Raw genomic sequence first — 230,686 nt, forward strand, 5'->3', positions numbered from 1 at the left:
CGCCGCGTCTTTCAGCGGAATACGGGTCTGGTAATAAAAGCGGTTCGCCACCCAGCCTTGGATCTGCTCACGCGTTGCTTCGCCATTATGCATAGCGATATGGTACGGGTGATGAATGTGATAGTAAGCGCCGCGTGCGCGCAGCGCCTGTTCAAACTGATGTTGAGTCATTAATGCCGGTTCGGTCATAGTTCTATGCTCATACCGTCGTAGCTGACCTCAATGCCGCGTGCGGTCAGCGCCTGGCGCTCGGCAGAGGATTCATCAAGGATCGGATTGGTATTATTAATATGGATCAGAATCTTACGCGGAGCAGGCAATTCGCCCAATAGCGTCATCAGCCCACGCTCTTCACCCAGCGCCAGGTGGCCCATATCGCGTCCGGTATTGCGCCCAACGCCGGTATCCGCCAGCTCGTTGTCCTGCCACAGCGTACCGTCAATCAGCAAACAGTCGGCCTGCGACATCAGTTCCAACAGCGGCGCGTCAGGCTCACCTAAACCGGGGGCGTACAGCAACCTGCTGCCGCTGGTGGTATCTTCAATCATCAGTGCGATGTTGTGTCCGGGCAGCGGACGCCCGCGAAAGGGCGAATAGGGCGGCGCGTTGCTCAGGATAGGAATAGCGGTGAACCGCAGCGCCGGGCATACCGCAACGGAAAACGGCTGCGCGGGCTGAATAGCATGATGCACCAGCCCACCGTTCCAGTGCTGCAACATGGTGAAGATCGGAAAACCGCTGGTCAGATCCGCGTGCACCTCTGGTGTGCACCACACCTGGTGCGGGCAGCCTTCACGCAGATTCAGTAACCCGGTGCAGTGATCGATCTGGCTGTCGGTCAGAATAATAGAGCCAATCGCCGAACCACGCAGTACGCCAGGTTGATGAAGCTCCGGGTTAGCCGCAATCTGGTGGCAGATATCGGGAGAGGCGTTGCACAGCACCCAGTCACTGCCGTTATCACTGACCGCAATTGAAGACTGGGTACGTGCCGTGGTGGGAATGCTGCCGTTACGCACGCCTTGGCAATTGCGGCAATAGCAGTTCCATTGCGGGAAACCGCCACCGGCCGCAGAGCCGAGAACTTTGATTTTCATGGGTTAACCGGGAAAGTAAATGAAAAAATGCCTGGGTTTAACCACAGGCATCACCGTTTTAACCAGCATTATTCACGTAGTAATAAAGAGAGCGGTTAACGATTAGAGATATATAAGGTCACTTCCAGGCCCAGACGCATATCGATAAAAGTTGGTTTAGTCCACTGCATGATCGGTTCCTCAGGTGTAAAAAAATAAAAGTCGTCAATATCGTTCAAATTGGCATCGTTACCGATTTTAGTAACGTCACGGGACAGATGTTGCACCGATGGTAAATCGATATCAACCCTGTAGTTTGCGCAGTTTATGCTAATTGTACTATTTGGTTCATATATAAGCGGTTATTTTCCCCACGTTTTTCGCAGTATTCGTAGCCAGTTGGTGCGGCATAACTTTTCCAGCAGCGCTTCGCGATAACCTGCACTGCGTAATGCGGCCAGCAGCCTGGGCAATCCGCTGACATCACCGATATCATCCGCAAGGCTAACGCCATCAAAGTCGGAGCCGAAGGCAACGCCATCTTCTCCCAGCTTTTCCAACAGATAATCCAGGTGCTGAACCATCACGCTTAACGGCATATCGCCCCCGCGCTGGCCGTCACGACGCAGAAACGCAGTGCCGAAGTTCAGGCCCACCAGCCCGCCACTATCCGCAATCGCCGCCAGCTGGCTGTCAGTCAGGTTACGCGGCTGCGGGCACAGGGCATGCACGTTAGAATGGCTGGCCACCAGCGGCGCATCGCTCAGCCTGGCGGTATCCAGGAAAGCCTTTTGATTCATATGTGAAACATCGATCATCAGCCGACGCTGGTTGCAGAGGCGGATCAGCTGTTTCCCGGCCGTGGTCAGACCCTCACCGGTATCAGGCGAACCGGGGAACCGGCCATTGACGCCAAAACCAAAGCGATTGGGAAGATTCCAGAACGGCCCGATGCTGCGCAGTCCGGCGTCCACCCAGCGCTCGAGCTGGCTAAAATCGCCATCCAGCGCTTCTGCCCCTTCGATATGCATCACCATCGCCAACACGCCGCTGGCAATACATTGCTCAATTTCGCTGGCGCTGCGGCAGATTTTTGCCTGCCCATTCGACTGCGATGCCAGCTGTTGCAGGATGGCTATCTGGCTTTCAGTGATTGCCAGCGCATCATGACGAAGCGCTTCCTGCTGTGGGTCTCGTCCGTGAAACTTCGCCACGTACTCCGATGGCGGCACAAATACGGCAAAAAGCCCACCGGCAAAACCCCCCTGCCGCATGCGGTGAAAATCGAGATGACCGCCCAGACGCTGATGAAAAAAAGCATCGGCGGGTTTTTGCGGATGATGCAGCCACAGATGCAGCAGGAGATCGTTATGTCCATCGAGGATCGGGGTAAGCGGAGATGAATCGGTCATCAGGTTGCCATTCTCTCAGTCACAAAGCTTTCCATAATATACCCAAAATAATCGAGCTGGCAGAAATAAGGCCACGCAGCGGTGGCCTTGTTTCATTCACTTACGCCAGTTTGACCGGCCAGTGATTCAGCTGGATGCCCCGCTTTTCCGCCTCTGCGCCAAACTCCTGTAGTACCGTAGTCACATCCGGGTCGAGGTATTCCGCATTATCGTGGTCAACGATCACCACGCAGTTTTCCGGGATCTGCGCCAGCAGATTTTTCAAACGCGGGTTATGCATGAAGTTCAGATTTTGCTGGAAGCGCAGAACGTAATGATCGTCATAACGCGTCAGCATCATCGCATTACGCTGGCTTCGCCAGGTGCTGAACAAGATCTGTGTGATAAAACCAATCGCAATCCCTGCCAGCATACCGAAGATCAAGATGCCGCCGATGGTAGCAAGGAACGGCACCGACTGCTGTGCGCCCTGACGAATTTGCGAGACAAAAAGACCCGGTGAGGCCAGTTTATAGCCGGTATATAACAGCACGGCGGCAAGGCTGGCGAGTGGAATCGCATTCAGCAAGCCGCTGAACCACAGTCCGCAAATCAGCAACAACGCACCGTGGATCAGAATCGACAGTTTGCTCTGGGCCCCCGCGCCGACGTTAACCGAACTGCGCACGATCACTGCGGTAATCGGCAGCCCGCCGAGGAAGCCGCACAGCGTATTGCCGATCCCCTGGGCGCGCAGCTCTTTATCCGGCGAGGGTGCTGGATGCTGCATGCGTATCTTCTGTAACGCCTCCTGACTGAGCAAGGTTTCCAGACTGGCGACCAGGGCCAGCGTGGCGGCCACCATATATACCGCCGGGTTTTGCCAGGCCATCCAGTCCGGGCGCTGTAACTCACCGGTCAACGACGCCAGACTGTCAAACGCTGGCAACGAGATGCGCGGAAGGTTGCCCGCTAATTCCGGAAACAGACGCCCGCCGAAAACTGTCGCAACACAGCCAAGTAGCACCGCCATCAGCGGGCCAGGCATCCAGCCCAGCCAGCGGTTTTTTTTCACCGTCGTCGTCGTCCACAGCCAAAGAACTAACAGCCCCCCCAGGGCGACCCCCATCGCGGGTAAGGAGACGTTGAGTGCGCTGCCGGTCAGTAACGAGGCCAGATCGTTTTCACCCGCCGCACCAAGTGCTACCGGGATCTGCTGGATAATCAGCAGGATACCAATAGCCGCCAGCATCCCTTTGATCACACTTCCCGGCACCAGGCTGATAAAGCGCCCGGCACGTATCACGCCCAGCAAAAATTGCAGCGCGCCAGCAACGATCAGCGCCAGAAGTAGCGCGGAGAATGAGCCTAGCGTCTCTATCGCGCCGGTAACAATGGTGACCAGCCCAGCAGCCGGCCCACTGACCGCAAACCTTGAAGGACTGAAAGTCGTCACCACCAGACCGCCGATCACCCCGGTCAGCAGCCCAACGAACGGCGGCAAACCGCTCGCCTGGGCAATCCCAAGACAGAGCGGCAGGGCCACCAGAAATACCACTAAACCAGCGGGGATATCCCGGCGTAAGGTTTGCAGATTCATGTGCTGCCCTCTTCTGATTGTTGCTGAATAAGCTCTTTAAGATGGCCGCTGTGCAGATCGTAAACGCAGCCAAACACATCGAGATCGGCACCTTTACGCCATGCGTTAACCACCGGCACGGTTTTCACCAGCTGGCTAAACTGCGCCAGCACATTGGCTTCAACAAGGCGATTAAGACGAGCCACATCGTCCTCTTGCGCATCAGGCGCAGCCAGATCGGCGGACAACGCTTCACGCAACAGGGTGATGCGCCTTGCCAGCGCAGAATTCTCATCATTTAGTGGGATATCCGGTAAGGTCAGTGCCGCCTGCACGCCGCCGCAACCGTAGTGCCCGCAAAGGACAATGCGTGAAACCTGTAAATATTCGATGGCATACTGCAAAACGCTCATAAAGTTATCGTCATTGCTTACCACCATATTGGCGATATTTCGATGGACGAAGAGTTCACCTGGGTGAGCACCCGTCAGAACTTCCGCCGGCACTCTGCTATCGGAGCAACCAATCCATAATGAATGTGGCTGCTGCCCGTCTACATTTTGCCGGAAATATTGCGGGTCACGCTGCTGTCGCTGCAATGCCCAACTGCGATTTTTCGCTAACAGGGGTTTGAGTGTCCTCAAAATATCATCTCTCTTCCGGAAACAGTTGCTTAGATCACTGAGAAATAAGTTTTAACATCTTAGTGAATAAAAAGTGATTAAGAATACTCTTAAGTTTAAGAGGTATATTTTTTTGAAAAAAATTAACTCATTTTTCAGGGGAGGGGATCACTCCTTTTTTTCTTCGACTAAGCCAGACTCTTTTGGGTGTAACGCAAGAGAAGAAAAGACATTAAAGGCTTGTATTTCATGGAATTACAATCTTATTACCGTCTTGATATTTATTCAAAGGCATTTTTTTGAAACTAAAAAAATATTTTTTAAGGTTTATAAAATCCCGCTTTTAATCTTATTAATTTCATTCTTTGAAAAAATCATTTGCTGCAAAACGCAATTAATTAGTTATCTGTGTTATCAGATAGCGTCAATTATTTAGGATTTATTTAAATAGATTTACATTGATTGATGGAACTGAAAAATATATCCCCCGGTTTTGCTTTACCCCGGTCAAATTTTTTAGCTTTCAGCGTCTCACTCATAACATGCCTGAACAGACTTTAATCAAGCGACAACGGCGGATTTTTATCATGCAGGGGACATCCATTCCCCTGCAACCATCAGCATAGCCGCTTAGCTATACGGCTACGCGCATACCACCGTCAACAAACAGTAAGTGGCCGTTGACAAAATCGGAGGCTTTGGCGGCAAGAAACACGGCGGCCCCAATCAGCTCCTGCGGATCGCCCCAGCGCGCCGCCGGGGTGCGCTGGCATAGCCAGGCCGTAAAGGCTTCATCGTCGGCCAGCGCCTGGGTCATTTCGGTTTTAAAATAGCCAGGAGCAATACCGTTAACCTGAATATTGTGGCGCGCCAGCTCGACGCACATCCCACGCGTCAGCATGGTCACCGCACCTTTTGATGCCGCGTAGGGGGTGATGGTCTCGCGCCCCAGCTCGCTCTGCATTGAGCCAATATTGATAATCTTGCCTCGTCTGCGCGTCACCATTTGCCGCGCCACCGCCTGCGACACCAGGAATACACCCGTCTGATTCACCGCTATCACCTCGTTCCAGTCCTGTTCAGGAAACTCCAAAAACGGGCGACGTCGCTGGATACCGGCGTTATTCACCAATACGTCAATCGGGCCGATTTCCAGCTCAATTTTCTCTATGGCGGCGTCGATCTCATTGGATTGAGTGACGTTAAACGCTACGGCATGCGCTTTGAATCCCTGCTGTTGCAGCTGCGCAGCGGCCGCATCAGCCCCCTGCGGGGTGGTCGCATTCACGATCACTTCGGCCCCGGCCTCGGCCAGTCCTTTTGCTATCAGAAACCCAATGCCACGGCCAGAGCCGGTAATCAGTACCCGTTTGTTGTCGAGTGAGAAAAGAGAGTTCATGGTTATCCTTTAAAAGGTCAGTGGATTGCACTCAGGCTACTTATCTTTTGTTGGCGACACATTGTCTTGCCGCTTTGGCACTCCTGACCTGCTGGAAGTCATATCCACCCGCTCTTTATCGCTGATGGTGCAGAGTGACATGATGATAATCATTGTAGATCTCTGGCCAGATAACGTTTTATTGCGCCTGGTAACCTGATGTTTCAGCAGGAAAAGGGTGGGCCAGATCGCTAAAATGAATGTTATGGGCAACGTGAGGCCGATGCGCTTTCTCGATTGCCTCAATCAGTGGCGTTCATCACAAAGCGCTTAACTCACCTTTCACCCGGCTGATTTGCCCGCTACAGTAGAACTCATCCGACCACTTTGGGATCATCGACCATGAGCGTGTCACTGTTTGCTCCACTGGATCTGGGGTTTACCCAGCTTAAAAACCGTTTTCTGATGGGATCGATGCATACCGGTCTGGAAGAGCACCCGGATGGCCCGGCGCGGCTGGCAGCATTTTATGCGGAGCGCGCGCGCGCCGGGGTCGCTCTGATCGTTACCGGCGGGATTGCGCCTGCGGCGGAAGGCGTTGTCAGCGCGGGAGCATCGGTGCTGAATGCCGCTTCACAGCTCCCGCAGCACCGCCAGGTGACCGATGCGGTGCACCAGGCGGGAGGGAAAATCGCGCTACAGATCCTGCATGCCGGGCGCTACAGTTATCAGCCCACGCTGGTGGCCCCATCCGCATCACAGGCTCCCATCAACCCTTTTCGCCCGCGAGAGCTAAGCCACACGGACATTTTGCGCCTGATCGATGATTACGCACGCTGCGCTGCGCTGGCGCAGCAGGCTGGCTACGATGGCGTGGAGATTATGGGTTCTGAAGGTTATCTGATTAACCAGTTTCTCGCGGCGCATACCAATCAGCGTCGCGATGCGTGGGGCGGTGATGAGATACGCCGCCAGCGTTTTGCACTGGAGATCCTTAAAGCGGTGCGCGCTGCTACCGGGCCGGCGTTTATTATTATCTTCCGCCTGTCAATGCTCGACCTGGTGGCACAGGGCAGCACGCTGGATCAGAATATTCGTCTCGCCAAAGCGCTGGAGCAGCAGGGTGTCACGCTGATCAATACGGGTATCGGCTGGCATGAGGCGCGTATCCCAACGATTGCCACCTCGGTGCCGCGTGCCGCTTTTGCCTGGGTGACGCAGCTCCTCCGGCAGCACGTCAGCATCCCGTTGATTACCACCAACCGTATTAACCATCCTGACGTTGCCCAGGCGCTGCTGGACGAAGGCTGCGCCGATATGGTGTCGATGGCGCGTCCATTCCTCGCCGACGCCGAGTTCGTGCTGAAAGCCAGTCAGGGGCGTAGCGACGAAATTAATACCTGTATCGGCTGTAATCAGGCCTGTCTCGATCGCATTTTCGTCGGTGAACTGACCTCATGCCTGGTCAATCCACGCGCCTGCCACGAAACGGAACTTGTCAGCCGCCCTGCCCGTCAGTTAAAAAATCTGGCGGTGGTCGGAGCGGGGCCTGCCGGACTGGCGTTTGCCGTGAATGCCGCCGCACGCGGACATGCGGTGACGCTGTTTGATGCTCACGCGGAAATCGGCGGCCAGTTCAACATCGCCCGGCAAATTCCCGGCAAAGAGGAGTTCAGCGAAACGTTGCGCTACTTCCGCCGCCAGCTGGAGCTGCATCGCGTCACCCTGCGGCTTAACCACCGGGTCAGTGCACAGGATATGATCGGGTTTGATGAGGTGGTGCTGGCGACCGGGATCGTGCCACGCACGCCCGCTATTCCCGGTATCGATCACCCTTCGGTACTCAGTTATCTTGACGTCATTCGCGATAAAAAACCGGTGGGCAAGCGCGTGGCGATTATTGGTGCCGGTGGGATTGGCTTTGACACGGCAGAATACCTGGCGGTCAGCGGCACCTCGCCCAGCATGGATATCAGCCGCTTTTGCCAGGAATGGGGCATCGATCGCACTTTGAAGCAGCCCGGTGGGCTTCTGCCCGCGCTGCCTCCTGCGTGCGCGCGGCAGATCTGGCTGTTACAGCGTAAAGCGGGCAAACCCGGTGCCGGACTGGCGAAAACCACCGGATGGATCCACCGCGCCAGCCTGCAAATGCATGGTGTGCAGATGTGGGGCGGCGTACAGTATCAGCGCATTGACGATGATGGCCTGCATATTGTGCACAATGGTGAGGTGCAACGGCTGGCGGTCGATAACGTGGTGATCTGCGCCGGGCAGGATACGCAGCGGGAGCTTGAAAAGGATCTGCGGGCTTACCCTCCGCCGCTTCATATCATCGGCGGTGCCGACGTCGCCGCCGAACTGGACGCACGGCGAGCGATTGCGCAGGGAACCCGACTGGGACTGGCGATCTGACGTTGTGCCGGATGAAAAATCCGCGTACTGATACCCTAAAAAGTCTGGCGGCGTCTGGTGCGATCTGCCGCTATTGGCTACCCGCCCGCACAGATCGCGCAGGCGAGCTATCGTCGTAACCGCCATTTTCATCACGGCTATCAGCCGCGATGAAAATGGATTAAAAGGCTCGCCGCTCCCCGTCTGCCTGATTAGGGCATTTTCACCGAGCGCAGTACCACAAACTTCTGATGAGTCGCCACGGTGGTGCAGTTGCCGAACAGCTTCTTCATTTTGTGGTAATAGTCGAGATGGCGGTTGCCGACGATACGCAGCTCGCCTCCGTATTGCAGGCAGCGGCGGGCATCGCGGAACATTTGCCAGGCAATATGATCGGTAACGGCATTCTGCTGATGGAACGGCGGGTTACACAGCACCGCGTGCAGGCGATCCGACGGATAACCGGCCAGCGCGTTGTTCACCCGGAACTCACAGCGTGCCAGGTCATCCGGGCAATTCAGCTCGACGTTCATGCGGCTGGAAGCGACCGCCATATAAGACTCATCAAGGAAGTGTACCTGCGCCAGCGGATTCTGTTGCAGGGCCATCAGGCCAATCACGCCATTCCCACAGCCGAGATCGACGATTTCGCCATTGATGTCGTCCGGCAGATGCTGCATAAAGAAACGTGCGCCGATATCCAGCCCCCCACGAGCAAACACGTTAGCGTGATTGTGGATCTGCCAGGGCGTACCGTCCAGCGGCCAACGGCTGATCACTTCGCTCTCTGACAACTCGGGATGAGTGAAAGTGCCATATATCAGACGCGCCTTTTTCCACGCCAGCGATGTGGTGGTCGGGCCGAGCACTTTTTCAAACAGTTGCAGCGTTGAGGTGTGGATCTCTTTCGCCTTACCGGCCGCAACGATCTGCGTTTCGGGCGTGATCACCGCACGCAGCGCACGCAGCTGCTGTTCAAGCAGCGCGAGCGTTTTTGGCACTTTTATCAGCACCCGCGCCGGAGCCGCTGGCAGTGGGGCGAGGCTGTCAAGTAGCTGCACGTCGCCTTCATCGAGCTGATTCAGCGCCAGGTTCTGCCGGGTAGCCTGCTGGTTCAGCCAGGAGTCGCTGATGCTCCAGACGTCCTCCCCCGCCAGCGCACAGGCCAGCGCGCCGAAAGTGTCATTAAAGATCAGCGTCGGGCCGTCGACCGGCGCATCACCCAGGTGGTTGAGCAGATATTCGTCGGCCGCATCCCACGCCTGCAACGGGCTTTCTTCGCGCATTTGGGGAAAGCGATGCAGCGTCAGCATACGGTTGCTCAGTTCAAGTTGGCTCATGGGATCACCTTAGTGGTAAAATTCCCGCGTTTTATCCCCTAAAACGGGCGTACAGTAAACGTTTTTCTTCACCGGAGTCAGTATGTCGTCGCTTATTTACCTGCAAGGTTATCCCGAATCGCTCCTGTCACAGGTGCGCACGCTGATTGAACAGCAGCGGCTGGCGAAGGTGATAGACCAGCGCTACCCCACCGCGCACGGCATTACCAGCGACAAGGCACTCTACGACTACGCGCTGGATATCAAGAATCAGGCACTGCGCAATGCGCCACCGCTCAATAAGGTCATTTACGACAGCAAAATTAAAGTGATGAAGCACGCGCTGGGGCTGCATACCGCGATATCTCGCGTTCAGGGAAGTAAGCTGAAGGCCAAAGCGGAGATCCGCGTCGCCACCATCTTCAAGCAGGCCCCGGAGGCGTTTCTGCGCATGATCGTGGTCCATGAGCTGGCGCATATTAAAGAGAAGGATCACAACAAGGCGTTTTACCAGCTGTGCTGCCATATGGAACCGCAATATCATCAGCTGGAGTTTGATACCCGCCTGTGGCTGACCGCTCAGGCGCTGGAGGGGCGTGCAGGTTGATCAACAAGGGATCGTTAGCCTGCCTGACACAGGCTAACGTTCTGCCTGTCACTACTACGACGTTAATCTGACCCGGTGTGAAATCATCAGCAGAATGATCGAGAGCAGAGTCACAAAAATAAATGCGCCGATCAGGGTGGTGAAATGAGCAACGAATCCAATGATTGCCGGGCCCATTAATATCCCTGAATAGCCGAGAGAAGAAACCGCAGCAACCGCTAATGCATCGGGCATCTCTTTTTGCAGCCCTGAAGCGGTAAACAGCATCGGAGCAATATTCGCAACGCCCAGGCCAATCAGCAGAAATGCCAAAGCGGTGATAAACAAGGCTTGGCTGGTGATAAGCACGATAAATCCTGATGTGGCCAGCATCGCGCTAGCCATAAAGATCCTTTTAGCGCCGAATCTTGCAATCGCCCTGTCACCTAGCAGGCGTCCCAAAGTCATGGTGATAGCGAAAAGCGTGTAGCCCAGACCGGCCTGACGCACATCAACGTTATGCTGGCTGGTAAGCAGGATGCCGCTCCAGTCCAACATTGAGCCCTCCATCACATAGGCTATGCAACACAACAGCCCCAGTAATAGGACGGTTCCCTTTGGCCACACGAAAAAAGGCGTGTCGCGGCGTTCCGCTTCATCCATCATCCCGGGCCAGGTCAGTAGCATGATAAATCCCAGTAGCGCGATGACCATCATCACCACCTTGAGCGGTGGGATCTCCCAGGACAGCAGCAGGCTGACCGCCGCCGCACCGGCAATGCCTCCCAGGCTGAAAAGTGCATGGAACCCCGACATGATCGGTTTTTGAGCATATTTTTCAGTGATCACCGCATGAATACTGACCACCACATCCATCGCACCGATACCTGCACCAAATAGAAACAGCGCCAGCGCCAGCGAAACCACACTGTTTAATGTCACTAATGCCGGCAGCGTTGCTAACACCAGCAGCAGCGCCAACGTAAAAATGCGGCGACAGCCGAAGCGGGCGGCCAACATGCCGGATAAAGGCATCATTAATAGCGATCCAAAACCAAAAGCTAACAGGATAGCGCCCATCATGCCGTTATCCAGCTGTAGGCGCTCTTTGGTTAATGGGATCAGCGGAGCCCAACTGGCAAGGCTGAAACCGGCCATAAAAAACGCTTTGCGCGTGGCGGCGATGGGTTTATTGATAAGGGAAATAGCTTCTTTGTCAGTCACAAATATATCCTTACACACCACATGGTTAAATGGGGGAACGGTCAGGGTAGTCAGTATAGTTGAGCGAACTCAGCGATGTCGCCCAGTGTGTCAATGACCGCTGTAGCATGTAGATATTGCTGCTGGTCAGAGAGCGCATGGGGCCATGCATAAATCTTCGCAATACCCGCCTGATAAGCAGCAGATATACCCAGGTCAGTGTCTTCAATCACCACTGTTGTCTTCGCATCGGCATTAAGCCTGTCCAGCATCGCCAGATAGGGATCGGGGAACGGCTTGGTGCGCGCAATATCGTCTCCTCCTGTCAGCTGAACTGGCCTGTTCAGCTTAACCAGCGCCAGGTTAGCCAGGCATATATGTCGTGGTGCAGTTGAAACAAAGCCAAAAGCGATGCCCTGCCGTTGCAGCTTATTAATCAGGTCGCTCACGCCAGGGCGCAACACGTCAGGGGTGAGCAACGCTTTATAGGTATCGACCACCCGAGCAATAATAGCGGGCTGCGAGGAAGCATCTATACCGATAAAGCTGAGCGTTTCCTCAAGGCTGAGCCCTATAAGCTGCTGCGGCGTATAAGGCTGTACCTGTTCAGGTATCAGCGTTTCCAGCACGGCAAAGTGCAGCTTTTCACTATCGACAATCACACCGTCGATATCAAAAATGACGGTCAAATCAGTCATGCTCATGCCATTAATCCATGTTACCCAGGCGAATCAACACCTTACAATTTTCTTCCTCCAGCGGGGCCATTGTCTTGTTGGCAATGTCGCAGCCAACCAGGCGGAAAGCATCCTGATAATCGGCAAAGTCGATTTCATGGCTTATCAGACGATCGGCCGGAATAAGCTCGTCACGGATCAGGGTATAGGCTCGTTCAAAGCTATTGTTAAGAGAATCGATCGAACCGATAACTGACAGACTTTTATCGGCAATTTTCAGTACGTCCAGGGTGGCGTGTTTATCCTTTAACGCCACGTTCAACAATTTACCGCCGGGAGCAAGATGCGCAAAAATCAGTTCGGTCAGCTGGCCCGTGGTGTCCACCACCAGGTCAATCTGGCTGTCACGAGAACCGTACTCCTGTTCGAGAGCCTGCTCAAAATCGTCATAGATGCGTGTTGCAGGCGGTAGATTGTTGCGCGCGAACTGATAGCGATGGGGATTCTTTTCCACCATAAACGCCTCAACGCCACGCTGATGCAGGACCCACACATAGAGCATCCCCATTGGCCCGGCACCGGTGACGGCCGCCCGAATATTCGTATGGGTGATGGCCAGTTTATCCACGCCGGTAATTGTGCAGCTTAGCGGTTCGGTAAGCGTCGCCGCCTGCATGCTGACATGATCATCCAGCTTGCGTAAAAAGGCCTCCTTAGCGCGATATTGACCGGCGAAAGCCCCATCATAAGAAACGCCGGCTTCAGTGCCCATTTTCATTTCACAATGGTTGGGGTTACCCGTCTGGCACATACGACATTGCTGACAGGAGTAAGTCGGATTCACCACCACCCTGTCACCCGGTGTAAACCGGGTAACGCTTTCGCCCACGCTGGCCACTACGCCGCTGGTTTCATGCCCGAGGGTGATACCCGTCAGTGCCACGGGATAGTGACCGCTAATAATGCCTACGTCAGTACCACAAATGCCACATACGGCGATATCGACAACCACATCATCAGGTGCACAACACGTCAGCCCAGGGATTTCGGCAATTTCAACCTTCCAGGGTTGAATATACTTTAGTGCCTGCATTATGCGACCTCAGATTGGAAAAAAGGGGATTGCTGCATGTCGCTAAATGTGGCATCCAGCTTGGAGAGAATTTCTTGCAAATGTTCCCGGGTGGAAATCAGAGGAGGACGAACTTTTAGCGCTTTACTTTTTCCGTATCGAGCGCCACGAATAATCAGCCCATGTTTTTCCGCAATATGAATGGCTTCAGCCGCATATTCCATACTGGGAGTATCAAAGCCATACATAAAGCCCACGCCGCGAACGCCGCTAATTTCTGGATACTTCCTTTGCAGAGATAACAGTCCATCGCGTAAAAACCGTTCGCCATTGACGACATTATCAAGAATACCTTCTTCTTCGATAATGTTGATCGTTTCGTTTATGGCGATAAGTGATAATGGATTAGCCCCGGCGGTACTGGAATGTTCAAATGACTCGAGCACGTCTAACTCTTTCCGCATCAGCACACCGCCGGTTGGAATACCTATTCCGCCTGCCCCCTTGGCAAACACGATAATATCGGGGTTAAGTGCCCTGGCATAGCCGCTGGACGCAAAGAAAGTACCGGTTCTGCCAAAGCCAGTCTGCACTTCGTCAGCGATAAGTACGATACCTTTTTTACTACAGAAATCGCGTAGATTACGATAATACGCTTCAGAGAGAACAATATTCCCGCCATTACCCAGTATCGGTTCAACGATCAGGCAAGCAATATTTTCATTAGAGCCACATTGATAAATATCTTCTATATCGGGATAATTTTCATGCGGGTGTGAATCTTCAGCAGCCGACATAACGCTTGCCGGAACGGGAATTTTTAAGGATCCCTCAATGTTTACGTGAAAGTGTTTGAGACGAAATGCATTACCCGAAATCTGGGCGGTCGCCAGAGACTGCCCGTGATGAGCGAGAAAAAGCGACATAACCCCAGAGCGTTTCGTGTACTTCTGCGCCATACGGATCGCACACTCAACGGCTCCAGAGCCGGTAACATCGCGCATCCAGATCCGATCAATATTTTCAGGCGTGTGTTTTATCAGTTTTTCAAGTATGCACTGTGACATGGCGCCCGTATGGACAGAGCTCAAGTGAGCACAGCGGTCGATTTGTGCTTTGAGCTTACTGGCTATCCTGTCATTGGTATAACCAAGCTGCAGGTTGAATGTACCTGAAGCTGCGTCAATATATCTGACGCCATCAATATGTAAATAAACACCATCGCCGACATAGCGAGACATAAGTCTTTCAAAATTATCAGTCATTACATTCCCTTTTTATATATTACCTTATCGGTAAATTCCTGGGTGCAAACTCATTTTTGAGAGATTGCTGGGATGAAAATGATAAATTCATCAAACATCCTGTTCTCTCTTACTGGATCTCTTTAATACCGAGAGCAAGAAATCCCTTAGCCTATTGCATAGAGATATTGGCATAGCCTAACTGGTAAAATAAAACAAATAACATCAAGGCAACTCCTGAAAGGAATTAGCCTGATCCAGGCGGAGTCAGTGATCATTTCGATTTTTTAATTTTTTTTGACCAAGATCAATTAGTGCACATTCCAACCTGCACACAAAAAAAAGAAAAATAGAGATACTTTTCAAATAAAAATCACACATCCAACCCTTCTTATAAGGAAATAACTCAAAAAAAATAATGCCGCTCGGGAAAAAAAGATATATCTAATAGCTATATTTGATATTGATAAATATTATTTAAATAATACTATCACCAAATCAAAACTATCGTCAATACTGATAATAAACACTGTTTAGTTTCATACTAAACTACTACTCAACTAATTATTTTCACTTTGACTAATTAAATAGTCTATGTGGAAACATGCCGCTGTTTTTAAACAAAAAAAATTAAAACCAATTTGATTTTATGACTATCAGAATCAGTATTCCAATTATTATTCTAACGTTGTTCGATTAATTTTTATGGATGAAATTAAGATTTAGCGTCCTTCACTTTCTTATAATGCGAATGATAATAATTCAGCAACAGCTGGACACCTCTCCTTTCGCAAGCTGAATATGCGTGACTTTTCGTTTGAGTGAGCAGAAGAAACCCGAATTTTTTCGCAGCCAGCACGGGTAATGAAAAAGCGCAGTAGCATCAACGCTAAACAGCCCCAATACGACGAACGGCGTGGCAGGGATCTCCGACATCGCTTTCACTTTCGGGGTAATCAATACGCCATCAGATAAAATCCCGCGCCTGCTGGATAAGGCTGGTTTTGGTGAGCGCACCGAGATACTTTTTTTCCTCGGCATTATTCAGCACCGGCAGACGTTCCAGCGTCACCTGTGCGAATGCCTCCCATCCTTCTCTGATCGTCTGATGGGCATAAATAGTGGGGAAATCGCAGTCCATGACGCAGCTAACCGGGGACGTCAAGGTGATCTCCTTATCCAGTATCTTGTGCGAGATATCGTGAATGGATACAGCACCCAGAAACTGCCCCTGGTCGCTTGTCACGTAAACAAAGCGCTCGCGTTTGAGCGAACTGACCGCCAGCGCTTTGCCCACCGAATCCTGGGGCGTCAGCGCCGCGCCGGCAACAATAAACTGTGAAATGACACCGTTATCAAAATCGAACTTGGCATCCGAACGGCTGAAATGGTCGCCAACCACCGCATAAGTGCTGCTGGAATGCAGGCGATAAACCACCATTGAGGCCAGTACGCTGGCGATCATCGCCGGAAACAGCAGGCTGCTATTCAGCGTCATCTCCAGCACCATTAGCATAGCCATCAACGGAGCCTGACTGACTGAAGCCAGCAGTGCGCCCATGCCGATCGCTGCAAACACGGCAACGTTATCCACCGGCAACCCTGCTTTCGCAGCCAGCAGCGCCACGGCGCTCCCCATCAACGCGCCGATTAATAACGCCGGGGTAAATAATCCGCCGACGGTACTGGAGCCAACGGAAATCGCCGTTGCCAACATTTTTAGCAACAGTAACGCTAACAGCATCGGCAGCAGGAAATCGCCTGCCATAATGCGCACGATGACCTCGTAGCCGTTACCAAGGATCTGGCTGCTGCCGATAGCCAGTCCGCCCACCAGCAAGCCACCAAGACCTAAGCGCAACGGCAGGCTGCGCAGGGGAGCAAACAGGCGCTTACTGTGATTTATCATCGCGATCATCGCCCAGCCCAGCAACCCTGCCAGTAGACCAATCGCGATAGTCAGTGCCATGCTTTCTGGTGCCAGTTCAAACTGGCCGTGCGAAAACGAATAGATAGCCGAGCCATGCCCGAGCGACCACATGGTCAGTACCGCCGTGCCGGAAGAGATAATCAGCGGGATCAGTCGCTGCATGGCTGAAATACCAAAGGCAATCTCCGCAACAAATATCGCGGAAGCCAGCGGTGCATGATAAACCGAAGAGAGGCCAGCGGCAGCGGCCATCGCCACCACGTCACTGTTTTTCAGCGCCAGGTTTTTAAACAGCCAGCGCCCCATCAGACTGCCGCTCAGCGCCGATAGCTGCACCATCGGCCCTTCCCGGCCGATGGATGCCCCACTGCTGATACTGGCAAGGGAAGACAGCCCACGGAACAGCGAAGTGCGGGTTGGCACCGCATCCAGCCGGGCGTTAATCACTTCGAGATAATCGCTGCGCAACGTCTGCTTTTGCTCAATCGCGGTAGCGTAGCGCAGGAAGAAACCCGCAATCAGGCCGCCGCAGCCCACAATCAGCGGCCAGCAGTACCAGGGATAAACCGACATCGCCCGGGTGATATCGGTCTGTCCACTGAATAGCAGGCCATCAATCCCTGCTATCGCCTCACGGAAGGCCAGCGTCACCAGCGAGGCCACCAGTCCAACCGGGATAGCCACCAAAATACGGGTCCAGTTTAATGCGTGCCTGCTGTGTAAGCTCATCGGATTCTCTCGGGACGATTTACTTTATCGTGCGAGAGGATAGCGCAAAAATCAAATTACGACGCCACACGGCATATCATCTGTAAATATGTCCAAATATGACTGAACAATATTGACCTTGAGTCTGTAGCGTCCTATCTTTGCTGTTAGCAAAGGGGAGTAACTTCTTCGTCAGTTAATCGTCAATACGACATCCACATGATGTCCGGTTACTGGGCAACCGATAAAAGGTTGTAAGTGAGACCTTGCCGGGAGGCGGGGTTTGCTTATAGCAGCGATAACAGAGTGGCTACCGTCTTCCGACGTTAGCCATTTTTATTTCGCACGGGATATTTTATGAATACTGTCGGTACACCGTTACTCTGGGGCAGCTTCGCTGTCGTTGTCGTGATTATGCTAGCGATTGACCTGCTGTTACAGGGGCGTCGCGGTGCGCACACCATGAGCATGAAACAGGCAGCAGCCTGGTCACTGGTATGGGTGACGCTCTCTCTGTTATTTAACGCCGCCTTCTGGTGGTATCTCACCGGCACCGTCGGGCGCGAAGTCGCCGATACCCAGGCACTCGCCTTCCTCACCGGTTACCTCATCGAAAAAGCGTTGGCGGTCGATAACGTGTTCGTCTGGCTGATGCTGTTCGGTTATTTTGCCGTGCCGGCAGCCTTGCAGCGCCGGGTATTGATCTACGGCGTACTGGGCGCAATTGTGCTGCGTACCATCATGATCTTTGCCGGAAGCTGGCTGGTTACCCAGTTCAGCTGGTTATTATATCTTTTTGGCGCGTTCCTGTTGTTTACCGGGATCAAAATGGCGCTGTCGAAAGAAGATGATAGCGCCATCGGCGATAAACCGCTGGTGCGCTGGCTACGCGGCCGGATGCGTATGACCGATAAAATTGAAGGCGAGCATTTCTTTGTGCGCCAGAACGGCCTGCTGTTCGCCACCCCGCTGCTGCTGGTGCTGATTATGGTTGAGCTAAGCGATGTGATCTTCGCGGTCGACAGTATTCCGGCGATCTTCGCCGTGACGACCGATCCGTTTATCGTGCTGACCTCGAATCTGTTCGCTATTCTTGGTCTACGTGCCATGTACTTCCTGTTAGCGAATGTGGCTGAGCGCTTCTCAATGCTGAAATACGGCCTGTCGGTGATTCTGGTGTTTATCGGGGTGAAAATGCTGATTGTCGATTTCTTCCATATTCCGATCGCGATATCACTCGGCATCGTCGGCGGTATTCTGGCGTTGACGCTTCTCATCAACGCTTGGGTCAACTACCGCCACGATCGCAGGCAAGCCCAGGCCAATACGACGCGTTAATCACTGCGGTTTCATATCAACAGCAGCACGGGCGGGCGAAATACAGGCCCGCCCCCTGTGTACTGACGGATCCGTGGCATTACCCTGCGATGAGGTGTTTTCTGCCGCTCCTTTTGTCACGTCACGCAATTTTCCCTTTCCCTGTCAACGCATTTCCTTATACTTCCCTGCGCAAACATCTCATGCAGCCGACATGTACTGGCAGCAGAACATCGATAACAACAGTGATTTTTAAATTATGAGTAAAGAAAAAAGTGGGCTGATACAGCGCCTTATGCAAGGAAGCCTGGTAACACAAATTATGGTTGGGCTGGTGGCCGGGATCGCTCTCGCCTGGTTATCAAAGAGTCATGCGCTGGCGGTAGGCCTGCTGGGTGAGCTCTTCGTCAACGCTCTGAAAGCGGTCGCGCCACTGCTGGTACTGGTACTGGTTATCTCGTCGATTGCCAATCATCAGCAGGGGCAAAAAACCAATATTCGCCCGATTGTCATGCTCTATCTGCTGAGCACCTTTTTTGCCGCCGTGGTGGCGGTGATCGCTAGCCATCTGCTGCCGCAGAACCTGACGTTGCAAAACGCCAGCAGCGAGATCGTGCCCCCATCCGGTATCCTCGAAGTCCTGCGCGGCCTGTTGATGAGCATGGTCACTAATCCGATTGAGGCGGTAATGAAAGCCAACTATATCGGTATTCTGGTCTGGGCAGTGGGATTGGGCTTCGCTTTTCGCCACAGCAGCGAAAGTACGCGTACCTTCCTTAACGACGCCTCCGATGCGATCACGCGCCTGGTGCGCCTTGTTATCCGCTTCGCACCTGTCGGCATTTTTGGCCTGGTCGCTTCCATTCTTGCCTCAACCGGCTTTGATGCGTTATGGCAATATGCCAGCCTGCTCGGCCTGCTGCTCGGCTGCATGCTGCTGATGGCGCTGGTATTTAACCCGCTGCTGGTATGGTGGCAGATCCGCCGCAACCCCTACCCGCTGGTATTTACCTGCCTGCGTGAAAGCGGGGTCACTGCCTTCTTTACCCGCAGCTCCGCTGCCAATATTCCGGTGAATATGGCGCTGGCGAAAAGGCTGGGCCTGGATGAAGATACCTATACGGTGTCAATACCGATCGGGGCCAATATCAGTATGGCCGGTGCGTCGATTACCATTACCGTGCTGACGCTGGCGGCGGTACATACTTTAGGCATCCAGATAGACACAGGTACTGCCATCCTGCTGAGTCTGGTGGCGTCTGTCTGTGCCTGTGGTGCGTCCGGCGTTGCGGGCGGTTCACTGCTGCTGATCCCGGTAGCCTGCAACATGTTCGGTATCCCAAATGAAATAGCGATGCAGGTGGTCGCGGTCGGCTTTATTATTGGCGTATTGCAGGATTCAGCCGAGACCGCGCTGAACTCTTCAGCGGATATTTTGTTTACCGCCGCAGCCTGTATGGCGGAAGATCGTAAACTGGAACAGAACGCCTGATTGTTCAATTTCCCGCGCGCAAAACACCCTTGAGAGTCAACGTGCTTCCCGGCTAACGGGAGGCACTTCACCACAGCGCAAGTCCCTGTCAAACCGTCGACATGCTGATAAACCGGGTGGCACTTCGCCACGACATGTCGACGTTATTCCCGCATTAAAGCGCCCGCTAATACGTTTGATTGCCACTATTCATGATAAGAAATCGTCGGTGAAAGTGGATATTTTTACTTAAAATACCAATCTCATCCTCAATTCCTAAAAAAATGGCTAAAATAAGCTATCTTCACTCTGTGTGATACTGCGGTGTGGTCAAAATAGGCCTAATTGTGTCAGCCTATGTAAAACTCCTTTCAGACAGCCTTTTTCAACGGTAAAACATCGTGGCTGATGTGTTTCCTGCTGTCTGGCTGCGCATTATTTTGTTACAGTTAGCATGCTTTTTTTACCCATTTGGCGTGAAAAAAAAAGATGTGCTTTTTACGCACCCTACATTTTATCCACCCTAAAACTTGTAAATTGCACCGATAAGACGATCAATTAAGTGTGTAAATTGCCATTAAACGGGTCAATGATGATGTTCAGGACGACTAATGGATATTTTTAAATCTCTTATGCAAGCCCTGTGGCAACAAGATTATGCTGCCCTCGCAGATCCCTCGCTGGTATGGGCGATCTACTTCGTTTTATTTATGATTTTGTTCCTGGAAAATGGTCTGCTGCCCGCCGCTTTTCTGCCGGGCGACAGTTTGCTGATTCTGGTCGGCGTGCTGATTGCTAAAGGCACGATGAACTTTACCCTGACCTTATTTATCCTGACGACTGCCGCCAGCCTCGGATGTTGGGTCAGTTATATTCAGGGAAGATGGCTGGGGAATACGGCCACGGTGCAAAAATGGTTGTCACACCTGCCTGAACATTATCATCAGCGGGCTCATCAGATGTTTCACCGCCACGGCCTTTCTGCGCTGCTGGTGGGCCGTTTTATCGCCTTTGTCCGCACGCTACTGCCGACTATCGCCGGGCTTTCCGGGCTGAGCAATGCGCGTTTTCAGTTTTTCAATTGGGCGAGCGCCTTTCTATGGGTGCTGATTCTGACCGTCATCGGCTTCGCGCTGGGTAAAACGCCCATTTTCCGCCAATATGAAGACCAGCTGATGTTCTGTCTGATGCTATTGCCGCTGGTGCTTCTGGTATTCGGGCTGTTTGGTTCACTGTATGTGTTGTGGCGCAAAAGGCAGTCCGACAATAAGAAAGAAAACTCATGATAACGGCTTTTATGAAAAAGCGTGCTCCACAGCGGCGTCTCACTCTGTGGCTGGCTCTGGCTGCCGTCGCATTATTGGGGCTGGCCATGATGCCAGCCCTGTTTCGCCACGAGAGCGCGCTGCAAATCCGCGCATCTCGTCAGGGAGCGTCCTTGCCAGACGGTTTTTATGTCTACCAGACATTAAGCGCACAGGGTATTCACATCAAGAGCATCACGCCAGAGCAAAACGCTTTGGTGATACGCTTTGAGTCTCTGGAGCAAAGTCACGCGGCAGAGAGAGTCCTGCGAGAGCTGCTGCCGCATGGTTTTGATATCGCACATCATCAAAACCAGGGGGCCACTGGCTGGATAAACCGCATCAGTATGAGAGCACAATCTATCGGCTAACGCTCCGCCCCTCCCCTGTTCGGCGGGGTTGTTGCTAAAAATCACTCCCTGTTTTGAGCTTTCTGCATTTTCTGTCTATGCTTTGTTGTGCATAAATGGTGAAACCCGGTATGAGGAATCAGATATCATTATCCACTGATATCACGCAAAGGAAGGTCATGATTTCGATGAAATTATCACACGTTATTTTCGGCGCAAGCCTGCTTTCTCTGGGTACATTGGCTCACGCTGGCACGCTTTGTCAGCAGAAAGAGCAGAACGTACAACATGAAATTGATATAGCCAAAAAGCATGATAACAAGCATCGTGTCATTGGTTTACAGCAGGCTTTGAACGAGATCCGTGCTAACTGTAACGATGATTTTCTGAGAAAATCTCATCAGGAAAAAATCAGTCAGCACGAGAAAAAAGTGTCTGAACGAGAACGTGAGTTGCAGCAGGAAAAAGCGAAAGGCGGCAACGGCAATAAAATCAAGAAACGCGAAAAGAAACTCGATGAAGCCCGAAACGAGCTGAAGGAAGTACAGGCTGCGCCATATTAAGGTCTCTGCCCGACATCACTAAAATAAAATTTGAGGAGTTTTCAATGTCTAAAGATATCACGTCAGAAAACCTGCGCGCTGAGCTGAAAAGCCTTGCGGATACTCTGGAAGAAGTGCTGAGTTCATCCAGCGAGAAATCCAAATCTGAGCTGGAAAAGCTGCGCAGCAAAGCGCAGAGCGCACTGAACGACACTCGCGCTCGTCTGGGCGACTCGGGTGAACGCATCGCGCAGACCACTCGTGAAGCGGCCGGCCGCGCTGACGTTTACGTGCGTGACAATCCCTGGACCAGCGTCGGTGTCGGTACGGCTGTTGGAGTGGTGTTGGGCGTGCTGCTGACGCGTCGCTAACATGGCCGATCAACCGCAAAGCCACGGCCCCGGCAAAGGGGTCATTAACATCGGGCAGCGCATCATTACAACGCTGGTCGGTATGGTGGAAACCCGTGTCCGACTAGTAGTCGTTGAGCTGGAAGCGGAAAAAGCTAACCTGCTTCAGATGCTGCTGATGGTAGGTCTGACCATGCTGTTTACCGCCTTCGGTCTAATGAGCCTGATGGTGCTGATTATCTGGGCTGTAGATGTTCAGTACCGTCTGATGGCGGTTGCCATTACTACCGGGGTACTTTTCGCACTGGCTCTGATCCTAGGTCTGTGGACGCTGGCAAAATCGCGGCGTTCGACTCTGTTAGGCGCCACCCGTAAGGAGCTGTCGGAAGATCGTAAGCTGCTGGAGGGTGACTAATGAGCCGTAAGCGTGAAGCGCGTAAAGCTGAACTGCTGCGACAAATTCAGCAACAGCGGTTGGATCTGAGCGCCGGGCGTAATGCCTGGCTGGACAGTACGGCACGCTACGATAACGGCTGGATGGCGCTGCTGAGCGCCAAACGCTGGCTGGCGCTGGGCGGCGGAGTAATGGCTATCTGGTCAATGCGCAATCCCCGCTTTATCACACGCTGGGCCAGGCGAGGGTTTGGTGCATGGAGCACCTGGCGCATGGTACGCAATTACCTGCCGCGTCGTTAATGCTTCCCTTTTCAGCCGCGCTCCCCGTGCGGCTGCATCCCCTGCAATTTTATTGAACAACATTGACAGATTATCTCGCTAACAATGTTTTTATAAGCAAACTATTATCTTCAACAACCAACGGCGCTGTGTGCTTAATCTGCTTCAGGTCGTGTCCGGGTTCGGTTGTGCCATCCGCATGACCATCCATATCTTGTTTGGGGATTATCATGAAAAAATTAGAAGATTTCGGTTTATTAGCAGCACGTATCCTGATGCCAATTCTGTTCATCTACGCAGGCTGGGGGAAAATCAGCGATTACGCCGGCACACAGCAATATATGGCCGCGATGGGCGTGCCGGGCTTCTTCCTGCCGCTGACCATTTTACTGGAGTTCGGCGGCGGTCTGGCCATCCTGTTCGGCTTCCTGACGCGCTTTACCGCATTGTTCATCGCAGCATTCACGCTGCTGACGGCATTTATCTTCCATACCGACTTCGCGCAGGGCGTTAACTCGCTGATGTTCATGAAGAACCTGTCGATTGCCGGTGGCTTCCTGCTTCTCGCCATTACTGGTGCTGGCGCGTTCAGTATCGACCGTCTGCTGGGTAAAAAAGGGTAAGTCCGCTACCCTGACCGCATCAGGGCGAGGATGATTAAATCCTCGCCCTTTTTACTATTTGTACCGGGTAGAGGCGTGGAGAAGAACCGCTTTCGGTCAGTCACCAGCCAGCAAAGACCGATAACAGGCACGGCTAAAACATCCGCAGTTTAAAATATGCTACATATTTTGGAGGAATGATGGGACAACTGATTGACGGCGTCTGGCATGACAACTGGTATGACACCGACTCGACGGGTGGGCGTTTTAAGCGTACGCAATCAGCCTTTCGTCACTGGGTTACCGCCGATGGTGAGGCGGGGCCAAGCGGCAAGGCGGGATTTCGTGCCGAGGCCGGGCGTTATCATTTATATGTTTCCCTGGCCTGCCCGTGGGCGCACCGTACGTTGATCATGCGCCAGCTGAAAGGGCTGGAGAACCTGATAAGCGTATCGGTTGTTCATCCGCTGATGCTGGAAAACGGCTGGACCTTTGCTGAAGATTTCCCTGCTGCCACCGGCGACAGCCTGTATCAGAACGAATATCTTTACCAACTCTATCTGCACGCAGACCCGCACTATACCGGCCGAGTTACCGTCCCGGTACTGTGGGATAAGCAGCAGCACACCATTGTCAGTAATGAATCTGCCGATATCATCCGCATGTTTAACAGCGCCTTCGACGGCGTGGGCGCTCGCGCTGGGGATTACTATCCGCCCGAGCTGCGGGCGGAGATTGATGAGCTAAACGGTTGGATCTACGACAGTGTGAATAACGGGGTCTATAAATCGGGCTTCGCCACCAGCCAGGGCGCATATGACGAGGCGGTAACCGCGTTATTTACCTCGCTTGAACGGCTGGAAGCCCTGCTGGGACAGCAGCGCTATCTGACAGGTGACCGACTTAGCGAAGCGGATATCCGTCTGTGGACAACGCTGGTGCGGTTCGATCCGGTGTACGTCACTCACTTCAAGTGCGATCGCCATCGCATCAGCGATTATCTCAATCTGAACGCTTATCTGCGCGACCTTTATCAAACCGCAGAGCTGGCCACGACGGTGAATATCGACCATATCCGCCATCACTACTATTGCAGCCATAAAACCATTAACCCCAGCGGGGTCATTTCACTCGGCCCGGCCTGCCACTGGGATGAACCTCACGGGCGCGACAGGCGCTTTGCCCAATCCTCCGATCCTCTCTGAAGAGGGACATCTTTTAGCATCCGGGGCTATTTTTTACGCGCCCCGGTTTCTCTTCACCCTTTTTTGATCTGGCACAAACTCCCACCCTTCGCATCTACGTATCTTTACTGACGTAGATAGCCAATACGAATAACCTTCCGGGGAGTAAAGCCATGATCAAAACCATTACCGTTTGTCTCGCCGCCGTGATGTTGTGCTATATCGCGTTTGTCGGCCATTACTACTATCAGACATTCTCAACCTTCTCGAACCCCGGAACGACTCACCAGGCCGCTGGAAATCCTCTTCCGTAGTCTTTAGCACTGCTATGGATTAATTCTGGCGTCGGGCCAGCAGTTTAGGGATCTCTCGCAGGCACCAGGCCTTAGCCTCTCCCATGCTGTCGCGCCGCCACGCCATAATAATATCAACCTCAAGCTTATATTCCGGGCTGACTACACGTAAGCGCCCCTCGGCAACGTCTTTCTCAACCATCGTATAGGGCATGGTTCCGACGCCTAACCCCGCCAACAAGGCACGGTGCTTATCTTCGATTGTGCTGACCGTCAGACGTTGCTGCTTGTCGAGGAGCGTCACCGTTAATACCGGTCGCTCGCGCGCGGTATCCGCGACGGCGATGCCACGATATTTCACGCGTGTCGTTTCCGACAGCGGTTCCGGTTCCTGATGAATGGGGTGATCCGGGCTGGCGACATAGACGCTCATCTGGGTAAAAAGTTTACGGGTATTGATCTCCGACGAGGCACGGAAGTGCATATCCGGGGCGATAACAATATCCGCACGCCCCTGCTCCAGTCTCTCCCACGCACCGGCCAGTACCTCTTTCACCAGTGAGAGTTGGGTATTCGCCTTAACGGCCAATTTTTCTACCAGTGGATAGAGCCTTTCGGTGGAGACCAGCGCTTCAGTGGCGATGGTGAGATGGGTTTCCCAACCGCGTGCCAGCGCTTCGGCGTCGGTGGTGAGCTTATCTGCCGCTTCCAGCAGGACGCGGCCGCGCTCAAGCAGCATGCGTCCAACGTTAGTAAATTTTGTGCGGTGACCGGAGCGGTCGAATAGCACCACATCCAGCTCCTCCTCCAGTTTTTGCATGGTATAACTGAGCGCGGAAGGTACTCTGCCGAGTTCATCTGCCGCCGCCGCGAAGCTGCCGCGACGATCGATAGCATCCATAACGCGCAGCGCTTCCAGCGTCAGAGCACGATCTTTAGCCATAGTCATTCTCTGTCAGGAAATTTGAATATAGCCAGCAGATTAACTGGCTAACAATCCGGCGTCCAGAAACTTACCATGTCAGAATACTAAACGGCTGGCACCGCCGCCCCGTAAGGAGAAACGCATGATTGACTGTCGAACCGCTCAGCAGTGTGGCAAAGCGGACTACGGCTGGCTACAGGGGCGCTATACCTTCTCCTTCGGCCACTATTTTGATCCCGAACTCCTGGGTTATGCGTCATTACGCGTACTGAATCAGGAAGTCCTGGCACCTGGCGGCGCTTTGCAGCCGCGAACTTACCCGAAGGTCGACGTGCTCAACCTGATTTTACAGGGCACGGCAGAGTATCGCGACAGCGAAGGCCACCACGTGCAGGCGCAGGCTGGTGAAGTCTTATTGCTGGCTACGCAACCCGGCGTCAGCTATTCCGAGCATAACATCAGCAAAGAGCACAGCCTGACACGCATGCAGCTCTGGCTGGATGCCTGCCCGCATCAGGAAAATGCGCGGGTACAACGGCTGAAGTTAGCCGATTGCCAGCGCTACCGCCTGATTGCCTCGCCTGATGGCAGTGACGACAGCCTGCAACTTCGCCAGCAGGTGTGGATACATCAGGTGATTTTGCAACCGGGTGAGGAATACCGTCTGCCGCTAAACGGACCGCGTGCTTACCTGCAATCCATTCATGGCGCTCTGACGGTTATCCCGCTGTCGCAACAGCAGACTATCCTTAGCTGCGGCGATGGCGCGTTTCTGCGTGATGAGCCGAATATCACCCTGGTGGCAACATCGCCGCTGCGCGTATTGGTGATTGATCTGCCGGTGTGACGCCCTATTTCCCTTGCGGCCGCAGTGTGGCAACCTTAAAACATTAGAGATATTTTATTTTAAAATCATGAATTAAGATGCCCTGCCGATGCCACTACCGGCGCTCCCACCCCTTCTAAACCACGTAAAAAGGAATAAAAAGGGTTGATATGGGTTATAAAAAAATCGATATTAAGAGCACGGCAGCACAATTTTGCGCTGAGAAAACAGAAGGGAAACTGATATGCCTAAGGCAGATAATGTGTTTGTAAACACCAGCGACGAACAATCTTATGAATTAGAAGATTGGCTCTATCGCAATGGTTTTTCCAAAAAGCAAGAAAACGTTGATGCGTTAAAAAAAATCATCAATACAAAGATAAAAAAAGGGATTACCGCGAAAAACATCACTTGGGATGAACTTAATGATGCACTGGAAAGCGATCCGAAGTGGTTTGAGTCGCTCGTGGCGATTGGCAAATAATCGGCTCTGCACAAGCGGTTGTCACCAGACGGGTTCCGCTCGATTAGCGAGCCGCCGCCTTCTCTTTATGGAAAGCGTCGTGGACAGTCATTCATCTTGCCGTTCTGCCTGCAAAAAACAAAACCCCGCCAAAGCGGGGTTTTGTTTTGAATGGTGTGAAGCTGACCGGTAAGCCGCCTTCTCTTCATGGAAAGTGTCGTGGACAGTCATTCCTCTGTTTGTTCTGCCTGCAAAAAACAAAACCCCGCCGAAGCGGGGTTTTGTTTTGAATGGTGTGAAGCTGACCGGTAAGCCGGGTTCTGTCGTGGACAGTCATTCATCTAGGCCAGCAATCGCTCACTGGCTCAAGCAGCCTACCCGGGTTCAGTACGGGCCGTACCTGGTGAACCCCTATTTGGCCTTGCTCCGGGTGGAGTTTACCGTGCCACGAACTGTTGCCAGCCGCGCGGTGCGCTCTTACCGCACCCTTTCACCCTTACCTGATCCCACTTGCGTAGGCCATCGGCGGTTTGCTCTCTGTTGCACTGGTCGTGGGCTTGCGCCCCCCAGGCGTTACCTGGCACCCTGCCCTATGGAGCCCGGACTTTCCTCCCCTTTGTCTGTCTCCCCCGAAGGAGGACGGCAACAAAGCGGCGACTGTCTGGTCAGCTTCGGCGCGAAGTGTATAGGGTTTTCACCTGCTTGTCACTCGCCCTGATGCTCAAGTGCGTACTTATATAAGGCATTTTTCTTCACGCCGTGAATTTCGGCAGTCAGCTGAGCCGCTTTTTTCAGCGGTAGCTCACTTTGCAGCAGGGCCAGGGTGCGCAGCGCTTCAGGCGGCAGAGCCTGTTCTTCTGCGTGGTAGCCTTCCACCATCAGTACCATTTCACCCTTACGGCGATTCTCATCTTCCTGCACCCAGGCCAGCAGTTCGCCGACAGGCGCACCAAAAATGGATTCCCAGGTTTTGGTTATTTCTCGCGCCAGTACCACGTAGCGCTCCGGCCCCAGCACCTTGACCATATCCTGTAAGCTATCGAGCAGACGATGGGTGGATTCGTAGAAAATAAGCGTGCGAGGCTCCTGCTCAAGCGCTTTCAGGGTATCGCAGCGGCCTTTACTTTTGGCCGGTAGAAATCCTTCATAGCAGAAACGGTCAGACGGCAATCCGGCAGCGCTTAATGCGGTAATTGCCGCACAGGCACCGGGTAGCGGCACCACGCGAATGCCTGCCTCCCGGCACAGGCGCACCAGATGGTAGCCCGGATCGTTAATCAGCGGCGTACCGGCATCGGACACCAAGGCGATGCTTTGCCCCTCGCGCAAGCGCGTCAGTAGGACTTCGGCTTTCTGCTGCTCATTATGGTCGTGTAATGCGAACAGACGCGCATTGATGGCGAAATGTTGTAGCAACAGCCCGGTATGACGTGTATCTTCCGCAGCGATCAGATCGACGCTCGCAAGCACCGTCAGTGCCCGCTGGGTGATATCGCCCAGGTTGCCAATCGGTGTGGGAACGATATAGAGCGTGCTGGCAGAAATATCTGCCCGATCGTGTTGTTTCATTGTTTGATCCGCATAGCCGATTTAATATTGAGCATCTTGAAAAAAACATCACTGGATACAGTATGCTTCCTTCGAAAGTAGTTCACCGCAAAGCGGTACGCACCGTGCCGCTTCTGCTGGCCGCCCTGATTTTTGCCGGTTGTACTGGTCAGGCCCCGCAAACGCCTCAAGCGAATGTGCAAGGCGCGGCCAACGGCACTTCTGATTATTATCTGCAGCAGGTACAGCAAAGCTCAGATGATAACAAGGTTGACTGGCAATTACTCGCAATCAGAGCGCTGTTAAACGAAGGTAAGGCTCCTCAAGCCAACGATGCCCTTACGCAGCTGGGCGCGAATCTGAACGCCACCCAGCATCAGGAACAGCTGCTGCTGCTGGCCCAGCTCAATGTTGCCCAGCAAAATTTACCGGGTGCCGCCGATCGGCTGAAACAGGTGGATAGCAGCGCGCTTTCTCAGGATCAGCAGGTTCGTTACTACCAGCTACAGATCGCTGCCGGTCAGGGCCAACCGTCACTTGACGTAGTACGCGCCTGGATAGCCCTGGAACCACTGCAAACGCAGCCAGCGGATAAGCAAAAAAATATCGATAACACCTGGCAGGCGCTACTGCAGATCCCTCAGCAACAAATCAGCACGCTGACGATTAACGCCAATGAAAACGTGCTGCAAGGTTGGTTAGACCTGCTCGGCGTATATAAAAACAACGCCACCTCCCCGGATATGTTGAAATCGGCTATCCAGGACTGGCAAACGCGCTATCCGTATAATCCAGCGGCAAAAATGCTGCCCAGCCCCTTGACCCAGACGCAGAACTTACATCCCGCCTCGATGGGGAAAATCGCGCTGCTGCTGCCGTTAAGCGGACAGGCTCAGGTGTTTGCCAATGCTATCCAGAAAGGTTTCAACGACGCGAAGAACGGCGTGCTGGCTCAGAGTACCGCAGCCCCCTCACCGGCGGTTCCTGGGGTGGTCCCCAGCGATGCAGCCGTCGCCATCAGCCCTTCGGCAACAACGGCAGATAAAGCCGCAGAAGAACCCGCCCCGGCTAACAGCATAACAACCGCCGCGCCGTCGAGCAGTACGCAGGTTCAGGTTTATGACACCAGCACGCAGCCTGTCGAGCAGCTGTTGACCCAGGCACAAAATGATGGCGCTACGCTGGTGGTGGGGCCGCTGCTGAAAAACGATGTCGATAAAATCGTTAATACCCAGACGGCGCTTAACGTGCTGGCGCTGAATGAGCCGGAATCTCTCCAGAACCGTCCGAATATTTGCTATTTTGCGCTTTCTCCTGAAGACGAAGCCCGTGATGCTGCGCATCATATGTGGGAACAGGGAAAACGTGCCCCGCTGCTGCTGGTGCCCCGTACCTCACTCGGCGATCGCGTCAACAAGGCCTTTGCCGCTGAATGGCAAAAGCTCGGCGGCGCGACGGTGCTACAACAGCAGTTTGGTTCTGCCGCCGAGCTGAAACAGGGGATTAACAGCGGCGCGGGTATTCGTCTGAGCGGCACACCGGTGGACGTGCAGCCGCAGCAGCAAGCAGGCGTAACGATTGCGGGTCTGACTATCCCATCACCGTCAACCGATGCTCAAATCGGTGCAGCCAGCAGCAACGGCCATGTCGATTCGGTGTATATTGTTGCGACTCAGGACGAAATGATCCTGATTAAGCCGATGATCGCTATGCGCATCAGCAGCCGTGATAATGTGGGCCTGTACGCCAGCTCACGCAGCTACCAGGCCGGTGCAGGCCCGGACTATCGTCTGGAGCTGGAGGGCTTACAGTTTAGCGATGCACCGCTGTTATCCGGTGCTAACCCGGCGCTGATGCAGCAGGCTGCCAAAGCCTTTAACAATGATTATTCACTGGTTCGCCTTTACGCCATGGGCATTGATGCCTGGACGCTGGCTAACCATTTCAATGAGATGCGTAATCAGCCGGGCTTCCAGGTTAAGGGTGACACCGGTAATTTAAGCGCTAATCAGGACTGTGCCATTAACAGGAAGTTGGTATGGAGCCAGTATCATCAAGGACAGATCGTTTCGGGCACCTGAGCCGACAGCAGCAAGGGGCGAACCGTGAAAATCAGGCTCGCCGCCTGCTGGAAACTTCAGGGTTGCATTTTGTCGCCGCCAACGTGCGCTACCGCATTGGTGAGATCGACCTCATCATGCGGGACAAACAGGTGTGGGTTTTCGTCGAAGTACGCTATCGCCGCAATGCCCTTTTTGGTGGTGCCGCTATCAGCGTAACCCGTAGTAAACAGCTGAAGCTGTTACAGGCGGCAGCCATGTGGCTGCATAGCCGCAGGCAGAGTTTCGATACCACCGACTGTCGTTTTGATGTGGTAGCGATAACCGGCGAACAGGTGGAATGGCTGCCCAATGCGTTTACAGCGGATTAAGTCGCCGCGCAAAACAACCAGGTGAATGACGTGCTGGAAAGAATAAAAGTTTGCTTTACCGAAAGTATTCAGACGCAGATCGCAGCGGCAGAGGCCCTGCCGGACGCAATTTCTCGTGCAGCGATGACCGTGGTTCAGTCGCTGCTTAATGGCAATAAAATTCTCTGCTGCGGCAACGGCACCTCCAGCGCCAATGCCCAGCATTTTGCCGCCAGTATGATTAACCGCTTTGAAACGGAGCGCCCCAGCCTGCCGGCCATCGCCCTCAGCGCTGATAACGTACTGCTAACGGCAATTGGTAACGATCGCCTACATGAAGAGATCTATGCCAAGCAGGTACGGGCTTTGGGCCATACCGGCGATATCCTTCTGGCGATTTCAACACGCGGCAACAGCCGTGATATTGTCAAAGCCGTAGAGGCAGCGGTCACACGTGATATGACGATTGTCGCGCTGACCGGCCACGATGGTGGAGAACTCGCCGGTCTACTGGGGCCGCATGATGTCGAAATCCGTATTCCTTCGCATCGAAGCGCGAGAATTCAGGAAATGCATATGTTAACCGTGAACTGTTTATGCGATTTAATAGACAACACGTTGTTTCCCCACCAGGAACTTTGAAGGAGTTCAGTATGAAGGCACTATCTGCATGTGCAGTGATTCTTACCGCGTTGATGCTACAGGGCTGTGTGGCCGCAGTGGTCGGCAGCGCGGCGGTGGCCACTAAAACCGCCACCGACCCACGTACCGTCGGCACCCAAGTTGATGACGGCACTTTAGAGTTGCGCGTCACTAACGCCCTGTCTAAAGATGAACAGATTAAGCAAACCGCCCATATCGTCGCCACCGCCTATCAGGGCAAGGTGCTGCTGACCGGCCAGGCACCGGATAATGAGCTGGCGTTACGCGCAAAACAGATTGCTGTTGGCGTTGACGGGGCCACCGAGGTGTATAACGAGATCCGTACCGGCAATAAGGTGAGCTTTGGCACCGCCTCGTCCGACACCTGGATAACCACCAAAGTGCGTTCGCAGCTGCTGGGTAGCGATCGGGTGAAATCTTCAAGCGTGAAGGTGACCACCGAAAATGGCGAAGTGTTCCTGCTTGGTCTGGTCACCGATGAAGAAGCCAAAGCGGCAGCGGATATCGCCAGCCGGGTGAACGACGTGAAGCACGTCACCACCGCATTTACTATTCTTAAATAACCATTAACAGGGCGGTCGCCGATCGCCCTTTCACTCTGCGCGGCTCGCTCCACTTTGCTGTCGGCTTAAACAATCCATCGCTACCGCTTTAAAACCGGCAAAATCCTTACTGTCTCTCAACCTCACCCCTGCCCGTTCGCGCAAAAAAGTTACAAACAGATCGTATATCGCTATCGCTTCCTCGTACTCCGTCTTGCCGATCGCCAGCAGGAAAATCACATATGCCGTTTCATCTCCCCATGCCATCCCCTGTGGCGCCAGCACGGTATAGACACAGGTTTTTTTCGCCAGCAGTCCGAGGGAGTGCGGCAGGGCAATACCTTCGCCCAGCATCGTGGTGACGATGGCTTCGCGCTCTTCAACAGATGAGTAAAAGGTTTTATCCACCATTCCTTCCTGCTCAAGCCGATCGCATAGCTGGCGGAACAGTGCTGAACGATCCGCCGGCCTGTCGAGGATCATAAAGTGGCTGGCATCGAAGAATTTCTCCAGCATGTAAGGTCGGGTGCGATCCAACAGCACCAGTTTCCCGAGCTGCTCCAGCTGGTACTCGGTGGGAAACGGTGACATCACGACCACCGGCTTATCCTTATCGCTAAGGCGTACGGTGGAGATAACAAAATCCTCTTCGACGATCCCCTGCAACTCATATTCACGCAGCGAGATAATCCTTTTCACGACAGCCTGCGGGTATCTGCGCCACAGCATGGCCTGGATCATACGCACGGTAGAATTACCGGTATCACACACCAGCAGGATCTGTGGATGACGCTGATAGCCCACATTGTAATGACGCTCCAGCCCGACGCCGATATGCAGTACCAGAAAACCCATTTCATTCTCGCTGATGACCCAGGGCGTATATTTGCTCCAGTTGGATACCGCCGCCAGCGTTACATCCCATGCCAGAGGATAATGCTGTTTGATATTGCTCAACAGAGGGTTGGGAATGTGGATCTGATAGCGCACGCGAGTGATCATCGTTTTGATATGCATCAACAGGTCGGCATGCAGCTGCGGGTCGTTTTGCAGATTGAAGTTATAATGGGTGCAGATGTAACAGAGAATATACCTCACCAGCGAGTCACCATCATCCGCACCGATTGCGCTGACTGCCAGCGCCTCAACCCGGCGCGCCGCGATGTTAACCCGCAAATACGCTTCCTCGGCCGGCGAGATCGCCTTACAAACGACAGAACGCAGCTGATTGATCATATAACAGGCCGCAGCGCGCACCTCATCGTCCACGTCCTCGGCGCTAAAATCCGTCAGTGGATACCCTTCACTGATGCGTCGCACCGCTACCGCACAATAGAGACGCAGATAAAATTCGCCGTCATCTGCCAGACGAATATTAAAGCGTGACAGGCTCTGTTGTAGCAGCGGTTGCAGCCGATCGAGGATGCCGCTGTATAGTCCCTCCACCTTGAGCAACGGGCTGTCGCTATCTTCAGTGGCTATCTGATAAAACAGGTCGGTCAGGCAGGTGCGTATTGCCATCTCGCTGCCGAACAGCTTCATGCCATAGCGCGGCCTGGATTCAATGATCAGCTGATAACGCGCCAGCCGATCCCTGACCTCGGCCATATCACTTTGCAGCGTGGTGCGGCTGACAAACCATTCGTCGGCCAGATCTTCCAGCTTGAGTGAAAAAGCCGAGGTGAGGAAGCGGGTTAACAGATAGTTTATGCGTTCAGCGGAGGTGCGCGGGACGCGCAGAGGAGAAGATGACTGTTGTAAGAGCTGCTGATAGCGCTCCGCGTTAGCAATCTTCAAACGGTAGCCCGCGCCACGGCTGAGTACAAAGCAGGCTGCATAATCCTGTAGCAACTCATTAAGCACGTTAATATCGGTGCGCACCGTGCGCGTAGAAACGTCAAGACGCCGCGCCAGCTCGTCCTGCGGCAGCGTTTCATTTTGCAAGATAGCAAACAGTTGGCCCAGTCGTTGGTTAGGGAATCTCACGAGTTACCCCTTTTCCCGTTGGCGGCTCTGGGGAACGGATACATTCCTCCAGCCTCATTTTTTTCGTGATGAAAAAATAGCCCCGGTAATAACTAGGGCCGGATTCATATCAATCCACCAGCTTCTTGGTTATCGCCAGCAGCCTTGCCACGTCTTCAGGTCGCGTCAGACCCGTGGATTTATCCATTATCGAGCTGTAGATATGCGGGATTATCTTACTGACGCCGGCATCCAGTGCGAACTGCAGGATCGCTGCAAAGTTATTTACATCGATCCCCCCGGTCGGCTCCAGCCAGAAATCCTGTGCGGCGCAGGCGGCAGCCACCGCCTTAAACTCATCAATGGTATGCAGGCCATTCATCGGGAAGTATTTCACCGAACTGCCGCCCATATCCTTCAACAGCGCCACCGCCGTTGCCACCGGAACCACGCCGTCTGCCTCCCTGCCACTGAGCGGGCCGGTAGAGATTTTTACCATGCCGGGTCGCCCCGTGGGTGAGATCAACCCATTGACCACAGTCTGTGACTGCCCAAGCAGCGTGCGCGAGGCCGCCACGCCGGTAAACACCTGGTTAACGTGTTGCGGCTGGATACGGGCGGCGATTGCACTAACCATTGTTGACTGATTCGGATCGCCAGCACCAAGACCCACCGACAACGCATTATCGATTAATGCCGCATATTCGCGCATATCGCTCACCGCACTGTCCACGTCGTCATAATCTTTCGATAATACGCCGACAAGCACATGGCCTTCGGCCGCCTCCCAGATATCACGCGCATTCTGTTTTGAACCGGCCAGTACGTTGAGACATACCCTGCCACGATAGAAATGAGGTGTTAGCGTCATGGGCGTTGATCCCCGGCAATAAGGGCGCGAATACAAGAAAAAACGGTGTGCAGCTGATCAACAGTCACGCTGCGTACGTCGACTTCAACAATCCCTTCATTGGCCTTGTAGCCTCGGAAATAGATAGCGATATCACCGGTTTTCAGTGACTGGACAATCTCACCGGCGGTGCGGCCCAGCTTCGCCTCGTCGAAATGGATTTCCGCCCGCGCAATGTCCCGTCCGGCTGCATCCCACACCACGCGCGCCTCAACACCCGGCAGTTGGTTAAGATGAGCGATAAACGGCGTCATTTTTTCCACCATCTGCCTGCCAGTCACCCTGGCACGCAGCAGATAGTTTTCAATCGCCAGGGTCAGACCGAGGATGCCCTCTTTGCCAACCTTCATCGCCCGGCCAATGCCCTGCGATTGCCTTTTCACCCATTCGACATACTGCGTTTTGCCGACAACCAACCCGCTGGTCGGCCCTTCAATCGCTTTGGCTCCGCTGTAGACAACCAGATCGGCACCGGCGTTAGAGTAAGCCTGTAAATCTTCTTCAGCAGCAGCATCAACGATCAGTGGAACGCCGTGCTGGCGCGCGACGGCTGCCGCTTCTTCAACGCTAAGATGGCTTTTTTGCACGCAGTGGTGCGATTTAATATACAGGATCGCGGCAGTTTGCCCGGTGATCGCCGCTGAAAGCTGCTCCGCTGAGCATTCGTTGGCATAACCCGCTTCCACCAGCCGCCCTCCGCCCAACGCCACCATCGTGCCAACCGGCGCGCCATAGTTTACGTTGTGACCTTTCGGCAACACGATGTCATGAGCAACGGTCAACGGGGCAGCATGGAGATTATCCAGCAGCCAGACATTATCCTTAATAATCAGTGCGGCCACCGACTGGGCGAGACCGGCCGATGCACAGGAAACCACCAGCGCCGCTTCACAGCCGAGTAACCCGGCGATGTAAGCACCGCTTTTATTGACCAAGTCGTTGATTTCAAAATAGTGATTCAGGCCAAATTTCACCGTTTCCACCACATCCGCACTCGGGGTAGAGACACCGAGGATCGTCATGCGCCCGGAGGCATTGATCACCTGCTTCAAGCCATATTTGTCATAAACAGAGGTCATTACGTTTTTTCCCTTCATCGGTCATAAATCCCTGCCCGCCGACCACGGCGACCAGCGGCACCAGCTGTATTGCACCGGGCAGCGCCTGCCCGTCAGAATCACCGAACAGGCAATCGGCCTGATGCAGGTCAAAAATCGTCAAATCGGCGACATAACCCGGCTCGAGACGGCCAATATCTGCCAGGCGCAGCCCGCACGCGGCGTGCACGGTCACACAGTCGATCACCTGCTGTAGGGTCATACCAATATGTAAGAACTTCGACATAACGTGTGCCAGGCTATGTACCGGGCCATGAATACGATTGCGACAATAAATATCTGAACTGATGGTATGCGGCAAAATCCCCTGAGCAATGGCCGCCCGCGCCACCTCAAAACTGAAGCTGGCGCTCCCGTGGCCCACGTCCAGCCGCACGCCACGCTGCAACGCGCGGGTGACCGATGCGCGCAAAGTACCGGAAGGAGACAGAATGCGGTTCGGTTTGCCGTTATAACAGTGAGTGATAATATCGCCAGCGGTCAGTTGATCGGCGATCTCATCAAGATGCGGCGGATCGTTACCGATATGAACCATCAGCGGCAGTTGGCCGTTATTCCGCTGTATGACTTTGGCGCGCTGCAACGGTTTAATACCATTTTGCTCTACCACGCTGCTGCTGATACGGGCCTTGAGGCCAAGAATAAACCCCTGATGCCGCTGCAATGCGGCTTTCACCGCCTGCTCGTCGAGGTTTGCCATATCAGCCAGTTCGTTCTGGGTAAGAATACCGCTGCGGGCAATATTGAGCAGTGCATAGACCCTGGTGCTGGCACTGCGAACCTGCTGAAAGAAGTCATCAATATTGTCGGCTCCGGTGCTGCCCGCATCCACCACCGTCGTCACCCCGCTTTCTATCCCGATGCGGTCAGCTTCATCATGGTAAATCGGCGATGTCGGATAGCAGTGAACATGCGAATCAATCCACCCCGCACTAAGCCAGTAACGCCCAGCCAGATCCCACTCGCGCACTGCCGTGTCAGACAGCATGCCAACGGCGGCAATTTTCCCCTGGTTTATCGCAATATCACTGAGCGAACCGTCGCTAAGACGGGCCTGCCGAATAATCAGATCAAACATGGCCAACTCCTGAGCGCGGAGGCGTCCCGTCCCCGCGCGGGTTAGTTACAGTGCGATAGGGAAGATTGCCCCCAGCAGCATCGCCCCGAGGATAGCCCCACCGGTGATAGGCTTATTCCACAGATAGAACAACAGTGAGCCGACCAGCGAACCCAGTCCAATAGGAATGGACGCACTGATGGCAGACAGAACAATTAACGGCCCGAGAAAACGACCTGCTGCATTGCCCGCCCCCATCATCACGTCAGCGCCATAGGTGGAGTCGCTGTTATTAATGGTAAATTTGCGCGCCAGAATAATCAGGTAGCCGACCATCAGGCCGAGTATCAGCCCGGTAACCAGTGCGGCAGCAAAGTGAGCTATCGGGAAAATAAACCCGCTCCCCAGCAACATCGCCGGCACGCCCAAGCCGATACCGGTCTGGATGGCACCACCAATATCAAGGATCCCGACCAGTGAACCTTCAATAATGCGCGCAAACAGAAAGCTGGCACCAAAGGCGGCTACCGCACCGTAGACGCCCGTTTCCATGCCGGATCGTAGCATCGAGACAAAAGCGACCTCGTTAAATGCGCCCAGCCCGTAGACGTAATACATATGCGTACCGGCAAACACTCCGGCGGAAAGCAGACCAACTAAGATCGGAAACGACCAGTCCGCATACCAGAAACCGCTTTTTGACTCATCCATTGCCATCGTCCTTTTATTTACCGTTCAGGGTGTTGTGGAGCATATCCAGCCAGCCCGGTATACCCAGCTGGAAAGATTGCAGCACCTTCATATCGAATCCACGGAAGAAACCGCTAAGCACAAACAGCAGGATAATGGCTGCCATCATCACTTTCGTCACCCGGTTCCAGCCGCTCTCTTCCACCCCTTTACCGATCAAAATACCCAGCACCAGCCCCGGTACGGCGTTACCCATCATCAGCTGCGCCAGCCCACCAAAAATGGTGGCCCAGAAACCCGACTTTTTGCCTGCATCGATCGCCGCCAGCCAGAACAGTACCGGCATAACGGTATTCACCAGCAGATTAGCCGCAGGAACCAGCACCTTGACCGCAGTGAGCTGTAAAGCTGCGGGCACCGCCGATGCGGTGGAATTAAGAAACGCCACGACGATCATGCCAATGATGCCGCAGGCTATCGCCATTTTCTTCGGGTTGTGCAGGGTCTGTGCCAGGTTGCGGTTTTTCATCATCAGCGCCGCAGCTCCCCAGTTGGGGATGATGCGGTGATCAACATCTTGGGTGAAAGAACCAGCTGCCACCGAAGAGGCCCAGGCATTGAAAAAGAATCCGAGACCGAAGGAGAAGTGAGAAGCCGGATCGCCCTCACAGGAGTTCAGTTCACCGAGTGTACGAAATGCGCCCATGCCCTGTATGGTGGGCGCATGAAACATACGGGCTGCCCCGGCTCCCACTCCCACGCCGACCAGACCGCCAATAATTAACGACTTGAATAATATGATTAAAAACATCCGCTTTTCCTTTTTGTTATCGCCAAACGTTTTTATTTCACGGTGCTGAATTCCACTTTGTCGGTCGCTATCGCGACGACATTGACAACGATCTCCAACTCAACGCCATAAAGCCACTTTTCGCGCGCCAGAAAGAAAAAAAGAAACTTCTCCTTACGCACGCGTTGCCACGCGCGCAGCACCCGCACGTCAACCGGTTCAATACGGAGCAGGACGTTATCGCTGGATTTCAACACCGTGTTTTGCACCTGACTTAGCGCTGCGGCAAAAGCTTTGGCTTTGCTGTCACCTTTACCGCTGACCTTCACCGTGGTGGTGAATTGCTCTTTCATCAGGCTGGCTTCTTCTGCCACGCCACGACCAGCCGCTCACCCAGCTCTTCTTGGTCCATAAAGCCGAAACCCAGCACGATAGCGCCTTCATTGATTGCGGTAACGCCCTCCTCTATGGAACGCATACCGTGTTTCACCTTATAGCCATATTTGTTCTGAGCCGTGATAGCACCCGCACCACCGCTGCCGCAGAAGGAGATACCGAAGTCGGCGTTTTCTGCCTTCATCACGTCTCCCAGCTTCATATCTGCCGCTACTCCCGGCACCACGATGGCATGGCCTCCTGCTTTCTCAATGCCTGCCGCCACTTTCTGTCCCTTTCCCAGACGATCGCCGATAACAACGGTGATTTTAGACATAGTGATCCCCTTAATTTTCGTTTGCTTTGGCGACTTCAAAATGCACCGATAGCAGCCAGGCCTCTTCAACAGGCAGATTGCCAAACAGGTCCAGCACCTGCTGAGCCAGCGCCATCGACTGCGGAGAAATATCTTCAAACAGGTCGGCTTCCACTTCGGGAAGCGCTTCTCCGGTGAGTGAGCGCAGCGCCATCGCCCGTACATGGGAAGCCAACATGTGTTGCTGTACCGAATTGGGCTGAATATTTCTTTCGGCAAACAGCCTGGCAATTTGCGTCATTACTCGTGCAGCCTGTCGTTGAATATCGCTATCCCTTTCTGCCACTACGCTCACCGACGCCGTTCCTTTACTCACCGCCATCCCCCCTTATCCACAATGCAAATAAACTAGCCCGGCAGCGGCTGACTGTGTAGAACGACTTTTTCCGCCACGAAGTGGAAATAAGTGGGTCATGGCTGGGCCATATCGCAAAAGCGTTAAAACGGGCAGAGAAAAAAACGAAATAATGCCTGTCTCCCCGCACGCACCATAAGGATCCACACCCTATAATCGATATTTCGGCGTTTTTCTCAGTGTGCACCGTTATATAAAAGCCTCTTCACTAACATGCTCTTAGAAAAAACTTTATTCTGACAGGTATGCACCTGGCGACGCATGCATCGAGACGTTTTTTTGATAGACACAGCAATCGTTAGTAGGGATTCTCGAAGATCAAACTTTAATCCAGAATTCAGTGATAATAAGTGGAAAAATTTTATCTGTATTTCATAACGGATGGGTGAACCATCCGCGCCCTAACATCACGCCACGATTGGTCAGTTTTTTTGTCAAAAATCAGTGGGGTTAATAATTCTGCGGAGAAGTCGGCCAGGCAGAATAAGACCGGGGAGTACAAGACTAACAGACCACTAAAATATGGTGACAAGACTTGTCTTCCCGCATGGGCTATACATGATGAAGGAAAGAAACCGGTAAATAACATGATAAATGTCTATAACAATAGCAATTATTTTATACCAGACAGCACCGACACGACTACTGAGCTTCCACTCCTTTGTTAGTCAACTTTATGACGCTTTTTTCGTCGGTGGTGGTTAAAAAAACTCTGTTATTTAGCTGATGTGGAGAACTGTTTATAGAAAGCATTTACTGCAACTGTCGGGATCGGCATGTTTAACAAAGAGAACCTTTTCGCTCTCATTGCAGTAAGGTTAAAAAGGAGACGGTTTTCACCGTCGCCTTTTCAGCATATAGAGGTAAGTGGGGAAAATTACTGCCCGGCGATCTTCATTTCGGGTAACAGAACCGATCCGCACTGAATATTGCTGCGCGTTTCAATATCACTCCCTACCGAGACCATATTACGCCACATATCTTTCAGGTTACCCGCTATAGTGATCTCACTCACCGGATACTGAATAACGCCATTTTCTACCCAGAAACCTGAAGCGCCACGCGAATAATCGCCGGTGATCCCACTGACGCCCTGCCCCATCAGTTCTGTCACCAGTAACCCGGTTCCGAGCTGTTTCAGCATGCCATCAAAACTGTGTCCCTGCCCGGCAATGCGCCAGTTATGAATACCGCCTGCATGGCCCGTGCTCTGCAAGCCCAGCTTACGCGCCGAGTAGCTGGTCAGTAGCCAGTTCTGCAACACGCCATCTTTAACGATGTCACGCCGCTGGGTGCGCACCCCTTCGCTGTCGAACGGCGTTGAAGCCAGCCCTTTCAGCAGATGTGGATGTTCTTCAATAGTCAGCCATTCAGGCAAGATCTGTTGACCAAGCGAGTCGAGCAGGAAAGTGGATTTGCGGTACACGCTTCCACCACTGATCGCCCCAACAAGATGACCAAAAAGCCCGGTGGCGACTTCAGCGGCAAACATCACCGGCGCTTTCATCGTCGACAGTTTACGCGGAGACAGGCGCGACAGCGTACGGCGTGCGCACTCTTCACCGACATATTCAGGCGACTTGAGGTCTTCCATCGCCCGGCCAATGGTGTAAGCGTAGTCCCGCTCCATATCACCGTTTTCTTCCGCGATAACGCAGCTGGAGAGTGAGTGGCGGCTGGAGCAATAGCCCTGGATCATGCCGTGGCTGTTGCCAAATACTTTAATGCCGACGTGGCTGTTAAAGCTGCCGCCTTCGGTATTGGTAATACGCTTATCGGATTTTAACGCCGCCTGCTCTGCGCGGGCTGCCAGCTCGATAGCGCGATCGGCGTCGATCTCGCTCGGATGGAACAGATCAAGATCCGGTGTGTCAAACGCCAGCAGTTCAGGATCCGCCACGTCGGCATAGGGATCCGGCGAGGTATAACGCGCAATATCCAGCGCGGCCTGCACGGTGCGCTGAATAGCATCCTGACTGAGGTCTGTTGAAGAAGCGCTACCTTTACGATTCTGGTAATAAACGGTAATGCCCAGCGCGCCATCACTGTTGAATTCAACATTTTCCACGGCGCCGTAGCGTGTGCTGACGCTGATACCGGTCGTTTTAGTGACCGCCACCTCCGCCCCGTCGCTGCTGACGCTTGCCAGTTTGAGCGCTGTCGCTACCGCCTGTTCCAGGATTTTTCGCTGTTCTGCAACTTGGGAGAGTAATTTCATTGACCTACCATATAATTAAAAAAGGGCGGTTTTTCGGCGGCTTAGCCTGCGGTAAAATCGCGCTATGGTGATTACGTTATTTTGAGTCTAACAGACTAAGAGAACAATTTCGCAGTAGCAGCGTAACCTGATAACATTAGCCTCTTTTTTTGGAGCCTGACCATGACCAAGCAGCCTGACGAGTGGCTCGATGAAGTACCCGATAACAATGAAGAAGATGAAGAGATTATCTGGGTCAGTAAGAGTGAAATTAAACGTGATGCCGAAGAACTTAAACGCCTTGGGGCAGAGCTGATTGAACTGGGGAGTAACTCCCTTGACAGGATCCCACTGGATGAAGATCTGCGCAGCGCCATTGAACTGGCGCAGAAGATCAAGAAAGAGGGCCGCCGCCGCCAGTTACAGCTGATTGGTAAGATGCTGCGCTCACGCGACGAAGAACCGATCCGCACCGCACTGGATAAGCTGAAAAACCGTCACAACCAGCAGGTCGCGCTTTTCCACAAGCTTGAGGTGATGCGCGATCGCCTGGTTGAGCAGGGAGATGATGCGGTAGCCGACGTGCTGGCACTCTATCCGGATGCCGATCGCCAGCAGCTGCGTGCAATGATCCGCAACGCGCAGAAAGAGAAAGCGGATAATAAACCGCCTAAAGCCTACCGTCAGATCTTCCAGTATCTGCGCGAGCTGGCCGAAGCCTGATCCCGCGATGCAGGGCGAACCTGAAAGGGGTTCGCCTCTGGCAAAGGCAGGAGCTGCACTGATGGCGTGCGGAGAGGTGTTCCCCACACGCCAGGCACTTTATGCCAGCCGATCCAGCAATTTCTGATGAATCCCGCCAAAGCCGCCGTTACTCATTACCAAAATCGTGTCTCCCGGATGAGCGGTTTTCACGATCGCCTCGACCAGGGTGTCGATATCCGCACTCCAGTGCGCAGGCTGGATGCAGGCGTCTGCCACTTCTGAAACCTGCCACGGAATATGGTGTGGCTGATAGAGAAACACTTCATCTGCACGCCCTAATGCAGGAGCAAGATCGTCCTTACTGATGCCCATTTTCATGGTATTCGAGCGTGGTTCCAGCACCGCCAGAATACGTGCCGTGCCGCCGACTTTACCGCGCAGCGCGGCCAGCGTGGCGTTAATGGCCGTAGGATGATGGGCAAAGTCATCGTAAACCTTAATACCGTTACTTTCGCCACGCAGCTCCAGACGACGACGGGCATTGATAAAATCGTTCAACGCGCGACCGGCATCTTCCGGCTTCACCCCCACGTGACGGGCAGCAGCAATCGCCATCATCCCGTTACGCATGTTGTGCTCGCCAACCAGTGACCAGTTCACCTCCGCCACGCGTTCGCCATCAAGCCACACTTCCCAGTGCGCCGCGTCTGGCGACAGTTTTTTCACCTGCCAGCAGCCGTTTTCCCCCACCGCTTCCTGTTCGCTCCAGCAGCCCATCGACATCACCTGCTTCAGATTTGCATCATTTTCAGGCAGGACAATTTTTCCCTGCCCCGGCACGATACGCACCAGGTGATGGAACTGTTTCTGAATGGCGCGTAAATCGTCGTAGATATCCGCATGATCGAATTCAAGGTTATTCAGGATCAGGGTACGCGGGCAGTAATGTACAAACTTGGCGCGTTTGTCGAAAAACGCACAGTCGTACTCATCAGCTTCAATAACAAAAAACGGGCTTTTTCCTAAATTAGCCGACACCTCGAAGTTTCCCGGAACACCGCCGATGACAAAACCCGGTTCATAGCCGCAGGCTTGTAAAATCCATGCCGCCATGCCCGCCGTGGTGGTTTTGCCGTGGGTTCCGGCCACCGCGATCACCCAGCGGTCACGCAACACGAAATCATGTAGCCATTGTGGGCCGGAAAGATAAGGGATATTCCGTTCCAGTACCGCTTCCACACAGGGATTGCCACGGGTCATGGCATTACCGATAATCACCAGATCCGGTGCAGGATCGAGCTGTGAGGCTTCATAACCCTGTATTAAATCAATGCCCTGCTTTTCCAACAGCGTGCTCATTGGCGGATAGACGTTAGCATCAGAGCCGGTGACTTCATGGCCGAGTGCGCGAGCCAACATCGCCAAACCGCCCATGAAAGTGCCACAGATACCAAGGATATGGATACGCATAAAAGGTCCGTTTGGTGAAAGTTCTGCCCTAGTGTACCGCCCCCATCGTACGGAATAAACGGATTTGCCCTATGTTCTTTATTATTCAATCAGCTAAACTGCAATCGCATATGCATACATTGGCAGTTTGTGAATCAAGCTGCTACTCAATCGCAGATTCAGGAATTGTGTTATGAAAACATTAGGCGAATTTATCGTCGAAAAGCAACACGACTTTCCGCACGCAACCGGTGAACTGACGGCGTTAATCTCCGCCATCAAACTGGGTGCGAAGATCATTCACCGGGATATTAATAAAGCCGGCTTGGTCGACATTCTCGGGGCAAGCGGCGCTGAAAATATTCAGGGCGAGCAGCAGATGAAACTTGACCTGTATGCCAATGAAAAACTGAAAGCCGCATTGAAGGCACGCGGTATCGTCGCCGGTATTGCCTCTGAAGAAGAAGATGAAATTGTTATTTTCGAAGGTGTGGAAAACGGCAAATATGTCGTGCTGATGGACCCTCTCGACGGCTCTTCTAACATTGATGTTAACGTATCAGTGGGCACCATCTTCTCGATTTACCGCCGTATTACCCCGGCGGGTACGCCAGTCACCGAAGAGGACTTCCTACAGCCTGGCAGTCAGCAGGTCGCAGCGGGTTACGTGGTTTACGGATCGTCAACCATGTTGGTTTATACCACCGGTTATGGCGTACATGCCTTTACCTATGACCCGTCGCTGGGGGTGTTTTGCCTGAGCGCGGAGCGTATGACTTTCCCGGCAGTCGGTTACACTTACTCCATTAACGAAGGTAACTATATTCGCTTCCCGCAGGGGGTGAAAAAATACCTTAAATTCTGCCAGGAAGAGGATAAAGCAACCCGCCGTCCCTATACCTCACGCTATATTGGCTCACTGGTGGCAGACTTCCATCGTAATCTGCTCACAGGCGGCATCTATCTCTATCCGAGTACAGCAAGCCACCCGAAAGGTAAGCTGCGTCTGCTGTATGAGTGTAATCCGATGGCTTTCCTTGCCGAGCAGGCCGGTGGTAAAGCCTCTGACGGAAAAAATCGTATTCTCGATCTGGTACCGGAAACGCTGCATCAGCGCTCACCGTTCTTCGTCGGCAACGAGCATATGGTGAATGATACCGAACGTTTCCTGCGTGAGTATCCGGATAACTAAGTACCAGACACCTGTACAGGGCTGACCGTTAAGAAAAGAGTCTCTCTGATAGAAACCGGGCAGACACCAAAGTCTGCCCAGAAGTGAGGGGAATATCAGGCCCCTTGCGTAATCTTAAATACCGCCATATTCTGCATTAGCTGATGGGATTGCTCCTCAAGCGACTGCGTGGCTGCGGCAGCCTCTTCAACCAATGCGGCGTTCTGCTGCGCCACTTCATCCATTTGTGTGATAGCCACATTCACCTGTTCAATACCGTGACTTTGCTCCTGGGATGCGCTGGAAATCTCCTTCATCAACGTCGTCACGCGCATCACTTCGGTTGAGATCTCATCCATCGTTTCACCTGCTTTGGTTGCCATATCGGAACCCTCGTTGACGCGGGTTTGCGACTCGGCAATCAGCGTGCGGATCTCTTTCGCTGCCGTGGCGCTACGCTGGGCAAGATTACGCACTTCGCTGGCAACCACGGCGAAACCGCGTCCCTGCTCCCCGGCACGTGCCGCTTCGACAGAAGCATTCAGCGCCAGAATATTGGTCTGGAACGCAATGCCGTCAATCACGCCAAGAATATCGCCAACGCGTTTCGAACTGTTGGAGATCTCTGACATTTTCCCCATCACATAATTGACCACTTCCGCACCGCGTTCGGCGGTATCTGAAACAGACTGCGCCAGTAAATGTGCCTGCTGTGCATTATCCGCGTTCTGCTTCACCGTGGCCGTCAGCTGTTCCATGCTCGCCGCCGTCTGCTCCAGCGATGCCGCCGACTCTTCGGTGCGTTGCGAGAGATTCAGGTTGCCCGATGTCAGCTCACGGCTACCGATATCAATCTGCATACTGGCATCACGCACCTGACCGACCGAACGTTGAAGAGACTGCTGCATGCTACCGAGCGCAGCATTCAGGCGGCCTATTTCATTTTTACCGCTTTCCGGTACCTGCTGGGTCAGATCGCCCTCTGCGATGTATTCAAGATGTTTAATCGCGTTGTCCAGCGGCTTCAGCAACAGTTCGCGTAAGATCATCCAGGCCAGTGCCACCAGTAGCAACGTCAGTGCGCCGCTCACCAGAATCAGAATGGTCATCATCGACTGATTATAATCCGCCTGCTCCAGACGCGATGCCGTCACTTCGTTTGCATACTGACCAAAGTCGTCAACTGCATCACTGTACTTACCCGCCAGAGGGGAAAGGTTGCCCTCGAGGATCTGATAATAGTCATTGGCGTTCTGCTTTTGCATTGCGGTCATCAGCGGAGTAATACCGTTAGCCACGTAATCCCGGAAGGTTGCGACAACCTTCTCCGCCAGAATACGGCCGTGCTCCGTCACGGTTCCAGCTTCGATGAATTTTTTCAGTTCGTCTTCTGAAGTTACCACATAGCTGAGCGCACGATCGGCCGCTTTGGCCGCCTTATCGGGCTGACCAATATCTAACTGACGCATCGACAGTGCCGCAACGGAACGGGCGCGCAGCAAACTGCCGTTGCTGATATAGAGCGCATTTAACTCAATGCCCTGAATGCGGTTGACGGCATCCAGTGAACGATTCCCCTTCTGTATGGCGGTAATTCCCATTACGCTGACTACCAGTAGCAGCAGCGTCATCAGGCCGAGTAGGGCCAATAGGCCCGAACGTATTGAGATTCTTTTTAGCATGGTCTTTTCCCGATGGTGTTGAGTCTATAAATTCCCAGTATTTAAAATCGACCAAGTTATCGGCAGTCACTACGCGTAACTTTACCTAAAATAGATTATTGCATTCGTTTATCAGCGCGCATTGGTTAACCAGCCTTGATGCCAACACACAGCAGAATGAGTCTTTTAGCCAGCGAGGGAGCCACACCCAACGGCGCTGATGCGGTGGGGAAAATCGTATGCAAAAATAAATAAAAAAAAAGATTAGCCTCATTGATTAACGCAAATTTTGCCCCTCTCTTTACAGCAATTTCGCCACTGCGCCGGAGCATTCTTAAAGCCTGAAAAAGGGGAGTACTTTGACGATGAGATGGCTATAATACCGGGCACTCAACCTAAGATGATTGAAGGAATTTACCATGAGCCTTAACCACGTACCTGCTGGCAAAGACCTGCCAGATGACATCTATGTCGTCATTGAGATCCCTGCGAACGCAGCGCCGATCAAATATGAAGTTGATAAAGAGTCTGGTGCTCTGTTCGTAGATCGCTTTATGGCTACCGCGATGTTCTACCCGTGCAACTACGGTTACATCAACAATACACTCTCGCTGGATGGTGACCCGGTTGACGTGCTGGTGCCAACGCCTTATCCGCTACAGCCGGGTTCTGTGATCCGCTGCCGCCCGGTTGGCGTACTGAAAATGACCGATGAGTCAGGCGAAGATGCTAAAGTGGTTGCCGTTCCGCACAGCAAACTGAGCAAAGAGTATGAGCACATCCAGGATGTGAACGATCTTCCAGAACTGTTGCGCGGCCAGATCAGCCACTTCTTCGAGCAGTATAAAGCGCTGGAAAAAGGCAAGTGGGTTAAAGTTGACGGCTGGGAAGGCGTTGCAGCGGCCAAAGCTGAAATCGTCTCTTCTTTCGAGCGTGCTGCGAAAGCGGAATAAGTCATAACGTACTGCCCTGATGCTGACACGCACCGTGCCAGCATCAGGACGCACGTTTTATCCGAACGCCGTACATAAAAAAACACCGCCTGAATACAATACAGGCGGTGTTTTTTTTAACGGTTATGACGAGGAGATATCTCTTTGCAGCCAGTCGCCGCTTTCGATACGCTCCCTGCCCTTCACCGTTCGCTGATAAACGTACAGCCATGCGCTGCCAAAAGGGGTTGAAACCAGCTCGCGCCGGTACTCCCCACCTTTGGTTCTGAGCGCATCCAGCTCTCCCAAGGTCGAGGCATCAATCCGGTACACCTCACAATGCACCCGCCCATCCCCCATCACAACCCCAGGGTAATGACCCAAACTGTACAGCGCGTAGCCCTCGATCTGATGATCGCCCAGCCACTGCGCGTTGGTCATCCAGTGACTGTTACCTTGTTTACGCCGCAGGCTGCCATAGACAATTATTCGCATGACTAAAACTCAAACTGATAAAGTAAATCCAGTGCCTGATCAACCCCAGACACCGCTTCCAAATAGAGCTTGGGCATCAGGCGATAACGCAGCGTTAATGTCGCCAGTGAATCAAAAATGCCAACACCGTATTTTACCTGTAGACCCGGCAGTACATAGCCGCTGACCTGCACCTTCTGGCTGTCGCCCACTCCGGTCGTGTCCAGCGCCAGATTACTGACACCAAAGGTCTCGCCGATTTTACCCACAACCTGCCCACTTTGTGCAAGCCCCAATCCTACCAGGGCGGAGGTTAATGCGTCGCTATCGCTGCCAGAAGCGCCTAATCCCTGCCCGCGCAGCAGATAGGAGAGCGCTTCCTGCTGAGACTTCGCCGGATCGGAGAAAATTTCAACCTTAGGCTCATCCGCCAGCCCGGTAACACGCACCCCGGCGGTTACATCGTCTTCGGTCGCTTCCGGGTTACGGATCGCCTCTATATTCAGGTACGGCTGATCGGCAGGGCCGGAGAATTGCAGCTCGCCCTTACGCACGATCAGATCCTGACCATAAGCATGGAAGCGCCCGGACGGGATATTAATCTGGCCATTAAGCCCCAGGCCGCGTTTGTCCTGCACCATCTTCAGGTCGCCATTCAGCTTCGCCTTCAGGCCAAAAGCGCTGAGGCGTACATCGTTACCGACATGAATAACCAGATTGCTGTTAATTGGAATAGCGGCAGACTTAGGTGCTATCGGCTTGAGGTTTTTATCCAGCAGCACTTCGTCAGAAGAAACCCCGACGGCACTGGTCGGGACTTCCTGCACGGTAATGCGCGCCCACGGAATATCGACACGGCCTTCAAGATTAAACAGTTGCGGGGTCGCGTCAAACACCAGATCCGGCGATACGTCCATGCGCACCATCGGTGGCACGGTGACGCGTATCTTGTCGCCTTTAGCGGCAATACGCGCTCGCCATGCATCCAGCTTGCTCCAGTCAGCATTACCATTAAGGGCGATCTGCCCCTGCGAGGTCTGAACCAACCCTTCCAGAGTCGAACTCATGCCGTTAAAGGCCATAGTCAGATCGGCAGCGGTCAGATCGACCGGCATAAAACTGCCGTCAACATCGACGTTGCGCAGCCCCAACTCACCAAAGACCTGAGGCTTTTGCAGGTTGCCGCCAAGACGCAGACGTGTATTCAGCTCTCCGGCGATTTTCTCACCCTGCATCAGTGCCGGGTTGAGCATCGCCAGCGACAGACGGGTGATATTGACATTGCCGGACAGCGTGCGTCGCCCCTGCGGATCGGCAATCTGTACGTTACCGTCAAGCTGACCGTTGTTAGCAATACGGATCAGCCAGTCAAGCTGCGCACGGCCGTTTTTCAACGCCGCATTGAGGTTCAGCGTATCAAAAGCGATGGGCAGATTATTGCCCTGAACATCCTGATCGATCTTAACCCCGCGTCCCTTCAAGGCGACACGCCCGACAGGCAGCGCGCCATTGGCGGTCCAGCTGACATCCGCATCACCATTAAATACCCCCGCCAGCTGGGTGGTTTCAGGCATAAACGGTTTGATCATCGCCAGATCAAAGCGGTTAAGCACCACGCGAGCATGGCCGGAAGGTCCGGCTTCCACCGTCTGTGGCACGCACAGCTCGGCGTTCGGGTTCTGCCAGCAGTGTGGCCCAATGCTCACCGTCTGTTTCGCGTTAAGATAATCGAGCGCAATGGCACGGGTTAAGCGCCAGTCCCCTACCGGGGTGGCGAAGCGAGTATTGTTCAGCGTTCCTTGCCAACGCCCGGCTGCGCGGTCAAAAGAGCCATCAAGCGCCAGCTGGCCGGAAACCGGCTCCCCCTGCATATTCAGTTTCAGCTGGTGCTGTTTTTCCGTGCCGCTGGCGTCAAGCTGCAACAGTTTGATCGCCAGCGTATCCTGCTTCAACTGCTCCACGCGCAGATTGACTTTACCCTGCACCTGCTCGCCAGAGCGAATATCGCCGTCCAGCTTGATTCGCCCAATACGCATCGCCTGCCAGCGCAAACCGTTGGCGGTTAAATCCGCCAGCAGCTGCGGCGTTTTCAGGTCGCCACGAGCACGAATCGTCCCCACCGCAACGCCGCCCAACCCTGGCAGGGCGTTATCGAGATGCCTGGCATCAATATCCGCATCAAGATTCAGCTTCTCGCCCAGAGAACCTTTCAGATTGACGTTATTGCGCCCCAGTACCAGTTTTATGCCGGGGATATCCCACTGGTTGTAACTGTTGCCGGATAAAGAACCGTCGGCGCTGACGGCATTATTACGCACGTTGCCTTTCAGCTTCATTTCCGGCACACGCATCTGCCAGCTGCCGCCGTACAGACTGCCTCGGGTGGTGATTTTCCCCTCCAGCTTCGCTGGCCACTCCGGATACTGTTTCGCGGTATTGATACCGGACAGGATCAGTTCGCTGCGCCAGCTGATCGCTTTGCTCCAGTCAACCAGCGCCGTCAAGTCAGTATTGCCCTGCAATGCCGCCACACGCAGCTTGTCGAGGGAGAACTGTTCAACATTGCCTTTGCCATCCAGCGTCAACGTGGCTGGCGGGATCCCCTCACCCAGCAAGGCCGCTTTGAGCGACATCACATAATCCGTGGCTTTGCCGTTAAAACTGAAGTTGACATTGTTGGCCTGGAACTGTGCCGCGCCGTCCAGCGGCCAGCGCAGCTGTGGGCTTTGCAGGCGCATATTGAGCGGCAGGCCGGCAACGGCCAGCTGGCTATCGGCATCAAGCTGCGCGCGCACCGGGCCAGACATATTGAGCGCCAGTTTGAGCGTATCCCGCAGTCCGCCGTCCAGCGTCATTTTAATCTTCTCGCCTTTGAGCGGATCGATGTTGATCGCGCCGTTGAGCGTAAAGTTCATCGGCCAGCGACCGCTGAGCGTCGCCCCGCCCTGCGCGTTGAGCTGCCCCTGGGGAGAATCAACATCAAGCGTTTGCAGCTGGAGCTGATTGTGCTCGGTTTTGGCCTTGAGCAGCAGGCGATTAACGGCAATATCGCTGTCACCGGTGATACGCAGCTGCTCGCCGAGGATCTGTTGCACGTTAACATCAAGCGGTAGGATAAATTCGGGCAGATCGGGCAGCAGCGGTTTGGCAAACAGCGCCTTGAGCGTTTCGCCCAGCGGTGCTTCATTCGCTGCCGGTTGTTCAATCTTCGGCTGTGCTACCTGTTCGTTGGCGACTTTTGCCGCTTTCGGCAGCGCAACCAGCAGCCCCTGAATATGGGTTGGGGTGAGCGTCAACGCCCGCTCCTGCCAGTGCAGGCCGCTGGTGAAATCGGCGAGTGAAATGGCGGTATCGTCGATTTTCACGTTAATGTTATGCAGCGCCAGCCTGCTCAAGGTGAGCGGATACGGCGTGCTGATCTCACCCGTACTGCTCTCCTCTTCCACCGGCGCTTCGGCAGCAGGTGGCATCTGTTTGCTGTCCACCACCACATTCACATCTTTCAACGATAAATCGTTAATGCAGAACGCGCTCTGTTTCAGACAGCCGAGGCGCAGCGCAAGATGGAACTCGCCCGCATTCACCGTAACACCGGGCATTTCATAGCTGACGCCTTTAAGAGTCAGGTTACGCCAGCCACCGTCCACCTGTTGAATACCCAACCCCGGAACCCAGCGGGCCGCCGAATTCAGCGTCAGATGCAGACCGGTGGTGGTGCCAAGCAAAAAGGCAACGCCACCAAGCAGCAACAGGATAAAAATGAGAATGCCAATCAGGCCCTTTTTCCACCACTTCATAGTTCAGGCCCCAATCCAATGTAGAACTGAATATCACGCTTGTCTTGATCGCCAATCGCCCGGGCAATATCGAGTTTTATTGGCCCCACCGGCGACTGCCAGCGCACGCCAACACCGGCACCGGTCTTCACGTTGCTCTGCTTGATGTCGTTGACCGCTTCACCCGAGTCAATGAACACCGCGCTCCACCATTTACCCGTGACGTTGTACTGATACTCAAGCGAGCCGGTCGCCAGCTTCGAGGCACCGGTCAATTTGCCATCCTCATCACGCGGTGAGATACCTTTATACTTGTAGCCGCGAATGCTGCGGTCGCCCCCGGCAAAAAATCGCAGATCCGGCGGTACCTTTTCAAAATTATTGGTTTCAATCCAGCCGAGATTAGCGCGCGCCACGAAACGATGCTTCTCTTCCAGAGTGCGGATCCACACGTTCTGCGCCTGGATAACCGCGAAGTCGACATCCGATCCCCAGGTGGTATCTGAGACATCCAGAGAATAGCGCTGTGAATCGCCCCAGGTCGGCATCAGCCCGCCGCGCGAGCGGGTACGGTTGATACTGACCCCAGGGTAGATCAGCATGGTGGTATTGGTCACTTTGCCTTGGGTAAAGTGATCCAGACTCCAGCGCAGATTAATGGCGCGCTGCCAGCCACTGGAACTGTCCCAGTAACGCGATGCGGCAAGAGTAGAGGAGTCGGATTTGGTATCGTTGAGGTCGGTCCTTTTCAAGCCGCCCTGCAACAGGTAATACTGCTCAAGCGGACTTTTGAGGATCGGCATCTTGTAGCTGAAGTCGAGCTGCTGTTCCGGCGCAGAAATGTTCGCGCTGGTACTGAAACTGTGACCACGATCGTTGACCCAGGGCTTTTTCCACGTGGCTTTAACGCGCGGGCCAACGTCCGTTGAGTAGCCGACGCCGGTTTCAATAGTATTCTCGGTGCGCGGCGAAACGAAGCCGTGCAGCGGCAGCACCTTGCTGGCACGTCCCTTATCAAATTCTGGAACGACCACCACCGAATTAAACCAGCCGGTTGCCGACAGGCGGCGATTCAGTTCAGCCAGATCGCGCGAACTGTAGTTATCGCCTTTTTTGAAAGGCACCAGGTTATTCAGATATTCATGGCGGATTTGTGAACCAGAGAAACTGACGTCACCAAAGCGATAGCGCTGGCCGCTGTCATAGTCGATATCCCAGAATGCCTCGCGCCGCTCGACGGACACGCCCAGCTGGCTTTTACGATAATCGGCGTCGAAGTAGCCTTTACGTAACGCCATATTGCTCAGTGAGCTTTTAAATTTGTCGTAATCGTTGTGATTGAGCACGCTTCCCAGCTTGGGTTTTCCGTCGTTTACCAGCGTGCGGTAATCTTCATCGGTACGCGCGCCGCCACGCAGGATCACCGTTTCTCCGGCAATTTTAACCGGTTCTCCCGGGGATACTTTTGCCAGCAGCAGGGGGCGTTTACCGCCAGCAGGGGGCGGCAGCAGATCGAAATCAATCGTTGGCTCGTAATAACCCAGTGCCTTTAGCCCCTCTTTAACCGCCTCGCTGACGCGAGAACGAAAGCGACCATCGGCAGACACTTCATCACCGGTGATGGTGGACAAACGCGCTCTGACATTTTTTTCCAACTCACCGGACAGTCCTGTCACCTGCAAACGAACATTCGCCGCCTGCGCAACAGGGGCGGCGATCAGCAGACAAGACATGCAATACACATGGATTCGTGGCACGCAAACTCCCATTTTTTATTGCCAGCCCTTAATCCCATAGGCTTAACCTGATAAACAATGTCGAAAACCGATGCCACACGGACTTTTTAGCCGAGGACTCGGTACGGCTAGCCAGCTGGCGCTGAACATAGCAAAAGATTTGCTGTTATTGTGTGCAAAGTCACGGCGCGTTACAACACTGGATTGCAAACGCACGCGATAAACTCCACATCACAAGCATGATGCGTAAGCGCTAAACGCGAGGTTCAGGCCATCAGCGCACCTGCGGCATGGATAACAGGCAGTATAGTGCAGTGTATCGCGCTATCAGCTTCACACAAGTTGAGCCGTCAAAAACGGCCGAATCACACTCTGTTCACTGCCGCAATTGTAAGCGCTCGTCACCACGGCTATAATCTCCGCACGGTCCGCTCCGCGACCTGATACCCTTCTGCTCGGCTATGCGCCGAATCGCAGACATTTTTGGCACGGATAGCCCTGAATCGCTGAACTTTCTGATGTGACATCCGCAGATTCGAATTCTGCGCGCTGCCCAGGCCAAAAATGACAAGTGATTAACCCGGCCCCCTCTGACAGCGCGATCGTCATTCTGATTGCCACAGAGTCCGAGCCTTCATATGGATGTTTTATGTTAGACAGTTTTCTTGTCATCGTACTGCTGATTGCGGTTAGCTCATTTTTCTCTCTTTCAGAGATCTCACTGGCGGCCGCACGCAAAATTAAACTCAAGCTGCTGGCCGATGAGGGCAATATTAATGCTCAACGCGTACTGAAAATGCAGGAAACTCCCGGCATGTTCTTTACCGTGGTGCAGATTGGCCTGAACGCGGTTGCGATCCTTGGCGGTATCGTCGGCGATGCGGCGTTTTCTCCCGCTTTTAAAGCGCTGTTTGAACGCATGTTTGATGCTGAAATGGCAGAACGTCTCAGCTTTATCTGTTCCTTCACCCTGGTGACCAGCCTGTTTATCCTGTTCGCCGACCTGTTTCCCAAGCGCCTCGGGATGATTGCCCCTGAAAGCGTGGCGCTGAAAATCATCAATCCGATGCGTTTTTGCCTGTTTATCTTCCGTCCGCTGGTGTGGTTCTTTAACGGCGGAGCCAATATCATTTTCCGTCTGTTTAAAATCCCGCTGGTGCGCAAAGACGATATTACCTCTGATGATATCTATGCGGTGGTGGAAGCGGGCGCACTGGCTGGCGTGCTGCGCAAGCAGGAGCATGAACTGATTGAAAACGTGTTCGAGCTGGAGTCGCGCACCGTGCCTTCCTCCATGACCTCGCGCGAAAACGTGGTGTGGTTTGACCTGCACGAGGATGAAAGCAGTCTTAAAGAGAAGATTGCGCGCCATCCACATTCAAAGTTTCTCGTCTGCAATGAAGATATTGACCACATCGTCGGCTATGTGGACTCAAAAGAGCTGCTGCTGCGTGTCTTAGGCAACCAGAGTATGGCGTTGAACAGCGGTGTGCAGATCCGCTCGGCGCTTATCGTACCCGATACCCTGACCTTGTCTGAAGCCCTGGAGAGTTTTAAAACCGCCGGAGAAGACTTTGCCGTCATCATGAATGAATATGCGCTGGTGGTGGGTATTATCACGCTCAACGATGTGATGACCACGCTAATGGGCGATTTGGTTGGTCAGGGGCTGGAAGAGCAAATTGTTGCGCGTGATGAGAACTCATGGCTGGTCGAAGGCGGTACGCCGATCGAGGATGTGATGCGTGTGCTACATATTGACGAATTTCCGCAGTCAGGTAACTACGAGACCATTGGCGGCTTTATGATGTTTATGCTGCGCAAAATCCCGAAACGTACTGACTTCGTTAAACTGCACGGCTACAAGTTCGAAGTAGTGGATATTGACAGCTATCGCATCGATCAGCTTCTGGTGACGCGCATTGATGCGCGACCAACCGCAGCCGTATTGCCGAAGGATGCCGAAGAGTCCGCATGACGGTAGCGGCAAGCCATGAAAAAAGGCGCAGATTGCGCCTTTTTGCTTTTTAGTTGAACTCGGTTTGTAGTCGCAAAACCTGTCGGTTCACTTCTGACATCACGCTGTAGTGTTGTTTGTCTTTAATGCGTGGGATCAGAATCTTACCTTTATCAAATTCAAACGCGCCAACGTCCTTGATGTAGAACCTCCCCCGAAACAGTGTCTTAACATATTTAGCGACCTGTAATGGATTATATCGCTGGAAGATCTTCATTATCTTGCTACTCCTGAAATATTAACTACGTCTCGTCGTTGCCAATAGCGGTACGAGTTGATGAAACGCAAAGTACAAAGACTATAGAACATGATTTGCTTGCGATGTTCTAAAAATTGAATTTTTTTACTGTTCTTACATATCATGACAGAAGACTCTGTTACATGAGCTTTATTACACAGTATAAACATTCAATAGATAAGGATTTGTGCGCCATGTTGCAAAGATGTCATAGCGACAGGCAGCATCATGGACAGTTATTATTGCAGTCGTATGACCGATCGAAGATAGCGGAAAGACTAAAAGGGGATGAGGAGAAAAGCGAAGTGGGCTAACCGTTACAGAGGATCAGCCCAGTCACGGCGCAAAATGGCAAGATCAAAAAATCGATACGCGGAACCCCGGATTCAGAAATGACTCACGCGGCGCATAATCGAGAGGTTTTCCCTGCCAGTCATTGACGTGTGCGCCCGCCGCCATCGCCACCGCGTGGCCAGCACCGGTATCCCAGATATTGGTGGGTCCAAAGCGCGGATAGAGCTGCGCTTTCCCCTCTGCCACCAGGCAGAATTTTAATGAAGAGCCAATCGCGGTGGTTTGATGATCGCCAAGATGCTTGAGGTAATCTTCCAGTTCGCTGTCAGCATGTGAACGACTGACCACGACCAACGGCGGTCGCGCATCCTGCACGCGAATGCGGGTTTTATGACCGCCCTCTTCCTTCCAGGCTTTCCCTTCTGCGGCGTAATACATCACGGCCAGCACCGGCGCATAGACCACGCCCAGCACCGGCTTACCCGCGTTGATGAGCGCGATGTTGACCGTAAATTCCCCGTTACGTTTGATAAACTCTTTCGTACCGTCGAGCGGGTCTACCAGCCAGTACTGCTGCCAGCGCTGGCGAACCTCCCAACTCTGCGGATCTTCTTCTGACAGCACCGGAATTGTCGGGGTTAACGCCTGTAGTCCAGAGACAATCACTCCGTGCGCCGCGATATCTGCGGCAGTTACCGGGGAATCATCAGATTTTTGCATCACATCCAGCGGAGCCTGTCCGTCATACACCTGCATAATGGCATCACCTGCATCACGCGCCAGCTGGCAAATTTTTTCTAACACGATCCACCTCCTGAATATTAGGGTGTTTTCATCAGCATAACGCACCTGTGCAGGCGGAGCACGGGATAACGCTATTTTTCGAATAATCATTAGGTTAACGAGATAAAGCTGAACGTCAGTACGATTTGATGCGAAATCCCTCGTGCCACATCACATTTTCCTGCGACCATTACATAAATTTTCATCATACTCTGCGAAGGTTAGAGCTGTTTACTGACGAACATTAAGGGAGAAAACATGTTCAGACCCTGCCTCACGCTAAGCGCACTGCTGGTTAGCCACTCGCTGTATGCGGCCACCGTCGATTTCCGCATTATGGAAACCACTGACCTGCACGCGAATATGATGGACTTTGATTATTACAAAGACAGGCCCACCGATAAGTATGGCCTGGTGCGTACGGCTTCACTGATCAAAACAGCACGGCTGCAGGCAACTAACAGCGTGCTCATTGATAATGGCGATGTGATACAGGGCAGCCCGCTGGGTGACTATATGGCGGCGAAAGGGCTGAAAGATGGGGAAACTCATCCGGTTTATAAAGCAATGAACTCTCTTGACTACAGCGTGGGCAATCTCGGCAATCACGAATTCAATTATGGTCTGGATTACCTGCAAAAGGCGATCCACGGCGCACGCTTTCCCTACATCAACGCCAATATCATTGATGTGAAAAGCGGTAAACCGCTGTTTACGCCCTGGCTGATTAAGCCGGTGACGGTGCGCGATCGCGAGGGCAAAACCCACACGCTAAAGATCGGTTATATTGGCTTTGCACCGCCACAGATTATGACATGGGATCGGGCTAACCTGAGCGGTAAAGTCACGGTGGAGGATATCACCGTCGCGGCTCAGAAATGGGTGCCACACATGCGCCAGCAGGGAGCAGACATTATTGTCGCCATCCCGCATTCCGGCCTGTCCAGTGAACCGTACCACGCGCTGGCGGAGAACTCGGTTTACTATCTCAGCCAGGTGGCCGGGATCGATGCAATCCTGTTTGGCCATGCGCATGCGGTCTTCCCGAGCAGTGATTTCGCCGCCATAAAAGGGGCAGATATTGCAAAGGGGACGCTGAACGGTATTCCGGCAGTGATGCCCGGTATGTGGGGCGATCATCTCGGCATTGTCGACCTGATACTGAATAATGACGCGGGACGCTGGCAGGTGAGCAGCGCACGCGCGGAAGCTCGCCCGGTGTACGATAAGGCGGCTAAGCGGCCGCTGGCAGCGGAAGATCCCGCACTGGCGGAGATTCTGGCACAGGATCATGCTGCCACGCGCGAATTTGTCAGCCAGCCAATTGGTCAGTCGGCAGATGTGATGGCCAGCTACCTGTCGCTGGTTCAGGACGATCCGACGGTGCAAATCGTCAACGATGCCCAGCGCGCCTACGTTGAACACTTTATCCAGGGCGATCCCGACTTGGCAAATCTGCCTGTTCTGGCAGCGGCAGCACCATTTAAGGCCGGTGGGCGCAAAAACGATCCGTCCAGCTATGTGGAGGTGGATAAAGGCCAGCTCACTTTGCGTAATGCTGCCGATCTCTACCTTTATCCCAACACGCTGGTGGTGGTAAAAGTGAGCGGCGAACAGGTCAAACAGTGGCTTGAATGTTCAGCCGGGCAGTTCAATCAGATCGATAGTCATAGCGGTCAACCGCAATCGCTCATCAACTGGGATTTTCGTACCTACAATTTCGACGTGATTGACGGGGTGAATTATCGAATTGATGTGACACAGCCTGCGCGCTATGACGCAGAATGTCGGCTGATTGATAGCAAAGCCTCACGTATCCGCGATCTGACCTGGCAAGGTAAGCCTGTCGACCCGACCGCCACCTTCCTGATTGCCACCAATAACTATCGAGCCTGGGGTGGTCAGTTTGCCGGTACGGGTGAAAAACAGATTGCGTTTGCCTCACCGGATGAGAATCGATCGATTCTGGCAGGCTATATTGCCGCACAAACCCGCGCACACGGAAATGTTAAGGCTCGGGCAGATAACAACTGGCGTCTGGCCGCTATTAACAGCAGCGTCCCGCTGGATATTCGTTTTGAAACCTCACCGGGAGAGAAAGCGGCGGAGTTTATACGCAGCCATACGCGTTATCCCTTGGAATACAAGGGAACAGACCCGATCGGTTTTGCGATTTATCAGCTAAAGCTTTAGCAACAGGGCATTCCGGCGATATACGTCGGCCGGAATGCCTGACATCTTACAGGATGTCTAACAGCTCGACTTCAAACACCAGGGTGCTGAAAGGCGGGATGGAGGCACCGGCACCGCGTTCGCCGTAAGCCAGATTATGTGGGATCACCAGCTGCCATTTGGAACCGACCGGCATCAGGGTTAATGCTTCGATCCAGCCTGGGATCACGCCGCTAACCGGGAATTCAGCCGGTTCGCCACGCTGTACGGAGCTGTCAAACACGCTGCCGTCAATCAGTTTACCGGTGTAGTGCACACGCACACGATCCTGGCGGGATGGGATTGCACCTTCTCCCTGAGTTAACACGCTGAACTGCAGCCCGCTCTCCGTGCTGCTGACGCCTTCGCGCTGCGCATTCTCTTCCAGGAACTTCTGACCTTCCACTGCCAGAGCTTTTTGACGCTCCTGACGAACGGCTTCGGCACGTTCGTGTACTTCACGCAGGGCGCGGTGAACCACATCAACAGGTACCGTCGGGGCGTTCCCTTCAAGCGCATCGCGCAGGCCCGCCAGCAGAGCGTCAGGCTGCAAACCCTGCAAACCAGACTCCTGCAACTGCTGGCCGACCTGTAAACCGATACCGTAACTTGCTTGCGCTTCTACGCTGTCAAAAGAAGGGGTTGTCATGGATTTTCCTTTCATCATTATTAAAACCGAGGACGAAGCATAACAGCGCAGGCAACGGGCGTAAAATCTCATCTTTCCCTGGTGACTTTTCGCGATGAAACGGAAACAATACCTTTCCATTTTCCAGTCGCGAAATGGCTGCCGGGCCGCCACTCTTATTTCAGGTCATCGGTAGTCTGGTCTGCTAAGCGACAAAGTATCAGAGGTAAAAATGGGCCAAATAGCCCGCAGGCAAAGGAAGAGCCGGTTATATTTTGCCAGCCATATCAAAAAATGGATGGCGCGATCTTCGCACCATCAGGAGGCCGTCATGCCAGAAGCATCGCCCGGTTCACGCTCATCGTCATGGTTCAGCCGCCTCTGGCACCTGCCAGAGCAGATAAGCTGGATGGCCCCCCTGCCTCCTTCCCATCGCCGGGGCATCATTGCCGCAGCGCTATTGATACTGCTGGCATTTTTGTGGCCCTCCTCCCCGGAGCAGCGCACGGCACAGCCAGTCACCGCGTTGCAAAGCGGTTCCGTCGTCACGGAAGCCCCGTTACAGGCGCAGCTTACAGACAGCTCACCTTCGGCTGACGCTCGCCAGCCTGATGCAGAAGGCCAATGGCAGGATTACACCGTTGCTTCAGGACAGACTCTGGCACAGCTGTTCCGCGACAATAATCTGCCGGTTAATGATGTGTTTGCGATGGCACAGGTCGAAGGGAATGACAAGCCTCTCAGCACGTTGCACAGCGGTCAGACGGTGAAAGTTCGTCAAAATGCGCAGGGAGTGGTGACCGGGTTAACGCTCGACGGTGCTAACGGCAGTATCTTGTTTAGCCGCCAGCCGGATGGAACCTTTATTCAGGCACAGTAGAAACAAAAACGCCGACCCTGAGGTCGGCGTTTTGTATCGAGCTTTAGCGATTAAGCTTCAGCAACGATATTTACAGTCAGTTTAGCGAAGACTTCGCTGTGAACCTGGAAGTCCACTTCGTGCTCACCGGTAGTACGCAGAACGCCGTTCGGCAGACGCACTTCGCTTTTCGCCACTTCAACGCCAGCTGCAGTCACTGCATCAGCGATGTCGCGGGTACCGATGGAACCGAACAGTTTACCTTCGTCGCCTGATTTAGACGCGAGGGTAACGGTGCCCAGTGCATTGATTTTCTCAGCACGCGCATTAGCTGCAGCGAGAACGTCAGCCACTTTGGCTTCCAGTTCTGCACGACGTGTTTCGAAGAATTCAACGTTTTTCTTAGTAGCAGGAACAGCTTTGCCCTGTGGTACCAGGAAGTTACGAGCGTAGCCCGCTTTAACGTTAACCTGATCACCCAGGCTGCCCAGGTTTGCTACTTTATCAAGCAGAATAACTTGCATTACCTTATCCTCTTAAAGTCGTTAATGGACAGTTGCCGTTACTGATGACGATCAGTGTACGGCAGCAGGGACAGGTAACGCGCGCGCTTGATAGCACGAGCCAGCTGACGCTGGTATTTTGCGCGAGTACCGGTGATACGGCTCGGTACGATCTTACCGCTTTCAGTGATGTAATTTTTCAGCGTTGCGATATCTTTATAATCGATCTCTTGAACGCCTTCCGCTGTGAAACGGCAGAACTTGCGACGACGGAAATAACGTGCCATTTGGCTAGTCTCCAGAATCTATCAATTCAATCTGCTCGGCATGCAGAACCAGTTTGTTCAGGCCATTGCGCCCTTGATGGCTACAAATGAACCCCTGAACAGTAAGCTGCGTGCCGACCGTTATACTTTGAGTAATAGCCTGATGGGCTTTACCGCTGATTATCACCGGCATCCTACACCAGACCTGCCGGTTAAAACCGGCTTCCACCTGCTGTGAACGGTGCTCAAGCACGAACTGGCAGTGTGGAATTCCTGACGGGCTGACTTTTCGCATCGGTGCCTTGCACACGGTGCCAGACAGCGTCAGCCGATTAGCCGTCACGGAAATTACTCTTCAGAATCCCCAGCATCTGCATCATCAGAGGTTTCGTTAGCAAAATCTTCACGACGCTCACGGCGCTCGTCTTTCGCTTTAACCATCGGAGATGCTTCAGTTACCGCGTGCTTAACGCGCATAACCATGCTACGGATAACGGCGTCGTTGAAGCGGAAGTTAGTTTCCAGCTCATCGATCGCTTCCTGCGGAGCTTCCACGTTCAGCAGAACGTAGTGAGCTTTGTGCAGTTTGTTGATCGGGTAAGCCAGCTGACGACGGCCCCAGTCTTCCAGGCGGTGGATCGTACCTTCTGCACCAGTGATGGTGGCAGAGTAGCGCTCGATCATGCCAGGAACCTGTTCGCTTTGGTCAGGATGAACCATAAATACGATTTCGTAATGACGCATCGAATTTGCTCCTTACGGATTATTCAGCCTCCTGTCAGGGTCAGCCGTGGCCCATGGAAGCAAGGAACGTTGTTTGTGTACGGCTGAAAAATTGACGCGTAATCATACTGGCGGGACAGGGGAAACACAAGGTAAAGATCGCGCCCGCTTAAAAAGCGTCGGCAGGGGAAATAAAGAGCGGTTTGAGCGTATCCGTAGGTTAACGCAACGCCAGCGCGGAACGCTGTGCATCGCCGCCCGATAATGGCAGATGGCGTTCAAAAAAAGCGGTAAATGCTGCCAGCGCTGGGGGAGTGATGCGGTGGCCAGTGCCTTCTTCGACCAGATAGGTCAGATTGCGATCCTGGCCACTACACCGCAGAGCCTGCTCTAAACGTACGCTTTCTGCGACCGGTACGACCTCATCGGCATCACCGTGCCACACCAGCAGGGGACGGTTGGCGATATTTGCCAGACGGTGGATCACATCATAATCCACTAGCGGTGCCAGCCGTTGCGCCAGCTGCGTTTCATGCTCGGCAGAAGCCGACACCAGTGGCGGGAACAGGGTGAGTGCCAGCTGGCTGTAATAGCCGGAACCCATCAGGCAGGCGCAACTGTGGAGCTGCGGATAGCGTGCCAGCGCGCCCAGCGCGGTCATTCCCCCCATTGAGGCTCCCGCCACCGCCAGCCGTGTCCCCTCCACTAAATTTTGCTGGCGCAGCGCCTGTTCAATTTGTGGCAACTCATCAATATTGCTACGCAGTATTTCCCAGAAGTGGGCCAACCGCCGATGGTTATCACCATCAAAGCGCGCGCCGTGCATATCTGCATCCGGCAGTACGGCTCGATAGCCAGCCTGCGCCAGTGCCACCGCAAAGTAGCTATACACTTCCTTCGACGAGCTGTAACCATGATAAAACAGCACCGTAGGTAACGCCTGATGGCGCTTGCCGGCAGGGTACGCATGTAAACATTCGATCCCGGCAAAACGTTCGGTATTCAGCTCAATCATGAGATCTCCTGTTTTATCTTCAGCCTGGTCGACGAGTTGCAATAATGACGACGATGTTCGATGTGTTAACGGCAATCCGCTTTTATCGTTCCGCGAAAAGTATTTTACCCGCCCGCCGTTAATGCGTGTAATACCATAACGATATAAGGCATAACGATGCCGCGTCTCTCTGACAAAACGTGGAGTATGGGCGTCAAACTTTCCGTTCAGCGTAGCCGTATGTTTTAACGCTTACGCTGGCACACAGCCACAATGCAGCACAAAGGGTTGCCCATTCCAAAATGACGACACCGGAGATGAGCCGCAAAGGACGCTATCTTAACGAGCGGGTGCTGGCCTTCAACGTATGGACTTAAATAAGCTATCATTCCATTGAGGTGATGATTATGCGCAAAATAACCGCTGTATTGATAACGCTGCTGCTGATGAGCTGCTCTCGGTTTAACCCTGCGCCGCCCCCTGCCCCAACCGCCCAGGCGCAGGAAATCCAGCGTGCGCAGAGTGGTGGCTTGCTGCGTCTCGGAACCGACAGCGTCACGGTTCGTGGTTCGCCGGATGACGCCGAACGCGCGCTGGCGTCGAAAGCGACCGCCGCCGGGGCCAGCTACTACCAGATCCTGTTGGTCAAGGAAACGGTTGAAGCCGGTATGTGGTATGCCTCTGCCATCTTCTATGGCCCGGCACAGAACATTGGCGCTCACCAAGTCAACAAGCAGAATGACGTAATGGGAAGGTAGAGTATCGGGACGCAGAACGCGCCCCGATATATTTATTTCAAGCCGCGCTGGCGCACCGCTTCAAACAGACAAACGCCGGTTGCCACCGAAACGTTGAGCGAAGAGACGCTTCCCGCCATCGGAATGTTAATCAATTCATCGCAATGTTCACGCGTCAGGCGGCGCATCCCCTCACCTTCTGCCCCCATCACCAGCGCCATCGGCCCGGTCATTTTGCTTTGATACAGCGTGTGATCGGCCTCACCAGCAGTGCCCACAATCCAGACGTTCGCATCCTGCAACACGCGCAGGGTACGCGCCAGATTCGTCACACGGATCAGTGGGATATGCTCTGCCGCGCCGCTGGCCACCTTTTTCGCCGTGGCATTAAGCGCAGCAGAACGGTCTTTCGGCACGATAATCGCGTGGACTCCGGCAGCATCGGCGCTGCGCATGCAGGCACCGAGGTTATGCGGATCGGTAACCCCATCCAGGATCAGCAGAAACGGATTATCCAGACTGTTCAGCAGATCAGGCAGATCGCCTTCCTGATACTGACGCCCCGGCTTGACGCGAGCAATAATACCCTGATGAACCGCGCCTTCCGACGTGTTATCCAGCATCTGCTTGTTCGCCACCTGGATAACGATGCCCTGTGCTTCCAACGCTTTCACCAGCGTTTGCAGGCGACGGTCTTCGCGACCTTTCAGGATAAAAACTTCCTGGAAACGCTGTGGATCGCTGTCGAGCAGCGCCTGCACGGCGTGGATACCAAAAACAATTTCACTCATGTTTCACATACTCAAAGGTCATTGATAGCGGCGATCTGACATATCGATCGCCGGATGTTCATGGTTTGCCGTTATGCGTTATGCATCGTCGCTTTTCTTCGCACGTTTGGCACGCGTGGCGGCCGAGATTTTACGGCTTTTGTCCGACGGTTTACGCGACTTTTTCGTTTTTGTCGCCGCTGGGGCGCTATCAGTAGCAGCAGGTTTTTCCGCACGGAAAGCGCTATCCGGTTCAAAATTGGCCCCTTTGCGCGGTGCACGACGGCGGCTGCCGCCATTCTTCGCGGCACCACGCTTTTCGCGCTCGCGCTCAGTTTTCCCTTCGCCACGCGGTTTACGGCTGCTGGATATCAGTGCAAAGTCGATTTTACGCTCGTCCATATGTACGGCATCAACGCGGACTTCCACCGTATCACCCAGACGATAGGTGCGACCGCCGGACTCACCGATCAGACGCTGACCAACGGCGTCAAAGCGGTAATAATCATTATCCAGCGTCGAAACGTGCACCAGTCCATCGATAAACAGATCGGTCAGGCGAACGAAGAAGCCGAAGCCGGTCACGCTGGAGATCACTCCGCTAAAGGTTTCTCCGACCTGGTCCTGCATAAAGTCGCACTTCAGCCAGTCGGCAACGTCACGCGTCGCTTCATCGGCCCGGCGCTCGGTCATTGAGCAGTGCTGGCCAAACTGCAACATCTGCGGCATCTCATAGTGGAAGCCACCGTTTGGTGTGGTATTGCCCTGCAACGTACCCGCCTCTTTCGCCAGCAGATATTTGATGGCACGGTGCAGCAGCAGGTCAGGATAACGGCGGATTGGCGAGGTAAAATGCGCATAGGACGCCAGCGCCAGGCCAAAGTGCCCACGGTTCTCGGGATCGTAGACTGCCTGCTTCATTGAGCGCAGCAACATGGTCTGTAGCATCTCATGATCGGGTCGACCGGCAATCTGATTCAGCAGTTCGGCGTAATCAAGCGGCTGCGGCTTGTCGCCGCCGGGTAGCGTCAGCCCCAGTTCATTCAGCACCGAGCGGAAGCTCTTAATGCTCTCTTCGCCTGGACGGTCATGATCGCGGAAAAGCGCTGGCTCGTTGTTCTTCTCAACAAAGCGTGCGGAAGCGATGTTCGCGAGGATCATACACTCTTCGATCAGCTTGTGCGCATCGTTGCGTACCACCTGCTCAACACGTTCAATACGACGATCGGCGTTAAAAATAAATTTCGCCTCTTCGGTTTCAAACGAAATGCCCCCGCGCTGTTCACGAGATTTTTCCAGCGCCAGATACATACGATGCAACTCTTCCAGGTCTTTCACCAGCGGCTCATAATGCTGACGCAGCTCCTGATCACCCTGCAAGATATTCCATACTTTGTTATAGGTCAGACGGGCAAAGGAATTCATCACCGCTTCGTAATGCTTATAACCGGTCAGTTTACCGGTGGAGGAGATGGTCATCTCGCACACCATACACAGACGGTCAACTTCCGGGTTCAGTGAACACAGGCCGTTAGACAGCACTTCCGGCAGCATTGGCACGACCTGCGAAGGGAAATAGACCGAGGTGCCACGGTTGATAGCCTCGTCATCCAGCGGCGTGCCGGGACGGACATAGTAGCTGACGTCAGCAATGGCCACCCACAAACGCCATCCGCCGCCGCGTTTGCGTTCGCAGAACACCGCGTCATCAAAGTCACGCGCATCTTCGCCGTCAATGGTGACCAGCGGCAGGTCACGCAGATCAACGCGACCACGCGTGGCCTCTTCCGGCACTTCCTCACTCAGATGGGCGATCTGTTTTTCCAGCGCTTCCGGCCAGACGTGGGGAATATCATGCGTGCGCAGCGCCATATCGACGGCCATGCTGGTACCCATGTTATCGCCAAGAACTTCCACGACCTTACCAATGGCTTTGGTGCGGCGGGTTGGGCGCTGGGTCAGCTCGACCACCACCACAAAGCCCATACGCGCGTTCATCAGCTCTTCCGCTGGGATCAGGATATCGAAGCTCAGACGGCTGTCATCCGGCACGACAAAGCCCACGCCAGCATCGGTAAAGTAGCGGCCGACGATTTGGCTTTTACGCGGTTCAACCACGCGAACCATGCGCGCTTCGCGGCGACCTTTACGGTCTGCACCCATCGCCTGCGCGAGGATCACATCCCCGTGCATGCACATTTTCATCTGTTCGGCAGAAAGATAGAGATCGTCTTTGCTGCCTTCAATGCGTAGGAAGCCAAAGCCATCGCGATGGCCTATCACCTTGCCTTTTAACAGGTCCAGCCTTTCCGGCAGCGCATAGCACTGGCGGCGGGTAAAGACCAGCTGTCCATCACGCTCCATCGCACGCAGACGGCGACGCAGCGCCTCAATTTGTTCTTCTCCGCTAATGTCTAATTCTTGCGCCAGCTCTTCACGGCTGGCCGGTTTTTCGCGCTTGTCCAGATGGGCAAGAATGAATTCGCGGCTGGGAATAGGGTTTTCGTATTTTTCAGCTTCTCGTTCCTGAAAAGGATCGTGTGACATCGAGGTTCCTCCGTTGTCAGCTTTGATTGAAGATCATTCAATCAGCAAAATTTGGTAGAGCGGATGGTTGTCTTCAACCAGATCGGCCAGGGTGTATTGGTCCAGCTCACGCAGAAAACTTTGCATCGCTTCATGCAGGGCTGTTTTCAGACGACAGGCTGCGGTGATATGACAAAATTCACTGCTACAGTTCACCAGCTGTAGTGGCTCCAGCGTACGTACCACCTGGCCTATCACAATCTCTGCGGCGGGTTTACCCAAACGGATACCGCCGTTTTTACCACGGAGCGCGGAAACATATCCAGCCCGACTCAGTTGATTGATAATTTTGACCATATGATGGCGTGAAACGCCATAGATTTCGGTGACTTCACTGATACTGGTCATCTGGCCCGCAGGCAGCGAAGCAAGATAGATCAGCGCACGTAAACCATAATCGGTGAAACTGGTTAGCTGCACGGTCACCTCAGGAATACAACGACAGCTGGCGTTGACATCCGCTCAAGAATGTATTTATTAGCTATGATAATAAACCAGCCCCGGTGTAGCAGGCCAATATATTTAAGCAGCGGGAATAAGCGACAACAACAGGCGGGAACGGTAGAGCACCGGTGCTGAATAAGAGCTGGCCGGGCAACGCCCGGCCTGAAACAGAATTATGCGTCAAACGGATCGCGCAGAATCATGGTTTCGCTACGGTCCGGGCCGGTAGAGATGATATCTACCGGCACGCCGGTCACCTCTTCAACACGCTTAATGTAGTCACGCGCGGCCTGTGGCAGACCGTCCAGCGTTTTCACGCCAAACGTCGTTTCGCTCCAGCCTGGCAGCGTCTCGTAGATTGGCTCAATGCCTTCCCAGCCTTCTGCTGCCAGCGGTGTAGTGGTCACTTCGCTGCCATCAGGCATGCGGTAAGCCACACAGATCTTCACCTCTTTCAGGCCGTCCAGCACGTCCAGTTTGGTCATGCAGAAGCCTGACAGTGAGTTGATCTGAACCGCACGGCGCACGGCAACCGCATCCAACCAGCCGGTACGGCGGCGGCGGCCGGTAGTCGCGCCAAACTCGTTACCCTGCTTGCACAGAAACTCGCCGGTTTCATCGAACAGTTCTGTTGGGAACGGGCCTGCGCCGACACGAGTTGAGTAGGCTTTTACAATGCCTAGCACATAATCAACATAACGCGGACCAATACCCGAACCGGTTGCCACACCACCGGCAGTGGTGTTGGAAGATGTCACGTACGGATAGGTACCGTGATCGATATCCAGCAGCGTGCCCTGAGCGCCTTCAAACATGATCAGATCGCCACGCTGACGCGCACCGTCCAGCAGTTCTGAGACATCGACCACCATGCCAGTCAGGATATCGGCAATCGCCATCACGTCTGCCAGCACTTTGTCGTAGTCGACCGCTTCAACTTTGTAATAGTTCACCAGCTGGAAATTGTGATACTCCATCACTTCTTTCAGCTTCGCGGCGAAAGTCTCTTTATTGAACAGATCGCCAACGCGCAGACCACGACGGGCCACTTTATCTTCATAAGCGGGCCCAATACCACGACCGGTTGTACCGATCGCTTTCGCACCGCGTGCTTTTTCACGCGCCACATCCAGCGCCACATGATACTCAAGGATCAGCGGGCAGGCTTCGGAAATGAACAGACGTTCGCGTACCGGGAAACCGCGCTCTTCCAGACCTTTCATCTCTTTCATCAGCGCAGCCGGAGACAGCACAACACCGTTGCCGATGATGCTGGTGACGTTTTCACGCAGAATGCCAGATGGAATTAAGTGGAGGACAGTTTTCTCACCGTTGATGACTAGCGTATGGCCAGCGTTATGGCCTCCCTGGTAGCGTACTACATATTTAGCACGCTCAGTCAGGAGGTCAACAATCTTACCTTTACCTTCGTCACCCCATTGGGTGCCCAGTACGACGACGTTCTTACCCATTTTTCAAAATCACCGATTGCTTAAAAAAGGATTCTACCATCGTCATTTTCCTCTTTCAGCTGTTTTAGCATACGATTGCGCTCTTTTTTACCTGAAGTGCGCTTTGCGCTGCGCCTCGGCTGCCTGTTCACCCAGCTTGAGTACGGGTCAACATGTAGTAGATCACTACGCCAGCGACGACCAGCCCACCGCCTATGCGGCGAAGAAGCCCGTCCGGCATGCGCGCCATACTGATAATGATGCGTCGCCACAGGCGTGGTGACAGCATCGGCCCGACGCCCTCAAGTATCAGCACTAATCCCAGTGCCATCCACACGGTTATATTCATCGTTGTTCGCACCACCGTTATTGACATAAAAAAGGGCCGGAAATTCCGGCCCTTTTGCTGTTATTGCAGATAGTTAACGTGTGGCAGTGGCAGGACTCTTCATAAAGCGGAAGAAGTCGCTATCCGGGCTAAGCACCATCACATCCTGATTGCTCTTGAAGCTGTTATCGTAAGCACGCAGGCTGCGCACGAACGCGTAGAAATCAGGATCTTTGCTGAATGCGTCAGCAAACAGTTTTGCGGCTTCCGCATCACCTTCACCCTGAGTAATCAGCGCCTGACGTCGAGCCTCTGCCAGCGTACGTTCAACTTCATAGTCCGCCTGCGCACGCACTTTCGCCGCTTCTTCCGCACCCTGTGCACGTTGGCTACGGGCAACGGATTCACGCTCGGCACGCATACGCGCATAGATAGCGTCAGAAACTTCGGTCGGCAGGTTAATCTGCTTGATACGCACATCCATAACCTGAATACCCAGCGCAGCCATGCTGTTCGGGTTAATCGCAGGTTCGTTGCCGTTGGTCTCTCTTTCAACACGCTTGGCGACTGATGCGATCGCATCATCAGCGGCTGGCGTCGCCACGTCATCATCCTGACCCGCAGTGCCGGTATTTAGCGCATCACGCACGTCAGTGGTCAAACGACCACGGGAATCGGTGACGATATCTTTGACGTCCAGACGCCCCATCTCCGAGCGCAGACGGTCACTGAACTTACGTTTCAGCAGCACTTCAGCCTGAGAGACATCACCGCCGCCGGTGGCGAGGTAGTAACGGCTGAAATCGCTGATACGCCATTTGATATAGGAATCAACGATCAGGTCTTTCTTCTCTTTAGTGATGAAGCGGTCGGCCTGGTTATCCATCGTCTGGATACGCGCATCAAGTGACTTAACCGACTCCAGGAACGGCACTTTGAAATGCAGACCTGGCGCGTACACCAGCGGTTTATTTTCGTCATCGCGCAGAACTTTGCCGAAGCGCATCACAATACCGCGCTGGCCTTCCTGCACGACAAACAGTGACGCGTACAGCACCACCAGCACAACAATCAATACAACGATTAATGGCTTACGCATCGCTTATTCTCTCCCTTCGCGCTGGGTATCGGAACGCTGAGCATTCACCCTGCGCTGATCCATAATGTCGCCCGGACTGAACGACGAACTGCTGTTAGCGCGTTCGTTGCTGCCGGATGCAGGAGGCAAACGCAGCAGGCTGCTGCTGCCGTCCTGTGAATTTCCGGTTGATGCACCCGCCTGCCCACGCATCAGCTGGTCCAGCGGCAGCACCATCAGATTACTGCCTTTATCGTTAACCAAGACTTTGCGCGTATGACCGAGCACGCGTTCCATGGTTTCGATATACAGACGTTCGCGCGTGATCTGCGGTGCGGCTTTATATTCCGGCAAGATACGTGCAAAGCTATCCACTTCACCCTGTGCTTCCAGGGTGACGCGCGCTTTATAGGCACGAGCCTGTTCCAGGATACCCTGCGCATCACCACGCGCACGCGGCAGCTTATCGTTGGCATAGGCTTCGGCTTCGCGCACCGCCTGCTCACGGTTTTCACGCGCGGCAATCGCATCATCGAAGGATGCTTTCACCGCTTCAGGTGGACGCGCCGTCTGGAAGTTGACGTCCAGCAGGGTAATCCCCATATCGTACGGACGGATCGTTTCCTCCAGCTCGCGCTGCGTTTCGCTTCGAACTACGGTTCGACCTTCGGTCAGAATACGATCCATGGTCGAACGGCCGATTACGCCACGCAGGGCGCTATCGGTGGCCTGACGCAGGCTGTCATCAGCGCTGGTCACGGCAAACAGATAGCGTTCCGGGTTCGTCACGCGGTACTGCACGTTCATTTCAACGCGTACCACATTTTCATCGGAGGTCAGCATAGTGCCTGAAGCGGATAGCTCACGCACTGCCTCGACGTTCACCGCACGCACCTGATCGATAAAGGTCGGTTTCCAGTTCAGACCGGGCTCAACCTGGTGGCTAAATTTCCCGAAGCGCGTCACCACGCCTCGTTCAGCCTCTTTGATGGTATAAAAACCACTGGCAGCCCAGATAACCACCGCAGCCACCGCCACAATGCCCACCAGACGCCCGCCATTTCCTGGATTGCGTTGCGTAGGACCGTTGCCGTCACCGCCTTTTTTACCACCGCCCAGACCGCCAAGCTTACTGCTCAGCTTACGGAAGATATCATCTAAATCAGGTGGCCCTTTATCACGCCCCCCTTTATTTCCCCCAGAGTTGCCGCCTTTATTATTGCTGCTTCCCCACGGGTCGCGGTCCTGTCCGTTATTTCCGGGCTGATTCCACGCCATGTTTATACTCCATTAATTGTGTGTGCGGTGGTACCCCAAAGCGGGATACGCATGTCAGGCAAAATCAGGCTGCGTCCCGCCACTGCGCGCGAACCTCGCTGCCGAAACATAGCCTTGTTAAACAATATAATCCACCAGCTCCGGTTCCTGTTTGCACAGTCGGCGCCAGTCGATGATGGGCATGCGCACCTGCAATCCCAGGCTGCCATCTTCTTCATTCCACTCTTTCTCTATCGCCTGCAGTTGGTAGAAACGACTGCGTAATCGTCCTGCTGCTGGCGGAAGACGTAACTCAAACTGCGCAATTTCGCCAGCCAGACGCTCGGTCAGCGCCTGGAACAGCAGCGGAATGCCCTCCCCGGTTTGCGCGGACAGCCACACCCTGACAGGCAGATTTTCTTCATTACGATCGATACGCGGTACAAAGCCGTCCAGCATATCAATTTTGTTCATCACCAGAAGGCCGGGGATCTCATCGGACTCTATTTCTTCCAGTACCACATTCACCGCATCGATGTTCTCTTCGATCCTCAGATCCGCTGCATCAACGATGTGCAGCAAAAGAGCCGCTTCACGGGTCTCTTGCAGAGTGGCTTTGAACGCCGCCACCAGGTCATGGGGCAAATGACGGATAAAACCTACGGTATCGGCCAGCACTACTTCGCCTACATCGACAACATCGACACGACGTAACGTGGGGTCGAGAGTGGCAAACAGCTGGTCGGCCGCGTAAACCTCCGCCGAGGTTAAGCGGTTAAACAGGGTAGATTTGCCGGCATTGGTATAACCCACCAGCGACACAGTCGGCACATCAGCCTTATTACGTGCTTGTCTGCCCTGCTCGCGCTGTTTTGACACGCGCTCAAGGCGGGAAAGGATCAGGGTGATACGGTTACGCAGTAAACGGCGGTCGGTTTCCAGCTGGGTTTCACCCGGGCCGCGTAGACCAATACCGCCTTTCTGGCGTTCAAGGTGCGTCCAACCGCGCACCAGACGCGTGGCAAGATGGCGCAGCTGTGCCAGTTCAACCTGTAATTTACCTTCGTGGGTACGGGCGCGTTGCGCGAAGATATCCAGGATCAGCCCTGTACGATCGATTACGCGGCACTCACACAGCGCTTCAAGATTTCGCTCCTGCGCCGGGCTCAGGGCATGATCGAACAGCACCACTGAGGCACCGCTTTCTTTTACCGCATCGGCAATTTCAACAGCTTTTCCCTCGCCGACGAAAAACTTAGGGTGAGGCGCTTTACGGCTGCCGGTGACGACACGCAGCGCTTCAACACCGGCGGATGACACCAGAGTTTCAAACTCCTGCAAATCATCCGTATCTTTGTCTTGCGAGAAATAGATGTGCACTAATACGGCCTGCTCACCGGCATCATAACGGTCAAACAAACTTAAAACCTCTCAATACCTTGTTAAACCTGCTGCGCGTTGGCCATACTGCGTCAATATCAGATTCAGGATAAGCGTCCGGTGTAAAGAACGGCATTTAGCACGGCCTTACGCCATATCAGCTGCGCGGCCAGCTAAACCAGACGAAATGTTATTACCACGTCGAGATACTGCCAGGACGGGGACCCGGGACACAAAGACTCCCCGTCATGGAGAAACAGCCACACGAGTTATTCGGCGTCAGCACTGTCTTGCTGAGGCTGAGATGAAGGTGCCTGATTGCTACTACTGTTATGATAGTTGCTGCTGCCGCCACCGGTATTATTGCTGTGATGAGAAACCGGACGGGACGGAACAACGGTAGAAATAGCGTGCTTGTACACCATCTGACTAACCGTGTTTTTCAAAAGAATTACAAACTGGTCAAATGACTCGATCTGGCCCTGCAGTTTGATGCCATTTACTAAATAAATCGAAACCGGAACACGTTCGCGACGCAGTGCGTTCAAGAACGGATCTTGTAATGATTGCCCCTTAGCCATTCTGTCTTTTCCTTATATGCTTGTTGTTTGTAACTTAAGAACCATGCGGCTCGAAATACGACGAAAAAAATTTGCGCAAAGTAAGCACCAATTGTACACAATCACCCAGGCTTCGCACTAAGAACCTGTAACACTCTGCTATACGCAGCATCAGGTTGTTCGCTGTCTAGCCAGTGAAGCTCTTTCCAGCCGCGTAGCCAGGTCATCTGACGCTTGGCCAACTGCCTTGTCGCACAAATTCCTCGATAAACCATGTCGTCGTAGTCAATTTCACCCGATAGATATGACCACATCTGGCGATAACCAACACAACGAATGGAAGGCATTTCCGTATGCAAATCACCTCGTGCAAAGAGAGCCCGAGCCTCCGCTTCAAATCCTGACGCCAGCATCTGATGAAAACGCTGCTCAATCCGCTGATGTATCAGTTCGCGACTTGCAGGTGCGATAGCAAACTGTGAGACATCATAGGGCAGCGCCTCACCCGACGTTTTTGTCAGTTCGGTTAAAGTTTTACCCGAAATAAAAAAAACTTCCAGTGCGCGCGAGAGTCTCTGCGGATCATTCGGATGAATACGATGGGCCGCAACGGGATCTATATCACATAATTGACGGTGCAAGGCTTCCCAACCTGCTTCACCCGCCATCTGCTCTATGCGCTGGCGTACCTCTGGATCCGCCGAGGGCAACGGCGATAATCCTTCCAGTAGCGCCTTGTAGTAAAGCATCGTGCCACCAACAAGCAGCGGAATATTGCCACGCCGGGTAATCTCCGCCATTTCAGCCAGCGCATCGCGACGAAATTCAGCGGCAGAATAGGCCTCCGAAGGGTCGCGGATGTCCAGCAAGCGATGGGGTGCAAGCGCCAACTCCTCTGCGGAGGGTTTAGCGGTGCCAATATCCATACCGCGATAAATCAGCGCTGAGTCAACGCTAATCAGCTCAACCGGCAGCGCCTGGCGTAGTGCAATCGCCAATGCCGTCTTGCCGGAAGCTGTCGGCCCCATCAAAAATATTGCCTTAGGCAGGCCAGCCGTGGATTGTTCACTCATGCTTCAGGGCGTTCATCGCCATTTCAATATCGACGTTTTGCAATAATCCAGAAGGTGGCGATTTCACTAACTTTGGACAAAGCCTTTCGACTTCTGCCAACAGGGTAATCGCCTGCGAGTGATTCCAGTACTGATGCTCAGATGCCGACTGGCGCGCGAACCACTGCGCCAGTTGAGATGCTGTAACATCCTGATGCTGGGCCAAATACCCTAACATTTCTGGAATCAAGTTTTGTAAATTTTGTTGGCGTAACGGTAAAGGCACGGCCCGCAGCATCACATGATGCGCGTCAAACTGTAGGTCAATACCCATCTGATTCAGCAGGTCGCTACAGCGGCTCCCGGCATCACGTTCAGTTTTATCCAGCTTCAACCGCACCGGAATGAGCAGCGGCTGAGGCTTCAACCCCTCACTACCGGGTTCCAGTTGCGCCTGCTTCAGCCAGCGCTCGGCTACCGCCAGCGCCAGCAGCGCCAAACCTTTTTTGCCCTCAAGCAGCGCATACTGTTCCCGAACTACCGTCAGTACGCGGCCAAAGCTGTGCGTATGTGCGCCCAACGGCGGCTCTTGGTTCTTCGTGACGGATGCGGGTGCAGGCAAGGGCTCTTCACTGCGCGCGGACGTTTGCAGCAGCTGTTGATAGACCGCGCCTTCGCGCTTTTGGTATATCGGCTCCTGACGCTGCCCGCTACTGCTGCCGGTTGAAGTCGGACGCGGGACTGCGGCTGGCGTTGGGGTGGCGAAGTGGTTACCTCCCGCCGCCTGGCGGTTTTCCGGCTGCCAGCGTTCGGCCGGCTGAACAGTAGCAATTTCAGGCAGCGTCTCCGCGCCACTTTCCTGTAACACGCTGACCACGCCCTGATAAATAAAGTCATGCACCAGCCGGGACTGATGAAAGCGGACCTCATGTTTGGCTGGATGGACGTTGACGTCCACCTGATGCGGATCGATTTCCAGATAGAGTACATAAGCAGGCTGGTGCCGATCGCCTAACTTGTCCTGGTAGGCCTGACGGATGGCATGATTAATCAGGCGGTCACGCATCATACGCCCATTAACGTAACAGTATTGCAGTTCGCTTAATGCTTTCGAACCGGCCGGATCGGCCACCCAACCGTGCAAACTCAGCTCACTATGCTGCCAGGAAATTTTCAGGGCGTGAGTGAGAAAGGCAGTACCGCAGATGGCGCCAAGACGACGCTCACGCTGGCTGTCATCGCTTACCGCACGATATTGACGTACCAGCTTGCCGTTATGGCTGAGCGATAGGGCAACGTCAAAGCGCACCAGCGCAATGCGCCGGATAATCTCATCAATATGGGTAAATTCGGTTTTCTCGGTGCGCATAAATTTGCGTCGCGCCGGCGTATTATAAAACAGATCGAGCACTTCGAGCGTAGTGCCCACCGGATGCGCAGCAGGCTTAACGGTCACTGCCTGATCGCGCCCTTCCGCATAGGCCTGCCAGGCTTCGTTTTGCGCGTCCGTACGCGAGGTGAGCGTCAGGCGTGATACCGAACTGATACTGGCCAGCGCTTCACCACGAAAGCCGAGGCTGATAATGGCCTCAAGGTCATCCAGACTGGCGATTTTGCTGGTCGCGTGACGCGCTAATGCCATTGCCAGTTCATCTTTAGCGATCCCGCAACCGTTATCACGAATGCGGATCAGTTTCGCGCCGCCCTTTTCAATATCGATATCAATGCGCGTGGCCCCGGCATCCAGGCTGTTTTCCACCAACTCCTTCACCACTGACGCCGGGCGCTCAACCACCTCTCCGGCGGCGATCTGGTTAGCAAGCTGCGGCGGTAAGACCTGAATGGGCATTGAATATCCTTAGTTTATGAAGCGGGTATAATCAGCGTCTGTCCCAGCATCACATTCTGCGACTTCAGCTTATTTGCCCGCTGGACGGCCTGCGGACTGACGCCATAGTGGGCGGCAATTTGCGTCAGTGAGTCACCGCGCACGACTTTATGCCTGACAGACTTAGCACGCTTCACCGCGCTGAGGGGCTGGCTCCCCGCCGGTACTTTCAGGCGCTGCCCGACCCATACCACGTCTTTTTTCAACGTATTCATCGCACGCAGAGTCGTCATGCTGACGCCATAATGTGCAGCGATACCTGACAGCGTCTCTCCAGTTTTCACCACATGGCGCTGGCTGGCAGCGGCAGGCAACGTGCCTGTCGGGGCCGGGTTAATCACGGGTTTAACCGCCGCTGCGGACTGCAACGGTCGGTTTTCCTCCTTTGGGACGGTTTGTAGCGGGTGCGCCAGGAAATAGTTGCGCAAGCCTTTATATATCGACTCGGCAATTTTCTGCTGGTAAGCGCTACTGCCAAGCAGCCGCTCCTCCGAAGGATTACTGATAAAGCCGGTTTCCACCAGCAAAGAAGGAATATCCGGTGAGCGCAGTACGCCCAGGCTGGCGTGTTCCGGTTTACGTTTATGCAGGGCGCCCACACGTTGCAGCTGTGCGATAACCTTTACCGCCACATCATATCCCACTCTCTGCGAGTGGCCGAACTGTAAGTCCAGCACGGCCTGGCTCAGATACGGGTCGGTCTGGCTGTTAGCCAGTAGGTCACCGGCACCGCCCAGCAGCTCAGACTGCTTCTCATGCTGCTCCAGCCAGCCCGCCATTTCGCTATTGGCACGGCGGTTTGACAGCACCCATACTGAAGCACCGGAGGCACTACGATTAGGCGCAGCGTCTGCGTGAATGGATACCAGCAGATTGGCATTCTGCTTACGCGCAACTTCCGAACGGCCCATCACGGAAATAAAATAGTCACCATCACGGGTCATCACCCCTTTAAACATCGGATCGGCATTCAACAGTGCTTTCAGTTTGTGACCGATGGCAATAGTCACATTTTTTTCTTTCAGCCCGCCGCCGCCAATCGCACCGGGATCCTGTCCACCGTGTCCGGCATCAATGGCGACAATTACCGTATCGCTGCTGCTGCGGGCACGGCGCGGACGAGCCACCTCATTACCGCTGCTAACCTTAGTGACGCGATTCGTATCAAACGGGCTTTTCGCCGGGGCGCTAGTCGGGTGCGAAATCACGTTGCCGCTGGCGTTGACAGTGCGGCTCGCCGTAGGTGCGGTCTGGTTGCCAGTGACGGTAAACACCACATTGTAACGGCTGCCATCACGCTGGGTAACCGCGCGGGTTTTGCCACGCCGGGTTAAATCAAAGACCAGGCGAATGCTTTGGCTGTCTTTTGCCTTACTGGCACGAATACGTTTAACGATATTGTTGCCGCTGAAATCCAGCGGCAACCCGCGCACAATGGCGCTTTGCCGAATGTCCAGCACCACGCGTTCGGGATTATGCAGCGGGAAAAAGGCATACACCGGCTGACCGGCAAAGCTCAGGGTAATTTGCGCTTCATTGCTACCGTTAGATACGTTGATATCTGACAGGTTGGCGGCCCCCGATGCAAATGAACAGCAAACGAGAGCCAGCAGAAACCAGCACTTAAAGCGCCTCATCATGCCTCACCTCGTTCAGCGGTCATGCGCTGCACCATCGCCTCACCAACTGGCGAGCAGGCACGTAGCAGCGCTTCGCGGGCGTGGCCCTGATAACTCAGATGCAGTTCCAGATCAGGCTCAGGCAGCACGCCTGTCCCCTGCTGGGGCCACTCAACCAGACACAAACTGTCAGGGCCAAAGTAGTCACGTATGCCCATAAACTCGAGCTCTTCGGGATCGGACAGGCGATAGAGGTCAAAGTGGTACACCCGGCGGTCGGGCAACACATAAGGCTCGACCAGAGTGTAAGTCGGGCTTTTCACGTTGCCCTGGTGGCCAAGCGCCTGCAAGAATCCGCGACTGAAGGTGGTTTTACCTGCTCCCAGGGAACCATACAAATAGAGGGTCGCCGCACCTTCACAGATGCGGGCCAGACTGGCACCCAATTCAAGGGTTGCTGCCTCATCGGGCAGTGCAATTACACAGGTTTTCATGCTTTCGTATTCGGGATCTCAGGATTGACAAACAAATGCAGCTCGGAAAAGAGATCGGTGGCCAACATGCCGCGTGTACCACGACGTTGTGCCACCGCATCAGCTGCCGCGCCATGCACGACACATCCTGCGCAGGCGGCCTCGTACAGTGGGAGCTTTTGCCCCACCAGACTGCCGATGATACCAGATAAAACATCTCCCATTCCCCCACTGGCCATACCGGCGTTACCTACGTCAGCAATCGCTAACTTATCTCCGCCTGCAATCAGCGTACCGGCGCCTTTCAGCACCACTACGCCGCCATAACGCTTGACCAAGCGATGTGCCGCGAGTAAGCGGTCACTCTCAATTTCGTCGGTTTTCACATTCAGCAATCGGGCTGCTTCACCGGGATGGGGCGTAATGATTCGATTTTGACGTTTATCGGGGCTGATTGCCAGCAGGTTAAGCGCGTCGGCATCCCAAAGCATAGGTTTCTGAGAGTGTTCTACTTTTCTGAGCGCCTTTTTACCCCATTCTCCCTGGCCAAGTCCGGGTCCAATCACAATCATATCGGCCCACTCCAGCCCGCTCTCAAGGGTTGCAGCACTGAGTTCTTGTACCATCAGCTCGGGGCGGGCGGTGAGCAGCGGGCCTAAGTTATCTTTGTGAGTGAGTACTCGCACAAGTCCCGATCCGCTGCGCAGCGCTGCTTCTGCCGTCATGCGGATGGCACCGGCGGTGCCGTGGTCTCCACCAACCACCAGAAGGCGACCCTGATCGCCTTTGTGCGATGTTGGACGTCGCGGCGGCAGCCAGTTTGCCAGATGGCTGGGGTTATAGCGCGCCATCGGTGCGGACTGAGTCGTCAACCACGGCTGCAATCCCAGACTGTGATAATGCAGCTGTCCGACAACATCGCGCGCCTTCCCTGTCAGCAGTCCCGGTTTAAGGGCAATAAAAGTAAGAGTATGGGCAGCGTTGATAACTAAACCGGGCGTTGTGCCATTAGCAGCTACTAACCCAGACGGGATATCCAGAGCAAAAACCGGCGCTGCATGCTGGTTAGCCTGACTAATCAGGGTTGCACAGGTCTCTTCCGGCGACCGGTTCAGTCCGGTGCCCAACAGCGCATCGATAATCAAATCTGTCGATTCTGGCCATACGATCGCCGTATCATGAATAACGCCACCCGCAGCCAGCCATGCCTCACGCGCTTGCTGCGCTTCATCCGGCAAGGGTTTACGGCCATCAACGGCGATCAGTGTGACCGCCAACCCGGCTGACTGCGCCAGCCTGGCCACGATATAACCATCGCCGCCGTTATTGCCATGCCCACAGAGGATCAGCCAGTGATGCGCTGTCGGCCACTGCTGGCATAGCAAATTGAAAGCCGCTTCTCCGGCGCGCTGCATCAGTTCAAACAGGGTGATACCGAGAAAGTCGGCCCCCTCTTGCTCGAGCTGCGTTAGCGCCTCTGCTGGCCAGACAGCATCAGGCAGTCCGGCACGCTCTTTTTGCGAGTTCAGGCTATTCATCTCACATCCTCTTGATTTCCATCAACTTGCTTGCACATTAAACCGTCTCATTAAGCACGTTACCCGGGATAGCGACCCGGTAATATATTTACTGACTTGATGAGTGCGCGCAGAAAACGGGTAACCGTAGGAGGTTATACGAATTTACGCCGGGTCGCGATCACCTCAAAGTATTGTCGAACTGGCTCAAAAAGCCTGGCAGAATGAATTTATCTGGAGGTGTGAAATGTGCAGTGAGGAGATAAAATAACTGATGCGTGGTCTTGTCACAGGAAGAGTGGCGTCAAAGAGCAGACTTTTCCACATGCTGTGCATAAAAATAAAAAATCGTTGTCATTCAATCGTCACAGCAAACGCAAGTGATTAAAATAACAAATTGAAATATTTTAAATAAGATAAAAAACAACAATTTATAGATTAAAGCAGGAATTTGCTGACCCAGGCATGATAGCTGGCCGCGAATGAAAGGTGTGGATAACTCTGTTTACAACGATTTTAGAACACGGAAGAATATGCTGTCTAACAGCGAGTAAAGCTGTGGACAATTTTTAGCGATAAGTGAGGAAAATATAATTTGGAGCGGGAAACGAGACTCGAACTCGCGACCCCGACCTTGGCAAGGTCGTGCTCTACCAACTGAGCTATTCCCGCTTAGATATGGTGCTGATTTATTGCGCTAAAAGCTTATAACTAGTTGATTGCTATGACTTTTAACCACCTCTTTTGCAAGAGAGGTCGCTATTATGGACCTGTTTTTTTACGCTGGCAAGGCTTGCGCGAAAAAAAATTTATCCTGACCCGATATTACGTTACGCCAGCAGTTTCTCTGTCGGTTTGCGGCTGACATGGCTGCGGCGGCAAATGAAGCGGGTCATTCCGGGACCGTCTTTCATCACGGTAGTACAGAAACAAAAAAAGAGCCTCACGGCTCTTTTTTTGTAGGTTTGCACATCGAATAAGGCATCTGCAAACCGAATTTTGGAGCGGGAAACGAGACTCGAACTCGCGACCCCGACCTTGGCAAGGTCGTGCTCTACCAACTGAGCTATTCCCGCTTGGGTGGTGCTTTTGGTACTAAATTTGGAGCGGGAAACGAGACTCGAACTCGCGACCCCGACCTTGGCAAGGTCGTGCTCTACCAACTGAGCTATTCCCGCTTAGGCGCAACGATAAAATTCATCACCGTTACGGGTTGCGCATTATACGAGGATTTCTTTTCATCGCAACCCCGTAAATCACAAAACTTCAATTTCACACGCTGACTGCTGATTAAACCAGCGTAATGACGGTTTTAACAGCAAAAAAGGCGATATTATCCCGACAAGCCCACGCCGTTAGTCGGCCTGAGGGGCTGCCAGCTGAATGAAATGTTCACGGTAGTAAGCCAGCTCCGCCACCGACTCACGTATATCATCCAACGCCTGGTGAGTCCCCTGCTTCTTAAAGCCTGGGAGGATCTCCGGTTTCCAGCGACGCGCCAGCTCTTTCAGCGTACTGACATCCAGATATCGGTAGTGGAAGTAGGCTTCCAGCTCCGGCATATATTTGAACAGGAAGCGGCGATCCTGGCCAATACTGTTACCACAAATCGGTGAACTATTAGCAGGAACCCACTGTTTCAGGAACTCGATAGTTGCCAGTTCGGCGGCGCGATCGTTGACCTGACTGGCTTTTACCCGTTCGACCAGACCACTATGAGTATGGGTACGCACGTTCCACTCATCCATCAGTCCAAGCTGCGCGTCGGACTGATGCACGGCAAATACCGGGCCTTCGGCAAGAATATTCAGATCGGCATCCGTCACCAGCGTGGCGATCTCAATAATGCGGTCCTGTTCCGGGTTCAGCCCGGTCATCTCAAGATCAATCCAAATCAGGTTGTTAGCATTTGCGGTCATAGTGTGTCTCGGCGGCATCGTAGTGAATTAAAGTGTATGATAGACGTTTTGCCCTGCCAGGGCGAAATATGCCGAAACGGTGTGAGGAACAGTGAGCAAAAACAAACTATCCAAAGGTCAGCAACGTCGCGTCAGTGCCAACCACGATCGTCGCCTGAAACAGCGTGCTGATAAACCTGAGCCAGATGACAATCTGTTCGGCGAAGTGCGCGATGGCATGGTGATCAGCCGGTTTGGTATGCATGCCGACGTGGAAGATGCGGATGGTTCCGTGCACCGCTGTAATATTCGGCGCACCATTCGCTCATTGGTTACCGGTGACCGCGTGCGCTGGCGACCGGGCGTGGAAGGCGGGGCTACCGTGAAAGGTATTGTGGAAGCGGTACATGAGCGCACTTCGGTGCTGACCCGCCCTGACTTCTACGACGGTGTGAAACCCATCGCCGCCAACATCGATCAGATCGTGATCGTCTCGGCTATTCTGCCGGAGCTGTCGCTCAATATTATCGACCGTTATCTGGTCGCCAGTGAGACCCTGAACGTGGAGCCACTGCTGGTACTGAACAAAACCGACCTGCTCGATGATGAAGGCCGCGAATTTGTTGATGAGCAGATGGAGATCTACCGTCATATCGGTTATCGCGTGCTGATGGTTTCCAGCCACAAAAAAGAGGGCCTGCGCGAACTGGAAGAGGCGCTGGTCGGCCGCGTCAGCATCTTCGCCGGTCAGTCCGGCGTGGGCAAATCCAGCCTGCTGAATGCCCTGTTGGGCCTTGAACTGGGTGGTGAAGAGATCCTGACCAACGATGTTTCCGATGTTTCCGGCCTTGGCCAGCACACCACCACCGCCGCCCGCCTGTACCATTTCCCGCACGGCGGCAATGTTATCGACTCCCCCGGCGTACGTGAATTTGGTTTGTGGCACCTGGAGCCGGAACAAATCACCCGTGGATTTGTCGAATTCCGTGATTACTTAGGCGGTTGTAAGTTCCGCGACTGTAAACATGATACCGATCCGGGCTGCGCCATTCGCGAAGCGGTAGATAAAGGCGAAATCGACGAGTCGCGCTTCGTCAACTACCACCATATTCTGGAAAGTATGTCTGAAGTGCAGGCGAAAACTCGCCGCAGCTTCTCTGCGGACAAAGAGTGACAACCTGCTATCGGGCGAGTCATAGCCTAAAACGGCGGGCGCTGGTACAATCCGCCCACTTCAATTTTTACAGTTTGCTCAAGCCAGGAGGCTAACGTGTTGGATCGTATTAAACTCGGCCTGAACCATTTTTTGCCTAAAAAAGCCCTGACTGAACTGGCCGGTTGGGGAGCCAGCAAACGTGGTGGACGGCTGACCAAAGCCGTAATTGATGTTTTTGTCTGGCACTATAAAGTCGATATGAAAGAGGCGCAGAAGCCCGATACCGCCAGCTATCGTACCTTCAATGATTTCTTCGTCCGCCCACTGCGCGACGAAGCACGCCCGATTGAAACCGATCCTAACCAGCTGGTTCTGCCTGCCGATGGCGCGATCAGCCAGCTTGGCCCTATTCAGGGCGATCAGATTTTTCAGGCTAAGGGCCACACTTACTCACTGGAAGCGCTGCTGGCCGGTAATGTCGCCATGACCGACATGTTCCGCAACGGCGAGTTTGTAACCACTTACCTTGCGCCGCGCGACTATCACCGCGTGCATATGCCTTGTAACGGTATTCTGCGCGAAATGATCTATGTGCCGGGCGATCTCTATTCGGTCAATCCCTTAACGGCACAAAATATTCCCAATCTGTTTGCCCGTAATGAGCGCGTCATCTGCCGCTTTGATACTGAATTTGGCCCGATGGTGCAGATTCTGGTGGGCGCAACCATTGTTGGCAGCATCGAAACCGTTTGGTCGGGAACCGTTACACCACCGCGTGAAGGCGTGATCAAACGCTGGAGCTGGCCGGGTGCCGATGAAGAAGGTGCAGTGGTCTTGCTCAAGGGACAGGAGATGGGCCGCTTCAAACTTGGCTCCACGGTGATTAACCTGTTTGCCGAGGGTAAGGTGAAACTGGCTGAAAACCTGACGGCCGGCAGTCAAACCCGTCTTGGCGCAACGCTCGCCACTGCGCTGCAGAAAGAGAGTGCCGAAGACGTCCTTCATCACCCATAACGGGATCGCCATGTCACGTCTGATTCTGACTCTTTTGTTAGGCTGGAGCTTGCTCCAGCCGGTTTATGCCGTTGGCTTACCGGATTCGTCGCAGATCAAGCAGGAGCTTGAGGAGGCGAAGTCCACCAAAGCCAGCGCCAGTCAGACGGCGACTGTCGAAGCGCTGCAATCCGCATTGAACTGGCTGGATGAACGCCAGCAGTCTCTCGATCGGGCGCGGGATTACCAACAGGTTATCGATAACTTCCCCAAGCTGTCGCGCGAGTTACGCCAGCAGATCGCCACCCCGCCCGACGGCAAAAAACCGCTGCGCAGCAACATGAGCGCGGCCGAGCTCGAACAGGAGATCCTGCAAGGTAGCAGCCAGCTGCTGGAGGAGAGTCGTCAGGTTCAGCAGGAGCAGGATCGCGCCCGAGAAATCAGTGACTCCCTTTCTCAGCTACCACAGCAGCAAACCGAAGCTCGCCGTGCGTTGAGCGATATTGAGCGCCGCCTACAGGGGCAGCCTTCCCCGACTTCCGCCGCAGCCCAGGCACAACGGGCGCAGCGTCAGGCTGAATCCGCCGCACAGAAGGCGCGGGTCGATGAGTTGGAGCTGGCGCAATTATCAGCCAACAATCGCCAGGAGCTGGCGCGCATGCGCGCCGAAGTTCACCAGCGTAAGGCCACCGAACTGGATGACTGGCTACAGGATCTGCGCAACCAGCTAAACAGCCAGCGCCAGCGCGAAGCCGAACTGGCGTTGGAACGTACCGAACAGCTGGCAGAAGACAGCGGCGCGATGCCGCATGGCATTGCTGAACAGTTCCGCATTAATCGTGAGCTGTCCGCCGCGCTGAATCAGCAGGCGCAGCGTATGGATCTGGTCGCTTCTCAACAACGTACCGCCACCAACCAAACCATTCAGGTACGTCAGGCACTGAGTACCATTCGCGAACAGTCGCAGTGGCTGGGCGTGTCGAACGTGCTGGGTGAAGCGCTGCGTGCACAGGTCGCCCGCCTGCCCGAGATGCCAAAACCGCAGCAGCTGGATAACGAAATGGCCCAGCTGCGCGTACAGCGCCTGCATTATGAATCTTTGATGGAGCAGCAGCCGTCGCTGCGGCAGCTTCGCCAGGATGACAACAGTAACCTGACCAACGAGCAGGAACGCATTCTCACTGCGCAGTTAAGAACCCAGCGCGAACTGCTGGCCTCACTGCTTTCCGGCTGCGATACCCTGATTCTGGAAGTGACCAAGCTGAAAGTAGGCAACAGCCAGCTGGTGGATGCGCTCAATGAAGTGAAAGAAGCCACCCACCGTTATCTGTTCTGGACCGCCGACGTCAGTGCGCTGAGCTTCAGTTATCCGATCGATTTGGCCCACGATCTGAAGCGTATGCTATCGCTGGATACTCTCGGCCAGTTGGGGGGAGCCATGGTGATGATGGTCACCAGCCGCGAAACTCTGCTCCCCCTCTTTGCGGCCATTGCGCTGGTCGGCTTTAGCATAAGCTCGCGCCGCCACTTCCGCGCATTTCTGGAACGGGCCTCCAGCAAGGTAGGCAAGGTCACCCAGGATCAGTTCAGTTTGACGATACGCACCGTATTCTGGTCAATCCTGGTGGCGCTGCCGCTACCGGTTCTCTGGGCGGCGCTGGGCTACGGTTTACAGCACGCCTGGCCCTGGCCGATTGCGGTCGCCATCGGCGATGGCGTCACCGCCAGCGTGCCGCTGCTGTGGGCGTTTATGATCTGCAATACCTTTGCCCGTCAGCAAGGACTGTTTATTGTGCACTTCCGCTGGCCGCGCAGCCGCGTGGCGCGTGCAATGCGTTTCTATACGCTGTGCATCGGGCTGGTGGTGCCGCTGATGATGCTGCTGATCGCCTTCGATAATTTACAGGATCGTGAGTTCTCCCCCACCCTCGGCCGCCTGTGTTTTATTCTGATCTGCGGGGCGCTGAGCATGGTGACGGTCAGCCTGAAGCGTGCCGGTATCCCGCTGCATTTGGACAAAGAGGGCAACGGCGAAAACTTTATCAATAACGTGTTGTGGAATGTGATGATCGCCATTCCCATGCTGGCGGCGCTGGCTTCCTGCATTGGCTACCTGGAAACCTCCCAGGCTCTGCTGGCCAGGGTGGAAACCTCGCTGGCTATCTGGTTCCTGCTGCTGGTGATTTACCACATTATTCGGCGCTGGATGCTGATCCAGCGCCGACGCATTGCCTTCGATCGCGCGCGAACACGCCGTGCGGAAATCCTTGCCCAGCGCGCGCGCAGTGAAGAGGAACTGACCGCCCAGCAGACCGCCGCCGATAATATAGAAATCGAAGAACCCGTTATCGATCTGGACGCCATCAGCGCACAGTCACTGCGGCTGGTGCGCTCGATCCTGACGCTAATCGCCCTGGTTTCGGTGATCCTGCTGTGGTCAGAGATCCATTCCGCCTTTGGTTTCCTGGAGAATATCCGCCTGTGGGATGTCAGCACCACCGTCCAGGGGGTCGAGAGCCTGCAACCGATTACGCTGGGATCGGTGATGATCGCCACTCTGGTATTGATCATCACCACCCAGCTGGTACGCAATATGCCCGCGCTGCTGGAACTGGCGCTGTTACAGCACCTCAGCCTGACGCCAGGTACCGGCTACGCCATCACCACCCTGACCAAATATCTGCTGATCCTGATCGGCGGCCTGGCGGGCTTTGCCATGATTGGCATCGACTGGTCCAAATTACAGTGGCTGGTTGCCGGTCTGAGCCTGGGGCTCGGTTTTGGCCTACAGGAGATTTTCGCCAACTTTATGTCGGGTCTGATCCTTCTGTTTGAAAAACCAATCCGCATTGGCGATACCGTGACCATCCGCGATCTGACCGGCAACATCACGCGTATTAATACCCGTGCTACTACCATCACTGACTGGGATCGCAAAGAGATTATCGTGCCGAACAGGGCGTTTATCACCGAGCAGTTTATCAACTGGTCGCTGTCGGATTCCGTTACCCGCGTCGTGCTTAACATTCCGGCTCCGGCAGAAGCCAATAGCGACGAAGTGACCAACCTGCTGTTGACGGCTGCACAGCGCTGTAGCTACGTGCTGGAAACGCCGCAGCCGGAGGCCTTCCTCGTGGATTTACAGCAGGGTATCCAGTTATTTGAACTGCGTATTCACGCCGCCGAGATGGGGCACCGAATGCCGCTGCGTCATGAGCTGCACCAGCTGATCCTCCGTGGCTTCCAGGAGCACGGCCTGGAGATGCCGTTCCCACCGTTCCAGGTGCGTATGGAAACTCTCGGACGTAAAACCCCTGCCAGCAACGGCGCACCGGCGGCACGCAGCTATAAGTCCGGCGGGCTTTAGCACAACGGGCCACGGCATACGCCGTGCAATAGCGGCTCACGACCGACGCACTGCGCGTATCCGATCGTGAGCAGCCAGCTTACCGTGCTAAGCCGCTGCCTGGCAGCTAGCAGCGATCTACCGTAAAGGCGATGACGTCACTCAGTTGTTCAGCCTTCAGCGCCAGCATCACCAAACGGTCAACGCCTAACGCCACGCCGGAGCTTTCCGGCATCCCCGCGCTAAGGGCATCCAGCAGATAAGTATCAATCGGCTGCTGCGGTAACCCGGCGGCGGCACGTTTGCGATTATCCTGCTCAAAACGCTGACGCTGTTCACGGCTGTCGGTCAGTTCACGGAAACCGTTCGCCAGCTCAATGCCCTTAAAGTAGACTTCGAAACGCTCGGCCACACGGTGATCTTCCGGGCTAATTTCAGCCAGCGCGGCCTGGCTCGCCGGGAAGTGATACACAAACGCCGGTTTCTCTTTGCCAATTTCTGGCTCAACGCCGAGCACAAACAGCAGCTGTAGCAGCGTATCGCGGTCTTCTTCGCGATTGGCGAGGTCACCCGCGCCGAGTTTCTCCGCCACTTCGCGCAGCTGGGCTTTATCTGCCGACAGAGGATCAATCTCAAGATGACGCTGAAATGCCTGCTGATAGGACAGGGTTTCTGCCGGCGCACACTCCAGCACCTGCTGCAACAGGTCATCGACCTCATTCATCAGGCGGTACATATCATAGTGCGGGCGATACCACTCCAGCATGGTAAATTCCGGGTTATGATGACGTCCCATCTCTTCATTGCGGAAGCTGCGGCACAGCTGATAAATCGGCCCGCTGCCCGCTGCCAGCAGGCGCTTCATATGGTATTCCGGGCTGGTCATCAGATACAGGTCGATGCCCGCTGCGGCCCCTGGGCCGACAAACCGCGTCTGGAAGGGAAACAGGTGCACATCGGTCACCGTTGCCTGGCTCATCGCCGGAGTTTCCACTTCCAACACGCCACGATCGGCAAAGAAACGCCGGATTTCAGCCATAATCGCCGCACGCTTTAACAGGTTGGCGATCGATGCACTCGGCTGCCAGCTGGCCGTATCGTTCATCTTTTCTACTCCAAAGTCAGTCAGGGGGGGAAGTCTACCTGTCCATGCCGCTGCACACAATTCACAGCAGAATAATTCCCGCAATGGCGGCGGTAAACCGTTCCCGGCAGAGGCAGAGTTGAGGTTTAGGTCTATACTGTAATAATTGATAAATAAAGGAATAATTTCTATGAAGTTGTGGAAAAAGGTCACAGCAATTGCTGGTGCACTGCTCTCTGTAGCCTGTAGCACCACCCCGCCACAGGGCGTGACGCCAGTGGCGAATTTTGACAGCAACCGCTATCTCGGTCGCTGGTACGAAATTGCCCGCTTTAATCACCCTTTTGAACGCGGGCTGGATCATGTCACCGCCAGCTACAGCCAACGCGACGATGGCGGGCTGAAAGTGGTTAATCGCGGCTTTAATTCGAAAAAGCAGCGCTGGCAGGAGAGCACGGGTAAAGCTTACTTTACTGGCCAGAACGATCGCGCCGCGCTGAAAGTCTCTTTCTTCGGCCCTTTTTACGCGGGCTATAACGTGATAGCGCTGGATAAAGATTATCAGCATGCGCTGGTCTGTGGGCCAAATCGCGACTATCTGTGGATGTTATCGCGCACGCCGCAGCTGGATGAGCAGGTTAAGCAGGATCTGATTGAAGAGGCGCGTAGGGCCGGATTTGCGGTAGATCAGCTGATCTGGATCGATCAACGCTAAGCCTGAAGGATAAAGGGCACAGGCCGGTGCGAGGCACCAGCCTGTCAGCAAACTACTGCGTGCTTCTCTGAATCGCCTTACCACCTGCCTCAACATCTTCACCCACGCCACGCGTGGTATTGCAGGCCGTGAGTACGGAAGCGAACACCAGAACAGAAAGCAGAGCAACAATACCTTTCTTCATAGCCTTTTCCTTTTCTTTAGAGTTTAAGCACTGCGTTATAAGCATAGCCACGATCTCTCCGGCTGCTTCGCCGGCAACAAGAAAAGGCAATTTTCAGAATAATGAGGGATATGGATAGAGCCGGGGGTGGGTTGTCAGGCGGGCTGTAATGTAGTGGTTGGGCACAAGGGCCTGCAAAAACAGGCCCCGGTCGTTCAGACTTATTTTACGCGCGAAACGTATTCAGCCGAACGGGTGTCCACTTTAATCACTTCGCCAATCTGCACGAACAGCGGCACTTTCACTACCGCACCGGTAGAGAGGGTCGCTGGCTTACCGCCCGTTCCTGCGGTATCGCCTTTCAGGCCTGGATCGGTATCGGTGATTTCCAGCTCCACGAAGTTCGGTGGCAGAACCTGGATCGGCTTTCCGTTCCACAGCGTGACAATACATTCAGCATTGTCGAGCAGCCATTTCGCCGCATCGCCCACGGTTTTCGCTTCAACAGGATGCTGTTCGAAGGTTTCCGGGTGCATGAAGTGGTAAAAATCACCGTCGTTGTACAGATAGTTCAGGTTAGTATCAACCACGTCTGCGCCTTCAGCGGAGTCGGTAGACTTGAAGGTTTTCTCAACGCGGCTGCCGGTCAGCAGGCGACGCATTTTAACGCGTGCGAAAGCCTGGCCTTTGCCCGGTTTAACAAACTCGCTGGATTCGATGGCATAAGGTTCGCCTTCGAACATGATTTTAAGACCGGGACGGAAATCGTTGCTAGAATAAGTCGCCATAAAGGCCCTCTACAATTTATAACTGGTACTTAGCCAAAAAAATGGCACACATTGTAACCCTAAATACCCCTGAGCGAGAAGAATGGTTACATCAACTTGCTGATGTAATCACTGATCCTGATGAATTACTGCAACTTTTAGCGTTGCAACACCATCCTGAACTGGTTTCAGGCCATGACGCACGGCGTCTTTTCGCCCTGCGCGTGCCCAGAGCGTTTGCTGCGCGTATGCGTAAAGGCGATCCGCAAGATCCGCTGCTGTTGCAGGTGATCACCTCGCGACAGGAGTTTGTCGATGCACCGGGTTACAGTGCCGATCCGCTCGATGAGCAGAGCAGCGTAGTGCCGGGTCTTTTACATAAATATCGTAATCGTGCGCTGTTGCTGGTCAAAGGCGGCTGCGCCGTCAATTGCCGTTACTGCTTTCGTCGCCATTTTCCTTACCAGGAAAACCAGGGGAATAAGCGCAACTGGCAGCAAGCCCTGGAGTATATCCGACAACAGCCAGAACTGGATGAGATTATTTTCTCCGGTGGCGATCCTTTGATGGCGAAAGATCATGAGCTGGACTGGCTGATCGCGCAGCTCGAACAGATCCCACATATTAAGCGCCTGCGTATCCACAGCCGCCTGCCGGTGGTGATCCCCAAACGTATTACCGAAGCCCTGTGTCAGCGTCTGGCACAGTCACGCCTGCAAACGCTGATGGTGACCCATATCAACCATGCGCAGGAGATTGATGACGATCTGCGCCACGGCATGCGCATGCTGAAACGCGCCGGGGTGACCCTGCTCAATCAAAGCGTACTGCTGCGCGATATCAATGACGATGCGGTAACGCTTGCCACTCTGAGCAACGCGCTGTTTGATGCCGGCATTCTGCCCTACTATCTGCACGTGCTGGATAAAGTGCAGGGCGCGGCGCATTTCTATGTCAGTGATGAACGAGCCCGCACCATCATGCGTGAGCTACTGACAAAGGTCTCAGGCTATATGGTGCCGAAGTTGGCGCGTGAAATTGGTGGGGAGCCAAGCAAAACGCCGCTGGATTTACAGCTTCGTCAAGAATAGATGCCATGCGGCGGATCGATAATCCGCCCCAGGGCTGGCCGATAGCGTGTGAATCTGTCCCTTTAAGGGCACTTATAGACCTGGCCGCTCATCTTGCTATCCAGCGGTGCAAAGCTGGACCAAAAGTTCTGGGTTGGGCTGGTGGCACCATAAATCACGTTGCCGCCCATTTGTGCAGCACGGTTGCGCAAATCGTTAGCCGCGCCGCGTAGTGAACTTCCTTCTCCGCCAGAGCCAGACAACCAGTTACTTTGTACCCCAGTCACGTTACCTAACAGCTGGCAGCCGCTGGCAGGCTGCTGGTCAGTAAAGGTCACGCGCTCCCCCGCAGAACTCAGCCGGTGAGAAGAACTACAGCCTGCCAGCAGCAGAGCCGCCACAGAGAGTCCCAGCAAGTTAATCCGCATATTTATCCCCATATTATTATCATCAGTGTCAGGCCAGGGCATCGCCGAAATCATGAAGATTTCCGATCCATCCTTACCCCTTAACCCGCTTATCAGGTTAGCTTTGCGCCACTACTTATACTATTTTCCCCCCAAAAAGAAAAACCCCCAGTCAAAGTCAGGGAGTAAACGGTCACTGTCAGAGATGAAAGATTGCCATCTGGAAACGCAATCGTCGGGCAGAGTACCGATTCAAACTCTCTTGTGGCCAGGGGCAGATATAAAAGCGTCAGAGTTGCAATCGTGCTCTGTTGCTAATCCCGTCAGTGCATGGATTTAGTGCAGCGCGCACCTGAAAGATGCAGGGTTATCACCTGACCTCTTCTTTTTAAGCGCAATCCCTCTTCGGCTTACCCACTGAGACCCAGGTATTTCTGGCATGGTTGTTGCTTTGGTTGTATGTACAAGTAATGACAAGTTAAGTGCCATTTATTTATATAAAACAGCTTACGACCTTGTCTCGGATCAACAACAGTGGTGGGTTCTTTTTCATGGTAGACACATAGCATGGCGGCCCTACTCTGACTGCCGAGTGTCATATATACCGAGATTATTTTCTGGCCAGACTGACCTGCTGACAGGCATCTGTCCCTCTAATCCAGGAGCATTTGATGAAACAATTGTTACTCCGCCGAGTACTGGTGAGTTCACTGATTACTTCCGCCATGATGGGTTCGCTACCCTTGCAAGCTAAAGAGTGGAAATCGATCGTTATCGCTACCGAAGGAAGTTACGAGCCTTGGAATATCACGCTGCCTGGCGGCAAGCTCGGCGGGTTCGAGCCAGAGCTAATGAGCGATCTCTGTCAGAGAATGAAAATCAGCTGTAAGCTGGTGGTGCAAAACTGGGATGGCATGATTGCCGGGCTACAGGCCGGAAAATACGACGTCATCATGGATGCCATTGTCATCACGCCAGATCGCCGAAAAGTGATTGATTTTACTGTTCCCTATGCTTCAACGCCCGCCAGCTTTATCAGTTTAAAAGGGGATCTGCTGCCAAAAGCGGGAAGCTCGGAGCAGATTATCAAACTGCATGACAACCCAAAAGAAATTGAATCGGCGATTGCTGAACTGAAAGCAGCGCTAAAAGGCAAAACTATCGGTATTGCTTCCGGAACGGTTTACACCACATTCATTGACAGATACTTCAAAGATTCCGCAAAGATACGCGAATACAGCACCTCTGCTGATGCCATCCTGGATCTTCAGGCAGAACGAATTGATGCCGTGTTTGATGATGTCACCTTCGCTAATTCCATGCTGAATAAGCCAGAAAATAACAACCTGCAATTTGGTGGCCCTCAGCTCGGCGGGCCGATTTGGGGCGAAGGCGAGGCGCTGGGGATCCGTAAGTCAGACGCTGACCTGAAAGCCAGGCTGGATGAGGCGATTAAAGCCGCACTTGCCGATGGCACGGTGAAAAGACTAAGCGAAAAATGGTTTAAAACCAACGTCACACCGTAGCAGAGGCGAAAATGGTCATTCCTGGATTTGAAGAAAATGGCTGGGGACCGTTAATCCTCAGCGCTGCCCTGACCACGCTGCTGCTGTCGTTTGTGGCAATGATGGTCGGTGCCGTTGCTGGCAGCGGGGTTGCAGCGGCGAAACTGTCTGCGCGACGACCGCTGCGCTGGGCAGGAGACAGCTATTCGGTGCTTTTTCGCGGCATTCCCGAGCTGCTGATTATCTACCTGTTTTACTTTGGAGGCTCCGGGCTGATTACTCAGGTCGGCAAAATTTTTGGGGCCGATGGCTTTATCGAAGTTCCACCTTTTCTTATTGGCGCGGTGGCAATCGGGCTTATCTCTGGCTCCTATCAGGCAGAAGTTTATCGTGCCGGGCGCCTGGCATTGAACAAAGGTGAAATTGAAGCCGCCCAGGCAATAGGGATGTCCAGATGGCGCATCGTTCAGCGTATTATCCTACCGCAGGTATTACGTTATTCACTGCCCGGGCTAGCGAATGTCTGGCAGATGAGCCTGAAAGACTCTGCTCTGGTATCCGTGACTGGGATCGTCGAACTGATGCGCGCAAGCCAGATTGCTGCGGGTTCGACCCGGCAGTACTTCACTTTTTATCTGATTAGCGGCTCCTGCTATCTGGTGTTAACCGTCCTGTCGAACACCGCCTTCAAACGTGCAGAAATACGGCTTAGCAAGTCACACCAGAGTCGTACTGCGGTTCAAAACTAAGGAGTGCCGGATGATTGACTTTGCCTTTCTCATTGAAACGTTTCTCAAGCTGGGTGCTGCCTTGCCAGTGACGCTGGGGTTGTTCTTTTCCTCGTTTTTACTTGGTGCCGTACTGGCGCTGGCCATTCTTGCATTGCGTATAAGCCACCATCCCTTATTGAGCGGCTTTGCCCGTCTGTATGTTCTTGTATTTCGTGGCTCTCCGCTGATGATCCAGCTTTTTTTAATCTATTACGGCCTCGGCCAGTTCGAGGTTGTTCGTCACAGTTTTGTCTGGCCGGTGCTGCGTGAGCCCTTCTTCTGCGCGGTCGTTGCCCTGGCACTCTGTACGGCTTCCTACACGGCGGAAATCTTCCGGGGAGCTTTGCTGGCAGTACCCGCAGGGCAAATTGAAGCAGGAATGGCATGCGGTATGTCACGCTGGCTGCTGCTAAGACGCATTATCGCCCCGGTTATGTTGCGCTATGCCTTACCGGCTTACTCAACTGAAGCGGTTTTGCTAGTGAAATCCACCGCGTTGGCAAGCCTGGTCACCGTCTGGGATGTCACGGGCGTGGCTCAACAAATTATTCAGCGTACCTACCGGACGATGGAAGTTTTTATTTGTGCGGCACTGATTTATCTGATCCTCAATTTCATCATTGTACAAATTTACGCATGGGTTGAACGCCGTATGTCGCCGCGTCTACGGACGGCGGAGGCTGATTTACCTCTGCCCGCCCCCTCTTTGATAGCCGGAGAGAAACATGATTAATTCCAACCCCGTCACGCTCTCAATGCGCGATATCCGCAAATCATTTGGTTCTCTGGAAGTACTGAAAGGAATTTCCCTTGATGCCCATAAAGGTGATGTGATCTCAATCCTGGGCGCAAGCGGCTCTGGGAAGAGCACTTTTTTGCGCTGTATTAACCTGCTGGAGATCCCAGACTCCGGAGCGGTCAGCGTAGCGGGTGAAACCATTGAAATGAAGCGGCACGCCCAGGGCCATCCATTGGCAGCCAACAAAAAACAGGTCGAGATAATGAGGTCTCGTCTCGGCATGGTCTTTCAAAGTTTTAACCTGTGGTCACATATGACGGTGTTACAGAACGTGATTGAAGGCCCCCGTTATGTACTGAAAAAAAACCGCCAGGAGTGTATCGAACGGGCAGAACACATACTTCATCGCGTTGGCCTGCATAATCGCAAGAACTTTTACCCGTCGCAGCTTTCCGGTGGTCAACAACAGCGCGTGGCGATAGCGCGCGCGTTGGCAATGGAGCCGGAGGTCATGTTGTTCGATGAACCCACCTCGGCACTCGACCCAGAGCTGGTAGGGGATGTATTAAAAGTGATGCGCAGTCTTGCCGAAGAAGGGCGCACCATGCTGGTCGTCACGCATGAAATGGGTTTCGCGCGGCATGTCTCTAATCAGGTTGTTTTCATGCACCAGGGCTTAATTGACTGCCAGGGGACACCTGAAGCGATGTTTGGTCAGCAGGGTTCTCCACGTTTCCAGCGGTTTATCTCCAGTCACCGGGCAGGTTGATATGAATCACATCGATACCGTCATCTGGGGTGACGCACCGATGCCCTGGCAGGATGTGGCTAAGGTTGCAAAGAGCGGTGCCGGGCTTCAGCTCAGTCAGAATGCATGGGAACGCATTGATAATGCTCGCGCGGTGGTTAATCTCATCGTTAATGAAAGGAAGACGGCGTACGGCATTAATACCGGGCTTGGCGCTCTATGCAATATCATTCTTGACCCACAACAACTTAGCCAACTGTCGCGCAATACGCTGATGAGCCATGCCTGCGGGGTCGGGCCTGTCTTAACTGATGTGCAGGCGCGGGCGATTATCTGCGCGGCAATCGCCAATTATAGCCACGGTAAGTCGGGCATCTCCGCTGACGTGGTGAGGGGGCTGTTGGCGCTGCTTAATCATCATATTACTCCGCAAATCCCATCGCAGGGTTCCGTTGGCTATCTGACCCATATGGCGCATGTCGGCCTGGCGCTCATAGGTATCGGTGATGTCAGCTACAAAGGAAATATCGTTGCGGCAGCAGACGCCCTGAAGATGGAGGGGCTGAGCGCCGTTTATCTTGGAGCAAAAGAGGGGCTGAGTCTGGTCAACGGTACGCCCTGTATGACCGGGCTATCATGCCTCGCCCTTGATGAAGCGCAAAGACTGCTCGACTGGGCTGATATCACCGGTGCTATGAGTTTTGAAGCCCTCTGCGGCCAGCTGGATGCTTTTGACCCGGAGATACTTGCGCTCAAAGGCAGCGCCGGCGTGCAGTGGGTAGGAGAGCGGCTGAATAATCTGCTGGCGGACAGTGACATTCTGGCATCGGGCAAGGGTATCCGAACGCAGGATGCGTTGAGTCTTCGCTCTATTCCGCAGATCCACGGAGCCTGCCGTGAACAGTTTGGGCATGCCGCCCGACAAATTGAAACTGAACTCAATGCAGCAACGGATAATCCGCTCATCCTCGGCTCACCCGAAAAATGGCGCGTCGTATCACAGGCTAACCCGCATGGAGAATCTGTGGCGATGGCAGCTGACCTGCTTGCCATTGCGTTGGCTGAGATTGGTAGCGTGGCAGAACGCCGTCTTGACAGGCTGGTTAACCCTCTGGTCAGCGGGCTACCGGCTTTTCTGGTCGGGGATCCTGGTGTGAATTCAGGCATGATGATCGCCCAGTATGTTGCGGCATCGATATGTGGTGAAAACCGTCAACTGGCGCAACCGGCGGTGCTGGATAACTACGTAACGTCAGGGCAACAGGAGGATCACCTCAGCATGGGCACCAATTCCGCGCTGAAACTGCTGAAACTGACAGAGAATGTCTGTCAGATCATGGCGATAGAGTACCTTTTGGCCGCGCAGGCGCTGGATTTTCACGATGTGGCAAGAGCAGGCAAAGGAACGGCAAAGGCACATGCTTTGCTACGACTACAGGTCGATACGTGGACGGAAGATCGATGGCTTGCCCCGGAGATAAGTAAAGCGGCGGCAGTGATAAGGAGCCAACGTTTATAACCGACTGATGCTTAGCAAATCCTCGTCCCCCAAAAAGAAAAACCCCCTGTCAAAGACAGAGGGTTTGTTCGGTCAGGTGCCGAGGGGAATTACATCATTCCGCCCATGCCGCCCATACCACCCATGCCGCCGCCAGCACCTAAATCAGGCGCATCGCTTTTAGGCAGGTCGGTTACCATGCATTCGGTGGTGATCATCAGACCCGCAACAGAGGCCGCGTACTGCAGAGCAGAACGGGTCACTTTAGTTGGGTCGAGGATACCGAAGTCGATCATGTTGCCGTACTCTTCGGTCTGTGCGTTATAACCGTAGTTACCTTCACCCGCTTTCACGGCGTTGGTCACTACAGATGGCTCTTCACCGGCGTTAGAGACGATCTGACGCAGTGGGGATTCCATCGCGCGCAGAGCCACTTTGATACCGACGTTCTGATCTTCGTTCTGACCACGCAGCTCGGTCAGTTTTGCCGCAACGCGTACCAGCGCCACGCCACCACCAGCAACAACGCCTTCTTCAACCGCAGCACGGGTTGCGTGCAGGGCATCTTCAACGCGTGCTTTCTTCTCTTTCATTTCAACTTCAGTCGCTGCGCCCACTTTCAGCACGGCTACGCCGCCTGCCAGTTTCGCTACACGCTCCTGCAGCTTTTCACGATCGTAATCAGAAGTCGCTTCTTCGATCTGCTGGCGGATCTGAGTCACGCGGCCAGAAATAGCCACCTCTTCGCCAGTACCATCGATGATGGTGGTGGTGTCTTTGCTGATGACCACACGTTTTGCCTGGCCCATATCTTCCAGACCGGCTTTTTCCAGTTCCATACCGATCTCTTCAGAGATCACGGTACCACCGGTCAGCACGGCGATATCTTGCAGCATCGCTTTACGGCGGTCGCCGAAGCCAGGTGCTTTAACCGCAGCCACTTTCACGATGCCACGCATGGTGTTCACCACCAGGGTAGCCAGCGCTTCGCCTTCAACATCTTCTGCGACGATCAGCAGGGGTTTACCGGCTTTAGCCACCGCTTCCAGAACTGGCAGCAGTTCGCGGATGTTGGAGATTTTTTTATCAGCCAGCAGGATAAACGGAGATTCCAGCTCGATAGAACCGGTTTCAGGCTTGTTGATGAAGTAAGGAGACAGGTAGCCGCGATCGAACTGCATACCTTCAACCACATCCAGCTCGTCCTGCAGGCCGGTGCCTTCTTCAACGGTGATAACGCCTTCTTTGCCCACTTTTTCCATCGCCTGAGCAATCAGTTCGCCCACGGTTTCATCGGAGTTGGCAGAGATAGTGCCTACCTGAGCGATAGCTTTAGAGTCAGAGCAAGGAACAGACAGTTTTTTCAGTTCTTCAACCGCAGCGATAACCGCTTTGTCGATACCGCGCTTCAGGTCCATTGGGTTCATGCCCGCCGCAACGGCTTTCAGACCTTCATTAACAATAGACTGAGCCAGTACGGTGGCAGTGGTAGTACCGTCACCGGCAGCATCGTTGGCTTTAGAAGCAACTTCCTTCACCATCTGTGCGCCCATGTTTTCAAACTTGTCTTCCAGTTCGATTTCACGCGCGACGGAAACACCATCTTTAGTAATGGTCGGTGAACCAAAAGATTTATCCAGTACCACGTTACGGCCTTTCGGGCCCAGGGTCACTTTTACTGCATCTGCCAGTACGTTCACACCGCGCAGCATTTTTACGCGAGCGTCATTACCGAATTTTACGTCTTTAGCTGCCATTTTATCTTTTTCCTTAAATTCGTTACGTTCAGTGAATTACGCGTTAATTACGCTTCAACAATCGCCAGGATGTCGCTTTCTGAAATGATCAGCACTTCCTGGTTGTCGATTTTTTCGGTTTTCGCGCCGTAGCCTTCGCTGAAGATGACCACGTCACCCACTTTCACGTCCAATGGCTTCACATCACCACTTTCAAGGATGCGGCCGTTGCCAACTGCCAGCACTTCGCCACGGGTGGATTTGCCCGCCGCAGAGCCGGTCAGCACGATGCCGCCAGCAGATTTGGATTCAACTTCTTTACGCTTGACGATAACACGATCGTGCAATGGACGAATTTTCATTGTTAGCTCTCCTTTGAGAAGTCCAATCAGTTTGGGATGAAAGCCGGGCTACATTGGCTACCGACCTCGTGACGGATGAGATGCGGCCGTACCGGGAGCCTTTCAAGGGCCAGGGGTGAATTTTTTTATTAACTGTGGCATTTGCCGCTTTTTTAGCCAACAGGGAATGCCGATAGAAAAACGGCGCGCCCGTCAGGTGCGCGCCGTGTCGATTATTGCTGGGGAGGGTTGCCGTCATCGCGCTCAATCCGTTTGACCTCTTTGCGCTCAAACTCACCGTCGACGGTAAATCCGCTATCCGGGCCTGCACCCGGCCCGCGCCACACTTTAAGATACGGCATTAACTTGAGCGTCAAATGCTTCTGTACCGGTGGCAGCAGCAGCAGCAGGCCAATGAAGTCGGTAAAGAAGCCCGGTAGCAGCAGCAGGAAACCCGCCATCACCAGCGATACGCTTTTGATCATCTCGGCCGCCGGGCTTTCGCCCGCATTGAGCTTCTGCTGCATCAGCATAAAGTTCTTCATTCCCTGATTTTTCACCAGCGAAATGCCAATACAGGAGGTGAAAACCACCAGCAGCATCGTCAGCAACACCCCGATGACGTGGGCAACCTGAATGAAGAGAGAAATCTCGATCCACACCAGGGCAAAAATAATTAAGAACGGTAACCAGCGCACCGTATTCTCCTGTATCAATGGCCGCCTCGCGGCATGCACGGCGGCAGAAAATGGCGTTTGTTACGACACACACTATAGAAAGTGGGAGCGTTAACCCGGTTTTTCAACTGATCATGTTGAAATTCATTTGGGAACTTTCATTGTGACCAAGATCACATATGATTGAAACCGTTTGATATGACAGTGAGTTTGAGTGATCCAGCTTCAGGCTTTTGCACCAGGTCAGAATATGATGGTGCTCGGCCCGACACAAAGAGATAAAATGCTACCGCAGGCGACCCAAGACCCACCGGCTGATACCTGCAAAAACAGGCAGTAATATTGTGATGATTTTATCGGTACTCCTTAAAGAAGGTTCTCATGGCTAATAACATTCGTATCGAAGAAGACCTGCTGGGCATGCGTGAAGTTCCCGCAGACGCTTATTACGGTGTTCATACTCTACGTGCGATTGAAAACTTCTATATCAGCAACAGCAAAATCAGCGACATCCCTGAGTTTGTGCGCGGCATGGTGATGGTTAAAAAAGCGGCGGCGCTGGCGAACAAAGAACTACAAACGATCCCGCGCAACGTGGCCAATGCCATTATCAGCGCCTGTGACGAAGTGCTGAACAACGGTAAGTGCATGGATCAGTTCCCGATCGATGTTTATCAGGGCGGCGCGGGCACTTCAGTGAATATGAACACCAATGAAGTGTTGGCGAATATCGGCCTGGAGATCATGGGGCACCAGAAAGGGGAGTACCAGTTCCTCAATCCGAACGATCACGTCAACAAATGCCAGTCCACTAATGATGCCTATCCCACTGGTTTTCGCATCGCGGTTTACAGCTCTATTCTGAAACTCCTCGACGCTATTGCTCAATTAAGTGAAGGCTTCCAACGGAAGGCTGTGGAATTTAATACCATCCTGAAAATGGGTCGCACCCAGTTACAGGATGCAGTGCCAATGACGCTCGGGCAGGAGTTCCACGCCTTTAACGTTTTGTTGAACGAAGAGATCCGTAGCATTTTGCGCACCGCCGAACTGCTGCTGGAGGTCAACCTCGGCGCAACGGCAATCGGTACACGCCTCAACACCCCGGATGGCTATCAGCATCTGGCAGTGGAAAAACTGGCGGAAGTCAGCGGCCTGGCCTGCGTTCCGGCCGAAGACTTGATAGAAGCCACATCCGACTGCGGTGCCTATGTCATGGTACACAGCTCGCTGAAGCGCCTGGCGGTCAAGCTGTCGAAGATCTGTAACGATCTGCGCCTGCTCTCTTCCGGCCCACGCGCTGGCCTGAACGAAATCAACCTGCCTGAATTGCAGGCCGGTTCTTCTATCATGCCCGCCAAGGTTAACCCGGTGGTGCCGGAAGTCGTCAATCAGGTGTGCTTCAAAGTGATCGGCAACGATATCACCGTCACGATGGCGTCGGAAGCGGGCCAGCTTCAGCTAAACGTGATGGAGCCGGTGATTGGCCAGGCGCTGTTTGAATCGATTCATATTCTGACGAACGCCTGCTACAACCTGCTGGAAAAATGCGTCGCCGGTATTACCGCTAACAAAGCGGTGTGTGAAGCCTACGTGTTTAACTCTATCGGTATCGTGACCTATCTCAACCCCTATATTGGTCACCATAATGGCGATATCGTCGGTAAGATCTGCGCCGAAACGGGTAAGAGCGTGCGCGAAGTGGTACTGGAACGCGGTCTGCTGACCGAAAGCGAACTGGACGATATTTTCTCAACGCAGAACCTGATGTTCCCCGTGTATAAAGCCAGGCGCTACACCGATGAAAATGAAAAATAAGACTCAGGAACACTATCTTGCATAACTCATGCGGCAGACGGGTAATTTCCGGACAGCATAGATGATGACAAGACTGGGATGAGCGGGCAAAGCCCGCGCATCTGCGGATTGAAGTATGACAGGTATTTAAGGCGCGTCGGTTCCCACAACGGCGCGCCTTTTTGCTTTTTACAGCGCACAAATCATTAACAGCCCGTTATCAAAAATTTGAGGAATGCAACATGTTAGTACCAGAGCTTATTGTCGTCTTTGTCGCTATCTATTTAGGTAGCAGGCTGGGAGGGATAGGCATTGGCTTCGCTGGTGGTCTCGGGGTACTGATATTAACCCTGGGATTTCAGGTCAAGCCGGGAGCTATCCCCTTTGATGTGATTGAGATCATCATGGCGGTGATCGCCGCCATCGCCGCTATGCAGGTGGCTGGCGGCATGGACTATCTGGTGAGTCTGGCCGAGCGTCTGTTGCGCAGGCATCCGCGCTACATCACCCTGCTCGCTCCGCTGGTAACCTGGCTGATGACTTTGCTGGCAGGAACCGGACATACGGCATTTTCCACCCTGCCGGTCATTGCCGAAGTCGCAAAGGAGCAGGGCGTGCGCCCTTCCCGACCGTTATCGATTGCCGTGATTGCCTCACAGATTGCCATTACCGCATCCCCCATCTCCGCTGCGGTCGTATTTATGGCCGGGATCCTTGAGCCAAAAGGGATTAGCTACCTGATGCTATTGGCCGTAGTCATTCCGTCGACGATGGTTGCCATCTTCATCACCGCAGTCATCACGAATTTCCTGGGCAAAGAGCTGAAAGACGATGCGGTTTTTCAGGCCCGTCTGGCAAAAGGGGAAGTGAGTTTACGGGGAGCAAAACAGTTTAAGGAGAAACCCGGGGCGAAACGTTCGGTGCTGCTTTTGCTGGCAGGCATAGTCGCAGTGGTTCTGTACGCCACCGCCATCAGTGGTACGGTGGGCCTGATCGATAATCCGGTGCTGCCCCGTAACGAAGCCATCGTGGTATTTATGCTGACGGTGGCGATGTTGATCTGCTTTACCTGCAAGATTGATAGCGCAGAGATCCCTAATGCCAGCACCTTTAAGTCAGGTATGAGCGCCTGTGTCTGCGTGCTGGGCGTGGCATGGCTGGGAGATACCTTTGTGAAAGCGCATATCGGCGATATCCAACAGGTTGCGGGCAGTCTGCTGCATGATTATCCGTGGATGCTGGCAATTATCCTGTTTTTTGCATCCACCCTGCTCTATTCACAGGCGGCGACTACCAAAGCGCTGATGCCTGCTGCATTGATGCTGGGCGTCTCACCGACCGTCGCCGTTGCGTCGTTTGCCGCTGTTTCTGCCCTGTTTGTGCTGCCGACTTACCCGACATTACTGGCGGCCGTTGAGATGGATGATACCGGCTCTACGCGTATTGGACGCTTTGTGTTTAATCATTCATTCCTGGTGCCCGGCACGCTGGCGATCGTCCTGTCGGTGGCCTTTGGTTTCCTGCTGGCAGGGATCCTGCTGTAACGGTGCTAAACAGGCCGATCGTACACAGCGGTCGGCCGTGATTTTCACCTATCTTGTTAAACTGACAATTTATGGCCCACTCCGGCTTGGGTGCAACATCCTGAAAACCCCCAGCCGGGCCTGTCGTGCTATTATCCGTGTTCGCAGTATAAGGAATGGCCAGAATCCTGATCTTCGCCATTGCCCGATTCACATGGAGAGAGCACATAACCGTCATGGCACAGCGCATCACGCCTTTTATTTTCCTGCTGTTAACCGCCCTGTTCAACCTGAATGCCAGCGCCGCGCCGTTCGGAAAGAACACCACCAGCCAGTTTGTCACGGTGAACCAAGCTTTTGCATTTGACTTCGCCCAGAAAAATGAGCGTCTTACCCTGAGTTGGCAGATTAAGCCGGGCTATTACCTGTATCAACAGCAGGTCAAAATTAGCCTCCAGGGGGCGACGCTCGCCCAGTGGAACCTGCCCACGGGTGAGCCGCACGAAGATGAATTCTATGGTAAAACGGCGGTTTACACCGACAATCTGACGCTGCCGCTAACCCTGACTCAGGCGGCTGATGGTGCGCAGCTCACGGTGAGCTATCAGGGGTGCGCCGCAGCCGGTTTCTGCTATCCACCGGAAACGCGTCATGTGCCTTTAAACGCCGTTGCGGCGCAGACTTCGCCGGCAAACGCCGCCATGCCAGCCAGTCCGGTTCAGACCAGCGATAAACATTCGCTGCCATTTTCCGCACTCTGGGCGCTGCTGATCGGTATCGGCGTGGCTTTTACTCCCTGCGTACTGCCAATGTATCCGCTGATTTCCGCTATTATCCTCGGCGGTAATCGTCAGTACAGTCTGGGCCGCCTGTTCACACTCGCCATGCTGTATGTACAGGGGATGGCGCTAACCTATACGCTGATGGGCATAGTGGTCGCGGCAGCCGGGCTGCGTTTTCAGGCCGCATTGCAGGCACCTGCCGTGCTGCTCGCGCTCTCGGCACTGTTTATCCTGCTGGCGCTGTCGATGTTTGGTCTGTTCAACCTACAGCTCCCCTCCGCACTGCAAACCCATCTGACCCAGTGGAGTAATCGCCAGCAGGCCGGATCGTTGCCGGGCGTGTTTCTGATGGGGGCACTGGCAGGGCTGATTTGCTCCCCATGCACCACCGCCCCCCTCAGTGCCATCCTGCTGTATATCGCCCAGAGTGGGAATATGCTGGCCGGAGCCGGGACGCTGTATCTGTATGCGCTGGGCATGGGCCTGCCGCTGATCGCCATTACTCTGTTCGGTAATCGTCTTTTACCGAAAAATGGCCCCTGGATGCAGACGGTCAAAGAAGGGTTTGGCTTTGTCATTCTTGCGCTGCCCGTCTTTCTGTTGGAACGCATCGTCGGCGAAAGCTGGGGCCTGCGGATGTGGAGTGGGCTGGGCGTGGCGTTCTTCGGCTGGGCCTTTATCAGTAGCCTGAAGAGCAACCTCGGCTGGCTGCGCGTGCTGCAAATTCTACTATTAGGTGCCATGCTCATCGCTGCCCGCCCATTGCAGGACTGGGCTTTTGGCCATGCGCCTGCCCCGCAAGCCAGCGCCCCAATCAGCTTTCAGCCCGTCACTCATGTTGAGCAACTTAACCAACGGCTGCAAAACAGCGCTGGCAAAATGACCATGCTCGACCTCTACGCTGACTGGTGCGTGGCCTGCAAAGAGTTTGATAAATACACCTTCCGGGATGCCCAGGTACGCGCCGCGCTGGATAATATGCAGCTGTTACAGGCAGATGTTACCGCCAATAACGCCAGCGACAGCGCCCTGCTCCAGCATCTGCACGTTTTGGGCCTGCCGACCATTCTGTTTTTTGCTGCCGATGGACACGAAATTCCCGGTTCACGCGTGACGGGTTTTATGGCCCCTTCGGACTTCCGCATACATTTGCAGAAACTGGCACGGTAAACGACACTAAGATTTGATCGATAAATAAGGAGAACCGCGTGCAGCGTGAACAGGTACTGGAACAGGCTCTAAGCATTTTGGAGCAACATGGACTCGCCGCGACCACTTCTCTGGAGATGATGGCGGATGAACTGGGATACAGCGAACAACAGCTAAAACGTTTCTGGCCGGATCGCGATGCGCTGCTGTATGACGCGCTGCGTTATCACGGTCAGCAGATTGACGCCTGGCGGCGCAAACTGCTGCTGGATGACAGCCTAAGTGCCGAACAAAAGCTGCTGGCGCGCTATCAGGTACTATCGGAAGCGGTAAACAATCAGCGCTATCCCGGCTGTCTGTTTATTGCAGCATGCAGCTTCTATCCACAGCCGGAACACCCTATCCACGAGGTCGCGGAGCTGCAAAAGCAGGCCTCATGGCAATTTACCCACGCACTGCTCTGCGAGCTGGAAACCGATAACCCGCCGCTGGTGGCTCATCAGATGGAGCTGATTCTGGAAGGTTGTCTGTCACGCCTGCTGGTAAAACGTAAAGTACAGGAAGTAGAGACCGCTCGCCGTCTGGCTGAAGATGTATTGAGCATTGCGCTGTGCCGTAAGAACGGTGCGCTGAGCTGAACAGCTTTTATTCCAGACGAATAAAAAGCAGGCAGTTGAGCGGGTTTTAGCGCTTTTTTATGACAAACCCGTTGACGCCGAACGGCCTTTACGGTTTAATGCGCCCCGTTGCCCGGATAGCTCAGTCGGTAGAGCAGGGGATTGAAAATCCCCGTGTCCTTGGTTCGATTCCGAGTCCGGGCACCATCTTCAGAGCCTGTTCGTTAAGAAGTGTATTCCTAACGGGCATGACAGTAACCCGGATGATGTTAGCGCATCATCCGGGTTTTTTCACATCCATCAAAAACCATTGATGGATGTATTTACCCTCCCCTCCTCTTTTTTCCATCTTTATAAAAAAACGCATAGATCTGAATCAAGATTTTACTTAGGACGTATCGAGCTGTTCCAGCACGAACCTCACCTTTTCAATATAACTCTCGACATATTGCAGCGTAACGGCCGGTGTGGAGTGCCCTAACAGATCCTGCGCCATCTATATGACGCATAATCTCCCCACAATCTACAGCGCCAGTGAATAGATTCATTTACGTCCCCCCTCGTAATCAGAGGTGATAAATACCAAACTTACAGAAAACTATAAGCGGGCCTGCCCTCTTTTATGGTCCAAAGTATAATTTTCATTAGTTTCAACGCAAGTGAAAAATAATTCAGAACACACTTGCCATGCGCTTTCCTTAGGCTAATTGTTGCAAAGACATGAATGTAATATTAGTCGTTCTATTAATAATGAAATAACATTAACATGGAGAAACAAATATGAAGGAAATTCTTAAATCATTTTCTTTAGTTGCTTTATCTCTGTTTCATATGGAGCAGGTGCAGATAATTGCGACAAAAAGAGAGAACGATGGATAGAACAAATGAATAAAGCTGACGAAAATCACATGGGGCCTGAGATTGGATCCGATGAATGGTTAACATGTAGATCCCAAAGCCGCTGCCAATATCCATATTTAATCGAGGGAAATCGTTTTACAAGGGAAGCCGAAATTTAACGCAAAGCCATGTTCAGCTTTTGGTTTATCAGAAATCAATGCCAGTTTACAGCATTCTTAATTTCGGTATCCCCTAACACTGACTCTCCAGTATCCGTATTTTGCTATTCAGTGATCCCACATGACTGCACCGCCTGTTTCCTGTGGACTCATTATGTTTCCCAGAGTTGGCGATATATCTGACCACCAATGATTACACGCATTCATTCTGGCACGGCATTTACCCAAAAGTTGCAGGATTAGGTCATGAGATACACCGGGGCTGTAACGATCGGAACTGAACATCCCGCCATTTTCCAGCTGCAACCGAGTGGACGTGGTTATCGCGGCAAGAGGGGCGCGAAATCATCAGGAAAGTAGCGCTGAAAGTAATGTCTTTATGCGCAGGAAGTGCCAAATGTGGCACCGCCAAGTTTGCCAGACAGGTGAATATTGTTATCGCCTGCCAACTACACTCTTTTTTTAATAACCCTGAACAAAATCGAAAGCACTATGGCTATAACCAATACAAAAACGATTAGCATAATATTACTTGCCGAATCCAAACCCCATTCGTAATCGCCTTTTATCAACTGGCTGGATCTTAAAAAATCAAAAAGTTCAGAAGAAGACCAAAGATACAGGCGATTAATTGGTTTTACCCATGCTGTAATGCAGAAGGCCAGTACCAGGAAGAATATCGAGGCAATAATTTTAGACATCACACTTCGCATAATCCGGCTTTCCTTTCACTGACACTTTGCCATAAGCCATCATTCCAGCACGAGATCCGGATACCCTGACCTGCTGTGTGCGGAGTAAAGCCCTTCTGACTTGTTGGAAATCTCTCACCTTAAAGAAGGTTATACATCCCCAGGACTCACCTGAACCATCTGGTCTTAGTAGGTGTAATCTGAACTGGCCACGCTTTACACCATTAACAAATACGCTGTCGGATACGGTTTGTGCGCTGAACAGACCATTCATCATGGTTAGTGTGGTTCACCATATCTTTTATTTCCCGGAGTATTGTGTTGGCTAACCCACACGATGGCATTTTGACTATCCAGTAATCACCTACAGGGATAGAACCTTAATCTGTAACGTAAGAACAGTTTACGTTATTGATAAATTTTTCACGTCCTGAAAGTACTGAAAATGTACCAATTCCGTACACGGTGAGAACAGCCCGCCCGGAACGTCGGGCATCATCATCGTATATCATGCTCATCTGAATCATTCATTATTTTCCATCACAATCCATATACTTAAGAAAGTATACATGTTTACAGAATAGGCGTTCAAACAACCGATCGGGTTGTCAGCAGGAATGCCAGACCTAAAGCGGCGCGACCAAGAGGCATACTACAAATATTTCTTAAACGATGCCGTCACCACCGCCAATACCCCACCAACCAACAGCGCCGAAGGCAGCAGCAGCAGGTTTGGCCACACCGCAGTTGGCCACGCCAGATAGAGCATGCAGGGACCGTACAGCGCCGGTTTGATAAAGCGTTTGGCATGATGGTAAACAAAACTCGACTTATACCCTGCCCCGTAACGGCGCAGATCCCGCCGCACCAGCCCCTCCACCACGCCGGTTATCACAACCAGCAGGAAAAGCGGCAGGCTCAGAAACAGGATCATCACCCGGATAAAGAAAATCAGCATAACCCACACGGTTGCCTGCAGATATTCCCCCAGCCAGCTCACCATTCGCGGGCGTTCACTTAACGAACGCGAGCGGGCGGACGACGTACACCTGCTTATCGACTATCCGGCGGATAATGGGAACCAGCCTGTGCGTTCGCCACCGGGGCCGCGTAATGTGCCCGTCTGGATTCTGGGCGCCAGCCTCGCGGCTCAGATGGGTTGCTTTACCTCCCACTTTCCCCCCTGTAATTTGCAGCAGATCATCCGACATTACCGGGGCAACTTCCATCCGAGTATATATCTGAGCTCGCGATGCGTGATGGCGGGGATTAACATTTTTGCCGTGGATACCTGGGAGAAAGCCGAGTTTATTGCCAGATCGCATCGCAGTTGGGTGGTTAACAGGAATTAAGGACGAGCAGGCCTCCGGCCCCGTCCCGTGAAAGATCACCTGACTGGTATTCCTGATATGCACCTCAAGGCCATAAAGGAGGAACTCGCCTGCACGACAATGGGTAATAAAGAAGAGGTTGGCTTTACGCTACGGCGTTTCCAGGAATACACCGGCGCGGATGAACTCATGATTGACGCACGTATAGCTGTCGCCTGAAATAATTCAGGCCGCTTTTATGTCCCCAAAGGGACGAGACATACCTGATCTCCTTCTTTAGGGGCTTATTTTGGCCATTATTCAGCTTCAACGAAAGCCTGCCTAGTGTGTCATGACGGCAATAGTGACTGAGGGTGTAAAAGGCCTGAAGTACATTCAGGCCTGCGTGAGAGGGAATAGGGGGTGGTACTAACTTTAGCTGTGTTCGTTGGCAGACTTGCCGACAACGTGGCCGGTTTTGTCCGTTGCACCGGAAATAACAGCCAGAATAAGCGCACCAACTGACAGAATAGCACCGGCCCAGTTAGGTGAGTTCAAACCAAAACCGGCGGCAATAACAAGCCCCCCCAGCCACGCACCCAGTGCATTACCCAAGTTAAACAGGCCAATGTTCACGGCGGACGCGAGCGTTGGCGCACCGGCGGCCCGAGCTTTATCCATAACCAGTTTCTGGATAGGAGAAACGGTTGCAAAACCAAAGGCTGCCATCAGGAAAATGCAGATTGCAGACATAATCTGACTGTGGGCGGTGAAGTTGAAGACAAACAGCACCACGGCCTGCGCGGCCAGTGTGAAGTACAGCATGGGCATGAGAGCACGGTCAGCATAACGACCGCCGAGCTGGTTCCCCATAAACAGTCCCAGTCCGAACAGCAGCATAAGCCAAGTAATACTGCTCGCACTGTAACCGGCAAGCTCCGTCATCATCGGTGCAATGTAGGTGATAGAGGTAAAGAACGCGCCCGGGCCAAGGATTGTAATTCCCATTGCAAGCAGCACGTTCACATTACGGAACGCATTAAACTCATGCGCAAAGTTTTGATTTTCTGGGCGCGACTGGTGCGGGATGAGCCACGCAACGCTGATGATAGTGACCACACCGATAACGGCAATGATGCTAAAAGCGGTACGCCAGGACAGATGCTGCCCAATCCAGGTCCCTACAGGTACGCCAATAAGGTTCGCGACCGTGAGCCCCATGAACATGAACGAGATCGCCTGAACGCGTTTCGACGGTGCAACCATCTCCGCTGCAATGATCGATCCAATACCGAAGAAAGCGCCATGGGTCATAGAGGTAACCACCCTTCCAACAATCGCTATGCCCAGAGTCGGGGCAAAAGCTGTGATCAGGTTACCCGCGACGAAAAGCCCCATGAGAAAAACCAGCATGGCTTTTCTAGGGATTTTTGATCCCAGAATAATCAGCGCTGGCGCACCAACAAATACGCCCAGCGCGTAAGAGGTCGCCAGATTTCCTGCAACGGGAATGGAGACACTGAATTCATTTGCGATGACGGGCAACAGGCCAGCGATTATGAATTCAGTGGTTCCAATACCGAATGCACCAATCGCCAGCGCCCAGAGAGCTAATGGCATAATTATGTTCCTGTCAATTAGGTCGAATACCTGTGGAATTTACCGTCCACTGGCATCAGCTGGTGAAAAAGTGACGGAATGTCACCGTTAAATTCTATATGGCAGGAAAAGTGTGATAAACCGCTATTAAATCGTCTTACTGTAAACTTTAAGTCTACACCACCTGACCAAAGTAACCGGTTGCGGCGCGTTTTAGCAGCTCATCAACGATGAGACGCACTTTAGGGATCAGATGCCGGGTTCGTGGCCAGAGCACGTGTAACTCAACGGGCGGTGGAGTGTAGTCAGACAGGACCTGGATCAAATCGCCGGTGTCGATATGCCGGTTCACCATGCTCTCTGGCAACTGGGCAATGCCCATTCCCCCGAGGCAGGCTTTAACAATTGCGTCACCGTCACTGATCTGATGGGCATTACTCGCCGTAAACCGGATTTCACGCCCGCCGGGCGGCACAATTCGCCAGGCAAGCGGAGCCCCCCGTCGGTAGCCCATAATGCAGCGGTGTGCCTTGAGCGCATCGGGCTCAGTCGGCACACCATGATATTTCAGGTAAGCCGGGGTGGCACAAAACATCAGCTGCTGCTTACTGATGCGGCGAGCGATAAGCTCGTCGGTACTCTGAAGCTCCCCCAGACGGAGAACCAGATCGACCCCCTCTTCAACCGGATCGATAAGCCTGTCATTGAACGTTAACGTCAGCCTCAGTTCAGGATATTTTTCGGTCAGGTCAATGAGAAGCGGCATCACCAATTCCCGACCGAACGAGGCAGGCATATCAATCCGAACCACGCCGGAAGGGTTTTCCTGCCGTCGGCTGAGCGTATTTTCTGCGGCATCAAGGATTTCAAGCGCGTTTAGGCAGCTTGCTAGATAAGCCCCTCCATCACTGGTCAGGCTGAGTTTACGGGTTGAGCGATGAAATAACCGCGTACCCAGTCTCTCCTCAAGCCGTGCCACGCTTTTACCAACGGCTGATTTGGTGATCCCCAACTGCTCCGCGGCCTCAGTAAAGCTGCTAGATTTTGCCGTAATGACAAAGTTGGTAATTCCCCGCAGGGAGTCTGCTGAAAACAAAGTACACATAAAGTTAACTTAGCGGCGACTTACAGTACATTTATCAATGTCTGATTCTATACCATGCTTATTCCCGACAGTAAATAAAGCCCCGAAAGCCACCGGTGGCTCCTTCTTTCCCCTCGGGGCATTGAGTCACTCAGCCCCTCGTATCATTAAGGTACCGGAAATCAAATTATGCAGCTTATCAAGCACGACCCCACAGAATATTTTCTTCATGTGAAGTTAAACAAGCCACAGATTACTCAGACAAAGGTAAGCCCCATTGGTCTATCTGGATTTAGGTATAAAACCAAGTGTATTGACGTAAATATCAAAGCTTCTACAAACATCACTTACAGTGATTGTTAGGTGATTCAGACCGTTCAAAATGCAAAGTCTCTTCAGCGGGATGCAGATGATTACAAGTTATCTGAAGGGTACTTTAACTCGAGTCCAGGGCGTTAATGTCCGTTTGTGGCACAGGGGTGCCAGCAACAACGATTTACGACTGCTAATAGTGAGGAGCTGAAGTTCGCACGTAGGTAATGAGGGCATAAAAAACATTGACACATGTCCATACAGGGGGACTGGTCAACTTAACGTCTTCTCAAAACTGCAATTATCTCTCTCGCCAAATATCCGCTTGATACTGACGATTCGGTTTTAATGCTGGTTAATACTGCAACTTCAAGATCTTTAAGCTGTGGCAGAAAATCACTTTTGATGATGCTTACATGCTCGGGGACGCAGCAACGCGTGAGCACCGTTACCGCCATACCGCTTTCAACAGCCGCTATCTGACCAGCAACATAAGGGCTGCTGTAAACTATCCGGTAATTAATTCCACGCCGGGCCATTTCGGTAATGACCATATCTCTTGCTTCACTTCCCTGCTCATAGATGGCAATTGGGAGGGGGTTATTATTCAGAAGGTGGTGTCGTGGCGAGCCTACCCACACGAGCGGTTCGTTAAAAAGGTGTTCCCCGGTCACTCTCCCGTTTCGGGTGACGATAGCCACATCTATCTCGCCCCTTTCTATTTTAGGGATCAGGGATGAAGAGGGTTCGCAGATTAGTGATATTTCAATATTCGGATATTTCTCGCTGAATGAATTTAACACTGGCGGGAGATAACGCATTGCATAGTCGTCCGGGATACCAAAAGTAAGACGACCTCTGACGTCGGAGCCGGACAGAGAACGCATCGCTGAGTGATAGACGGCCACAATATTGCTGGCATGTTGTAGCAGCTCTTCGCCAGTGGGCGTTAGCGTTAGCTTACGGTCTCCTCTTCTGAAAACCTTCCTGCCAAGATTATCCTCAATATTCTTTATATGCATGCTTATGGCCGACTGCGAGCGGCAGAGCACATTCGCTGCATCTGTCATGGAACCCAGGCGGGCTACGGTCAAAAAAGTTTTTAACCAGGCAATTTCGAGGTTTGGCACTTTCATAAAGGCTATTTGATTTTCGAATAGGTGGTAGCTGAATTATTCATTATATTGATACTTTGCGACGACTTACAATCAGCCATTTACAGGACGGCATATGAAAAATGTAAAGTCTTTCGCTTTTGTACATGCATGCACGCTGCTCTTTGGGCTTTCGGCTCTAATAGGCAATAGAGCAGACTCCGGGATTATGACGCTGATATTTGGTCGCGGGGTATTTGCCTTTCTGGCTCTGGCAGCGATTATGCTGGTATTTGTCCGATGTTCGACACGCGCACGCTTGTCGGATATTGGCAGGCTAATGCTTAGCGGTGCACTTCTCGGTCTGCACTGGATCTGCTTCTTTAATGGCGTTAAGCAGGGCGGGATTGCAGTCGGCACGCTCGGTTTTGCATGCTTTCCGGCTTTCGTCACTCTGTTCGAAGCGATAATCGTCCGTCAGCTGCCCTCTGCGACAGACGGTATTATCATCATACTGATAATTTCCGGGTTGTTGGTCATCTCTCACAACAGTGCGGGGAGCGCCATATTCTCTCCGGGCCTTGCGTGGGGCATCGCCGCAGGATTTACTAACGCTATCTTTATTATTTTTAACCGCTACGTCCGGACCAGCGCTACGCCTCTGGAATCCAGTCTGTGGCTATGCGCAGGTTGTACCCTTTTTTCACTTCCTGGAGCACGAGGGCTTTTTCAATCCTCATTCGAGGACCTTGGCATGCTTATGATCCTCGGGATATTCTGCACAGCACTGGCATTCACGCTGCTCATCTTTGGCTCAAGAGATTCCAGCGCTAAAAGCGTATCGTTCATTATTGCCCTGGAGCCGGTCTATGCCATTCTGCTTGCATGGATACTGCTTGCACAACCGGTCAACTTGAGTACAGGTTTTGGCGCAAGCCTGATAGTCGGGGCTGCGATATTATCGACACAATTCAATAAACAGGCGTGAAAGATGCGGCCGCAATTAATAAAGAAGAGAACAGAATGACTGAACAATACTTTTATCCGATCGGCACGCCTGGAATAGCCTGGCAGCGGCAAGAGATAGATGCGTGGCGTAATCAGCAGCGGAAACAGCGTAGTTACGGGGAAATTCTGGCGCTTTTCCGAAAAGCCGCACGTCGTGCCGAGTTGACGATTTACGGGCATTTAAACTACGCATCAGAGAATTATGAGCTAATCGCACTCCGATCGTCTGGTTGGGATAACTCACTTCCGGTGGCACTTATCACCGGCGGAGTGCACGGGTATGAGACCAGTGGCGTTCTCGCACCGTTTCGCTTTCTGCATGAACACACAGATGAATACGTCGGAAGAATAAACCTTTTGATTGCACCTTGCGTCAGCCCGTGGGCTTATGAGCGTATAACCCGGTGGAACTATAACGCTATTGATACCAACCGACAGTTTCGTGTCGGCGGCGAAAGCGCTGAGGCCGATGCGCTCATGGCCCTGGTTGCGCCATGGAAAGAAAAAATCCTCGTGCACGTTGATCTTCACGAAACTACCGACACCGATGAAAGTGAATTCAGCCCCGCTCTGGCCGCTCGAGATGGTGAGATTTATAAGCCTGAGAACATTCCTGATGGCTTTTATCTGGTCAGCGATACGGCTAACTCACGACCTGATTTTCAGAGCGCCATCATCGAGAGCGTCAGCAAAATGACACACATCGCCCCTTCTGGTGAAAACGGGATGCTGCTGGGCTACCCGACCATTGGCCCCGGCGTGGTCGAGTATCCAAACCGAGAGTACGGGCTGTGCTCAACCATCAGTGACGCCAGGTACACCACCACAACCGAGGTGTATCCCGATAACAACAAAACCGATCCTGAAGAATGTATACGTGCGCAGGTCGCTGCTATCAGGGCAGCACTGGATTTTGCCTTGGCAAATCCTTCGTAACACCTGATTTTGAAAGGGGGAGGATCAATTTATTTCTGTAAACTCTCCCCCACGGCATATTCACCCTTCAGACCAGAGCAGGATCGTAAAGAATAAAGCTCCGGCCAAAAGAATGCCGAGGGTTTACAGGGGAAGCAGATCGCAATTACAGGCAGCCCCACCGTCTCCATTTGAGCACCATATCTGGCACACACAATTCCAGTCCGTCATTCCGTCAGAAGTGCACTGCCCTATCGGGTTCGCATTAGCGTAAAAGCAGGAAAATAAAATAGCCAGAGCAAGGATTATTTTTTTCATAACGCTTTCCTTATAGTGGTAAAAATAAAGACCTTACAATAACTAAAGGTTATTAAACTACCATCATCCAGGCAACTGCTTATTCTGGTTTAATGTGAATAACGATAAAAACTGTGAAGCCGATCGGATGAAAAATAGTGAAATAAAAGTGTTTCGCAACTGACTCTGGTTACTATGCTTTTTCGGCAGCATAATCACGGAAAAACCTTTCTCATCAGGTCGCCGTTCTGCGCATTCGATCTTAAGCCTCTCAGAGAACCAGCAGAGTCTGTTGAATGGCTGCTCCGTAGACGGAACGAGCTGGGGCTGAGTGCTGCGTTGGCAACAGGCGGTGACGGCATCGTTCGGTAACAAAAATGCTGAGTCAGCACGGCGGACGGGGTCATAGTCACCTGACAGGCGCTGCCATATTACCCCAGAAATTCACCTCTATTGAATGTGAATTTATTCAATGTTGTATAAAAACAAGACTCAATAAAATGTGAAAAATTGACTGTGGAATTAAAAACGTCATATGATAGCAATCACCTGAATGAATCAGCACAACAATTTACAACAAGGAACTTCCCATGAAAATAGTTGAATCCAAAGAAAAACATGATGAAACCAGAAAATTAATTTCTAATCACCTTAATGAGTATAACTCAAAGTTCATCAATAATCGTTTCGAAGAGGTGTGTTTCTATATTAATGACGATGAAGAGAATCTTATTGCGGGAATAGTTGGTGAAGTTTACGGTTCAGGGATGTACATACAATTACTGTGGGTTGATGAGAAAAAAAGAGGCCTGAGTCTCGGGAAAAAATTACTGGAAAATGCAGAGAGCAAAGCCAGAGAAATAGGGTGTCATTTTATCACGTTAGATACCTTCAATTTTCAGGCACCAGATTATTATTTACGCTGCGGCTTTCAAATATTTGGAGAGCTGGACTGTGGCGAATCCGTAACAAGGTACTATCTTAAAAAAGTATTATAAGTAGCATGTGTTTAAATGAGCAGGGGTGGTGAATCATTTAAACACCACCCATGCCATTAAGATTGGTAACCATCGCGTTACAAGATTTGCAGACGCTATTCTGTCTCTATTTAATTACTATTTATCTTTCTTTCGCGCCGCGCCCGGAGACGCCCCATCGACACAAAACAGCCACACAAAAGGGCGTGCTGCCCTGATACCCTTAGCTGGCGAAGAACCGCAAAACGCCGGTTGTAGATGGTTTTAATGCTCTGATCTTGAACCCGCGCTTGCGTCAACTCTGGTATGCCGACAATCATGTAAATAAGTGCAGTCAATAATAGCGGGGAGAGTTCGGTTCTGAACCGGTTCACCCCAGGTATAAGACAGTCGTGGCGCAGGGTGAGATGGAGCAGCCAGCCTAATCGCTCTGCACGAAGGCGCGCTGGTACCACACGGACATATGCCGCAAGCTCTGATGGCAAACCTGCAAGCTCCAAGAGAGCAAACGCACAGAATGGCGACATATCCGTCACCAGTGCCACTGGAACCGGCCGTCGTGACATCAGTGCCGCCAGCTCCCGAAGAGTTTCTATCTGTGCGGCCAAAATCCCCCGTGGGTGCACCACAACGCCGGTAACGGGATAATCACTCTCTTCCGGTCTGTTACCCAATGCAGTCAGCGCTCTGATTGGAGCGGGGTACGCAAGTAACAAGTGACAGATTGCCTGCCGACTGAACACACAGGCATCCACGACAAGTAACTCTCGGGTGCCTTCTGGAAATACTCCCTCGTACTTCATCATTCTTAATTCCATCTTAGAACTATTGAAACACTGCGACAGGCTTCAAGGCACTCCACCGTGCCGTGTATAAAACAGTCAGAAGACTGACTATTTGGGTCCCTGGTGTTGGCAGAAAAAACTAAAAAAAGGTCTTTTATAATTTTGAACTATCAATTTATGCAAATAAATTAATGCTTTTCGCCAAACAAAGTCAACATAAAAGTTGACAAAAAGAACTCACAAATGGCTCCTTCTCAAGAAAAAAACAATATACTACTGATATATATAGTAAAATTAATATTCAGAAAAGACGTTAGCGATTTACAAATGTATCTTTTAATGTAAACTTTTTTAAGGAATTATTGATAATCATCACATTTATTTATAGAATTGTGTGAGATAGCAGAAAGGAACAACAACTAATGAACGTATCGGGCTCTCAGAGAAAAAACAATATAATCAATAATATAGAATATATAATAAGAAGCCGTGGCGAGACTAAAGTTTCCTTTGCAAATCGTACAGGTGTCACCCGGGCCACCTTATACAAAATATTAGACGGAAAGGTGAACAATGTTCAGCGCTCAACCATCACCCGTATCGCGGACTTCTTCGGGGTCACTTGCGAAGTTATTGAGAATCACAATTTAGAACATATTGAACTTGTAGAAAACACGCTTTCCCCTGACGGAAATAAGAACCCTGCGGCGATCCCAGTGATCCCACAATCTGATTTTCTCTCTAATATCGAAAACCGAATTGGTAGTCTGGTCACTCAATATCCTGTGACGTGGTTTTTTGGTGAGGCATCAAATATGGTTGCATTGTTAGTCGAGGAGAAAATTGACGATTTTTTCTTTCCAGGTGACATCCTGATTATAAAAAGAAAATCCCCACCAAGAGATAATCAGCTTGCCTTATTTTACTCCAGTCAGAATAAAATCTTCGTCAGAGAGAACAATCATCACGTTCTGTATATGACACATGAAGCAGAGTCATTATTGGGTACTGTCATTGAAGAAAGAATTCAGTAAGAACCATACACAAATAAATATTTAAGGATGAGTTAAATATGGGAAAGAACAAAAGATATAAACTGCTTGGTTTTAATCGTTCAAATGTTATTACAGCCAATGTGATGGTCCTTGCTACCGGGAAACATATCAGTATCGGATTGGAAGAACTCGAGGGCAGTGAAATCTCGGATGACTTCAATCAGCATGAATTAAAAGCTCTCTATCGTCGACTCTATGGTGATCCTAAAACTAAAACTTCCTACGATCTGGGCGACAGGCATGAGCGTTCCTGGTATGCCTACTTGATAATAAGTGTTGCACTCACTGTGATTTACATTCTGAGCACTGTCAGTGGTGTAAAGCCCATTATTATTCCTGTGATAAACTTTGTCGTTCCCCCCGCTATATTCTTTTACCCGCTCTCATTTATTCTCGTTGATATTATCAACGAATTCTACGGATTACGAATGGCGAGAAGAACTATTTTTATCTCGTTCATCTCAAACATCCTTTTTGTCACAGGACTATGGGTTACCAGTCTCCTGCCCGGTCTGGCAGAATGGGAACTAAACGCATTTTATAGCGAGTTCGTTCACAGTATTATCGCCGTGCTCTTTGCCTCTTCAGCGGCCTATCTTGTGTCAGAAAATATCAATTCAATGATACTTTGTAAGATAAAAGAGTTAACGAATTCAAGGTATCTTTTTATACGCGTGATTAGCAGTAACATCATCGCGTCGGCTATTGACAGTATTATTTTCTGTACATTAGCCTTTTATAAGGTTCTCAGTGCCGATACCATCAAGAGCATGATTGTATCCATATTCATCATAAAAATTGGGTACGCGCTGGTTGGTGTTGGTCCAATCTATGCTGTACGTGAATTATTCAGAAGATATATCCATAAATAAACTCATTAAAAATCATAAAAGACATAAATATGAAAACTGAAGAAATAACGCTACTGGGTAAAAATACGGGTTATACCCAGCACTATGCCCCTGAACTACTGGAATCCCTGCCACGTTCACGCGGCAGGGATGAAATCAGTGTAAAGCATGGTAGCTTACCCTTCTCGGGCTACGATCTTTGGACAGGCTTTGAAGTTTCCTGGCTGAACGATAAAGGTAAACCCCTTGTGGCAGTTGCAGAATTTTTTATACCGGCAAGCAGCCATAATCTCATTGAATCAAAGTCATTTAAGCTCTATCTGAATAGCTTCAATCAGACAAAATTTACTACGCCTGACAGGGTTGTCGCCACACTTGAAAAAGATTTGTCATTAGCAGCAGGCGGGAACGTAAAGGTTAAGCTCTACACCAACTTCGATGATTATTCTTTCCTCATCGCCCCCCTGCCTGGAGAATGCATCGATCATCTGGATATTGAGATTGATAATTACGTATTTAATCCTGATTATCTCTTTGATTCTGTTTCCGGCGATGTGGTGTCAGAAACGCTCGCTTCAAATCTGTTGAAATCTAATTGTCTCGTTACCAACCAGCCCGACTGGGGAAGCGTTATTATCAGATATGAAGGGAAGAGAATAAATCGTGAAAATTTACTTCGCTACCTTATTTCATTCAGAACGCATAATGAATTTCATGAACAATGCGTTGAACGGATATTCAGTGACATTCGCCATTATTGCAAACCAGACAAACTCACTGTATTTGCACGATATACTCGCAGGGGTGGCCTGGATATTAACCCGTTCAGAAGTAATTTTGAGGAAGACCTGCCCGTAGAGCGATTAATACGCCAATAAGAAAAGTGAACAGTGCGCCTCCTGTGAAGGCGCATGCACTACGCACTACGGCTGTCGTCCTGGCTCAAGCCGGTTCATGATTTCCCGCCCATCGCGAATCAGTTCATCAGTTTGGCTCATAAGATTTCCCTGTTATGGCTTGATTTTCTGATACCTGGGTTGGAATGGCGACAACCAGCAGGCCAGACAGACCAATCGCTACGCCGGCCAGAATATAGAGCGACGAAACAGAAAAAGCAGATACCATCCCGGCCCCCACAGAAGCCCCAATGCCAATAGCCGCATTAAAAAACGAAACGTAAACAGCAGAAGCAGAGAAGGGGCCATCCGTCGCGATGCGTAATACCCACGTCTGGAAACCGACAAAAATGCCTGATACTGCTACTCCCCAGACAATGATCGCAGCCAGAATGGCCGTGCGGGAAAGCGAGCCATCGGCAAGGCCGAGGAAAACCAGCACCGTTGCGATAAGCAGGACGGACAGCGAAACGGTCAACTTCAGATGTTTATCAATTAAGAAGCTGGTCAGAAAATTGCCTGCCAGGCCAGCAATGCCATACACGAACAGGACAAGCGGAATAAGCGATGTTAAGAGGCCGGGCTGCGTATGTAGCCAGGGTTCGATATAGGTGAATGCCGCAAAATGAGAGGTCACTGTCAGTAAGGTCGCGGCATAGATTTTCCATAAGGTGGATGATTTCAGCACGCCTTTGAGGGCGGTAAAACCGATAGCGCTCCTGCTATTAATCTGCGGAATAAAGAGAGTCATGCCGACAAACCCGACCACGCAGAGAAGCGCCATCAGCCAGAAGGCCTGCCGCCAGCCAAAATGAATACCCACATAATTAGCTAACGGTACGCCAAATACGCTGGCTGCTGATACACCGCCGAAAACAATCGATGTCGCTACCCCGATGTATCTTGCCGGAACCATGGCGAAAGCCGTAGCACCAATCATTGCCCAGAAAGCGCCGTGTGCTAACGCACCGAGGATGCGTGCAACAAGAAGCACAGCGTAACTGCTGACCACAGCTGACAATATATTAGACAAAAGAAGTATCAGAGTCAGTGTAAGCAGTAGCCGTTTCTTGGCAATATTGCCAAGAAATAATGATGCGAAGAGCGCGCTAATAGCGCCTGTCCAGGCGTAGAGGGAAACGCTCATTCCGATCGCAGATTCAGTCGTATGCAGTCCGACTGCAATCGGCGTTAGCAAGCCGACGGGAGCCAGCTCCGTGGTTACAATAGTGAATGTGGATATGGCAAGGACAAATAACGCAAGCCATAAGCCGATGGTCATTTGCTGCGGATGGGTTTCCGAATTCATATTTTTACCTCTTTAACGATAATTATCAGACAGCTAATCAACGTGACAAAGATGAGCGTATCTTTCCAAATAAGGCATTTTTATTCCATTAGAAGGGATGAAAAAAAATAATCCCCCGCATATATTCACCAGCAGTTTTATAGAGGGCGAAAACGCAGCATTTTACATCCAACACATTATTTCATGCCATTGAAAGGATATAGACAGATAAAGAATTGCATTACCCGCAGTACAAACAGGAAAACAAATACCGTTGGAATCATTTACTCCACCTTTATCTGAATAATCATTCCACATTAAATTTATCAGAATGAACCTTAAACGGAATTGTTAAATATGTAATACTTTTTTTGTATCAAAACAAAGTCATCATGATATAAATGGCGATGAAAGTCGGCTAAACTGGAGTTTTTCAGCAACATGGAAGGACGCAATGGGAATCGCTACACACTTAATCGGCAATAATTTTCCCAGCGTAAAGCAGCTGCAATGCTTTCTTGCTGTCGCCCATGAACTGAACTTCCGCCGTGCCGCCGATCGCTTGAGAATGACCCAGCCTCCCCTTACCCGACAGATAAAATGCCTGGAGGCTGCTCTGGAGCAGCAGCTGTTCAGCAGGAGCACGCATAAGGTAAATTTGACGGATGCTGGACGAGAACTGGTGAGCAAAGCAGAAAAAATCCTCGCGGAGCTTTACGCGTTAAAATCGAACACCGATCTCAATCACAGCCGTTTGCGTATCGGGCTAACCCGAACGCTTCATTTTTCCTGCATTCATCCACTCGGCAAACAGCTCAGTCAACTGGGTGTGGGGGATGATATTCCTGATATGACGTCGGCCCAGCTCCTACAGTGCCTTTCCAGAAATACACTTGATCTAGTTCTGACAGGTGAACAAGGCACGGGGCACGAGGACAGGGTGCAATACAAGTGGCTTTGCCGCGAACCTCTTCGCCTGGCGATGCCTGCACGACATCCGGCAAGTTTACAGGAAACCGTATCGCTAAAGGAGGTCAGTGATTTACCTCTTTTCTGGTTTTCCAGAAGTGCTAATCCAACCTTTTATGACAAGTGTGAAAGGTATTTTGCAACCCTGGGCGGCATGTTGAAGAGAATAAAAGAGCCTGATGATTCGCTGACCATGCTGACCCACATAGCCGGAGGGAACGGTTTTGCCCTTCTGCCGCAGTCAAAATGCACCTTTCATCAGGAAGGACTCTGCTACAGGAAATTGCCTGAACATGAAGCACAGCAGCTTAATATTGATATCTATGCCGCCACCCGGCTTGATGAAGAACGTTTGTCTGTCCTGAATGCTCTGGATATTTTAAAAGGTGGATGAAATTTTCTTATCCAGGTCGGTCGAAAAACGGACGAAGCATCGCGCAACTTTACCCCTGTTTCCCACTCCTTCATGGGTAAAATATTTGAGCGATATTAGGGACTGGCGGATTAGGATGTGGCCCGATTGATATATAATTACGATATTCGTGCATAAATTCAGTAGCGGCAAGCGCGCCTCCTTTCATATAGGCGTCATTAACCATATACACTGCTGAAACAGGAACCCCCGTAATATTCAGCGTTTCATACATTGCCATTGTGCCATGATATCCTTCAACCGGTTTACCCGTTATCTGCGCAAAACGTGCCGCTACGCTCATTCCGGCAGATGATTGCTCAGCACTGTGGCAAACAAGCATTCTGATACTGGAATAGTGATAGTCGATAATACCATGCTCAAACAACAGTTGATAAAACGAGTCGGCATTTAGCCATGTATTATTATCAGCACGTAATAAGCCTGGTAAGCCATGAGCCACAATGTTTAATCGGGGGATTCCGCTATCCCAATCAATTGCCGTGTAGGTGGCGTGCACGGGCATTGACGGAACATTGGGATGTGGGATGTATCCTTCAAAAGCATGAGAACCAATCACCTTAGGTGATTTAATACCCATCTCCTCGAATCTTGACAAATGCATGTTGGTATTCTGTTCAGCAAAGGCTCTACCAAACTGCATTAACCCAGTCGCCACCCCGGCAATCCCCGTCGCCATTGATACCCAGCCTAGCACGGCCGATGCGCGCGGATTATTGTCTTCCGACACCCCGCTGGCGATGGCGGTCGCATCCGCCACTAAGCCCAACCCTCCTGCGACCAGTGAGGTGGTCGATGCCGCGCCCAGAGCCGCCATCACGCCACCCGCAGCCGCTATTGATGCCCCGGCAGTGAATACCGAGAAGGCCAGCCCCAGTGTTCCCGTCACGATCCCCATTATCCCCTGCCAACTGATGTGCCCAGACGGATCGGTGTTGTTCACCGGGTCACCTGCGCAGTATGCGTAAGCATTAATGCCGCCAGCACCGAACGGGCTTAGGTTGTCCGGGCAGTTAAAACGCATCAGCACAGGATTGTAAGCTCGATAGCCATTACCCAGAGGGTAGCACCCGCTGATCGGATCAGCCCGCTCACCGTTGAAACCCGGCAGCAGATGGGTTGCCTCTCCTTTACCGTACGGTGACCAGAGGTGGTGTTTACCTTCCTTCTGACTGCCTTCATGCGACCATATCAGGCTGTTGTGCCCATCGCTGGCCATCAACGTCAGACTGCTGCCATTGCCCACTCCCAGACAACAATGCCCGTTCTTAATCAGACGGGCTACCTCCCCTTGCTGTACCTCATTGACTCGTTCTGCACCACGGTAATATAGCTGGCGGCTGCTCGTGCCGCTGACGCTCTGACTGATCAGGCGGTTGAGCGCGTCATAGCCATAGCTGCTTTCACCGCTGATGCGGGTTAACCGGCCAATAGCGTCATAGGAGAGTAAGCGGCCTGCCTCATCCCGTGTCATGCGCCCTTCGGCATCATATTCCAGCAGAATCCTCTTCGGGTAGCCAGCCTGGGAGTGCTCTATGGCGGTGAGTTGGGTTGGGTCGGCGCTGTTTCCATAATAATATGTCGCAACATCAATGCCACCGTCTATCAATGGCGTCGTTATCGTCGTCAGATTATTCAGCGCATCATATTTGTACGCCTGTGCGATGATCTGATGACTATACGCATCCTGTGGCAGGCTGGTGCCGCTCACCGTATAGCTTACGAGACGGTTACGGACATCGTAGCCGAAGCGCTCCACTCGTATCACTCCCTTATTCCGTAGAGTCGTCCGACCCGCCATCAGACCATTTGGCAGCCAGCTCTGCATCACTTTTAGCTCGCCATCACTGCTGTCTGTCATTGTTCGGGCAGTTTCCCAACCAAAATCGTCAAATGTCAGCTGGGTGAGCAGCGTAGCCCGCGTGGCGACATTGGTGACCAACTGCCGGTTCAGTCGCCCCAGCGCGTCATACTTCAGGTCTACGGTGAGATCCGCATCTTTAATCGTGGTGATCCGCCCGAACGTGTCCTGTTCACGGGTGGTTTTTTTACCGGCAATGTCCTTGTACTCCAACATTTTTCCTGCCAGCGTACGGGTATAGCCGACGTTACGCGAGAGGCCCCATTGGGTGAAATTTTCTGCCTTCAGGCTACCGGATGGGTTCAGAGAGTAATGTATCCTGGTATCGCCTTCCTCCGCCGTGATCAGACGGCCTGTTGCCGGGTCATAGCTGAACTTCTGCACCACTCCGTCAACCGTCATGCTGCTAACCACGTTTCCCAACTCAGGAATGTGCGTATATTTCACTATTTTCCCTGACGGCAGGGTGACTGAAGAGGGAAGCGGCGCGGCAGCATCGTAGGCGTATAACGTGGTTCGTCCACCGCTTAAGCGCTTGGTCACTCTGCCAAAACCGTCAAACTCCTGCCTCCCAAGCAGCCAGGTCTGTGGATTACCGTCAAGACCTTTGCCCGTCACGCTGATGGTGGCCACCTGGTTGCCAGTCAGGTGAGCGGCATACGTCCGTTTTACCGTACTATTGTCCGCCAGGGTCTGTGTCAGCACGCGCCCGAATGCGTCGTAACTCACTGCTGTTTGATGATTAAGTTCATCCGTATCCAGCCGCATGCGTCCAAGTCCATCCCACTCACGGTGACGCTCACCCTGCGTCTGACCAGCGGTATTCTTACGAGTCTCCGTGAGCGGCAAGCGGCTCCGTTCTTCCAGTACGGTGGTAAATGACCCAGAGTTGAGGTTTTCACCGTTCGCACTGCCCTGTAGCGATACGGTTTGCGTCAGCAGTATTGGGTCACTGACCTGCACAAACTTCGTGCCATCCGTAAAAACCTGCTCACTCGTGCAGCCCCAGCCATCATGTGCAATGACGGTGCCGAGGCGTTGCGGCACGGATGAATGGCTCAGCCAGTCGTTACAGGAACCGGCAACCCTCTCCCCCAGGGGCCCCCAGGTCCGTGATGAGACCTCCAACCACTTCTGCGAGGCATCGTTATCAAAACGTCGACGGCTTGATTCACGGCCTGCCCCGTCAAAAAAGGTTTTCGTCTGGTTGCCCGCCGCATCGATTTCGAGGGTGACCGGGCCTCGGTCTTCAATGGTATATGACCATGTCGTTTTTCGTTCATGTACCATTCCCGGCTGCACGCGGTGGGTTAACACGCGGCCAACCTTATCGTAGGCCCAGGCCACCGTGACGCCTTGCGCATCCGTTTCAGACAGAAGGTGTCCAAGGCGGGTATGGCGCAGGGTCGTGCGGTATGCCGTCAGGTTATCGTGGGAGGTAAAGACCTCAGACTGCTGAATCCCCTGCGGCGTGGATTTGTAGGTGAATGACTGGCGGCGGGTATACGAATCGCTGGCCTCGACGTCGGGTGTCAGGGTGATAATCCGTGTCTTTTCACGAGCGAACGTCAAGCCGTCAGCCACATCACTATAGTAGTCACGGCTGATGAGTATCCGCGCACTGCCCGTGGTTCGCGTGATCGTGTCCGCCACCACGGCATAGCCTTTGCCGTTTATGGCACCCTGCTTTTTCCACGTATTGACCACCAGAGAGAGAGGTTCATCGCCCTTAACGCGAAGCGGAGTGAGCGTTTTACTTTTCAGGTAGCGGGTGAAACCATGCGGGTCCGCCGGACAGACCTTACCTTCCCCTTCGGCCGGGTAATACACATACTCTGTTACGGCGCCATCCGGATCGTCCTGTCGCAGCGGGTTACCCGCCTCATCAAATTGCCAGCGAGTCACGCGCGTGCGCGGCAATGCGCCACTGCCATCATCCCAAGTTACAACCTGCCGGGCGGGCAAGGCATACTGGGCAGGCTGTTCATCGAAGGTCGCGCCCGGAATAGCATGATATTGTGTGGAATACAGGTACGTTTTTCCGGCCCGGTAGGTGCTTTCTGATACCTGAAGATGATAACTATTGTAGCGCCGCGTCACCGTGCTCAGAACGGTGTTACCGTCCATGCCCATCGCTTTTGCCGTAGAGCCATATTGGTAGTCGTTGAGCAGTATCATCAGCATCTCGTCAGTATCAGGCTGCCACTGATTCTGGCCCGCATCCCTGCCGAGATAGTTATGCTCCGTCCACTCCCACTGAGTAATACTGCGTGGCTGCCCGCCTCCCGGGAATATTTTATGCATGTGCACGCAGGGCAGCGCGCTACGGCCTGCAATGTCAGGAAAAGCCATTGCCCTATCAGAGTAATAGTCCACTTTCTCCGTCAGCCCAGTCGGCGATGTGACGCTGGTAATCACCCGGTAATCCTTTCCAGGACCGACATCATCGTAAAGAAATATCCAGATTCGCGGAGTGATATCGGCGTTGCTGGTCACACGGGTCAGATACGCATTGGTAAACTTGAATACGACCTGGTAACCCGATTCGGCATCGCCTGGAAGCACGCTGACCCCCAGTGTGGCAAACATATCATTGGCATGGGATATGGCGCACAGCACCGTTCCATCATCATCCGTTATCCTCTCCAGCCGGGGCGGCGAGTACGACGAGCGCCATGCCAGGTTAAGGCTTCGTCCGTCAGGGGCCGTGATACGGGTTGGAAGAAACACCGCACCGAATAGAGAAAGGCTTTCGATAAGTCCGGATTTGTGAATAACCCGGTAAATGGCGTTGCCGATATTTTCAAAAATAAAATTTTTAAGTTTTTTTTGTTTAACGATCGTTCCACTGCTGCTGATGAGATACTCCTCACCGGTGGAAAGCACCAGCTTGCGGGTAGCGATGCTATAGCGTGTCAGATTCAGGGAAAAACCCTGGCCAAATCCTTCGTTGTCGGATGATAACGGCGAGTATTGCAGCGACAGCGATAGCGCCGGGCCAGCCAGCTTGCAGGAGTGAAGACTAACCAACGGTAGACTGACATTAAAAAGGCCGGTACGCGGATCGACGCCACCCTGCACCGCACTGATAAAGTTACTCGCCTGAGAATAAAAAGAAGGCGATTTCATAAATTAACTCCGTTAGCGAATATGATCGATATCGACCGGGCGCACTGAGTAATAATGGTATGGACTACTTCTGGTTAACTTCGATTTCATGGCTGGTGGGGTTGTAGTGAATACTGAAACTGGCATAATTTCCGTACAGGTCATAAAAATCAAACCAGGGATTAAGGTTATATTGTTGCAGTTTTGTATCGTTGACATGCAGCGCCATATCTCCCGGTAATATCCACTCGTCAGATGCGGAAAAAGAGAAATGAGTCCAACAGAGTGTATTAGGCCGGTCGTTATATTGATACGTCAGAAAAAGATCGTAGTTTGCGATGGAGGTGTTTGCAGACAATATTTCAAACCAGCTGGCCCTGCCATAGAAACCGTTATGACTCTCCCCTGCTGGAAGATCTGATTGATTGGCAATCAGCATATGCTGATCGTTATCATAAACCCAATATTGGGCAATTTTTTCGGGATAATCGGCATCCGTCTGTCCATCTGCGCCGTAGTTATAGACGGTGTAATGGCGTATTTTATATTTTATTGAAATATAAATATTGTCATAATGCGCATCAAAGTTTTTCGACCAGGTGCCATTGTCGCCGGTGTAATGCATGGCGATTCGGGCTTTACCCTGGTCGGTCACTCTGTCCTGAATTAAATCCCCCTTTAAATAACTGACCGGCTGAAAGGCACGTACTGTAACGGAGCTTCTCTCAACCACGGTCGAATTATCTGCGGTGGTAAAATGTTTTCCTCCGTCTGTGTCAATACTGACAGCAATACGCGTGGTACTTATCTCGTCCGTGTAGAAATACAGCGTAATCAGCGTATCGCCGTGTTCCCTGTGGCTGGATTCAGCTGAATACTCACGGGTGAGCACTTCCAGACTGTAATCATTCTCCGTTGCGGTAAAGCACCATCCGGTCGTCCCCTGCCGGGTGAGCAGGTCATCAGACTCAGCATGACGGAGATTCAGCAGAGCGATCCATACCTCCTTCGAAAATTGCAGTATTGACTCAGTATGATCCGCATTCTCTTTTGAAGCCTTAACAATGATCTCTAAAGGCAACTGGTTGCGGCCGTTGGCATAAATAACAGGAGCGTTATTACCGGATACAGCCCGTATAGTCAGGTCAACGCTGGTGATATCTTCTGGTGAGTTATACAGTATACTATTCATCTGACATTCCTTTTCATTAAATCCTGACTCATGAAATATCTCTGGAAAGGAAAAAGCATGACGAATGACCCGACAGATAACAGGTAGAAGCAATAACCTCATTATCTTTTTTAAATTTCACACTGATACTTGAACATCCTTGAAACGCACGCACTGATAAGGTGATAACGTTTGAATTAAACGTGTAATCGACTTTACTGACAGTAAAGTGGTCGCTGTTTTGGTTGTTTTCCAGTAAACCGAGAGTATATTCCTCATCTCCCATGTAGTTTGAAATAACCAGATATTTTTTTAACACGGCTTCTTCAATCTCATTTCTACTCACGGCCACTTCCGTACCATTTTTATCAACAACTCTGAAAATAATATAAAATGTCTTAATTTTTTCGGAATGACCTCTCCCGCCAAATTCATCGATAACAATGAGTTGGCGAACATATTTTACGGTTTCAATAAAGCTCATATCACCTCCTGAATAGTCGATAATGAATTTCGCATAAAGAAGGCCCCTGCCAGACCGCACTCTGTATAATCTGAAGCCGTACTGAAATTTATCGGATAAATATCAAAACTTATCCCACCGTTGCCGAATTCGAAAAGAAGGTGCTCCATCTGGCTGCGGATACCCTGGATCAGGGCATCAACGATCCAACCGCCAAATATCCAGAAAATCTGAGCGACCGTATCATGCCCCTGACAGTTAAAAACTGGCCGCGTGACGCTGACAAGATTCACTCGGCATACGCCGTCAACGACAGACAGTTGCGGAGTATAGGCGGCAGATAAGTTGAAACTGACGTAGCTGCTGTTAAGCACCACATCACAGCGGCCTCGGGCGTTATTAATGTTAAGCCTGCTGTCTACGATTTCCATCTCGAAATAATTAAAGTAAGGCGTGTAGCCATTTATTTTACTCAATGAGATATCACCGTTGTTTCTTATCACATCATTATTCGATAGAAAAAACCGATCGGCGATGGCCCCTTTAAACACTTCCGGTAATGCGGGGAGGACAACATACTTCATAAATAGATGCCGGGATATCATAAACCCGATATTCCCACGTTCACTGACCAGTGATGAGTCAAAAACCAGCTGAAGTTCATCTGTATGGGGAGGGGAAGCGTTGCTTTCTAATATGCCTAAAATGGCCAGACAGCCCAGTTCACCGCTGATTGTTTCATTGTAGGCATACTGACAACGTTGCAACTTCATCCATGAAGCTTCACTTTTTGCCGAAATGCCCAGGATTTTCGCAAAAATAGAGGTTATTTCATTACGCCGGGATACGAGCATCCTCACCATCAACTCGCAAAACAGGATCGGAATAAAAGTATCTTCGCCGGAGAAGCGCTGAGTCATATCGCTGTCCTGCACAACTATACGGCCTCCTCCGCGAATAAACGCCAGCTCAACCCGTAGTTTCGGGCAAAGGCCATCAACAGCAACATTAATGTCCTTGCCAAGGACGGAAGTCTTCATCTTGCCAACGATCAGTGGTGTAATAAGATTAAGCCGCTGCGCATCACCTCCGGCCACTATTTCCCAACCGGCAAACACTCCAGAAATCTGATTACCCGCTTCATCAGACCAGCTGAAATGGCGAAAATCACTGCACGCCGTTGCCTTCAGTTTTTTGTTCAGCTCCCGACAGGACATCGCGCAGACCACATCCCAGTGATACATATCCATGCCGCGCTCCTTATTTTAATTCAAGCCCGATAACAAAGCTGTCGGCCAGCGATGCTGATTTCAGCGTAATATTTTTCATATGGGGCCACACGCTGGTTCCCGTTATTATTGAGGCAAAGTGGTAAAATGAAGGAACGTCATCATACTCGGATTTATAAATAGCTTCAGATATGGCGATAGCCCCGGCTGCCGTACCCGCAATAGCCGCAATAATCGCCGAGGTCAGTTTCACAATATTAAAAATTGTCGGGTTTGACACGGCACCGTTGGCTATATTGCGCGCTACCGTTGTCGCCTCTGCCGTCACCAGCTCTGCCTCCGTGGTATTAACGGAGAACATCACCGCCCCTTCGCTCTCAGCAGCCATTAGGGTGGACGCCGCCCTGGTCGCTATTGCGCCGTAAGCAAGCGTACCCAGAGAAATAACGGCAGCGATTGACGCAATCACCCCCATGGTTATTTCCATCGCCTGCATCCACTTGTCAAATTTAACAGAACAGGATACCTGCGCATCCCCTAACCCCTTCTCATCCGGTACAAAAACTGGCTCTCCCTTAGCGTTTTCCCCCACCTTATACCTGAAATTTTGCTCCAGCCCCATATAGACAGTAACCCCTTCCTGTGGCCGATAGTGCGCCCCCTGAAGAGTGATATGGATATAATCTGACTGCAACGTCAAAATAAAGCCGTCTTTAGGTAGGACAGGTGAAACAGTTTTACCATCGCCCGCATCGAAATCCTGCCATACTATTTCACGCGTATTCGTCAGCGATAGTCCGCTATCGCTGATGGTGAAATCACTTTCTTGGGAATTTTTTATTAAACTGACGGCGGCCTTCAATAAAATGTGTTTCACAAACATGGCCTTGCTGATCACCAGCGCCAGATTTGCACCAAACCTTTTCACCAATCTGAGCGCCGAGATATCAACGGACTGCTGCAACTTGCCGGTATCCGTTCTTCCCTCGATAAGCGTCAAAATGCCGAACCCCGTCGTCTGGCTATCGAGTGAACTGTTGGCGGCATAGCTGTATGCGGAAGGATAAAGCCACTGATAATCACTGTTTTTAGCCCGTAACCCAATCAATATCACTGCAAAAATTTGATTAAATGCGCTCAAATTACTTTTAAACCAGCCGTTAAAAAGTGCAGATAAAATCAGGTTTAGATTATCATTGCTTATCTGCGGGCCGGTGAACTCGAAGCCAGAAATAATCACCTTATTATCTGGATCTGCCACTAACTGATAACAACATGTGTTTTCGTCAACAATATCATTTTCCGTCGCCCAATCGTTAGGTTCTACGTGTTTCCCCTTGAGTGAAAGTTCAATTTCAATATATGACTTATTTTCGCCATCGTTAACATCCAGAACGCGATCCTCATATTTCATCACTCCTTCTGAAATCTCACACTTTATATTAATTTTCCCACCGCTGGCATTCCTGGTAAGCAGCCACCCCCCCATTTTCCGTTGAGCAGAATTTTTTCTCCAAGAATAGTATCGCTGACAAAGAATCCTGTCGGGTGTTTTTTTTCGTTGCTGATAATTTTATTTATGGTATCGAGGTCAGTGATACTGACCACATCCCATCCACTGGTGGATATATCGTACACAGATATTACCTCACGATTAAATCAGATCATACTTTGACACCTGAATATAAATATTCAGCGCCGTAAATGTCATTCTTTAACGCCCAGCAAAGGAGAGTCAACCCCGGACATTTTTTTTCGTTTTTTTAGGGAGCAATAATTAAAAATTGAAAAAAAACTGATATGACCCTATATCCCATTACGCCATCTGTTAAATTATCTCATAATCACTAAATACCTTATTGACTCAGATCGAACCTGCTGAATGAATTGACATATCCTGTGGAGTGTCATTTGTTAACGTTAAATAAACATGAGGCTAAAAATAGTCCTTTGCACGTAGTGTGGCCCAGACGACAAAAAACGCTTTGCAGAACTTACCAATGCAAAACCTTGCATCAGTGAAAAACGACACACATCTGCCACGGAGCCGTAGTCCCTGGTCCGAGGACAACATTTCCATGCTCCGACCTCATTTTCCTGTCATAACGCTCCTGTCTCACCATCCCGCCTCTGCGGCGCGTCGTGCATGACCGCCGATCCCACTCTCGATCCAGTAGTTATGTTTATGACAATTTGTCATAAAAAAAACATTGAATGATAATAGGATTCATTTAGAATCTCATTTACATCGCATTAAGTAAAATGGTGTTAAAAAACCACAGTTAATGTCGGCATTTTGGCGGTTTTGGCAGATAAAAACCCTCCACTGCATTTCCCAGAGGATTTTGCAGGTTCCAGAATATTAGAAATTTTAAACTGACGTTGCACCGTCTGGCGCACAATGCTGTCATTTTCACCTGACAGCAGGGCTTTTTACGCCTTAATAAAGGAACAGGTTATGGTTTCAGGTTCACAAACTTCGCAGGTCGCCGAACGGCATCCGGGCTTTAGCGCTGGCGATCCTCATGATTTCATCTTTAATGACCACCAGCTGTCAGCGTGGGCACGGCAGACGGAACAGGTGCTGGCACTGATGACCGGAACGGTGAAGAACGTAGAAAAACCCTTCAGCGGCATCTTGCCTCATGAGCTGGCCCAGGAATTCAGCGGTGTCAATCTCGACCAGCCGCTGGGTAGCAACGAAGCCGCGTTAGCAGAGCTGCAAAACCTCTATCTACGCGATGCCGTCTGGTTTCACCATCCTAAATACGTGGCGCACCTGAATTGCCCGGTGGTGCTTCCTTCCCTGCTGGCAGAGCAGATTATGGCGACAGTTAACAGTTCGGTGGACACCTGGGATCAGAGCGCCGGCGGGACGTTGATTGAACAGAAGGTGATCGACTGGACGGTCAGCCGCATTGGTTTACCTGTAGGTGCTGATGGCATCTTTACCAGCGGGGGTACCCAGTCCAACCTGATGGCCATGCTGCTGGCTCGTGACAGCTGGTGCGCGGCGCATCATCAAGGCCATCTGATCAAACATCAGGGATTACCTCACGACGCGGCTAAATGGCGTGTCTTCACCTCAAAGCTGAGCCACTTCAGCATCCAAAAGTCAATGGCAATACTGGGCCTGGGCTACGATGCGGTCATCCCGGTCGACTACGATGAACATTACCGCATGGATGCTGCCTGCCTGGAGCAGGAAATTCAGCGCTGTCATCAACAGGGTCTGATCCCGATAGCGGTCGTTGCTACCAGCGGCACCACTGATTTCGGCAGTATCGATCCGCTGGCAGCCATCTCTGACCTGTGCAAACACCACGGCATGTGGATGCATGTGGATGCCGCCTACGGCTGCGGTCTGCTGGTGTCAGAAAATCACCGTCAGCGCCTGGCCGGTATTGAAAAAGCCGACTCGGTGACCGTGGACTACCACAAATCATTCTTCCAGACCGTCAGCTGCGGGGCGTTCTTTGTGCGCGACAAGCACAACCTGAGCCATGTCACCCATCACGCCGATTATCTCAACCCGCTTAGCGCGCAGCAGGAAGGGACACCCAACCTGGTCAATAAAAGCATTCAGACGACGCGCCGTTTTGACGCGCTAAAAATGTGGTTGACGCTGCGCATCTCCGGGCCAACGGCACTGGGTCATGCCTTTGATGACGTTCTGGCACTGACGCAGACCACCCATCAGTTGCTGAAGGCTCATCCAGCGATTGAGGTATTGCATGCTCCAGAACTGACGACACAGATATTCCGTTATGTTCCCCGGCCTGGCTTGAACGATGCGCAGATAGATGACATCAACGCCAATATCCGTAAAGCCGTGTTTCGCTCCGGTCATGCAGTGATTGCCGGCACCAAAGTCAACGGCCGTCAGTATCTGAAATTCACCCTTCTGAACCCCAACACCACAGCGGCTGATATTGAAGACGTGATTGCTCTGATTGTGCATTACGGCCGTGAGCAGGTGCGTGGCCCGGCCGTCACATCGGCTTATCTGTGAGAACCCGCTATGAATAACAACATTTATGATTTTATTGGCATTGGCATTGGGCCATTCAATCTGGGGCTTGCCTGTCTGAGCGAACCGGTTGAAGGACTGAACGGCATTTTTCTCGATCAAAATCCCGGCTTCGACTGGCACACCGGCATGATGCTGGAAAGCGCACATTTACAAACACCTTTTATGGCCGATCTGGTGACGCTGGCCGACCCGACCAGCCCTTATAGCCTGCTCAATTATATGAAGCAGAAAGGAAAACTTTACTCATTCTATATTCGTGAAGATTTTTTCCTGATGCGCAAAGAGTACAACCAGTATTGCCAATGGGCCGCTTCGCGGCTCAGTAATTTGCGCTGGAATACCCGGGTGGAATACGTCAGCTACGACGACAGCCTGCAATGTTACCGTGTGCGTTCGACGGATACCGTGAGCGGTAAGCCGCAAGAATGGCTGGCGCATCATTTGATACTGGGCACCGGGCCAAGCGCCTGGAGTCCCGCCTGTAGCCATCCACATCGCGAACATTTCGTTCACTCCAGCGACTATTTGCTCAACAAAGAAAAATTACAGAAAAAACGTTCCATCACCGTCCTGGGTAGCGGCCAGAGCGCGGCTGAAATCTATTACGATCTGCTCACGGATATCGATCGTTTTGGCTATCAGCTGAACTGGATCACCCGCGCGCCACGTTTCTACCCGCTTGAGTACACCAAACTGACGCTGGAAATGACCTCGCCAGAATGGATCGACTATTTCCACAGTCTGCCCGCGCCGAAGCGCGATGCGCTCAACGCTAACCAAAAAAATCTCTATAAAGGCATCAACAGCAGCCTGATTAATCAGATTTATGATCTGATGTACGTTAAACAGCTGGACGGAAAGCTCGACGTCAACCTCTTTACCCATTCGGAGCTGACCGATATGCGCTGGCTACCGCAGGGCGAATTTGAGCTGATGCTGCATCAGCAGGAACAGGATCGTGCCTTTACGCGTCGAACAGAGGGTCTGGTGATGGCCACGGGCTATCAGTATCGTCCTCCCATGTTTGTGGAAGGCATTCAGCAGCGCATACAGTGGGATGAAAAAGGCCGTTACGACGTACAGCGTAATTACAGCATCGATCGCCATAATCAGGTTTTTGTGCAAAATGCCGAACTGCATACGCACGGCTTTGTGACGCCTGATTTGGGCATGGCTTGCTACCGTAACTCCGTCTTACTGCGCGAAATAACAGGACGAGAGGTCTACCCCGTCGAACGACAGATTGCTTTCCAGACCTTCCCAGCACAATCGGAAATCTGATATGCCCAATTCCGCTCTCTACAGTACGGCCCGACCTGCGGGCCAGTTCACTCTCCGCCCCATGTGCCATGAAGATGCCACAATCGTTCACCGCTGGGTCACACAAGAGTATGCCCGATTCTGGGGAATGCAGAACGACAGCCTTGAACAGGTCGCCACCTTTTACCAGCAGCTGACGGCGGGTAATCCAAATGCCGCGCTCATTGGCTGCTGTAATGACCAGCCGGTTTTCCTGATGGAGTTCTATAAGGCCAGCGAAGATGACATTGGTAAGTTCTATGCCGCACGGCCAGACGACTATGGCATGCATCTACTGATAGCCCCGGCCACCAAACCGGTGAAGCAGTTCAGCTGGCAGGTGTTCTCCGTGGTGATGGACTTTATGTTCAGCCTGCCAGAAGTCAAACGGGTGGTGGTGGAGCCGGACGAACGTAATAGCAAAATTCATCGACTGAACAAGCGCGCTGGCTTTTGCTATCAGCACACCATCGATATGGGGCATAAAACCGCCTGGCTGGCCTTTTGCCAGCGTAAAGATTATCAACAGGCCTTACTGAAGGAATCGCTGAATATGAATAACACCAATACGCTGCTGACGGGCGTCCACCTGAGCGGCGATCGCTGGGATCAGGCTAACCGGCTGCTGATCCGCAAAGCCATCGCCGAATTTGCTCATGAGATGATCGTCACGCCAACGGAATCGGGCAACGGCCGCTACTCGCTTGCCGTGCCGGGCACAGAAACGGAATACCGGTTTAACGCCAGCCACCTGGCGCTGGATCACTGGGAAATCGACGTAACCTCACTGGCTAAACATGAAAACGGTCATCCCCTGCCGCTGGATGCCCTACAATTTATCACTGAATTCAATGAGGTCATCGGTATTCCACAGACGCTGCTGGCCACCTATATGGAAGAGATCAGCAGTACACTGTGCAGCAGCGTATTTAAGTTGCAGAAGAATAACCCGGACAGCCAGGCACTGGTGAGCGCAGATTTTCAAACCGTTGAATCCTCAATGACCGAGGGTCATCCGTGCTTTGTGGCAAACAATGGTCGTATTGGCTTTGACGCACGTGACTATCTGGCTTACGCGCCGGAAGCTGCCACACCGATTAACCTGGTCTGGGTTGCCGTACACCGTCGCAATGCGCATTTCTCCAGCCTGAGTGACCTGGAGTACGAGCGACTGATGCTTGAAGAGCTGGGGCAGTCTACGGTTGAACAGTTTAATGCGCAGCTGACGGAAAAAGGGCTTAGCCGCGACGATTACATTTTTATGCCGGTTCATCCCTGGCAGTGGCAGAATAAACTGCTGACGGTATTTGCGGCGGATATTGCCAATAACGATATTGTCTGGCTCGGCGTGGGTGACGATAGCTATCAGGCACAGCAGTCTATCCGTACCTTCTTCAACCGCAGCCATCCCACCAAGCGCTATGTTAAAACCGCGCTGTCGGTGCTGAATATGGGCTTTATGCGCGGCCTGTCTCCTTACTATATGGCGACCACACCGGCGATTAATGAATGGCTGCAAGGTCTGGTTGCCGGTGATGAGTGGCTACAGCGCTGCGACTTCCGCATTCTGCGCGAGGTGGCGGCAGTGGGTTACCATAACCGCCACTATGAAAAAGCCATCAAAGGTGATTCCGCTTACAAGAAAATGTTTGCCGCACTGTGGCGTGATAATCCGGTTTCAGAGCTGAAATCCGGCCAGCGCCTGATGACGATGGCCTCATTCCTGCACGTTGATCATCACCAGAAAGCCTTGCTGCCCGCACTGATTGCCGATTCCGGCCTTGCCGCTGAAAAGTGGGTGGATCGCTATCTGACCTGCTACCTCAGCCCGCTGCTGCACTGCTTCTACCAACACGATCTGGTGTTTATGCCGCACGGTGAGAATCTGATCCTGCTGCTGGAGAACAACATCCCGGTAAGCGCCTATATGAAAGACATCGGCGAAGAAATCGCGGTGATGAACCCGGATGCCGTGCTGCCGGAAAAAGTGCAGCGCCTGGCGGTGGACGTGCCGGAAAACCTCAAGCTGTTGTCGATCTTTACCGACGTCTTCGACTGCATTTTCCGCTTTATTAGCGCCATTCTGCACCAGTCCGGCACGCTGCCGGAAGAGCAGTTCTGGCAGGCGGTCGCGCGCTGCGTGAAGGAGTATCAGCAGGCCCATCCGCATCTGGCCAGCAAGTTTTCCCGCTACGATATGTTCGCGCCAGAGTTCACCCGCTCCTGCCTTAACCGTCTGCAATTAGCCAACAACCAGCAGATGATTAACCTGTCCGATCCGGCTGAAAACCTGAAATTTGCCGGAACCCTGGTCAACCCGATCGCCCGCTGGCGCTAACCTTCCTCCTGCTTCAGGATAAAAAAAAGCACGACCGCTTAAACGGTCGTGCTGTTTTGCGAGTAGAGATCGCGGGTTAGAAATCGTAACCGACGGTCGCCATCACCGTACGTTCAGCGCCCCAGTAGCAGTATCCGGTGCCATAGCAGGCAGCAACATAGTCACGGCCGGTCAGGTTATTGGCATTCACCTGCACAAAGGCCCCTTTCAGGCTGCTGTTCCAGGCACCCAGATCGGCGCGCACTGAAGCATCCAATAGCGTGACCGAAGGCAGCCGCGTGGTGTTGGCATTATCCGCCCACTGCTTGCCGATGTAACGCACCCCGGCACCTACGCTAAGACCATAGTCAAACTGGTATTTCGCCCAAGCTGAAGCCATCGAATTTGGCGTCACGTACGGCGTATGGCCATCGTTGCCGTCAATGGCATCCTTATAGCGCACGCGGTTCAGCGTGAAGTTAGCAATTGTGCTGAGTCGCGGCGTCAGCTGATTATGCGCTTCCAGTTCAAGGCCTTGTGAATGCACTTTCCCGGCGGGATCATAATAAGAACCGACAACGACGCGGTTACCGACATCTTTCTGCGTCAGATCGTAGACGGCGACAGAGTAGAGGTCAGAAGTGCCAACAGGCTGATATTTCACCCCGGCCTCATACTGTTCAGAGGTGGTAGGTTTCAGCACATTGCCGTCTTGTCCTGGAAGAGACTGCGGCGTAATCGCCTGGCTGTAGCTGGCATAAGGGGAAATACCGTTATCAAACGCATACAGCAGGGCTGCGCGACCGCCGATGTGATCGTCCTGACGACGGAATTTAGTGCCTTTATCAATATTATCGGTCTGGGAAACGATGCGATCGTAGCGCCCGGAGAGATCCAGGTGCCATTTGTCCCACGTCATTTCATCCTGGAGATAAACCCCGGTCTGATAGTAACGACGCTGCGATTTATAGAAGGTGAAGTTGTCATGACTGCCAACAGCCTGACCGGTGAGGGCATTGAGCTTGCTGGCATTACCTTCAGCATCGCTCAGGTCATTCTTGTACTGGTGATACTCGGCCCCCAGCACCATTTTATGTCCCACTTCAGCGGTGGCGAAATCGGCCTCCAACTGGTTATCGATGGCAAAGGCATCTAGCGACGATCGCGATCCTGAATAGTACCGGTTCAACAGATCGGAATTCTCTTTGTTCCAGCCAATCTGATACACCTGATCAAGATCGACGTTAGAGTGTGAATAGCTGGCGTTAGAGCGAACCGCCCAAGTCTCGTTGAAGCGGTGTGAGAACTGCGCGCTGTAGATTTGCTCCCGGCGCTTGTATTGATCGAGCGAGCTGTCGCCGTCATAAAAGCCGGTGCTCAGTTTTCTGCCGTCGTGCGCGGTGATACTGCCTTCACCCGGTACCGCACTGTGGTAACCGCCGGAAGGATCTTTTTGCAGGTAGGCGCGCAGCAGCAGTGACGTATCCTCGTCCGGCTGCCACAGCAGAGACGGTGAAATCGCGTATTTCTCTTCGCGAGTATGATCGTACTGGGTATCACTGTTACGCGTGATACCGGTCAGGCGAAACGCCCACTGGTCGTTAATCGCATTGGTGTAATCAAACGCGGCACCGCTGGTGTTGTTGCTGCCGCCCGTGAGGCGGAAATGGCCTTCCGAAGTAAACTGCGGGCGTTTGGAGGTTTCCATCACCAGCCCGCCCGGCACGGTTTGACCATACAAAGCGGAAGAAGGGCCTTTGATCACGTCGATCCGGTCGAGGAACCACGGATCGACCTGCAAAACATTGTAACTGCCCGGATCGCTCATCAGGCGCAGGCCATCAAGGAATATGTTGTCGACGTCACCGCCGTGGAACCCGCGCAGCGAAACCGTATCATAACGCGTGGCCGCACCCGCGAAGTTGGTAAAGGCTCCGGCGGTATAGTTCAGCGCCTGGTTAACATCCATCGCTCCCTGATCTTCCATCTGCTGACGAGTGACCACGGAAATTGATTGGCCGGTGGTAATCAATGAGCGATCCGTTTTTGTCGCTCCATTGCTGATCTTCGCCGTATAGCCTTCAGTCGGCGTGCTGGATGTTTCTTCAGGCTTAGCGGTAACCACCAGCGTGTCTGCGGCATAACTGATACCGGGCGTAGCAAGTGCTATGCCACAAAGCAGGACGGAACGCTTGAGGCTAAAAGGCATTCTCATTTCAATTCCCTTACAAAGATTGGACTCATCGCTCTTGTTTCGCGGATGGATTCAGAGCAAACAGGCGCGCGTAATGTAAATGTAACCAGTTACACTATGTAAATGAGAATTATTATCTTTTTTAAGGCGTTATTTCAAGTGATTAATTTAATAACTTCCTGAAAAAATGCGGTTGGAAATGATGGCAAACTGTCACTCTCTCTGCTTTTAATCGGATTATTGATTAAGGTTTTTTAAGAAAATAAGAGATGACTTAGTTGGTGCTATATTCGGCAGGACCGTGACTCTCCCACGATTGAAATGAAAACCATTATCATCTATTCTCATGACGTTAATTTTCTGCCATAAAGTGTAACTTTCTATGTCTATCAGCGCGACGCAGCCCCCTGTCGACAGCTTTTCCACGCTTTACCAGACGCATCACCGCTGGCTGAAGTCCTGGCTACAGCATAAGCTGGGCTCGACGTCGGACGCCGAGGATCTGGCACAGGATACCTTTATGCGCGTGCTGCTTGGCGGCGGTGCCACGGAGATCCGTGAACCCAAATCGTTCCTCTGCACGCTGGCCCGCCGGGTGATGGTGGACTTCTGGCGGCGCAACGCGTTGGAGCAGGCTTGGAAAGAAGCCCTCGAACAGTTGCCGGAACAGCAGCTGCCGTCACCGGAAATACAGCATCTGCTGCTGGAAACCCTGCAACAGATTGACGCGATGCTAAGCGGTCTGGGGGACAAGGTACGCGGTGCCTTTTTGCTGTCCCAGCTAGAGGGCCTGACCTACGCACAGATCGCCATGCAGCTAGGGGTGTCGGTCAGCTCGGTGAAGAAATATATGGCGAAAGCCACTGAACACTGCCTGCTGTTTCATCTGTTGCAAGAGTTAGAATAATGAACAGTAGGATCACCGAACAACAGCGTCAGGCGCTGAAAATGGCCGCAAGCTGGTTTGCCACCTTGTGTGCCGGTGACGCCACGCCACAACAGCATGCCCGCTGGCAGCAGTGGCATCAGCAAAACGATATTCATCGCTGGGCCTGGCAGCGGGTGGAATCCCTGCAAAGTCAGCTGCAAAAACTGCCGGGAGATATTGGCTACCGCACATTGAATCAGGCTCATCTGCATACTCAACAGACCCGGCGGCGGGTGCTGAAAAGCATGCTCCTGCTGCTCGGGGTTGGCGGCAGCTGGCAGTTGTGGCGTTCCCCGGCGGCGGTTGGACTGCGTGCTGACTATCACACAATGACGGGTGAAACTCGTCGGCTGACGCTACAGGATGGCTCAACGCTGATGCTGAACACCGCCAGTGCCGTGCAGGTGAGTTACAGCGACAGCCAGCGGCTGATCCATTTAATTCAGGGCGAAATTGCCATTACCACCGCCACCGATGCGCAGGCCAGGCCATTTCTGGTCACCACCCGCCAGGGCATGCTGCGCGCGCTGGGAACCGAGTTTAGCGTTCGTCAATGGGATGGAAGCAGCGGGCTGGCGGTGCAACAGCACGCGGTGGAGGTGAGGTTAAGCGACCGTCCCGACGAACCGCACCGGGTGGATCAGGGACAGATGCTGCGTTTTAGCCAGCAACATTTTGAGCCATTAAGGCCGCTGAATAGCACCAGCTACAGCTGGACTCAGGGGGTACTGAGTGTCAGTAATCGTCGGCTGGCTGAGGTACTTGACGAGGTGGCCCGTTACCGTCCCGGACGGTTGGATTGTGCTGACGACGCGGCTGACCTGCGCGTTAGTGGAACCTGGCCTTTGCAGGATACCGATCGCCTGCTGGCCGTTTTAGCCCAGACATTACCCATTAAAATCCACACCTTTAGCCGTTACTGGGTGCGTGTCAGTAAAAAAATGAAATAAAAATGATAAATATTCTCATTCCCTTTATCCCTTTTGACTCCCTCGTTCGACTCCTTATACAGATAACATAAACATCCTGTAAATGGAGATCGTCATGCCTGATTCCCGCGCACCGCTAAAGCGCGTTTTTAGCAAAACAACACCTTTGGCTTTGGCTATTCACTGCACCTTTGCGCTACCCGTCCTGTTTACCCCGGCCCTGGCGGCGGCGGTAACCCAGGATGCGGTGGCCAGCTATCATATCGCCCCCGGCGATCTGGACAGCGCACTGAATCAGTTTGCCACTGCCTCCGGCATCGCCCTATCGGTGGATGCGTCAGTGACCCAGGGCAAAACCAGCCCGGGTTTGAACGGCAGCTACCCGGTCGATCGCGGGCTTAGCGCCCTGCTTAACGGCAGTGGGCTACAGGCGAAATCGCTGGGGAACAATGCGTTTACGCTTGAGAAACTGCCAGCCGACACCGCCACTGATACGCTGACGGTAGTGGGCGACTGGCTGGCCGATGCGCGGGAAAACGATGTCTTTGAACATGCCGGCGCGCGCGACGTGCTGCGCCGCGAAGACTTTATCAAAACCGGCGCCACCAACGTGCGTGAAGCGCTGAACCGCATTCCCGGCGTGAACGCGCCGGAAAATAACGGCACCGGTAGCCATGACATGGCAATGAACTTTGGCATTCGTGGCCTGAACCCGCGCCTGGCCAGCCGATCTACCGTACTGATGGACGGTATTCCGGTGCCGTTTGCGCCTTACGGCCAGCCACAGCTCTCCCTTGCCCCGGTGTCATTAGGCAATATGGATGCAGTGGACGTGGTGCGCGGCGGCGGCGCGGTACGCTATGGGCCGCAAAGCGTCGGCGGCGTGGTCAATTTTGTCACCCGCGCCATCCCGAAAGATTTTGCGATTGAAGCGGGCATGGAAGGTTTGCTGTCGCCCACCTCCAGCCAGAACGATCCTAAGGGAAGCGGCAACCTGCTAATTGGCGGCACTGCTGACAACGGCCTGGGCGCTGCGCTGCTTTACTCCGGCACGCGCGGCAGCGACTGGCGTGAACACAGCTCGACAAAAATCGATGACGTGATGCTGAAAACCCGCTATGCGCCGAACGAGGTGCACACCTTCAGCAGCTTACTGCAATATTATGAAGGCCGTGCGCAGATGCCGGGCGGCCTGTCACGAGCGGATTACAATGCCGATCGTTTCCAGTCAACCCGCCCTTACGATGAGTTCTGGGGCCGTCGCCAGCTGGCCAGTCTTGGCTATCAGTTCCAGCCTGATACCCAGCACAAGTTCAATATTCTGACTTTCTACACCAACACCTTGCGCAGCGGTTATCTGGATCAGGGCAAAAACCTGACCCTTTCTCCGCGTGAATACTGGGTACGTGGCGTCGAACCGCGCTACAGCCAGAGTTTCACTTGGGGAGAAACCGCTCACGAAGTCGGCGTGGGTTATCGTTATGTGAGTGAGTCTACCCACGAGCTGCGTTACACCAGTAAAGCCAGCAGCGGAAAATTGCCAACCGGCAACAGCCCGTACGATCGTGACACGCAGTCCGGCACCGAAGCGCACGCCTGGTACATTGACGACCGCATTGACGTGGGCAACTGGACGCTCACGCCGGGGATGCGCTACGAGCATATTCAGTCTTATCAGAACAATTTCATCAAGGGTGAAAAGCAGGAAATTGGCTACAATGCCCCGCTGCCCGCGCTTAACGTGCTCTACCATCTGAATGATGAATGGAATCTGTATGCCAATACCGAAGGCTCTTTCGGCACCGTGCAGTACAGCCAGATAGGTAAAGCGGTCAGCAGCGGTAGCGTGGAGCCGGAAAAGGCACGCACCTGGGAGCTGGGTACCCGATTTGATAATCAGGTACTCCAGGCCGAAGCAGGGCTGTTCTTAATCAACTTCAGCAATCAGTATGACTCCAATCAGGTGACCGACAGCGTAACGGCACGCGGAAAAACCCGCCATACCGGGCTGGAGAGCAAGGTACGCTACGATCTTGGAGACTTCTCCCCGTCGCTTGAAAATCTTTCAGTTTCAGCCAGTTATGCTTATGTCAATGCGGTCATCCGTGAACAGGGTAACTACCACGGCAACCAGGTGCCATTTTCACCTAAACATAAGGGGACGGTGGGCATGGATTATCGCACCGGCAGCTGGACCCTTAACCTGAACGGTGAATATCAGTCGGCGCAGTTCGCCGATAACGCCAATACCGTTAAGGAAAGCGCCGATGGCAGTACCGGCCGCATTCCGGGCTTTATGCTGTGGGGCGCACGCGCTAACTACGATTTCGGCCCGCAGTATGCCAACCTGAATATGGCCGTCGGCGTGAAAAACATTTTTGACCATGAGTACTTCACCCGCGCCTACGACGATAACAATAAAGGGATTTATGCCGGTCAGCCGCGCACGGTTTACCTGCAAGGCTCACTGAAGTTCTGATACCCTGACAGACTTGCGGGCTGCCTATGGCGGCCCGCTTTGCTATTTTTTATCACCCGGAGGGATCATGTTGACACGTTTTATCCTCGTCCTGCTTGGCGCTCTGCTGCCGGGGCTGTCCTTTGCACAGGCGGTCACCGTTCAGGACAGTAACGGGAGCTTTACTCTCGAACATCCACCCGCCCGCGTTGTGGTGCTGGAACTCTCCTTTGTCGATGCGCTGGCCGCCGCCGGAGTCAGTCCGACTGGCGTGGCGGACGACAATGACCCGAAGCGCGTTCTGCCCGCCGTACGCGAACGTCTCAAGCCGTGGCAGTCGGTCGGCACCCGCGCTCAGCCCGCTCTGGAAACCATCGCGGCGTTAAAACCGGATCTGATTATTGCCGACAGCGCCCGCCACCAGGGTATTTATCGCCAGCTGTCCAGCATTGCGCCGACTCTGATGCTGAAATCGCGTAATGAAACTTACGCAGAAAACCTGCAATCGGCAGCGATTATCGGCAAAGTACTGGATAAAGATGCAGAAATGCAGCAACGCCTGGCCCTACACCATGAGCGGATGCAGCAATTTGCCAGCCAGCTGCCCAAAGGGATGAAGGTGGTATTTGGCACTTCACGCGAACAGCAGTTCAACCTGCACAGCAGCGAGTCCTACACCGGCAGCGTGCTGACGGCGCTAGGCATGGCGGTTTCTGCCCCTATCAATCAGGCGGCACTCTCCAATATCAGCCTTGAGCAGCTGCTGGCGATCAACCCGGACTGGCTGATTGTGGCCCACTATCGGCAGCAAAGCATCGTACGCGACTGGCAGCAGGACCCGCTGTGGCAGATGCTGACGGCGGCGCAGAAAAATCAGGTTGCTGCGGTTGACAGTAATAGCTGGGCACGTATGCGCGGGATCTTCGCCGCCGAGCAAATTGCCGCCGATCTGGTGGCCATTGTTCATCACCGGCCTCTGACGCCCGCAGAATGATGTCCGGCCGACCGCTTATCGCCTGGATGCTGCCGCTTGCCCTGCTGGCCGGGGTATTCTGGCTGTCGCTGTTCAGCTGGTCGCAGGTGCCGATCGCGCCCTGGCAGGCACTATCGGCCATGCTGCCGGGCAAAGTCAGCGATCTGCCGCAGGCGCTGGTGCTTAATTTACGCCTGCCGCGCAGCCTGGTAGCGATGCTGCTGGGTGCCAGCCTGGCAGTATCCGGCTGTCTGCTGCAAACGCTGACCCGCAACCCGCTGGCCTCCCCGTCTCTGCTGGGGATTAACGCCGGAGCGTCACTGGCGATGGTGGTCGCCAGCGCTTTCGACCCGACATGGGTGGCCGGATACAGCATCGCCCTGCTGGCAGCGCTGGGCGGCGGCCTGAGCTGGGGCGTGGTGATGCTGCTCGGCAGGGGTTGGGACGCCTGCGATCGCAGCCGTCTGATCCTCGGCGGAGTGGCGGTATCCGCACTGTGCGCGGCGCTGACCCGCGCCATCCTGCTGCTGGCGGAAGATCACGCCTGGGGCATACTCCACTGGCTGGCCGGGGGTGTCTCACATGTACGCTGGCGTGAATTCTGGCAGCTGCTGCCCTTCAGCGCCCTACTGCTGCCGCTGGCCTGGCTATTCGCCAGCCGTCTTAACCTGCTCCAGCTGAGCGACGACAGCGCCCGCACCCTCGGCATTCCTCTCCGGCAGCTCCGTCTGCTGGTCAATCTGGTGGTGGTTCTGCTGGTGGGCAGCTGCGTGAGCGTGGCCGGGCCGGTGGCCTTTCTTGGCCTGTTGGTGCCGCATATGGCTCGTGCCTGGATCGGCTGCGACCTGCGCCTCATGCTGCCGATCGCCATGCTGTTTGGTGCTCTGCTGATGCTGCTGGCCGACCTGTTGGCGCGTGCAATGGCCTTTCCAGCCGAACTGCCCGCCGGCGCGGTATTGGCGCTGATCGGTGCGCCCTGCTTTATCTGGCTGGTCAGGAGGCGTACGTGAAGAAACCCGCCTTAACGCTGATCGTCCTGCTGGCGCTGGTGACGATAGTGATGCTGCTTTCCGTGCGCTACGGCAGTGAAACGCTGAGCTTCGCCGATCTGCGGCGGGCGCTACGGCCTGGCGACAGTCACTATTTCGCTCTGGTGGAGTACCGCCTGCCGCGCATCCTGCTGGCGCTGTTGGTGGGGGCCGCGCTGGCGCTCTCCGGGGTACTGGTACAGGGAGTGGTGCGTAATCCGCTGGCTTCACCGGAAATCCTCGGCGTTAATCATGCCGCCGGGCTGATGTCGATCGGTGCGCTGATGCTGTTTCCTGCCCTGCCGGTCATATGGCTACCGCTGCTGGCCTTTATCGGCGCAATGCTGGCCTTTGCCCTGCTGCGGCTGGCGGCGGGCAACAGCTCACCTCTGCGCCTGGCCCTACTCGGCGTGGCCTTAACCGCGTTATATGCCAGCGTTACCGATTATTTAATGTTGTCACATCCGCTGGAGATCAATCAGGCGCTGATGTGGCTCACCGGCAGCCTGTGGGGGCGGGGCTGGACCTTTGTCTGGGTCGCTCTCCCGTGGCTGTTACTGCTGTTACCGCTGGGTATGTTGCTCTGCCGCCAGCTGGATCTGCTGGTGCTGGGAGAAGAGCAGGCCGCCACTCTCGGCGTCAACGTGCGTCGGGGCCAGCGGCTTACCCTGCTGCTGGCGCTGGCGCTGGCGGCTGGCAGCGTCGCGGTCTGCGGGCCGTTGAGCTTTATCGGCCTGCTGGCACCGCATCTTACCCGCCGCCTGGTGGGCGGCCGTCACCACTGGCTGATCCCCGGCGCAATGCTGGTGGGTGCCCTGCTGCTGCTGCTGGCCGACCTACTGGCGCGTACCCTGCACCCTCCGCTGGAACTGCCTGCCGGGATCCTGACGGCCTGTATCGGTGCGCCCTACTTTTTCTGGCTTTTAATGAGAACCCGCTGATGATGCCACTGACCCTGAAAGCGTTGAGTGCCGGATATGCCAATAAGCCCGTTCTGCACTCCCTTTCGCTTCCGCTGCCCGCAGGGCGTATCACCGCACTGCTTGGCCCCAACGGCTGCGGTAAATCGACGCTGCTGCGCTGCTGCGCCCGACTGCTCACTCCGCATCGCGGGCAGGTTTTGCTGGGAGAGGAGAATTTGGCCTCTCTGTCAGCCCGTCAGCTGGGACAGCGCCTGGCGCTGCTGCCACAGCAGCATATGTCTCCCGAAGGCGTCAGTGTGCAGGAGCTGGTCGGCTATGGCCGCAGCCCGTGGCTGAATCTGTTTGGCCGTATGGGTATACGGGATCGCCAGCTGGTTCAGGCCGCGATGGAAGAGACGCAGATCGCTCAACTGGCCTCGCGACGGGTATGCGAACTCTCCGGCGGTCAGCGCCAGCGGGCCTTTCTTGCCATGACGCTGGCGCAGGACACGCCGCTGCTGCTGCTTGACGAGCCCACCACCTGGCTGGACATCAATCATCAAATCGAACTCATGGCCTTGCTGCGCGCGCGGCAGCGGCAGGGAAAAACCGTGGTCGCGGTGTTACACGATCTTAATCAGGCCAGCCGTTACTGTGACCATCTGGTTCTGATGTCCGCAGGTCGCGTGGTGGCCAGCGGCACGCCTGAACAGGTGATGACCCCCGCGCTGCTGCAACAGGTTTTCTCAATCAGGGCAGAGATCCATCCGGACCCGGTATCAGGACGCCCGATGTGTGTGGTGCTGTAAGAGTGATGCCGCCCCGCTATCGACTGGATCACGCTGCGTTTCTCTGTGGAATGATAAACGCTGGCTATACTGATCATGATTGAATTTGCCAGGACAGGATGATTTCGCAATGCTGTCTTAGCCAGCGACATTAAGTAAAATCTCAAACCAGAGAAGGGAATAAAGTATGAAGCGTTTTATGATGGCGGCATCTGTCACTATGTTGGGTTTCTGCTGTGCCGCGAATGCAGCCGTACCTGATAATGCAGCGGTGTATTCGACAGAAAAATCTAAAGGATCAATGTCAATTGGCGGCAAAGATGCCTATACAAAATCCTTTGAAGTGGTGGTTGCCAACCTGTCTGATAAAGACGTCGATTTATCAACACTCTGTCTGAAAGCGGTTGCCCCGGATCACCAGGAGTTTAAGCTGGATACGGTTGACGAAAAACTGACCAAAGGCATGGTAAAAAAAGGGCAGCAGGTCAAAGGCGTGGCGGTATTCGCTTCAGATAATGCGGCCGTTCAGCAGACTGCGCTGATTAAATTGACGGACGACTGTAAATAACAGATTTAGCCAGCATCCTGTTATGCTTTTGATGGTCAGGGAAGCTAATCTCATTTGGCTATTCCTGACCCCATCACCTCTTATCAGATACCCGCCACACCGAACCTCCTGCCAATATGCGTTAAGATAAATCTCACTCCTGTACGGCCACAAACTTGCGTATATAGCGATCTGTTGCTAATTTTTTTAATGGACATTTCTTGTCTTACAGGGAGTAACAGCTGCGAGTGAAATCATCGTTCTGGCGGCCAAAAAGTCTGTTTTATGCCTGCCAATGACAGATATTGCGTTAACAGCTCGCAAATCGGTAACGTTTCATCTTTGTTAAAAAATGCACTCGGGGAAAATACATGTTTACAGATCTTCAGGGAAAAGTCGCAGCGGTAACAGGTTCATCCAGAGGAATTGGTGCTGCACTTGTGACTCGCTTAGTTGAAGAAGGTATGAATGTCGTCATTAATTACCATTCCAACAAAGAAGAAGCGCAGGAATTAGCCGATAAGCTGAACGGCCTGAAATCAGGCAAAGCCATCATATTTGGTGGTGATATCAGTGATGAAAACATTGCTCATAACTTCGTTCATGCGGCGATAGATCATTTCGGCAAGCTGGATTTGCTGATTAATAATGCCGGAATTGAAATTCAAAGCCCGGCGCACAAAATAACCCTGGATGACTGGCGTAAGGTGATTGACGTCAATCTTACCAGCTATTTCCTCACTGCCCGCTCCGCGCTGAATTACTTTTTAGAAAATGACATCAAGGGCAATATTATTAACGTCTCGTCTGTACACGAGATTATTCCCTGGCCGACTTTCGTCAGCTATGCCGCCAGCAAAGGCGGTGTCCACATGCTGACTCAGTCTCTGGCCCTGGAATATGCTGAAAAAGGCATTCGGGTTAATGCGATTGGCCCGGGCGCAATCAACACCCCGATGAACCAGGAAAAAATGGGCGATGAGGCGCTGCGTCTGGAGTTAGAAGAGCTGATCCCGATGAAGTATGTCGCTGAACCAGAGATTGTAGCCAATGTTGCTGCATGGCTGGCCTCCGATCAATCAGCCTATATCACCGGGCAAACCATTTTTGTTGATGGCGGAATGACGCTGTATCCCTCATTCCAGGGTGGAAAAGGTTAATCTCTGACTGAAGTGGCCTGCAATTGGCCACTTCACTTCTTTAGCCGACCGGGCATCTGTCGCCGATGACGAACATCACCACTCACAGATCGTTCAGGCAATCAGTGACGGTTGAAGTCACCTCGCGGATGCGCGACTCGCTGCGACGGTAATAGGTCCATTTACCCACTTTATTCGCTTCCAGCAACCCCGCTTCATAAAGCACCTTGAGACAAAGTGAGGTTGCAGGCTGGGATAAGCCAGCCTTGTCCTGAATCAGGCTGGCACACACACCGTAGCGCTCAAAATCATACAGCTGACTGTAACCGGCAAAGGATTCTGCCGGGTCTTTAAGCCACTTCAGTACCGCCATCCTTGTTGGATTAGCCAGTATTTTTATGGCGCTTTCTGGTGACATGCCGCCTCACAAACGTCAGGAACGATAAACCGGATAGTCAGTATACCCTTTCGCCGTTCCCCCATACAGTGACGAGCCATCAACAGCATTGAGCGGTAATCCCTGCTGCAACCGGGTTGGCAGATCCGGATTGGCGATAAACGTTCTGCCAAAGCCAAACAGGTCTCCCCATCCCTTGAGAAAGACATGTTCCGCTTTTTCACGGGTATAGCGGCCGGAATACATAATCGGTGCACTGAATGTGGCGCGCAGCTCGCGGCGGAAACTGTCGGGCAGATCGGGGCTGTTATCCCAGTCAGCTTCTGCAATAGACAGATAGCCGATTGCCATCTCATCCAGCATTTGCGCCGCCGCGATGTAGGTCGCATGGGGATCTTCTTCGACCAGGCCGAGATATACCCGCTCTTCATCGGTGCTGGTAAACAGCGGAGCAAAACGCACCCCAACTCGCTGGCTGCCGAAAACGTCGCTGACCGCTGCGACAATTTCACCCAGAAAGCGCAGTCGATTCTCCAGCGAGCCGCCGTACTCATCGCTGCGGAAATTAGTATGTTGAGAAATAAACTGGTTGATCAGGTAGCCATTTGCAGCGTGCAGCTCCACGCCATCAAAACCCGCTTCTTGCGCATTGACGGCGGCCTGGCGGTAAAGCCCGACGATCTCTTTCACTTCTGCCGTGGTCAGCGCTCGCGGGGTTTCCGGGGCGGTAAGGATACCTTCACCCGGTGCGGTCTCGATAAAGACCCGCACGCCGGTTGCCGCTACCGCAGAGGGTGCGACCGGCGGCTGTTTCTCCGGCTGTAATTCACTGTGTGAGACCCGGCCAACGTGCCACAGCTGGCAAAATATCACGCCGCCCTCCTGATGCACCGCATCGGTCACTTTTTTCCAGCCGGAGATCTGATCCTCATTGTGGATGCCCGGTGTCCAGGCATAACCCTGACCACGGGGTTCAATTTGCGTCCCTTCGGTAATCATAAATCCTGCACCGGTACGCTGGCGATAATATTCGACCATCATGTCACCCGGAATATTGCCAGGCTGTTCACTGCGGCAGCGCGTGAGTGGAGGAAGAGCAACCCGGTTACGTAGGGCCAGATCGCCAATGTTCAGGGGGCTAAAAAGCGTATTGTGTTTCATAAAAATGACTTCGCGTAGGGTTCAAATGTGGCCCTTATTATATTTATAAATTTAAATGTGTAAATATGATTTTATGCCAGCGATGCTTTCCTGGCATGCATTCACAGGATAGTCAGAGAGGCGGGCGGGAGGTTCTGTGGTTGAGATTCTCTGTTAAATCCGGGTGTTAAGACCGGTTTCTGCCAACGGAGAAACGGCCCGGTCACAGGCGATCTCTCCGCTGACAAGCGCTACGTTTAACGGTTAGCTGAAGGCTTTCAACAGGGTATTTGCTGCCAGTTTGCCCAGCGCATTGGCGGCAAAAGGACTGTCTCCGGTTAACACGTTGCGGTCCTGATGGACAGCACCGGATATATCATTATTGACCAGGGTAAGGCCCATCTCCTTCAGCTGCTCACCGAAGAACCAGGTCAGATGACCGGGCATGTAGCCGATATCTGGCGTCTGCTTATCAGCGCTGTCAGGGAAGGCGCACACGGAATAGCCTTTTAACGGGTTTTCGCCCTTGCTGACGGACAGGAAGGCGGCGGGCCCATGACAGAGTGAAATAAGGTATTTGTCCTGATCCAGGGTCCAGCGGATCGCGGCGGCCACATCTTCACTTTCCGGCAGGCCGATTAACGCACCATGTCCACCCGGAATAAATACGCCGGCATATTCACTGTCCGGGCCGAGATTTTTCACCACGTCAGAGAGTTTGAGCGGCTGACGGAAACTCGCCAGGTAGTCGTCAAATAGTCCGGTTATCGCTTTGTCATCAACCGGCATCGCCCAGTGTTCAAATTTAACCATTTCGCCGGAAAGCGTGGCGACATCAAACTTAAATCCGGCTTGATGCAGATGATACATAGGCAGCAAGGTTTCCACCGGATGATTACCGGTTGAGAATAGCTTGTCGCCGCTGACCGGGAGATAGCGCTCATCTGCGGCTATCACCAGAATCTTTTTATTACCACGGTAAGGGTTCGGATAATCAGCCCCTGACAGGTCAGATACGCGGCTGGTGAACTGATCCAGCGAATAAAGTGAGGGGAAGAAAGCATTATGCTCTGCGGCATCGGGCTGTGGTTTTTTACTTAACTCAGTGCTCATGAAATGCTCCTTGGCATAAATATCCAGAACATAAAGCGTAACTGATAAAGTCATATTTAGCGAAAAACCTCATACATCCGCTGGGGGTAATGTCAACCTACCTAAAATGTCATGCCGGGGGAAAAGGGGAACTTAATGCGTAAAACAGCCCCTTTTTCACGCTGACGGTTACAGCGATGATAGAGATCGTTTTTACTTTTTACTCAGGGCCGTATTCATGATCAAAATGATTGCCGTCGATATGGATGGCACTTTCCTCGACGATAATAAGCACTACAACAAGGCACGGTTTTTAGCGCTTTATCAACAGCTAAGAGAACGTGATATCAAATTTGTGGTCGCAAGCGGCAATCAGTATTACCAGCTAATCAGCTTTTTTCCTGAAATAAGCGGAGAAATTGCCTTTGTTGCCGAAAATGGGGCAAACATCGTCGATAGTGGCAACACGCTGTTTTGTGCCGGGCTAAGCGACGCACACCTGGCCCAGGTACTGACGGTTCTGCACCGCATTCCCTATATTCATGCAGTGGTCTGCGGCCCGCGTAGCGCTTATATGCTTAACGATACCCCGGATGCGCTGCTGACACTAATGTCGAAACACTATCGCCGACTGGAACTGCACCAGAATTTCGAGCGCTTAGATGACACTATCTTTAAATTCTCCCTGAATCTGGCCGATGAAAAGATCCCCGAACTGATGGAACATATTGGTCATACGCTGGATGGCATCGTGACGCCGGTTTCCAGTGGATCTGGCTTTGTTGATTTGATTATCCCCGGTATGCACAAAGCGCACGGCCTGTCGCTGTTACAGAAGCAATGGCAGATTGCCGACCATGAGGTGGTGGCAACAGGCGACAGCGGCAACGATATCGAAATGCTGGCACACGCAGGCTATGGATTTGCCATGGCCAATGCGCACCCGGCCGTCAAGCAGGTGGCACGCTATCACACCGAAAGTAATAACCACGAAGGGGCGCTCAATGTGATCGAGCGGGTGCTGACACAAAGCGCCCCTTTTAACCTTTAGACATCAAGCTGGAGGCGGTCGAGCGATTCCTGCTGGCATTGCTGGTACAGGCTGAACTCATCGGTCACCGGCGCACCCAGCGCCTGTTCGAACGCGGCCTGGCTGGCATGACCGCTGCCGGCGTTATGGCGGTCATCACCAAGGTTAGACTGAAAAATCCCGGCGGCGCTGACCGGGAGAAAATCCTCATAGATAACAGGCTCTGCCACTACCGCCCCACTGGCAATCAGACTTTCCAAATCCTGTTCCGGCGCGGCGGCCACCAGGGGATTGCGCCGGTAGCGATACCAGGCGAGCTGCTGACGGCGCAGTTCGTCGGCATCATCAGGGAAGTCGGCAAATATCGTGCGCAGATGCTGCTGATAGCTGGCGTTGTCGGCAAACTTTCGCTGCGATGCTTTGTGCAGCAGGCGATCGTACAGCTCACGCCCTTTGCGTGTCAGTGCCACGCCGCGCTGTTCAATTTCACCGAAACGGGCGCTGTGCATGCCCTGAAGCTGGTCAGTAAAATCGATCGCTTCGCTCAGCGCCTTAAAGCTGGTCTGGCGCAGCAAAATCGGGCAGCGGCGTGCGGGCGGCCCTTCAATCGTCTCTTTTGGCGTGATGCCATGCTCGGGCATCAGCTGCTGCACGCGGTCAATATCCAGCGTGCGCGGCGTCAGATGATTAATATGCGGCCCACGGAAGCAGACCACGTCGGCAATCAGACGATGCTGTGCCAGCAGCGCGTTATACGTCTTGAGATCGACTGAAGCCTGCCGGTGCCAGCGGAAGGTTTCCAGCGCCTGGCGCACGAAATCATCGGCTTCCTCCTCCTTCAACCCTCCCTGCTGGTGCCAAAGCGCCAGCAGTTCACGCAGACGGCGGGTGAAAATATCACGTTGCGCCAATATCTCGCTGGCCCGCTGGCGCAGAGCGGCATCGTCTATTAACTCCAGGCGCAACAATGAGGTAAATACGCGGAACGGATTGATTTGCAAAGCCCGCTCCGTCACCGGGCGAAAAGCGGTGGAGTGTACCGGCACACCGGCTGCCGACAGATCGTAATAGCCCACGGGAAACATCCCCATCACCGCGAACAGCTGGCGTAACGTGGCCAGCTCCTGTGCAGTCCCCACGCGGATAGCGCCATGGCGTTCAACGCTCAGGCGATTGACCTGCTGCGACCGGTTATCTGCCGCAGGCTGCCCGGCGCTTCCCTGCAATTCCTGCTCATTGACCGTGCGCACCAGCCGTAACAAGGTGCCATATTGAGGAACTTCTGCCTGATACATCGTCGACATCGCTTGCGAAAAGCGGTCGCGAATACGATCCGCGCTGATAAAGCCGTCACTCATTGCTGCTCTCCTGAAAATTGCTGTCAACCTGGCCACAGGCAGAATAGCCACGCGCGTCGCGGCTAAGTGTTAGTTTCGTCACAGATTGTAGAGAGAGGTGCGGGATCTCATTGCAGGCCTCAGGTTTGGCAAGACAAAGAAATAAACCAATACCACAGTATCGGCAAGAAAAAAGGCGAAGTGGTAGCTTCGCCTTCGTTCAGAGTCCCAGCATCCTTAGTGGTTGCGGGTTAGTTGCCGTAAGGCAACGATAATGTGCAGGCAAGCGAGAAAGATATTCAGCGCCAGCAGAACAGCTTCTGCGATTATCACTCGGCACGCTCCGTGTGAGCGAGTATGCACAGCGCTGCAAGTGCCTTTCCATTTCCCCTTGCGACGATGCACCGACTGCTGGAAGGTGCTTGTGCCACTCTTCAGGTGGAGGCAAACCGGACAGCACCACCTGTTTCCCGCCGGGAGTGAAACCTGCCCTTGCCCACCTGAAGAATGACGCCCCGTTCCAACAACGCACAATTATAATACCTTTCGTGATAATTCATTACCGGTCTTATCTTGACCCTGCTCACATAACATACTAATATCACGCTTGCTGGAAGGTGCTTGTGATGACATTCTCGCGGTTGTTACCCGCTACAGCGAGAACAAAAAAAAGAATCTGGCTTTGCCGCCAGATTCTTTTTTTTCGTTGTGTCGATGGTACGGCAGAAATAGTCCAGCGCCGCACTGGTGGGATTAAAGCTGTGGGTACATTTCCAGCAGGCGGCGCGTGACGCCGTTGGTCCAGCCGAAACCATCCTGTAACGGATATTCCCCGCCGCCGCCCAGCAGCGCAGCCTCTCCGCTGATATTGTACTTTTCTACCATCTTGTGGTGCTGCTGCCAGGTGCTGTTGACGGTATGCAGCCAGCGGGAGGCAATCTCCTGCGCCAGCAGCTCATCGCCGTAGCTGTGGAACCCTTTGATCGCCATCCACTGCACGGGCGCCCAACCGTTCGGGCTGTCCCACTGCTCGCCGGTGACATTCATGCTGCACAGTATGCCGCCTGGCGCTAACAGGTGGTCGCGTACCGCTTTGGCAGTACGATTGGCCTGATCAAGGCTGGCCATGCCGACATACACCGGAGTGACGGCAGCGGCAGAGAACGTTGCCTGTTCGCCTTCGCGCCAGTTGTAGTCACGATACAGCCCCGCTGGTGCATCCCACAAATAGCGATCGACAGCCTCACGACGGCGCAACGCCAGCTGCTGGAAACGTTCGGCGGTTGCCAGCTCTCCCTTGCTGGCCGCAAGGCGGGCGATGGTGGTTTCCAGCTTGTAGAGGAACGCATTAAGGTCAACAGGCACAATGCTGGTAGTCTGAATACTTTCCAGGCGACCAGGTTCGCTTAACCAGCGCGAGGTGTAATCCCAGCCCGATGCGGCTCCGGCACGCAGATCGCGGTAAACCTCGCTCGCCGGGCGTGACGAGTGACTTGCCGTCTCCACATCCTCGCGATATGACTCGTCGCGCGGCGTGTCACGATCGTCCCAGTAGCGGTTAAGCACCGACCCATCGTTCAGCATCACCACATGACGATATGCCTGGTTGGGTGCGAGCGTTTCCTGACCGTCCATCCAGAATGCATATTCACTTTTCAGCTGCGGCAGATAGTGTTGAGCCTCATGGACATCGTTCTTTTCGAACAGCTCCACCATCATGGCAAATACCGGCGGCTGCGAACGGCTGAGGTAATAGGTGCGGTTACCGTTCGGAATGTGGCCATACTTATCAATCAACCACGCAAAGTTATCCGCCATGCTATGCATCAGATCGCAGCGTCCCGCAGCGGCAAAGCCGAGCATGCTGAAATAGGAGTCCCAATAATAAACTTCGCTGAAACGCCCGCCGGGCACGACATAGGGCTTCGGCAGCGGCAGCAGCGAAGAGAACTTACGATGTTCTTCCGGCTGACGAGTCAATACCGGCCATAGGCCATCGATGTGCTCTGCCATCGTATTATTGGGATCGGCAACATAGCGGCTATCATGCGCCTCGGGGAGATCGAAATTTTCCAGAACAAATTCCAGCAGGTTGAATTCCTGCTGCTCGCGCTCGAGATAATAGCGAAAAAGAATACGTTCCGGGTCCGTTTTTGGCGCACAGTCGGCAAAGGTTTTACTGTCGCTAAAAATGTGCGACATCTGCACCGCCGTAAACAGCTCCTGATAGCGGTCGGAAGGCGTGAGGATATCTGAAGCCGGCAGCCCACGGATCGTCTCCGGGTGCGGCTCGCCCGCGTTCTCAGGCCCCATTTCATAATCGTCATACCAGGCTTCAAATTCAACAGGGTTATTGTTAATCATCGCTTCATTTTGGTTGAAAGTGATAAAAACCTCCTGATGCCCAGCCTGCGGCAAATTTGTCTGGTGAATAAAAAATTGACGCTACTTATTATAGTCCTGTCATGTGATGACGCAACCTGCCACAGGAATAACGCCCGGTAAGAAGATATTTTTCAGCAATAGCCAAAACCTTCATTGTTACCCTTGCATTCATTGCTGAAATATTTATTAACCCGCCTAAATATTAAAAAATATATTTCATTCATTCGCTAATTAATATGCCAGTTAATAGCGTGAATACAGCCAGTTACCAGGATGATAACTGGCGTATGCCCGGAGAAAGATTTTCCCGGTTGATACGGCATATTCGCCGTGCGCCTTCCCCATCCTTTCTCATAAGGAATATTTTCTGACTGTGATTTACTTCTCACTGCCGGGAAAATACACTAGCGCGCCCCGGTCACTCTGTGAACAGGACAGAATCGCTCTACTGCGCTCAGGCAGAGGCACTTAACCTGAAAGGATGATGTAATGACGCTCGAACTTTGGCTGGCTTATACCGGTGTAATTACCGCGCTGATCGCCATTCCAGGCCCCTCGGCGCTGATCAATATGACCCACGGTCTGCGCTACGGTCGTAAACAGGCGCTGGCAACCGTCGGTGGCGGCGTGCTGGCAGCCATGATACTGATGACGGCCTCAGCGCTGGGGCTGGGGGCCATTCTGGCCGCTTCAACCACCGCCTTTATGGTGCTGAAAATCGTTGGTGCCGCCTATCTGATTTGGCTGGGCATCGCCGCATGGCGCGACAACAGCGAACCTGCGCAGATTAATGCCGCTGAACTTGAAGAAGCACCGGGAGCCATGCGCCTGTTCCGCAAGGGTTTCACGGTGGGTATCAGTAACCCAAAAGATCTGCTGTTCTTTGCCGCGCTGTTCCCGAACTTTATTGATGCCAGCCAGCCCCATGCTTTGCAGTTTGCCACACTGGCGATCACCTGGGCCGTGCTGGATGGCGGCATTATGTTCAGCTACGCCTGCGCGGGTCGTCGCCTGTCGGGCGTCTTTTCTAACGCCCGACGGCTGCGCATCCTCAACCGTTCTACCGGCAGCCTGTTTGTCTTTGCCGGTGGCGCACTGGCCATTTCGGCAAAATAATCACGCATTAGCCTTGATACGACCGCTGGCGCGGGCCCAGGCGAACAGCCCGCCCGCTTCCACCATGCTGGCCAACTCCCCCAGCGGGTCGGTCGCCAGCCGTTCACCGCTTTCCAGCAGCGTGATCGCCTGCTGCCCGATATCGATACTGACCCGATCGCCGGTACGTAAACGCTGGCATAACGGCTCAGCGGCAGCGACCGGCAGTAGCTCTCCGGTGGCCACACAGTTGCGGAAAAAGATACGCGCATACGACCGTGCGATAACTGCCTGCACCCCGGCGGCCCCCAATGCCATCACCGCATGCTCACGCGAAGAACCACAGCCAAAGTTTTTTCCCGCTACGATAATCGGGTAGCCCGAACGCCCGGTCTGTGGATCGACAAACGGCAGCGCCCCTTCCGGCAGACCGCACATGGCAAGCCGTGCAAGCTGGGCATAGCCCTCCGGCGTCGAAGGATTGACCTTCAGGTATTCCGCCGACAGGATCTGGTCGGTATCAATATTGTCGCCAAGGACGTACACCGCCCCACTAATCATCGATTTCATTTTTAAACTCCGCACAGTGCGCCGGGATGGACGATCGCGCCGGTCACCGCCGCAGCGGCCACGGCATAAGGGGAAGCCAGGTAGATATTGGCGCGCTTGTGGCCCATACGTCCGACAAAGTTGCGATTGGTGGTGGAGATCACCGAGATCGGCTGATTAACGCGGCCAAAGGTATCGGCCGGGCCGCCACAGCACGCCGCACAACCGGATTCGGACGACAGCTTCACGCCCGCATCACAGAGGATGTGGTACACCGACTGGCCGTCAATGTCAGTGCTGATTAAACCGTGAAACACCTCTTTTGTGGCGGGGACGGCGAAGGTCGGAATAACCACTTTACGCCCTTTCATAATGCGAGCAGCGGCAATAAAATCGGCCAGCTTGCCACCGGTACAGGAGCCGATATACGCCTGCGAAATCGCCACGTTCTTCAGTGTATCGATTGCCACCACGTTATCCGGCGAGTGCGGTTTAGCCACCAGCGGCTGCATGTGAGTGACATCAATATCCAATACCTGACTGTAACAGGCGTCCGCATCCGGTTTCACCACGCTAAACGGCATGTCGGTGCGCGTGGCAAGATAATCAAGCGTGGCCTGATTCGGCACCATAATGCCGTTTTTAGCGCCGCACTCCACCACCATGTTGCATATGGTCATCCGTTCCTCAACCGACATCGCATCAATCACGCTGCCGCCAAATTCAATGGCCTCATAGGTTGCACCGTCCACCGTCAGCCTGCCTAGCAGAGCGAGGATCAGATCTTTTGCCTGGACAAAAACAGGCAGCAACCCGTGATAGTTAACGCGGATCGTGGCAGGGACTTTCAGCGGGATCTCTCCGATGCCCAACGCACAGGCGGCATCGGTAATACCCAGGCCAATGGCAAAGCAGCCGAATGCTCCGGCGGTGACGGTATGCGAATCCGTTCCCAGCAGGACTTCACCTGGTCGCGTGTGCCCTCCTTCCGCCAGGCCAATATGGCAAACCCCTTTATACTCTGGCGTGCCGACATCGTAGAAATATTTAATCTGCTGTTGGCGGGCGAATTCGCGCATCACGCGAATATTCTGATTAGCCTGCGGGTCAGAAGAATAGACAAAGTGATCCGGGATCATAATAAAGCGTTCTGCATCCCAGACTTTCGCCTGTTCGCCGAACTCTTTTTTAAACACGCTGGCAACTCCCGGCGTACAGGGATCGTGCGACATTAATATATCGACCTTAGCCCAAACAATTTCACCTGGCGTAACGCAATCCCGCCCGCTGGCACGGGCAAGTATTTTCTGACTGATTGTCTGACCCATTAATATTATCTCTGCGTGATAAAGCGATCGTTAAGGATTAATTTATTGGTAATAACCTTACTGCTTTTCACTGCGCAACAAACGGGAAATATGCTAATATCGCCAATTGTTTCTCTCTAAAAACAATCCGGGATAATAATGAGCGATTTTGAAAATCTGCACGGGATGATTATTTTTGCCAAAGTGGTAGAAACGCTCAGCTATACCGAGGCGGCAAAAGCGCTCGGGCTGGCAAAATCTTCGGTCAGTAAGGAGATCTCGGCGCTGGAAGTGCGCCTCGGGGCAAAATTGCTACAGCGCACCACCCGGCGCATTCAGGTGACGGAAGTGGGTATGACTTATTATCACTACTGCTACCGTATTCTGCATGAGGTGAAAAGCGCCGACCTGTTTATCCGCCAGTTCCATGAAGAGCCAACAGGCAGCCTGCGCGTGGTCGCCCCGGTCACCTTTGGCTGTCAGTGCATCGTCCCGGCCCTTAACCGCTTCATTGCCAACAATATTCACGTCAGTGTCGATCTCGATCTCACCGATCGTCCGGTCAACTTTGAAGACGACCATATTGATCTCGCTATCGCCATTACCCGCGATCTTCCCGAACACCGCAACTATCGTCCGCTGATGGATATTGCCTGGGGGCTGTATGCCGCGCCGGACTACCTGATTAACCGCACGCCGGTTAGCAGCCCGGATGATTTACCGCGCCATGAATTTATTTTATTCCGTGGCCCGGCCCATACCATTTCATTGCCGTTTCGCAAAGAGAAGCAGAAAAAGGATATTGAGGTACGCAGTCGTTTTCGCGCCAATAATAGCATCGCCTTGCTCAATTCAGCCGTGGCACAAACCGGCATTGCCTATTTACCCAGTTATATCGCCCGGGAAGCGGTGGAAAGTGGGAAAATTGTGCAGCTATTACCCGAGTGGGAAATGGATATCTATAAATCTTATGTGCTGATGAAAAGCGACAGCTTTATTTCCCCACGGGTACGTTTATTTATTGAAGAATTACAGCGTGCGCTGGATCCAGCCACGGCGAAGCGTTAATTCTTTGCCTTATTCAAAAATAAAACCCCGCCTTAAAATAAAAGGTCGGGGTTTTATCAAAGCAGATTAATCCGCAGTAGGATTAATAGTAGTTACCGTGGCGGTAATCCCAGGTAGTGAAAATGTCGGACATGATTGACATAATTTTATCTACGTCCAATCCTTTACGGATCAGCACCGGGCAAGGAGAGATGTTACGTTCGCCCTTCTGCTCGGGAACCAGCTTACCGTTTTCATCGACCATCGCCACCATCACGCCCTGCTCGTAACGGGTCTTTTCCGATTCGTTCGGCTGGATAGATTTCACATAGTCATTCGCGGCGATGATCAGGTCAGCATGCTGCTCAATGCGCTCGCCGATGCCTTCTACCAGGCCACGGTTGCCTTTGCCTGACGGGTTAGCCGAGCTGGCGAAGGAGAATTTGCCGTGATTTTCCCACAGCTCTTTCGCCAGATTTTCTCCCGGCACGCCGAACTTGATCACAAAGCAGCTGGTCTGGCGGCGGTCCATCATCAGCTCTTTCGAGCCGTCATCAGGAATACGCGCTACGGCTTCTTCTTTCCACGGCAGGATGCAGCCCAACAGTACGTCTTTATCCCAGTGCTGCTGATACAGCGCTTCGATTTCCGGGTTCAGCTGCGCCAGCTCTTTCAGCTGCTCCAGAGAACCACACAGCACCACGCCCGGCTTGTTACGGTTGCGTTGCTTGGCATCAAATTTGCGCTCCAGACCTTTGGCGTCGGAAGTCATGATGATATAGCCCACTTTCGTTGGGCAGACGATCATGCCGCCGTTTGCTGACAGGATCTCAACCGCTTCCGGCTGTAAGCCACCATTCCAGTTAACTACTTTATCGCTCATCGTCCTATCCTTCGCATTCGGTTCAATTTATGTGGGCTATCACCCGTTGAAACCATCCTGCCACAGCCAGTTTTTATCGCAACAATAAACGCAATATCACCACGATTGTTTCCATCAGGAAACAGCCGTTGCGCTATGCGTCAGGTATTAACCTCTCGGCTTTCAGCCGGTCAAACAGCGCAAAGAAAGCATCGCGGGTGGCCTGGTAGCCGGTGAAGCCCGCCTTGCGGCTTTTGCTGATATCGGTAAACACTTCCATTGGCCGTCCAAGATCGGCGTCGGTGTGCCACCAGGAGGCCAGTTTCATTACGTCGGCCTGCTGCAAATCAAAACGCTGAGCGATAGCCTGCCACTGCTGCGGCGCGGCATCCATCCGCCCTTCCAGCGGCTGCATCGCGCCCGGGAAAGGCTGCGCTTCGATGCCGAAGTAGCGGGCAATCTCGCCCCACATCCATTTCCAGCGAAATACATCGCCGTTGACCACGTTGTAGTCCTGATTCTGTGCCGAGGGCGTGGTGGCTGCCCATATCAGCTGATCGGCCAGCAGGTGCGCATCGGTCATGTCAGTCACCCCTTCCCACTGCGCCTGGGAGCCGGGGAAAATAAACGGCTGCCCGCTCTGCTGACACAGGCTGGCATACACCGCCAGCGTCTGCCCCATATTCATCGCGTTACCGACGGCAAAACCGATCACCGTATGTGGACGATGCACGCTCCAGCTAAAACCGTACTTATCGGCGGCGGCGAACACTTCATCTTCCTGGGCATAATAGAAGTTTTCCACCGGCTGACGGCCCTGTTCTTCGCGAAACGGCGTGACCGGAACCGCTCCTTTGCCATACGCATCAAACGGGCCGAGATAGTGTTTCAGCCCGGTGATCAGTGCCACATGGCCACCTTTTAACCTTGTGCCGAGCGCATCGAGCACGTTGCGAACCATCGATCCGTTAACACGGATATTCTCTTTCTCATTTTCCTGACGTGCCCAGGCGCTGAAAAAGACCTTATCGACGGTTATCCCCTGTAAGGCGCTTTTTACCGACGTTTCATCGGTCAGATCGGCAGCCAGCGAGGTGACGCCACTGATAACCGGCGTGCGCCCGCGCGACAAACCATAAACCTGCCAGCCCTGCGCCAGCAGGCGTTCGGCCAGCGCGCTGCCGGTCACGCCACTGACGCCGACAATCAAAGCTCGTTGCTGCATGATGATTCTCCTTTTCGGTTGATAACATCAGCTTAATAGAGAATTAAATTCTCATCTCAGGTATAAATTCACAGTATTAGTGAACAGGAGGAATGAATGCCGACCTCGGAAGATCGTCTCAAGGGGATCACACCCTTCGTCGCCAGCGTGGAGAGCGGCAGCTTCACCGCCGCCGCCGGACGTCTACATCTCACCAGCTCGGCGGTCAGTAAAAGCATCGCCCGGCTGGAGGCACGCCTCGGTTCGCGTCTGTTTGAGCGCACCACACGCAGCCTGGTGCTGACCGATGCCGGACAGGCATTTTATGAGACCTGCGCCCGCGTGCTAAGCGAACTGGCAGAAGCAGAATCGGTGCTGGCCGCACAGCGCAGCCTTCCGGTTGGGCGTCTGCGCGTCGCCGTGCCACATACCTTTGGCCGCCTGCACGTCATGCCGCTGCTTAACGACTTCTGCCGACAGCACCCGGAGATGCAGCTGAATCTGTCATTCTCCGACCGTTTTGTTGACCTGTTTGAAGAAGGCGTGGATATAGCGGTGCGTATCGGCGGCCCAGGCAACTATCCGCCCTCTCTTGGCGTGCGTTATCTCGGCAGCGAGCGGCTGATCTTCTGCGCTGCGCCGGACTATCTGGCGCAGCACGGCACGCCACAATCGCTGACGCAGCTGGAACAGCACCAGGCGATTGTTTACGACCGTATCGATGGCAGTACCAGCCCGTGGCATGTGGCCTCACCGGATGGCCGTATTACCACGCGTACCGTGGCGCACCGCATGGCGCTGGCGGATGGAGAAGCCCAACGATCGGCTGTCGTGGCGGGACTGGGAGTGGCGCAGATGGCAACCTGGCTGATGAAGGAACAGCTGGCGCGGGGTGAGCTGGTGCCGCTTTTACCGCAGCTGAGCGTGCCGGGGTCGCCGCTGTATGTGGTGTGGCCAAGGCGTAAACAGCTGATGCCGAAAGTGGATGCGCTGCTGAATACGCTGGCTAAGCTGAAGGTTGAATAACCCGATCGGGGCGGCGGCAACAAACAAAAAAGGGCGACCATAACGATCGCCCTTTTGCACATCAAGCCGCGCTTTCGCTTTAAGGCGTTAACTTCTCGACATCTACATTGCCCTGGTGATTGACCACCGCTTCGTCTTTACGCACCTTTGCCACATCGCTGGCCGAAACCGTGGAGGCCGCGCTGTTACCCCAGCTGGTGCGGATAAAGTTCACCACGTCGGCGACCTGCTGGTCGTTCAGTCGCCAGCCAAAGGCCGGCATGGTGATGGTCGTTGGCGCACCCTTCATACCCGGCAGCTGAGCGCCGCTTAATACGATATGAATCAGCGAGGTCGGATCGGATGCCAGTACGACTGAATTGCCGCGCAGCTCCGGGAAGAAGCGCTTGTAGCCGCTGCCATCCGTTTTATGACAGGCGGCACAGCTGTCGACATAAACCGACGCCCCGGTTTGACTGTCATCGCCTTTCCACAGCGCTTTCGCCACCGTATCATCCGGCGTGAAACCCACCTGATTCGGATCTTTCGCCCCGAGTGACTTCAGGTAACGGGCGATGGCGGTGGCATCTTCCGGCGTCAGATGTTGCAGGCTGTGTTGTACCACATCAGTCATCCCACCAAACACGGCGGTGTGATCGTTACGCCCCGTCCGCAGGAACTGTACCAGCTGGTCTTCACTCCAGCGACCAAGCCCATCGCCACTGTCACCGCGCAAATTACTGGCGGTCCAGCCGTCAATCGGTGCACTGCTGCCTGACAGATAATCGCTGCCTTCGCCGTCATTCAGCGCTTTTTCCTGCATGGTGATACTGCGCGGCGTGTGGCAAGCCCCGCAGTGCCCCAGCCCTTCAACCAGGTATTGACCGCGTGCCAGCACGGCATCCTGGCCTTTTATCGGCTGGAAGGCTTTCACGTCCGGTGCAAAAATGCCACGCCAGATAGCCAGCGGCCAGCGCATGGAGAGCGGCCAGGGGATATCGCTCTCCTGATTGGCCTGTGCCACCGGCGACACGCCATGCATAAAGTAAGCGTACAGCGCCTGCATATCCTCATCGCTCACCACGGCATAAGAGGGATACGGCATGGCCGGATAGAGCGTATCGCCATTCTTCGCCACGCCGTGACGCACCGCTTTCTGGAAGTCGTCGTAGCTGTAGTCACCAATACCGTTTTGCTTATCCGGCGTGATATTGGTGGAGTAGATGGTGCCGATTGGCGTCACCATCGGCAACCCGCCAGCGAACTCGGCTCCCCCGGCTTTGGTATGGCAGGCAACGCAGTCTCCGGCGCGCGCCAGATACTCACCGCGTTTGATCTGCTCAACTGCGGCATCGTCTGCGGCAGCATTGAACGCCATCATGCCCAGCAACAGGGCAGAGAGTGTGATCTTTTTCATCTGCTTATCCTTATGCCTGCACCAATGGGCCGGGGTTTTTCAAATACTGCTCACGAATCGCCTTCGCCGACCAGTAGGTTAGCGCAGCGACCAAGCCGGTCGGGTTGTAGCCGAGCCCCTGTGGGAAGGCCGAAGCGCCGGGCACAAACACGTTCGGGACATCCCAGCTTTGTAAATAGCGGTTGATCGCGCTGGTTTTCGGATCTTCACCCATGATCGCGCCACCGTTCATATGCGTGGTTTGATAGACGGTGGTATCGAAGTGGGTGCCCGGCATTTTCGGTGAACCGCTAATCATCTTGGGATTCATCGCTTCGGCGATTTTATGCATGCGGTCGTGCATAAACTGCGACATTTTAATGTCGTTATCCTGCCAGTCGAACGTCATGCGCAACAGCGGCTGCCCGTGGATATCCTTGTAATTCGGATCGAGGTCGAGGTAGTTATTGCGGTACGACTGATGCGCGCCGTGGGCATCCATCGACACATGGTGCGTGTAGTGATCCGCCACTGCCGCTTTCCATTTGCTGCCCCAGTTTGGCGTTCCCGGCGGGGTCGGCAGACCGGAGATCGGCTTCACACCGGCCTGATTGACCCACATCGGTGAGCCACCCACGAAGCCATATTTGGCATGGTCGAAGTTATCGGCGTTAAAGTCATCAACCCCGACCCCGGCACCGCCGGCTCCAATAAAGTTATTGGTGAAGACGTCTTTATCGAAGAATGCCTTGATGGTGGAGATGTTCTGGTAGGCAAAGTTACGCCCTACGGTGCCTTCATTGGTCACCGGATCGTAAGGTTTGCCGATGCCGGACAGCAGCATCAGATGCACATTGTGGAACTGGAAGGCTGAGAGGATCACCAGATCCGCAGGCTGTTGGTTTTCACGCCCCAATGCATCAACATAGGTCACGCCGGTGGCGCGTTTCTTGTCATCGGTGAGATTGACGCGTAACACATAAGCATCATTGCGCAGTTCAAACTTCGGCTCCTGACGTAGCGCGGGCAGAACATTGACGTTCGGCGAGGCTTTGGAATACATGTAGCAGGCATAGCCGCTGCAATATCCGCAGAAGTTACACGGCCCCATCTGCGCGCCGTAGGTGTTGGTATACGGGCCGGAGGTATTGGCAGAGGGCAAATCGTAAGGATGATAACCGATACTCTCTGCCGCCTGAGCGAACAGCTGCGCCGAGTAGGTGCGTTTTTGCGCCGGGAGCGGGAAATCGCCGGAACGATCGGCGGCAAACGGATTGCCTTTGCCGCCTTGGCCGACCACCTTACCCTTAATGCTCCACGCCGATCCGGAAGTGCCGAACACTCTCTCCGCCTGGTCGAAGAACGGCTCCAGCTCGGCGTAGCTGACGCCGAAATCCTGGATTGTCATGCCCTGTGGGATAAAGTTTTTACCGTAACGCTCTTCATAGTGGCTGCGCATACGCAGCTCGATCGGATCGACACGGAAATGAACGCCGGACCAGTGCAGACCGGCCCCTCCGGTGCCCGTGCCCGGCAGAAATGCCGCCAGCTGGCGATATGGCTGTGCGGTCTGCGCCGCGTTATGACGAATGGTCACGGTGCTTTTCGACAGATCCTGGAACAGTTTTTTACGGACGTTGTAGGTCAGTTCATCAATGACCTGCGGATAAGCACCGTCAGGATAAGTATCCCGATGCGGGCCGCGCTCCAGCGCCACCACATTCAGGCCCGCCTCGGTCAGCTCTTTCGCCATAATTGCCCCGGCCCAGCCGAAGCCCACAATCACTGCATCTACTTTTTTTTGTACGTTTGCCATGCTTAATCCCTTTCCCCACGAATTGATACCGGCGGCAGCGTGTACCGCTCGCCGCGTTCTACCCAGTCCATAAAGTCGGCGCGCGCACCGGGGAAGTTAATAAGCTTCCAGCCGACCAGCCCCTGGTTACCACCATGTATGGGATCGCTGAAAAAGCCTTCACGGGTATTTTGCAACAGGAAGGTAAAAAAGGTTTTAGCCGGTAGCTGGCGCAGCTCAACGCTGCCTGCTTCCAGCCCCTGCAACAGCGCATCCTGCTGTTCGCCGCTCAGCTGCGCAAATACCTTGCCATGCTGTTGTTTTGCCAGCGCATCGGCATCGGCCAGACCAAGACGATAGATATCACGAGGTGCTAACGGGAGCTGGTAACCGAGCGCCTTATCGGCATCTGGATGAAAAGGGCCTTGCATATACCAGTTAGCCCCGGTGGCGTAGGGCGTGTTCATCTGGCGATCGATATACTCCGGCACACCCGCTTCCAGTGCGCCGGGGCCACGCTCGTCGGCGGGAATAAGTCGCGCGACGGCTGCCTGAATAAATGCGAACTCTTCCGGGGTAAACCAGGTCGGCTGGTATTCACGCGCAGGCTTTGGGCCTGTTGCAGCGGCCTCTTTCGCCACGGCAGGTGCTACCGCAGCCAGACTTCCCAATCCTGCAGAACCTATTGCCATTGCAGGTGCCAGGGTGATGGTTTTCAGCAGAAAGTCCCTGCGAGTACTTCCAGTTTTTTGCTCTGACATGACATTGCCTTCTCACACCAGCAGCGTAGCGCTGGCTAAAATGGGGGGCGGATTATTTTTAGTAATATAAAGTGTAGGGGAAATATAGTCACTGCCTGAAATATTTACCAAAATCACTGTTACCGGTAACAGGCTGGCGTATTGTAACAGTCACGCGCATAAAGCGAGAGGGGAATGAAACAAAATGGCACAAATATTTTAACAATCATGGCTACCGGGCCAATCTCCAGCAATGACCGGCCCGCTATTTCCCGATAAATTAAAACGTCTTGAGGCGATTTTCCGACGGCTGTGGACGGCCAAAATAATAGCCCTGGAACAACGTACAACCTTCGGCTTTCAGACACTGAAACTGCTCGATGCTCTCCACTCCTTCTGCGGTGATCTGAATATCCAGGCTACGGCTCATGCCGGTGATTGCCCGTATAATCGCCAGCGCCTCGCGGCTGTCCTGCATGTCATTAATAAACGATTTATCGATTTTGATCTTGTCGAAGGGGAAAGAACGCAGATAGCTAAGAGAGGAATAACCCGTACCAAAGTCATCCAACGTGATATGCACGCCCAGCGCCTTGAGCTCTCGCAGAATATCGATATTTGTCAGGGTACTGTCCAGCAGCACTGATTCGGTAATTTCCACTTCCAGCCGATGCGGAGCAAGCCCTGACTCTTTGAGAGCGCCTTCTACCACCGCTATCAGCGCACTGTTTTTAAACTGTAACGGCGACAGATTGACCGCCACCATCTGCTCACCAGGCCAGCTTGCGGCTTCGCGGCAGGCTTCATATAACGCATAGGCTCCCAGACTGTGAATTAATCCGGTCTCTTCGGCTATCGGTATAAAATCTAACGGCATAATCACGCCTTTTTTCGGGTGATGCCAGCGCATTAACGCCTCGTAACCGATGACTTCACGGTGCTGGTGGTTGGTGATTGGCTGATAATAGAGCTTCAGCTGGCGGTTAGTCATCGCCTCACGCAGATCGTTCTCGATGATGCGCCGCTTCTGCGCCATATCACCCATCTCTTTGGTGAAATGCTCGAAACGATTACGCCCATTGCGTTTCGCCGCATATAAGGCCATATCCGCGCAGCGCAGCAAATAGTCCGGCGAACTCATCTCATCTTGTGCGATGGCAATACCGATACTCAGCCCGATAGAAAGGTTGTGTCCCTCAACGATAAAGGGTGGACGAATGGTTTCGATCAGACGACGGGCCATCGTTTCAGCCTCGGCATAATGGGACAACGCGGGCAACACGATAGAGAACTCGTCGCCGCCATTACGTGCCAGCGTATCGCGATCGCGCAGCACGCTGCGCAGACGTACCGCCACTGAACAGAGCAAAACATCGCCGATCTGATGGCCGAGCGCATCGTTAACGTTTTTAAAGTTATCCAGATCAAGGCCCAATACTGCCGTCAGGCGCTGTGCGTCGCTGTCTTCGCGCAACGCCTGGGTAAGATACTGGTTGAATAGCACCCGGTTGGGCAGGCTGGTCAGGTTATCGTGGTGCGCCATATGATGGATACGTGCATCCGCCGCACGCCGATCGGTCACATCATCGGCGATCAGCAAGACATAGCTTTGGCGTGCGTCTTTACCGCGTACTATAGACGCACTACAGCTAATTATCCGCTCGCCGCCGGAGGTTTTCAGCTGCCGTTCATTACGCTGAATGCCGCCTTTTCGCTGTGCCGCATCGGAAAGCTGCATGAAGTACGCGCTCATCGCGGCGGTCATACAGTCCAGCGATCTTTTACCAATAAATTCATGCTGTTTGCCCCCCAGCAACCGTTCAGCCTGGCTATTAATCAAAAGGATCTCGCCCGAGACGGCATCTTCGACAATCACGCATGAGGGGATATTGGTAACGATAGAATCGAGAAATTGCGATAGCGATTTCATTTTCTCACTGTTCTGCTCGGCCAAATCTTTAGCCTGGATGATCTGCTGTTCGTACTCGAGCATTTTGGTGCAGTCGCGGGTGATCTTGGCAAAACCGATGAGCTCTCCATCATCGTTTCGAATAGCATCAATCACCACATGTGCCCAGAAAACGCTGCCGTTTTGACGATATCGCCAACCTTTATCTTCGAAGCGACCGGTCAAGGTCGCACGATGCAGATTTTTTTCCGGTAACTTTTGCAGCCTGTCCTGTGCGCTGTAGAAGCAAGAGAAGTGTTGACCAATAATTTCACCGGCAGAATAGCCTTTCGCCTGACAGGCTCCGGCATTCCAACTCACCACCAGCCCCTGTAAATCAAGCATATAAATGGCGTAATCATTCACGCCTTCAACCAGCAGGCGGAACATCTGGTCACGCCGCTGCTGTTCACGCTCCACGCGTTTCTGTTCGGTGCAGTCATGGGTCATTTTCGCGTAGCCCAGCAGCTTGCCGTCATCACCGTATACCGCATCGATGACGACCTGCGCCCAGAAAGCGCTACCATCTTTGCGGTGACGCCAGCCCTCTGTGGCAAAACGACCGGCCTCACGGGCAGCCTGCAAACCGAGTTGAGGTTGACCCAGTAACTGATCCTGCTGGCTGTAGAAACAGCTAAAATGCCTACCAACGATCTCAGCAGGCAGATAGCCTTTAGCGCGCTGCGCGCCACGGCTCCAGCTGGCAACATTCCCGTCCGGCGTCAGCATGTAAACAGCGCAGCTGGCCACATTTTGTACCGACATCTGATACATGACATCTGAGTCTTCAATCATTATTCATTCGCCTGGCGTTGGTGCAACGTCCCTGGGGGGAAATTAGCTCAACGCAAATGCGCCAGTTATTGGCGAAAAATTTACGACCCGCGCCCGTTAAGTTTCGGGATAACTCTCATTCTGCGGATTTAAAGCACGGAGGAATTAGCTGAAAGTTGAAGCTGGTTCACGCAAGTCCAGCAAATTCACCGTAGCTCATCCATTGTTATCGACGTTAATCCTCAAATATTAAGTGTAGATTTAAAATCAGACCTGAAATATCCAAAGCAACTAGAACAAAAGCGTCTCTTTCTGGAATTAAATAGGATTTATTTGACTTATTTGAGCGTTAAATTTTTCCACTAGAAATTATTTAGCGATGGAAATTTATCGATACAACAGGAGAGAGAAAAATCACAGTTAATTGGGGTATAACTTCAGACATTGACTAAGGAGTCCCTATGTTTAGCTCTTTTTTTGCCAAACCCGCGCTGTTTTTCACCAGTGTGGTTATCTGGAGCCTGCTGGCCATTACGCTGTGGTTTGCGGGTGCAGGGACTGAATTCACCCACTTGATGCACTTTTCCTGGTTGCCATCAGGCCCACTACCGGAGAACGCGCTGCGTTTTATCGCCCCCGCCGCTTTGGGGTTTTACAGCTATTACCTGCTGGCTACGCTACTGTTCGCAGCATGTTGGTTTGTGTTCAGTCCGCATCCCTGGCAGCGTTGGTCCATCCTTGGCAGTGCGCTTATCATCTTCGTCACCTGGTTTTCGGTGCAGGTTGGTGTGGCGATAAACAGCTGGTATGACCCGTTTTATGACCTGATACAAAAGGCGATGGCACATCCCAACACCATCAGGATCGAGACGTTTTATCATATGGTTAATGACATCCTCAGCATTGTGCTGATCGCCGTGGTGATCAACGTCATAAATCTGTTTTTTGTCAGCCACTATGTGTTTCGCTGGCGCACCGCTATGAACAATCATTATATGGAACACTGGCAGCGCCTGCGGCAGATCGAAGGGGCAGCACAACGTGTTCAGGAAGACACGATGCGTTTTGCCTCGACGCTGGAGGACATGGGCGTCAGTTTTATCAATGCCATTATGACGCTGATTGCCTTTTTGCCGGTTCTGGTTACGCTGTCAGTACATGTGAAAACCGTGCCGATTCTGGGACAGATCCCTTACGCATTAGTAATTGCGGCAATAGCCTGGTCGCTGTTCGGCACCGGCCTGCTGGCAATTGTCGGCATTAAGCTGCCTGGATTATCGTTCCGTAATCAGCGGGTGGAAGCCGCTTACCGTAAAGAGCTGGTTTATGGAGAAGATAATGCGCAGCGCGCGACACCCGCCACGGTACGCGAACTGTTCGCCAACGTGCGGAAAAACTACTTCCGGCTTTATTTCCATTATCTCTACTTCAACGTCGTGCGCGTTTTTTATCTACAGTTGGATGCACTATTCAGCATATTTGTGCTGTTCCCTTCCATTATTTCAGGGGCAATTACCCTCGGACTGATTACCCAGATTTCCAACGTCTTCGACCAGGTTCGCAGCTCATTCCAATATCTTATCAACTCGTGGACTACTCTGGTGGAACTTATATCCATCTATAAACGCCTGCGCAGCTTTGAGCAGACGCTGGATAATGTGCCGGAGACGACAGATCCGCTCGCGTAGGAGCAATATCTTTGCGAAGAAGCGCGAAAGCCTCTTTGGGTTCATCGTTATTCACGATCGCTATTTTATCTTTAGCGAGCGTGGGCCATCTGGGAAAGATGGTTAAAACAATATGAGTCGCATCATTAGGCCAAAAGAAACTCATCGACTTAATTGTGTTTAATACATTTTTTTTAAAGTCTCAACTTGCTTAAGGGTCTGAAGTGGAATTTTTGTAGCAAATCCGAAATATTTCATTATTTCCGTCGATTTCATCTCCGTGATGACTCTTGCAGCGTTGAGCGCTATGTCACGTAAGTTATTTAAGCAAGTTTGCAGTATTTCATACCTAACAGGATTAACTGTCCTTAAAAGGAGATGCCCTTAAAAATGGCACGGGATCTCCACTACCCTCACAGAAAAGAGCATTTCTGGCGGAAAACCCTTCCCCAACCTGGCCGTGTATTTTATTTTTTGAAATTTATCGGATTATATAAACGCTGATGCTTTATGGCATACCCCTCCTAACACACCATCAAAAAAATGAATATAATCATTTAAATAAAATAAACAAGAATATTGCAATAATCATTCACTCTTTGCGCGTTTTATATAAAAACCCACGGCCAGCATGAAAAAAATTATTAGAGCGATAACCACAACTTCTGACTCATGTGAATTCATGAGCAAATGAAATATTATATTAATTTAACTTAAGAAGTACGCAATAATATATCCGTATTCTTTTATTACGATATAGCTACGCCGTACTAAATAGCCATGTTTTGCCTGCCGGCAAACGGGTTCACCGTCCGGCGGAGAAAGAGTGTTAAGGTTAGAGCAAAGAACAGCCGTGCCGGAGAAAACACTCCGGCGCGGCTAAAGAATAAAATAAACGATCAGGTGACGCCGGGCGGAATAACCATTATTCGCTTAAACAACAAAAGTTCATCAGCGGAATACGCCGATCGCATCAACCAGACGCGTCGCCTGGCGCGTCATACGCCCGGAAGCCTGCGCCCCCTCTTCCACCCTGGCCGCGTTTTGATGAGTAATGTTATCCAGCTCTTCTACCGCCTTGCCGATCTCGTTAATCGCGGTCTCCTGCTCGGCACTGGCGGCACTAATCTGGGCAATCAATGACGATACGTTCTGCACCTGGGAAACAATGTTCTCCATCGTTTTACCGGTTTCATTGACGTGCAGGGTGCCTGACTTCACCTTATCTGCACTATTTTCTAACAGCATTTTGATTTCACTGGCTGCCTTAGCGCTGCGCTGGGCAAGGCTGCGTACTTCTCCTGCGACCACCGCAAAGCCTTTTCCCTGCTCACCCGCTCGGGCTGCTTCCACGGCCGCATTCAGCGCCAGGATATTCGTCTGGAAAGCAATGCCGTCGATCACGCTGGTAATACTGGTAATTTTCCGAGAACTTTCAGTAATTTCAGCCATCATCTTCACCATATCCTCCATCGCGTTTCCGCCCTGAATGGCTGAATGACTGGTATTTGTCGACAGACTGTTAACTTTGGCCGCGGTTTCAGTATTGCTTTTTACCGTTGCGGTCATCTGATTCATGGTGGCCGCCGTTTGCTGAACGTTGGCGGCAGTTTGACCGGTACGGCGGCTCAGTTCACTGTTACTTTGTGCGATAGCATCACTGGCACTCAATACGTTAACCGCCTGCCCACTGACGTCATCCACCAGCCAGCGAAACATCAGTCCCAGCTGGCCGACCGCACGCAACGTCGTGCCAACCTCATCAACCCTGTCCATCTGCTCTACTTTGTGGTCAGCCCCGGTGGCAACACGCAGTGCCTGCTGGCAAATGCGCTCAATCGGCCGGGAAATCTGCATCTCCAGCCAGACGCAGGCCAGCAGCAGCAGCAGCGCCATCCCCGAGGCAAACAGGGCCAAAGCGCCGTGGCTCACCCCTAAACCCCAGACGCCAAGCGTTGCCAGCGGCAGTAGCGTGATTAACACACTGCGAATGCGCCAGCGTAGCGGCAGCGTTTTGAATATGGAGCGCCAGCTCATCAGACCGCTACGGACAATTATCCCTTTATTGAAGCGCAAACCTTTGGCTTTGCCGTTACGGAATTTCTGATACAGCCGTTCGGTGACACGAATTTCCTGCGGACTGGGTTTGGTTCGTACCGACATAAAGCCTTGTACATTACCATTGCGCACGACCGGGATAGCATTGGCCCGCACCCAATAGTGGTCACCATTTTTACGGCGGTTTTTGACCAGGGCGGTCCAGGGTTCCCCCTTTTTTAGCGTCGACCACATATCGGCAAAAGCCTCCGGTGGCATATCCGGATGGCGTACCAAATTGTGTGGCTGACCGCTAATCTCTTCAGGAGTGAAACCACTGACTTCAATAAAGGCATCGTTGGCGTAGGTGATTGCGCTGTTAATGTCGGTGGTAGACATCAGGGTAGCATCATCATCGAAGACATATTCTTGCTGTGTAACGGGAAGATTTTTGCGCATAGGTCACATCCTTTGTAATGGCAGCACGGTAGGTCTGGAGGGGAATGATCAATGATTTTTTTTTATGTTTTCGGCAATAACACGCAGATCTTTAGCGGATATTTTAAATTTTAGTTGGCAGAAAAAAATCAGAAGTGCCCTACGCTATGGTATTTGCAGGCAGGAAAGTCTCGGACTGGCTATCATGATGCGTGTACCTGTTGATCATGATTCTTTAGCGTAATTTATAGTCTATTCGTTTCGAACCAGAGAAAGGAGAGCAGCATAAATGGAGGCGATAAACAGAAGGGTAAAGATGCCGGGACGTGCTGGAGAGGCGAAACGGGCTGGGAAAGAACCCAGCCCGTTCGTTAATCAGATTGAAGGAGCGGCCTTTAGTTTTACCTCATAGGCAGCGGCCTTTTCGGCATCAAACTGGTTTTCCCATTTAGCAATAACCAGCACCGCCAGCGCATTACCTACCACGTTGAGCGCGGTACGCGCCATATCAAGGATACGGTCAACACCAGCGATAAACGCCAGCCCTTCCAGCGGAATACCTACGCTGCCCAGCGTTGCCAGTAACACCACAAAGGAGACGCCAGGTACACCGGCAATGCCTTTCGAGGTCACCATCAGTGTCAGTACCAGTACGATCTCCTGTCCGATCGACAGCTCAATACCATACAGTTGGGCAATAAAGATCGCCGCGATACTTTGGTAGAGCGTCGAACCATCAAGGTTAAACGAGTAGCCGGTTGGCACCACGAAGCTGGTGATCGACTTTGGCGCACCGTAGGCCTCCATCTTTTCCATAATACGTGGCAGCACGGTTTCTGAACTGGCGGTTGAGTATGCAAGGATCAGCTCATCCTTCAGGATGCGTATCAGGGTGGTGATACGCAGCTTGCAGAAGCGTGCAACAGCACCCAGTACCACCAGCCCGAAGAACAGAATGGCGAAATACACCAGCAGAACCAGCTTCGCTAACGGCCACAGTGAAGCAAAGCCGAAGTTGGCTACGGTAACCGAAATCAGTGCGAATACCCCTACCGGTGCGTAGCGCATGATCATATTGGTAACTTTAAACATCGCTTCCGAGGTGGAGCGGAACACCTTCACCAGCGGCTCACGATGTTCTGACGGCAGCGAAGAGAGACCGAGGCCAAACAGCACGGAGAAGAAGATAATAGGCAGCATCTCCCCCTTAGCAATCGCCGCAAAAATATTTTGCGGGATCAGCGACAGGATAGTGGCAACCAGACTGTGCGGCTGTCCCTGTACCTGCGCCGTTGTGGCTTCATATTTAGAGATGTCCACCGTTGCCAGCGTAGACATATCAATGCCTGAACCGGGTTGGAACACGTTCGCCAGAGTAATACCGGCCACAATGGCAATGGTGGTAATCACTTCGAAGTAAAGGATGGTTTTCACGCCAATACGGCCGAGTTTTTTCGCATCACCGACGCCGGCAATGCCGACAATCAGCGTGGAAATCACGATCGGTACGACGATCATTTTAATCAGATGAATAAAGATATCACCTGCCGGACTCAAAATATTAGTGACTAGCCATTCACGATTTTCCGGTTGATTATGCAACACGGCACCAACGGCGATCCCCAGTACTAACGCAATCACTATCTGCCAGGCAAGGCTGAATTTTACTGCTTTCATAACTTGTCTTTTTCCTTAACAAAACCTGCTTTCCGCGTGATGCATACGGAGTGAATGACACTCAAAGGAGGCTGACCGATATCCGGCAATTCACAGGTAATTGATGGGTGGACCTGATTAAAGGCGCGTAATCAGTACCATTTCCGACCGTATGAATGCAACCCTACACGGTATGTGGCTTCTGTGCTCAAATCTGGCAGGGCAAAAATCTGATTACGCCAGGTGAAAATAACCCTTTGTTCTGAAAAGTAATATTTTCACTTAAAAAAGCATAGCTATGCAAAACGCGTCCGTTTCCCGCAGAAACCAAATGGTCTATACGCCTGTTTTTTAAACAGTGCGACTGGGATATTTTCGGAATTTTGTCATGGATCGCCTGTTTTCCACTGCCGCCTTTCAGTACAGCATCCCCGTGATCTACCGCGCAAAAAGAAAACAAAGCTGTCTACAAACCTTCCTTTAACCTTTGGTTGACATATCATCAACATTCTTCAAGGAGGGCAGCCATGAGCCAGTCACATCTTTACCCGATACCCGCTAACATTGCGCAAAATACACTGATTAATCCCCAGCAGTATCAGTCAATGTATCAGCAGTCGATACAGGACCCCGATGCATTTTGGGGAGAGCAAGGCCAGATCCTTGACTGGATAAAACCTTACGTTACGGTTAAAAACACCTCCTTTGCCCCAGGCAATATCTCCATTCGTTGGTATGAGGATGGCACATTAAACCTTGCCGCTAACTGCCTTGACCGACACCTGGCAACCCGGGGCGACCATCCGGCGATTATCTGGGAAGGCGACGATGCCCGCGAAAGCAAAACCATTACCTATCGCGAACTGCATCGTGACGTATGCCGCTTTGCCAATACGCTGAAGGCCCTGGGCATTCATAAAGGCGATGTGGTGGCGATCTATATGCCAATGGTGCCGGAAGCGGCCGTGGCGATGCTGGCTTGCGCGCGCATCGGTGCCGTACATTCGGTTATTTTCGGCGGTTTTTCACCGGAAGCGGTCGCCGGGCGTATTATTGACAGCCATGCCCGCCTGGTGATCACCGCCGACGAAGGCGTGCGTGCCGGGCGCACCATTCCGCTGAAGAAAAACGTCGATGACGCGCTAAATAATCCTGGTGTGACCAGCGTTGACAAGGTGGTTGTTCTCAGGCGCACCGGAAAAGAAACAGCCTGGCAACACGGCCGCGATCTGTGGTGGCACGAGCTGGTGAGCGTTGCCAGCGAACAGCATCAGCCTGAAGAGATGAAGGCGGAAGACCCCTTATTTATCCTGTATACCTCCGGTTCTACCGGTAAGCCAAAGGGCGTGCTGCATACCACGGGCGGTTACCTGGTGTATGCAGCGATCACCTTTAAATATGTTTTTGATTATCAACCACAAGATATCTACTGGTGTACCGCCGATGTCGGTTGGGTCACCGGCCACAGTTATCTGCTGTATGGCCCGCTGGCCTGCGGTGCCACCACCCTGATGTTTGAAGGGGTGCCAAACTGGCCGAAGCCAAGCCGTATGGCTGAAGTGGTGGATAAACACCAGGTGACCATCCTGTATACCGCTCCCACGGCGGTGCGTGCGCTGATGGCCGAAGGGGATAAAGCCATTGCAGGCACCGATCGCTCCAGCCTGCGCATTTTGGGTTCGGTGGGGGAACCGATTAATCCGGAGGCCTGGGAATGGTTCCATCAAAAAATCGGTAACGGTAAATGCCCCATTTCAGATACCTGGTGGCAGACGGAAACGGGCGGATTTATGATCGCTCCCCTACCCGGGGCAACGGCGCTGAAACCCGGTTCGGCAACCCATCCCTTTTTTGGCGTGCAGCCCGCACTGGTCGATAACGAAGGCAATATTCAGGAAGGTGCCAGCGAAGGGAATTTGGTTATCGTTGATTCCTGGCCGGGCCAGGCGCGCACGCTATTTGGCGATCATCAGCGCTTTGAGCAAACCTACTTCTCCACCTTCAAGAACTGCTATTTCAGCGGTGACGGCGCTCGCCGCGATGAGGATGGCTATTACTGGATCACCGGACGCGTCGACGACGTGCTGAATGTTTCCGGCCATCGTCTGGGTACGGCGGAGATCGAGTCTGCGCTGGTTTCACATCCGAAAATCGCTGAAGCAGCGGTCGTCGGCATTCCACACGCGTTGAAAGGCCAGGCTATCTACGCCTACATTACGCTGAACAGCGGTGAAGAACCCTCACCGGAGCTGTATAGCGAAGTACGTGCCTGGGTGCGTAAAGAGATTGGCCCCATTGCCACGCCGGACGTACTGCACTGGACCGATTCATTACCGAAAACCCGCTCGGGGAAAATTATGCGTCGTATTTTGCGCAAAATTGCCACCGGGGATACCAGCAACCTCGGTGATACTTCCACACTGGCCGATCCGGGGGTGGTAGAAAAATTACTTGAAGAAAAACAGTCGATTAAAATGCCCTAACCACAGCAGGGGCCTGCTGGCCTCTGTTGTTTGCCCGTCTTATTACGTCTTAATTTTCAGCGCCATAAATTTATAACAACAATCTGTATCCCAAATCATTGCCTTTGCCGCAGTTCAGGCAGCAGATTCAATCGTGAGGGATATTACCTCTGGAGATGCTGTGATGAACGATGTGCTCTACGAAAGAATTGAGAAAAGCGTACGCTTTAAAGTGCTGGTAAATAAACGACAACGTTTTGCCGCCCTGCTATCCATCATAATGTTAGTTCTTTATGTCGGCTTTATTCTGCTGATCGCCTTCGCGCCCGACTGGCTTGGTACGCCGCTGTATCACGGCACCAGCGTCACGCGCGGCATTCCCATCGGGGTTGGGCTGATCGTCGTCTCATTCCTGCTAACCGGTATTTATGTCTGGCGCGCCAACGGCGAGTTTGACCGTCTGACCCGCGAACTGCTGAATGAGGTAAAAGGATGAACATACATTATCTGTTATCTGTACTGGCGGTGCTGCTGCCGGGGCCGGTACTGGCTGCCGACGCCATTAACGGCGCGGTAGAACGTCAGCCGGTCAATATCGAAGCGATTGTGATGTTCCTGATTTTTGTCGCCATGACGCTGGGCATTACCTGGTGGGCTTCCAGGCGTACCCGTTCACGCAGCGATTACTACACGGCGGGGGGAAATATCACCGGTTTTCAGAACGGCTTGGCTATGGCCGGTGATTTTATGTCTGCCGCCTCGTTTCTCGGCATTTCCGCACTGGTCTATACCTCTGGCTTCGACGGGCTGATCTACTCGCTTGGCTTCCTGGTCGGCTGGCCGATTATTCTGTTCCTGATTGCCGAGCGATTGCGTAATCTTGGCCGCTACACCTTTGCCGATGTGGCCTCGTACCGCCTGAAGCAGATGCCGATCCGCACCCTTTCAGCCTGCGGTTCGCTGGTGGTGGTGGCCCTGTACCTGATTGCGCAGATGGTAGGGGCCGGTAAGCTTATCCAGCTCCTGTTCGGCCTGGATTATCATGTTGCCGTGGTGCTGGTTGGCATACTGATGGTGATGTACGTGCTGTTCGGCGGCATGCTGGCCACCACCTGGGTGCAGATTATCAAGGCCGTGCTGCTGCTGTTCGGGGCCAGTTTTATGGCGATTATGGTGATGAAAAGCGTCGGATTCAGCTTTGATACGCTATTTAGCGAAGCGATGAAAATCCATCCTAAGGGAGTTGCCATTATGCGCCCGGGAGGACTGGTCAACGATCCGATATCTGCGCTTTCACTGGGCCTGGGCCTGATGTTTGGCACGGCTGGCTTGCCGCATATTCTGATGCGTTTCTTCACCGTCAGCGATGCGCGTGAAGCGCGTAAAAGCGTGTTCTACGCCACCGGCCTGATGGGCTATTTCTACTTCCTTACCTTTATCATCGGATTTGGCGCCATTTTACTGGTCGGTGCGAATCCGGCGTTTAAAGACGCCAGCGGGATGCTGCTCGGCGGTAACAATATGGCTGCGGTGCATTTGGCCGATGCGGTCGGCGGCAGTTTGTTCTTAGGCTTTATCTCCGCCGTCGCCTTTGCCACCATTCTTGCGGTCGTGGCTGGCCTGACCCTGGCGGGAGCTTCTGCGGTTTCACACGATCTTTATGCCAGCGTAATGCGCAAAGGTCAGGCCAGTGAGCGTGAAGAGCTACGGGTGTCGAAAATTACCGTCGTGGCGCTCGGCGTGGTGGCGATTCTGCTCGGCATTCTGTTTGAAAAGCAAAACATCGCCTTTATGGTCGGGCTGGCGTTCTCCATCGCGGCAAGCTGTAACTTCCCGATTATTCTGCTGTCAATGTACTGGTCGAAGCTGACCACGCGCGGCGCGATGACGGGGGGCTGGCTGGGTCTGCTAACGGCGGTGATCCTGATGATCCTCGGCCCGACCATATGGGTACAGGTGCTGGGTCATGCCACGCCGATATTCCCGTATGAGTACCCTGCGCTGTTCTCGATGCTAGTGGCGTTTATTGGCACCTGGCTGTTTTCTGTCACCGATAACTCCGCGCAAGGAGCCGAAGAAAGGCTGCGTTTCCGGGCGCAATTTGTGCGTTCACAAACCGGCGTGGGGATAGAAGGCGGGAAAGGGCATTAATCTGTTAACGAGGCTAATCTGGGGCGGCCGTTGACGGCCGCCCTGAGTCAATATCAGAAGTGCAGCGACGCACCCACGTATGGGCCATCGGCCACCACGTTGTCTTTACGGCCATCTTTGCCGTTCAGGGCCATATATTTGTAACCCACGCTAACATCAACCAATGAAATCGGCTGGAAGCTCACGCCCGCCGACGCTTCCTGATAGTTGTCAATATGACTGGAGAACGCGTCCGGTGAATAGAAATACTCACCATACACGTTGAACATTTTGGTCACGGGCACGCGCACGCCGCCGCCTACCGCAATGGCATAGCCATCTTTGCTGTCTTTCGGGTTAGTTGACATGGCTTTAACCGTCGGAGACAGGAATACATCGCCTATCGCCACGTTATAGCCAAGACCGAGAGTAGAAACATTACCGTCATGATCGCTGCGAAGCCAGTCACCGGATAGCGCAAAGCCAGGTGTTGTGGTCCCAAGGCCTGCATGTACGTCGGTATAATCTTTGCCTACGTTCACGCTACCTTCGATAGCCTGAGCAGATCCAACCAGCGCCAACAGCGCCAGAGCGCCCGTTGTCATTGCCACTCTTTTCATTATGTTCTCCTGATTAATTTCGCTTACGCATTGATGCGGCGGCTGTGAAGAGTAAACCAGACGTACAAGAAATAACATGAGAAATCGGAGCAAAATCTTGTCTTTTAGTAACACTACAAAACGATGTGCAGGCAACTGTTTCAACTTATTGCCCACATAATATGGCCAATAGCAGGGGCGATAACCACGGTCACCACCCCGGAAAGCATCATCACCAGACTGGACACCACCCCTTCCTGCTGACCGATTTCATAGGCACGCGCCGTGCCGGCACCATGCGATGCCGCCCCTAATCCGGCCCCTTTCGCCACCCCTTTTTTGATCGCCAACCGCAGAAACAGCAGGTCACCCGTTGCCATACCAAAAACCCCGGTTACCACCACAAATAGCGCCACCAGGTCGGGCTGACCGCCGATCTGCTTCGCCGCTGCCAGTGCAAACGGCGTGGTAATTGAACGTACCGCAAGGCTGCGCTGAATCGCCTCCGGCAATGTCAGCAGACGCGCCAACCACACGGAACTACAGACGGCCACCACGGTTGCGGTGAAAACCCCGGCGCTAAGCGACAGCCAGTGACGTCGAACGATCGCCATATTTTCATAGACGGGTACAGCGAATGCCAGCGTCGCCGGGCCCAGCAGCCACAGCAGCCAGCGGCTTTCGCCGATATAGTCTTGCCAGGAGATATGGGTGAATAGCAGCAATGCCACCAGCACCATTGGCGTCATTACCAGCGGCATCAGCATCAGACGACGCCAGCGGCGATACAGACGCTTATTGCAGTAGTACACCAGCAGAGTCGTCAGCAGGCACAGCATGCTGATAACAACATCACTCATCACGCGGTCCCTCTTTACGCGCCGCCAGCCAGATTTCAAAACGATAAACGCGATCCACCACCAGCGAAGTTGCGGCCAGCACCAACAGAGTACTGATGGCGATCACCAGCAGAATGCGCCACCCTTCTACCCGCAGCAGATCGGCGTAGTTAACCACGGCCACCACCGCCGGAATAAAGAACAACAGCATTTCAGCCAGCAACCAGCTGGCTCCCGCTTTTACCCAGCCGAGCGGCATCACCCGCAGCACAATCATCGTCAGCAGCAATAACATACCAACGATATTGGCGGGCAGTGGCAAATGCAGCCAGGCCACCAGGCGTTCAGAAATCATAAAAATACCGATATACAGCGCGACCTGAAGCGGAACCTGTATGCGGTGCAGCCAGCCGGAAGTCTGCTGATGAATTGCCAATGCCATCTCGTCTTTACTCACAGGGAATGTTGTCCTGCCAGAGAGTATAAAACGTTCACAAAGGGTGAAAAAAATGACTTAATATTATTCAAACTATGCCATACAGGAATAATTATGGACGTTCGCGCCCTGCGCTATTTTGTGGAAGTGGTTCGCCAGCAGAGTTTCACTCGTGCTGCCGAGCAGCTGTACGTCACTCAGCCCACTATCAGCAAGATGCTACGTCAGCTGGAAGATGAGTTGGGCTGTACACTGCTGATCCGTGAGGGCCGTAAATTGCATCTGTCCGATACGGGCCAGGCGGTGTACCAGCGCGGGCTGACCATTCTCCAGGAATTTAAACAGCTGGAGGCAGAGATTGGCGATATTAACCAGCTGAAGACTGGCGAGTTACGTCTGGGCATTCCGCCGATGGTTGGCATGCAGATTGCGGGTTCAATATCGGCATTTCGCCAACGCTACCCCGGCGTGGAGCTGAAGATCGCCGAATTTGGTGGCCTGACGGTACAACAGGCGGTGCTGTCCGGCAGTCTGGATATTGCCATGACCGCCCTGCCGATAGCGGACGATTTGCCGCTGAACTCGCTGGCGCTAATGAGCCATCCGCTTTGCGTCCTGGTGCCGCGAACCGAAGAGTGGTTACGCCGCAGCCATATGCCGATTGGTGAACTGGCCGGGCATCCGATACTCATCTATAACGAAGAATTTTCGCTAAATCGCCAGCTGATGCGGGCCTTCCAGTCCAGCGGTTTCACGCCGCAAATTGCGGTGCGTAGCGGACAGTGGGACTTTTTGGCGGCGATGGTGCAGGCGGGAATGGGGGTTGCCATTTTGCCGGAGCCAATCTGCCAGCGTCTGGATAAGAGCCAGCTGCTGTGGCTACCGCTGGAATCTGACCTGGTCTGGAAACTGGGGTTGATCTGGCGCGAAGGCAGTTATTTGTCACGCAGCGCGCAGGCGTGGATCGGCTGTTGCCGCGAGTTCTGGCCGGGTGAAACGCCACGCCTGTCGATATAAGGCGCTGGCTGGAAAAGGGCAACGGACGATCGCTGAAAAGCGCCGTCCGTTGCACTATCATGCCCGCCCGCTACTCCTCTTTATCAGTCAGCAGCGTCTCCAACAGATCAAGATCGTGCTGTAGTTTGCGCATGGTTTCATTGCTGATTTTCTGCGTGGCGCGCAGATGATACAGTTCGCCACGTTCGGCACGCAGCGCATTGAGGCGGAAGCGGCGTTCGAGATTTTCCGCATACAGCGAGCGTTCGATATCGTCTTTGCCATCAACCCGACGGCGCAGGTTCCCCGATACGCGCAGACTGACCTCTTTCAACAACTCACTGTCGATGTTCTCGTTAGTATCGGCAGCCAGCCGCTCTTCCATCTGATGCAGGCTCTCAATGGCGGTAGCCGCCATTGTCGCGCGCGCGGTTTGTACTTCGCGGCGATGCATGGATTTATCTATCCCTTCCACGCCACGCAGCAGTACGGGCAACACCATCACGCCCACCAGCAGCGAGAACAGGATCACTCCCGTCGCCAGGAAGACCAGCTCATATCGTGCCGGGAAGTCATGACCATTGGTCAACAGCAGAGGGATAGACAGCACACCCGCCAGCGTGATGGCCCCGCGCACGCCCGCAAATGAGGCGATCAGCAGCTCGCGCGTTGAATAGTTAGAAAACTCCATCGGCCGTTTTTTTAGCATCCTGCGGCTGATCAGGCGCATCGTCCACAGCCAGCCAAAGCGCACCACCATCAACGCCACGTAGATCAGCACCACCGAGGCGAACAGCGCCCACAGTTCCACATTCGGATCGGCATTCGCCTGATTTAAGGAGACTTCAAGAATGCCCGGCAGCTGTAGGCCCAGCATCAGGAATACCATGCCGTTAAAGACAAATTCCAGCATCTGCCAAACGCTGTTAGCACGCAGTCGCATGGCCAGCGGAGCCTGGCGGATAATACCGGAACGCGAGATAGTCATACCCGCCGCCACCGCCGCGAGAATACCGGAGACGCCAATATGTTCAGCGATCAGATAAGACGCAAACGGCAGCAGCAGCAGCAGCACCGTCTGCGTTGCCGGGTCATCACCGCTCCAGCGGCTGAACAGGCGCAGTGATTTACCATACAGCCAGCAGATGGCGATACCCGCCAGCAGGCCGCCAATGGCCACCTTAAGAAATTCCAGCGTTGCGCCCGAGACGGTAAACACCATCGTTCCCATCGTCACCGCCACGGCGAATTTCATCGATACCAGACCGGAAGCGTCGTTCATCAGCGCTTCGCCCTGCAAAATAGCCATGATTTTTTTCGGGATACGCCCTTCACCCACAATACCGGAGAGCGCCACGGCATCGGTCGGGGAGAGCACGGCAGCCAGGGCAAAAGCTGGCAACAGCGGAATACCCGGCACCAACCAATAAATCAGATAGCCAATGCCGACCACGGTGATCAGCACCAGCATCAGCGCCAGCCCGAGGATCTCTCGCCCGTGGTGCAAAAACTCGCTGGTTGGCGTTTTCCAGCCATCGGCAAACAGCAACGGTGGAATAAACAGGACTAAAAATAGATTCGGATCAAAGTCAACGTGCAGGCCAAACGTTGGCCAGGCAAGCAGCGCTCCCATCGCAATTTGCACCAGCGGTAGGGGAATTTGAAAGGGAATGATTCGTGCGGCCACGCCTGACAGCGAGACGACCAGTGTCAGGATGAGGATGGTAAAGAAGATTTCCATGTTTTCCTTTCTTATACGTCTTCCAGTGGGATTCAGACAATACGGACATGGCGATGGTCATGCCTACCCGATAGTAAAACAAATTCATCGGGTGTTAAAAACAGGAAGTGCGTTAAGAGGGAAAATTCAGCAGCATCTGAAGCCGGGGCCGCAAGTTGCGACCCCAAGCTGCATCAGATAGCCCATCCACCGGCATAAAATGCCACCAGGGCGATACCAATGATCAGGGTGCCGACATTCAACTTGCGCCACTCGCCAGCAACAATACGGCCAACGATCAGCGATCCGAAACCAAGCATAATCCCGGTAACGATATTGCAGGTCAGCACGATAAATACCGCTGCCAGCAGGCCAGACATCGCATCAACAAAGTCGTTAAAGTCAATTTTAGAGACGTTGCTCAGCATCAACAGCCCTACGTACATCAGCGCGGGTGCGGTGGCATAACCCGGAACCAGGTAGGCCAGGGGTGACAGGAACAGAATCAGCAGGAATAGCACGCCGACCACCACCGCCGTCAGACCGGTTTTGCCGCCCGCTGCCGTACCCGCCGCCGACTCGATATACACCGCAGCAGGAGCCGCGCCCACCAGGCCAGAGAAAATACTGCTCAGTGAGTCGCTGGTCAGCGCCTTTCCGCCGCTAATAATTTGGTTGTTTTTATCTAACAGATTGGCCTGGCCCGCCACGGCGCGGATCGTTCCGGTGGCGTCAAACACTGCCGTCATCACCAGGGCCAAGACGCTTGGCAGCACTGCGGGCTTCAGCGCGCCGAGAATATCGAGGCTCAACACCAGGGAGTTGCCCTGCGCATCACTCAGACTGGGCATCGAAAACAGCCCCTGATAGCGCACGGCGGGATCAAAGATCAGCCCGATGATTGAAATCGCAATGATGGTCAGCAAAATACCGCCGGGAACGCGCAGCTTTTCCAATCCAAAAATCACCGCCAGGCCCAGCAACGTCATCACGATCGGGAAAGAGGGAAAGTGGCCTAATGCCACCGGCAGACCCGGCCCAGGATTTTTTATCACCAGGCCAACACCATCTGCCGCGATCAGCAGGAGAAAAAGCCCAATGCCCACGCCAGTGCCGTGGGCGACACCCATCGGCAGATTACGCAAAATCCAGGCGCGAATACCGGTCGCGGAGATCAGGGTAAACAACACCCCCATCAGGAAAACGGCTCCCAGCGCCACCGGCAAACTAATATGCTGGCCCAGTACCAGACTGAAGGCGGTAAACGCCGTCAGTGACAGCGCACAGCCAATCGCCATCGGCAGATTGGCCCACAGCCCCATCAACAGAGAACCAAAACCGGCAACCAGGCAGGTCGCGACAAAGACTGCGGCTGGCGGAAATCCTGCTTTACCCAACATCGAGGGTACGACGATCACGGAATAGACCATCGCCAGAAAAGTAGTCAGGCCAGCAATCACTTCCTGGCGCACGCTACTGCCACGTGCAGAAATTTTAAACCAGGCGTCTAAAGAGCCGCTGGCGGGTTGAGAAGGAGTAGACATAGTAATCCTCTGAGCTTTCTTATGAATTATAGCGGCGTGGTATCGCGGCAGACCCGCAGCGATAGACGTTTGCATCCCTGGCGCAATATTCACGGGACACATTCCTCACGTCGAGGCGTCACCGGATTAAAGGCAAACGTTTTCTATTTCACGCATAAAAACGCGTATTCAACATTACGCATTATTGTTGCCGCAGGTTAACGCTAAGCCAGAACTGTGGCTGGGGCGATGTGCCGCCAACAGAACTGAGGTTTGCAAGATGACGAGTTTTTGCAGGCAAACGATTATCCAGTGTTTTATGTCGCATTTTCAACACCTGTCCACGCTTAAATGACATTCTCTGGGCATACGCCCGCATCTGCCGTCAGCGTTAACAGATTACCGGGAAAAGCCCCGGTACTCTGCAAGGATTTTCTTATGACCGCTACGCGGTAAGGAAGGGGGCGAAGCATTTTCCGTCAGTGGCTGGGAAACCTTTTAGGAGAGATTAATCTCTCCGCCTTTATCCAGCGCTCGCTGCCAGGCCGCACGCTGTTGCACCTTCTCCAGCCAGGCCTGGATCGCCGGGCTGTCGGCAGCACCACCACGGGCGGAAAACGCCTGTAAGGGAAAGCTCATCTGCACGTCGGCAATGCTGAATCGACTGCCGGCAAACCACTCATGGCTGGCCAAATGCTGCTCGATAAACTGGCGATGTGTAGCCAGCTGGGGATCGATGTAGCCTTTCTGCACCCCTTTACCAAAGGCGCTGCCTATCGGTCGCAACAGCCACGGCACCGGTGCTTTGCCCATACGGCTAAAGATCAGCTTCATCACCAGCAGCGGCATCAACGAACCTTCGGCATAGTGCAGCCAGTAACGCGATTGTATTACCTCTTCATCGTCAAAAAGTTTCAGCCGATGCTCGGTGTCATATTGCGCTTCCAGATACTCCAGAATCGCCCCGGATTCGGCAACAACACGATTTTCATCGGTAATCACCGGGGATTTGCCCAACGGATGGACTTTTTTCAGATCTTCAGGAGCTAACATGCTGGCCTCACGCTGATAGCGTTTGATCTGGTACGGCACTTCCAGCTCTTCCAGCAGCCAAAGTACGCGCTGCGAACGTGAATTGTTCAGATGGTGCACGGTGATCATCATCACTCCTTAATATGGGCAAACAAACCATCAGTATAGGAGTTCAGACGCTTTTCACATCCAGCAGTATTGCCCCTGTCCCCTGTTCACTCAGGCGGTCGTCAGGATTCCGCAGCGGGCAATCCTCCATTGACAGGCAACCGCAGCCGATACAGCCGTCGAGATCGTCTCTTAGGTGGGTCAGCGTTTCAATGCGCCGATCCAGCTCATCGCGCCACTGCTGTGACAGCACCGCCCACTCTCTGGTGGTCATGCGCTTACCGGGAGAATACTGCATCAGGCTATCGCTAATAGTGGCGAGTGGAATGCCGATACGCTGGGCAATTTTAATCACCGCGACGCGGCGCAACACGTCACGGGTATAGCGCCGCTGGTTGCCCGCATTACGATGGCTGCTGATTAATCCTTTGCTTTCATAGAAATGCAGCGTTGATACCGCCACACCGCAGCGCTGCGCCACATCGCCTGGGGTCAGTTCGCGCTTATTAGGATTGTGGGGACTTTTTTTCATTTAGCACTTTACCTCAAGTTAACTTGAGGAATTATACTCACCGACCATCGAGACTGCGAGAGGGATCAATCCGTTTTCGCTAGAGACCTGGGAGAAAAGTGTATGCATGACGACATCATCAACACCCTGACCAACTGGATCGACAACAATCTGGGTAAAACCCTGTCGATAGATGAAGTAGCGGCAAAATCGGGCTACTCGAAGTGGCATCTACAGCGCATGTTCCGCACCGTCACAAAACAAACGCTGGGTGGGTATATACGGGAACGCCGTTTGACGCTGGCTGCCGAAGCGCTGCGCCAGAGCCAACGTCCGGTATTTGATATCGCCATGCAGTATGGCTATGACTCGCAGCAGACCTTCTCCCGGGTATTTCGTCGTCAGTTTTCGCAAACGCCAACAGATTACCGTAACACCATGCGCCGCCAGAGGTTACAACGCAGCAGCTGGAATTTTGACTGTAGTGACTACTCGGTCAATAGCCTGACCCGGCAGCCAAATAACAAAGCCTGCCCGACCTGCAACTGAACCATCACGCTGCCAGTACGCCCTGCGCGACTTCTGGGGGCCGTAGCAAAGAAGCGTTTGTCGACGTCATAAGCCAGACGCCTCTTGGCTGGGCGCTGCCATAGCACTCGCCATCCGCAGGGCTAACCCACTCTCCGGCAGGACACGACGCTGCTTTACGTCATGTCGGCACATCTGCGTTTTCCTACTCCTTGCGGTCCTGCAACCACATATCTCCCATCATCTGATTCAGCCCATTATCCAGCCCGGTGACCATCCCGGCTCCCGGGGTAAACGTTAGCTCGCCAAAATAGATATGTTCTTCATGGATATACCAGTCAACGCGAACATAGTCGAATTCAGCCGCCAGCCGTTGGCTAAGAAACAAAGCGCGCTCAAGTATTTTCCTTTCACCGCTAATCTCAAAACCGGTGTCACGGATTTTATAAAAGCAGTGTTGCAGGTTGTTAACATAGAAGTTCATTGATAGCCCGGAGCTCCCCTCCCGGTTATAGATGACCTGCAATACGTACTCGAAATGACCATTTTTCTTGTTAAACATATGAAATTTATAGTCAACTGCGGCAGATGCACCGTCACCAACGTACTGTTCCACCAGAATTCGCGGTTTGATATAGCGGTAATGGATCTCACGCGCATGGTGAGAAAAATCTTTTTTCAGCCACGCACGACAACGTTCAATCAGGCGCAGTGTCTGAATACGGTCGAGATCCTCCAGCACGATCTCGACCATTCCGGAACCGTGGTTAGGCTTGATCACGGTATTTTTAAGGCTCCCCAGACACAGCAACGTCATCGGGTCGTCGGAGTGATGAATTAATGGGATCAAATATTCTTCGCCGATGGTGCAAGCGATATATTCTCTCACCAGCAACTTATCCGATAAGTTGGCATAACGCATATGATCATCCTTGATATATTTTCGATAAAGAACTTTCTCATTGAACAGCTTTGGCTTTCGTATATTGGGTATTTTCTTGAACGTTTTGAAATAAAAAATCTTATCCTGGTAAAACCAAGGCATCTTTTTGAGCAGGTATATACACCCTTTTCTCATTTCCGCTTTGAAATTTAACATGCTCTAACTCATCTGTAGGTTTTGTAGTTGAGTGATGAAATGTGTATTTTTAAAATAATCCCATTCTTAAAAAAATAATTCATTATCGTCAGGGAAAACAGTTCAGTCATTAATACACTCCAGGCAGCCCCCTTTAATCCCCAGAAGAAAACAAAGCAGTAAGACATCAATAGCCCAACGATCGCCAACAGGATGTTTTTTTTCAGTAAATAATTTAAACCACCCTCTTTTACTATATAGCGCCAGGCTATCGTCCCCAGTGCCGAAAAGCAGGTTGCCAACGACAACAACGTCATCAGATCTGTCGAGGATGCATAGGCTGGCCCGTAAAGGACGTTAATGATGCGGTGCCCCACTAGCGCAATCACAGCAAGCATCAGGAGAGAAACTATCACCACATAACCATAAAGTCGTGAGGCCAGCTTTATCGCCATATGCGGTTTTGCTCTGAAAATATCAGAGAAACCTGATGTAATAATGGCCAACGGAATAAAGATCCATGAAGCCGCCACGGTGCTCGCGGCGTTAAACAGTCCCAGTTCATGAGTCGAGCCTAATCCTGTCAGAAAGAACTGTACCATTTTCACCTGAATAGAAATAAATATGCTGGAGATCGCCAAAGGCAAACCAGAACGTATCAGATAGCGCAGATAAGAGTGATTCTTGCGACGTGAAGTGAAGCTCAGAGCGTGAGTCCGGTAAAAGCACCTGCGCTTAATCAAGTATGGCAATAAGCTGGCGACAATCATCGATAGCGACAACCATACCGGACTGAGTTTATACCAGGCAATGCTAAAGCTGATAACAAAGCTGACTATCAGGCCTGTGACGTTGGCGATGGTATTTAAGCGCGAATTAAGGTGCACATTGTTATAGACGCTGAAAATATCCTGCGTGACAAAAAGAGTAGAAAAAAAAGCAGCCACGGCAAACACGATAAAATCAGCACCCATCATCAGCCAAATATATAGCAGAGCAGGCACTGAAAGTATGAGCAATAACACCATGCGCAATGATTTCACTGAGTTCATCAGCCGCATCCCTTTTTTCTGACAATCACTCATTGTTTTAAAGAGAATAGTCTCAGTACCAAAAATAGCGACAGTCTGAACAATGGAAAAAAGGGATACGGTAATGGCTACTTTCCCAAATATGTCAGGACCGAAAGATTTGGCCACGAATGAGGTAACAAAAATCACGCCGAAAATCGATGCTATTTTCTCGCTCATCATCCATGCGGCATTCAACATCGCACTGTATTTCATTGAAGCATCCTTTGTGTTTCCTGTTTTAAAGCACCACCAATACTTCCGTGTCCACAACTGAATCAACGCTGACTTAAACTCTGACGTAAAGTGAGTAACGAGAGCTGTCTTCCCCCCGGAGCACGAATTTTAACAGGACTGCCCCTCACCGCCGAAGAAGACTATTTTCTAATCGAAAGATAATTTCATGCCCATCATCCGCAGTTATCCCGTGCGATGATAGTCACTTATGGTTTTCACTTAACTCATGAGAACGACATTGAAGTTAGCACATTTTTTTTTAGCTTCCCGCTGGAGTTTTCCTAATTCTTCCTTTTTTACCAACTGATATGAGAGAAAGTTATAGCAAAAGACAGCAATATCAAAAGCCATCAAAACTATTTCTATAAATTTCGGATGAATCCCATAATGTTATTTTACTCATAATCCCCTAACGTAAGACATGACAACCTAATCAACTGATTATTCAGGTCTCGATAATATCTGAAAAAACAGATCCACCTATTAATGTAGTCATTCTTACCCCCGTATTGTTAAGAAAGGTAATGACATTTATGAGAAAGTCTCGATATACCGAAGAGCAAATCACCAGCGCCATTAAAGCTTCTGAAAACGGCACGAGCGTAAAAGATATCTGTGACACATTAAAAATTTCTGCGGCGACCTTGTATAGCTGGAAAAAGAAGTATGCCGGGCTTTCTTCAGAAAATGGACGAAAAATGAAAGACCTGGAGGAAAAACTGCATAATATTGAACGTGAGTTACGGGCTCTCTCATCAGACAAAGAGATGCTACAAAGCGTGCTCAAGCACTTTTTCACCACTAAAGATAAGCGGCAGGCGGTTAATTTTCTCCAGAATATCTATCAAATAGGTACACGCCGCAGCTGTCGCTTGCTGGATATCAGCCGCAGTGTTTACCACTATCCTAACAATGGTGAAAACTGATCGTGGTATCAATGCCAGTATGTCGATGTGTAAACCGATCAAATAAAAATATTCTTATGGCTGATTGAACATTCCCGATCGCCCTTCGTTGCGGAAAATTGCCGATGACTGGTTTAGCACCTGGCTCCGTTACCTGACTGCACCACCGAAAAATCAATAGCATCAACAGGTTCAGCGCGCGTTTATCTTTTTCACCCGGGTAAACGTGCCGCCATCAGCATCGCCATAACTTAACTATTTTTCAACGCTGCGTTGTTACGGTACTTCACACGTAAAGCGGTGGCCGATAAGCCTGATCACCTCGAAATAAGTATTAATCATACTTACCATTTAAGCCAATAACCCTGTCGTTAGTAGGCATTAGAGCTCATGTTACTTATTTTTAGCGATAGGCGATGCCGTCGGTATCCGTATCTTCAGCTGCTCTTTAAATCGTAAATTTGATTTACGGGTGGCATTTACGCACGAAGCACAGCACGAATAGGGGCCTTAACGCATTTCACCCAGGCTTGACAAGTCGCCCCGCGGGGATGCAAAAACGAAGGGATGACGCCCACCAGCCAGCCCTCATAGCCAGCAATGTCGGAAATAATTGACTCCAGCCCAGTCGCCCTTCATCCCTTGTGTGTGACACATTCACGCTGAATGAAATCGCCACCGCTAGCGTGCCGAGCAGACCGTGGCCAGGCACCAGAATAAGCACGAAATATCAAAATTAAACGAAACGCCAATAGATTTGATGTAGCGCGCAGTGTTCCACAGGCGTTGCGGCACCATTTATCTCCACCATGTTCCAATAAACCCCTCCTCATTTACTTTTAGTTTCTCATTAAAACCATGTCTGAAGCACTATTAAACCCACGCAGCGAAAGCGGATTTACGCTGTACTTAGCCCTGGTTACAGGAAGAATCACTCCCGACACGTTGTGGCATTCCCCCACTTATCGGGCCAAATTTTTGCTACGCTCGCTGGTGTTTCCACGGGCCAGCATGCGCCACCTGCATCAGTTGGCGGTGCTGCCGGAAATGCGTCATGCGCTGAATATTCAGGCCACGCTGCCCGGTAAAATACACCGACCTTATCTTTACCTGGGGTTATCCTCCTGCCAGCGCGCGCAGGCTTTAGGCCAGCATTACGCGTTTTTGCAGCAGCTTTCCCGTCACGCATTACGTCAGGCCATGCTGTCGCCGCAGCAAACTGAACTTGTTAGTTTCAGCGGTAAGGACGATACGCATTTCAAGGTGACTCTTGCCTGTAACGGTCGATGTGAACGCGAAGGCGAAGTCAATATGTCCCTCAGCTGTAATGATACGCTGTTGGCGATAGTGACGTTTTCGGTTATTCAGCGTGACGGACAGCGGGTATTACTTATTGGTGGAATGCAGGGCGCACACAGCGAAACGCCTCACGAAACGATCCGCCTGGCGACCCGTTCCTGTTATGGGCTGTTTCCTAAACGTGTGCTGTTAGAGATGGTTTCACTGCTGGCGCGTGCGACGGGGATCGGTGCTATTCAGGCGGTCAGTAATTGTGGGCACACCTATTACAGCCTCCGCTACCGCTACAAAAAGCGCGCCGTATTCCTCGCCAGCTATGATGAATTCTGGCAGTCGCTGAACGCTGAAAAGGTGTCACGCCAGCTGTGGCAACTGCCGCTGGAGTTCGCTCAGAAGACAATGGAGGAGATCCCCAGTAAGAAACGTGCTGAGTATCGCCGCCGTTATGAACTGCTGGAGGATCTGCGCCAGCAGTTCACACGTTTTCACTAACGGGAACTATTGTTCAGAGGATTCCGGCTGGACTTCGTCGATTTTCCAGCCATCGCGCTCGTGGACCAGCGTCACCAGCAGATGCTGCCTGTCGCTGGGATCGCGCCCGAGCGTGACATCACCTGCCGCCCGCTTACCGCTATAGGTAAAACTGCTGACGCTGACGTTATTGACCCAGCCATCACTGTAGTCCTGATCCTGTAGAAAATAGTCGTCATCCATGCCGTCCGGGCTTTTAATCAGCAGGTTAATTTTTTGCAGCAACCGCTGGGTGACATACTCATTTAACAGCGGATCGTGTTCATCGATCGGACTTTCTTCTTTACTCAGCGCCGTCAGATACCAGTTGTAAAAGGCCAGACTGGTGCTCTGAGGATCGTTATTATGCTCCGCCGCCGGCGCCCCAAAGGCGACGATCGCTGTCACCAGCATCAGCAACCACTTTTTCATGCAAACCACTCCGGATAACTCACGTCTTCATCCCCTTATCTATCATGCCTTCTGGTACGCCAGTGATTGTATTGAATTTAGCCGGCTAATCCACCTTCCCCCTCTACTTTGTGACTATTTTTAGTCATCGTTTATCGTAGATTAGGGGTGGACAGCCCCTTATGCAGGCAAACGTTCCGCGAATGCCCCTCGAAAAATCACCTCGCTTCCCGTTCAAGCCCGCTGCCAGGGGTAGTGTGCTCCGGCTAGCCGTCGATATCATGCTAAAGACCCGATTAATCACTTCGCCCCATATCGCGCTCACCTCGGAAATGATGGTGCCAGGGGGTGGGAACTTTCCGTTTCCCGCCGCGCATTTCATAGAATGTGATGGCGTAACCGCCGTTCACACCGGGCTTCAGCGCCAGATAATTGATCCACAGATCCCTGAGCTGCCCCCCGGTATCCTTTACCCGCACCTGAACACGCTTGCTGCTGGCATCGATCGCCAGCAGAGTGCCGTAGCGATCGTTTTGCGCAGCGGCGTCATCGCGGAACGTCAGCTGACGGGTGGTCGCTTCCAGCGTGCCTCTGCCTGTATTGACCACCGAACCCCAGGGACGCAAGTAGTTATTGTATCGCTGCCATTTATCATCGTTTCCTTCGACGTCATGTGCACTCTCCTGTTCTTCAGGCAGGCTATCCAGACGGTGGACTTCCAGCGGAATATCTCCCTTCGCAGCCATAAAGCTTGTGCGGTTTTCAAGCAGATCGTTGCTGCCGAGGTGCTGGTCACCACCGCGATAAAGCAACACACCATCACGATGGGTGAGCACCCCCGCCACTGACAGGTTCAAACAGTGCTGACTATGCAATGTACCGCCCTGGTTATCCAGCGTGCGAGCATTAAGGCTCAACGTTTCTCCACTCTGCACCAGCCCACCCTGATTCAGCAGAGCCAGCGCCGAACCGGCGCGTAAAGTGTCAGAATGAATGTGCAAATCGCCGTTGGCCTGAATATCGAACCCGGCCTGACCGCTGTTATCGAACTGTGCCACATTGAGCGCAAACATTCGGGTGGAGACCAGCTGGCCGGCCCGGTTATTCAGCCTGGTCGCATTGAGCGTCAGCGTATCGCCGCTGTGCAGCTTATCTCGCTGATTATCTAGCGATCCGGCACGATAAACGCCGACGCCCTTACTGTTCAGCCTGCCGTCCGCGTTGTCCAACTGCGCAGCCGCCAGGCTTAGCCCATCGTAGCTGCTGAAGACTCCCCAACGGTTAGCCACCTGCTCTGCGGCGATGTGCTGGTTGCCGTTGCTGCGTATGGCTCCCCTGTCGTTATCCAGTAACCCCATAATGCCCAGCCTGAGTTGCTGTCGGCTGTCCACGGCTCCAGCGGTATTGAGCAGCGACTGCGCGTTAAGCTGTAATCCTTCCCCGCTCTGCACTCTGCCGTGGCGGTTGTCCAGCGCCTGCTTCAAGTCCAGCCGCATCGCCTTCTGACTGTAGAACAGACCGCCCAGCTGGTTATCTGCCCTCTGGGCAGCCACGGTGAGCCTGCCGCCGGACAGTAGCTGCCCATCCCGATTATCCAGATTGCCGCTAAAGGGCTCCCTGGCTGAACCTTTCAGGTTCAGCGGCCCCGTGGCGCTCAATTTTCCACTGCGATTATCGGTGTCTGACACGATGTGGAGATCCAAACCCCCGGCAGACTGCACCACGCCGTTGGCGTTATCCAGTACGGTTGCCGTGATCGCCGCATCCTCCAGGCTTTGGATTCGGCCCTCGCGATTGTTGATGTCGTCACTGACGGCGTCCCAGCCACCTTGACTGCCAATTCGTCCCTGCATATTGAAGATATGTGGCGCATGCAGCCTCTGTGAGCGTTTGCTAAAAATTCGGCCGCTGCCGTTATCCAGCCCGGCGGTGAAGTCCATTTCCAGGCTGTCGAGCGTATTAACGACCCCCTGTGCATTATGCAGATCGGCGGCGTGCACCACGGTACGGCCATTCCCGGTCAGCGTTCCCCCTTGGTTATTCCAGTCGCCTGCCAACCGTAACGAAAGCGCCTGCTGGCTTGACACCATGCCGCGCTGGCGGTTGGTCAACTCCTTGCCCTGCAAGGAGAGGTCGCCTGCGCTTTGCAGCGAGCCGCCGTCATTATCCAGCCTGCTGGTCGTCCCGCCCTGCCAACTCAGACCCTGCTGCGCCGTGATCTTTCCACCCTGATTACTGACATCGCCAATGCTGTTCAGGATCATTTCGCCACCTGATTGCAACCTGCCACCGTCGTTGTTGAAGCGACGGGCTGCCGCATTGACCTGGCTGCCGCCCTGCGCGGCTCCGCCACGGTTCTCCCAGTCGCCATCGGTACGCACAACCAACGCCTCACCGGCCTCAAGCAGACCCTTTGTGTTGTCCAGCGCCAGTTTTATTGTCAGGTTGAGTTCCCGTAGCGCAATGATTTTGCCCAGCAGATTACCCAACCGCTGTGCGGTCAGTTCCAGCCTTTCGCCGCTGATTGCGCCGCTATGATTATCTGCCGCCTCCGAGGCACGAAGCATCAGCCGCTTGCCGGACAGTAGCCTGCCTTGATCATTGTCTATGGCCCGTGCGACAAGTGTCGTCGCGCTTCCTCCCTGTATCGTACCGCCACGGTTATTCACTTCGCCTCGGGTGCGTATATTCATGGCCTCACCGGCAGCCAGCAGCCCTTGCGCATTGTCCAGCGCCTTAACGGCGTACAGGTTCAATCCCTGGAGAGCAATGACGCTGCCCTGCGTATTGGCAAAATAGTGCGTGGTCAGATCGAGTCGCTGTGCACTGATTTCACCCGCGCGATTGTCCAGTCCCTGCCGGGTGGAAAGGTTCAGATCGCCCTGACCGATCAGCTGTCCCTGCACGTTATTGACGTGCTGCGTGGCGATTTGCAGCTGCCCGCCGTTGATGATGCCGGAGCCGTTATTAACGGCCCCCCCGACATTGATGTTCAACAGAGCCCCCGACAGCAGCTCTCCGCGAGCGTTATGAATATCGCCGCCAACGGTCAGATTCAGTGCTAACCGGCTATAGACGCTGCCGTACTGGTTAGCCAGACTGCCGACGTCAAGCGTCAGATCGCCGTTGCTGCCCAGCTCGGCGTCACGATTATCCAGCGCGCCATGCAGCGCGAAACGGCTCTTTCCACTACCTTGTTGAGACCAGATGGCGTTCTGGTTGAACAGCCTGTTCGCATGAATATCCCACTGATTGGCGGTGATCTGCGCCTGCTGCGCCTCGACATTGCCCGTTGTCTTAATGCCAAGTTTTCGGCTGTTCACCTTCGCCTGGCGCAGCACCACACCGCCAGACTGTGCGCTAATCATCGCCCGATCAGCCACCAGCTGGCTCTGACTGATATCAATCCGGCGGCCGCTCAGATTCACGTCTTTGCGACTCAACAAGCTGCCGTTGACACGAATATCCTCCATGCTGGTCAGGGTCAAATCTGCTGTATCTATCAGCTGGTCGTTAGCATCGCTGCCGGACAGCAAATGCCCGCGACTGTGAATACCGCGATTGCCCTTGAGTTGTACGTCACCTGCCGCCGACAGCGTACCGGACTGTTTCAGCGCACCGGTGCGGCTTACAACAGACAACCTGCTGCCGCTGTGCAACTTGCCGTGATGTTCGACATCGTCCCGGGCGGCAAAGCTAATCTCTCCGCCTGCCTGGGTCACCCCCTCCAGGTCTGCGGATTGCCAGACAAGTTTCCCTTCACTGCCAACGCTTAGCGTTTTGCCCGCCTGCAAACGCCCGCCCTGATTGCGAACCCCCACCCCGGCTTCGGTACCGACCATGCGGATATGGCCGCTGTACATGCCGCCCATCTGTCCCATGTCTATCGCCAGCTCGGGTGACTTGCCGTCAGCAGCTTGGGCGATAATGCGCTGACCGTCAGCACTGACATGATTGCGCCCTGCCACCACGGTAAGCTCTTTTTGCGCCCAGATCCCGGCATTCACCTCCACCGCACGCGCCAGCACATCGACATATTCGGTGTCATGGCGTGCGTCGCCATTCAATCCATCGCCTTCAATACGTATCACGCCGCGCTCAACCGCGTGGCCTGCCAGACCGCCATCGGCTTTCAGCTGCGGCTTGCCGGTTGTCAACGTCATACGCCCGGCATTAATCGTGCCGCAACCGCTACACACAATCCCCGCAGGATTGGCGACAATCACCTGCGCACGCTTCCCTGCAACCTCAATAAAACCGCGCAGCTGGCTCGGATCAGGGCTGTTAACCTCATTGAGAATCACTTTTGCCGGAGTGGAATTGAGATTGGGGTTGCCCTGCACCATCCCGACCAACCGGGTTGACGTCGTCACGGCTGAGTTATTGAGAACGATCCCTTTCTGACCAACGTCGAACTGCTGGTACTGGTTATGTGATACGCCAGCCTGATTGGGGGCGGTGATATTGACCTGCGGCACGCCATTATGGGTGGTGATCACCTGCGGACGCTGGCCGGGTGTCGCCGCTCCGTCCGTCACAATGCCATCGGCCGCTGCCGGGCCGGTAAACAGCGCCAGTAACCGCACCAGGCTGCGAACCGTCATTAACGAGCGCGGTTCGCGAATATTACCGTACTGCCCTCGTTGATTAATGCGCCCGGGTGACCGTTTAGCCACTCCCCGCCGCGCTTTGCCAGCGCGGCTAAAGATAAAACGGTAACGGTGTTTAGTCATGATGTTCATCCTTGAAAGAGGGCTGTTATTTCAGTTTTAAGCGCCAGGCGTTGAACAAGTAGGGAGCGTCAAATTTCCATATTGATGCTGAAGCCTAAGACAGCAGATGAAGTGTGGAATGACCGTGGCTTAGCCAGTGGCGTACCGGTAAACAGCTCATAGCGGAGACGGTCCCACAGCGCGCCGCGTACGCCTAATGCACTGCCTGTCAGCTGATGTCCGGCCAGATAGCGGGTGCCCGCACCATCAACACGCCCGTAATCAACAGCGGCGTAAATCTCATGCCCGCGAGCCAACACATCCCATGCCAGCTCGTTACGCCAGAGTATCCCCATTTCACCGGACAGCATCTGTTCCCCGTCAAACCCACGTACCGTGTAACGCCCGGCGATCGCCATGCGATCCTGTGGCGTCAGCGCATAAAGACTCCACTGCCCGCGCAGGCTGGTGAAATAACGCCAGGGCTGGTCGTTCAGGGTGAAGGGCTGATTCAGGCTGATATTACCCAGCGCAACGCCGCTACGAGCGCTACCGCTGTGCGTATCCTCTTCAGGCGCCCGGAGAGCGCCTAATGCGGCGGTACCTCGCCGCCAGTTCAAACCCGCTTCCAGCGAAGCGGAACCCAGGTAGCTGCGCTGACTGAGGCCCAGTTCCCAGCCGGCGGTACGTCGCCGCTGCTGTTCAATATCTATATCATTGACTGCATTAGTAGAGTGACGCCGCCATACGCGCATACTGAGCGTGGTTTTGTGCTGCTGATTGCGAAACAGCAGGCGGGACAACGTGAACTGTACATTGTCACTCTTGCCCCGATAGGTCAGCACCTCGCTGGCGTTGGCGATATTCTGGTAATAGGTGTAGTGGTTGTAGTTGGCGGAAAAACCCCAGTAGCCAACGGGAAAGAAGTAATTCAGGGTATGAGAGCGATTACCGAACGGGCCGGGCTGCAACAGATCCTTACCGATGTTGGCATAGAACAGATCGTTTTGAGCTAAGGGCGCATCCACCGCCAGCGTGGCGGAGCCGAGATAACGGCCGGTGCTCTCAGAACCGCTGTCGTCCAGCCCCAGGTTAAGCCGCACCGGGCGGCTCTCTTTCCAACTTACAGACAGATCGCTGGTCGCATCCTGCTGGCCTGGCACAATGTGGATATCGGCAGTGGCGCTGGGTACGCGGTTGAAATTCTCCAGACCTTGTTCAATCGCCCGCAGATTGAGAATTTCACCCGGCGAGACCGGGATCGCATTCCACAGCCGCGCACGCCAGCCGATCGCATCCTCAAACTGGATATCGCCAATACGGCCGGGCAGCAGGGTCAACGTCAGTCCCCCTTTAGTCAGATCCTGTTCCTGCGCGATCGCTCGGGTTGTGACATAGCCTCTGGCGAGAACCGCGTTCTGTATCTTATTAATCATCAGCAGGATATGTTCGCCGTCCAGGCAAAGACCTTTCTCCTCTTCGGCGGCATCCAGCGCCCATTGAAAGCGGGCGGCGGAATCCCCCTCCAGGCGCAGCGTATTGATGGTAACGCAAGAACGTTCGTTGACGGGATAATCAGGCAATGTCACTTCAGGGCGTGCTGGACGCACATCGCTTTCCGGGGCGTTTTGCTGTTGTAAGAGACGCTCGCGCATCTGTTGACGCTGCTTTTCCTGCGTGTCGAGGATAACCCCCTGCAAAATATCACTTTCGGATATCAACGCAGCCACGGAGGAAAGAGAAAAAATGAGTAAAATGCCGTTAAATACGGGAATAACGATCGTCAACCGTAATAAACGTAATGGTTCAGCTATCAAATTGAAAATCCATTTTCACAAGCGAAACTTAATGTCAGTTTCAATAATTATCCATTCGATCAATTAAAAAGCAAGATAACAATAGTTATTTTGGATTATTGGTATCAATACAAAAATAATCGTAAAAGGAAAGACTCTTTTTTTTCTTTTTACTCCAGCCGGGTCAGGACAAGTGTGAAATTATCTGGAAAAACTTTTATAAACAGCCAGAAAAGGAGATCGCTCAAAGATGCCCCTGCGCCCAACAAGAGCGAAGACAGTGAGCAGGGCGAAAATTTTTCGCATAAATATATTAATGGGACCAGGACAAAACGCACACCGGAAAATGGCGCTTATCGCGATCGCTGAAAGGTATTTATCCTGTAGTTTATTTAATTAAAAAAGCCTCCGATAAATCGGAGGCTTATGATTTATTCTTTACTCAATAATTATAGGGAAACGTCAGAACGGAATATCGTCGTCAAAGTCGATTGGCGGCTCATTATTTGCTGGCGCGCTGTTCTGCTGTGGCTGCTGCTGCGGACGTGCCTGCTGTGTGCCGCCGCTAAACTGATTGCCGCCCTGTGGCTGCTGTGGCTGGCCCCAGCCATTATTGTTGCCGCCGCTCTGACCACCGGCCGGTGCACCGCCGCCCTGGCCTTTCCCGCCCAACATCTGCATGGTGCCACCCACGTTAACGACAACTTCAGTGGTGTACTTTTCAACGCCAGCCTGGTCAGTCCATTTACGGGTTTGCAGTGCGCCTTCAATATAAACCTGAGAACCTTTGCGCAGGTACTCACCGGCCACTTCAGCCAGCTTGCCGAACAAGACCACACGGTGCCATTCGGTTTTTTCTTTGGTTTCACCGGTCTGCTTATCACGCCAGCTTTCGGACGTGGCCAGTGTGATGTTGGCAACGGCGCCGCCATTCGGCATGTAGCGGACTTCCGGATCCTGCCCCAGATTTCCCACTAAAATTACTTTGTTTACGCCTCTGCTGGCCATGATGCTGTCTCCGATTAATGTTCTTCTTAAAGTATACGTGCAAAATTCTATCATGTGACTTGTGATAAAGACACGCTATGACGGCGCAGTTTCAGGCTGCCATCGCAAAGTTGTTATTTTACTCGCTTCATTGCAGGCAGTGATGGAATGAGCATCGCAAAGGTTGTCTACCGGCATAGCACCTGCGGCCAAAACACTGGTTATCCATTCAGGTTTTTTTGTGCCATACTAATTCGTTTCTTTCTGGCCGTGCCAGCCTGGCATGGTGAGGTTTATGCTAATCCGGGGATTGTGAATGGAAAACATCGAAGTACGGGGTGCCCGCACCCACAATTTGAAAAACATTAACCTGACCATTCCGCGCGATAAGCTGATCGTTGTCACCGGGCTGTCAGGTTCAGGCAAATCGTCGCTGGCGTTTGACACGCTTTATGCTGAAGGACAACGACGCTACGTTGAGTCGCTTTCTGCCTATGCGCGTCAGTTTCTTTCGCTAATGGAAAAGCCGGACGTCGACCATATCGAAGGGCTGTCACCGGCGATTTCGATTGAGCAGAAATCCACATCACATAACCCGCGTTCTACCGTCGGGACCATCACCGAAATTCATGATTACCTGCGCCTGCTGTTTGCCCGCGTGGGCGAACCACGCTGCCCGGATCACGACGTCACGCTGGCGGCACAAACCGTCAGCCAGATGGTGGATAACGTGCTTTTACAGCCGGAAGGACGCCGTCTGATGCTGCTGGCCCCTATTGTGAAAGACCGCAAGGGCGAGCACAGCAAAACGCTGGAAAACCTTGCCAGCCAGGGATATATCCGCGCACGTATTGACGGCGAAGTCTGCGATTTGTCAGATCCTCCGAAGCTGGAATTGCAGAAAAAACATACTATCGAGGTCGTGGTCGATCGCTTCAAGGTGCGTGACGATCTGACGCAGCGTCTGGCTGAATCGTTTGAAACCGCGCTGGAACTCTCCGGCGGCAGCGCCGTGGTCGCCGATATGGACGATACCAACGCTGAAGAGCTGCTGTTCTCGGCCAACTTCGCCTGCCCAATTTGTGGTTACAGTATGAACGAGCTGGAACCACGCCTGTTCTCCTTTAACAACCCGGCCGGTGCCTGCCCTACCTGTGACGGGCTGGGAGTACAGCAGTATTTTGATCCCGACCGCGTCGTGCAGAATCCCGAGTTATCGCTATCTGGCGGCGCTATTCGCGGCTGGGATCGTCGTAACTTCTACTATTTCCAGATGCTGCGCTCGCTGGCAGAACATTTGGAATTTGATATTGAAGCACCGTTTAACAGCCTTGACGATCGCTCACGCAAGGTGATCCTGTACGGTTCTGGCAAAGAAAATATCGAATTCAAATACGTTAATGACCGTGGCGATACCTCCGTTCGCCGCCACCCGTTTGAAGGTGTGCTGCACAATATGGAGCGCCGCTACAAAGAGACCGAATCCTCTGCGGTGCGCGAAGAGCTGGCGAAATACATCAGCAACCGCTCCTGTACCAGCTGTCATGGCACGCGCCTGCGCCGTGAAGCGCGTCACGTCTTTGTGGAGAACACCACGCTGCCGACCATTTCGGATATGAGCATCGGCCATGCAATGGCGTTCTTCCAGAATATGAAGCTGAGCGGTCAACGCGCTAAAATCGCCGAAAAAGTGCTGAAAGAGATCGGCGACCGCCTGAAATTCCTCGTTAACGTGGGCCTCAACTATCTGTCAATGTCGCGCTCTGCGGAGACGCTATCCGGCGGTGAAGCACAACGTATCCGCCTGGCCAGCCAGATCGGCGCGGGTTTGGTCGGCGTGATGTACGTGCTGGATGAACCTTCCATTGGTTTGCATCAGCGTGACAACGAGCGCCTGCTGGAAACCCTCGTCCACTTGCGCAATCTCGGTAATACCGTGATCGTGGTAGAGCACGATGAAGATGCCATTCGCGCCGCTGACCACGTTATTGATATCGGTCCCGGTGCCGGGGTGCATGGCGGTCAGATTGTGGCTGAAGGTACGGTCGACGACATTATGGCTGTCGAAGAGTCTCTGACCGGGCAGTTCCTCAGCGGCAAGCGCGGCATTTCCATCCCCAAAGAGCGGGTGAAGGGCGATCCGGCGAAGATATTGAAACTTAGCGGTGCCAGCGGCAACAATCTGAAGGATGTTACCCTGACGCTGCCGGTCGGGCTGTTCACCTGTATTACCGGCGTTTCGGGGTCCGGTAAGTCAACGCTGATCAATGATACCTTGTTCCCGATTGCCCAGCGCCAGCTGAACGGCGCGACGATTGCCGAAGCGGCACCATATCGCGCGATCGCCGGAATGGAGCACTTCGATAAGGTCATCGATATTGATCAAAGTCCTATTGGTCGTACCCCGCGATCCAACCCGGCGACCTATACCGGCATATTCACCCCGGTACGTGAGTTGTTTGCCGGCGTGCCGGAATCACGTACTCGCGGCTATACGCCCGGACGTTTTAGCTTCAACGTGCGTGGCGGGCGGTGTGAAGCCTGTCAGGGAGATGGCGTGATCAAGGTAGAGATGCACTTCCTGCCGGATATCTACGTCCCCTGCGATCAGTGCAAGGGCAAGCGCTATAACCGTGAAACGCTGGAAGTAAAATATAAGGGAAAGAACATTCACGAAGTGCTGGAAATGACGATTGAAGAAGGACGTGAGTTTTTTGATGCCGTCCCGGCGCTGGCACGTAAGCTACAAACCCTTATGGATGTGGGCCTGTCTTATATTCGTCTTGGTCAGTCAGCTACCACGCTGTCCGGCGGTGAAGCGCAACGCGTGAAGCTGGCGCGTGAACTGTCAAAACGGGGTACCGGACAGACGCTGTACATTCTGGATGAACCCACAACTGGTCTGCATTTTGCGGATATCCAGCAGCTGCTGGCAGTCCTTCACCAGTTACGCGACCAGGGCAACAGCATTGTGGTCATTGAACACAACCTTGACGTGATCAAAACTGCTGACTGGATTGTCGACCTCGGCCCGGAGGGCGGCAGCGGTGGCGGAGAGATCCTCGTGTCGGGGACGCCGGAAACCGTTGCGCAGTGTGAACGTTCACACACCGCACGCTTTCTGAAGCCTCTGCTGGCTAACTAACACCATCGCTACAGGGCCAGCCTTGTAGCGGTATGCTCTCACGCGGTCGGGCAATGCCCGGCCTGTTTTTTCGTAAAGAGTTTTTCCCGCTGTTTATCCCTCTTTTATGACCTTTAGCACGCATTCTTGCAGGATCAGGCAAAATTTAGCGAGTTTTGGACATACTCCGATCCCCATTCCCTGACTATGCTTAGTCTTTGCCATTGTGCGGAAAAGGGATGCATTCGCCTGCCCGTTCCGGCAATGATGGCCACTGCGCCACATCATCAATAACTGGAGACACCCATGAATATTACGCACGCTTATGCTGCCAAGGACGCAAAATCTCCGCTGGCTCCTTTTAATTATCAGCCGCGCGAACTGCGCGAACATGATGTGCAGATTGAAGTACTGTATTGCGGCGTCTGCCACTCAGACCTGCACCAGGCGCGTAACGAATGGCACAACACCGTCTTCCCAGTGGTGCCTGGCCATGAAATTGTGGGCCGTGTCACTGCGGTCGGCGCACATGGCCATAAGTATCAAGTCGGCGATCTGGTGGGCGTTGGCTGTATGGTTGACTCCTGTCGTACCTGCGACAGCTGTCAGGAAGACCTTGAACAGTACTGCGAAGAAGGCTTTGTCGGCACTTATAATGGTCAGGATCGCATCAGCGGCGATATCACCTTCGGCGGCTACGCGACTCAGGTGGTCGTGCATGAGGACTTTGTACTGCGTGTACCGACTAACCTCGATCCGGCGGGTACTGCCCCACTGCTGTGCGCAGGCATCACCACCTTCTCTCCACTGCATCACTGGGGCGTCGGCCCGGGTAAAAAAGTCGGTATCGTCGGCCTCGGCGGCCTCGGCCATATGGGCGTGAAAATTGCACATGCGATGGGCGCACACGTCGTACTGTTCACGACCTCACCGTCAAAAATTGACGATGGCAAACGCCTGGGTGCAGACGAGGTCGTGATCTCTAAAGATGCCGACCAGATGGCGCAACATGCCAATAGTTTTGACTTCATTCTGAATACCGTTGCCGCTCCGCACGACCTGAACCCGTTTATTACACTGCTGCGCCGGGATGGCACCATGACGCTGGTTGGCGTCCCTGAACATGACCATCCGTCACCACAGGTGTTCAACCTGGTCTTTAAACGTCGTAGCGTTGCGGGTTCACTGATCGGTGGGATCAAAGAGACGCAGGAGATGTTGGATTTCTGCGGTAAGCACAACATCACCTCCGATATTGAGATGATTAAAATTGACCAGATTAACGATGCCTACGAGCGTATGCTAAAAAGCGACGTTAAGTATCGTTTCGTGATCGATATTGACTCCCTACGCGCCTAATCCACAAATAAACCGCCCCTGAGACAGGGGCGCTGCGAACCCATTCTGGAAAAAAATGAACGCCAGGGTGGGTTTATCTGGATGATTTTACAGTTTATCTCATTACGAAGTCACCAACCCTTCCGACTGATCATAGCCAGAGCCAGGCGGACATACCACTCCCCACCTGCATTCCCTCCCTACAAAATGTGCCAAGCCCCTCCCCAGCCATTCAATAAAACCTCGCCTTTACCTCTCAAAAACAGCGAGCATTTCTCTGCTTTACCAATGCCGAATCAGGTATTAATAACGCACTTCAATAAAAAACAGTGATTAACAGGGTAAATGAGTTTAATTTCTAAATAAAATTGAAGAGTATTATTTTTTTCGCATCCGTTTGCGCAGCAGAAAAATGAGGGGGGGTATAAAATTTGAAAATATAAAACAGTCTAACAAATTTACCATGATGGACATCGAAGCCAAAAAAAATAGTCACGATTTAATCACTTCTCCTTCCCCGCATTAATTGTAACAAATAATTTCCTTTGATTTTTCCCGTCTAAATGAGTTCTGTATTCTAATAATAGTACTTAGACTTTTATAATCATAATTACCCTATGAAATTTAAGAATTTTATTTATCAGGCATGACAAATTAAACACGACTCCTCCGATCGATAGACATTATTTTGATTCGCAAAACCTATTAATAGTCTCTGTTTTAACGGTTTTGACGAATTACCTGTTTTATGTACAATTGCACTCGGTGAACAATAAAGTCACCTGTCAGCAATATTGGCCGTTCGGCAACAAAGATATTTGGTACTTCAGAAAATCTGACCAGCACCCATAGGGTGATTTTTTTAAGTCGGAAAAACTGAGTACTCGCTGCCTGAAATTAAATAATTACCTTGAATTTCGTGGATTAAAGAATAAAAAAACTATCCAAGGATGAAGCTCTATGAGAGATGGAACTGCTTTTTGTGATACTCAATCCAATGTCTTTATTTTTGGCTCTACAGAGACGGTTGGGATAAGAAAACCCTCTTTATTAAGTCGTAGCACCTATGTTGATTTTATAAAAAATAAACTCACTCTATATAACTTTGATAGCAAAAAAACATTATTCTCAACGTCATATATTACTGCTAAAGAAATCCATTCCGTGATGATATTCAGGTTGAGTGTGATGCTGTTTTTCATAATAAAACAGGCAGCAGATCATTATGCCTGCACTTTTTTTCTCCTGTCTTATTCATCCTTAGCCTTAGCAAACTGCCAGATGACTCTCCGTATGAGAAAAATTAGCCCTTCTCTTTCTTACGAAGAACAAGTAGTTAAAACTTAACACAACCAGTCGATGGGCGCTTTTTCCTCAAATGTGCAATCTCCCATGTTATCCAGTAACCGAATCGCACAGAGATAACTAACGATTACGTATGAAAGATAAAAAACGATATTTTAGACACAAACGAAAATAAACTCTTTTTATTTTCTACGAATAAAAGGCATCCGAATAATTAACTGAGCCTGTCAGCATTAACTTGCCACCTGACGGTGGTCTTTCTATGGAGTTATTTTGTGAAAATAATACACCAGCAACACATCTCATCTCGAATAAAACTATTTGCCTGGCTAAATATTGGTGTTCAGTGCGCTTTTCCGCTATCTCTGGCTTTCACGCCAGCGATAGCGGGCGGCCCCGATTCCCCATTGCCCGAAATCGTGCATAAGCAGAATAAGCAGAAAAAGGCGACATCGCAGAAGTCGCCAGAGACGCAGATATACACGCTATCAGCCGGTGAAACCACAGCATCGGTGGCAAAAAAATATCATACGACCCCTGAAGCACTGCGCCAGCTTAACCGGCTGCGTACCTTTGCGCACGGTTTTAATCACCTCCAACCCGGAGACGAACTGGATGTGCCCGTTGCAATCGGAGATAAGAAAAAACCGACCACATCAGCCTTACAAGACGATGCAGAGACGCGTAAAGCAGCCAATATGGCCTCCCGGGCGGGGGCCTTTCTGGCAAATAACCCAAACGGGGAGACGGCTTTATCCTTGGCTCGCGGTCAGGTAAGCGCCGAAGCTAGCGGACAGGTTCAGCAGTGGCTAAACCAATTCGGCACTGCGCGCGTTCAGTTGGATACCGGCGAGCATTTTTCGCTGAAAAACTCTCAACTTGACCTGCTTATCCCTTTTTACGAGCAAAAAGATCGGCTTTTCTTCACGCAGGGCAGCCTGCACCGCACCGATGACCGCACCCAAGCTAACCTCGGCTTCGGGACACGATACTTTACCCCCTCGTATATGCTGGGCAGTAATATCTTCGGTGACTATGATCTCTCCCGCACCCACTCGCGCTTGGGGGCGGGCGTGGAGTACTGGCGCGATTTCCTCAAGCTGTCCGCCAATGGTTACCTGCGCCTTAGCGACTGGCGAGATTCGCCGGATCTGACAGACTATCAGGAGCGTCCGGCCAACGGCTGGGATGTGCGTGCACAGGCCTGGTTTCCAGGGCTGCCGCAGCTGGGGGGTAAGCTGACATTTGAGCAGTATTACGGCAAGGACGTTGCTCTGTTCGGCAAAGAAAACCGCCAGAATAATCCCCACGCCATCGCGGCAGGCGTGAACTTCACTCCCATTCCTCTGCTAACGCTGGGCGCTGAGCATCGCCAGGGACAGTCCGGCAAAAACGACTCGCGGCTTAGCCTGGATTTGACTTATCGACCGGGCGTGTCCTGGCAGCAGCAGATGAATCCGCAGGAGGTTGCCTCAATGCGCAGCCTGTCAGGTAGCCGTTACGACCTGGTCGAGCGCAATAACCACATGGTGCTGCAATACCGCAAACAAGAGTTGATACAACTGCATACGGCAACACGGGTGGTCGGCCAGGCCGGGGAACAGAAGTCGTTAAGCGTATCGGTCGACAGCAAATATGGCTTGGATCGCATCGACTGGTCAGCATCGTCACTGCTGGCCGCTGGGGGAATACTGCAACGTGATGATGCGGGTGGCTGGAGCGTGATACTGCCACCATATCAGTCCGGGGAACAAGCCGCTAACACCTGGACGATAAGCGGTGTCGCGGTGGATAAAAAAGGAAACGTTTCTGCCAGATCCCATACCCAGGTCGTATTAGCACAGCAGGATGTCATTGATGCCAGCATGAGTCCTGTGGCTCCGCAAAAGATTACCTTCCAGGCGGATGGTCAAATGCAGCAGCAGCTGGTTCTCAAGATTAACGATCGTGATGGCAAACCGATTGATGTTGCAGAAAGTGAGATCGGCGTGCTGCGCGAATCGAAACTGCGCACCACCAGCCTCACAGAAATAACGCCATTCACCCGCCGCGCAGCCGGTGAATTCACTGCTACCGTAACGGCCGGCACGCAGCCGGAATCCTTCACCCTCATTCCTTCAGCGCGAAACGTTCGTTTTGCACCGGTCAGCATAGAGGTGACGGCGATCGATGATGTGATCCTGGTGCAAGATCCTATCATCGCCACGCCGACTTCTGCCATCGTGGGAGAAAAAGTGACCTACACTGCCTTGTTGACAGATAAGCAGGGTAATCCTAAAGGAGCAGGTATCCCGGTAAACTGGGCGGCCAATCAAGGCAGCGCTTTAAGTGCACAAACCACCAGTACCGACGAAACTGGCACTGTCGCTGTTGACCTGACCCGCACGGAGCCCGGTTTGGCAAAAGTTAGCCTGACCTTGCCGTCGGGTGAGAAAACAGCCGCACCGGATGTGCCGTTCAGCGCTGATGCTCCGGATGAAAATCGCTCTGAACTGACTCTGGAGCCCTCCGTTATTGCCTCCGGGAAAGGATCGGCCACGCTGACGCTGATCCTACGGGATAAAAACGGCAATACGCTGCCCGGTAACAAGGTCCACGGACAAAGCGATAACAGCTCGGTCAAAATCAGTCACGCAGAGGAAATTGCCGATAAGCCAGGCCACTACCGCATGGAGGTCACCGCCAGCAAACCCGGTAAGGCCATGCTGTCAGTAAACGTCAACGGTAAACCTTTCAGTCAGCCGCAAACGCTGCTAACGATAACTGACGAGAGCATCACACCGGACCTGAACTTTGCGACTTCACAGCAAAACGTGACCTGGACCAAAGACTTCAGTGCCTCGCAGGCGGTGAGTGGTATGCCTGAGGGCGTTGAACAGCAGTGGTCAAGTTCGGATAACAGCGTAGCCACGGTGAATGAAGTCGGTAAGGTGACTTTGCTGAAATCGGGTCAAACGACCATCACGGTGAAAACGTCAGGGAATGACCAGTACCATCCGGCAGAAGCAAGTTATCAGCTGGAGATTGACAAGGCAGATCCGCAACTGCAAGCAGGGGATGGCGGTCCGATTACGGCCAAGTGGGCAGATGGTAAGGTCTGGAGCATCGCGTCAAAATTCGGCAATGCCGACGCAGATAACATCCTGAAAGCGACCTATACCAGTAAAAATATCGAGGTCGTGACGGTGGCAGATAGTGGCGAATTACAGGCCGTAAAACCCGGTAGTACCCGCTTAACGGTAAGTACACCGGAGACAGACCAATTTAAGGCCAATTCTGTTGAAGTCGCCTACCAGCTGGATAAAGGAACCGTCGTCCTCAGCTTTAAAGAGGCTGCAATAAAGACAACGGATGAAGAAACCTTCACACTGCAATTACCCGAAAATACGGTTCCGTCAGATGCCGTTATCACATGGAACTCTGCCGATAAAAACGTACTGAACATATCCAGCGCAGGAAACCTGCTGGGCAAAGTCAGTAAGGGTAAAACGCGACTCACGCTCAGCGTTGCTGCCAGTGACTATTATTCTGCCAGTTCAAACTATTACGATGTCTCGATTTACAGCAAACCCCTCGTGAGCATGGGTACTGTCACCTATATCAGCAAAGGTGTGATGGCAGATAAGGGGGTATGGACGCCTGTGTTTACCGATGACAAGCTTTCTGTCACCTGGAGTACTGATAGTTCAGATGAATTTAGCAAAGCGAAATTCGTCGTGGTTGCTCTCAAAGACAGTAGCGGAAAAAGTTTGGCGCAGAAAACAGTGAATTCCCCTACAGGAAGTATAACGACCACATTCGAGCCTAAACCTCACTTCTGGAATGAAAAACTGCATGTAGAACTGATGTCTCAAGGATATGGCACTCTCACTGACACAGAAAAATCAGCGGGAATAAGCGTAAAAAACATGGAACCCATTGAAATATGGAAAAGTTTCAAAGTGACTTCTGTTCTTACCGCGCACTCAAACAGAGGAAGGGAATCTTCGTGCCGAGCAATCGCGGGACCCGCAGGCACTCAACATTGGGTTTATGCCGACATTAATCGCGTTGAGATAAATTTTGGTGGTCGTACTTTAGTATCACCAATGGGGCTTACCGGGGCGCTGCGGCTCACCGGCAAAAAAACACCAGGGTGGGTCCAACCGACTAAATTGCCGAATAGACTTACTGCTTATTCAGACGCTAGCAGTAAATTCGGTGAGTTAAAAATTGTCCAGGATTGCTGGACAGGTGACGAGGGTTCCTATGATATAGAAGCACACGTTAACTATTACGGTAAAAACTTTATTTACCTGATTGAGCAACCTCATTACTGGAAAGGCAACGGCTCTGGGATAGACAAAACCATCGTTGACAATATGCAAAGGCCTCATATCATTTCGAGGTAACAGCTCATGCTTACAGCATGACACCTCAGGGATGAACGCCTTATAACGGCGACTTTCGCTGCGAAGCGCGCCAGCAATGTACGAAAAAGCATAACACGGGAGGGTCGGTAAAACGGCTCTCCCGCTCCAGTCTTAACGACCACATTCGTTTAGCTCTGCACCTGTTGCAAACACGCATCGACCAGATAGTCAATCTGCTCATCCTTTAGCGAACCATTCAGCAGCACGGTGTCCCAGCCGACGGATTTAAATGTGCGCTCGGCCGTACCTCGCTATGTTGGTCGCGCATCATTTCAGATACCCCATAATTAATCATCTCCCTGTAGCGTGGCAATAATGCGCCTGTCACCGCCGTGGATACGATGCTCACCCAGCCAGATGCCCTGCCAGGTACCGAGCACCAGACGGCCACGACTGACGGGTAGCATCAGCGACGTGCCCAACAGTGAGGATTTGATATGCGCAGGCATATCATCCGCCCCTTCATAATCATGCTGATACGCCGCGTTTTCCGGCACCGCACGCAGAAAATGCTGCTCCATATCGCTGCGCACCGTCGGGTCACAGTTTTCGTTCAACGTTAATGAGGCAGAAGTATGTTGCAGCAGCAGGTGTAACAGTCCTGTCTGGACGTCAGCCAGTCGCCGCAATTCACCAACGATTTCGTCGGTCACCAGATGAAAGCCTCGCGTTTTTGCGTTGAGAGTGAGTGTTTGTTGATACCACATTGTGCTGCTCCTGAACTTAATCGTTTCTTTAAGTGTGCAGTAAGTGGCGAAAAGGTAAACCTGAAAAGATAAAAATGAGAACACCTGCTGGCCGGGTCATCCCGGCCAGCAGTCATTAAATGACGGCAGCGAAAGCTTCCGCCACTTGATAAACGTTATTACGGTTAAGCCCTGCCATGCACACACGGCCACTTGCAATCAGGTAGACGGCAAATTCTTCACGCAGGCGATCTACCTGTGCCGGATTCAGGCCGGTGTAACTGAACATACCGCGCTGCTTCAGCAGATACTCAAAGTTTTTACCCGGCACGGCCTGGCTTAGCGCATCCACCAGCACATGGCGCATTTCCAGAATACGCGCGCGCATCCCCTCCACTTCGGCCAACCAGCTGGCTTTAAGTTCAGGATTATTCAGCACGCGGGATACCACCTGTGCACCAAAGTTTGGCGGGCTTGAGTAGTTACGGCGCACGGTGGCTTTCAGCTGGCCGAGTACGCGAGCAGCCTCATCGCCATCGTGACAGACAACAGACAGGCCGCCGACGCGCTCACCATACAACGAGAAAATTTTAGAGAAGGAGTTACTGACCAATGCAGGCAGGCCCGCTGCGGTTATCGCCCGAATGGCGTAAGCATCCTCTTCCATGCCGGCACCAAAGCCCTGATAAGCGATGTCGAGGAAGGGGATCAGCTCACGGGTTTTCAGCACTGCGGTGACGTCGTCCCACTGCGCATTGGTGAGATCGGCCCCGGTCGGGTTGTGGCAGCACGGATGTAGCAGCACGATGCTTTGTGGCGGCAGATCGTTCAGTTTTTCCAGCAGTGCATCAAATTTCACCCCCTGGGTCTCCGCGTCATACCACGGATAGGTATTTACGGTAAAACCGGCACCGCTAAAGATCGCAACGTGATTTTCCCATGTCGGGTCACTCACCCATACCTGGGATTGAGGGAAATAACATTTCAGGAAGTCAGCCCCCACTTTCAGCGCACCGGAGCCACCCAGCGTCTGGATCGTAGTGATATGCCCAGCTTTCAGCAGCGGATTATCTGCGCCAAACAGCAGCGGGGTCACCGCATTACGGTAAGACGGCAGGCCCTCCATCGGCAGATAGAGTGATGCGCCCGGCGGCTGGGCATTAATCAGCGCTTCAGCAGCAGCGACAGCCTGCATCTGAGGGATCACACCATGTTGGTCGTAATACAGGCCGATGCTCAGATTCACCTTATGCGCACGGTCGTCCTGCTTGAAAGCCTCCATCAGGGAGAGGATCGGATCGCCAGCATAGGCATCAACGTTTTGAAACACGGTGCAAGTCTCCATTAAATAATTTAGTTATGCATACGAGGCCAGCACGGCATCGCGCTGACATCTGCCGGGCTAGACGAAGTAGCGACCGGGCCGATGGTTCATCGCAATGATCAGGTTCAGCACCACGGCACCGATAATCGACGCCGCAAGCATCTCATGCGATACGACAAACAGTGAAGCCATCACGATGCATGTATCCACCGCCATTTGCAGTTTACCGGCGCGAATACCGTAACGATCCTGAAGCCATAACGCCAGAATATTGATGCCGCCAAGACTGGCCTTGTGGCGGAATAACACTATAAACCCAACACCCATCATCACATTTCCAAAAAGTGTCGCATAAAAAGGATCCAGATCGGAAAAATGAATAAATAATGGGTGCAGTTGGCTAAACAGAGACACCAGCGCAACGGAAGAGAACGTTTTCAGCGTAAAGGCAATGCCCATGCGTTTGATCGCCAACCAGTAGAATGGAAGATTGATCAGGAAAAAAGCGAGGCCAAATGGAACCTTGCCCAAATAGCCGATCAGGAAAGCGATGCCTGCGGTCCCTCCAGTCAGCGCGCCAGCCTGTTTCAGCAGCGTGATACCGAATGACACCAGCAGTGTGCCAAAGATGATAGCCAGCACATCTTCAAGCGACGTGTGGGGAATTTTTAGCGGTTGTACTATGTTGTCCATGATCTTGATCCCTGGTTGGTTTGTGACGCTTCCCCTCTGCTTCTGTGTCGCAGGGGTATTCGCTTATTTCCGGAAGCTATTGAATACACAGCCAGTTAATTAGCAAAAATCGCACCGAATCATAGGGGATCATGGAGACTTGAAGGCGCGATAATAGTAACTCATTGAGTAAAATGCACTTTCTCGACTAATTTTGTGCACATTTTTAGAATTACCTCATCATAACGCGCAGAAAACCCTTGCCCGATGCACAATTCCCGCATCGATCCTCCCAGCCAGGCACAAAACGGGGGCGCTACTGCACTCATTCAGCGCAGAAGCGCGCCACCGGCGGACATCAGCCCGTTTTCTTTCAGGCGGCTGAGCACGACAGAGGTTTTCACATGGGCAACGCTCTGATGACCCGCCACCAGCTGGCTGATTAATGCGCTCAGTCCGGCTAAATCGGCCACCGCCACTTTCAGCAGATAGTCGGCATCACCCGTGGTTTTATAGGCGTCGACAATCGCCGACTGCTCTGCCACCATACGGTGAAAACTCTCAACGTATTCCTCCGTGTGGTTAATCAGGCGCACTTCGATCAGCCCGATCATTCCCAGCCCCACCGCATCGGGCGACAGCCGCGCATGATAGCCGAGGATCAGCCCAGCCTGTTCCAGGTTGATGCGACGGCGCGAACACTGCGAGGCCGACAGCCCAACAATGTCGCTCAGTTCCTGGTTGGTCAGGCGACCATTCCCTTCAAGTAACGTCAGTAATTTAAGGTCGAAATCATCAATCTGTGTCATCGTCAATCCACACCGGTTGGAGAGAAGTTATTGATGACAGATAAACGCATTTTTGATCGGGTTGTCCAACACTGATTGCTGATGCCCTGTAGAGGGGGATGCCTGACTTGCCCAGGGAGTCAGGATTGTGCCGGGTCGACCTGTCGTTTGCGGTCAACCCACACACAGGGGGGTTATTCGTCGTCGTACTGCGGGCCAGCGTAATTATCGAAACGTGACCACTGGCCGTTAAAGGTCAGGCGCACGGTGCCGATTGGGCCGTTACGCTGTTTACCGAGGATGATCTCCGCCACACCTTTCAGGTCGCTGTTTTCGTGGTAAACCTCGTCACGGTAGATAAACATGATGAGGTCAGCATCCTGCTCGATAGAGCCAGATTCACGCAGATCTGAGTTAACCGGGCGCTTATCGGCACGTTGTTCCAACGAGCGGTTAAGCTGCGACAGCGCCACCACCGGCACCTGTAGCTCTTTTGCCAGCGCCTTCAGCGAGCGCGAGATCTCGGCGATTTCAAGCGTACGGTTATCAGACAGTGCAGGAACGCGCATCAGCTGTAGGTAGTCGATCATAATCATGCTCAACCCACCGTGTTCACGGAAAATGCGCCGCGCGCGCGAACGCACTTCGGTCGGCGTCAGGCCGGAAGAGTCATCGATAAACATGTTCTTCTTCTCCAGCAGGATACCCATGGTGCTGGAAATACGCGCCCAGTCCTCGTCGTCAAGCTGACCGGTACGGATGCGGGTCTGATCGACGCGTGACAGCGATGCCAGCATACGCATCATGATCTGCTCGCCGGGCATCTCAAGGCTGAAGATCAGCACCGGTTTGTCCTGTAGCATCGCCGCGTTTTCGCACAGGTTCATGGCGAAAGTGGTTTTACCCATCGATGGGCGCGCGGCGACAATGATCAAATCCGAACGCTGCAAACCAGCGGTTTTCTTGTTCAGATCATGATAGCCGGTATCGACACCCGTCACGCCGTCGTGCGGCGTCTGATAAAGCGATTCAATACGCGAGATGGTGGCTTCAAGGATCTCATCGACGCTCTTCGGCCCTTCATCTTTATTGGCGCGGTTTTCGGCAATCTGGAACACGCGTGATTCGGCAAGATCGAGCAGATCTTCACTGCTGCGCCCCTGCGGATCGTATCCGGCGTCAGCGATCTCGTTTGCCACGGCGATCATCTCACGCACCACGGCGCGTTCGCGCACAATATCCGCATAAGCGCCGATATTAGCCGCACTTGGCGTATTTTTTGATAACTCTGCCAGGTAGGCGAAACCGCCAACCATGCTCAGTTCACCTTTGGTTTCCATCGATTCGGACAGGGTGATCAGATCGATCGGCTTACTCTGTTCCAGCAGGCGCTGCATTTCCGCAAAGATCATCCGGTGCGGGCGGCTGAAGAAATCCTTCGCCACTACGCGCTCCGAAACGTTATCCCAGCGTTCGTTATCCAGCATTAAACCGCCCAACACCGACTGTTCTGCTTCCAGCGAATGCGGGGGCAGCTTGAGGCCTTCCATCTGACGGTCACGCGGCTCGCGGTTTTCGTAGGATTTGTTGGTGGGTTTATTTCCTGCCATAGTGATGTGATACCAAAAATCTTGTGGGGGGACGCGCCAGTATACCCGTTTGCAGGGCTGGCGTCCTCCTTCGCATTACGGCGTAATCCCAGGAGTGAAGATGGCAAAACGTATACAAATCAGCCAGCACGGCGCGCCCGAAGTCATGCAGCTGGTCAGTTTCGATCCCGTCGATCCGGCCCCAGGTGAAGTGCAGGTTGAGAATAAAGCAATCGGCATCAACTACATTGATACCTACGTGCGTAGCGGGCTGTACCCGGCGGCGCTGCCCGCAGGATTGGGCACAGAAGCGGCTGGGGGGGTGGTGACGCGCATCGGCGCGGGCGTGAGCGCGGTAAAGCCGGGCGATCGCGTGGTGTACGCTCAGTCGCCGCTCGGGGCTTATAGCGAGGTGCACAACGTACCGGTGGATAAGCTGGCGTTGCTGCCGGATGCCATCTCATTCGAACAGGCGGCCGCTTCCTTCCTCAAGGGGCTGACGGTGCATTATTTGCTGCGTCAGACCTATGTCGTAAAGCCGGATGAAATATTCCTGTTTCATGCGGCTGCCGGCGGCGTCGGCCTGATTGCCTGCCAGTGGGCAAAGGCGCTCGGCGCCCATCTGATTGGCACGGTGGGCTCTGTCGAAAAAGCCCGGCTGGCTGAAAATGCCGGAGCCTGGGCCACCATCAACTACCGCGAAGAGAATATTGCCGAACGCGTCAGTGCGCTGACCCAGGGGAAAAAGCTGCGCGTGGTGTATGACTCGGTAGGCAAAGACACCTGGGAGGCCTCGCTCGACTGCCTGCAACGACGCGGATTGATGGTCAGCTTCGGCAACTCATCTGGCCCGGTGACCGGCGTCAATCTCGGCATTCTTAACCAAAAAGGGTCGCTGTACGTCACCCGCCCGTCGCTAAACGGCTATATCACCACGCGTGAGGCGCTGGCGCAGGCCAGTAATGAGCTGTTCTCGCTGGTAGCCAGTGGGGCGATTAGGGTGGAGGTTCCCGCTGCACAGAAGTTTGCACTGGCGGACGCGCAACGAGCACATCAGGTTCTGGAAGGTCGCGGCACCCAGGGTTCCAGCCTGCTGATCCCGTAAGACAGAAACAATCAGAGCCTCCTGAAAGAGGCCCTGTTGTTTTTCTTTTTTTTTCGCACTGGTTGTAGGGGCAGTGGCTATGAATACGTTTTGATTCAGCGAAAACATCCTGCCAGAATTCATAAGTAAAAAAAATGTTTAAGGGCGAAATCGCGTGAGCAATTTGCCATGATGTGATCCGGGCCGCATAACACCCGCGAAAAATGCCAACAACCCGTTGATACTAGCGGAATAATCCGTCTTTACCTCGCGTATGCGATTTGCGCACAGCGCGATAAAGCCAGACGGCCGCTACCGCCATCACTAACCACGGCAACACTTTAATCACGATCGCAAAAAAACCACCGATAAACATCACCAGTGTGGCGACCAGCAACGCCGCAATAATGCCCAGCAGCGAGATGCCGGTCATCAACAGCATCATAAAGAAGCCAACCACAAACAAAATCTCTGACATAACCCCACGCTCCATAAAAAAGGTTTCTGTTTGGGTTATTACAAGAAGCGTGCCAGACATGCAGAAGTTTAACTCATTGATAAAAAAGGCAGGAATTCACCAGGCATTCCGTGAGCCTGGTGAATTTCATTACTATTTGGTGAGGCTCTGACTATATCAGCTAGCGGTAGCCACTTTATCAGCCACCAGAGACAGGGCCTTTTCCACCACCTCAACCCCCGCCCCGGCTTTGTGGGCATTTTCGCTCAGATAACGACGCCACTGGCGTGCACCGGGGATCCCCTGGAACAGACCGAGCATATGCCGGGTGACATGACCAAGATAAGTCCCGTTAGCCAGTTCGCGCTCAATATAGGGATACATCGAACGAACCACCGCCACCGAATCGATCTCTGGCGACGTACAGCCGAACAGTTCGCGATCTACCTGAGCCAGCAGACCCGGATTTTGATAGGCCTCACGCCCCATCATCACGCCGTCCATATGCTGTAAGTGGATCTTCGCTTCCGCCAGAGACTTCACGCCACCGTTAATGGACAGGGTCAGATGTGGGAAATCGCGCTTCAGCTGGTAAACGCGCGGGTAGTCAAGCGGCGGTATCTCACGGTTTTCTTTTGGGCTAAGTCCGGAAAGCCAGGCTTTTCGGGCGTGAATAATAAACATCTCACAACCGCCCTGTTCAGATACCGTGCGAATAAAATCGCAGAGAAATTCATAGCTGTCCTGGTCATCAATGCCAATACGGGTTTTCACCGTGACCGGGAGTGATGTCACATCGCGCATCGCTTTTATGCCATCCGCGACCAGCTGTGCTTCACCCATCAGGCAAGCGCCGAAGCGACCGTTCTGCACACGGTCTGACGGGCAACCCACGTTGAGGTTAATTTCCTGATAGCCACGCAGTTCCGCCAGTTTGGCGCACTGCGCCAACGCAGCCGGATCGCTGCCACCCAGCTGGAGAGCAACGGGATGCTCTTCGCTACTGAATGCCAGATAATCACCTTTGCCGTGAATAATGGCCCCAGTGGTCACCATTTCGGTATAAAGCAGCGTCTGCCGCGTTAACTGACGATGGAAGTAGCGACAGTGGCGGTCGGTCCAGTCGAGCATCGGTGCAATGGAAAAGCGGTGTGCGGGTAATTTTTCGGTTATCAAAAGCGCGGACTCTGTAATCAGAAAGGGTGTGACGATATTGTGCTCAATGATAACACGGCGGGAAGCGTGGATATAGCGCCGGGTGGAGGCCACCTCCTCCCGGTAACAACCCTCTTTAGAAAGTGAAATTCAGCTGGGCGACCGCCCCCCAGGTATTGTCTTTTCCTATCATTCCTGCGAGGTCGAGATGCACTTTTTTAGCGGGTGAAATCCCGACACCGCCGGTAAACACGTTGGTGTCATTTGACTTCATATCGGCACGGTAGCCGCCGCGCAATTGCAGCCAATCCATCAGGCGGTACTCGGCACCAATACTGGCATACTGACTGTCCTGTTGGATTTTGAAGCGTTTAGTTGGCGTCAGATCGACGTCCAGCGCGGTGGTCAAACGTTCTGTATGGAAGGAAACGCCAGAGGTCACCAGTGGACGGATCTGGTAAGTATCCCGATAGCCGTTAACTTCTTTGGTATCGAGGTTGTGCGCAATCAGGTTCTGTCCACTCAAACCCAAGGTCCAGTTGTCGCCAAGATCGGTTGCTGCGCCGAGATCGAGGTTGAAATCGGTATGCGTATTTTTATATTTTTCGTTAGTGAGATCCGATCTTTTATAGCTGTAAACCGAGGCGCTGTAATTATATAACGTCGTTTTTTGTAGCTTCGGCGTCACGCCTAATGAGAACGGATGACCGCCAATATCGAACTCATGTGCCATCGCGATACCGATATCATAAACGATTGCCGCCCGCCCCAGCGCTGTGGAGGTCAGCTCATCCTGAAAAGAGGGAAATGACGTAGCGTCTGCGATGCCCTGTAGCAAATCGATATCATGTTGGGTGACATCACTGGTGCCATAGGCAGTACCGTAAGCTTTAGTGATAAAGGCAAACGGCAGCGTGTCGTCAGGAACCGTGATGGCGAGCGCCGCACTGGCCTGACCCCAGGCTTTTTCACCGCGAATATCACGCAGGCGATGAGCCAAGTCGCCGCTGGCAGCACGCATCCGGGGAATATCGGCGAAGGTGAAGTTATCCAGCAGGCTTTTGTAACGATCGACGGTATCCGCAATGTCGTCGACCTTATCAATCAGTTTGTCTTTATCACTCATCTGCACTCCGGCTACAGGCAGAATGATACTGATATTGTCCTGTGGTGGTGCTTTGGTGAGAAGTGCGGGGTTCGCCAGCCCCGCTGAACCATAAGAGGAAGAGGCCACGCCAGTTCCCCCCATTGCATCGTTGCGGGCATCAAAATAATTCCCGGCCGCCATCGCACCCGGTGCGACAAATAATAGTGCAGGTAATACTACTGGCGGTGAAAACCTAAATAACTTATTGAATTTTTTGACCATTTAATCTTAATCCACTTTAGAAATGAAAATGCGAATGCCAAATTTGCACAACGTTTTAATGCCGTGATAATGGCCATAAAGGCTGCAATTCATTGCTGTGAATTAAGTGAAGATGAGTGGGCTGATTAGTTCATTGTTCCTTTTAATAATCTGCTATAAAGCATACCGTTAAGCTCCCGGCAGCCTTTTTAGTACCAATCATTTCCAGACCCTGTACAAAGAAGTATCAAGATACTTAAAGCATGTAAATACATTTTGCAGTATTAATTCAACGACAGGACTGAAAAAAGTCGCAGTGAAATTTATTTAAAAATAAAAAATTCATAGAGTTATGATACAACCTGCTGAAAAAAACATTTTCAGGATCGCTGCATTAAGAAGTAAATCAATTTGGCCCTGACGGCTGGCAGGCTCGGCGTTTTATGACAGACGTGATAAAATAACATCCTGATTCTGGCCTGATGAGGAACGATAAATATGACCAGCGCTGAAAAAATTCTGACGCAGGCGGAAGTTATCTGTCAACAACGTAGCGTGCGTTTGACGCCACAGCGTCTCGAAGTTTTGCGTCTGATGAGCGAGCATAACGGCGCGATTAGCGCTTACGATTTGCTGGATTTACTGCGCGCCTCCGAGCCTCAGGCAAAGCCTCCCACTATCTATCGCGCCCTGGATTTCCTGCTGGAGCAAGGCTTTATACATCGCGTCGAGTCGACCAACAGTTACGTAGTCTGTCATCACTTTGAGCAGCCATCCCATACATCGGCGATGCTGATATGCGATCGCTGTGGTCTGGTCACCGAGCAGCGTGCAGAGGGAGTGGAAGATATTCTGAAATCGCTGGCGCTCAAATCAGGTTTTACTCTGGGCCACAGCGTGATTGAAGCGCATGGTTTTTGCCAACCGTGCGGAGAAATCGAGACCTGTATTCATCAGGATGCGTGCCATCACGATCACAGTGTGCAAACGAAAAAACGCGGACGATAAACGAAATCTGACTGGAGGGGGACTGGACGGCACTCTCCTTGTGCCGGGAACGGGCGCTTTTTTACCCGTTAAGGACGGTGGGTTACCAGCGGTGGTCGTGAGCCGTTTCCCAGTCGCTTAACTCTTTCTCGGCCCTTTCCTTTTCATAGCCATAGCGTTCCTGAATCTTACCGACTAACTGATCGCGTTTACCTTCAACAACCGTCAGGTCATCATCGGTCAGCTTGCCCCATTGCTCTTTAACTTTACCTTTAAACTGCTTCCAGTTACCGCCGGCTTCGTGTTTATTCATAATATGTATCCTCTACCTTGGGTTAAACAGCTTGTTAGCTTCATCGTTCGGCTTATAAACAGATAATTATCTGGAAAAAAACCTGACACGGAGATAATTGTAGTAGAGAAATGGCATTGCGGTAGTCAACACACCGGCTACTGAGAGAATAACAAGATAAAAGAGATTAAAATCAATAAAATAGACAGAGTTCCGTCTAAGTAATGAAATGTGTCAATGAGCAAACCAGCTGCCGTTACGCCAGTGCTTGCGCCATATCACCCAAAGCGTCATGCCGCGCAGCAGCAGAAACACGGTTAGCGCCAGCCACAGGCCGTGATTTCCCAGCCACGGCACGCTGAGCAGCGTCAGAGCAAAGCCCAGGGCGGCTATCGCCATGCCGTTACGCATTTCGCTGGCGCGTGTCGCGCCAATAAACATGCCATCCAGCAGATAACAGCCAACGCCCGCTAACGGCATAAGCACCTGCCACCACAGGTAGCGGTCTGCCAGCTGGCGCAGCGGTTCCAGTGACGTCATCAGTGCAACAATCTGCGATCCACATACGGCATAGAGCAGTGAGAATGCCAGCGCCACCAGCAATGCCTGGCGACAGGCGGCGCCCCAGACAGTAAGTAACTGCTTACTATCTCTCGCTCCAAAGGCTTCCCCCGAGCAGGCTTCAACCGCATAGGCAAAGCCATCAAGCGCGTAGGCGGTGAAGGTGAGGAACATCAGCAGTACCGCATTCACCGCCACAACATCGCTCCCTAAGCGCGCCCCCAAAATAGTCAGCGTCGCAAAGCAGATTTGCAGTAACAGTGAACGCAGCATGATATCGCGGTTAAGGCGCAGCAAACGCGCCAGATCCCCACGCCATGCCATAAACATGTTGCGTAACGACAGTCCGCGCATTGCCATCACCCGCCTGACCAACAGCAGCCCAACGATCAGACTGACGTATTCGGCAATGGCCGTCGCCGCTCCTGCGCCCTGCACGCCCCATTTAAGACCCATCACAAACCAAAGCACCAACAGGATGTTGACCAGATTACCCACCACCATCAGGATCACCGGAGCACGAGCGTATTGCACGCCTAACAGCCAGCCAAGCAGCACCAGATTTGCCAGCGTGGCAGGCGCACTGAACCAGCGCACCTGCATAAATAATGCCGCCTGATGTAATACCTGTTCGCTGCCGCCGATCATCCTCAACGCCAGAGGAATAAGCGTCGTTTTCAAGGCGATAAACACCCCTCCCGCCAGCAGAGCCAGCAGAAGTGGCTGCATTAAGGCGCGAGCCAGTGCGGTTTTATCATTAGCGCCAAACGCCTGTGCCGTCAGGCCAGTCGTACTCATGCGTAAAAAGAGCAGCAGCATAAACAGGAAGCTGGTGAGGGTAGTGCCAATCGCCACGCCGCCGAGAAAGGCAGGGCTGTCGAGATGGCCAATAACAGCGGTATCGACCAACCCCAGCAGCGGGACGGTGATATTGGAGAGGATCATGGGCAGCGCCAGCCGCCAGAGATTTTTGTCAGCCGTGGATAATAAACGCATCAACACCTTTGTGTTTTAAGTCGCAGGTACGCCAGCAGTGTGCGTTGCTCCAGCTGTCTCATCCAGAACAGCATGTTCAGATGGCTGCATGACATAGCGCCTTGCTGCAACGCGAAATATCTTGGATTTGTTTTGCAGATTCAGTGAACACACGCGCTGCACCTGCAGCGCGTGTGTTCACTCGAAATCGATATTTACAGCCAGTTGCCGTTGCGGATAACGCCCACGGCAAGCCCTTCGATGGTCAGCGTCTGCTGACGCAGATCGACCACGATTGGCTGAAATTCAGGGTTTTCTGGCAGCAGTTCTACCATGTTGCCATTTTTTTTCAGTCGCTTAACGGTGACTTCATCATCAATACGCGCGACGACAACCTGACCGTTACGCACATCTTCCGTTTTATGTACCGCCAGCAGATCCCCATCCATAATGCCGATGTTTTTCATTGACATACCGCTAACGCGCAGCAAAAAATCTGCGCCGGGCTTAAACAAACCGGGATCGACCTGGTAGTGCCCTTCGATATGTTGTTCTGCCAGCAGCGGCTCACCCGCTGCAACCCGGCCAATCAATGGCAGGCCACCCTCTTCTTCCATCATCAGGCGAATGCCGCGTGAAGCACCGGACACAATCTCAATCACACCTTTACGCGCCAGCGCTTTAAGGTGTTCTTCAGCCGCATTCGGGGAACGGAAACCGAGCTGCGCGGCAATTTCTGCCCGCGTCGGGGGCATACCGGTTTGATTAATGTGGTCGCGAATCAGGTCATAAACCTGCTGCTGCCTTGCCGTTAGTGCTTTCATCCCGCCCCCTGGTTGTTTATACAGTCGACTGTGAGTATATACAGGTATTTCTATATTTAAAACCTAAAGTTGGGCGAAATTCAGCTTGTTGCTATTTCTGCGTGACCCATCACGAATGAGGCACCAACAGCATAATCCAGACAAATACCGCCAGCAGAATGGTTAACAATACGGCGGCAGACCCCATATCTTTTGCCCGTCCGGCAAGGGGGTGGATTTCACTGCCGATGCGGTCAACGACCGCTTCGATGGCACTGTTCAGAATTTCGACGATGATAACCATCACTACGGCACCGACAAGCAATACACGAGTCACCACGTCAACATCAAGAAGAGCGGCAACAACAATGGCGATAATCACCGCCACGGCTTCCTGGCGAAACGCCGCTTCATGCTGCCATGCGGCGCGCAAACCTTTCCATGAATACCCTGCGGCCTTAATAATTCGCGTCAATCCGGTGGCATTATTTGCCATAATGGCGGAGTCCTTTAAAAAGTTTAGTGTCAATGGCAAGGTGTGCGGGTTTTGCAACATCACAGATTCCGCTGGTGCTTTCTGGTATGCTTGCGTCGCTTTGCTAACAAGAGGCTTCGTATTATCTATGTCAGGTTGGCGTAATTTATATTATAACTTATTGAATTTACCAGTTAAATTGCTGGTAAAAAGTAAAGCAATTCCGGCCGAGCCGGTTGCTGAACTCGGGCTTGATACGTCACGCCCTATTATGTATGTACTGCCTTATGATTCAAAGGCCGATCTCCTTGCGCTGCGCGAGCAATGCCGCAAGCAGGAGTTGCCAGATCCGCTGGAACCGCTGGAGATCGACGGCAATCTGCTGCCACGCCACGTATTTATTCATGATGGCCCGCGTGTTTTCCCCTATTTCGTGCCGAATCTGGAGTCGGTCAAGCTGTTCCATGACTATCTGGATCTGCACCGCAACCATCCGGATCTCGATGTGCAGATGGTACCCGTCTCGGTGATGTTTGGACGCGCTCCAGGCCGCGAGGTGCAGGGCAACGAACAGCCGCATCTGCGCGTACTGAACGGCATCCAGAAATTCTTTGCCGTGCTGTGGTTAGGCCGTGACAGTTTTGTGCGGTTCTCACCGATGGTGTCGCTGCGCCACATGGCCACTGAACATGGCACCGACAAAATTATTGCCCAGAAACTGGCGCGCGTCGCGCGCATGCACTTTGCCCGCCAGCGCCTGGCTGCGGTCGGGCCACGCCTGCCGGTACGTCAGGATCTGTTCAATAAACTGTTGCAGTCGAAAGCCATCGCCAAAGCGGTAGAAGATGAGGCGCGCAGCAAAAAGATTTCCCATGAAAAAGCGCAGCAGAATGCGATAGAGCTGATGGAGGAAGTCGCTGCCGACTTCTCTTACGAAGCCATTCGTCTTACCGACCGCATCATGGGTTGGACCTGGAGCAAACTCTACCAGGGGATCAACGTTAACGGCGGCGAACGCGTGCGTCAGCTGGCACAGGACGGCCACGAAATTGTTTATGTGCCCTGCCATCGCAGCCACATGGACTATCTGCTGCTCTCTTACGTGCTTTATCATCAGGGCCTGGTACCGCCGCATATTGCCGCCGGGATTAACCTGAACTTTTGGCCTGCCGGGCCGATCTTCCGTCGCCTCGGGGCGTTCTTTATTCGCCGCACCTTTAAGGGCAACAAACTCTATTCGACGGTGTTCCGGGAATATCTCGGCGAGCTGTTCACCCGTGGTTATTCGGTTGAATATTTCGTTGAAGGTGGGCGCTCACGTACCGGCCGTCTGCTGGAGCCGAAAACCGGCACCCTGTCGATGACCATTCAGGCGATGTTGCGCGGTGGCAATCGCCCTATCACCCTGGTACCGATCTACATCGGTTACGAACATGTGATGGAAGTCGGAACCTACGCCAAAGAACTGCGCGGAGCGACCAAGGAGAAAGAAGGCTTTATGTCGATGGTACGCGGGCTGCGCAAGCTGCGTAACCTCGGTCAGGGCTACGTTAACTTTGGCGAGCCACTCCCGCTGGTCAACTACCTCAACCAGCAGGTGCCAGAGTGGCGTGATGCCATCGATCCGATCGAATCCCAACGTCCGGCATGGTTAACCCCGGCGGTTAACGATATTGCGCAGCAGGTGATGGTGCGCATTAATAACGCCGGCGCGGCAAATGCCATGAACCTGTGTGTTACCGCGTTGCTGGCCTCACGCCAGCGCTCCATGACGCGTGAAAAGCTGATCGAGCAGCTTGACTGCTACGTACAGCTGCTGCGTAACGTGCCTTATTCATCCGACTCTACGGTGCCAGACATGACGCCGGAGGCGCTGTTGGAACACGCGCTCGGCATGAATAAGTTTGAACTGGAGCAGGACAGCATAGGTGAAATCGTCATCCTGCCGCGCGAGCAGGCGGTGTTGATGACCTATTACCGCAATAATATCCACCATATGCTGGTGATGCCGTCGCTGATCGCCGCCATTCTGATGCAGCACCGCGAAGTGAGCCGCAGCGAACTTCTGCGTCAGATGAGCGTGATTTATCCTATGCTCAAGAGCGAACTGTTCCTGCGCTGGGAGGTGCACGAGCTGCCTGACTTACTGGATGCACTGGTTGCCGAAATGGCGCGCCAGGGGCTGTTAATCGCGGAAGAGAAGAGTCTGCGTCTGAGCGCCGCTCGTTTCCACACCCTGCAACTGCTGGCTGCTGGCGTGCGCGAAACCGTGCAGCGTTACGCCATTACTTTTTCAATCCTCAGTGCTGACCCAACGATTAACCGTGGCACGCTGGAGAAAGAGAGTCGGACGATGGCCCAGCGCCTGTCGGTGCTGCACGGCATTAACGCCCCGGAGTTCTTCGACAAAGCGGTATTTACCTCTCTGGTGTTGACTCTGCGTGATGAAGGCTATATCAGCGATTCTGACGATGCGCAGATTGAGCGTACCGGCCAGGTTTATCAGCTGCTGGCTGACCTGGTGACACAGGATGTGAGAATGACCATTGAGAGTGCCGTCGGGCACGAGTGATGGGATGTGACGGTCGGACCGGGGAAGACGGTCCGACCCGATTGATCAGGGCCGGGGGTTTTCCAGCGGCTTTTTTTCAGATACTGAACGCCACGCCAATAAACAGCACTAAACCTACCCAGTTGTTATTCAGAAAAGCCTTAAAGCACAGTTCGCGCTGACGCTGTGCTATCAGCTTCTGCTGATAAATAAACAACGCCCCCGCCGCCAGAACCGTGGCGTAAAAGATGCCATTCAGTGCCAGCTGCCAGCCAACCAGAGCCAGCAGGATCATTGTCGCCAGCTGCAACAGGCCAATAATCAGTTTGTCATAACGCCCAAACAGGATCGCCGTCGATTTCACGCCGATTTTCACGTCGTCGTCGCGGTCAACCATCGCATATTGCGTATCGTAAGCCACCGTCCAGCAAATATTCGCCAAGAACAAGAGCCAGCAGGTTAGCGGCACGCTTTCACTTACCGCCGCCCATGCCATCGGGATCGCCCAGCCAAACGCCGCCCCCAGTACCACCTGTGGCAGATGGGTGTAGCGTTTCATAAATGGGTACATCCAAGCCAAACCCAGGCCGCCCAGCGACAGCCAGATAGTCATGCTGTTCATGGTCAGAACCAGCAGAAAAGAGACGAGTACCAGGCCTGTAAACAGCAGTTTCGCCTCGCGCGATGACACCGCACCGCTCGGCAGCGGCCGCTCACGGGTGCGCTTAACATGGCCGTCAATTTTGCGGTCGGCGAAATCATTCACCACGCAGCCTGCCGCACGCATAAAGAATACGCCCAGCACAAAGACCAGCAGCACCTTAAGCGGCGGAACCTGCATTCCTGCCAGCCACAGCGCCCACAGCGTGGGCCATAGCAGCAGCAGTGAACCAATAGGTTTATCAATACGCATCAGACGGCAGTAAGCCGAGAGTTTGCTCATTTGCTGAATTTTCTCCACGCTAAAGATTCTCTTTTGCCAGGCTTCCGTACAGCGGGGAAGCCGGTAAAAACAGTTCGGTCAGCAACAGCGGTTTGCCCGACAGGCGCAAACGCGAACGTCGGGCCCACAGACCGGCGCTCTGGCCAACGTCGATAAAATCACGGGTTAGGGCTGAGGAGGCAAACAGATAGCGACCCAGCGGCACGCTGCCCAACCGTTGCAGCTTCTGCTCCGGGCCAATCAGCGTCGACTCCGGGACCACCGTGCGCGCCACCAGCCACGGCACCCCGTCGGCACAGAGTTCAATCTCACGCAGCCAGTAGCGGCTCTCCGTCGGCAACAGAGCAACCTCTGCAGCTATTTCCTGTGGGCTAACGAACTCCTCACGTAACAGATTAACCGTTACCCGCTGACAATGGCCTTCAAAACGCCGGGTCATAGAGTCAACTTCCAGCAGCCAGTCAAGCAGGGGGGCGGTAAGCAAGGGTGATGAGTCGGGGAGCCATTCGATCGCGCGTAAGAGCGACAGCGCGTTCTCCGTCATTGCACTTCTCCGTATT

Annotated in this window: 195 protein-coding genes, 4 tRNA genes, 1 other RNA gene and 2 pseudogenes (1 of these 202 only partly in view); 80 read left to right on the forward strand and 122 right to left on the reverse strand. The window is 53.0% G+C overall.

Features of this window, described 5'->3' with window-relative positions:
• From pqqC to idnO, 7 genes are all read right to left on the reverse strand, one after another.
• Positions 1-189 carry the 5' end (the start) of a pyrroloquinoline-quinone synthase PqqC gene (pqqC, locus tag EPIR_RS14955; RefSeq protein ID WP_023656314.1) on the reverse strand. 567 nt of this gene lie to the left of the window's left edge, so 189 of the gene's 756 nt are visible here — the first part of the coding sequence; it begins with the start codon at positions 187-189; its stop codon lies beyond the left edge, outside the window.
• Entirely contained in the window at positions 186-1,097 is a 912-nt protein-coding gene (gene pqqB / locus EPIR_RS14960; protein ID WP_023656315.1) for a pyrroloquinoline quinone biosynthesis protein PqqB, read from the reverse strand. The genes pqqC and pqqB overlap by 4 nt, the downstream gene beginning before the upstream one ends.
• 95 nt (positions 1,098-1,192) lie before the next feature.
• Complete coding sequence (gene pqqA / locus EPIR_RS14965) at positions 1,193-1,267, reverse strand: pyrroloquinoline quinone precursor peptide PqqA (RefSeq protein ID WP_004160001.1); 75 nt, start codon at positions 1,265-1,267, stop codon at positions 1,193-1,195.
• A 171-nt stretch (positions 1,268-1,438) separates the two neighbouring features.
• Positions 1,439-2,488: a dipeptidase gene (locus EPIR_RS14970; RefSeq protein ID WP_023656317.1), complete on the reverse strand. Its 1,050-nt coding sequence runs from the start codon at positions 2,486-2,488 to the stop codon at positions 1,439-1,441.
• Between the two features lie 100 nt (positions 2,489-2,588).
• Positions 2,589-4,067: a SulP family inorganic anion transporter gene (locus EPIR_RS14975; protein WP_023656318.1), complete on the reverse strand. Its 1,479-nt coding sequence runs from the start codon at positions 4,065-4,067 to the stop codon at positions 2,589-2,591.
• Positions 4,064-4,690 (reverse strand): carbonic anhydrase, encoded by a 627-nt coding sequence (locus EPIR_RS14980; RefSeq protein WP_023656319.1) that lies wholly within the window; start codon positions 4,688-4,690, stop codon positions 4,064-4,066. The genes EPIR_RS14975 and EPIR_RS14980 overlap by 4 nt, the downstream gene beginning before the upstream one ends.
• A 613-nt stretch (positions 4,691-5,303) precedes the next feature.
• Entirely contained in the window at positions 5,304-6,068 is a 765-nt protein-coding gene (gene idnO, locus EPIR_RS14985; protein ID WP_023656321.1) for a gluconate 5-dehydrogenase, read from the reverse strand.
• A gap of 381 nt (positions 6,069-6,449) precedes the next feature.
• Here idnO and EPIR_RS14990 point away from each other — a divergent pair, with 381 nt between their 5' ends.
• The gene (locus EPIR_RS14990) at positions 6,450-8,459 is read left to right on the forward strand and encodes an NADPH-dependent 2,4-dienoyl-CoA reductase (RefSeq protein WP_023656323.1); all 2,010 of its coding nucleotides are present in this window, start codon (positions 6,450-6,452) and stop codon (positions 8,457-8,459) included.
• 191 nt (positions 8,460-8,650) lie between these two features.
• Here the strand turns inward: EPIR_RS14990 and rlmG are convergent, their stop codons facing one another.
• The gene (gene rlmG, locus EPIR_RS14995) at positions 8,651-9,778 is read right to left on the reverse strand and encodes a 23S rRNA (guanine(1835)-N(2))-methyltransferase RlmG (RefSeq protein WP_023656325.1); all 1,128 of its coding nucleotides are present in this window, start codon (positions 9,776-9,778) and stop codon (positions 8,651-8,653) included.
• An 82-nt stretch (positions 9,779-9,860) separates the two neighbouring features.
• Here rlmG and EPIR_RS15000 point away from each other — a divergent pair, with 82 nt between their 5' ends.
• A complete protein-coding gene (locus tag EPIR_RS15000; protein ID WP_023656326.1) occupies positions 9,861-10,364 on the forward strand; it encodes a M48 metallopeptidase family protein in 504 nt (167 codons plus the stop codon).
• 54 nt (positions 10,365-10,418) lie between these two features.
• Here the strand turns inward: EPIR_RS15000 and EPIR_RS15005 are convergent, their stop codons facing one another.
• From EPIR_RS15005 to EPIR_RS15025, 5 genes are all read right to left on the reverse strand, one after another.
• Positions 10,419-11,573 (reverse strand): MFS transporter, encoded by a 1,155-nt coding sequence (locus tag EPIR_RS15005; RefSeq protein ID WP_084007865.1) that lies wholly within the window; start codon positions 11,571-11,573, stop codon positions 10,419-10,421.
• Positions 11,574-11,617: 44 nt separating this feature from the next.
• The gene (locus EPIR_RS15010; RefSeq protein ID WP_023656328.1) at positions 11,618-12,250 is read right to left on the reverse strand and encodes an HAD family hydrolase; all 633 of its coding nucleotides are present in this window, start codon (positions 12,248-12,250) and stop codon (positions 11,618-11,620) included.
• Between the two features lie 4 nt (positions 12,251-12,254).
• Positions 12,255-13,316, reverse strand: coding sequence for a zinc-dependent alcohol dehydrogenase (locus tag EPIR_RS15015; RefSeq protein ID WP_023656329.1), 1,062 nt, complete (start codon positions 13,314-13,316; stop codon positions 12,255-12,257).
• Positions 13,316-14,560, reverse strand: a complete 1,245-nt coding sequence (locus tag EPIR_RS15020) for a class-III pyridoxal-phosphate-dependent aminotransferase (RefSeq protein WP_023656330.1) — start codon at positions 14,558-14,560, stop codon at positions 13,316-13,318. Before EPIR_RS15020 ends, EPIR_RS15015 begins: the two co-directional genes overlap by 1 nt.
• Positions 14,561-15,506: 946 nt before the next feature.
• A complete protein-coding gene (locus EPIR_RS15025; RefSeq protein ID WP_023656332.1) occupies positions 15,507-17,198 on the reverse strand; it encodes a chloride channel protein in 1,692 nt (563 codons plus the stop codon).
• A gap of 336 nt (positions 17,199-17,534) precedes the next feature.
• Here EPIR_RS15025 and EPIR_RS15030 point away from each other — a divergent pair, with 336 nt between their 5' ends.
• The 11 genes from EPIR_RS15030 (at position 17,535) to EPIR_RS18935 (ending at position 25,286) form a co-directional block, all read left to right on the forward strand.
• A complete protein-coding gene (locus EPIR_RS15030) occupies positions 17,535-18,515 on the forward strand; it encodes a TerC family protein (RefSeq protein WP_023656333.1) in 981 nt (326 codons plus the stop codon).
• Between the two features lie 238 nt (positions 18,516-18,753).
• Positions 18,754-19,986 carry a serine/threonine transporter SstT gene (gene sstT, locus EPIR_RS15035; protein WP_023656335.1) on the forward strand — a complete coding sequence of 411 codons (1,233 nt, stop codon included), beginning with the start codon at positions 18,754-18,756 and terminating at the stop codon, positions 19,984-19,986.
• A gap of 590 nt (positions 19,987-20,576) precedes the next feature.
• Positions 20,577-21,251: a DedA family protein gene (locus EPIR_RS15040; RefSeq protein ID WP_023656336.1), complete on the forward strand. Its 675-nt coding sequence runs from the start codon at positions 20,577-20,579 to the stop codon at positions 21,249-21,251.
• Positions 21,248-21,640, forward strand: a complete 393-nt coding sequence (gene mzrA / locus EPIR_RS15045; protein ID WP_023656337.1) for an EnvZ/OmpR regulon moderator MzrA — start codon at positions 21,248-21,250, stop codon at positions 21,638-21,640. Before EPIR_RS15040 ends, mzrA begins: the two co-directional genes overlap by 4 nt.
• 167 nt (positions 21,641-21,807) lie before the next feature.
• A complete protein-coding gene (locus EPIR_RS15050; protein ID WP_048697914.1) occupies positions 21,808-22,182 on the forward strand; it encodes a DUF1090 domain-containing protein in 375 nt (124 codons plus the stop codon).
• 44 nt (positions 22,183-22,226) lie between these two features.
• Entirely contained in the window at positions 22,227-22,532 is a 306-nt protein-coding gene (locus EPIR_RS15055; protein ID WP_023656339.1) for an ElaB/YgaM/YqjD family protein, read from the forward strand.
• 1 nt (position 22,533) lies between these two features.
• On the forward strand, positions 22,534-22,926 hold the full coding sequence (locus EPIR_RS15060) for a phage holin family protein (protein ID WP_023656340.1): 393 nt from the start codon (positions 22,534-22,536) through the stop codon (positions 22,924-22,926).
• Complete coding sequence (locus EPIR_RS15065; RefSeq protein WP_023656341.1) at positions 22,926-23,207, forward strand: YqjK-like family protein; 282 nt, start codon at positions 22,926-22,928, stop codon at positions 23,205-23,207. The genes EPIR_RS15060 and EPIR_RS15065 overlap by 1 nt, the downstream gene beginning before the upstream one ends.
• 209 nt (positions 23,208-23,416) lie before the next feature.
• Positions 23,417-23,809 (forward strand): DoxX family protein, encoded by a 393-nt coding sequence (locus tag EPIR_RS15070; protein WP_023656342.1) that lies wholly within the window; start codon positions 23,417-23,419, stop codon positions 23,807-23,809.
• Between the two features lie 179 nt (positions 23,810-23,988).
• Entirely contained in the window at positions 23,989-24,993 is a 1,005-nt protein-coding gene (locus EPIR_RS15075) for a glutathione S-transferase family protein (RefSeq protein WP_023656343.1), read from the forward strand.
• Between the two features lie 152 nt (positions 24,994-25,145).
• A complete protein-coding gene (locus tag EPIR_RS18935) occupies positions 25,146-25,286 on the forward strand; it encodes a hypothetical protein (protein WP_023656344.1) in 141 nt (46 codons plus the stop codon).
• A 19-nt stretch (positions 25,287-25,305) separates the two neighbouring features.
• On the opposite strand, the gene EPIR_RS15080 is transcribed toward EPIR_RS18935, so the two are convergent.
• A complete protein-coding gene (locus EPIR_RS15080) occupies positions 25,306-26,208 on the reverse strand; it encodes a LysR family transcriptional regulator (protein WP_048697830.1) in 903 nt (300 codons plus the stop codon).
• A 124-nt stretch (positions 26,209-26,332) separates the two neighbouring features.
• On the opposite strand from EPIR_RS15080, the gene EPIR_RS15085 reads away from it, so the two are divergent.
• Both EPIR_RS15085 and EPIR_RS15090 read left to right on the forward strand, forming a co-directional pair.
• Entirely contained in the window at positions 26,333-27,037 is a 705-nt protein-coding gene (locus EPIR_RS15085) for a pirin family protein (RefSeq protein WP_023656346.1), read from the forward strand.
• A gap of 223 nt (positions 27,038-27,260) precedes the next feature.
• Positions 27,261-27,500: a hypothetical protein gene (locus EPIR_RS15090; protein WP_023656347.1), complete on the forward strand. Its 240-nt coding sequence runs from the start codon at positions 27,261-27,263 to the stop codon at positions 27,498-27,500.
• A gap of 272 nt (positions 27,501-27,772) precedes the next feature.
• Here EPIR_RS15090 and rnpB read toward each other — a convergent pair.
• Positions 27,773-28,152, reverse strand: an RNA gene (gene rnpB / locus EPIR_RS17870) — RNase P RNA component class A.
• Positions 28,153-28,184: 32 nt separating this feature from the next.
• Positions 28,185-29,048 (reverse strand): 16S rRNA (cytidine(1402)-2'-O)-methyltransferase, encoded by an 864-nt coding sequence (gene rsmI, locus EPIR_RS15095; RefSeq protein WP_023656349.1) that lies wholly within the window; start codon positions 29,046-29,048, stop codon positions 28,185-28,187.
• A 62-nt stretch (positions 29,049-29,110) separates the two neighbouring features.
• On the opposite strand from rsmI, the gene EPIR_RS15100 reads away from it, so the two are divergent.
• From EPIR_RS15100 to dolP, 4 genes are read left to right on the forward strand one after another with little or no spacing between them, the layout of a single operon-like run.
• Positions 29,111-31,108: a penicillin-binding protein activator gene (locus EPIR_RS15100; RefSeq protein ID WP_023656350.1), complete on the forward strand. Its 1,998-nt coding sequence runs from the start codon at positions 29,111-29,113 to the stop codon at positions 31,106-31,108.
• On the forward strand, positions 31,066-31,458 hold the full coding sequence (locus EPIR_RS15105; protein WP_023656351.1) for a YraN family protein: 393 nt from the start codon (positions 31,066-31,068) through the stop codon (positions 31,456-31,458). The genes EPIR_RS15100 and EPIR_RS15105 overlap by 43 nt, the downstream gene beginning before the upstream one ends.
• 30 nt (positions 31,459-31,488) lie before the next feature.
• Complete coding sequence (gene diaA / locus EPIR_RS15110) at positions 31,489-32,079, forward strand: DnaA initiator-associating protein DiaA (protein WP_023656352.1); 591 nt, start codon at positions 31,489-31,491, stop codon at positions 32,077-32,079.
• Positions 32,080-32,090: 11 nt separating this feature from the next.
• A complete protein-coding gene (gene dolP / locus EPIR_RS15115) occupies positions 32,091-32,663 on the forward strand; it encodes a division/outer membrane stress-associated lipid-binding lipoprotein (protein WP_023656353.1) in 573 nt (190 codons plus the stop codon).
• A gap of 30 nt (positions 32,664-32,693) precedes the next feature.
• Here dolP and EPIR_RS15120 read toward each other — a convergent pair whose 3' ends face one another.
• From EPIR_RS15120 to pmbA, 10 genes are all read right to left on the reverse strand, one after another.
• Positions 32,694-34,628, reverse strand: a complete 1,935-nt coding sequence (locus tag EPIR_RS15120) for a BglG family transcription antiterminator (RefSeq protein WP_023656354.1) — start codon at positions 34,626-34,628, stop codon at positions 32,694-32,696.
• 109 nt (positions 34,629-34,737) lie between these two features.
• Entirely contained in the window at positions 34,738-35,478 is a 741-nt protein-coding gene (gene dagF, locus EPIR_RS15125) for a 2-dehydro-3-deoxy-phosphogluconate aldolase (RefSeq protein WP_023656355.1), read from the reverse strand.
• A complete protein-coding gene (locus tag EPIR_RS15130; RefSeq protein ID WP_048697832.1) occupies positions 35,475-36,596 on the reverse strand; it encodes a DgaE family pyridoxal phosphate-dependent ammonia lyase in 1,122 nt (373 codons plus the stop codon). The genes dagF and EPIR_RS15130 overlap by 4 nt, the downstream gene beginning before the upstream one ends.
• Positions 36,580-37,713 (reverse strand): amidohydrolase/deacetylase family metallohydrolase, encoded by a 1,134-nt coding sequence (locus EPIR_RS15135; protein ID WP_023656357.1) that lies wholly within the window; start codon positions 37,711-37,713, stop codon positions 36,580-36,582. The genes EPIR_RS15130 and EPIR_RS15135 overlap by 17 nt, the downstream gene beginning before the upstream one ends.
• A 45-nt stretch (positions 37,714-37,758) precedes the next feature.
• A complete protein-coding gene (locus tag EPIR_RS15140) occupies positions 37,759-38,403 on the reverse strand; it encodes a DUF4310 family protein (RefSeq protein WP_023656358.1) in 645 nt (214 codons plus the stop codon).
• Positions 38,404-38,416: 13 nt separating this feature from the next.
• On the reverse strand, positions 38,417-39,193 hold the full coding sequence (locus tag EPIR_RS15145) for a DUF4311 domain-containing protein (RefSeq protein ID WP_023656359.1): 777 nt from the start codon (positions 39,191-39,193) through the stop codon (positions 38,417-38,419).
• 32 nt (positions 39,194-39,225) lie between these two features.
• Positions 39,226-39,525 carry a DUF4312 family protein gene (locus EPIR_RS15150; RefSeq protein WP_023656360.1) on the reverse strand — a complete coding sequence of 100 codons (300 nt, stop codon included), beginning with the start codon at positions 39,523-39,525 and terminating at the stop codon, positions 39,226-39,228.
• A complete protein-coding gene (locus EPIR_RS15155) occupies positions 39,525-39,884 on the reverse strand; it encodes an SFCGS family glycine-rich protein (RefSeq protein ID WP_023656361.1) in 360 nt (119 codons plus the stop codon). Before EPIR_RS15155 ends, EPIR_RS15150 begins: the two co-directional genes overlap by 1 nt.
• Positions 39,885-39,894: 10 nt before the next feature.
• Positions 39,895-40,239: a glycine dehydrogenase gene (locus EPIR_RS15160; protein WP_023656362.1), complete on the reverse strand. Its 345-nt coding sequence runs from the start codon at positions 40,237-40,239 to the stop codon at positions 39,895-39,897.
• Positions 40,240-41,155: 916 nt separating this feature from the next.
• Entirely contained in the window at positions 41,156-42,496 is a 1,341-nt protein-coding gene (gene pmbA, locus EPIR_RS15165; protein WP_023656363.1) for a metalloprotease PmbA, read from the reverse strand.
• Positions 42,497-42,658: 162 nt separating this feature from the next.
• Here pmbA and yjgA point away from each other — a divergent pair, with 162 nt between their 5' ends.
• Positions 42,659-43,198 (forward strand): ribosome biogenesis factor YjgA, encoded by a 540-nt coding sequence (gene yjgA, locus EPIR_RS15170; protein WP_023656364.1) that lies wholly within the window; start codon positions 42,659-42,661, stop codon positions 43,196-43,198.
• 99 nt (positions 43,199-43,297) lie between these two features.
• Here yjgA and mpl read toward each other — a convergent pair whose 3' ends face one another.
• On the reverse strand, positions 43,298-44,650 hold the full coding sequence (gene mpl / locus EPIR_RS15175) for a UDP-N-acetylmuramate:L-alanyl-gamma-D-glutamyl-meso-diaminopimelate ligase (RefSeq protein WP_023656365.1): 1,353 nt from the start codon (positions 44,648-44,650) through the stop codon (positions 43,298-43,300).
• 172 nt (positions 44,651-44,822) lie between these two features.
• On the opposite strand from mpl, the gene fbp reads away from it, so the two are divergent.
• The gene (gene fbp / locus EPIR_RS15180; protein ID WP_023656366.1) at positions 44,823-45,821 is read left to right on the forward strand and encodes a class 1 fructose-bisphosphatase; all 999 of its coding nucleotides are present in this window, start codon (positions 44,823-44,825) and stop codon (positions 45,819-45,821) included.
• Between the two features lie 95 nt (positions 45,822-45,916).
• Here fbp and EPIR_RS15185 read toward each other — a convergent pair whose 3' ends face one another.
• Positions 45,917-47,482, reverse strand: a complete 1,566-nt coding sequence (locus EPIR_RS15185; RefSeq protein WP_023656367.1) for a methyl-accepting chemotaxis protein — start codon at positions 47,480-47,482, stop codon at positions 45,917-45,919.
• Between the two features lie 125 nt (positions 47,483-47,607).
• The gene (locus tag EPIR_RS18940) at positions 47,608-47,793 is read right to left on the reverse strand and encodes a hypothetical protein (protein WP_023656368.1); all 186 of its coding nucleotides are present in this window, start codon (positions 47,791-47,793) and stop codon (positions 47,608-47,610) included.
• A gap of 87 nt (positions 47,794-47,880) precedes the next feature.
• On the opposite strand from EPIR_RS18940, the gene ppa reads away from it, so the two are divergent.
• Entirely contained in the window at positions 47,881-48,414 is a 534-nt protein-coding gene (gene ppa, locus EPIR_RS15195; RefSeq protein ID WP_023656370.1) for an inorganic diphosphatase, read from the forward strand.
• 123 nt (positions 48,415-48,537) lie between these two features.
• Here ppa and EPIR_RS15200 read toward each other — a convergent pair whose 3' ends face one another.
• From EPIR_RS15200 to tamA, 3 genes are read right to left on the reverse strand one after another with little or no spacing between them, the layout of a single operon-like run.
• A complete protein-coding gene (locus EPIR_RS15200; protein ID WP_023656371.1) occupies positions 48,538-48,888 on the reverse strand; it encodes a gamma-glutamylcyclotransferase family protein in 351 nt (116 codons plus the stop codon).
• A gap of 2 nt (positions 48,889-48,890) precedes the next feature.
• Complete coding sequence (tamB, locus tag EPIR_RS15205) at positions 48,891-52,664, reverse strand: autotransporter assembly complex protein TamB (protein WP_023656372.1); 3,774 nt, start codon at positions 52,662-52,664, stop codon at positions 48,891-48,893.
• Positions 52,661-54,400 carry an autotransporter assembly complex protein TamA gene (tamA, locus tag EPIR_RS15210; RefSeq protein ID WP_023656373.1) on the reverse strand — a complete coding sequence of 580 codons (1,740 nt, stop codon included), beginning with the start codon at positions 54,398-54,400 and terminating at the stop codon, positions 52,661-52,663. The genes tamB and tamA overlap by 4 nt, the downstream gene beginning before the upstream one ends.
• Before the next feature lie 628 nt (positions 54,401-55,028).
• On the opposite strand from tamA, the gene paeA reads away from it, so the two are divergent.
• Entirely contained in the window at positions 55,029-56,357 is a 1,329-nt protein-coding gene (gene paeA / locus EPIR_RS15215; protein ID WP_023656374.1) for a polyamine export protein PaeA, read from the forward strand.
• Between the two features lie 49 nt (positions 56,358-56,406).
• Here paeA and EPIR_RS15220 read toward each other — a convergent pair whose 3' ends face one another.
• Together EPIR_RS15220 and cysQ are read right to left on the reverse strand one after the other, a co-directional pair.
• Positions 56,407-56,613 (reverse strand): DUF1107 domain-containing protein, encoded by a 207-nt coding sequence (locus EPIR_RS15220; protein WP_012442644.1) that lies wholly within the window; start codon positions 56,611-56,613, stop codon positions 56,407-56,409.
• Between the two features lie 378 nt (positions 56,614-56,991).
• A complete protein-coding gene (gene cysQ, locus EPIR_RS15225; RefSeq protein ID WP_023656375.1) occupies positions 56,992-57,732 on the reverse strand; it encodes a 3'(2'),5'-bisphosphate nucleotidase CysQ in 741 nt (246 codons plus the stop codon).
• A gap of 237 nt (positions 57,733-57,969) precedes the next feature.
• On the opposite strand from cysQ, the gene EPIR_RS15230 reads away from it, so the two are divergent.
• Entirely contained in the window at positions 57,970-59,904 is a 1,935-nt protein-coding gene (locus EPIR_RS15230) for a bifunctional 2',3'-cyclic-nucleotide 2'-phosphodiesterase/3'-nucleotidase (RefSeq protein ID WP_023656377.1), read from the forward strand.
• Positions 59,905-59,950: 46 nt separating this feature from the next.
• On the opposite strand, the gene fklB is transcribed toward EPIR_RS15230, so the two are convergent.
• The gene (gene fklB, locus EPIR_RS15235) at positions 59,951-60,571 is read right to left on the reverse strand and encodes a BamJ family beta-barrel-assembly machinery protein (RefSeq protein WP_048697837.1); all 621 of its coding nucleotides are present in this window, start codon (positions 60,569-60,571) and stop codon (positions 59,951-59,953) included.
• A 310-nt stretch (positions 60,572-60,881) separates the two neighbouring features.
• Here fklB and EPIR_RS15240 point away from each other — a divergent pair, with 310 nt between their 5' ends.
• Entirely contained in the window at positions 60,882-61,430 is a 549-nt protein-coding gene (locus EPIR_RS15240) for a LysM-like peptidoglycan-binding domain-containing protein (RefSeq protein ID WP_023656379.1), read from the forward strand.
• A gap of 50 nt (positions 61,431-61,480) precedes the next feature.
• On the opposite strand, the gene rplI is transcribed toward EPIR_RS15240, so the two are convergent.
• The 5 genes from rplI to yjfP form a co-directional block, all read right to left on the reverse strand.
• The gene (rplI, locus tag EPIR_RS15245; RefSeq protein WP_023656380.1) at positions 61,481-61,933 is read right to left on the reverse strand and encodes a 50S ribosomal protein L9; all 453 of its coding nucleotides are present in this window, start codon (positions 61,931-61,933) and stop codon (positions 61,481-61,483) included.
• Between the two features lie 38 nt (positions 61,934-61,971).
• Positions 61,972-62,199 (reverse strand): 30S ribosomal protein S18, encoded by a 228-nt coding sequence (gene rpsR, locus EPIR_RS15250; RefSeq protein ID WP_000135199.1) that lies wholly within the window; start codon positions 62,197-62,199, stop codon positions 61,972-61,974.
• 4 nt (positions 62,200-62,203) lie between these two features.
• Positions 62,204-62,521 carry a primosomal replication protein N gene (gene priB / locus EPIR_RS15255; protein WP_023656381.1) on the reverse strand — a complete coding sequence of 106 codons (318 nt, stop codon included), beginning with the start codon at positions 62,519-62,521 and terminating at the stop codon, positions 62,204-62,206.
• Positions 62,522-62,526: 5 nt separating this feature from the next.
• Positions 62,527-62,922 carry a 30S ribosomal protein S6 gene (gene rpsF / locus EPIR_RS15260; RefSeq protein WP_004160104.1) on the reverse strand — a complete coding sequence of 132 codons (396 nt, stop codon included), beginning with the start codon at positions 62,920-62,922 and terminating at the stop codon, positions 62,527-62,529.
• Positions 62,923-63,121: 199 nt separating this feature from the next.
• Positions 63,122-63,916, reverse strand: a complete 795-nt coding sequence (gene yjfP / locus EPIR_RS15265) for an esterase (protein ID WP_023656382.1) — start codon at positions 63,914-63,916, stop codon at positions 63,122-63,124.
• Positions 63,917-64,302: 386 nt separating this feature from the next.
• Here yjfP and bsmA point away from each other — a divergent pair, with 386 nt between their 5' ends.
• A complete protein-coding gene (bsmA, locus tag EPIR_RS15270; protein WP_023656383.1) occupies positions 64,303-64,653 on the forward strand; it encodes a biofilm peroxide resistance protein BsmA in 351 nt (116 codons plus the stop codon).
• A 32-nt stretch (positions 64,654-64,685) separates the two neighbouring features.
• Here bsmA and rlmB read toward each other — a convergent pair whose 3' ends face one another.
• From rlmB to orn, 18 genes are all read right to left on the reverse strand, one after another.
• Positions 64,686-65,423 carry a 23S rRNA (guanosine(2251)-2'-O)-methyltransferase RlmB gene (gene rlmB, locus EPIR_RS15275; RefSeq protein ID WP_023656384.1) on the reverse strand — a complete coding sequence of 246 codons (738 nt, stop codon included), beginning with the start codon at positions 65,421-65,423 and terminating at the stop codon, positions 64,686-64,688.
• Positions 65,424-65,501: 78 nt separating this feature from the next.
• Positions 65,502-67,949: a ribonuclease R gene (gene rnr, locus EPIR_RS15280; RefSeq protein WP_023656385.1), complete on the reverse strand. Its 2,448-nt coding sequence runs from the start codon at positions 67,947-67,949 to the stop codon at positions 65,502-65,504.
• A 33-nt stretch (positions 67,950-67,982) separates the two neighbouring features.
• Positions 67,983-68,408, reverse strand: coding sequence for a nitric oxide-sensing transcriptional repressor NsrR (gene nsrR / locus EPIR_RS15285; protein ID WP_048697841.1), 426 nt, complete (start codon positions 68,406-68,408; stop codon positions 67,983-67,985).
• Between the two features lie 197 nt (positions 68,409-68,605).
• Complete coding sequence (locus EPIR_RS15290) at positions 68,606-69,904, reverse strand: adenylosuccinate synthase (RefSeq protein ID WP_023656387.1); 1,299 nt, start codon at positions 69,902-69,904, stop codon at positions 68,606-68,608.
• 127 nt (positions 69,905-70,031) lie between these two features.
• Positions 70,032-70,232, reverse strand: a complete 201-nt coding sequence (locus EPIR_RS15295) for a DUF2065 domain-containing protein (RefSeq protein WP_023656388.1) — start codon at positions 70,230-70,232, stop codon at positions 70,032-70,034.
• Between the two features lie 73 nt (positions 70,233-70,305).
• Complete coding sequence (hflC, locus tag EPIR_RS15300; RefSeq protein WP_023656389.1) at positions 70,306-71,310, reverse strand: protease modulator HflC; 1,005 nt, start codon at positions 71,308-71,310, stop codon at positions 70,306-70,308.
• A gap of 3 nt (positions 71,311-71,313) precedes the next feature.
• Positions 71,314-72,567: an FtsH protease activity modulator HflK gene (gene hflK / locus EPIR_RS15305; protein WP_023656390.1), complete on the reverse strand. Its 1,254-nt coding sequence runs from the start codon at positions 72,565-72,567 to the stop codon at positions 71,314-71,316.
• Between the two features lie 117 nt (positions 72,568-72,684).
• Positions 72,685-73,965 carry a ribosome rescue GTPase HflX gene (gene hflX, locus EPIR_RS15310; RefSeq protein WP_023656391.1) on the reverse strand — a complete coding sequence of 427 codons (1,281 nt, stop codon included), beginning with the start codon at positions 73,963-73,965 and terminating at the stop codon, positions 72,685-72,687.
• A gap of 230 nt (positions 73,966-74,195) precedes the next feature.
• Positions 74,196-74,507 (reverse strand): RNA chaperone Hfq, encoded by a 312-nt coding sequence (gene hfq, locus EPIR_RS15315; RefSeq protein ID WP_023656393.1) that lies wholly within the window; start codon positions 74,505-74,507, stop codon positions 74,196-74,198.
• A gap of 101 nt (positions 74,508-74,608) precedes the next feature.
• A complete protein-coding gene (miaA, locus tag EPIR_RS15320; protein ID WP_023656394.1) occupies positions 74,609-75,559 on the reverse strand; it encodes a tRNA (adenosine(37)-N6)-dimethylallyltransferase MiaA in 951 nt (316 codons plus the stop codon).
• Positions 75,552-77,387, reverse strand: a complete 1,836-nt coding sequence (gene mutL / locus EPIR_RS15325) for a DNA mismatch repair endonuclease MutL (RefSeq protein WP_023656395.1) — start codon at positions 77,385-77,387, stop codon at positions 75,552-75,554. The genes miaA and mutL overlap by 8 nt, the downstream gene beginning before the upstream one ends.
• A 14-nt stretch (positions 77,388-77,401) precedes the next feature.
• Entirely contained in the window at positions 77,402-79,063 is a 1,662-nt protein-coding gene (gene amiB / locus EPIR_RS15330) for an N-acetylmuramoyl-L-alanine amidase AmiB (RefSeq protein ID WP_023656396.1), read from the reverse strand.
• On the reverse strand, positions 79,063-79,539 hold the full coding sequence (tsaE, locus tag EPIR_RS15335; RefSeq protein ID WP_023656397.1) for a tRNA (adenosine(37)-N6)-threonylcarbamoyltransferase complex ATPase subunit type 1 TsaE: 477 nt from the start codon (positions 79,537-79,539) through the stop codon (positions 79,063-79,065). Before tsaE ends, amiB begins: the two co-directional genes overlap by 1 nt.
• Entirely contained in the window at positions 79,536-81,056 is a 1,521-nt protein-coding gene (gene nnr / locus EPIR_RS15340) for a bifunctional ADP-dependent NAD(P)H-hydrate dehydratase/NAD(P)H-hydrate epimerase (protein ID WP_023656398.1), read from the reverse strand. The genes tsaE and nnr overlap by 4 nt, the downstream gene beginning before the upstream one ends.
• Before the next feature lie 575 nt (positions 81,057-81,631).
• A tRNA-Gly gene (locus EPIR_RS15345) sits at positions 81,632-81,707 on the reverse strand.
• 328 nt (positions 81,708-82,035) lie between these two features.
• Positions 82,036-82,111: transfer RNA gene (locus EPIR_RS15350), tRNA-Gly, on the reverse strand.
• A 26-nt stretch (positions 82,112-82,137) separates the two neighbouring features.
• Positions 82,138-82,213: transfer RNA gene (locus EPIR_RS15355), tRNA-Gly, on the reverse strand.
• Between the two features lie 177 nt (positions 82,214-82,390).
• Positions 82,391-82,954: an oligoribonuclease gene (gene orn, locus EPIR_RS15360; RefSeq protein WP_048697844.1), complete on the reverse strand. Its 564-nt coding sequence runs from the start codon at positions 82,952-82,954 to the stop codon at positions 82,391-82,393.
• Positions 82,955-83,045: 91 nt separating this feature from the next.
• Between orn and rsgA the strand changes: the two genes are divergently transcribed.
• The 3 genes from rsgA to mscM all read left to right on the forward strand — a co-directional run bounded on the left by rsgA (position 83,046) and on the right by mscM (position 88,449).
• A complete protein-coding gene (gene rsgA, locus EPIR_RS15365) occupies positions 83,046-84,107 on the forward strand; it encodes a small ribosomal subunit biogenesis GTPase RsgA (protein WP_023656400.1) in 1,062 nt (353 codons plus the stop codon).
• A gap of 96 nt (positions 84,108-84,203) precedes the next feature.
• On the forward strand, positions 84,204-85,103 hold the full coding sequence (gene asd, locus EPIR_RS15370) for an archaetidylserine decarboxylase (protein ID WP_023656401.1): 900 nt from the start codon (positions 84,204-84,206) through the stop codon (positions 85,101-85,103).
• Between the two features lie 10 nt (positions 85,104-85,113).
• Complete coding sequence (mscM, locus tag EPIR_RS15375) at positions 85,114-88,449, forward strand: miniconductance mechanosensitive channel MscM (RefSeq protein ID WP_023656402.1); 3,336 nt, start codon at positions 85,114-85,116, stop codon at positions 88,447-88,449.
• A gap of 106 nt (positions 88,450-88,555) precedes the next feature.
• On the opposite strand, the gene epmA is transcribed toward mscM, so the two are convergent.
• Entirely contained in the window at positions 88,556-89,533 is a 978-nt protein-coding gene (gene epmA, locus EPIR_RS15380) for an elongation factor P--(R)-beta-lysine ligase (protein ID WP_023656403.1), read from the reverse strand.
• A 169-nt stretch (positions 89,534-89,702) separates the two neighbouring features.
• Between epmA and EPIR_RS15385 the strand changes: the two genes are divergently transcribed.
• Entirely contained in the window at positions 89,703-90,227 is a 525-nt protein-coding gene (locus tag EPIR_RS15385) for a lipocalin family protein (protein WP_023656404.1), read from the forward strand.
• Positions 90,228-90,279: 52 nt separating this feature from the next.
• Here EPIR_RS15385 and EPIR_RS15390 read toward each other — a convergent pair whose 3' ends face one another.
• Together EPIR_RS15390 and efp are read right to left on the reverse strand one after the other, a co-directional pair.
• Entirely contained in the window at positions 90,280-90,411 is a 132-nt protein-coding gene (locus EPIR_RS15390) for an entericidin A/B family lipoprotein (protein ID WP_012666850.1), read from the reverse strand.
• A gap of 200 nt (positions 90,412-90,611) precedes the next feature.
• The gene (efp, locus tag EPIR_RS15395; RefSeq protein ID WP_012442678.1) at positions 90,612-91,178 is read right to left on the reverse strand and encodes an elongation factor P; all 567 of its coding nucleotides are present in this window, start codon (positions 91,176-91,178) and stop codon (positions 90,612-90,614) included.
• Between the two features lie 41 nt (positions 91,179-91,219).
• Between efp and epmB the strand changes: the two genes are divergently transcribed.
• A complete protein-coding gene (gene epmB / locus EPIR_RS15400) occupies positions 91,220-92,248 on the forward strand; it encodes an EF-P beta-lysylation protein EpmB (RefSeq protein WP_023656406.1) in 1,029 nt (342 codons plus the stop codon).
• Positions 92,249-92,310: 62 nt separating this feature from the next.
• Here the strand turns inward: epmB and EPIR_RS15405 are convergent, their stop codons facing one another.
• Complete coding sequence (locus tag EPIR_RS15405; protein WP_023656407.1) at positions 92,311-92,655, reverse strand: DUF4156 domain-containing protein; 345 nt, start codon at positions 92,653-92,655, stop codon at positions 92,311-92,313.
• Between the two features lie 704 nt (positions 92,656-93,359).
• Here EPIR_RS15405 and EPIR_RS15410 point away from each other — a divergent pair.
• The 5 genes from EPIR_RS15410 to EPIR_RS15430 are packed head-to-tail and all read left to right on the forward strand — an operon-like array spanning position 93,360 to position 97,915.
• Positions 93,360-94,160, forward strand: coding sequence for a transporter substrate-binding domain-containing protein (locus EPIR_RS15410; RefSeq protein WP_420834766.1), 801 nt, complete (start codon positions 93,360-93,362; stop codon positions 94,158-94,160).
• Between the two features lie 11 nt (positions 94,161-94,171).
• Positions 94,172-94,888: an ABC transporter permease gene (locus EPIR_RS15415; RefSeq protein WP_023656409.1), complete on the forward strand. Its 717-nt coding sequence runs from the start codon at positions 94,172-94,174 to the stop codon at positions 94,886-94,888.
• A 10-nt stretch (positions 94,889-94,898) separates the two neighbouring features.
• Positions 94,899-95,642 carry an ABC transporter permease gene (locus EPIR_RS15420; protein WP_023656410.1) on the forward strand — a complete coding sequence of 248 codons (744 nt, stop codon included), beginning with the start codon at positions 94,899-94,901 and terminating at the stop codon, positions 95,640-95,642.
• Positions 95,635-96,417: an ABC transporter ATP-binding protein gene (locus tag EPIR_RS15425; RefSeq protein ID WP_023656411.1), complete on the forward strand. Its 783-nt coding sequence runs from the start codon at positions 95,635-95,637 to the stop codon at positions 96,415-96,417. The genes EPIR_RS15420 and EPIR_RS15425 overlap by 8 nt, the downstream gene beginning before the upstream one ends.
• 1 nt (position 96,418) lies before the next feature.
• A complete protein-coding gene (locus EPIR_RS15430; protein WP_023656412.1) occupies positions 96,419-97,915 on the forward strand; it encodes an HAL/PAL/TAL family ammonia-lyase in 1,497 nt (498 codons plus the stop codon).
• Positions 97,916-98,004: 89 nt separating this feature from the next.
• Here the strand turns inward: EPIR_RS15430 and groL are convergent, their stop codons facing one another.
• The 3 genes from groL to EPIR_RS15445 form a co-directional block, all read right to left on the reverse strand.
• Positions 98,005-99,651: a chaperonin GroEL gene (gene groL / locus EPIR_RS15435; RefSeq protein ID WP_023656413.1), complete on the reverse strand. Its 1,647-nt coding sequence runs from the start codon at positions 99,649-99,651 to the stop codon at positions 98,005-98,007.
• 47 nt (positions 99,652-99,698) lie between these two features.
• A complete protein-coding gene (locus EPIR_RS15440; RefSeq protein ID WP_012442682.1) occupies positions 99,699-99,992 on the reverse strand; it encodes a co-chaperone GroES in 294 nt (97 codons plus the stop codon).
• A 212-nt stretch (positions 99,993-100,204) separates the two neighbouring features.
• A complete protein-coding gene (locus tag EPIR_RS15445) occupies positions 100,205-100,669 on the reverse strand; it encodes an FxsA family protein (RefSeq protein ID WP_023656414.1) in 465 nt (154 codons plus the stop codon).
• Between the two features lie 360 nt (positions 100,670-101,029).
• Here EPIR_RS15445 and aspA point away from each other — a divergent pair, with 360 nt between their 5' ends.
• The 5 genes from aspA (at position 101,030) to EPIR_RS15470 (ending at position 106,723) form a co-directional block, all read left to right on the forward strand.
• Positions 101,030-102,466 (forward strand): aspartate ammonia-lyase, encoded by a 1,437-nt coding sequence (gene aspA, locus EPIR_RS15450; protein ID WP_023656416.1) that lies wholly within the window; start codon positions 101,030-101,032, stop codon positions 102,464-102,466.
• A gap of 221 nt (positions 102,467-102,687) precedes the next feature.
• Positions 102,688-103,989, forward strand: coding sequence for an anaerobic C4-dicarboxylate transporter (locus EPIR_RS15455; RefSeq protein WP_023656417.1), 1,302 nt, complete (start codon positions 102,688-102,690; stop codon positions 103,987-103,989).
• Between the two features lie 215 nt (positions 103,990-104,204).
• Complete coding sequence (locus EPIR_RS15460) at positions 104,205-105,920, forward strand: protein-disulfide reductase DsbD (protein WP_048697849.1); 1,716 nt, start codon at positions 104,205-104,207, stop codon at positions 105,918-105,920.
• Positions 105,921-105,958: 38 nt separating this feature from the next.
• Positions 105,959-106,537 carry a transcriptional regulator gene (locus tag EPIR_RS15465; protein ID WP_023656419.1) on the forward strand — a complete coding sequence of 193 codons (579 nt, stop codon included), beginning with the start codon at positions 105,959-105,961 and terminating at the stop codon, positions 106,535-106,537.
• 110 nt (positions 106,538-106,647) lie between these two features.
• Positions 106,648-106,723, forward strand: a tRNA-Phe gene (locus EPIR_RS15470).
• A 1,505-nt stretch (positions 106,724-108,228) separates the two neighbouring features.
• On the opposite strand, the gene EPIR_RS19150 is transcribed toward EPIR_RS15470, so the two are convergent.
• Both EPIR_RS19150 and EPIR_RS15480 read right to left on the reverse strand, forming a co-directional pair.
• Positions 108,229-108,504, reverse strand: a complete 276-nt coding sequence (locus tag EPIR_RS19150; protein ID WP_023656421.1) for a tlde1 domain-containing protein — start codon at positions 108,502-108,504, stop codon at positions 108,229-108,231.
• A gap of 375 nt (positions 108,505-108,879) precedes the next feature.
• A pseudogene (locus EPIR_RS15480) lies at positions 108,880-109,230 on the reverse strand (TIGR03747 family integrating conjugative element membrane protein); the annotation flags it as partial.
• Positions 109,231-109,606: 376 nt separating this feature from the next.
• Between EPIR_RS15480 and EPIR_RS18810 the strand changes: the two are divergent.
• Positions 109,607-109,777: a hypothetical protein gene (locus tag EPIR_RS18810; protein WP_023656424.1), complete on the forward strand. Its 171-nt coding sequence runs from the start codon at positions 109,607-109,609 to the stop codon at positions 109,775-109,777.
• Positions 109,778-109,972: 195 nt separating this feature from the next.
• Here EPIR_RS18810 and EPIR_RS15490 read toward each other — a convergent pair whose 3' ends face one another.
• The 3 genes from EPIR_RS15490 to EPIR_RS15500 form a co-directional block, all read right to left on the reverse strand.
• Positions 109,973-111,157 carry an MFS transporter gene (locus tag EPIR_RS15490; RefSeq protein ID WP_023656425.1) on the reverse strand — a complete coding sequence of 395 codons (1,185 nt, stop codon included), beginning with the start codon at positions 111,155-111,157 and terminating at the stop codon, positions 109,973-109,975.
• Positions 111,158-111,311: 154 nt separating this feature from the next.
• The gene (locus EPIR_RS15495) at positions 111,312-112,241 is read right to left on the reverse strand and encodes a LysR family transcriptional regulator (protein ID WP_023656426.1); all 930 of its coding nucleotides are present in this window, start codon (positions 112,239-112,241) and stop codon (positions 111,312-111,314) included.
• Positions 112,242-112,810: 569 nt separating this feature from the next.
• Complete coding sequence (locus EPIR_RS15500; RefSeq protein ID WP_023656427.1) at positions 112,811-113,668, reverse strand: LysR family transcriptional regulator; 858 nt, start codon at positions 113,666-113,668, stop codon at positions 112,811-112,813.
• 94 nt (positions 113,669-113,762) lie between these two features.
• Between EPIR_RS15500 and EPIR_RS15505 the strand changes: the two genes are divergently transcribed.
• From EPIR_RS15505 to EPIR_RS15515, 3 genes are all read left to right on the forward strand, one after another.
• Positions 113,763-114,614, forward strand: coding sequence for a DMT family transporter (locus EPIR_RS15505; RefSeq protein WP_023656428.1), 852 nt, complete (start codon positions 113,763-113,765; stop codon positions 114,612-114,614).
• A 35-nt stretch (positions 114,615-114,649) separates the two neighbouring features.
• On the forward strand, positions 114,650-115,570 hold the full coding sequence (locus tag EPIR_RS15510; protein ID WP_023656429.1) for a M14 family metallopeptidase: 921 nt from the start codon (positions 114,650-114,652) through the stop codon (positions 115,568-115,570).
• Positions 115,571-116,436: 866 nt separating this feature from the next.
• Complete coding sequence (locus EPIR_RS15515; protein ID WP_023656430.1) at positions 116,437-116,844, forward strand: GNAT family N-acetyltransferase; 408 nt, start codon at positions 116,437-116,439, stop codon at positions 116,842-116,844.
• Positions 116,845-116,954: 110 nt separating this feature from the next.
• Here the strand turns inward: EPIR_RS15515 and EPIR_RS15520 are convergent, their stop codons facing one another.
• Entirely contained in the window at positions 116,955-117,629 is a 675-nt protein-coding gene (locus tag EPIR_RS15520; protein WP_048697858.1) for a hypothetical protein, read from the reverse strand.
• A gap of 401 nt (positions 117,630-118,030) precedes the next feature.
• Here EPIR_RS15520 and EPIR_RS15525 point away from each other — a divergent pair, with 401 nt between their 5' ends.
• The 3 genes from EPIR_RS15525 to queF are packed head-to-tail and all read left to right on the forward strand — an operon-like array spanning position 118,031 to position 120,392.
• Positions 118,031-118,642: a helix-turn-helix domain-containing protein gene (locus EPIR_RS15525; protein ID WP_023656431.1), complete on the forward strand. Its 612-nt coding sequence runs from the start codon at positions 118,031-118,033 to the stop codon at positions 118,640-118,642.
• A gap of 38 nt (positions 118,643-118,680) precedes the next feature.
• On the forward strand, positions 118,681-119,535 hold the full coding sequence (locus EPIR_RS15530; protein WP_023656432.1) for a queuosine precursor transporter: 855 nt from the start codon (positions 118,681-118,683) through the stop codon (positions 119,533-119,535).
• Positions 119,536-119,564: 29 nt separating this feature from the next.
• The gene (gene queF, locus EPIR_RS15535; protein WP_023656433.1) at positions 119,565-120,392 is read left to right on the forward strand and encodes an NADPH-dependent 7-cyano-7-deazaguanine reductase QueF; all 828 of its coding nucleotides are present in this window, start codon (positions 119,565-119,567) and stop codon (positions 120,390-120,392) included.
• Positions 120,393-120,498: 106 nt separating this feature from the next.
• On the opposite strand, the gene EPIR_RS15540 is transcribed toward queF, so the two are convergent.
• Positions 120,499-121,719, reverse strand: a complete 1,221-nt coding sequence (locus EPIR_RS15540) for an MFS transporter (RefSeq protein ID WP_023656434.1) — start codon at positions 121,717-121,719, stop codon at positions 120,499-120,501.
• Between the two features lie 433 nt (positions 121,720-122,152).
• Here EPIR_RS15540 and EPIR_RS15545 point away from each other — a divergent pair, with 433 nt between their 5' ends.
• On the forward strand, positions 122,153-123,061 hold the full coding sequence (locus tag EPIR_RS15545) for a LysR family transcriptional regulator (protein ID WP_023656436.1): 909 nt from the start codon (positions 122,153-122,155) through the stop codon (positions 123,059-123,061).
• 70 nt (positions 123,062-123,131) lie between these two features.
• Here the strand turns inward: EPIR_RS15545 and EPIR_RS15550 are convergent, their stop codons facing one another.
• The 6 genes from EPIR_RS15550 to EPIR_RS19155 all read right to left on the reverse strand — a co-directional run bounded on the left by EPIR_RS15550 (position 123,132) and on the right by EPIR_RS19155 (position 132,570).
• Positions 123,132-128,090 carry an RHS repeat domain-containing protein gene (locus EPIR_RS15550; RefSeq protein ID WP_023656437.1) on the reverse strand — a complete coding sequence of 1,653 codons (4,959 nt, stop codon included), beginning with the start codon at positions 128,088-128,090 and terminating at the stop codon, positions 123,132-123,134.
• Positions 128,091-128,154: 64 nt separating this feature from the next.
• Positions 128,155-129,354 carry a hypothetical protein gene (locus tag EPIR_RS15555; protein ID WP_240987370.1) on the reverse strand — a complete coding sequence of 400 codons (1,200 nt, stop codon included), beginning with the start codon at positions 129,352-129,354 and terminating at the stop codon, positions 128,155-128,157.
• Entirely contained in the window at positions 129,290-129,784 is a 495-nt protein-coding gene (locus EPIR_RS15560; RefSeq protein ID WP_048697865.1) for a hypothetical protein, read from the reverse strand. Before EPIR_RS15560 ends, EPIR_RS15555 begins: the two co-directional genes overlap by 65 nt.
• Complete coding sequence (locus EPIR_RS15565) at positions 129,721-130,953, reverse strand: TULIP family P47-like protein (protein WP_023656440.1); 1,233 nt, start codon at positions 130,951-130,953, stop codon at positions 129,721-129,723. The genes EPIR_RS15560 and EPIR_RS15565 overlap by 64 nt, the downstream gene beginning before the upstream one ends.
• Before the next feature lie 10 nt (positions 130,954-130,963).
• Positions 130,964-132,421 carry a TULIP family P47-like protein gene (locus EPIR_RS15570; protein WP_023656441.1) on the reverse strand — a complete coding sequence of 486 codons (1,458 nt, stop codon included), beginning with the start codon at positions 132,419-132,421 and terminating at the stop codon, positions 130,964-130,966.
• Positions 132,370-132,570 carry a hypothetical protein gene (locus EPIR_RS19155; RefSeq protein WP_240987372.1) on the reverse strand — a complete coding sequence of 67 codons (201 nt, stop codon included), beginning with the start codon at positions 132,568-132,570 and terminating at the stop codon, positions 132,370-132,372. The genes EPIR_RS15570 and EPIR_RS19155 overlap by 52 nt, the downstream gene beginning before the upstream one ends.
• Before the next feature lie 820 nt (positions 132,571-133,390).
• Here EPIR_RS19155 and EPIR_RS15575 point away from each other — a divergent pair.
• The 3 genes from EPIR_RS15575 to EPIR_RS15585 are packed head-to-tail and all read left to right on the forward strand — an operon-like array spanning position 133,391 to position 138,602.
• Positions 133,391-134,944 (forward strand): pyridoxal phosphate-dependent decarboxylase family protein, encoded by a 1,554-nt coding sequence (locus EPIR_RS15575; RefSeq protein ID WP_023656443.1) that lies wholly within the window; start codon positions 133,391-133,393, stop codon positions 134,942-134,944.
• Between the two features lie 9 nt (positions 134,945-134,953).
• Positions 134,954-136,246, forward strand: coding sequence for a lysine N(6)-hydroxylase/L-ornithine N(5)-oxygenase family protein (locus tag EPIR_RS15580; protein ID WP_023656444.1), 1,293 nt, complete (start codon positions 134,954-134,956; stop codon positions 136,244-136,246).
• 1 nt (position 136,247) lies between these two features.
• Entirely contained in the window at positions 136,248-138,602 is a 2,355-nt protein-coding gene (locus EPIR_RS15585) for a GNAT family N-acetyltransferase (RefSeq protein WP_023656445.1), read from the forward strand.
• A 76-nt stretch (positions 138,603-138,678) separates the two neighbouring features.
• On the opposite strand, the gene EPIR_RS15590 is transcribed toward EPIR_RS15585, so the two are convergent.
• Complete coding sequence (locus EPIR_RS15590) at positions 138,679-140,796, reverse strand: TonB-dependent siderophore receptor (protein ID WP_023656446.1); 2,118 nt, start codon at positions 140,794-140,796, stop codon at positions 138,679-138,681.
• Positions 140,797-141,157: 361 nt separating this feature from the next.
• Between EPIR_RS15590 and fecI the strand changes: the two genes are divergently transcribed.
• The 9 genes from fecI (at position 141,158) to EPIR_RS15635 (ending at position 150,488) form a co-directional block, all read left to right on the forward strand.
• Positions 141,158-141,682, forward strand: coding sequence for a ferric citrate uptake sigma factor FecI (gene fecI, locus EPIR_RS15595; RefSeq protein ID WP_023656447.1), 525 nt, complete (start codon positions 141,158-141,160; stop codon positions 141,680-141,682).
• Positions 141,682-142,653 (forward strand): ferric citrate uptake sigma factor regulator FecR, encoded by a 972-nt coding sequence (gene fecR / locus EPIR_RS15600; RefSeq protein ID WP_023656448.1) that lies wholly within the window; start codon positions 141,682-141,684, stop codon positions 142,651-142,653. Before fecI ends, fecR begins: the two co-directional genes overlap by 1 nt.
• A 94-nt stretch (positions 142,654-142,747) precedes the next feature.
• Positions 142,748-145,111, forward strand: coding sequence for a TonB-dependent Fe(3+) dicitrate receptor FecA (fecA, locus tag EPIR_RS15605; protein WP_023656449.1), 2,364 nt, complete (start codon positions 142,748-142,750; stop codon positions 145,109-145,111).
• Positions 145,112-145,178: 67 nt separating this feature from the next.
• Positions 145,179-146,084 (forward strand): Fe(3+) dicitrate ABC transporter substrate-binding protein FecB, encoded by a 906-nt coding sequence (locus tag EPIR_RS15610; protein ID WP_023656450.1) that lies wholly within the window; start codon positions 145,179-145,181, stop codon positions 146,082-146,084.
• Positions 146,084-147,073 carry an iron-dicitrate ABC transporter permease FecC gene (gene fecC / locus EPIR_RS15615; protein WP_048697868.1) on the forward strand — a complete coding sequence of 330 codons (990 nt, stop codon included), beginning with the start codon at positions 146,084-146,086 and terminating at the stop codon, positions 147,071-147,073. Before EPIR_RS15610 ends, fecC begins: the two co-directional genes overlap by 1 nt.
• Positions 147,070-148,032, forward strand: coding sequence for a Fe(3+) dicitrate ABC transporter permease subunit FecD (gene fecD / locus EPIR_RS15620; RefSeq protein WP_023656452.1), 963 nt, complete (start codon positions 147,070-147,072; stop codon positions 148,030-148,032). The genes fecC and fecD overlap by 4 nt, the downstream gene beginning before the upstream one ends.
• 2 nt (positions 148,033-148,034) lie before the next feature.
• Entirely contained in the window at positions 148,035-148,802 is a 768-nt protein-coding gene (fecE, locus tag EPIR_RS15625; protein ID WP_048697919.1) for a Fe(3+) dicitrate ABC transporter ATP-binding protein FecE, read from the forward strand.
• Positions 148,803-148,968: 166 nt separating this feature from the next.
• Positions 148,969-149,349, forward strand: a complete 381-nt coding sequence (locus EPIR_RS15630) for a DUF4354 family protein (protein ID WP_023656454.1) — start codon at positions 148,969-148,971, stop codon at positions 149,347-149,349.
• 350 nt (positions 149,350-149,699) lie between these two features.
• Positions 149,700-150,488 (forward strand): glucose 1-dehydrogenase, encoded by a 789-nt coding sequence (locus EPIR_RS15635; RefSeq protein WP_023656455.1) that lies wholly within the window; start codon positions 149,700-149,702, stop codon positions 150,486-150,488.
• Positions 150,489-150,570: 82 nt separating this feature from the next.
• Here the strand turns inward: EPIR_RS15635 and EPIR_RS15640 are convergent, their stop codons facing one another.
• From EPIR_RS15640 to hchA, 3 genes are all read right to left on the reverse strand, one after another.
• Complete coding sequence (locus EPIR_RS15640; protein ID WP_023656456.1) at positions 150,571-150,885, reverse strand: ArsR/SmtB family transcription factor; 315 nt, start codon at positions 150,883-150,885, stop codon at positions 150,571-150,573.
• 15 nt (positions 150,886-150,900) lie between these two features.
• Positions 150,901-152,025 carry an alkene reductase gene (locus tag EPIR_RS15645; protein ID WP_023656457.1) on the reverse strand — a complete coding sequence of 375 codons (1,125 nt, stop codon included), beginning with the start codon at positions 152,023-152,025 and terminating at the stop codon, positions 150,901-150,903.
• 243 nt (positions 152,026-152,268) lie between these two features.
• Positions 152,269-153,117 carry a glyoxalase III HchA gene (gene hchA, locus EPIR_RS15650; RefSeq protein WP_023656458.1) on the reverse strand — a complete coding sequence of 283 codons (849 nt, stop codon included), beginning with the start codon at positions 153,115-153,117 and terminating at the stop codon, positions 152,269-152,271.
• A 217-nt stretch (positions 153,118-153,334) separates the two neighbouring features.
• Between hchA and EPIR_RS15655 the strand changes: the two genes are divergently transcribed.
• A complete protein-coding gene (locus tag EPIR_RS15655; protein ID WP_023656459.1) occupies positions 153,335-154,147 on the forward strand; it encodes a Cof-type HAD-IIB family hydrolase in 813 nt (270 codons plus the stop codon).
• Here EPIR_RS15655 and hglS read toward each other — a convergent pair.
• A complete protein-coding gene (hglS, locus tag EPIR_RS15660) occupies positions 154,144-155,484 on the reverse strand; it encodes a 2-oxoadipate dioxygenase/decarboxylase HglS (RefSeq protein ID WP_023656460.1) in 1,341 nt (446 codons plus the stop codon). The genes EPIR_RS15655 and hglS overlap by 4 nt on opposite strands.
• A 732-nt stretch (positions 155,485-156,216) precedes the next feature.
• A complete protein-coding gene (locus EPIR_RS15665; RefSeq protein WP_420834767.1) occupies positions 156,217-157,851 on the reverse strand; it encodes an alpha,alpha-trehalase in 1,635 nt (544 codons plus the stop codon).
• 486 nt (positions 157,852-158,337) lie between these two features.
• Here EPIR_RS15665 and EPIR_RS15670 point away from each other — a divergent pair, with 486 nt between their 5' ends.
• Complete coding sequence (locus tag EPIR_RS15670) at positions 158,338-158,964, forward strand: LysE family translocator (protein ID WP_023656465.1); 627 nt, start codon at positions 158,338-158,340, stop codon at positions 158,962-158,964.
• On the opposite strand, the gene EPIR_RS15675 is transcribed toward EPIR_RS15670, so the two are convergent.
• Positions 158,965-159,513, reverse strand: a complete 549-nt coding sequence (locus tag EPIR_RS15675; RefSeq protein WP_023656466.1) for a LeuD/DmdB family oxidoreductase small subunit — start codon at positions 159,511-159,513, stop codon at positions 158,965-158,967. It abuts the gene before it with no gap.
• 2 nt (positions 159,514-159,515) lie between these two features.
• A complete protein-coding gene (locus EPIR_RS15680) occupies positions 159,516-160,820 on the reverse strand; it encodes a 3-isopropylmalate dehydratase large subunit (RefSeq protein ID WP_023656467.1) in 1,305 nt (434 codons plus the stop codon).
• Positions 160,821-160,958: 138 nt separating this feature from the next.
• Here EPIR_RS15680 and EPIR_RS15685 point away from each other — a divergent pair, with 138 nt between their 5' ends.
• On the forward strand, positions 160,959-161,867 hold the full coding sequence (locus EPIR_RS15685) for a LysR family transcriptional regulator (protein ID WP_023656468.1): 909 nt from the start codon (positions 160,959-160,961) through the stop codon (positions 161,865-161,867).
• A gap of 82 nt (positions 161,868-161,949) precedes the next feature.
• Here EPIR_RS15685 and EPIR_RS15690 read toward each other — a convergent pair whose 3' ends face one another.
• Together EPIR_RS15690 and EPIR_RS15695 are read right to left on the reverse strand one after the other, a co-directional pair.
• Positions 161,950-162,729 (reverse strand): L-threonylcarbamoyladenylate synthase, encoded by a 780-nt coding sequence (locus tag EPIR_RS15690; RefSeq protein ID WP_023656469.1) that lies wholly within the window; start codon positions 162,727-162,729, stop codon positions 161,950-161,952.
• Between the two features lie 133 nt (positions 162,730-162,862).
• Positions 162,863-163,933 carry an SDR family oxidoreductase gene (locus tag EPIR_RS15695; RefSeq protein ID WP_023656470.1) on the reverse strand — a complete coding sequence of 357 codons (1,071 nt, stop codon included), beginning with the start codon at positions 163,931-163,933 and terminating at the stop codon, positions 162,863-162,865.
• Positions 163,934-164,029: 96 nt separating this feature from the next.
• Here EPIR_RS15695 and EPIR_RS15700 point away from each other — a divergent pair, with 96 nt between their 5' ends.
• Entirely contained in the window at positions 164,030-164,938 is a 909-nt protein-coding gene (locus tag EPIR_RS15700; protein WP_023656471.1) for a LysR family transcriptional regulator, read from the forward strand.
• A gap of 79 nt (positions 164,939-165,017) precedes the next feature.
• Here the strand turns inward: EPIR_RS15700 and EPIR_RS15705 are convergent, their stop codons facing one another.
• The 4 genes from EPIR_RS15705 to EPIR_RS15720 all read right to left on the reverse strand — a co-directional run bounded on the left by EPIR_RS15705 (position 165,018) and on the right by EPIR_RS15720 (position 171,591).
• Positions 165,018-166,334 carry a c-type cytochrome gene (locus EPIR_RS15705; RefSeq protein WP_023656472.1) on the reverse strand — a complete coding sequence of 439 codons (1,317 nt, stop codon included), beginning with the start codon at positions 166,332-166,334 and terminating at the stop codon, positions 165,018-165,020.
• 10 nt (positions 166,335-166,344) lie between these two features.
• Positions 166,345-168,129, reverse strand: a complete 1,785-nt coding sequence (locus tag EPIR_RS15710) for a GMC family oxidoreductase (RefSeq protein ID WP_023656473.1) — start codon at positions 168,127-168,129, stop codon at positions 166,345-166,347.
• A gap of 2 nt (positions 168,130-168,131) precedes the next feature.
• Positions 168,132-168,869 (reverse strand): gluconate 2-dehydrogenase subunit 3 family protein, encoded by a 738-nt coding sequence (locus EPIR_RS15715; RefSeq protein ID WP_023656474.1) that lies wholly within the window; start codon positions 168,867-168,869, stop codon positions 168,132-168,134.
• 259 nt (positions 168,870-169,128) lie between these two features.
• Complete coding sequence (locus EPIR_RS15720) at positions 169,129-171,591, reverse strand: sensor domain-containing protein (protein ID WP_023656476.1); 2,463 nt, start codon at positions 171,589-171,591, stop codon at positions 169,129-169,131.
• Between the two features lie 440 nt (positions 171,592-172,031).
• Between EPIR_RS15720 and sbmA the strand changes: the two genes are divergently transcribed.
• A complete protein-coding gene (gene sbmA, locus EPIR_RS15725; protein ID WP_023656477.1) occupies positions 172,032-173,258 on the forward strand; it encodes a peptide antibiotic transporter SbmA in 1,227 nt (408 codons plus the stop codon).
• Between the two features lie 930 nt (positions 173,259-174,188).
• Here the strand turns inward: sbmA and EPIR_RS15730 are convergent.
• Both EPIR_RS15730 and gltP read right to left on the reverse strand, forming a co-directional pair.
• Positions 174,189-175,733 carry a methyl-accepting chemotaxis protein gene (locus EPIR_RS15730; RefSeq protein WP_023656478.1) on the reverse strand — a complete coding sequence of 515 codons (1,545 nt, stop codon included), beginning with the start codon at positions 175,731-175,733 and terminating at the stop codon, positions 174,189-174,191.
• 354 nt (positions 175,734-176,087) lie between these two features.
• Positions 176,088-177,389, reverse strand: coding sequence for a glutamate/aspartate:proton symporter GltP (gltP, locus tag EPIR_RS15735; RefSeq protein WP_023656479.1), 1,302 nt, complete (start codon positions 177,387-177,389; stop codon positions 176,088-176,090).
• Positions 177,390-177,895: 506 nt separating this feature from the next.
• On the opposite strand from gltP, the gene acs reads away from it, so the two are divergent.
• The 3 genes from acs to EPIR_RS15750 all read left to right on the forward strand — a co-directional run bounded on the left by acs (position 177,896) and on the right by EPIR_RS15750 (position 181,981).
• The gene (gene acs, locus EPIR_RS15740) at positions 177,896-179,851 is read left to right on the forward strand and encodes an acetate--CoA ligase (protein WP_023656481.1); all 1,956 of its coding nucleotides are present in this window, start codon (positions 177,896-177,898) and stop codon (positions 179,849-179,851) included.
• 163 nt (positions 179,852-180,014) lie between these two features.
• Positions 180,015-180,326: a DUF485 domain-containing protein gene (locus EPIR_RS15745; protein ID WP_023656482.1), complete on the forward strand. Its 312-nt coding sequence runs from the start codon at positions 180,015-180,017 to the stop codon at positions 180,324-180,326.
• Complete coding sequence (locus EPIR_RS15750) at positions 180,323-181,981, forward strand: cation acetate symporter (RefSeq protein WP_023656483.1); 1,659 nt, start codon at positions 180,323-180,325, stop codon at positions 181,979-181,981. The genes EPIR_RS15745 and EPIR_RS15750 overlap by 4 nt, the downstream gene beginning before the upstream one ends.
• Before the next feature lie 53 nt (positions 181,982-182,034).
• Here the strand turns inward: EPIR_RS15750 and EPIR_RS15755 are convergent, their stop codons facing one another.
• The 3 genes from EPIR_RS15755 to EPIR_RS15765 all read right to left on the reverse strand — a co-directional run bounded on the left by EPIR_RS15755 (position 182,035) and on the right by EPIR_RS15765 (position 183,840).
• A complete protein-coding gene (locus tag EPIR_RS15755; protein ID WP_023656484.1) occupies positions 182,035-182,580 on the reverse strand; it encodes a YfaZ family outer membrane protein in 546 nt (181 codons plus the stop codon).
• A gap of 140 nt (positions 182,581-182,720) precedes the next feature.
• Positions 182,721-183,419 carry an LrgB family protein gene (locus tag EPIR_RS15760; protein ID WP_023656485.1) on the reverse strand — a complete coding sequence of 233 codons (699 nt, stop codon included), beginning with the start codon at positions 183,417-183,419 and terminating at the stop codon, positions 182,721-182,723.
• A complete protein-coding gene (locus tag EPIR_RS15765) occupies positions 183,412-183,840 on the reverse strand; it encodes a CidA/LrgA family protein (RefSeq protein ID WP_048697922.1) in 429 nt (142 codons plus the stop codon). Before EPIR_RS15765 ends, EPIR_RS15760 begins: the two co-directional genes overlap by 8 nt.
• A 108-nt stretch (positions 183,841-183,948) precedes the next feature.
• Here EPIR_RS15765 and EPIR_RS15770 point away from each other — a divergent pair, with 108 nt between their 5' ends.
• Complete coding sequence (locus tag EPIR_RS15770; protein ID WP_023656487.1) at positions 183,949-184,851, forward strand: LysR family transcriptional regulator; 903 nt, start codon at positions 183,949-183,951, stop codon at positions 184,849-184,851.
• Between the two features lie 70 nt (positions 184,852-184,921).
• Here EPIR_RS15770 and EPIR_RS15775 read toward each other — a convergent pair whose 3' ends face one another.
• From EPIR_RS15775 to soxR, 5 genes are all read right to left on the reverse strand, one after another.
• The gene (locus tag EPIR_RS15775) at positions 184,922-186,571 is read right to left on the reverse strand and encodes a Na+/H+ antiporter (RefSeq protein WP_023656488.1); all 1,650 of its coding nucleotides are present in this window, start codon (positions 186,569-186,571) and stop codon (positions 184,922-184,924) included.
• 173 nt (positions 186,572-186,744) lie between these two features.
• The gene (locus tag EPIR_RS15780; RefSeq protein ID WP_023656489.1) at positions 186,745-188,094 is read right to left on the reverse strand and encodes an NCS2 family permease; all 1,350 of its coding nucleotides are present in this window, start codon (positions 188,092-188,094) and stop codon (positions 186,745-186,747) included.
• A 181-nt stretch (positions 188,095-188,275) separates the two neighbouring features.
• Positions 188,276-188,401 carry a hypothetical protein gene (locus tag EPIR_RS19225; protein WP_277302539.1) on the reverse strand — a complete coding sequence of 42 codons (126 nt, stop codon included), beginning with the start codon at positions 188,399-188,401 and terminating at the stop codon, positions 188,276-188,278.
• 170 nt (positions 188,402-188,571) lie between these two features.
• A complete protein-coding gene (locus tag EPIR_RS15785; protein ID WP_023656492.1) occupies positions 188,572-189,234 on the reverse strand; it encodes a glutathione S-transferase in 663 nt (220 codons plus the stop codon).
• A 43-nt stretch (positions 189,235-189,277) separates the two neighbouring features.
• Positions 189,278-189,745, reverse strand: coding sequence for a redox-sensitive transcriptional activator SoxR (soxR, locus tag EPIR_RS15790; protein WP_023656493.1), 468 nt, complete (start codon positions 189,743-189,745; stop codon positions 189,278-189,280).
• Between the two features lie 102 nt (positions 189,746-189,847).
• Between soxR and soxS the strand changes: the two genes are divergently transcribed.
• Positions 189,848-190,273 carry a superoxide response transcriptional regulator SoxS gene (gene soxS / locus EPIR_RS15795; protein WP_023656494.1) on the forward strand — a complete coding sequence of 142 codons (426 nt, stop codon included), beginning with the start codon at positions 189,848-189,850 and terminating at the stop codon, positions 190,271-190,273.
• A 190-nt stretch (positions 190,274-190,463) separates the two neighbouring features.
• Here the strand turns inward: soxS and EPIR_RS15800 are convergent.
• Positions 190,464-191,351 (reverse strand): annotated as a pseudogene (locus tag EPIR_RS15800) (ATP-grasp fold amidoligase family protein); the annotation flags it as partial.
• Between the two features lie 8 nt (positions 191,352-191,359).
• Entirely contained in the window at positions 191,360-192,616 is a 1,257-nt protein-coding gene (locus EPIR_RS15805; RefSeq protein ID WP_023656496.1) for an oligosaccharide flippase family protein, read from the reverse strand.
• Between the two features lie 545 nt (positions 192,617-193,161).
• Between EPIR_RS15805 and EPIR_RS15810 the strand changes: the two genes are divergently transcribed.
• Entirely contained in the window at positions 193,162-193,563 is a 402-nt protein-coding gene (locus tag EPIR_RS15810; protein WP_157037541.1) for a transposase, read from the forward strand.
• An 837-nt stretch (positions 193,564-194,400) separates the two neighbouring features.
• Positions 194,401-195,333 (forward strand): VirK/YbjX family protein, encoded by a 933-nt coding sequence (locus tag EPIR_RS15815; protein WP_023656500.1) that lies wholly within the window; start codon positions 194,401-194,403, stop codon positions 195,331-195,333.
• Positions 195,334-195,339: 6 nt separating this feature from the next.
• Here EPIR_RS15815 and EPIR_RS15820 read toward each other — a convergent pair whose 3' ends face one another.
• The 4 genes from EPIR_RS15820 to ssb1 form a co-directional block, all read right to left on the reverse strand.
• Complete coding sequence (locus EPIR_RS15820) at positions 195,340-195,783, reverse strand: DUF3828 domain-containing protein (RefSeq protein WP_023656501.1); 444 nt, start codon at positions 195,781-195,783, stop codon at positions 195,340-195,342.
• A 275-nt stretch (positions 195,784-196,058) separates the two neighbouring features.
• A complete protein-coding gene (locus EPIR_RS15825; protein ID WP_048697872.1) occupies positions 196,059-200,495 on the reverse strand; it encodes a filamentous hemagglutinin N-terminal domain-containing protein in 4,437 nt (1,478 codons plus the stop codon).
• Positions 200,496-200,563: 68 nt separating this feature from the next.
• A complete protein-coding gene (locus tag EPIR_RS15830) occupies positions 200,564-202,249 on the reverse strand; it encodes a ShlB/FhaC/HecB family hemolysin secretion/activation protein (RefSeq protein ID WP_048697924.1) in 1,686 nt (561 codons plus the stop codon).
• A 483-nt stretch (positions 202,250-202,732) separates the two neighbouring features.
• Positions 202,733-203,278, reverse strand: coding sequence for a single-stranded DNA-binding protein SSB1 (ssb1, locus tag EPIR_RS15835; protein WP_023656504.1), 546 nt, complete (start codon positions 203,276-203,278; stop codon positions 202,733-202,735).
• 295 nt (positions 203,279-203,573) lie between these two features.
• On the opposite strand from ssb1, the gene uvrA reads away from it, so the two are divergent.
• The 4 genes from uvrA (at position 203,574) to EPIR_RS15855 (ending at position 213,415) form a co-directional block, all read left to right on the forward strand.
• Positions 203,574-206,402: an excinuclease ABC subunit UvrA gene (gene uvrA, locus EPIR_RS15840; protein WP_023656505.1), complete on the forward strand. Its 2,829-nt coding sequence runs from the start codon at positions 203,574-203,576 to the stop codon at positions 206,400-206,402.
• 285 nt (positions 206,403-206,687) lie between these two features.
• Positions 206,688-207,740, forward strand: coding sequence for an NAD(P)-dependent alcohol dehydrogenase (locus EPIR_RS15845; protein ID WP_023656507.1), 1,053 nt, complete (start codon positions 206,688-206,690; stop codon positions 207,738-207,740).
• A gap of 939 nt (positions 207,741-208,679) precedes the next feature.
• Positions 208,680-209,066 carry a hypothetical protein gene (locus EPIR_RS15850; protein WP_048697874.1) on the forward strand — a complete coding sequence of 129 codons (387 nt, stop codon included), beginning with the start codon at positions 208,680-208,682 and terminating at the stop codon, positions 209,064-209,066.
• A gap of 233 nt (positions 209,067-209,299) precedes the next feature.
• Positions 209,300-213,415, forward strand: a complete 4,116-nt coding sequence (locus EPIR_RS15855) for an inverse autotransporter beta domain-containing protein (protein ID WP_023656509.1) — start codon at positions 209,300-209,302, stop codon at positions 213,413-213,415.
• A gap of 308 nt (positions 213,416-213,723) precedes the next feature.
• On the opposite strand, the gene EPIR_RS15860 is transcribed toward EPIR_RS15855, so the two are convergent.
• The 5 genes from EPIR_RS15860 to dnaB form a co-directional block, all read right to left on the reverse strand.
• Positions 213,724-214,143, reverse strand: coding sequence for a secondary thiamine-phosphate synthase enzyme YjbQ (locus tag EPIR_RS15860; RefSeq protein WP_023656510.1), 420 nt, complete (start codon positions 214,141-214,143; stop codon positions 213,724-213,726).
• A gap of 115 nt (positions 214,144-214,258) precedes the next feature.
• Positions 214,259-215,452, reverse strand: coding sequence for an amino acid aminotransferase (locus EPIR_RS15865; RefSeq protein ID WP_023656511.1), 1,194 nt, complete (start codon positions 215,450-215,452; stop codon positions 214,259-214,261).
• Positions 215,453-215,524: 72 nt separating this feature from the next.
• Complete coding sequence (locus EPIR_RS15870; RefSeq protein ID WP_023656512.1) at positions 215,525-216,139, reverse strand: YitT family protein; 615 nt, start codon at positions 216,137-216,139, stop codon at positions 215,525-215,527.
• Positions 216,140-216,447: 308 nt separating this feature from the next.
• The gene (locus EPIR_RS15875) at positions 216,448-216,927 is read right to left on the reverse strand and encodes an Lrp/AsnC family transcriptional regulator (RefSeq protein WP_023656513.1); all 480 of its coding nucleotides are present in this window, start codon (positions 216,925-216,927) and stop codon (positions 216,448-216,450) included.
• A gap of 173 nt (positions 216,928-217,100) precedes the next feature.
• Positions 217,101-218,516, reverse strand: a complete 1,416-nt coding sequence (dnaB, locus tag EPIR_RS15880) for a replicative DNA helicase (RefSeq protein WP_023656514.1) — start codon at positions 218,514-218,516, stop codon at positions 217,101-217,103.
• 100 nt (positions 218,517-218,616) lie between these two features.
• Between dnaB and EPIR_RS15885 the strand changes: the two genes are divergently transcribed.
• Positions 218,617-219,600: a quinone oxidoreductase gene (locus tag EPIR_RS15885; RefSeq protein ID WP_023656515.1), complete on the forward strand. Its 984-nt coding sequence runs from the start codon at positions 218,617-218,619 to the stop codon at positions 219,598-219,600.
• Positions 219,601-219,823: 223 nt separating this feature from the next.
• On the opposite strand, the gene pspG is transcribed toward EPIR_RS15885, so the two are convergent.
• The 3 genes from pspG to EPIR_RS15900 all read right to left on the reverse strand — a co-directional run bounded on the left by pspG (position 219,824) and on the right by EPIR_RS15900 (position 222,560).
• Positions 219,824-220,057: an envelope stress response protein PspG gene (pspG, locus tag EPIR_RS15890; protein WP_023656516.1), complete on the reverse strand. Its 234-nt coding sequence runs from the start codon at positions 220,055-220,057 to the stop codon at positions 219,824-219,826.
• A gap of 156 nt (positions 220,058-220,213) precedes the next feature.
• Positions 220,214-221,209 (reverse strand): tRNA dihydrouridine(20/20a) synthase DusA, encoded by a 996-nt coding sequence (gene dusA / locus EPIR_RS15895; RefSeq protein ID WP_048697927.1) that lies wholly within the window; start codon positions 221,207-221,209, stop codon positions 220,214-220,216.
• Between the two features lie 118 nt (positions 221,210-221,327).
• Entirely contained in the window at positions 221,328-222,560 is a 1,233-nt protein-coding gene (locus EPIR_RS15900; protein ID WP_023656518.1) for a conjugal transfer protein TraF, read from the reverse strand.
• A gap of 477 nt (positions 222,561-223,037) precedes the next feature.
• Between EPIR_RS15900 and zur the strand changes: the two genes are divergently transcribed.
• Positions 223,038-223,547 (forward strand): zinc uptake transcriptional repressor Zur, encoded by a 510-nt coding sequence (zur, locus tag EPIR_RS15905; protein WP_023656520.1) that lies wholly within the window; start codon positions 223,038-223,040, stop codon positions 223,545-223,547.
• An 82-nt stretch (positions 223,548-223,629) separates the two neighbouring features.
• On the opposite strand, the gene EPIR_RS15910 is transcribed toward zur, so the two are convergent.
• From EPIR_RS15910 to EPIR_RS15925, 4 genes are all read right to left on the reverse strand, one after another.
• Positions 223,630-223,839: a CsbD family protein gene (locus EPIR_RS15910; RefSeq protein ID WP_023656521.1), complete on the reverse strand. Its 210-nt coding sequence runs from the start codon at positions 223,837-223,839 to the stop codon at positions 223,630-223,632.
• Between the two features lie 213 nt (positions 223,840-224,052).
• Positions 224,053-225,375 (reverse strand): MATE family efflux transporter DinF, encoded by a 1,323-nt coding sequence (dinF, locus tag EPIR_RS15915; RefSeq protein WP_023656522.1) that lies wholly within the window; start codon positions 225,373-225,375, stop codon positions 224,053-224,055.
• 194 nt (positions 225,376-225,569) lie between these two features.
• On the reverse strand, positions 225,570-226,178 hold the full coding sequence (lexA, locus tag EPIR_RS15920; protein ID WP_023656524.1) for a transcriptional repressor LexA: 609 nt from the start codon (positions 226,176-226,178) through the stop codon (positions 225,570-225,572).
• A 109-nt stretch (positions 226,179-226,287) separates the two neighbouring features.
• Positions 226,288-226,653 (reverse strand): diacylglycerol kinase, encoded by a 366-nt coding sequence (locus tag EPIR_RS15925; protein ID WP_048697882.1) that lies wholly within the window; start codon positions 226,651-226,653, stop codon positions 226,288-226,290.
• A gap of 127 nt (positions 226,654-226,780) precedes the next feature.
• On the opposite strand from EPIR_RS15925, the gene plsB reads away from it, so the two are divergent.
• Positions 226,781-229,204: a glycerol-3-phosphate 1-O-acyltransferase PlsB gene (plsB, locus tag EPIR_RS15930; protein ID WP_048697885.1), complete on the forward strand. Its 2,424-nt coding sequence runs from the start codon at positions 226,781-226,783 to the stop codon at positions 229,202-229,204.
• 76 nt (positions 229,205-229,280) lie between these two features.
• Here the strand turns inward: plsB and ubiA are convergent, their stop codons facing one another.
• Together ubiA and ubiC are read right to left on the reverse strand one after the other, a co-directional pair.
• Positions 229,281-230,126 carry a 4-hydroxybenzoate octaprenyltransferase gene (ubiA, locus tag EPIR_RS15935; protein WP_023656526.1) on the reverse strand — a complete coding sequence of 282 codons (846 nt, stop codon included), beginning with the start codon at positions 230,124-230,126 and terminating at the stop codon, positions 229,281-229,283.
• A gap of 19 nt (positions 230,127-230,145) precedes the next feature.
• Positions 230,146-230,670 carry a chorismate lyase gene (gene ubiC, locus EPIR_RS15940; protein WP_023656527.1) on the reverse strand — a complete coding sequence of 175 codons (525 nt, stop codon included), beginning with the start codon at positions 230,668-230,670 and terminating at the stop codon, positions 230,146-230,148.
• Positions 230,671-230,686: the final 16 nt, after the last annotated feature.

It is taken from the genome of Erwinia piriflorinigrans CFBP 5888 (assembly GCF_001050515.1).
Taxonomy (GTDB): Bacteria; Pseudomonadota; Gammaproteobacteria; order Enterobacterales; family Enterobacteriaceae; genus Erwinia; species Erwinia piriflorinigrans.

Coding starts and splice junctions, on each gene's coding strand:
- EPIR_RS15295 (WP_023656388.1), bottom strand. CDS start 70,232: ATGAATATAACCGTGTGGATGGCACTGGGATTAGTGCTGATACTTGAG.
- EPIR_RS15430 (WP_023656412.1), top strand. CDS start 96,419: ATGAATCACATCGATACCGTCATCTGGGGTGACGCACCGATGCCCTGG.
- EPIR_RS15815 (WP_023656500.1), top strand. CDS start 194,401: ATGTCTGAAGCACTATTAAACCCACGCAGCGAAAGCGGATTTACGCTG.
- EPIR_RS15065 (WP_023656341.1), top strand. CDS start 22,926: ATGAGCCGTAAGCGTGAAGCGCGTAAAGCTGAACTGCTGCGACAAATT.
- mpl (WP_023656365.1), bottom strand. CDS start 44,650: ATGCGTATCCATATCCTTGGTATCTGTGGCACTTTCATGGGCGGTTTG.
- EPIR_RS15515 (WP_023656430.1), top strand. CDS start 116,437: ATGAAAATAGTTGAATCCAAAGAAAAACATGATGAAACCAGAAAATTA.
- fecA (WP_023656449.1), top strand. CDS start 142,748: ATGCCTGATTCCCGCGCACCGCTAAAGCGCGTTTTTAGCAAAACAACA.
- rlmB (WP_023656384.1), bottom strand. CDS start 65,423: ATGAGTGAAATTGTTTTTGGTATCCACGCCGTGCAGGCGCTGCTCGAC.
- EPIR_RS15040 (WP_023656336.1), top strand. CDS start 20,577: ATGGATATTTTTAAATCTCTTATGCAAGCCCTGTGGCAACAAGATTAT.
- efp (WP_012442678.1), bottom strand. CDS start 91,178: ATGGCGACTTATTCTAGCAACGATTTCCGTCCCGGTCTTAAAATCATG.
- EPIR_RS15640 (WP_023656456.1), bottom strand. CDS start 150,885: ATGTCACCAGAAAGCGCCATAAAAATACTGGCTAATCCAACAAGGATG.
- EPIR_RS15755 (WP_023656484.1), bottom strand. CDS start 182,580: ATGAAAAGAGTGGCAATGACAACGGGCGCTCTGGCGCTGTTGGCGCTG.
- EPIR_RS15630 (WP_023656454.1), top strand. CDS start 148,969: ATGAAGCGTTTTATGATGGCGGCATCTGTCACTATGTTGGGTTTCTGC.
- EPIR_RS15875 (WP_023656513.1), bottom strand. CDS start 216,927: ATGACACAGATTGATGATTTCGACCTTAAATTACTGACGTTACTTGAA.
- EPIR_RS15290 (WP_023656387.1), bottom strand. CDS start 69,904: ATGGGTAAGAACGTCGTCGTACTGGGCACCCAATGGGGTGACGAAGGT.
- EPIR_RS15085 (WP_023656346.1), top strand. CDS start 26,333: ATGATTGACTGTCGAACCGCTCAGCAGTGTGGCAAAGCGGACTACGGC.
- rsmI (WP_023656349.1), bottom strand. CDS start 29,048: ATGAAACAACACGATCGGGCAGATATTTCTGCCAGCACGCTCTATATC.
- EPIR_RS15900 (WP_023656518.1), bottom strand. CDS start 222,560: ATGGTCAAAAAATTCAATAAGTTATTTAGGTTTTCACCGCCAGTAGTA.
- EPIR_RS15220 (WP_012442644.1), bottom strand. CDS start 56,613: ATGAAGATCTTCCAGCGATATAATCCATTACAGGTCGCTAAATATGTT.
- gltP (WP_023656479.1), bottom strand. CDS start 177,389: ATGAAAGCAGTAAAATTCAGCCTTGCCTGGCAGATAGTGATTGCGTTA.
- pqqB (WP_023656315.1), bottom strand. CDS start 1,097: ATGAAAATCAAAGTTCTCGGCTCTGCGGCCGGTGGCGGTTTCCCGCAA.
- groL (WP_023656413.1), bottom strand. CDS start 99,651: ATGGCAGCTAAAGACGTAAAATTCGGTAATGACGCTCGCGTAAAAATG.
- EPIR_RS15425 (WP_023656411.1), top strand. CDS start 95,635: ATGATTAATTCCAACCCCGTCACGCTCTCAATGCGCGATATCCGCAAA.
- EPIR_RS15700 (WP_023656471.1), top strand. CDS start 164,030: ATGCCGACCTCGGAAGATCGTCTCAAGGGGATCACACCCTTCGTCGCC.
- EPIR_RS15820 (WP_023656501.1), bottom strand. CDS start 195,783: ATGAAAAAGTGGTTGCTGATGCTGGTGACAGCGATCGTCGCCTTTGGG.
- fbp (WP_023656366.1), top strand. CDS start 44,823: ATGAAAACATTAGGCGAATTTATCGTCGAAAAGCAACACGACTTTCCG.
- EPIR_RS15055 (WP_023656339.1), top strand. CDS start 22,227: ATGTCTAAAGATATCACGTCAGAAAACCTGCGCGCTGAGCTGAAAAGC.
- tsaE (WP_023656397.1), bottom strand. CDS start 79,539: ATGAAAACCTGTGTAATTGCACTGCCCGATGAGGCAGCAACCCTTGAA.
- EPIR_RS15785 (WP_023656492.1), bottom strand. CDS start 189,234: ATGATCACCGTGCACCATCTGAACAATTCACGTTCGCAGCGCGTACTT.
- EPIR_RS15635 (WP_023656455.1), top strand. CDS start 149,700: ATGTTTACAGATCTTCAGGGAAAAGTCGCAGCGGTAACAGGTTCATCC.
- lexA (WP_023656524.1), bottom strand. CDS start 226,178: ATGAAAGCACTAACGGCAAGGCAGCAGCAGGTTTATGACCTGATTCGC.
- EPIR_RS15520 (WP_048697858.1), bottom strand. CDS start 117,629: ATGATGAAGTACGAGGGAGTATTTCCAGAAGGCACCCGAGAGTTACTT.
- amiB (WP_023656396.1), bottom strand. CDS start 79,063: ATGAGGCGCTTTAAGTGCTGGTTTCTGCTGGCTCTCGTTTGCTGTTCA.
- pmbA (WP_023656363.1), bottom strand. CDS start 42,496: ATGAAATTACTCTCCCAAGTTGCAGAACAGCGAAAAATCCTGGAACAG.
- zur (WP_023656520.1), top strand. CDS start 223,038: ATGACCAGCGCTGAAAAAATTCTGACGCAGGCGGAAGTTATCTGTCAA.
- EPIR_RS15510 (WP_023656429.1), top strand. CDS start 114,650: ATGACTGAACAATACTTTTATCCGATCGGCACGCCTGGAATAGCCTGG.
- EPIR_RS15200 (WP_023656371.1), bottom strand. CDS start 48,888: ATGCGAATAATTGTCTATGGCAGCCTGCGGCGTAAACAAGGTAACAGT.
- hflC (WP_023656389.1), bottom strand. CDS start 71,310: ATGCGTAAGCCATTAATCGTTGTATTGATTGTTGTGCTGGTGGTGCTG.
- EPIR_RS15495 (WP_023656426.1), bottom strand. CDS start 112,241: ATGTGTACTTTGTTTTCAGCAGACTCCCTGCGGGGAATTACCAACTTT.
- epmB (WP_023656406.1), top strand. CDS start 91,220: ATGGCACACATTGTAACCCTAAATACCCCTGAGCGAGAAGAATGGTTA.
- fecI (WP_023656447.1), top strand. CDS start 141,158: ATGTCTATCAGCGCGACGCAGCCCCCTGTCGACAGCTTTTCCACGCTT.
- EPIR_RS15490 (WP_023656425.1), bottom strand. CDS start 111,157: ATGCCATTAGCTCTCTGGGCGCTGGCGATTGGTGCATTCGGTATTGGA.
- tamB (WP_023656372.1), bottom strand. CDS start 52,664: ATGAAGTGGTGGAAAAAGGGCCTGATTGGCATTCTCATTTTTATCCTG.
- EPIR_RS15030 (WP_023656333.1), top strand. CDS start 17,535: ATGAATACTGTCGGTACACCGTTACTCTGGGGCAGCTTCGCTGTCGTT.
- yjfP (WP_023656382.1), bottom strand. CDS start 63,916: ATGATTGAGCTGAATACCGAACGTTTTGCCGGGATCGAATGTTTACAT.
- orn (WP_048697844.1), bottom strand. CDS start 82,954: ATGACCGCAAATGCTAACAACCTGATTTGGATTGATCTTGAGATGACC.
- EPIR_RS15240 (WP_023656379.1), top strand. CDS start 60,882: ATGCCAGAAGCATCGCCCGGTTCACGCTCATCGTCATGGTTCAGCCGC.
- EPIR_RS15415 (WP_023656409.1), top strand. CDS start 94,172: ATGGTCATTCCTGGATTTGAAGAAAATGGCTGGGGACCGTTAATCCTC.
- dnaB (WP_023656514.1), bottom strand. CDS start 218,516: ATGGCAGGAAATAAACCCACCAACAAATCCTACGAAAACCGCGAGCCG.
- EPIR_RS15760 (WP_023656485.1), bottom strand. CDS start 183,419: ATGAGTGATGTTGTTATCAGCATGCTGTGCCTGCTGACGACTCTGCTG.
- hfq (WP_023656393.1), bottom strand. CDS start 74,507: ATGGCTAAGGGGCAATCATTACAAGATCCGTTCTTGAACGCACTGCGT.
- EPIR_RS18935 (WP_023656344.1), top strand. CDS start 25,146: ATGATCAAAACCATTACCGTTTGTCTCGCCGCCGTGATGTTGTGCTAT.
- EPIR_RS15705 (WP_023656472.1), bottom strand. CDS start 166,334: ATGAAAAAGATCACACTCTCTGCCCTGTTGCTGGGCATGATGGCGTTC.
- rpsF (WP_004160104.1), bottom strand. CDS start 62,922: ATGCGTCATTACGAAATCGTATTTATGGTTCATCCTGACCAAAGCGAA.
- EPIR_RS15730 (WP_023656478.1), bottom strand. CDS start 175,733: ATGCGCAAAAATCTTCCCGTTACACAGCAAGAATATGTCTTCGATGAT.
- EPIR_RS15580 (WP_023656444.1), top strand. CDS start 134,954: ATGAATAACAACATTTATGATTTTATTGGCATTGGCATTGGGCCATTC.
- EPIR_RS15540 (WP_023656434.1), bottom strand. CDS start 121,719: ATGAATTCGGAAACCCATCCGCAGCAAATGACCATCGGCTTATGGCTT.
- EPIR_RS15610 (WP_023656450.1), top strand. CDS start 145,179: ATGTTGACACGTTTTATCCTCGTCCTGCTTGGCGCTCTGCTGCCGGGG.
- miaA (WP_023656394.1), bottom strand. CDS start 75,559: ATGAGTGAACAATCCACGGCTGGCCTGCCTAAGGCAATATTTTTGATG.
- EPIR_RS15805 (WP_023656496.1), bottom strand. CDS start 192,616: ATGAAATACAGTGCGATGTTGAATGCCGCATGGATGATGAGCGAGAAA.
- ppa (WP_023656370.1), top strand. CDS start 47,881: ATGAGCCTTAACCACGTACCTGCTGGCAAAGACCTGCCAGATGACATC.
- EPIR_RS15440 (WP_012442682.1), bottom strand. CDS start 99,992: ATGAAAATTCGTCCATTGCACGATCGTGTTATCGTCAAGCGTAAAGAA.
- EPIR_RS19225 (WP_277302539.1), bottom strand. CDS start 188,401: ATGCGACATAAAACACTGGATAATCGTTTGCCTGCAAAAACTCGTCAT.
- EPIR_RS15570 (WP_023656441.1), bottom strand. CDS start 132,421: ATGGGGGGGTGGCTGCTTACCAGGAATGCCAGCGGTGGGAAAATTAAT.
- EPIR_RS15585 (WP_023656445.1), top strand. CDS start 136,248: ATGCCCAATTCCGCTCTCTACAGTACGGCCCGACCTGCGGGCCAGTTC.
- EPIR_RS15645 (WP_023656457.1), bottom strand. CDS start 152,025: ATGAAACACAATACGCTTTTTAGCCCCCTGAACATTGGCGATCTGGCC.
- EPIR_RS15420 (WP_023656410.1), top strand. CDS start 94,899: ATGATTGACTTTGCCTTTCTCATTGAAACGTTTCTCAAGCTGGGTGCT.
- EPIR_RS15715 (WP_023656474.1), bottom strand. CDS start 168,869: ATGTCAGAGCAAAAAACTGGAAGTACTCGCAGGGACTTTCTGCTGAAA.
- EPIR_RS15460 (WP_048697849.1), top strand. CDS start 104,205: ATGGCACAGCGCATCACGCCTTTTATTTTCCTGCTGTTAACCGCCCTG.
- EPIR_RS15680 (WP_023656467.1), bottom strand. CDS start 160,820: ATGGGTCAGACAATCAGTCAGAAAATACTTGCCCGTGCCAGCGGGCGG.
- EPIR_RS15080 (WP_048697830.1), bottom strand. CDS start 26,208: ATGGCTAAAGATCGTGCTCTGACGCTGGAAGCGCTGCGCGTTATGGAT.
- EPIR_RS15675 (WP_023656466.1), bottom strand. CDS start 159,513: ATGAAATCGATGATTAGTGGGGCGGTGTACGTCCTTGGCGACAATATT.
- EPIR_RS15100 (WP_023656350.1), top strand. CDS start 29,111: ATGCTTCCTTCGAAAGTAGTTCACCGCAAAGCGGTACGCACCGTGCCG.
- fklB (WP_048697837.1), bottom strand. CDS start 60,571: ATGACAACCCCTTCTTTTGACAGCGTAGAAGCGCAAGCAAGTTACGGT.
- EPIR_RS15140 (WP_023656358.1), bottom strand. CDS start 38,403: ATGGATGAGTCAAAAAGCGGTTTCTGGTATGCGGACTGGTCGTTTCCG.
- EPIR_RS15720 (WP_023656476.1), bottom strand. CDS start 171,591: ATGATTGAAGACTCAGATGTCATGTATCAGATGTCGGTACAAAATGTG.
- EPIR_RS15655 (WP_023656459.1), top strand. CDS start 153,335: ATGATCAAAATGATTGCCGTCGATATGGATGGCACTTTCCTCGACGAT.
- EPIR_RS15105 (WP_023656351.1), top strand. CDS start 31,066: ATGGAGCCAGTATCATCAAGGACAGATCGTTTCGGGCACCTGAGCCGA.
- aspA (WP_023656416.1), top strand. CDS start 101,030: ATGGCTAATAACATTCGTATCGAAGAAGACCTGCTGGGCATGCGTGAA.
- EPIR_RS15850 (WP_048697874.1), top strand. CDS start 208,680: ATGAGAGATGGAACTGCTTTTTGTGATACTCAATCCAATGTCTTTATT.
- EPIR_RS15185 (WP_023656367.1), bottom strand. CDS start 47,482: ATGCTAAAAAGAATCTCAATACGTTCGGGCCTATTGGCCCTACTCGGC.
- EPIR_RS15015 (WP_023656329.1), bottom strand. CDS start 13,316: ATGCAGGCACTAAAGTATATTCAACCCTGGAAGGTTGAAATTGCCGAA.
- EPIR_RS15000 (WP_023656326.1), top strand. CDS start 9,861: ATGTCGTCGCTTATTTACCTGCAAGGTTATCCCGAATCGCTCCTGTCA.
- bsmA (WP_023656383.1), top strand. CDS start 64,303: ATGCGCAAAATAACCGCTGTATTGATAACGCTGCTGCTGATGAGCTGC.
- EPIR_RS15025 (WP_023656332.1), bottom strand. CDS start 17,198: ATGAGCTTACACAGCAGGCACGCATTAAACTGGACCCGTATTTTGGTG.
- EPIR_RS15020 (WP_023656330.1), bottom strand. CDS start 14,560: ATGACTGATAATTTTGAAAGACTTATGTCTCGCTATGTCGGCGATGGT.
- EPIR_RS15910 (WP_023656521.1), bottom strand. CDS start 223,839: ATGAATAAACACGAAGCCGGCGGTAACTGGAAGCAGTTTAAAGGTAAA.
- EPIR_RS15825 (WP_048697872.1), bottom strand. CDS start 200,495: ATGACTAAACACCGTTACCGTTTTATCTTTAGCCGCGCTGGCAAAGCG.
- EPIR_RS15410 (WP_420834766.1), top strand. CDS start 93,360: ATGATGGGTTCGCTACCCTTGCAAGCTAAAGAGTGGAAATCGATCGTT.
- EPIR_RS15525 (WP_023656431.1), top strand. CDS start 118,031: ATGAACGTATCGGGCTCTCAGAGAAAAAACAATATAATCAATAATATA.
- EPIR_RS15845 (WP_023656507.1), top strand. CDS start 206,688: ATGAATATTACGCACGCTTATGCTGCCAAGGACGCAAAATCTCCGCTG.
- EPIR_RS15750 (WP_023656483.1), top strand. CDS start 180,323: ATGAACATACATTATCTGTTATCTGTACTGGCGGTGCTGCTGCCGGGG.
- EPIR_RS15385 (WP_023656404.1), top strand. CDS start 89,703: ATGAAGTTGTGGAAAAAGGTCACAGCAATTGCTGGTGCACTGCTCTCT.
- EPIR_RS15685 (WP_023656468.1), top strand. CDS start 160,959: ATGAGCGATTTTGAAAATCTGCACGGGATGATTATTTTTGCCAAAGTG.
- idnO (WP_023656321.1), bottom strand. CDS start 6,068: ATGAACTCTCTTTTCTCACTCGACAACAAACGGGTACTGATTACCGGC.
- EPIR_RS14975 (WP_023656318.1), bottom strand. CDS start 4,067: ATGAATCTGCAAACCTTACGCCGGGATATCCCCGCTGGTTTAGTGGTA.
- EPIR_RS15050 (WP_048697914.1), top strand. CDS start 21,808: ATGAAATTATCACACGTTATTTTCGGCGCAAGCCTGCTTTCTCTGGGT.
- EPIR_RS15565 (WP_023656440.1), bottom strand. CDS start 130,953: ATGGATATGTATCACTGGGATGTGGTCTGCGCGATGTCCTGTCGGGAG.
- EPIR_RS19150 (WP_023656421.1), bottom strand. CDS start 108,504: ATGATGAATGGTCTGTTCAGCGCACAAACCGTATCCGACAGCGTATTT.
- EPIR_RS15695 (WP_023656470.1), bottom strand. CDS start 163,933: ATGCAGCAACGAGCTTTGATTGTCGGCGTCAGTGGCGTGACCGGCAGC.
- EPIR_RS15775 (WP_023656488.1), bottom strand. CDS start 186,571: ATGGAAATCTTCTTTACCATCCTCATCCTGACACTGGTCGTCTCGCTG.
- sbmA (WP_023656477.1), top strand. CDS start 172,032: ATGTTTAGCTCTTTTTTTGCCAAACCCGCGCTGTTTTTCACCAGTGTG.
- EPIR_RS15070 (WP_023656342.1), top strand. CDS start 23,417: ATGAAAAAATTAGAAGATTTCGGTTTATTAGCAGCACGTATCCTGATG.
- EPIR_RS15150 (WP_023656360.1), bottom strand. CDS start 39,525: ATGAAAGAGCAATTCACCACCACGGTGAAGGTCAGCGGTAAAGGTGAC.
- plsB (WP_048697885.1), top strand. CDS start 226,781: ATGTCAGGTTGGCGTAATTTATATTATAACTTATTGAATTTACCAGTT.
- soxR (WP_023656493.1), bottom strand. CDS start 189,745: ATGAAAAAAAGTCCCCACAATCCTAATAAGCGCGAACTGACCCCAGGC.
- rlmG (WP_023656325.1), bottom strand. CDS start 9,778: ATGAGCCAACTTGAACTGAGCAACCGTATGCTGACGCTGCATCGCTTT.
- sstT (WP_023656335.1), top strand. CDS start 18,754: ATGAGTAAAGAAAAAAGTGGGCTGATACAGCGCCTTATGCAAGGAAGC.
- dinF (WP_023656522.1), bottom strand. CDS start 225,375: ATGCGTTTATTATCCACGGCTGACAAAAATCTCTGGCGGCTGGCGCTG.
- soxS (WP_023656494.1), top strand. CDS start 189,848: ATGCATGACGACATCATCAACACCCTGACCAACTGGATCGACAACAAT.
- pspG (WP_023656516.1), bottom strand. CDS start 220,057: ATGTCAGAGATTTTGTTTGTGGTTGGCTTCTTTATGATGCTGTTGATG.
- dolP (WP_023656353.1), top strand. CDS start 32,091: ATGAAGGCACTATCTGCATGTGCAGTGATTCTTACCGCGTTGATGCTA.
- yjgA (WP_023656364.1), top strand. CDS start 42,659: ATGACCAAGCAGCCTGACGAGTGGCTCGATGAAGTACCCGATAACAAT.
- EPIR_RS15745 (WP_023656482.1), top strand. CDS start 180,015: ATGAACGATGTGCTCTACGAAAGAATTGAGAAAAGCGTACGCTTTAAA.
- EPIR_RS15780 (WP_023656489.1), bottom strand. CDS start 188,094: ATGTCTACTCCTTCTCAACCCGCCAGCGGCTCTTTAGACGCCTGGTTT.
- EPIR_RS15590 (WP_023656446.1), bottom strand. CDS start 140,796: ATGAGAATGCCTTTTAGCCTCAAGCGTTCCGTCCTGCTTTGTGGCATA.
- EPIR_RS15135 (WP_023656357.1), bottom strand. CDS start 37,713: ATGTTTGATCTGATTATTCGGCAGGCCCGTCTTAGCGACGGTTCGCTC.
- EPIR_RS15710 (WP_023656473.1), bottom strand. CDS start 168,129: ATGGCAAACGTACAAAAAAAAGTAGATGCAGTGATTGTGGGCTTCGGC.
- epmA (WP_023656403.1), bottom strand. CDS start 89,533: ATGAACGATACGGCCAGCTGGCAGCCGAGTGCATCGATCGCCAACCTG.
- EPIR_RS15690 (WP_023656469.1), bottom strand. CDS start 162,729: ATGAGCGATAAAGTAGTTAACTGGAATGGTGGCTTACAGCCGGAAGCG.
- ubiA (WP_023656526.1), bottom strand. CDS start 230,126: ATGAGCAAACTCTCGGCTTACTGCCGTCTGATGCGTATTGATAAACCT.
- rpsR (WP_000135199.1), bottom strand. CDS start 62,199: ATGGCACGTTATTTCCGTCGTCGCAAGTTCTGCCGTTTCACAGCGGAA.
- fecE (WP_048697919.1), top strand. CDS start 148,035: ATGCCACTGACCCTGAAAGCGTTGAGTGCCGGATATGCCAATAAGCCC.
- EPIR_RS15810 (WP_157037541.1), top strand. CDS start 193,162: ATGACATTTATGAGAAAGTCTCGATATACCGAAGAGCAAATCACCAGC.
- EPIR_RS15060 (WP_023656340.1), top strand. CDS start 22,534: ATGGCCGATCAACCGCAAAGCCACGGCCCCGGCAAAGGGGTCATTAAC.
- EPIR_RS15885 (WP_023656515.1), top strand. CDS start 218,617: ATGGCAAAACGTATACAAATCAGCCAGCACGGCGCGCCCGAAGTCATG.
- EPIR_RS15545 (WP_023656436.1), top strand. CDS start 122,153: ATGGGAATCGCTACACACTTAATCGGCAATAATTTTCCCAGCGTAAAG.
- rplI (WP_023656380.1), bottom strand. CDS start 61,933: ATGCAAGTTATTCTGCTTGATAAAGTAGCAAACCTGGGCAGCCTGGGT.
- uvrA (WP_023656505.1), top strand. CDS start 203,574: ATGGAAAACATCGAAGTACGGGGTGCCCGCACCCACAATTTGAAAAAC.
- hglS (WP_023656460.1), bottom strand. CDS start 155,484: ATGAGTGACGGCTTTATCAGCGCGGATCGTATTCGCGACCGCTTTTCG.
- hchA (WP_023656458.1), bottom strand. CDS start 153,117: ATGAGCACTGAGTTAAGTAAAAAACCACAGCCCGATGCCGCAGAGCAT.
- EPIR_RS15770 (WP_023656487.1), top strand. CDS start 183,949: ATGGACGTTCGCGCCCTGCGCTATTTTGTGGAAGTGGTTCGCCAGCAG.
- ssb1 (WP_023656504.1), bottom strand. CDS start 203,278: ATGGCCAGCAGAGGCGTAAACAAAGTAATTTTAGTGGGAAATCTGGGG.
- EPIR_RS15870 (WP_023656512.1), bottom strand. CDS start 216,139: ATGGACAACATAGTACAACCGCTAAAAATTCCCCACACGTCGCTTGAA.
- EPIR_RS15130 (WP_048697832.1), bottom strand. CDS start 36,596: ATGACCTCTGTTTATGACAAATATGGCTTGAAGCAGGTGATCAATGCC.
- EPIR_RS15010 (WP_023656328.1), bottom strand. CDS start 12,250: ATGAGCATGACTGATTTGACCGTCATTTTTGATATCGACGGTGTGATT.
- EPIR_RS15405 (WP_023656407.1), bottom strand. CDS start 92,655: ATGCGGATTAACTTGCTGGGACTCTCTGTGGCGGCTCTGCTGCTGGCA.
- mutL (WP_023656395.1), bottom strand. CDS start 77,387: ATGCCCATTCAGGTCTTACCGCCGCAGCTTGCTAACCAGATCGCCGCC.
- EPIR_RS18940 (WP_023656368.1), bottom strand. CDS start 47,793: ATGCTCCGGCGCAGTGGCGAAATTGCTGTAAAGAGAGGGGCAAAATTT.
- fecC (WP_048697868.1), top strand. CDS start 146,084: ATGTCCGGCCGACCGCTTATCGCCTGGATGCTGCCGCTTGCCCTGCTG.
- dagF (WP_023656355.1), bottom strand. CDS start 35,478: ATGACGCTAACACCTCATTTCTATCGTGGCAGGGTATGTCTCAACGTA.
- ubiC (WP_023656527.1), bottom strand. CDS start 230,670: ATGACGGAGAACGCGCTGTCGCTCTTACGCGCGATCGAATGGCTCCCC.
- EPIR_RS15500 (WP_023656427.1), bottom strand. CDS start 113,668: ATGAAAGTGCCAAACCTCGAAATTGCCTGGTTAAAAACTTTTTTGACC.
- EPIR_RS15575 (WP_023656443.1), top strand. CDS start 133,391: ATGGTTTCAGGTTCACAAACTTCGCAGGTCGCCGAACGGCATCCGGGC.
- EPIR_RS14990 (WP_023656323.1), top strand. CDS start 6,450: ATGAGCGTGTCACTGTTTGCTCCACTGGATCTGGGGTTTACCCAGCTT.
- EPIR_RS15390 (WP_012666850.1), bottom strand. CDS start 90,411: ATGAAGAAAGGTATTGTTGCTCTGCTTTCTGTTCTGGTGTTCGCTTCC.
- EPIR_RS15925 (WP_048697882.1), bottom strand. CDS start 226,653: ATGGCAAATAATGCCACCGGATTGACGCGAATTATTAAGGCCGCAGGG.
- fecR (WP_023656448.1), top strand. CDS start 141,682: ATGAACAGTAGGATCACCGAACAACAGCGTCAGGCGCTGAAAATGGCC.
- EPIR_RS15860 (WP_023656510.1), bottom strand. CDS start 214,143: ATGTGGTATCAACAAACACTCACTCTCAACGCAAAAACGCGAGGCTTT.
- EPIR_RS15155 (WP_023656361.1), bottom strand. CDS start 39,884: ATGTCTAAAATCACCGTTGTTATCGGCGATCGTCTGGGAAAGGGACAG.
- EPIR_RS14970 (WP_023656317.1), bottom strand. CDS start 2,488: ATGACCGATTCATCTCCGCTTACCCCGATCCTCGATGGACATAACGAT.
- paeA (WP_023656374.1), top strand. CDS start 55,029: ATGTTAGACAGTTTTCTTGTCATCGTACTGCTGATTGCGGTTAGCTCA.
- mscM (WP_023656402.1), top strand. CDS start 85,114: ATGTCACGTCTGATTCTGACTCTTTTGTTAGGCTGGAGCTTGCTCCAG.
- EPIR_RS15550 (WP_023656437.1), bottom strand. CDS start 128,090: ATGAAATCGCCTTCTTTTTATTCTCAGGCGAGTAACTTTATCAGTGCG.
- EPIR_RS15075 (WP_023656343.1), top strand. CDS start 23,989: ATGGGACAACTGATTGACGGCGTCTGGCATGACAACTGGTATGACACC.
- queF (WP_023656433.1), top strand. CDS start 119,565: ATGAAAACTGAAGAAATAACGCTACTGGGTAAAAATACGGGTTATACC.
- hflK (WP_023656390.1), bottom strand. CDS start 72,567: ATGGCGTGGAATCAGCCCGGAAATAACGGACAGGACCGCGACCCGTGG.
- nnr (WP_023656398.1), bottom strand. CDS start 81,056: ATGAATAGCCTGAACTCGCAAAAAGAGCGTGCCGGACTGCCTGATGCT.
- EPIR_RS15455 (WP_023656417.1), top strand. CDS start 102,688: ATGTTAGTACCAGAGCTTATTGTCGTCTTTGTCGCTATCTATTTAGGT.
- EPIR_RS15230 (WP_023656377.1), top strand. CDS start 57,970: ATGTTCAGACCCTGCCTCACGCTAAGCGCACTGCTGGTTAGCCACTCG.
- EPIR_RS15145 (WP_023656359.1), bottom strand. CDS start 39,193: ATGTTTTTAATCATATTATTCAAGTCGTTAATTATTGGCGGTCTGGTC.
- mzrA (WP_023656337.1), top strand. CDS start 21,248: ATGATAACGGCTTTTATGAAAAAGCGTGCTCCACAGCGGCGTCTCACT.
- EPIR_RS15765 (WP_048697922.1), bottom strand. CDS start 183,840: ATGGCATTGGCAATTCATCAGCAGACTTCCGGCTGGCTGCACCGCATA.
- EPIR_RS15090 (WP_023656347.1), top strand. CDS start 27,261: ATGCCTAAGGCAGATAATGTGTTTGTAAACACCAGCGACGAACAATCT.
- EPIR_RS15670 (WP_023656465.1), top strand. CDS start 158,338: ATGACGCTCGAACTTTGGCTGGCTTATACCGGTGTAATTACCGCGCTG.
- EPIR_RS15530 (WP_023656432.1), top strand. CDS start 118,681: ATGGGAAAGAACAAAAGATATAAACTGCTTGGTTTTAATCGTTCAAAT.
- acs (WP_023656481.1), top strand. CDS start 177,896: ATGAGCCAGTCACATCTTTACCCGATACCCGCTAACATTGCGCAAAAT.
- rnr (WP_023656385.1), bottom strand. CDS start 67,949: ATGTCACACGATCCTTTTCAGGAACGAGAAGCTGAAAAATACGAAAAC.
- EPIR_RS15505 (WP_023656428.1), top strand. CDS start 113,763: ATGAAAAATGTAAAGTCTTTCGCTTTTGTACATGCATGCACGCTGCTC.